The organism is Bradyrhizobium sp. Ken51, assembly GCF_055807435.1.
The window spans coordinates 1-225,711 of record NZ_JBVVPB010000008.1; the positions used below are offsets into that span (position 1 = coordinate 1).

Here is a 225,711-nt window from a genome sequence, read left to right on the forward strand (position 1 = left end):
CGATCGGCCAGTAGATCAGCGGGAAGAAGGCGAGCTCGTCGCGCGCCGGATCGATGCCGACGGGATCGCCGGCCTCAAGCGCGGTGCGCTGCGCCAGGAACAGCGTCAGTCCTGACAGCCCGGCCCTGACGATGGAATCCACGTCGGCATTGCCGGTCACGACATAGGCGAGGCGGGTCTGCGACACCGCCTTCATCGCGAACTCGTCGGATGCGCTGTCCGCGTGCGATGGCGTCGGCACGAACGAGGCGAGGCCTGCGAGCACCAGACCGAAGACGATCATCGCGGGCGCGGCGCGGCGGCGCAGCAGCGCGGCAAGGCCGCCGCCGAGCACCGCGACGATGATGGCGTCGATCAGGAACAGCGCGAGCGCCGTTGACAGCAGCCAGCCGCGCAAGTCCTGCGGCTCGGCATTGGTGTAGGTGGCGTGCCGGGCGCGCAGGCTTGCGGTGTTCAGGGCTGCGATACGGTCGGCGCTGGCAAGCGTGTTCACGGCGAGCGGTCCTTCTGCCGGACCATAAAAGCCCGGCGGATGATCGGGTGTGGCGCGGTCGCGATAATCCGCGGGCAGCGGCTTGGCGGCGGCCGGCGGCGGACCGAAGGCGCCGAAGCCGTCGAGGATATGCAGCGGCGCCACCGTTTCGGCGGTCGCCTCAGTGGCAACGCCTGGACCCGGCTTGGCGGTATAGCCGGACATGTCGACGACGCGCCGCAGGATTTCGACGAAGGTGCCCGACATGGGCAGATCCGACCAGCGCATGTCGGCGCTGACGTGGAACAGGCTGACGACGCCCTTGCCGCGATGCTCGCCGGTCACGAGCGGCGTGCCGTCTTCCAGCGACGCCCAGCTCTTGGTGGCAAGTACAGCGTCGGGCTCGGCCAGCACCTGGCGGCTGATGGTGACGTCCTTGGGGACCACGACACCGGCAAACGGACCATCGGCGGCAAAGGAGGCCAGATGTTGCGGCTTTTCCCAGGTCAGGCTGCCGCCGAGCGTCCGGCCGCCCTTGCGCAGCTTGACCGGAACGAGATCGTCCTCGGCCTGCGCCAGCCGCGGACCGGCGAACCGCACCAGCACGCCGCCCTGGTCGATCCAGGCATTGAGACGCTCGCGGATTTCGGGGGCGATGGTGCCGACATCGGCAAGGATGATCATCGGCAGCTTCTGGTCGAGGAACTGCGTGATGCCCTGCTGAGGCGAGCCCTTGTCGGCGAGCCGCACGTCGGCGAACGGCGCCAGCGCGCGGGTGAGATAGAAGGTCGGCGCCAGCAGCGGCTGCGCGGTCTCGCTGGTCGAGCCCGAGACGATGCCGATGGCACGGCGGCGCCAGCGCTTGTCGAGCAGCTGCACTGCGCCGGCGGAGCGCTCACCGGCGATTTCAAGCCGCGTGATGTCGTTGCGCAGCTCGACCGGCAGATCAAACGACGCTTCGGCTTCCTTGTCCTGCGGACCGAACGAAAAACGCGCTTCGCCGATCGGCGAAGACTTCTGGTCCAGCGCGCGCACGGTGCCGATGGCGATGCCGCCGTCGGTGCGCAGCACCTTCACCGTCATCCTGGCTGCGGCGTTCTCGGCCGCGACCAGGGCCAGGGCTGAGGAGGTGCCGCCTTCGAACACGGTCAGGCTGCGATCGCCGACGGTCTTGCCGAGGCCAGCCACGAATTCCTCGCCGCGACCGGTGTCGACCCCGTCGGAGAGCCAGGCGATCTCGCAGTCGCCCGTGGCTTTCAGGAAGCGATCGATTGCGGTCAGGGTCTCGACGCGCTCGATCGAATACGGCTTTGGCGTGAGCTGCCGCAGCGCGACGCGCGCGGCGCCCGCCGGCATCAGGGTGATATCGCGGTTCGGCTCGGACAGCGGCACCAGCGCAATCGCACGGCGGTCGTTCTCGGCACCGGCGATCAATTCGTCGGCGGCCCTGATCCGGATGTCCCAGTTCGAGGCCGCGCTCCAGCCGTCGTCGAACATGATCATCAGCGGCGCCTTGCTCGCGGCCGCACCTGTTTGCGGATTCCAGATCGGACCGGCGGCGGCGAAAATGACCAGCGCCGCAGCCAGCAGCCGCAATGCGGTCAGCCACCACGGCGTTCGCGACGGGGTCTCTTCGCGCGGTGCGATGTCGAACAGGAGGCGGGTCGGCGGAAACTCGATGCGGCGCGGCCGCGGCGGCATCACGCGCAACAGCCACCACAGCACCGGCAGGCTGACGAGGCCGATCAGGAGCAGCGGTTCGGTGAAGGCGAGCGGCAGTCCCATCATGCGGCCGGCCCCGCCTTGATCGTGGTGGTGCGCGCCCCCGATTTGCTCACCTGCATGCCGGCATGCAGGAACAGCAAGAGCTCAGCGGCCGAGCGGTCGGTCGCATGCGTCGTGAACAGCCAGTCGAGCTTATTGGTCTCGGCGCGGATCTGGTCGCGGTGCAGCGCGAGCCGCGCGGTGTAATCCAGCGCCCAGCTCTCGGCGCGGCCGGCGGTGATCACGCCGAACCCCTCGGGCTCGACGAACTCGACGCGGCCGGAATAGGGGAATGATTCCTCGGCGGGATCGACGACCTGCACCAGCGTGCCATGCGCACCGGAGCCGGACAGGCCGCCGAGCGTGGTCCTAATCTCGGAGATCGGCGACCAGAAATCCGACAGCACGATCGTCTCGGCCAGCGCCGCGGGCACGAAGGACGGCGGCAGGCTCAAGCGATCGGCATCGTCATGCAGCATCGCCTGCGCCATCTTGTCGATGACGCTGCGGCTTGCGGTCGGTGCCATCAGCCCGGGAATGCCGACGCGTTCGCCGCCGGAGACGAGCAGCTCGGCCAGCGCGAAGGCGACGATCAGCGTCCGCTCGAGCTTGGATTCGCGCGCCTGTTTTGAAGCGAAGGCCATCGAGGGCGAGCGGTCGGGCCAGATCCAGACCGTGTGCGAAGCTTCCCATTCGAGCTCGCGGACATAGAGCAGATCGTCGCGCGCCGAGCGCCGCCAGTCGACGTTCTGCGACGGCTCGCCGGAGACGAAGCGGCGGTATTGCCAGAAATTTTCGCCGGAGCCGGCGCGACGGCGGCCGTGCAAACCGTGAATGACGTTGGCGGCGATACGGCGGGCCTCGAGCACCAGGCGCGGCAGCGAAGCGGCGAGCGTGCGGCTTTCGCCATCGGCACGTCGGATCGCGATGATCTCCTTCGCTGCGTGCCCGTTCTCTGCGGCCATCAACCGATCCGTGTCTTGAGCTGCTTGATCACGTCCGGAATCGTGCGGCCTTCGGCGCGCGCCTGGAACGTCAGCGCCATGCGGTGCTTCAGCACGGGCTCGGCAAGGTCGAGCACGTCGTCGATCGAGGGCGCGAGGCGGCCGTCGATCAGCGCGCGTGCGCGCACCGCGAGCATCAGCGATTGGCTGGCGCGCGGGCCCGGTCCCCAGGCGATGAACTTGCTGGTGTCGCCGCCGTCCGGACCCGGACGGGCCGAGCGCACCAGCGACAGAATCGCCTCGACCACGGAATCGCCGACCGGCAGGCGCCGGATCAGTCGCTGCGCGGTGATGAGTGCATCAGGTGTCATCGCGCCCTTGGCCAGCGTCTCGTCGGCGCCGGTGGTTTCGAAGAGGATGCGGCGCTCGGCGTCGCGGTCGGGATAGTCGACGTCGATCTCCATCAGGAAACGGTCGAGCTGGGCTTCAGGCAGCGGATAGGTGCCTTCCTGCTCCAGCGGGTTTTGCGTGGCGAGCACGTGGAACGGCTTCGGCAGATCGTGACGCGCGCCGGCAACGGTGATGTGCTGCTCCTGCATCGCCTGCAGCAGCGCCGACTGCGTCCGCGGGCTGGCGCGGTTGATCTCGTCGGCCATCAGCAGTTGCGCGAACACGGGGCCGGAGATGAAGCGGAAGGCACGCTTGCCGGAGGTGCTCTCGTCGAGCACTTCGGCGCCGAGAATATCGGATGGCATCAAATCGGGCGTGAACTGGATGCGCTTGGCATCGAGGCCGAGCGTGATGCCGAGCGTCTCGACCAGCTTGGTCTTGGCGAGGCCGGGGACGCCGATCAACAGCGCATGGCCGCCGGAGAGGATGGTGACCAGCGTGTTCTCGATCACGCGATCCTGACCGAAGATGACGGACGCGATCGCATCCTTTGCCGCGCGAATTTGGCTCGACACCTGCTCGGCCGAACGGACTATCCCGTCTTCGAGCTTCTCGACACTCTCCGCCATCCGTTAGCTCCTTCAGCCTGCCATGCGGCTCGCTTGCGTCGTCATGTCATCACGTCCTCAACTCAAGACGTGGGCCCTATGCTAGACTTGCAGGAAGGCCATGTATTCGTTGAATTAACCTATCCCCACCTTATCGGCTTAGGGATATGTAGGGCATCACGAAGTGGCGACCTCCACACCGGACTAATGCGGGGTGGAACCGAGCACCCGGATACAACGTAAACCTGCACCAATCGTGCCAAATGACCGATCGTGCCAAATGACAAAGTCAGGGCAAACCATGGCGAACCAAGGGCAGAGCGCCGATCGCGGTCTTGAGGGGCTGACTGCCGCTGCCAAAACTGCTGCCGATGCCGAAGGCGCCAAAAAGGGCCTGCCTCCGGTGCATTTGTGGAATCCGCCGTTCTGCGGCGATCTCGACATGCGAATCGCGTCGGATGGTACTTGGTTCTATTTGGGGACGCCAATCGGCCGTCACGCTTTGGTTCGCCTGTTCTCGACCATCCTCAAGCGTGAAGGCGACAAGCATTTCCTCGTGACGCCGGTGGAGAAGGTGGGCATTCGCGTCGACGACGCACCGTTCATGGCGGTCGAAATGCAGAAGGACGGCGAGGACGACCACCGCGTGCTCCGCTTCCGCACCAATGTCGATGACTGGGTCACCTGCGATGCGGCGCACCGGCTGCGCTTCGAGCAGGCCAAAGACGGCGGGCTGACGCCCTATCTGCACGTCCGCGCCGAGCTGTGGGCCAAGGTCACCCGCGCGCTCTATTACGATCTGGTTGACATGGGTGAGGAGCGGATGGTCGATGGCCAGCCGATGTTCGGTGTCGAATCGGCCGGCGAATTCTTCGCCATGGCCGATGCGGAGCAGGTGAGGGCCGCGCTTTGAACAAGCCTATCTCCAGGAACGATCCCGCCGTGATCGGTGCGGCCGATTTCTTCGCCCGCTCCGCCGCGCGGCTCGGCTTCGACGTTCCGCCCGGTCTCTATGATCCCAATATCATTCCGGCCTCGGGCGATCCCGGCACCGACAAGATGCTCGAGATCATCGCGCGTGAGCAGCCGGTGCGGCCGGCGGCGGTCTTGATCGCGGTGGTCGATCATCCCGAGCCGACCATCCTCCTGACGCAGCGCTCGGCGCATCTGAACGACCATGCCGGCCAGATCGCCTTTCCCGGCGGCAAGATCGATGCGACGGATTCCTCGCCGCTCGATGCGGCGTTGCGCGAGGCCGAGGAGGAGGTCGGGCTGTCCAGAGACTTCGTCGAACCGATCGGCTATCTCGATCTCTACGGCACCGGCTTCGGCTTCCGCATCCTGCCGACGGTTGCCAGGGTGCGCCCGGGTTTTGAGCTGACGATCAACCATTCCGAGGTTGATGATGCGTTCGAAGTGCCGCTATCGTTCCTGATGAACCCGGCCAACCACCAGGTGCACAGCAAGGAATTCCGCGGCATGGAGCGGTCCTACTACGCGATGCCGTTTGCGGAACGCTACATCTGGGGCGCGACGGCCGGCATGCTGCGCGTGCTCTACGAGCGGATCTATTCATCATGATCCGGCCGATCCTGACCGAGATCGGAATCTTCCTCGTTCCCTTTGCCGTCTATGCGCTGTTCCTGGCCGCCACGCGCTCCGGCCTGTTCGTGCAATCGTCCTGGCCAATCACCATCGTCGCGCGTCTGATGCTGGCGGCGCTCGTGCTGGTGATCGCGGGGCTGATCGGGTTTGCGCATTTCTCCGGCGCTGCGCCGGATTCGACCTATGTCCCCGCCCACGTCGAGAACGGCAAGCTCGTGCCGGGCGTGGAAAGATAGGACCGGCCGATGAGCGCGGTGCCCATGCTCGCCGATGCACCCTGGCTGATTTCGGGCGGGACCGCGCGCGTCCTGCAATTGCTCAACGCGGATGGCGAGGAGGCACGGGTGGTCGGCGGCGCCGTGCGCAACGCGCTGCTCGGCCTTGTGCCCGGTGACATCGACATCGCGACCACGGCGCTCCCGCACGAGGTGATGCGGCGGGCCAAGAGCGCCGGCATCAAGGCCGTGCCGACCGGCATCGACCACGGCACCGTCACGCTCGTCATCGACAGCCAGCCTTATGAAGTCACGACGCTGCGCGAGGACACCGAGACCTTCGGCCGCAAGGCCAAGGTCGCGTTCGGCCGCGACTGGGTGAAGGACGCCGAGCGCCGCGACTTCACCATGAACGGCCTCTCGGCCGATGCTGACGGCGTCGTCCACGATTACGTCGGAGGCATCGCGGATGCAGCGGCGCGGCGCGTGCGCTTCATCGGTGATCCCGACCAGCGCATCGCCGAGGATTTCCTGCGCATCCTGCGCTTCTTCCGCATCCACGCCGCCTTTGGCGCCGGCGATCCCGACCGTGACGGCTATCTTGCCTGCATCCGGGGACGCGCGGGCCTCGCGAGCCTGTCGGCCGAGCGGCTGCGCATGGAGACGCTGAAGCTGCTGGTCGCCCCCGGCGCGTCCGCCGCCGCGGTTGCGATGGCCGATGGCGGATTGCTGCAAGCGCTGACCGGCGGCGTCGCCTATACCGGGCCGCTCTCGGCGATGATCGCGATCGAGCGCGAACTTGGCCTCACCGCAAGCAGCACGCGGCGGCTCGCCGCGCTGACGGTCGCCGTGACCGAAGACGCCAAGCGCGTCGCCACGCGCCTGAGGCTCTCCAATGCGGAAACCAAGGCGCTGGATTCGATGGGGCACCGCTGGTGGCGCCTGGCCACCAAGGGCGAAGCCGATGCGCGGCGGCTGCTCTACCGGCTCGGCGCGGAGCGCTATCACGATCGCGTGTTGCTGGGCTGGGCGCGGGCCGGGGGTGATGTCGGCTCGTCGCGATGGCGTGCGCTCGCCGAGTTGCCACAGCGCTGGACTGCGCCGAGATTTCCGCTTCGCGCCGCCGACTTCATCGCGCGCGGCATGACGGAAGGACCAGCGCTCGGACATGTCTTGACCCTGGCCGAGGACGCTTGGCTTGCGGCGGATTTTCCCCTAGAGGACACCGCACTCGCTTCCATCGCCGATCAAGCTGCGGCACGCATCAGCCGCGATGAGAGAACGTGACCATCGTTTCAGGCTTCGCCGACATCTCGATCTTTCAGCTCCTGCTGGTCGCGTTGATGGCGTTGTTTGCTTCGATCATCGGTGGTCTCGCCGGCTACGGCACCGGCGCCCTGATGCCGCTGGTGCTGGTGCCTCTCGTCGGCGCCGAGCCCGTGGTGCCGATCATCGCGATCTCCGCGATCTTCACCAATTCCAGCCGCGCGCTCGCCTATCTCCGCTATGCCGATCGCCGCCGCGCGCTGATCGTGCTCGCCTGCGCAGCGGTCACGACCGCGCTTGGTGCCTACGGCTATACGCGGCTGACCAATGCGGGCGCGGCGCTGGTGATCGGCTCCATGCTGATCCTGAGCGTGCAGCTGCGCCGTGTGCTCCGCCGCCGCCAGGTGAAGCTCGGCGACACCGGTCTCGCGGCAGGCTCGGTCGGCTATGGCGTGCTGGTCGGCGGCACCTCCGGCTCCGGCGTGATCCTGCTGTCGCTGCTGATGGCCGCGGGGCTCGAGGGCGCCGCCGTCATCGCGACCGATGCGATGATCTCGCTCGGCACCGGCCTCATCAAGATCTCCGTGTTCGGCCTCGCCGGCGCCGTGACCGCGCAGGTGCTCGCCTTTGCATTGCTGATCGGCGCCATCGCGATTCCCGGCGCGTTCCTGGCCAAAGCCTTCGTCGAGCGGATGCCGGTACACATCCATACCTCGATCCTTGACGTCGCCGTGATCACCGGTGGGCTGGTGATGATCTCGGCTGCGGCGAGGCAGCTCATCTAATCAATCGGATGTGGCGCGTGTCCCGCTGCAGGTTTGGATCACGCCGCAGGTCTAATGTGAGGGACTGCAGTCCAGTTCCTTGATCCTGCCGGCGGCGTCAAACGCCAAAAGTGCACTCATGACGCCAGCACTGGTGATGTACGAGATAACGGTCCCGTCGTTCTGCCAGGGATTGAGATCATCCAACGTGCCCGCCGGATATTTCCGGAGGCGATCGACCCAATAGGCACGAAGTGCCTCCCGGCCGGTAATGGTTTGGACGCCAGCGCAGCCGCAGTGCACAACGGCATCTTCGGCATAGAGCTCCAGGATGGCCTCGATATCGCCCGCGCGATAGGCATCAAGCCAGTCGACCGCGACGGCCATGGGATCAAAGGACATATTTTTCACTCGCATACCGTCCAAATCTGCTTCAGGCTCTGGAACTGCCAAGCCTTTTTTGATTTTAATATCCCACCCGGGCACGGCCATATGGCGAACGACATAGCGGACCGGGCCGAGGGCCAAAGTCGATGTTGGACGCGTCCGCCAGGCAGGGGATACTCAAGCCCATCCGGCTTGTGATCGTCGATCCACAGCCGATCGTTTTGCAGGGACTGAGGTCGGTCCTCGGGACGCAGCCGGACTTCGACGTTGTCGCATCGTCCAGCGATCGGACAAGCTGCCTCGAAGCAATTCGGAAGCTGACACCTGACGTCGCGATTCTCGCCGACAAGGTGCCAGATCTGACGGTCTCCGAGATCCTCGCGATTGTGAAAGCTGAGAAGCTCTCCACGCGCCTGGTGTTCTTCACCGAGTCCGACACCAACCACGATCTGACTTCCGCCATCGCAGCCGGCGCCTGCAGCGCAATTTCGAAGTATGCCTCTCCCGCCACGATGCTGCGATCGCTGCGGCTGATGACGAAGAGCGGTGTGGCACTGGAGAAGTCCGATCTCTCGGCAGCCGGCAAGGAGGCGGACGGCGACGGCAAAGTCGAAAAGATGCTGGAGCTGTTGACGCAACGGGAACGTCAAATTGCACGACTCGTGTCGGAAGGAATGTCGAACAAGGAGATCGCGCGTCAGCTCAACGTTTCCGACGGGACGGTCAAAGTCCACCTGTACAATATTTTCCAGAAGCTTGAGATCACTAACAGAACTGTGCTCGCGACCATCGCATTGCTGCAACGCCCCTCCGGCCTGGCTGCGCTCTCCCTGGCCTTTCTGGCGTTGGCGATTGCGGACGAACTCAAGGCGTCGGAAGCGAATGGCATCTTTCCGGATGAGAACGGCGTCGGCCACGCGGACGAGCACGCCGCGTACGAGCCCTGGAAAAAAGGGATTCTCCGGCACCTCATCGCCTGGGAATCCGGCGAGACGCCCACGCTCGCCCAGAGAGACTTGTTCGCCAAGGCCACCCAAATCACCAACCCGGCGGCGGCCATGGAAGCGCTGCGCACGGCCGAGCAATCCGGAGGCTCGAAACCGTGGACGCACTTCGCTCCTGTTGGATCGAGCGCGCCCGATCTTCCCGTGCCCTTACTGCGAGGAGCAAGCGACATACAGGTCGGAGTTGACCCGGCCCCGGAACATCAATTCCCGCGGCTTCTTTCCAATGCGATGTCGATGCACGGAGGGTATGGCAACTTCGCTATTCTCACCGGTGCGTTGATCTACGCACTACAAGACTCCGATCTTGCCGTGCAGGCGCATGAGCTCCGTCAAGCGTCGATCGACAGCATCCTGGCCGTCACTGAAGAGAACGCGACCACAAAACTGGCCGCGATCACTCATGCCGCCGCCAATCATGACGACAATTCAGCCCCGGGTTTCCTCTCGCACGATGTCCGCCTGTCCTCCGCCGTTACGACCAGTGGAAACGGCAACGTCGCTGAAGGCGCTCTGGGCCAAAAGGGCCCGGGCGATGCGGGTGACAACCTCCATAAACCTGATGGCGCGGACCTTGGTCACGATGCCAGTATCGGCGTAGGCGGCAACGTTGAAAACGTTGTTTATCGCTTCCCGATCGATTCCGAGTCTAACAATTCCAAGTCGACCTCTTCCGACACCGTGTTCGATTTCGCATCTGGGCCGGGCAGGATCAATCTTGCGACTTTCGGAGCGCTTGCTTGGCTGCATATGACGGCGGCAAGCAAGTCCATACCGCCACATACACTCGCCTGGGTTTACGACTCCGCAAGCAACGAAACGATAGTCTATGTGAATGCGACCGACCGTATCCTTGATATCGGCGATCGCGGCTTGCTGGAAATCCATCTGGAGGGAATTGTAGCCGTTGCGGAGGCGGATGTCGTCTCCGAGCCAGATGGCGTGGCTGTTGCGACCACCTTGGAGCAGCTCGAAGCCGCGCTGGTACAGGCGGTGGCACCCGATGAGACTGTTCTGACGAAGGACAATGTCCAAACCAGTATCGAGGGGAGCGAGAGCTCGCTCGGGACGGCCGGAGCGTGGGCCCTTCTGGCCAACAACGGCTCGGGTTTCCATTTCGGGCAGACCCGGACCGGATTGGGAACGCCGACGAAGTTCGGAAGCTCCAACGGCCCGTCGGCGGATGCAACGGAAGAAAGCGATGCTGCATCTGCCGCGTCGGCTCACGCATCGCCAGTCCAACTTGCTCATAGCGCGACGGCGCCGGCAGTCGCAAATGTCACATCGACCAGTGGTCCGATCAATGCGGGCACCGGCGTTTCCTCGACTGGGCCTAACGAGATCGGCCAACCGAGCGTCGTAACGGCCGACAACGCGGGGCACGGCAACTCGCAGCACGCTTCGGAGCCGGGATCTGCAAAGGATGCAGCTACCGAATCGACTGGAGCCGGCTCCAAACCGGGCAATGACGACGGCAATGGCGCCCAGCATCACGCCTCGGCTTCGGAGGCTGCACCAGGGGCCGCGACGGGAGAACCAGCGGGCGCGGAACACGGCAAATCGGGGCACCCAACCACTGGAAGCGCGCCGGCCGCAGCCGAGATCAATCCGGGCACAACGGGTGCCAGCCCAGGAAACGGCAACGCGCAGCACGCTTCGGAGCCTGGGCCTGCAAAGGCGGCATCCACGGAACCCACTGAAGATGGGGCCAAAGCGGGCAACGCCGCCGACCGTGGTGCCGAGCACCACGCTTCGGCTTCTGACGCTGCGCAAGCACCAGCGAAGACGGCAGAACCAGCGGGCGCGAAACACGGCGAATCCGGGCACTCAACCGCCGCAAACGCACCGGACGCAGCCGAGATCGATCCAGGCGTCGCAACGGCCGCCAGCGCGGGCCACGACAACTCGCAGCACGCATCGGAGCCAGGGTCTGCAAAGGCGGCAGCTACCGAATCGACTGAAGCTGGCTCCAAACAGGGCAATGATGGCGGCCATGGCGACGATCATCATCGCGCTTCGGCTTCTGACGCCGCGCAAGCACCAGCGACGACGGCAGAAGCAGGCAGCGCGGAACACGGCAAATCCGGGCACTCTGCCGCTGCAAGCCCGCCGGACGGAGCAGAGATCGATCCGGGCGCCGCAACGGCCGCCAGCGCAGGCCACGGCAACTCGCAGCACGCTTCAGAGCCAGGGTCTGCAAAAGTGGCATCCACCGAGTCGACTGAAGCTGACTCCAAGCCGGGCAACGGCCCGCGCGATGGCGGCGAGCATCACGCTTCGGCTTCGCAGGCTGCGGGGACCGTGAAGACGGCAGAACCAGCCACCGTGGACCACGGCAGCTCCCAGCACGCTGCGCAATCTGCAGCGATCGCATCAGACGACGCACACCCGGCCAAGGCTGCGTTCGAAACCGGCGGCGCAGACCAAGGACCGGTGTTCCGGTTCGATAGCGGACCAACTCCTTCTCCTCTCGTCGCGATAGTTGAGGTTAAAGAGTTCAATCATCCGCTCGATGCGCACGTTCCGCCTGGTCAGGAAGAGAGCCTCGGGTTCAACGGCAAGATCGTCCCTCATGCACTGAACGGACACGCGGACGACCACGGCAATAACGGGCCGCATCAAGCCATTGTACCTGCGCATCATGATTTGCTGATTTGAACTGTGACCGCGACGGGGGCGATGCTCTCGCTCGCCCGGCCATATCCCTCGGCAACCATCATCGCTGGACCGCTGGTTGGAACTCCCCATCAAAGGCGCGTTGGCAGATGTGGAGTCGCTAGGAACGATCGAAGCAAAGCCGGATTGGGCCCTAAACTTTTTGGAAAGGGCCTCTCATGCGTCCAATCGCGTTCAGCTCCTGCGTAGCAGTCGTGCTATCCATTTCGTCCGCGGTTCATGCGCAATCCGCAACAGAGGATATCAAGTCCAAGGCCCAACGGCTTGTCGCGCCTCTTGTCGAAAATCGCGACAGTCGGCTCCACTCGGTCGCAACGTTCGACCATCAGGTGACCGGGGTCACGGTCGCCCCGGACGGCCGCATATTCGTGAACTTCCCGCGCTGGACGGAGGATACGCCGGTTTCGGTGGCCGAACTCATGCCAGACGGGTCGACCAAGCCATATCCCAATGAGGAATGGAACGGCTGGCGCAATGCGCGAATGTCCGAGGTGTCGCCCAATGATCACTTCGTTTGCGTTCAAAGCGTTGTTGCGGACCGGCGCGGATCGCTTTGGGTCGTCGATCCCGCGGCTCCCAATGCCGAGAAGACCGTGAAGGGTGGACCCAAGATCGTCGAGGTCGATCTGAAATCGAACAACGTGAAGCGGATCTTTCCGATCGGGCCGGACGTCGCTGGTCCGGCCAGCTACCTCAACGACATCCGTATCGCCCCCGACGGAAAGTTCGCCTATCTGACCGATTCCGGTTCGCCCGGCGGCCTGGTTGTTCTCAACATCGAATCCGGGCAGGCTTGGCGTGTGCTGAGCGACGATCCTTCGACCCAATTCGATCCGAGCGTCACCGTAGTGACAGATGGCCAGCCCTTGCGGCGGCCGGACGGACGGCAGCCCTTGTTCAATGCCGATAGTCTGGCGCTGTCGAAGGACGGCAACACCCTCTACTGGCAGGCCCTGACCGGGAAGACTCTCTACCGGATCGCCACGTCCAGTATCCAGAGTGCGGACGCGGCGGCTCGCGCTCGCCCGGAAACAGTGGCAACGACGGAGCCCGTCGATGGGCTCTGGACCGGCGAACATGACGAAATCTATCTGAGCTCGATCGCCAACAACGCCGTCAAGGTTCTCAACCCCAGCGACGGTACCGTGCGACAGCTGTTGACGGATTCGCGCCTGCGCTGGGCGGACACCTTCTCGCAAGGTCCTGATGGCGCAATCTATGTCACCGCGTCGCATATCCAGGATTCGCCCTGGTTCCACATGGCTTGGACGGACAAGAACTTCACGCTGTTCAAATTCATGCCCGGCGACGCGAACACCGTCGGGTCAAGTCGCGAGCCGAACCGGCAGTAAACGTACGACTCTGGAGGCGGCTCAGGACGAGGAGGACAGATGGCCCATTGGGTTGAGCCTATAGCCGGCACGCTGCTGATGGCACTGGTCCTTGCCGACGTATTCCTCACGGTTCTCTACGCACGCGCCGGCACCGGAATCATCAGCGACCGCCTGGCCAGACTGGTCTGGCTTGCACTGCGCCGGCTTTCCTCGGCCGGCAATGGCAACCATCTGCTTTCATTCTGCGGCCCGTTGATCGTGGTCGCCTTGCTGCTGACCTGGTCTATTCTGCTCGCGCTCGGGGCTGCACTGATTGTGCACCCTCAGCTCGGGACCAGCATCACCAGCAGCAACCAGGAGACTCCAACCGACTTCGTGACCGCGCTTTACGTCGCGGGAAGCAGCCTCTCTATCGTAGGCGGCAGCAATTTTGGTCCGCAAAGCGCCGGAGCGAAACTGTTGTTTCTTCTGAATTCAGTGATCGGGACGTCAGTCATATCGCTCACCATCACTTACCTGATGCAGATCTACGGCGCGCTCAGGAGCAGGAACTCGCTTTGCCTCAAGATTCACGCACTTTGCGGTGAGACCGGCGATGCCGCGGACCTGCTCGCGCATCTGTTCGCGAACAACCAGCTGAGTGCGGGTTACAACAACCTGTCGGAGTTGGCCGCAGAGGTCACCGACGCCAAAGAAGCTCACCACTTTTATCCCGTCCTGTTCTACTTCCGCTTCCCTGAACCGTTCTACTCCGTCTCCCGGTCGTCGCTCATCGTCCTCGATGCCGTCTCGCTGATCAGAAGTGCATTGCCGAAGGACGCCGATTGGCTCAAGCAATCCGGCGCAGTCACCCAGCTATGGTCCTCCGCGCTGCTACTCCTTTCGACCCTCAACAACATTTTCCTGCACGAGAAAGCATCGGCTGAAGCCGACGAGGGAGATCGGCAAGTCTGGCGGGTCCGGTTCGACAATGCACGACGGCGGCTGCGGCAAGCTGGCATCAGTGTCACCGACGATCTTCCGCATTCGTGCGAATCCTACATGGAACACCGAAGAAGGTGGGACTCTCTCGTTTGTGTGCTTGGCAATTCCATGGCTTACCAGCCCTCGGACATCGATCCGGCGATACAAAGGGCGTAAACCCCTGCCGGACTTCTCGCCGAGCGCGCCTGGCCTGGTCTCGCGTCTCAGAAACGCGACGCCTTCGGCGGATCAGCATCATTGGGCGGAATTGTTTCAGGGTTGCAGCCGTGAGAGCAGACGTTGCCGATCCTGGTCGCGACGTCGCTGCTCCATCCGCATCCGTTCGAGTTCGCCTTCCGCTTTGGCTGTGTCCTCGTTCTGGCGCTTCATTTCAATGATGAGCGCCTCCTGCTCTGCGAGCCGCCGTTCTCCTTCGACGACGTCGCGCTCGATCTGCCTCAGCTCATCGTATATCGCCGTCGTGTACATCGTCGTCCTCGCGCGGCCGTGCTGCCAAGCACGCCGCAAAGTAGCTTTCGCCTCTTGCAGAGCCTTATCCGGGCCGCCTGGTGCGGCCACGACCGCGGCACGAGGCGCATGACTTTCAACTCAACCAGCTTCGCGAACGTTCCGGCTGATGCCATTTTTTCCCAGGCTTCATTGGTCGTACGAGCGGCCATGTTGTTACCCGATCATTTTGGTGGAAGCGGCTCGCTGAACTGCCTGAAACGGTCCTCGTCAACGAGCGCACCCGTTGGCGGCGACAGTGCACTCGGCTCATTGCTGCGCTTCAGCCAAGTTGCAAACAAGCGGTCGGCACAATATCGTTGGTCGTCTGCCCCCATGTCTTCCGCCCCGATGTCTGACGTCCAATCTCCCCAGGAGCCAACACGATGAATGTGGTCTCAGTGCCCGGCGGGATTCATCGCCCTCCAGGGAAGGTCGATATCCCGTCCGCCTGGCAGGGCGCTGAGATGAAAGCCAATCCTGATCGATGGTTGATATCGCTTGCGGCCGGCGAGATCGCGGAACTCGAGGGCGCGGCTGAAACATATCTCGGCAGAAACAAAAAAATCGCCGAGATCACGAAGGAAAGCTTTCCGCTTCCCAATCTCGGTGCGCACCTGGAAGATCTCAAGACAAAGCTCCTGGTCGGCTTGGGCTTCGAGGTCATACGCGGCCTCCCGGTGGCAAAATATAACCAGGAGTTCGCCGCTACGATCTTTTGCGGAGTGGGCGCGCATCTCGGATCGGCGCGGTCTCAGAATGCAGCGGGTCACATTCTCGGTCACGTCCGTGACACCGGCGCGGATGCGAAGGATCCGAACACCCGAATTTATCAAACTTCGGAACGGCAAACATTCCACACGGATTCGTCCGACGTGGTTGGATTGTTATGCATTCGCGAGGCGATGGAGGGAGGGGATTCCCTCCTTGTCAGTACGACGACAATCTACAACGAGATGTTTGACAGACGTCCCGACCTTGCCGCTCTCTTGTTTGATCCGATCGCGACAGATCGGCGAGGCGAGGTGCCGGAGAACGAAAAGCCATATCTTGAAATCCCGGTGCTGAATTGGCATGCGGGGTTCCTGACCGGGTTCTATCAGCGCCAGTATATCGATAGTGCGCAGCGCTTTCCCGATGCGCCGAGACTGACGCCGGCTCGCGTCGAGGCGCTCAATCTCTTTGACGCGCTCGCAAATGATCCCGCGCTGCATTTCGGCATGCGGCTTCAGCCGGGCGACATGCAGTTCGTCTACAATCATGCCTTGCTGCATGACCGGACTGGATTCCGCGATTGGTCCGATGCAGGCCAGAAGCGTCATCTATTGCGCCTTTGGCTCAGCATGGAAGGCGATCGGCCGCTGCCCGATTGTTTCAAGCAGCGCTATGGTTCGATCGAGGTTGGCAACCGTGGTGGCATCATCACCAAAGGTACCAGTTTGAACGTTCCGTTGGATTGACGTTCCGATGGTTTGAACCGGAAGCCCGGACCCAACCTGGCCTCGCAAGCTCAAACCGCAGGAGCAGGCCGGACAATCCCTTCGACAGCGCCAGGCTGAAACTCTCAACGTGGATCGACGTGACCAGGGCGAGTACCCACAAATGCTGCATCTCGGCGTAAAGCGGACATACGCATGACCCGAGCTACTTGAATGCCGCGGTCTCCGCCTGGGCGGGCGTACTTGGCCGCACGAATAAAATGGTGGAGTTCACTGGAATTTCCGCGTTCTCGCGGGTGCCCTGGCCGATGAGAATGAGGCCTGCTCCACCATTCGCCACCGTCAGGATCACCGGTTCACCCGCCCAGGTCCTGATCGGCTCCATTCCGATGATGAGAAACTCACCAATTGGCTGGTCCAAGTACTGAAGTCTCAGCTGCGGACCGATTTCTGCGGGCGCAAGTCCGAAACCCAGCCGTTGCGCGCGCGCATAGATTTCGGTCAACGACGCTGTCTCGCCCTCGAAGCCGAGCTCAGCGGCCGAGACAGGGACGAGCTCCACGTCCGTTTTCTTGCCACTCAGAGTAAAAGCCGGCCGCGCAAGGACTTCAGCAGCGGCGCTTCCGACGTCGCAGCCCATTGCACTCATCGCCTTGCGAAGGGAGCGCATGTCCCTGAACGTCCCTATCGCAATCGTCTTCCACAGCCGAACATCGGCGGCCGAACTGACGGGAGTCTGCGATCTCGGCACCGGAGGAGCGGTCTTGAGGTCCAGGTGATTCCGCAGAACGTCGTGCGCAGTGCATTGGGCTTTGGCCTCGCTTGCGAAAGCGAGGATAAGCGCGCTACAGAGCAGCAGGGTAATAACGCCGCTGTCCCGTTCTGTCGAACGACTCGGCCTCGTGATGTTTCGGTGCGAGGCGATGTAGTCGATCTCGCCGCGCGTCGTGCCGATGTCCATGAGCTCCCTGTCGCTGAGGCCGCACAGGGTCGCTCGTGCACTCCGGCGTCTGCGGCGCTCCCGCCATGCGCTCAAGAATTGCCGGACGAGGCTAACAACGCGCTGCGTTGATCCGAAGGGCCGCCGCATCCACGCGGCGCCATAGATCGCGCTCATCGCAATCTCCTTTGGCTTGCTTCTCACCGAGGGCTAAGGTGCCAATGCTCGGTCCGGTACGCTTGACGAGGGGCTTACATTTTTCTTACCGGCGGCTTATTCTTTGCGTTCCAGCCGGTGCGAGGGCGTTTCCGTGCGGCTGACGTCGGCCGATCCCGCGACACTGGGGCAAGGCACACTTGATATTCGGCTTACATTTTCCGTTTCGAAGGCCTATCTTCGCTGGACAATCGCTGCGGCGCTCTCGGAAGTAGAGGGCAAGCCTGGGGAATGGTGCCATGCGCTATTTCTTCGAGGACTGTGTGCTGGATACCGACCGGCGCGAGTTGCGGCGCGGGCCCGATGCCGTGCCTACGACGCCACAGGTACTTGATCTGCTCGGCTATTTGATCCGCAGCAGGGATCGCGTCGTCAGCAAGGATGATCTGATAAACGCAATTTGGGATGGTCGGATCGTGTCTGATGCGGCGCTGACGACCCGATTGAATGCGGTCCGACGCGCGATCGGCGACTCCGGCGCGCAACAACGTCTTATCAAGACATTTCCACGAAAGGGCTTTCGTTTCGTGGGCGCTGTCCACGATGACGAGCGATGTCTTGAAACAGCGGTGATCTCAGACGCCCTCGCAGAACCGTCGAATCTTGCGCGCGCAGCCGCGGAGTCAGCGGTTTTGGTCCCGGAGTTCTCCGAAAAAGTAGCTTGCAAACGACGATCCAAAAACTGGATGCGTCACATCAGAGGTCCTCTGAAGTTCGTCGGCGGGACGCTGGCGTCCGTTGCTGCCATCGGTGCAATTGCCGGCGGCCTTCTCGGTTATTGGAATGTCTGGAAGACGCTCCGTACTGACGCAGTTCGGGAAGCTCGAGAGCTTCAAGGACAACCGATAGTCGGGCCGGAGATCGCGCATCGGCTCTCTCTCATCGTATTGCCCTTCGCTAACCTCAACAACGATCCAGAGCAGGATCCCCTTGCCGATGCCATCACGACAGGTTTGACGACCGATCTTGCGCGAGCGCCCGCCACTTTCGTCATCGGACGCGAGGCCGCCCTTAACTACAAGAATAAGTCGATTGATCTGAAGCAGCTTGGAGGAGATCTCGGCGCCCGCTGGGCCGTGCGCGGCGCGGTGAGGCGCAACGGAGATCAGGTGCGGATCAGCGTATCGCTGACCGATCTTCAGACCGCGCGCGACATATGGTCCGACCGGTTCGACGGCGATCGGACAGATCTGGCCATTGTGCAGAAGAATATCACGGTGCGGCTCCTCTGTGTTGCGCACCTGCAGCTCCGTCAATACGAAGAAGCCATCGAACCGTGTAGCCGATCGTTAAATATCGGCGCGGGCCTTCAGGCTTACACAAGCTGATCTCGGCTTACGGCCGACGAGACAAATGGGAAATCATCGTGACGGTGCCGGCTGCACCCCTTACGCGAGACACGATGATCCTGAAAGTATCCGCCGAGGAATCCCGTCAGCAAGGTAACGGATGCTGACAAGAGGATGTTCCGGACAACGTCTCGTCGGCCGTTCTGCCATGCAGCGATGTCCGCTGTCGCGCCATTGTTGGCGAAGAAGCGGACATCATGCGCGCAGGAGCCGAGCACTCCGATCAAACTAGGACGCGGCCTCAGCCGCGCTTACTCCTCGTCTTCGTCTTCGTCGTCCTCGTCTTCGTCGAGCTCTTCCAGTCGATCGAGCACTGCGAGCGGCAGCGTCTCGCGAAACAGATCGCCTTCCGCGCCCATCCAAAGACAGATCACGTCGTCGCCCTTTACGTCAGCGACGGTGAGCGGCTGGCCGCCGGATTTCAGCATGACGATATCGCCGGCTTTTAGTTCCATGGATGGTCCTTTCGAGTTGAATGACGGGAGAAGCTAGCAAAACGGCATGCCATGCCGATCACGGGCTACTCGGTCAGTGGATGTGTTGTGGTAGCGCGCATGCGCCGGCCGGGCTGCTGAAACGTCGATCAGAGAGCTTTAGGCCGGAGCGATCCCATCACGAGAGGCAATGGCGCCTGTTCGATGGATGGCGCAAAGGCTCTTCCGTCCCGTGCGTCGCGACGATGACACCATGCGCCTGTTTTGCCCGACGGAGCAACCGATTTCGTCAGATCCCCAGTTTGCGTTTGCCGCAAGTCTTTGATTTTGCTGCGGCCGTCTACTGTGCATGGGGTTGTTTTCGATGTTTTTGTTTGCGCATCCTGATTGCGGTCAGCCCGGCACCAGTTCTGTCAGCGAGCGGATGATGCGGTCGGGCTTGACGATCGAGCCTTCGGGCAGGCCGTCGCCATGCACGTCGATCCAGATCGAGTAGATGCCGAGACGCTGCGGAGTCACGACTTCCCATTCCAGATTGTCGCCGATCATCCAGGTATCCTCGGCGGTGACGCCGAGCGCGTCCATCGCATGCAGATAGGCGCGCTCCTCGGGCTTGCCGAAACCGTGCTCGCCCTCGATCTGGATGTGGTGGAAGCGGTGCGCCAGCTCGAAGCGCTCGACCTTGGCGCGCTGGGTGTCGGCGGCGCCGTTGGTCACCAGCGCGAGCTTGATGCCGAGCGCCTTGAGCCTGTCGATGGCGTCATGCGCGCCCGGGAAGACGAACATCTCCTCCTCGCGATAGCTTGTGAAGCGGTCGGCGAGGCGAATGGCGAGATCGTCTGATAGTGTGCGATGACCGGCGGCCGCGAGCGCGGCGAAGCCACCCTTGACGGTGAGGTGCCGGGCCTCGGCGAGCTTGAGCCGCCACGAAGCGTTCGCATTGGCCCAGAAATTTTTCGCAAAGGCCAGGACGGTGCTGGCGACCAGGTGTGGCGGCAGCGGCGCGAGCTCCTCGGCGAACTCCGCCGTGATCGTGTTCCAGGCGATCTCGGGCCGGCCATAGGCCGACAGGATGGTGTCGTCCATGTCGATCAGCATGGCGCGCGGCAGCGGCCTCATTGCGGGGGTCATCGTCGTCATGGCCACTTCACCTCCGGCGGCAGCGACGACAGGATCGAATCCACATTGCCGCCGGTCTTGAGACCGAAGATGGTGCCGCGGTCGTAGAGCAGGTTGAACTCGACATAGCGGCCGCGCCGGATCAATTGCTCTTCGCGATCCTCCGCGGTCCAGCTTGTCGCGAAATTGCGCCGCACGATGTCGGGGTAGATCTTCAGGAAGGCGCGGCCCACGTCCCGGGTGAAGGCGAGGTCGGCGTCCCAGTCGCCGCTATCGTGCCAGTCGTAGAAGATGCCGCCGATGCCGCGCGCCTCTTTGCGATGCGGCAGGTGGAAATACTCGTCGCACCACTTCTTGTACTTGTCGTAATCGGCGATGCCGTTCGGTTGCGTGCAGGCCTGTTTCATTGCGGCGTGGAAGGCGATGCTGTCGGCATCGTCCTGCGTGCGGCGGCGGTCGAGCACCGGCGTGAGATCGGCGCCGCCGCCGAACCAGGCTTTTGTGGTGACGACGAAGCGCGTGTTCATGTGCACCGCCGGCACGTGCGGATTGCGCAGATGCGCGATCAGCGAGATGCCGGAGGCCCAGAACTTCGGGTCCTCCGCCGCACCGGGAATCTGCGCGCGAAACTCGGGCGCGAATTCGCCGTGCACGGTGGAGCAATGCACGCCGACCTTCTCAAACAGGCGGCCTGACATCATCGACATCACGCCGCCGCCGCCGGCCGCGCCGGTATGATCGGTGCGCTGCCACGGCGTGCGTTTGAAGCGGCCCGGCTCGCCCGAATAAAGGCCTGGCGGGGCATCGTCCTCCAGCCGCTCCAAGCTCGCGCAGATGTCGTCGCGCAGCGCTTCGAACCAGGCGCGTGCGCGCGTCTTGCGGTCTTCGATCGTAGAAACGTCCATCTGCAAATCCCAACGAACCGGCTCGTAGGGTGGGCAAAGGCGCACTTGCGCCGTGCCCACCATCTGTCACCGTTTATCTTGAATGGTGGGCACGCTGCGCTTTGCCCACCCTACCAATTCTAGCCTTGCGGACCGTAATAGGTGCAGCTCTCGTTGCAACTGTCGCGGTGGATGCTGACGCGGGTGAGCTTGCCGATAGGGGACAGCTGCTCCCAGACGAAGCGCGAGAGGTTTTCCAGCGTCGGTGTGCCCAGCGCCTCGATCTTGTTGAGGTACTTGTGGTCCAGAATCATGCGCACGTCCTCGATGGCGCGCTGGACTAGGCCGAGATCGACCACCATGCCGGTTTTGGGATCGGGCGTGCCGCGCAGCGTCACCTCGGCGCGGAAGGAGTGGCCGTGGATCTCTTCGCTGGCCGCGCCGAACGTCGTTCCCGACAATGAGTGCGCCGCCTCGAAGCGAAACGATTTCGTCAATTCCCACATCTGTTCGAAAACCAATCCTATCTGATACCGAGCGATTTATGCGTCTGCACGCTGAGCCGCCATTGCGGATGATTGAGGCAATAGTCGATGGCGCCCGCGGTGTTTTGGGCGACCTCGGGCCCGTCCATCGGCTGCAGCGAGAAGCGCTCGAAGGCGAGATCCGCGAAGGCCTCCGGCATGGCGAGCGGCTGCGGATAGACCAGCTTCAGCTCGTGGCCACGCCGGACCACCAGATCGCTGCCGCCCTTCGGGCTGACGCAGATCCAGTCGAGCCCCTCGGGCGGGGCGATGGTGCCGTTGGTCTCGACCCCGATCTCGAAGCCGCGTGCATGGAGCGCGTCGACCAGCGCGGTATCGACCTGGAGCAGCGGCTCGCCGCCGGTGAGCACCACGTAACGGTTGTCGGTGGAGGCCGTCCATTGCGCCGCGATTGTGCCGGCGAGTTCCGCGGCCGAAGCATAGCGCCCGCCGAGCGTGCCGTCGATGCCGACGAAATCGGTGTCGCAGAATTTGCAGGTGGCCTCGCTGCGGTCCACCTCGCGCCCGCTCCAGAGGTTGCAGCCGGCAAAACGGCAAAATACGGACGCGCGCCCGGCATGGGCGCCTTCGCCTTGCAGTGTCAGGAAGATTTCCTTGACCGCGTAACTCAACCGTCTCTCCTCAACATTATCAAACTTGCGGGTTCCGGAGCTGCCGCAGCGCTTCGCCTGCGGCCATCGCCGCGGTCATGGCGACATTGAGCGACCGCAGCCCCGGAGCGATCGGGATCACCAGCCGCGCGTCCGCGGCGTCGACCACCGCCTCGGTGACGCCGGCGCTCTCGCGCCCGAATAGCAGGATGTCCGCCGTCTGGTAACGGAAATCGCGGTAATCGGTCGCGCCTTTGGTGGTGAACAGCAGCAGGCGGGCGCCCTGCGCCGCGCGCCATTGCTCGAATTTCGCCCAGGAGTCGTGCCTGACGATGCTGACCTGATCGAGGTAATCCATTCCCGCCCGGCGGAAATGCCGGTCGGAGACGGGGAATCCCGCCGGTTCGATGATATGGGCGGCCACGCCCAGGCAAGCGCAGAGCCTGAGAATCGTGCCGGTGTTCTGGGGGATGTCGGGTTGGAAAAGCGCTATCTGCATGGGCTGTGCCGGGTTCGGTGCGGGCCGGAAATGTCTCAATAAAACATCGCTGGCCGCGGAATTCGTGCATTGCACGCTCCCGCGCCGATAGCGGGCTTGCGCTCGCCCGGCAAGGGTGCCAATAGAACGATTCTGGACTGCTGTTTTCGCCTTGTTTTGGTGGGGGCACGTGAAGTTCTGCCGCCGCGGGGGGCCGCGGGCGCCGGCAGACTGTTCTGGGGACCTTGGGGGCTCCTGGAGCGGTTCCGCCGGCTGCATAAGAAGAAAGGGTTGGAATCGTGACGACAGCGTCTTCGGCGGACCATCCGACACGCCGTGATTTCTTATTCGTTGCAACGGGGGCAGCTGCAGCAGTAGGGGGCGCAGCTGCGCTCTGGCCCTTTATCTCCCAAATGAATCCTGATGCGTCGACCATCGCCGCCGGTGCGCCGATCGAGGTCGATCTCAGCCCGGTCGCCGAGGGGCAGGACATCAAGGTGTTCTGGCGCGGCAAGCCGATCTACATCAGCCACCGCACCAAGAAGCAGATCGACGAGGCGCGCGCCGTCAACGTGGCGAGCCTGCCCGATCCGCAGTCCGACGAGGCCCGGGTCAAGTCCGGCCATGAGCAGTGGCTGGTCGTGATCGGCATCTGCACCCATCTCGGCTGCATCCCGATCGCCCATGAAGGCAATTACGACGGGTTCTTCTGCCCCTGCCATGGTTCGCAGTACGATTCGTCCGGCCGCATCCGCCAGGGGCCCGCGCCCGCGAACCTGCCGGTGCCGCCGTACCAGTTCGTTTCCGACACCAAAATTCAGATCGGCTGAGCTTCGGGCCTCGTCCGAAGCTTCGCGCCGTCTCGTCGTATTATTTCCTCAGGATCGCATCATGAGCGGACCATCCGACTACCAGCCGAGCAATCCGGCCCTGCAATGGATCGAGCGACGTCTGCCGATCCTCGGCCTCATGCACTCCTCCTTCGTGGTCTATCCGACCCCGCGCAACCTGAACTATTGGTGGACCTTCGGCGCCATCCTCTCCTTCATGCTGGGGATCCAGATCCTGACCGGCGTGATCCTGGCGATGCACTACACGCCGCATGCCGACCTCGCCTTCAAGTCCGTCGAGCTTCTGGTTCGTGACGTCAATTACGGCTGGCTGCTGCGCAACATGCATGCCGTCGGCGCCTCGATGTTCTTCGTCGCCGTCTACGTCCACATGCTGCGCGGCCTCTATTACGGCTCCTACAAGGAGCCGCGCGAAGTGCTGTGGATCCTCGGCGTCATCATCTACCTCCTGATGATGGCGACCGGCTTCATGGGCTACGTGCTGCCATGGGGACAGATGAGCTTCTGGGGCGCCACCGTCATCACCAATCTGTTCTCCGCCATCCCCTATGTCGGCGAGAGCATCGTGACGCTCTTATGGGGCGGCTATTCGGTCGGCAATCCGACGCTGAACCGCTTCTTCTCGCTGCACTATCTCTTGCCGTTCCTGATCGCGGGCGTCGTCGTGCTCCACGTCTGGGCGCTGCATGTCTCCGGCCAGAACAACCCTGATGGCGTCGAGCCCAAGACGGAAAAGGATACGGTTCCGTTCACGCCGCATGCGACCATCAAGGACATGTTCGGCGTCTCCTGCTTCATGCTGCTCTACGCCTGGTTCATCTTCTACATGCCGAACTACCTCGGCGACGCCGACAATTACATTCCGGCGAACCCGGGCGTGACGCCGCCGCACATCGTGCCGGAATGGTATTACCTGCCGTTCTACGCAATCCTGCGTTCGATCCCGAACAAGCTCGCGGGCGTGATCGGGATGTTCTCGGCGATCATCATCCTGTGCTTCCTGCCCTGGCTCGATGCCGCCAGGACGAAATCGTCGAAGTACCGTCCGCTGGCCAAGCAATTCTTCTGGATCTTCGTCGCGGTCTGCATCCTGCTCGGCTATCTCGGCGCGCAGCCGCCGGAAGGCATCTATGTGATCGCCGGCCGGGTCCTGACGTTCTGCTACTTCGCCTACTTCCTGATCGTGCTGCCGCTGCTCTCGCGCATCGAGAAGCCGCGGCCGGTGCCGAACTCGATCTCGGATGCCGTCCTGGCCAAAACCGGGAGCAGGTCGACGCCGATGGTGTCGAGCGCGATCGTGCTTGCGCTGGCGGGCGCGTTGTTTGCGGGCTCCGCCGACAGCGCGCGTGCCTCCGAAGGCAGCGACAAGCCGCCGGGCAACAAATGGTCGTTCGCCGGTCCGTTCGGCAAATACGACCGCGGCGCATTGCAGCGCGGCCTGAAGGTTTACAAGGAAGTCTGCGCCAACTGCCATGGCCTGTCCTACGTCGCCTTCCGCAATCTCGCGGAAGCCGGCGGTCCCGGCTATTCGGTCGCGCAGGCTGCAGCCTTCGCCTCCGACTACAAGGTCAAGGATGGTCCGAACGATGCGGGTGACATGTTCGAACGCGCGGGCCGGCCGGCGGATTATTTCCCCTCGCCATTCCCGAACGAGCAGGCCGCGCGTGCGGCGAATGGTGGCGCGGCGCCGCCGGATCTGTCGCTGATCACCAAGGCGCGTTCCTACGGTCGCGGCTTCCCGATGTTCATCGTCGACTTCTTCACCCAGTATCAGGAGCAGGGCCCGGACTACGTCTCGGCGTTGCTCCAGGGCTTTGAGGACAAGGCGCCCGAAGGCGTGACCCTCCCCGAGGGCTCCTACTACAACAAGTATTTCCCGGGCCACGCCATCAAGATGCCGAAGCCGCTCAGCGACGGCCAGGTCACCTATGACGACGGCTCGCCGACCACGATCGCGCAGTATTCCAAGGACGTCACCACGTTCCTGATGTGGACCGCCGAACCGCACATGGAAGCGCGCAAGCGCCTCGGTTTCCAGGTCTTCATCTTCCTGATCATCTTCGCCGGCCTGATGTACTTCACCAAAAAGAAGGTCTGGGCCGACTCGCACTGAGCGGCCCGAGGCGAGAATGAAAAGGCCCCCGCAAGGGGGCTTTTTTGTTGGGCACGAGAGTGTGTTGTCAGGCGCGATTGCCTATCGCCCGCTCAAACGCCAAAATGCCGCGAACCGCCCCAAAAACTCGTCGGAGGACACCATGGGAACCGCCATCACCTTCAAGCGCCCGGACGGCAAGGACGCATCGGGCTATCTCGCCAATGCCGCACGCGGCAACGCGCCTGGCGTGGTGGTCATCCAGGAATGGTGGGGCCTGTCGGACCAGATCAAGGGCCTGTGCGACCGCTTCGCGCTCGCCGGTTTCGATGCTCTGGCGCCCGATCTCTACAAGGGCAAGGTGGTGCCGTATCACGACACTGACGCGGCCGGCAAAGAGATGAACTCGCTCGATTTCATGGACGCCACCACGCAGACTGTGCGCGGCGCCACGCAATATCTGTCACGCAACGGCGCCAAGGTCGGCCTGACCGGCTTCTGCCTCGGTGGCGCCGTCACCATCATCGGCGCGGTGCATGTGCCGGAGCTCGCGGCCGGCGTGGTGTTCTACGGCATTCCGCCCGAGCAGGCAGCCAAGCCCGCCGACGTCAAGATCCCGCTCCAGGCCCATTTCGCCAACAAGGACGATTGGTGCACGCCTGAGCTGGTCAATGGCTTCGAAAAGGCCATGAAGGCCGCCGGCAAGTCGCTGGAGCTGTTCCGCTATGACGCCGAGCACGCCTTCGTCAACGAGCAACGCCAGGCCGTCCACGACCGTGAAGCCGCCGAGCTCGCCTGGGGCAGGGCGACGGAGTTTTTCCGGAAGCATCTCGGGTAGGCTGGTCGCCGACGGACCGCGATCAGCGCTACTGCCGCGCCACGATTGAAAATCAATCACCGCAATCATAGAGTGCAGTCACAGGGGTTTCCGCCTGCTGGAGAGCACGATGATTGTGGATGGCCGCTTGACCAAGATTGTGGTGCCGCGCAAAGCGCTGGAAGCGGCTCGGGATCCCGAGAAGGCCGATTATCTAACCTGCGCTGTGGTCGACTATGTCAGCCAAATTCAGCACGTCGGCGTCTACACGAGAGGTGAGCTCCCGGCCGTGGCCATACAGGCCTATCATGCCGACTACTATCTCGCTCAGGTCTGCAACGGCGGTCACAGCCAGTTCATCGGCAACACAGGGCTCGCGATGCTCCCAACGACGTCCGGCGATGCACTCGCTGGATTGCAGGCGATGGGAGCGAGCGCGCAACACCAGATCTTGCAGGAGATGATCGCCTGGGTAGAGGCACATCCCGACGAGGCTGCGCTGCAGACCGGATTCGAAAACCGCGCCGCGGCGCTCAGCGCGCTTGATAAGCGCTTCTATGCGGTAGAACGAGAGCAACCAATGATACCACTCGCGGCCCGATGGATCGCGAGCTGGCCCGAATTGCACGCCGTCGCGCAGGAGCAATATTCTTCTGAAATCGAGCGGCTTGCGCAGCTTAACCCGCATCTGTCCCACCGCCGGATCTGGCAAAGCGTTCGCCACATCAGCTTCCAGATGACTGACGACTTGCAGATCACGGTCGCGGCGGCCTGCGGGGCGGTGAGGCCTGACCCAGAGCTCAAGGTCATGGTGCTTCCAGGATTCGACACGGATGTGGAGGGGCAGCAATGCACGGCGTTCGGCGTAAGGACCAACAAGGGCTCGCGGCTATGCGTCTTTGACGAGGCGGGTGGACGACTTTATGAACTTGCGACGCCCCCTACGATAGTGGGCGCGCGGCTGTCGACTGTCGGGACTGACACGATCCAGAATTTCTTGAGAATTGCCGAGCAGAACTTTGCGGCCGAAGCGACCGACCTGCTGTTGCGGAAGTTGGGTCTGGATCCCGCCGCGGCGATCACGGCCCTGAGCGTGAACGACGATCGAGCCACTTGGTGTGCGGTCACAGGAGAGACCAGCGTTTTAGTCGAAACCTTTGGCGATCGCGCCCAGGTCATCGGATCTGACGGCGAGCTCGTGCTCACGGTCATGCGAGACGAAATCGAGCGTCATGCCGCAGACGCGGCCGTGGGGCGCGCCAGCCTGCAAGACCGGCGATAATCCTCGTTGCGATTTGCGCCATTTTGCCGGTCGAGCCTGCCCAGCGGCTCTTGACGCCGTTCCCGCGCCATGATGAGTATCCGCCAATGAGCACCGCCGTCCGCCCATCCCGTCTTTGGTGGCGCACCTCCTGAGAGGTGGCCGGTGCGATTTATTCTCCAAAAATCGTCTGAGGTCGCCCACGCAGTGCGGCGGCCTGATCGTTTGTCCTGTGTGGCGTTCCCTCGACAAGTTTCGTAAGAGGACCCCATGAACAGGACCGTCTTTGCCCTTCCGGCTCGAAGCGACTATGTGACCCGCGCGGGGCTCGCGATCACGCGCGTGGCGGAACAGTTTTCCGGCGGCGCCAACCGGCTCGACGATCTCGTCAGCCTGCTCGACCGTCGCCGCGGCGTGGTGCTGTCGTCGGGTACGACCGTGCCCGGCCGCTACGAAAGCTTTGACCTCGGCTTCTCCGATCCGCCGCTCAAGCTCGAGACCACTGGCGTCAATTTCAAGCTGGAAGCGCTGAACGCGCGCGGGGAGGTGCTGATCGCCTTCCTCGCCGACGTCTTGCGCGAGCCCTGCGTCGTGATCTCCGAGACAACGCCCACGCGCCTTGCCGGTCATATCATCCGCGGCGAAGCTCCGATCGACGAAGACCAGCGCACGCGGCGCGCCAGCGTGATGTCGCTGGTGCGCGATCTCGTCGCCGCCTTCTCCGCCAATGACGACGGGTCGCTCGGCCTGTTCGGCGCCTTCGCCTACGATCTCGTGTTCCAGATCGAGGACCTCGTGCAGAAGCGCGCGCGGGAGAGCGACCAGCGCGACATCGTGCTCTATGTCCCCGACCGCCTGCTCGCCTATGACCGCGCTACCGGCCGCGGCGTCGTGCTCACTTACGATTTCGCGTGGAAGGGCAAGTCCACCGCGGGCCTGCCGCACGAGACCGCCGAGAGCCCATACCTCAAGACGCCGCGCCAGGGTTTTGCCGATCACGCGCCCGGCGAATATCAGGCCACGGTCGAGACCGCGCGCGCCGCCTTTGCGCGCGGCGATCTGTTCGAGGCGGTGCCGGGGCAGCTCTTCGCCGAGCCCTGCGACCGCTCGCCGGCCGAAGTGTTCCAGCGGCTCTGCGTCATCAACCCGTCGCCGTACGGCGCGCTGATGAATCTTGGCGAGGGTGAATTTCTCGTCTCGGCCTCTCCGGAAATGTTCGTGCGCTCGGACGGACGCCGGGTCGAGACCTGCCCGATCTCGGGTACGATCGCGCGCGGTACCGATGCGATCGGCGATGCCGAGCAGATCCGCCAGCTCCTGAACTCCGAGAAGGACGAGTTCGAGCTCAACATGTGCACTGACGTCGACCGCAACGACAAGGCGCGCGTCTGCGTCCCCGGCACGATCAAGGTGCTGGCGCGCCGGCAGATCGAGACCTATTCAAAACTCTTCCACACCGTCGACCATGTCGAAGGCATGCTGCGCCCCGGCTTCGATGCGCTCGATGCGTTCCTCACCCATGCCTGGGCCGTCACCGTCACCGGCGCGCCAAAACTCTGGGCGATGCAGTTCGTCGAGGATCACGAGCGCTCGCCCCGCCGCTGGTATGCGGGCGCGATCGGGGCGGTGAATTTCGACGGCAGCATCAACACCGGCCTCACCATCCGCACCATCCGGATGAAGGAAGGCCTCGCGGAAGTGCGTGTCGGCGCCACCTGTTTGTTCGACTCCGATCCCGCCGCCGAGGACCGCGAATGCCAGGTCAAAGCTGCCGCTTTATTCCAGGCCTTGCGCGGTGATCCGCCGAAGCCGCTGTCGGCCTTTGCGCCCGATGCGACCGGAAGCGGCAAGCGGGTGCTGCTGATCGACCATGACGACAGCTTTGTGCATATGCTGGCCGATTACTTCCGCCAGGTCGGCGCCGACGTCACCGTGGTCCGTCATGTGCATGCGCTCGACATGCTCAAGCAGAAGCGGTGGGATTTGCTGGTGCTGTCGCCCGGCCCTGGCAGGCCTGAGGATTTTGGGATCAAGAAGACCATCGACGCGGCGCTGGAGAACAAGCTGCCGGTGTTCGGCGTCTGTCTCGGCGTCCAGGCGATCGGCGAATATTTCGGCGGCGAGCTCGGGCAGCTCACGCATCCCGCCCACGGCCGGCCCTCGCGGGTGCAGGTGCGCGGCGGGCGGCTGATGCGCAATCTGCCGAAAGAGATCGTGATCGGCCGCTATCACTCGCTCTATGTCGAGCGCGACAGCATGCCGGAGGTGCTATCCGTCACCGCCAGCACCGAGGACGGCGTCGCCATGGCGCTCGAGCACAAGACCCTGCCGGTCGCCGGCGTGCAATTCCATCCGGAATCGCTGATGTCGCTGAGTGGCGAGGTGGGCTTACGAATTGTCGAGAACGCGTTCCGTTTGGATGCGCGCGCTGATTGAGAGGCACCATGACTTTTGACCACGATCTGAAGGCAAGCGTCCGCACCATCCCGGACTACCCGAAACCCGGGATCTTGTTCCGCGACATCACCACGCTGCTCGCAGATGCGCGTGCGTTCCGCCGCGCGGTCGACGAACTCGTCAATCCCTGGGCCGGCAACAAGATCGACAAGGTCGCCGGCATGGAGGCGCGCGGCTTCATCATCGGCGGCGCGGTGGCGCACCAGGTTTCGGCCGGCTTCGTGCCGATCCGGAAAAAGGGCAAGCTGCCGCATACCACCGTGCGCATCGCTTACTCTCTCGAATACGGCATCGACGAGATGGAGATGCATGTCGACGCCATCCAGCCCGGCGAGCGCGTGATCCTGGTCGACGACCTCATCGCCACCGGCGGCACCGCGGAAGGCGCGGTGAAATTGCTGCGCCAGATCGGCGCCAATGTCGTTGCCGCCTGCTTCATCATCGACCTGCCCGATCTCGGCGGCGCGGCCAAGCTGCGCGCGATGGACGTGCCGGTGCGCACGCTGATGACGTTCGAGGGGCACTGAGCGGCAACGGCGCCGCTGGCGACGTTCAGATCGGCTCCGCCTTCAGCTTCGACAGCCAATGCAGCATGCGCTCTTTGAGCAGCGCATTCCTGACATAGGCGGTCTCCTCATCCTCCAGACGCTCACATTCACCAAACGTCAGGCCTGCCTCGCCATGCGTGTTCCACGCAGCCTGGAGACTACGGCAGGTGTGGCTACCCTGGCGCAGCGAGAACCAGATGCGGTTCTGGATTGTCTCGAGATTCGGCGCTTGGCCGATCCAGGCCTCGCCCGAGGCCGCGCAGCGGATGACGTAGATGCCTGCAACGGTCTTCCGCTCCCTGTAGGCGGCGATCGCTGCTTTCCGGTCGATGGTCACGGTGAGGTCCTTGCTGAGGAACGCTGGTGCGTGGGCTCAGTAACCGCAGGACCGCTCGGCGTCAATATTATCCGGGTAAAATATTCAGGACCGTTGCAGGATCAGGCTGAGCTCGAGCTCGCGGAAGGCGAGATAGTTGCGCCGGGTCCACTGGTGCAGCTCGGTCGAGGCATCCTTCTCCTGGCGCAGATAGCCGGTGAAGGAGAAATTCAGGCGGCCGATATAGGTCTTCAGGAAGCCGGGCAACGCCGGCAGGCGCAGCAGCCGGCCGCCGGCCATCGCGGCCGGCAGCTCGCCGCGCACGATGTGCTCGTTGTCCACGGTGATCAGGTTGATCCGCGGGATCTGTTCGCGCAGCATCTCGTGCGCGCGGGCCGAGACGCGGTCGGTGTCGGCGACGAACAGGATCATCGGCGCGACGTGGCGGCGCGCCGCCTCTTTCAACAGGCCGATCTCTTCGGTCATCTTGAAGAACTCGTCAAAGGCGTGGAAGCCGAGGTCGATCACCTTGGCCACCCCGTCATCGACGATGACGCGATCCATCAGTTGCATCTTGCCATAGGTGTCGATCACGTCGGCGGTCTCGGTGATCTTTGGCAGATAGTCGAGCAGCGACGGCTCCTTCAGGTTGACGTCGAAGGCCACGACGTTGCCGTTCTTGAGCAGCAAAAATTCGCTCAAAAGCCGCGCCAGCAGGGTCTTGCCGACCTGCGGGCGGGGCGAGCAAATGATGTAGAGGGGCGTCGCGGGCATCGATAGCTATATCAGTCGAACTCGGCGACCAATCCAGCCGTATCCGCCCGGCTTGCGCAACTATTTTTCGCTGTTGCGGGTGACGGGCTTGGAGCCGACGATGTCGGTCAGCCGGATCCGGTCGAATTCGCTCCAGACGTTCGCCAACCAATGCCGGACATACCCGCGCAGCACGAACGAATAGTTCGCGGCCTCGTCGTTGATGCCCTTGTTGGCGACGAATTTCAGGAACGGGACGGAGGAAACTTCGACCTGCTCATAGGCCATTTCGTTGAGCTTGGGGATGGTCAGCTCGGTCGCATCCTTGATGCGGTGGAAGTAGGAATTATAGGTCGCCTGGTCCCATTGGAAGAACTGGGTGTCGTTGATGAAGTTCTTCACCAGGAAGTATTTGGCACCGGTCATGAAGCCTGCGGTCTCGGCGATTTCGTCCAGAGAGGCGATTGAGGGTCCGAGGATGTGGAACACGGCAAAGGTGATCTGGCCGGCCTTGGCGGCATCGAGGAAGCCGATGTCGCGCAAGGAGGCGAGCGCCGGCGACAGCAGACCGGCGCGGACGTCGATCACGGTGACCGACGGGCTCGTCGCGTTCAGCGTATCGAAGATCTTCATCTGATCCGACGTCGTCGTCATGTCGACGATCTCGGTGATGTCAGGGTGGAAGCGCTTCAGGGTTCCGCGCGGCGACTCGGTGTCGAAGGCGCGCGTCGGCACGTTGTTGGCGGAAAAATAATCGAGCAAGGTCCGCGACACCGTGGTCTTGCCGACCCCGCCCTTGTCCGCGCCCACCACAACCACTGCCGGCTTTGCCATTGCTGTCCCCTAACGCGCGCCCCCGATCGCGAAGTCGCAATCGGCCGGGCCCCAAATCGATGTCCCAAGGATGTCCCGAGGATGTCCCATGCCTGCTGTTGGGCGCGAACATGGCAGAAACAAGGGAGAATTCAATTCCGCAGGCCCCAGTTACGGCAATTCCCGAGGTTTTTCCCAATCGCGACGAGGCCTGCCGCGCGTGGCGTCAAATCACGCTCAATGGCGGCCCCAAGGACCTATCGGGTTGCTGGTGGCGGTTCCGGCGGGGCTGGGTGCGGGCACGGGCGGCGGACTGGTCGCGCCGCTGGCGTCGTTCCAGGGACCCTGACGCAGCGGCGGTGGGGTGTCCTGCCGATCGGCTTGCGTGTCTGGCTCCTCGGCCTCGTCGGCGGGAGACGGCAGCGGGCCAGGATCATGGCCGCCGGCGAACTTGACCAGCGCGTCGACCCGGGACTGCACCGAGGGGTGGGTCGCGAACAAATCGGCAAAACCCTCGCGCGGATTGTCGACGCAGAGCTCCATCACCGCCGAGGTTGCGCCCGGCAGCTCGCCGCGGTTCTCGATCTTGCGCAGGGCCGAGATCATGGCGTCCGGGTTTTTCGTCAACTCGACGGAGCCCGCGTCCGCGAGATATTCCCGCGAGCGCGACAGCGCGAGCTTCACCACCTGCGACAACAGCCAGGCCACCACGATCAGCACGATCGCAATGATGATGACGATCACCGCGCCGCCGCCGGAACTCTTGCTGTCACTCGACGACGAGGATGATCGTGACGACGAGGAGGAGCCTGACGACCACGAGCCGCCGGAGCCGGAGCTCCAGCTGAAATTCGTGAACAGGCGGAAGAACAGTTCGCCGAAGAAGCCGACCACGCCTGCGATGATGACGGCGACCACCATGAGCTGCACGTCGCCGTTCTTGATGTGGGTCAGCTCGTGGCCCAGCACGGCCTCGATCTCGTTGTCGTTCAGCGCATTGAGGAGACCGGTGGTAACGGTGATCGAATATTGCCGCGGGTTGAGGCCGGTCGCGAACGCGTTCAGCGCCGGGCTCTCCATGATCTTCAGCTTCGGCATCGTGATGCCGCGCGAGATGCAGAGATTTTCGAGCAGATTATAGAGCCGCGGCTCCTCCTGCCGGGTGACGTCGTGGCCGCCGGTCACCGCATCGATCATCGACTGGTGGAAGAAATAAGCGATCGCGATCCAGGCCGCTGCCACGAGGGTCGCAACCGGTGCGGCGACTTTCAGGTCATAGAAGGCGCGTCTCAGATAATGGACGACAGTCTCGTCGCCGTTGATGACGACTTCGGCGATCAGCGCGCCGGCGTAGACCAGCACATAGACCAGCGCGAACAGGCCGGCGAGCAGGAGCATCGAACGAAACTTGTTCGAGGCGATGTGCGTGTAGAGACCATACGCGGCCATGACGCGATGCCCTGCCGGCCTATCGGCTCAACTCAGAACTTCACCTGCGGCGTGGCTTCGACCTCGGAGCGGCTGGCACCGAGATCGAAGAAGTCCTTTTTGGTGAAGCCGAACATGCCGGCGAACAAGGCGGCCGGCATCTGCTGGATGCCGGTGTTGTATTCCTGGACCGCGCTGTTGAAGAAGCGGCGGCTGGCCGCGATCTTGTTCTCGAGGTCGGACAGCTCGCTGGCGAGTTGCTGGAAATTGGCGTTGGCCTTGAGGTCGGGATAGGCCTCCGACAGCGCAATCAGTCGGCCGAGCGCGCCCGAGAGCTGGTTCTCGGCCGCGGACACCTGCGCCGGTCCCTGCGCCGACATCGCCGAATTACGCGCCTTGATGACGTCGTCGAGCGTGCCGCGCTCATGCGATGCGTAGCCCTTCACGGTCTCGACAAGGTTCGGGATCAGGTCGTGGCGCTGCTTGAGCTGCACGTCGATGTCGGCAAAGGCCTGGCCGACGCGCTGGCCCAGCGCCACCAGCCGGTTGTAGGCGGCGAAGGCAAAGAACACGAGGACGACGATAACGCCGAGGACGATCCAGCCGGTCGACATGGAGAACTCCTGAAGGGGGAAGAAGGCGGGCGCAGCCTAGACCAAATTGGCGCGGAGCGAGAGCCCCGGCGCAGAAGGGAGGTAGGATTTGGTCGGATGAGGGACTATCCGAGTTCAAGGCGAAAGCGCCGGAGGAGGTTAACTTTCAGACAGGACGGCATCACCCCAGCGCCAGCGGCGGGCGCTTGCATAGGCGGCCTTGTCGCGGCGCGGGACCTTGGCGAGTTCGACGCCTTGCTCGCTGCAGACCTTGGCCGTGATCTCGGCCTTGCTGACGTCCGGCGGCGCCAGCACGCGCGCGGCGCGGGTTGCAGGCGGCGTACGGGTCAGCGCCACATAGATGAATCGTTCGTCCTCGAACGGTACCTCGGCGCCCTTGATCTGGCGATGAGCCTGCGAGCGCGGCAGGCGCTGGGAGAAATGGCACCAGTCGGGCGTCGTCAGCGGACACGGCTTTTCGTGCGGGCAGGGTGCGGCGACATAGGCGCCGGCCGCGATCAGTTGGTGGCGCAACGCGAGGATGCGCGCGTAGCCGGCGGGCGTGCCGGGCTCGATCACGACCAGCGCGTGGCGCGCTTTCGCCCACATCATTTCCGCGAGCTTGCGTTGATCGCCTTCACTGAGCTCGCCGATGACATAACTCGCGACGACGAGATCGGCTGGGGAGACCTCGGCGAGGTTCGCGCCGGCATCGCCCGGCAGATAGCGGCAATCCGCCAGACGGGTGCTGTCGCGGGCCAGTTCGAGCGCGAGACGGCTCAGGGTGGCGTTGGCATCGAGCAGGGTGAAATCCTGCAGCGAGGGAAACGCCTCGGCCGCGGCCCAGCTCGCGGTGCCCGGACCCGCGCCGACGTCGAGCAGCGTTTCCGGAGCGAGGTCCGGTGCGATCTCGGCCAGCGCATTCAGGCTTGCTGCCACCGCCGCGTAGGTCGCCGGCATGCGTGCGAGCGCATAGGCGAGCGCGTCGGCCTCCGACTTGATCGTGCCGGAGCCGCCGCCTGCGCGATAGCTGGTCGAGATTTCCTGCGATCGCTGCGCAGCGTCGGTGCGCGAGAACCCCTGGAGCTTGCCGTCGAGGGCCGCCTTTAGCTCAGCGGGAAGCGTGGGCGAGATCATCTTAATTCGTCGTCATTCCGGGCGCGTGTAGCGCGAACCCGGAATCTCGAAATGGTGGCGCGAGATTCCGGGTTCGATGCTGCGCATCGCCCCGGAATGACGCCCAAAAAATCACGCCACGTTCTGGTCGAGAATGTCCACCGCCTCTTGCAGGTTCACCGACACCAGTTGCGAGACGCCGCGTTCGGCCATGGTGACGCCGAACAGGCGGTTCATCCGCGCCATCGTGATCGGGTTGTGGGTGATGATGATGAAGCGCGTGTCGGTCGAGGCAGTCATCTCGTGCAGCAAGTTGCAGTACCGCTCGACGTTATGGTCGTCGAGCGGCGCGTCGACTTCGTCCAGCACGCAGATCGGCGAGGGATTGGTGAGGAACACCGCGAAGATCAGCGCCATCGCGGTCAGCGCCTGTTCACCGCCGGAGAGCAGCGACAGCGTCTGCGGCTTCTTGCCCGGCGGCTTGGCGATGATTTCGAGACCGGCTTCGAGCGGATCATCGCTCTCGATCAGATGCAGCGCGGCTTCGCCGCCACCGAACAGCTCGACGAACAGGCGCTTGAAGTGGTTGTTGACGACCTCGAACGAGGTCAGGAGCCGCTCGCGCGCCTCCTTGTTGAGGCTCTGGATGCCCTGGCGCAGCCGCTTGATGGCCTCGACGAGGTCGTCGCGCTCGGTGACCAGGCCGTTGTGCTGGGTTTCGACCTCGCGCAGCTCTTCCTCGGCGCGCAAATTGACCGCGCCCAGCCGCTCGCGATCGCGGCGCATTTTTTCGAGGTCTTCCTCGATGTCGTGCAGCGGCGGCAGCTCCGTGCCGGGTTCGATCTCGGCGAGGCCGGCAACGGCCTGCGGTTCGACCTCGAGCATGTCGCGGATTTCGCGCTCGATGTCCTCGAGCCGGCGCCGCGCGCCTTGCATGCGCTCCTCGGCGCGGGCGGTGGCCTCGCGGGAACTCGATAGCGCCTCGAGCGTCAGCTTCGCGACGCGATCGGTTTCGGCCATCGCGGTCTCCGCGCTGGCGAGCGCATCGGCAGCCATGCGGCGGTCGTTTTCGGCGTATTCGATCTCGGTGATCAGCGCGCTGCGCTTCTCCGCGAACACCGCCGGCGCGTTCTCGAGATCGCTGCGCTCGATCGAGACTTCGGTGATGCGGGTCTGGATTGTGTCGATGTGGGAGGCTGCGCTCTCCTTGCGGTTCTGCCACTCGGTGCGTTCGGCGAGGATCGCCTGCACGCGGCGGTCGGCCAGCTCGGCCTCGCGCGCCAGCGCCTGTGCCTCGGCGCGGACCTGGGCGGCCATGCGGCGATGGCCTTCGATGTCGCTGCGGACGGCGGCGAGACGGGTTTCGGTGTCCTCGCTCGACGGCAGCTCGGAGATCCCGGCTTCGGCGTATTCGTAGGCGGCTTCGGCCTCGGCGCGGTCGGCGGCCAGACGGCTGTGCGCTTCCGACAGCGTCGCCTTGCGCGCGGCGTGGCGGCTGATCTCGCGCTCGACCGTGGCATGGCGCTCGCGCGCGACGTTGAGCTCGCGCTGCGCGGCACGCCAAGCTTCGCGGCTCGCACCTTCGGTGCTGGCGGCCATCTGCAGCTCGGCTTCGGCGTTCTCCAGCGCCTGACGCTTGATCTGCGCGTCGATGCGGGCCTGCTCCAGCTCGTTCTCGATGTCGATGAGGCGGGCGCGCTCGGCAAGCCGCCGTGCTGCGCCGGTCGGCGCGTGGGCGGCTGCGACAAAACCGTCCCAGCGCCAGACGTCGCCTTCGGGCGAGACCAGCCGCTGGCCGGTCTTGAGCTGCGAGACCAGCTCGGCGCCGCGCTCGCGCGGCACCACGCCGATCTGCGCTAGGCGGCGGGTCAGCTCGGCCGGGGCCTGAACGTGGTTGGCGAGAGGCACGACGCCTTCGGGCAGTTCCGGATCGCCGTCGGTGACGCCGGCATTGGTCCAGCGCATCGGCGCGGACGGATCGACCGGGGCGTCGAGATCGTCGCCAAGCGCTGCGCCGATCGCCTTTTCGAATCCCTTGTCGACGGTGATGCCGTCGATGATCGGCGGCCACAGATTCTTGGTCTCGCCGTTGAGGATCTTGGAGATCGTGCGCGCCTCGGTATCGAGCCGCTGCACGCGCTTGTCGGCTTCGACGAGCGGCGAGCGCGAGGATTCCAGCGTCTGCCGCGCGACGACGTGCGCGGCTTCGCTGGCCTGAGCCGCGGCTTCCGAGGCTGCCAGCGTCTGCTCGGCGTTCTCGACGGTCGCGGTCAGCTCGTCGAGATCGCCGAAGCCGCCGGTCTCCTCGGTGAGCTTGTGCTCTTCCGCCGCGACGTTCGAAATCTCCTGGTCGAGCCGGGCGAGCTTGTCGCGGTGGGTTCGAACGTTGGCTTCGAGTTGATTGCGCTTGGCGGTGAGGTCGGCGAGCGCGGTGGTGAGCTCGGCGAACTGCTGCTCGGTTTCGGTCAGCACCGCCTCGGCTTCGGCGACACGCTCATCGACGCCGGAGCGCTTCTCGACGCGCGACTTGATCTCTTCCTTCAGCTCGGCATCTTCGGCGTCGAGGCGCTGCAGCGCGACATCGGCGTCCATGGTCTGCTGCTGGGCGCGCGAGATGTCGCCTTCGAACTGTGCGAGGCGCCGCTCGAGTTCCGCGACGCGCTCCTTGGCGCGCTCTTCCTCGCGATCGAGCAGCTCGCGGGCGTTGGTCAGGCGCTGCAGCCCCGCCGCGGCGCGCGCTTCGGCATCGCGCAGCGCCGGCATTTCGGCGGCGCGAATCGCCTGGATGCGAGCGGCCTCGGCCTGGTGCTGGGTACGCTCGGCCATCTCACGGACCGCAAGATCGTGGGTCTGGCCGGACTCGTTGACGTCCGCATGGGCGCCGATCCAGCGCAGGTGGAACAGGGTGGCTTCCGCCTTGCGGACCTTGGCCGCGACCTCGCGATAGCGCACGGCCTGGCGGGCCTGCTTCTTCAGGCCTTCCATCTGCCCGGCGAGCTGGCCGATCACGTCCTCGACGCGGGTGAGGTTGGTTTCGGCCGCCTTGAGCCGCAGCTCGGCTTCGTGGCGGCGGGCGTGCAGGCCGGCGACGCCGGCGGCGTCTTCCAGCACGCGGCGGCGCTGCTCGGGCTTGGCCTGAATGATTTCGCCGATCTTGCCCTGGTGGACGAGGGCGGGCGAGCGCGCGCCGGTGGCGGCGTCGGCGAATAGAATCTGCACGTCGCGGGCGCGCACGTCGCGACCGTTGATGCGGTAGACCGAGCCGGCCTCGCGCTCGATGCGGCGGGAAATTTCCAGAAGCTGGCTGTCGTTCATCGCCGCCGGCGCGGTGCGATCGGAATTGTCGATCGTCATCGTCACTTCGGCGTGGTTGCGCGCGGGACGATTGCCGGAGCCGGCGAAGATCACCGCGTCCATGTCAGCGGCGCGCAACGACTTGTAGGAGGTCTCGCCCATTGCCCAGCGCAGTGCCTCGACGAGATTCGACTTGCCGCAGCCGTTGGGGCCGACCACGCCGGTCAGGCCGGGCTCAATGACGAAGTCGGTGGCCTCAACGAAGGACTTGAAGCCGTGGAGGCGCAGGCGGGTGATTTTCATAAGCACGCATCTCTGTTGGCAGGCGCGAATCCCCCTGCCGGGACAATACCATGGAAGGCAGTGTCGCTATCCGGGCGAGTCGCGCGAGGGCGCCTCATGCGGTCGGACAATGGCCGCGGTGCGCCGCGAGGGCAACCGGCGAAAGCCGTTTTTCCCAAGGGATTTATGCCGGGAAAGATACGGCTATCGAGATGCGAATCAGGATTGTGCCGTGCGAATCAGCTCTTGAGCAGCGGATTGATCTTCTTGGCGAATTCCTCGAACGAGGTCTCGCCCTTGATCTTCTCGCCGTTGACGAAGAACGTCGGCGTCGAATCGACCTTCAGAACGTCGCTGGCATATTTCTGGTCGGCGGCGATCTTGTCGAGCAGCGCCTGGTCCTTCAGGCAGGCCTCGACCTGCTGCTGGGTGAGACCGGCCTGCTTGCCGATCCGCGTCAGGGTCTCCGTGGTGTTCTTCATCACCCAGTCGTTCTGCTGGCGGAACAGCATGTCGGTGACGGCAAAGTATTTCGGGGCGTCGCCATTGGCGATGCAGCGCGACAGCATCGAGCCGGCGGCGGCTTTGATGTCGAGCGGGAACTCGCGGAAGATATAACGCACCTTGCCGGTGTCGATGTATTCCGACTTGATCTTGGGAAACACCTGCTCGTTGAAGGCCGCGCAATGCGGGCAGGTCATCGAGGCGTATTCGGTGATGGTGACGGCGGCGTCCTTCGGGCCCAGCGCCATGTCGGGCAGCGACACCGGCTTGGCCACGTCGCCAGGCGCCGCCTGCGCCATTGCTTCAGGGATCATGGCATCGGAGATGAACCGCAGCGGCGAGAACCCGGCGAGCGCGGCAAGCCCGGTCAGCGACAGCATCGACGTGAAGGCGCGGCGGGTGATGATCAAGGTCGGCTCCCGGATTGGCGTGGTCTCGCCTGAAATTCCCATTCAGACGGCCTGTCGCTAGCTTGAAACGTCGTTTGAGGCAATGGCGAGCGGCAAGGACAGGTCCAGTTTGACCGCAGAATAAGGCTCAATTTCGCTTGATGGCAGCCCCGAGGCGCGCCAGCGCCGACTTCAATTGTTCATCTTCGATGTCGCCCAGGCTCTCAGCCACCTCGGCCACCGATTTGGCGTCCGGCGGGCTGGGCCGGGTCGGCCGGCGAGCGCGCGACAGCGGTGCCTGGCGGAAGGCCAGCTTGCCGACCGCGCTCCAGCCGAAGAAGCGGTTGACCCGCTGCAGGATCACATCGGCGGAGTGCTGGATCTCCAGCGCCATCGGCCCCTCGACCCGCAGCACCAGCGTGGCCGGCTCCTGCGGCTGACCCTCGACCGGCCGCGGCCATTGCATCTTCAGCGGCTCGGCATGGGCCGCGATCTCCGGCCCTGCAATCTGCGCCCACCGCGTCACCAGCTCGCGCGCGGCAAATCCCTGCTTGGCATAGGCCTCGGCAAAGACGTCGTTGAGCAGGAGCGACAGCGGCTTGGCGCTGATGGGACCGGGTTTGATGGGGCGAAGCTTGGACATGGGACTTTATAGCACTCCGGAGCGTCGGCCACAGGCTCTTGGCCGCGAAGACAAGCTCTTGGCCGCGAAGAAAGACGTGGACGCCCGCGACAAGCGTGGGCATGACGTGGAGAGATCGGTGCATTGCCGTTACAGTGCGAACATGAGCCCCAAATCCGCCCTCAAGGCGAAATCGGAACCAGTTCAGCCGGAGACCTCGTCGCGCCCGCTCTCGCTGCTCGACTGGTACGACCGTCACCGCCGCCGATTGCCCTGGCGCGCTGCGCCCGGCGCGGCATCCGACCCTTACCGCGTCTGGCTGTCCGAGATCATGCTCCAGCAGACCACGGTGAAGGCGGTCGGGCCCTATTTCGAAAAATTCGTCGCGCGCTGGCCGGATGTCACCGCGCTGGGACGGGCCTCGCAGGACGACGTGCTGCGGATGTGGGCGGGGCTCGGCTATTATTCTCGCGCGCGTAATCTCCGTGCCTGCGCGGTCGCGGTGACGCGCGAGCATGGCGGCACCTTTCCCGACACCGAACTGGGCCTGCGCGCGCTGCCGGGCATCGGGCCCTATACGGCGGCAGCGATCGCGGCGATTGCGTTCGACCGCCGCACCATGCCGGTCGACGGCAATATCGAACGCGTGGTCTCGCGGCTCTTTGCAGTTGAAGAAGAGCTCCCGCAGGCCAAGCCGCTGATTCAGGAGTTGGCTGCGACGCTGCTCGCCGATTCTCGCGCCGGTGATAGCGCGCAGGCGCTGATGGATGTGGGGGCCTCGATCTGCACGCCGAAAAAGCCGGCCTGCTCGCTATGCCCGCTGAACGAGGACTGCACGGCGCGTAGGCTGGGAACGCAGGAAACGTTTCCCCGCAAGGCCCCGAAGAAGAGCGGCGCACTACGGCGCGGCGCCGCCTTCGTTGTCACACGCGGCGACGAGCTTCTCGTCCGCAGCCGTCCCGAAAAGGGTCTGCTCGGCGGCATGACCGAGGTACCGGGATCGGATTGGCTTGCCGGGCAGGAAGACGCCAAGGCAAAACAGCAGGCGCCCGCGCTGAAGGGGCTGTCGCGCTGGCACCGCAAGGCAGGCGTGGTCACCCACGTCTTCACGCATTTTCCGCTGGAGCTCGTGGTCTACACGGGCAGGGCGGAAGCGCGGACGCGGGCACCCGCGGGCATGCGCTGGGTGCCCATTGCCACTCTCGCCGACGAAGCATTGCCCAACGTCATGCGCAAGGTGATTGCGCGTGGATTGGACCCCTAGCTGCCCATCCTGCTGACAACATGCTGGCAGCAGGGCTGCGTTAGCTGTGGCCGGCAACGGAGGCTCGCATGATCAAGACCGCGCTCGACAATTTTCCCAGGCCGCCTTGTGCCGAGCTGCTCGGATGGCGCTTGCTCGACGCCCGTCCCGGGGAAGGCTGGATCAAGCTCGCCTTCGACGGCAAGCCGGAGTTCTGCAATCCGGCCGGCTTCATCCAGGGCGGCATGCTCTCGGCCATGCTCGACGACACGATGGGCCCCGCCGTGCTGGTGATGAGCGAGGGCCGGCTCTACACCACCACCATCAGCATGACCGTGAATTTCCTCGCGCCCGCGAAGCCCGGACCGATCATCGGCGAGGCCAAGGTGACGCAGCTCGGCAGGACGATTGCATTCGTCGAGGCCAGGCTGATGGCAGAGGACGGCACGCTGCTGGCGACGGCGACCGCGAGCGAGCGGCTGCTCGAAGCGGCGAGGGTGGTGGGCAAATAGCTGCCGCGTAGGCGCTACCCCTTCTCCCCTTGCGGGAGAAGGTGGCGCGAAGCGCCGGATGAGGGGTATCTCTCGGCGAGGTCAAATGAGAGTTAGACTCGCGAAGACAGACCCCTCACCCAAGTGAGCTTGCGTCCACCGGCGTCGCTGCCCTCTCCCACAAGGGGCGAGGGCGCATCAATGCGCATCTCGGTTCGCGCCACACACTTACACCCTCGCGCGCGCGTCTGCGCTCACGATCGGCGGCTTCGCATTCAGCGCTTCCACCTGGAAGCCGGCAACGCGCTTGTAGTTGGCGGCAACATCCTCCAGCTCCTGTTGCGACAGCACGTCAGTGACGACCTTGTAGCCATCCGGCGCGCGCTCCTCGACCAGCTGCATCACCTGCTCGGGGCCGTTCTTGCGGTTGAGCAGGACGAGACTGGTGGTTGCGGGCCGCCGCTCGGCCTCATAGGCCAGCAGGGCCGCTTGCGTCGGGCCGTGCGCCAGGATCTCGCGGGTGATGGTGCGGGCATCGAGGATTGCCTGCGAGGCGCCGTTGGATCCGATCGGGTACATCGGATGTGCGGCGTCGCCCATCAGCGTGACGCGGCCGAAAGTCCATTGTGACACCGGATCGCGATCGACCAGCGGATATTCATAGGCATGCGGGCAGTTCTTGATCAGGCCGGGCACGTCGAGCCAGTCGAACTGCCAGCTCTCGAACCAGGGCAGAAACTCCTCCAGCCGCGCGGTGCGGTTATAGTCTTCGCGCCGCCATTGATAGGTCGGCGGCATGTGGCGCTCGGCAACCCAGTTGATCAGATGGTTGCCCGCGGCGTCCGGCGCCTTCGAGATCGGATAGCAGACGAATTTCAGGATCTCGTGGCCGGCCATGATCATGGTGCGGCCGCTGAGGAAGGCTTTTGCGGGCGTGACGCCGCGCCAGAGGATGCGGCCGTTCCAGATCGGCGGGCCTTCGTTGGGATAGAGTTTTTCTCGCGCGGCGGAATGGATGCCGTCAGCGGCGATCAGGATCGTGCCGTCGTAGGTCCCCGCGGCCTTCCCGGTGGCCTTGTCGATGAAATCGGCGCGCACGCCGGCGGCGGTTTCGCTCCAGCCGGTCAGATGATGGCTGGTGAGGATGTTGTCGCGGCCGAGGCGCTCGATCGCGGTGTCGAGCAGCAATTGCTGGAGCGTGCCGCGATGGATCGAAAACTGCGGCCATTTATAGCCGGCCTCCAGCCCGCGCGGCTCGCTCCAGATCGGCTTGCCGTGCTTGGAGAAATAGGCAAGCTCACGGGTGCGCACGCCGGCGGCATCGAGCTTGTCCATCAGCCCGAGCTCGATCAGCTCCCGAACCGCATGCGGCAGCACATTGATGCCGACACCGAGCGGCCGCAGTTCGGCGACGCTCTCGAACACTTTTACGGGAATGCCGATTCCGTGCAGGCTGAGCGCAAGCGTCAGCCCACCGATGCCGCCACCGGCGATGAGTACGGTCATGGGAAAGCCCCTCCAACTCAGGGCGTCTTGGCACAGCGGGGCGCCGGTGGGCAACTGCGAAGAGCATGAGCGCTAGAGAACGCTGTGCTATGGACCTCGGGGCCCTCAGCCGTTACCTTCCGGCTTTCCCATGAGGTCCGACATGCTCAAGCTCTACTACGCCACCGGCACCTGCGCGCTCGCCACCTACATCACCCTGGAAGAAGCCGGCGCCGACTACGCGGCGGAGCGGCTGAGCTTCAAGACCAACCAGCAAAACAGCGCGGAGTACCTCGCGATCAACCCAAAAGGCCGCGTGCCCGCGCTGGTGACCGATCGCGGCGTCCTGACCGAGACCCCGGCGATGCTGGCCTATCTCGCCCAGACCTTTCCCAAGGCGAAGCTGGCGCCGCTCGACGATCCCTTTGACTTCGCCCAGGTGCAGTCGTTCAACTCCTATCTCTGCTCGACCGTGCACATCAACCATGCCCACAAGATGCGCGGCGCGCGCTGGGCGAGCGAAGAGAGCTCGTTCGCCGACATGAAGGCGATGATCCCGAAGACCATGGGCGCCTGCTTCGCCCTGATCGAGCAGAAGATGTACAAGGGACCCTGGGTGATGGGCGAGCAATACACGATCTGCGATCCTTATCTCTACACCCTGTCGACCTGGCTCGAAGGCGACAGCGTCGACATCAACGCGACGCCGAAGATCGCCGATCATTTCAAGCGCATGTCCGATCGCCCTGCCGTGCGCAAGGTGATGGACGCGCAGAAGGCGTAGGAGCGCGGCAACATATTCCCCTGTCGTCCCGGGCAAGCGTCAGCGCAGACCCGGGACCCATAACCACAGGGAGAAGTTGTGACGCAAGCTGACAATCGCGAGTCTTCGCCAAACCACGTCCTGTGGTTATGGGTCCCGGATCGGCGCTCCGCTTCGCTGCGCTTGTCCGGGACGACACCATTTGCTTTGAAATTGCATCCTATCCAGCGAGCCCTTTCTTCTCCAATTCCCGTCCCGTCTCCAGCATCAGTCGCCTGAGCCAGATCGAGCCAGGGTCCATCTGTGCGCGGGTCGGGTAGAACATGAACTGCTCGTCGATCCCGGGGTCGAGCGGCGGCGTCACCGTGACGAGGCCGAGCTGCTTGGACAGCGCCGCGATCAGCCGGCGCGGCACGAAGGCGACGAGGTCGGTGCGGGCGACGACGTGCAGCGCTTCGAGATAACCCGGGACGACGAGAGCGATGTGCCGGTCGATGCCCTTGGTGCGCAGCCAGGTGTCGATGAGGTCCTCCGGCTGGCCGCGGATGATCACGCCGACATGGCGTGCGGCCAGGAACGTCTCGCGCCGCTTCAGCTTCGTGGTCGTGGGGTGGCCGCGCCGCACCGCCAGTCCGTCGCTGTCGGTGTAGAGCAGCTGGCGGTGAAAGCCCTTGAAAGCGTTGCCGATCGAAATCACCAGATCGATGGTGCGGGCGAACTCGGCGTGGAAGATCGCCGGTCCCCGCCACGGCACCACGTCGATGCGGACGTTGGGCGCAAGGCGTGTCACCTTTTCCATCAAGGGCGGCATCAACAGCTCGACTGCGAGATCCGGCATCATCAGGCGGAATTGCCGCTCGCTGCGCGCCGCATCAAATTCATCCGATAGGAAGAGCCCGCGCACCTGATCGAGAGCCTGAGCCAGCGGTGCGCGTAGCGCTTGCGCCCGCGGCGTCAGCTCCATCCGCGCGCCTGTGCGCACCAAGAGCGGATCCCCGAAGATGTCGCGCAGACGCTGGAGTGCATGACTTGCCGCCGGCTGCGACAGACCGATCCGCAAGGCGGCACGGCTGACGCTGGCCTCGCGCAGCAGCGCGTCGAGCGCGGTCAGGAGATTGAGGTCGAGCGAGTTCAAATTCATGAGGTGAATAGATATCATATCAACTATCGATTTGAAGAATTTAGCACCGGCGGCGATAATTTGCGTGTTCTCACAAAGGAGATGCCGCCATGAGCGCGAGCGCAAACAAGAAACTGATGCAGGATATCTTTGCAGCCGCCGCCAGCCCCGATCCGGCTGCGCGCGACCGCGCCTTGTTCACCGATAGTCTTGCCGACGACGCCAAGTGGATCGTGACCGGCCAGTACTCCTGGTCGCGCACCTTTTCGGGCAAACAGGCGATCCTCAACGACCTGCACGCCTATGTGCGGACCCGCCTTGTCGACCGGACGCGGACGGTCGCCCACCGCTTTATCGCGGACGGCGATATCGTCGTCGTTGAAGCGAAGGGCGACAACGTCACGCCCGAAGGCGTGCGCTACGACAACGACTATTGTCTCGTGTTTCGGCTCGAGGACGGCAAGATCAAGGAGATCCGGGAATATTGCGACTCGGTGCTGACCGAGAAGGCCCTCGGTCCGTTTCCACAAACGGCCGTGAGGGTCGCGAGCTGAGCGCGCGGTCGGAGATCGGATACGAGCTGCGGACCCTACGGCGGACATAGCGGACGAGCGGGCCCGGGCCGCCCGTGCCCGGTTTTCCAGAGGGGTTCGGAACCTTTGGAATCCTCCTGCGTTCGTTCGGTTCCGGGGCAATCGCGCCCCGGCATTGCGCGCGTTTGGGAATTGCATGCTGGCTGGGGTTTCGGACGTTACGACACAGGTGGGCCGCAGCTTTCCAGGACTCCGCGAACGACTGAGAGATGCGACGGCGGCTGCGCACCGCGAACTCGATGCGCAGCTTTCGTCATTCGATCTCAGCGTGTTTTCCGGCTACCGCCGTTTCCTGCAAGCCAGCGCCGGGGCCTTGCTGCCGCTCGAAGCCGCGCTGATGGACGCGGATGTCGGTAAAATGTTTCCGGACTGGCCGGAACGGGCGCGCAGCGCTGCGATTGCGGACGATCTTGGCCGGCTCGGTGGTGCCGCACAGTCCACAGTGACCGTGCTGCCGCTGACACGCAGCGGCGTGCTGGGCACCATGTACGTGCTGGAGGGCTCCCGGCTCGGGGCCAAGTTCCTGCTGAAGACGGTCGCGGACGCCGGCGATCCGCGCATCAGCGAAGCCACCGCTTATCTTAGCCATGGTGTAGGCAAGCGACTCTGGCAGAGTTTCCTGGTGAAGCTCGCAAGCGAAGCGGCCTGCGATGAGGACGAGGCGATCGATGCGGCGCGCATCGCCTTCGCCGCGTTCGAGCAGGCGGCGGACCGGGCATGAACGAGGCTGTCAATCTCACCAATTGCGATCGCGAGCCGATCCACATTCCCGGCAGCGTGCAATCGTTCGGGTTCCTGCTCACGCTATTGTCGGATTTCACGATCTGCATGGCCTCGGACAATGTCGGGAGCTTTCTCGGGGCTGACGTCTCCGACCTGCTCCAGCAGCCTCTCTCGCGCGTCATCTCGGAAGCCGCGGTCGAGACCATTCGCAGCCGCGTCGATCATCTCAGCGGGCCGGACGCGACCGAGCGCCTGTTCGGCGTCGAGCTTCAGGCTGGCAAGCCGCCCTACGATCTCTCGATCCACTTCTCCGGCGCCTATCTCGTCGTCGAGGCGGAGCCCAGCGTCAACGAGCCCGGCGTCAATTCCGGCGAACTCGTCCGTCTGATGCTGGAGCGTATCCGCAAGACGCGCGGGATGACCGAGCTCGCTCGCGAGGCCGCGCGGCAGCTCAAGGTGCTGACCGGCTTCGACCGGGTCATGGTCTACCAGTTTCACCCGGACGGATCGGGCGAGGTGATCGCGGAGGCCGCGGAAGCGGGACTCGAACGGTTTCTCGGCCTGCATTATCCGGCGTCGGACATCCCGAGGCAGGCCCGCATTCTCTATCAGCGCAACTGGCTGCGCATCATCGCGGACATCGATGCGCAACCCGCCGCGCTGGTGTCGACGGCCACACACAATGCGGGGCTGCTCGACCTGTCGATGAGCGTGCTGCGCTCGGTGTCGCCGATCCACATCGAGTACTTGCGCAACATGGGCGTCGGCGCCTCGATGTCGGTGTCGATCCTGCGCGACGGCAAGCTGTGGGGCCTGTTCGCCTGCCACCATTATTCGCCGCGCTACATCTCTTTCGAGAAGCGTACGGCATCCGAGCTGTTCGGGCAGATGTTCTCCTGGATCGTGGAGGGACGCGAGCGCGAGGGCGACGTCGCCTATGAGGCGCGCGCCCACCATGTGCAGGAGCGGTTGATCGAGACCGCGGCCTCGCACGAGCACAGCCGGCGCGCGATCGTCGATTTCCTCGGCGACTACCGCAACATGATCGAGTGTGACGGCGTGGCGGTGTGGTCCGACAACAGGATCGTGCTCCAGGGCGAGACGCCGACCGAAGACGAGGTGAAGGAACTCGTCAGCTTCATCAATCGGACGTCGCCGGGACGGATCTTCGCGAGCGCCGAGATCGCCAAGGTCTATGCTGCGGGCCAGTCCTTCCGCGACCGCGCGGCGGGCTTTCTCGCCATCCCGATCTCGCGCGCCCCGCGCGATTGCCTGATCTTCTTCCGGCGCGAGGTCACGCGCTCGGTCCATTGGGCCGGCGATCCCAACAAGGTCTACGACCAGGGTCCGAACGGGCCGCGCCTGACGCCACGCAGGAGTTTCGAGCTGTGGCAGGAGACGGTGGCGGGCCAGTCGAAGCCGTGGTCGGCGGCCGACATCCGCATTGCCGAGAGCCTGCGGGTGACGCTGCTCGAGGTGATCCTGCAACTGTCCGATCTTGCCGCACGCGAGCGGCGCGGCGCGCAGGAGCGGCAGGAGTTGATGATCGCCGAGCTCAACCACCGCGTTCGCAACATCCTGAGCCTCGTCCGGGCGCTGGTGGCGCAGAGCAAGGATACCGCGACCACCGTCGAGGAGTTCGCCGGCGTGCTCGGCGGCCGCATCCAGGCCTTGGCGCGCGCGCATGACCAGATCACCAATCTGAACTGGGCGCCGGTCGCATTGCGCTCGCTGCTCGAGTCCGAGGCAGGCGCCTATCTCGGCGCGCGCGCAGACCGGGTCAAGATGGGCGGCCCCGACGTGGCGCTCGATCCCAAAGCGTTCGCGACGCTGGCCCTGGTCGTGCACGAGATGATGACCAACTCCGCCAAGTATGGCGCGCTCGCCGATTCCACCGGCAGCGTAGAGGTGGCGTGGCGGCTCGATCCGTCGTCGAGCCTCGTGATCGACTGGAAGGAGACCGGCGGTCCGCCGGTGCAGCCGCCGTCGCGCCGCGGCTTCGGGACCACCATCATCGAGCGCTCCGTGCCGTTCGACCTCAAGGGCGAAGCCGAAATCCGGTTCGACCTGCTGGGGGTGCAAGCAACGTTCGTCATTCCCCCCAACTTCGTCGAACTCGTCCCATCCATCGCGGGAGCCGCCATGCGAATAGAAGAACAGCAATCCTCGCGTCCCAGGATTTCCGACACGGCGCTGATCGTCGAGGACAACCTCATCATCGCCATGGCCGCCGAGGTCATCCTGCTCGATCTCGGCGCCCGACATGTCGATACCGCCGCAAGCGTCGATCAGGCGCTTCGGGCGATCGAGCGCACGCGCCCGGGCTTTGCCTTGCTCGATCTCAACCTCGGCAACGAGAGCAGCATAAGGGTGGCGCAGAAGCTGACGGAAATCGGCGTGCCCTTCATGTTCGCGACCGGCTATGGCGAGCGGGCGCCGATCCCAACGGAGCTGGCCGCCGCGCCTGTGATCCAGAAGCCCTACACGCTGGAAGTGGTCGAAAACGCGCTCGGCAAATTGCAGCAGGCCGGCAGCTGACAGATCGTCATCCGGATAAGCTGCAGCGGCCTGCACGGCGCTGCGGGCATCGCGTCGAACCCTTGCTCACCTGCCGATAAAATCAGCAGATGTTGTGTCATCTGACGCATGCGCGCGCGAAAAATTTGAAGGTTCAATTAACGAGTGTCCCCCATTGTGTCGCGGTGCAGCGTGGGTCGCGAAAGACGCGACGCGCGGCTGCCAGGGTGGCCGGTGACAATCGCCGGATTAGGCCGGCCGCTCGAATTGACATGCATCTGGGTGGACAGTGGGAATGCCGAAGTTTCGTTTGCGGATCAGGGGACGCCTGTACGCAGGTTTCATGGCCTTGGTGGCGGTTGGTCTCGTGATGGCGGTGGTCGCCATCTGGAATTTGCGGTCCGTCCAGGATCAGGTTGCAAAACTCTCCACGTTGTCGGACAGCACGGCGCGCGTCCTGGAGATATCGACCCATCTTCAGGCCATCCAGCGGGCCAATCTGCGCTACATTTACGACGCCAACGAGCCTGCGATGCGGGAGGCTGCCGAGCGAGAGACCGCGGCGACCGGGCTGTTGCAGCTCGGAGCAAAGGGCACCCTCTCGGAGGAGCGGCGGAAGCTCTACAACGATCTGATCGCCGACATCGCCAAAATGAAAAGCCTGCGTGACAGTCTCGGCGACGCCGTCAACGAGGCGCGGACCGGCAAGGCGACGCTGTTGCCGAGTGGCGAAGAGCTGACCGTCAAGATGGCCAAGCTGGTCGATGTGGCCCGCGCGGCCGCCGATGACGACACGGTGTCGCTCGTCGCGGACGTCGAATCCCGGGTCCTGCTGGTTCGAATCGCGAACTGGCGCTTCCTCGCTCTGCGCGACACCAACGGGCCCACCGTCTTCAGAACCAATGTCGACAGGGCGGTGCAGCGGCTGGCAGCCGTCGAAAGGAGCCCGCAGGCGGCGGACCTTCGGTCGTCTCTGACGCCTGTGAAGACCGCGCTCGGTATCTACAAATCCGCGTTCGAAACGACCTCCGCCGCGATGCTGCGGTCCGACGAGATCTACCACAAGGATCTCGCACCGCTCATCTCCGCGAGCATCGCCAAGCTCAAGGTCACGGAAACCGCCTTGAAGACGGATTACAAGGATTCGCGTAGCGCGGCCGATGCTGTGATCGACGGCACGACGTCGCTACAGGGGATCGCGGGCGGCCTCGCCGTCCTGTTCGGACTGATCGTCGCCTTCCTGACCGCCCGCAGCATCGTGGGGCCGCTGACCTCGATGACGCGCGCAATGGGACTGCTTGCCGGGGGCAATCTCGCCGTCGAGATCCCCTCGCGCGGCAAGGCCGACGAGATCGGCGACATGGCCAAGGCGATCGACGTTTTCAAGAACAACATGATCGAGACCGAACGGCTGCGCCATGAGCAGACCGCAACCGAGGCCCGGCAGGCCGAGAGCCGCAAGGCCGATATGGCCCGGCTCGCCAGCCAGTTCGAGCAGGCGGTGGGCGAGATCGTCGATACCGTATCCTCGGCATCGCACGAGCTCGAGGGCTCGGCCGGCACCCTGACCGCGACCGCGAGGCGCGCTCAGGATCTCTCCACCGAAGTGCAATCCGCCTCCCAGGAAGCCTCGGCCAATGTGCAGGCGGTCGCCTCCGCGACCGAGGAGCTGTCCTCCTCGGTGACGGAGATCGCGCGCCAGGTGCAGGAATCGGCGCGGATCGCGGGCGAAGCCGTCGGTCAGGTGAGCAAGACCAACGCGCGCGTCAGCGAGCTCTCCAAGGCCGCGGCCCGCATCGGCGACGTGGTCGAACTGATCAGCACCATCGCCGGCCAGACCAACCTCCTGGCGCTGAACGCCACCATCGAGGCGGCGCGCGCGGGTGAAGCCGGCCGGGGCTTTGCCGTGGTGGCCTCGGAGGTCAAGGCGCTCGCCGAGCAGACCGCGAGGGCCACCGGTGAGATCGCCCAGCAGGTCTCGGGCATCCAGGCCGCGACGGAGGAGTCGGTCGGCTCGATCCGGGAGATCAGCGGCACCATCGAGCGGCTGTCGGAGATCTCGTCGACGGTCGCCGCTGCCGTGGAACAGCAGGGTGCGGCGACGCAGGAGATCTCCCGCAACGTGCAGCAGGCCGCCCATGGCACCCAGCTCGTGTCGTCCAACATCGGTGACGTGCAGCGCGGCGCGTCCGAGACCGGCTCGGCCTCTTCGCAGGTGCTCTCGGCGGCACGCTCGCTGTCGGCCGACAGCAACCGCTTGAAGCAGGAAGTCGCCAACTTCCTGAACTCGGTCCACGCCGCCTGAGCCTCGAAAGCAAAAGGCCACGCGCATGCGCGTGGCCTCGCATTGCGACGTGCCGCGATCAGGCCACTTTTGTCGTCATGTGCTTGAACATGTTGCTGCGGGCCTCGTCGTCCATCTCCGCCTTGAAGGTGAACTTGTCCTTCAGCGCGATCGCGCGCGCCGCTGCAGGCCGCGCCGTGACCTCGTCCACCAGCCGCTTCACGTTCGGGTATCGCGCGAAGGCGTCGTCGCCGAGCTTGAACGGCACCATCCGCGCCCAACCCCACAGCGCCATGTCCACGATCGAATAACTGTCGCCGACCATGTAGCTGCGGCCTTTGAGGTGACCGTCGAGAATTTTGTAGTGGCGATCGGTCTCGAACTGGTAACGGTTATGCGCGTAGTCGTGGTTCTGGTCTTTCGGCGCAAAATGCTTGAAGTGCACGGCCTGACCAGAATAGGGCCCGACGCCGGTGGCGATGAACATCAGCCATGACAGCATCTCGCCGCGAACATTGGCGGCAGGCAGGAATTTGCCGGTCTTCTCGGCCAGATAGAGCAGGATGGCGTTGGAATCGAACACGATAGTGCCGTTGTCGTCGATCGACGGCACCTTGCCGTTCGGATTGATCTTCAGATAGTCCGGCGTGAACTGCTCGCCCTTGCGGGTGTCGATCTTCACCGGCTCGAAGGGCAGGCCGGCCTCTTCGAGATAGAGCGCGACCTTGGTCGGGTTCGGCGAACCGTTGAAATAGAATTTGAGCATCGGGCATCTCCCCTGTGTTTGTTGGCCGAAAGTGGAGGCAGCAACATGTCCGCTAGCGGCCTTGTCTTGCCTGAACCTTATCGGGGAGGGCAACCGGCGAGTTTGCCGGGCGGTATCTGCGTGTCACGCAGATCAGCCGGCGTAACAAAGGCCGATCGCCGCCGTAATGACCATGGCCGCGCCCACGACCTCCAGGCGCAGCCCGAGCCGGGTAGCGATATGCATGTCGGAGGCCCGCGCCGCGCGCTCGGATCCGCGCGCGTAGCCGTGCACGATGACATCGTGATTGAAGCTGTCATGGGCCTCGTTGCTGCTGGCGAGCCCGACACAGACCACGAGCACGCCAAACAAAGCGAGGCCGAAAAATCCCAGCAGCGCGATCAGGAACATCGGAAACATGCCGACCAGGAAGATCGGCAGCAGCGGCACCAGCAGCAATGTCTCGGACTGTCGTCGCATGGGAGCCGGCCGGGACGGGGACTGACTCGTCAAATCTAGCCCCGGCCATCGCGTCATTCAAGGCACCGTAGGGTGGGCAAAGCGAAGCTTGCCCACCAAATCTGTATCCCCGAGGCGCGATGGTGGGCACGGCGCAAGAGCGCCTTTGCCCACCCTACGCGACTGTTGGACTGAGCTACCCCGCCGCCATGCCGGCGCGGATCTCGGCACGGAGCTCGTCGATCAGCTTGAGACCCTTCTTGGTCTCGATGTGCCAGAAGGTCCAGCCGTTGCAGGCTTGCGCGCCTTGCGCCACCGCGCCCATGCGGTGGATGGAGCCGACCTTGTCGCCGAACATGATGGCGCCGTCGGCGCGGACCAGCGCGCCGAGTTTCTTCTTGGCGTCGAACAGCTTGGTGCCGGGCATGATCATGCCACGCTCGATCAATTCCGAGAACGCAACCCGCGGCGCTTCGCGCGCCGTCATGAACGGGGCGAGGCTTGCCTCCGGCAGCGGCTCGACCGCGGCGATGCGCGCTTGTGCCGCTTTCGCATAGGTCTTGTCGCGCTCGAAGCCGATATAGGAGCGGCCGAGGCGCTTTGCGACCGCGCCGGTGGTGCCGGTGCCGTTGAAGGGATCGATCACGAGATCGCCGGGTTTGGAGGACGACAGCAACACGCGCGCGAGCAGGCCTTCAGGCTTCTGCGTCGGGTGCACTTTCTTGCCATCGGCGCCCTTGAGGCGCTCCTCGCCGGTGCAGAGCGGGATCAGCCAGTCGGACCGTGCCTGCACGTCCTCGTTGGCGGCCTTCAGCGCCTCGTAGTTGAACGTGTAGCCCTTGGCCTTCTCGTCGCGCGCGGCCCAGATCATGGTTTCGTGCGCGTTGGTGAAACGGCGGCCGCGGAAATTCGGCATCGGATTCGTCTTGCGCCAGACGATGTCGTTCAGGAGCCAGAAGCCGAGGTCCTGCATGATCGCGCCGACGCGGAAGATGTTGTGATAGGAGCCGATCACCCAGATCGTCGCCGATGGCTTCATCGCGCGGCGGGCGGCAAGCAGCCAGGCGCGGGTGAAATCGTCATAGGCGGAGAACGAATCGAACTTGTCCCAATCGTCGTCGACCGCATCGACATGGGATTCGTCGGGGCGCTTGAGATCGCCCTTGAGCTGAAGATTGTAGGGTGGATCGGCGAACACCAGGTCGACCGAACCAGCCTGAAGCTTCGACATCTCGGCGACGCAATCGCCGAGGACGATGCTGTGCGAAGGAGACTCAAAATTTGTGCGGGGCGCCCTTGCAGACGCCCCGCGACGCGACTCTACCATGACTCAAGAACTCTGACTCAGGCGACGCTGTCGGCGACGCGGGACCAAACAACCGACTGACCGTTACATTGAAGCGGCAAAGTAAAAATCGACTTAACCCGCCGCTTTCGTGAGCAGCCTTCACCTCGCGCCTCGCACGCGGTTCGCTCCGCGCATTCGCCGTGTTTTGCAGTGTATTTGGTGTTTGTTCGCGTTGCGGGAGTGGCCAGAGCGCAAAAAAGACTCCAAATTTCTCTCGGAAAAAATTGCACGACGCCCGGAAAAAATTGCTGGCATTGCCATGCTGTCGCACTAGGCAATAATTGCCCAGCGGGATATTGATTAATGCAATGGAAATTTTACGTGTATGGCGCGTTGAGCTTTCGCGCTCTTGCGCCGGATTGAGCCAGGACCGAGGGAAGCCGCCATGCGCTACGATGATTTCCGCCGCAGCGACGACATCGAGGATCGTCGCGACGATGGTGGCGGCGGCGGTGGAGGAGGCGGGTTCGGCCTCCCCATGGGCGGCGGCGGGCTCGGGATCGGCACCATCATCGTGCTCGGCCTGGTCGGCTACGCCTTCGGCATTGATCCGCGCATCCTGATCGGCGGCGCCGAGATCCTCACCGGCGGCGGCCAGGCGCCGTCCTACCAGACCGATCGCCAATCGTCGTCCAACGCCAAGCGCGGCGCGCCGACCGACGAGATGGGCAGCATGATCTCCGGCATCCTCGGCGAGATCGACGATCGCTGGAGCGAGATCTTCCAGGCCTCGGGCCAGACCTTTACCGGTCCGAAGGTCGTGCTGTTCCGCAACGTCACCAATGGCGGGCGCTGCGGCCGGGCGGAGTCGGCGATGGGACCGTTCTATTGTCCGCCCGACAGGACCATCTTCCTCGACACCGGTTTCTTCCGCGAGGTCGAGACGCGTTTTCGCGGCTGCTCCGGCAAATCCGCCTGTAACTTCACCACCGCCTACATCATCGCCCATGAGGCCGGCCATCACATCCAGAACCTGCTCGGCATCATTCCGCGCGTGACGCGGCTGCAGCAGCAGGCCGGCAGCAAGGCGGAGGCCAATGCGCTGCAGGTAAAGGTCGAATTGCAGGCCGACTGCCTGTCCGGCGTCTGGGTCAACCGCGAGGCGAAGAAGCGGCCGAACTTCCTGGAGCCGGGTGATATCGACGCCGCACTCACCACTGCGAGCGCGATCGGCGACGATACGCTGCAGCGCCAGGCCACGGGCCGCGTCGTGCCCGATTCCTTCACCCACGGCTCGGCGGCGCAACGCAAGCAGTGGTTCATGACCGGATATCAGCAGGGCACCGTCCAGGCCTGCAACACGTTTGGCGGTGGACAGTAGGGGTTATCCGTCATCCTGAGGTGCTCGCCAATTGGCGAGCCTCGAAGGATGCGAGCCCGTGGCCCATCCTTCGAGGCGCGCAAGAGCGCGCACCTCAGGATGACGTCAGCGGGCGGGAAGAGAAGGTGCGTTGCAATGACCTCCATCGACGAAACAAAACAATTCGTTCCGCTCAATATCGCGGTGCTCACCGTGTCCGACACGCGCGCGCTCGCGGATGATAAATCCGGCCAGACGCTCGCCGACCGCCTCCTTGCGGCTGGCCATCATCTCGCCGCGCGCGAGATCGTCACCGACGACGTCGAGGCGATCCGCGCCATCATCCGCCGCTGGATTGCGGATGCGGGCGTCGATGTCGTCATCACCACCGGCGGTACCGGCTTCACCGGGCGCGACGTCACGCCGGAGGCGGTCGAGCCCTTGTTCGAGAAGCGCATGGACGGTTTCTCGATCGCATTCCACATGCTGAGCCACGCCAAGATCGGCACATCGACGATCCAGAGCCGCGCCACCGCAGGCGTGACCGGCGCGACCTACATCTTCTGCCTGCCAGGTTCGCCCGGTGCCTGCCGCGACGGCTGGGACGGCATCCTCAAAGCCCAGCTCGACTACCGCACGCGTCCCTGCAATTTCGTCGAGATCATGCCGCGGCTGGACGAGCACCTGCGCCGGCCGAAGTCGCAGGGCGCGACGGTGTGAGCGCTTGCTTCCCTTCCCCCCTTATGGGGGAAGGTGGCGCGAAGTCCCGCAAGGGGCGAGGCACATTTATGCGCATCTCGCCCGCTGTTGCAGCATCAGAGATCCCGCTCCCATGTTTCCCCAATCAGATGCTGCCCGAAGCTGTGATGCGGCTCGGTAGCGACGAGCTTGAATCCTGCACTTTGATAGATGCCACGCGCGGCGACCAGGATGCTCTGCGTCCACAGCGTCATCCTGCTGTAGCCCCTCTCGCGTGCGCCCTGAATGCATTGCTCGACCAGCGCGCGGCCGACACCGAGCCCGCGCGCTTTCTTCTCCACCTGCAACAGGCGCAGCTTGGCAATCTCGTCCGTGGCCTTGACTAGAAAGATCGAGCCGACCGGCTCGCCATCCACTTCCGCAATCCAGCAGTGCTCGCGCGCGGCGTCATAATCCTTGATGAACTGTGCGCAGATCTCGGCGACCAGGGCCTCGTAGCTGATATCCCAGTTGTAGTCGGCCGCGTAGGCGGTGGCCTGCCGCGAGATGACCCAGCCCATGTCGCCGACGCGATGGCTGCGCAGCATGAAAGCCGCGGGCTGGCTTCGACGCTCCAGCACAGCCTCGATGGTCGCCATGGCCTGCGTGAGCCGCGTCGCATCGCTAGCCGAAAGCTGAGCCAGCATTGCGGCGACCTCATTTTGCGAGCCCAGGTTCAGCTTGGCAAAGGTCTGGCGCCCCTTGGCGGTGAGGCTGAGCTGGTATTGCCTGCGATCCGCGGGCAGGGGCCTGCGGGTGATCAGGCCTTTTTCGTCGAAGCTTTGCACGATCCGGCTGAGATAGCCGGGGTCGAGGCCAAGCTCGTTGCCGATCTCCTTTGCGGCAAGGTCGTCGCGTTGCGCGAGCTCGTAGAGCACGCGGGCCTCGCTAAGCGAGAACGGGCTCTTTCCGAGGTGCTGGTCGAGCACGCCAAGCTTGCGGGTGTAAAAGCGGTTGAAGGCGCGGACCGCCGCGATGTGGTCGTCGGTACGGTTGAACGACATGGGACACCTCGATACTTGCCATTGTCAAATAACTATTTGACTTTGGCAAGTATCCAAGTGCCTCAGCCGACCATGACGATCCGGCTGCGCAGCATGATTCGTGATGAGCGGCCGAGCCGCCGGAGCAACCTCGCCTCGGAGCGGCGGGCCTGGGGCGGGTAGCCGCCGATGCGATCGTAGTGATCACGCGCGATCAAAAGTCCCTGATCGCCGAAGGGACCGACGAGCTTCCGCATCAGGGCCCGCAGGATATCGCGGAAGCCGGCATCGGCGTAGGGCGAGCGCGCATAGCGGAACACGGCCGCACGATCCCGGCCGCTGGTCGAGACGGACTGGATGAACTGGGTGGTTTCCTCGATCCAGCCGGTTTCCAGCACGGCGCCCGCAGGGAGGAACATCAGCCAGGACGAACGGGCCTGGAGTGCGCCGGCGGCGAGCGCGGCTCCTTGCGTGGATCCTTCGAAGCCGATGAAACGGCAGCCCGCGACGTCGGCAACGCGCTCGATGACTCCATTGCGGGTGCCGTCGACCAGGAGCACTTCCCGGATGATGCCTGCGGCGGCGCCCGGTACCAACGCGGCCAGAGTTGCGACCGCCGTCTGCTCGACGCCTTCGGTCGGAATAATTACGCTTAGCATGATTGAGGCTTCAGTCTCCGCACTTCGGGAGAAACGTAGCTGTTATACGTAGCTGTTATGATGTTGTCATAAACACGCGGCGCTGCCGAGTGCAACTTTTCGGACGGGCCGCGGTCTACGATGGTAAACCGCTGTAGCGATCGCATCCAAATATGTCCCGTGCGGGGTGGCAATATTGCCGAATGTTTCGGCGCCAGCTGTCCTGGACCGTATTAATCCAGAGGAGCCGCGATATTGCGCGATGGGCGGGCCGTTCGCAATCCTGCAAAGGGAGGATGCGCCAGCGGACGAGCGCGAGAACGTGAACGTGCAATCACGCTGCTGACAAGGGCTTCGAAATGAACGCCGATCAACTTGCTGTTAACTCGCCGGCAACATCGCCCAGGCCGGACGGCGCGGCGGCCTTGCGGATCCGCGCCGTGATGCTGGGCGAACGCATCAATCCCTCCGGCCTCGAGATGGGGGCGACCGTCTCCTCGACGCCGGCCGCCTTCCGCGTTCATGCCGGCCTTGCGGTCATTTTCCGCTACGGCGTCGTGGTGCTGATCGGTCTCCTCCCATCGGAGGAGAAGGTGCTGATCGACAGCCTGAAGACCCGCGTGATCGGCGAGCTCAGCCCCTACGAGGAGGAGATCGCGCATGCGCAACTCTGCAAGGACGAAAGCGCCGAGGCGATCCAGCCGGGAGGCCCGATCTGCCTCGCCAAATTCTCCGACGACCGGCTGCTGCTGATCGCGGACGCGCTTGCCAAGAGCACCTCGCTCGCGCGTGACGAGCGCCGCGTCGCCGCGGTCTTCGACGTGATCGAGCCGTTTGCGCGCATGCTCGCCGAGCAGGGCCGCACGCCGCCCCGGCGCAAGGGCATCCTGCAATTGATCGGCAATGCGCTTCTCGTCCAGCAGCGCGTGGCCGGCCGTGTTGCGGTGGCCGAGAAACCCGACGTGCTCTGGGAGAAACCCGAACTCGACCGGCTCTATGCTCGCCTTGAAGACGAGTACGAACTGAAGGAGCGCCTCGACACGCTCGAGCGCAAGCTCACCGCCGTGTCCGAGACCGCCAACGCGCTCACCGACATCATCGACACCCAGCGCTCGCTCCGCCTCGAGGTCGCGGTGGTGGTGCTGATCGTGATCGAGGTCGCGATCGGGTGTTTCCAGATTTGGTCGGGGACGCATTAGAACACGCGGGCCGCTGGATCAATTTACCCCGCGAGCGAGATGCTCGTGACTGCGCCCTCGCCCCTTGCGGGAGAGGGCAGCACCGCAAGGAGACACAACCTCACAGGCGTGAGGGGGTATTCCTCCGCATACTCACATGCATACGTGAGCGACGAAAGAACCCCTCATCCGGCGCTTCGCGCCACCTTCTCCCGCAAGGGGAGAAGGGAAGCAACGCCGATCCTACGCCGTTGATTACGAGCTGACGGCCCGCAGCACCGCCGCACAATGTCGTGCGATCATCAGTTCCTCATTCGTTGGAATGACGAAAACATCGACTGCGCTATCGCCATGGTTGATGCGCTCGCGCGCTGAATCATTCGCAGCGGGATCGATGCGCACACCGAGCCAGTCGAGACGCTCACCGATCGCGCTGCGGATTTCCCCGGCATGCTCGCCGATGCCGCCGGTGAAGACCAGGCAGTCCAGCCCGGCAAGCGTCGTCGCCATCGCCGCCACCTCCTGCGCGGCGCGGAAGGTGAAGAGCTCGACCGCCTCCCGTGCCGCAGCTTCGCTGCTCGCAAGCAGCGTGCGCATGTCCGAAGCGATGCGGGAGACGCCGAGCAGGCCCGATTCGTGATAGAGCAGGTGCTGGACGTCTTCGACCGACATCTTCTCGTGCTGTTGCAGATAGAGCAGCACGCCAGGGTCGATCCTGCCGCAGCGCGTGCCCATCACCAGCCCATCGAGCGGCGTCAGTCCCATCGTCGTGTCGATGCTGCGGCCGTCGCGCAAGCCGCACAGGCTCGCGCCGTTGCCGAGATGCGCGATCACGGTGCGCTTCGCAACGAGCTGCGGCGCGATTCGGGCGAGCCGTCCCGCGACATATTCGAACGAGAGACCATGAAACCCGTAGCGCCGGACGCCGCGCTCTTCATAACGTCGCGGAATGGCGAAGCGGCTCGCGGGCGGCGCAATGCCGTAGTGGAAAGCGGTGTCGAAGCAGGCGATCTGCGTCAGGTCGGGCCTTATCGCCTTGATAGTGCGGACCGGCGCCAGACACCGCGGCTGGTGCAGCGGCGCCAGCGGCGTCAGCTCTTCAAGTTTTGCGGTGACATCGTCCGTCAGCTCGACTGGGGCGGAATAGTCCGGACCGCCATGGACGACGCGATGGCCGACGGCGCCCAAGCGATGGTCGCCGAAACGATCCTCGATGAAGCCGAGCACGTCGGCGAACAGATGATCGCTGTCCGCATCCGATGCTTCCCGCCGTTTCTCGAACAGGTCTTCGCCCGCGGGGCTCTTCACGACGAGCCGCGGCTTCGTCTCGTGCTCGTCGAGCAGGCCCTTGCAGAGCAGGGTGGGCTCGGCCGCCGAGATATCGAACAGGCCGAATTTGATGCTCGACGATCCCGAGTTGAGAACGAGAACCGTGTTCAACATGGCTGCCGTCAATCGCCTGCCTCCGCCGGCGTGTTGCCGCCGGCGCTGTTCTGCCAGACCCATTCCTGGATTTCCGGCATGTCCTCGCCGTATTCGCGCACATAGCGCGAATGCTCGATCAGCTTGTCGCGGAATTGCTGCTTCACCTGCGCCGCCTTGGTCGCGAGCCCCGCCACGCGCTCGATCGCCTCGATCGCGAGGTGATAGCGGTCGAGCTCGTTGAGCACGACCATGTCGAACGGCGTCGTCGTGGTGCCTTCCTCGGCAAAGCCGCGCACGTGCATGCCGGCGTGGTTGGTGCGGTTATAGGTCAGCCGGTGGATCAGATAGGGATAGCCGTGATAGGCGAAGATCACCGGCTTGTCGCGGGTGAACAGGCCGTCGAAGTCGCGGTCGGACAAGCCGTGCGGGTGCTGCTCCCTGGGTTGCAGCGTCATGAGGTCCACGACGTTGACAACGCGGATCTTCAGCTCGGGCAGCGCCTTGCGCAGCAGGTCGACGGCGGCGAGCGTCTCCAGTGTCGGCACGTCGCCGGCGCAGGCCATCACGACATCGGGCTCGCCATTCGCATCTTCGGTGCCGGCCCAGCTCCAGATGCCGATGCCGGCATCGCAATGCGTGGCTGCCTCCTGCATCGACAGCCATTGCGGCGCCGGCTGCTTGCCGGCGACGATGACGTTGATGCGGTCATAGGTGCGCAGGCAATGATCGGCGATCCACAGCAGCGTGTTGGCGTCCGGCGGGAAGTAGATGCGAACGATGTCGGCCTTCTTGTTGGCGACGAGATCGACGAAACCGGGATCCTGATGGCTGAAGCCGTTGTGGTCCTGACGCCAGACATGCGAGGTGAGCAGGTAGTTGAGCGAGGCGATCGGGCGCCGCCACGGCAGATGCCGCGTCACCTTCAGCCATTTGGCGTGCTGGTTGAACATGGAATCCACGATGTGGATGAACGCCTCGTAGCAGGAGAAGAAGCCGTGCCGTCCGGTGAGCAGATAGCCCTCTAACCAGCCCTGACAGAGATGCTCGCTCAGGACTTCCATCACGCGTCCGTCCTGGGCGAGATGCACGTCGTAAGGTTTTGTCGGCTCCATCCAGACGCGTTCGGTGGCCTCGAACACCGCATCGAGCCGGTTTGACGCGGTTTCGTCCGGGCCCATGATGCGGAAATTGCGGGCCTCGGCGTTGAGGCGGATGACGTCGCGCAGGAATTTTCCGAGCTCGCGGGTTGCCTCCGCCGCGACGCCGCCCGGCTGAGCGACCTCGACGGCGAAGCTGCGGAAGTCCGGCAGCTTCAGCTCCTTCTTCAGAAGGCCGCCATTGGCGTGTGGATTGGCGCCCATGCGGCGATGGCCTTCGGGCGCGAGCGCCTGGAGCTCGGCAATGAGCGCGCCGTTCGCGTCGAACAGCTTTTCCGGCTCGTAGCTGCGCATCCACTCTTCGAGAATATTCAGATGCGCCGGGTTCTCGCGACAGTTCGCGACGGGCACCTGATGCGCACGCCAAAAACCTTCGACCTTCTTGCCGTCGACTTCCTTGGGGCCGGTCCAGCCCTTCGGGCTGCGCAGCACGATCATCGGCCAACGCGGGCGTTCGACGCTCTTGCGGCCGTCGCGGGCGTGCTGCTGGATCGACCGGATACTGGCGAGCGCGACGTCGAGCGCGTCCGCCATGATCTGGTGCATCAATCTGGGATCGTCGCCCTGGACGAACAGCGGCTCGTGCCCGAGCCCGCGGAAGAGATCGCGGATCTCGTCGTCGCGCATCCGCCCAAGCACGGTCGGATTGGCAATCTTGTACCCATTGAGATGCAGGATCGGCAGCACCGCGCCGTCATGCGCAGGATTGAGGAATTTGTTGGAATGCCAGGACGCCGCGAGCGGGCCGGTCTCGGCCTCGCCGTCGCCGACGACACAGGCGACGATCAGGTCGGGATTGTCGAATGCCGCACCATAGGCATGCACCAGCGCGTAACCGAGCTCGCCGCCTTCGTGGATCGAGCCCGGCGTTTCCGGCGCCGCGTGACTGGGGATGCCGCCGGGGAAGGAGAACTGCCTGAACAGCTTGCGCAGTCCGTCGGTATCGCGCGCGATATCGGGATAGATCTCGCTGTAGCTGCCTTCGAGATAAGTGTTGGCGACCATGCCGGGGCCGCCGTGGCCGGGACCGCAGACATAGATCATGCTCAGATCCAGCGCACGGATGACGCGGTTGAGATGGGCATAAATGAAGTTCAAACCGGGCGTCGTGCCCCAATGGCCGAGCAAACGCGGCTTGATGTGCTCGGGCCGTAACGGCTCGCGCAGCAGCGGGTTGTCGAGCAGGTAGATTTGCCCGACGGAGAGATAGTTCGCGGCGCGCCAATAGCGATCGAGGAGATCGAGGTCGCCGCTCGCGGCGGCCGATTGTTGTTGATTTGTCATATTGCTGCCGACCTTCACCCGGGATCGTCACCAACCGAGTTCCGGCGAGATCGATCCTTCGGCAGCATCAAACGGGATCGCCGTGACGCCACTGTTGCGTGAGGTCAAAAGCAAGCGCGCGAAGTTTGGGCAGCTCTACTGTGCATGGGGTTGTTTTCACGTTTTTTGTTTGTGTTCTTGATTTGTTCCTGCGGCGTGCTATCTTGGCTTCATGAGTCCAGCATCCTCTCATGCTCTCAAGCACCCGCCGGTCACGGCGCCCTCCGAGCCGGCGGGTGCGCCTTCTGACTTCCCTGAGCTGGCGGTCGCCATCGACCGCCAGCGCAGGCGAGGCCGGGGCGCGCAGTCGAACGCCAGCGGCCGCTTCGAGGCCGAGGCGCGCGTCGCCTTCGACGATGGCTGGCAGAGCCTTGAAGAACTGCCGCCGTTCAAGACCACGGTCGCGGTCGACACTTCGCGCAAAGTGATCACCCGCAACGATTCTCCCGACATAGGCTTCGACCGCTCGATCAATCCCTACCGCGGCTGCGAGCACGGCTGCGTCTATTGCTTCGCGCGGCCGACGCATGCCTATCTCGGCCTGTCGCCGGGGCTCGACTTCGAATCGAAGCTGTTTGTAAAGCCCGAGGCGCCGGCGCTGCTCGAGAAGGAGCTTGCGGCGCCCGGCTACGAGCCGCGGATGATCGCGATCGGCACCAACACTGATCCCTATCAGCCGATCGAGCGCGAGCGCAAAATCATGCGCGGCATTCTGGAGGTGCTGGAGCGCGCCGGCCATCCCGTCGGGATCGTCACCAAGTCGGCGCTGGTGACCCGCGACATCGACATTCTCGCGCGCATGGCCAAGCGCAACCTCGCCAAGGTCGGGATCTCCGTGACCTCGCTCGATCCGAAATTGGCGCGCACAATGGAGCCACGGGCGTCAACGCCGCCGAAGCGGCTGGAGGCGCTGAAGCAGCTTTCCGAGGCCGGCATTCCGACCACCGTCATGGTCGCGCCCGTGATCCCCGCGCTAAACGATTCCGAGATCGAGCGCATCCTGGATGCTGCCGCCCATGACGGCGTCAAGGAAGCCTCCTACGTGTTGCTGCGGTTGCCGCTCGAGGTGCGCGATCTCTTTCGCGAATGGCTGATGGCGAACTATCCGGACCGCTATCGCCACGTCTTCACACTGATCCGCGACATGCGCGGCGGCCGTGACTACGACGCGAAATGGGGCGAGCGCATGAAGGGGACCGGCCCGATGGCCTGGACCATCGGTCGCCGCTTCGAGATCGCCTGCGACAGGCTCGGGCTGAACAAGCGGCGCCCCAAGCTGACGACGGATCATTTTGCCAAGCCGAAGCGGAACGGCGATCAGCTCAGCCTGTTCTGAGGGACGAAGTGGAAGAGGCGTCGTATGAGTCAGGAACTGGCAGCTCCAATCCCGCGGCTCACCGTCATCACGCTGGGCGTGAACGACATCCGCGCCAGCATTGCCTTTTACGACGCGCTCGGTTTCTCGCGCCGGCTGAAGGTGACCGGTGAGGCCGTTGCGTTCTATGATACTGGCGGTCCGGTGCTCGCGCTGTTTCCGTGGGATCAGCTCGCGGTCGACGCCAAATTGCCTGATCACCCGAGGCCATCGACGTTCCGCGGCATGACGCTCGCATGGAACTGCCGCGCGCGTGAGGAGGTGGACGCGGTGCTGGCTTTCGCCGTCGGCGAGGGAGCCGCGCTGCTGAAGGCCGCGCATGAGACCGATTACGGCGGCTATTCCGGCTATTTCGCCGATCCTGACGGCCATCCATGGGAAGTCGTGGTCGCGCCCGGCATCGAGGTCGGCGAGGACCGGCGGGTGCATCTGGCGGAATAGGGCGGCTGACTTGAATAACGGGAATTGTCCGAGGTTCCCGGTTGCGCAGGCCATTCCGCTTGCGCACGATCCCGGCCATGATTCGGGATCAATCCGCCAAGAAGCTGGCCAAAGACGCGCCCAAGAAGGCTGCGCCTGAGAACAAGAAGGCCGCGCCTAAGAACGACAAGGCTGCGCCCAAGAAAATGGCCAAGGCGCTGGCGGGCACAAAGAGCGCCATCATCGTTGCTCCAAGCTTCCGCCGCGAGCGCGCGCTGATCAAGCGTGGCGTCTGGCCGGTGGCAGGCTGCGATGAGGCCGGCCGCGGGCCGTTGGCCGGACCTGTGGTGGCGGCGGCGGTGATTCTCGATCCCGACCGCATCCCGCGCGGCATCGATGATTCCAAGCGCCTGACGGCCGAGGAGCGCGAAAGGCTGTTCGACAAGATCTGCGCCACCGCCCAGGTCTCGGTGGCAGTCGCCTCGCGCGCCCGCATCGACCGCGATAACATCCTGCGCGCCTCGCTGTGGGCACTGAAGCGCGCCGTGGTGGCGCTGCCCGAGCAGCCCCGGCATGTCTTCGTCGACGGCCGCGACCGGCTGGATACGGAATGCGATTGCGAGGCCGTGATCGGCGGCGACGGCATCGTCCTGTCGATCGCAGCGGCCTCGATCATCGCCAAGGTGACGCGGGACCGCCTGATGTGCGCACTGGCTCAGGACTGTCCCGGCTACGGTTTCGAGCAGCACAAGGGCTACGCCGTGCCCGAGCACCTTGATGCGCTCAACCGCCTCGGCCCCACCGTCCACCACCGCAGCTTCTTTGCCCCTGTCGCCGCCGCACGCGCCAAGCACATGCCCTGGACGGTCGAGCCGGCGCAGGATCTGTTTGCGGTGACCGAGATCGAGCTGCAGGTGGATACGGGCTTGGAAGTCGACGCGTCGGCCAATCTCTAGCCGAGACTCGGTTGCCACGACGCGTCACGCCCTTTATCAAAACAGTCGTGAGCGAATAGGGCCGGCTTGACGGGTTGGCTGCATCTTTCGGACGTTGCATGCGGTTTACCTCCCTGGTCATCGAGCTCATTCGCGCGCGGCCGCGGCTGATCGTCTGGATCGTCGTGCTGCTCCAGGCCGCGATGTGGCTGTTCGTGGCGCTGGTGTTTTATCGCAGCCCGCCCGGCAGCCTCGCGACCCTGCTGGCCTTCGGCCGCGAATACCAGGTCGGCACTGATTTGGGCCCGCCCTTGCCGGTCTGGCTCGCCGACATCGCCTATCGCGCCGCCGGCGGCCACGTGTTCGGCGTCTATGTCCTGGCCGAGCTCTGCGGGATCGCGACCCTCATCACGCTCTATCATCTCTCCCGCGCGGTGGTCGGCCCCCAGCAGGCAGTGCTGGCCGTGCTGCTGACCATGACGCTGCTGGCCTTCTCCTCGCCCACACTCGACTTCAGCCCCCTGGTGCTGGCGCGGCCACTCTGGGCGTTGCTGCTGCTGCACTCCTGGCAGATCATCGGCCAGCGCCGCGGCAACGCCTGGTTCGCCTGGTCGATCGAGGCCGGCCTCTTGCTGCTGACGACGCCGGCTGCGATCTTCCTGCTGCCCCTGATCGTCGTCTTCGCGCTCGCCACCGCGGGTGGCCGCCGTACATTGCGCGCATTCGACCCGCTATTTGCGCTGGTGGTCGTCGCGGTGCTGGCTTTGCCCTATGCGGTGTGGCTGATGCGGGCCGAGGCACTCGTCTTGCCGGCCTTGCCGCAGGTTGCCGAGCTCAATGCCCGCGCACTGCACGCGGCCTGGCTGCTCGGGGGACTCCTGCTCGGTGCGGCGGCGATCCCGGCGCTGACGGTCCTCAACACCGGCTTGTTCGTTCCCAAGAGCGAGGAGGCGCCGATCATCTTCCGCCCGCCGGTCGAGCCGCTCGCGCGCAATTTCGTCTATTTCTTCGCACTCGCGCCGGCGCTTGGCGCGGTGCTGATCTCCGGTCTGCTGGGCCTCGACGCCGTCGTCGGCGGCGCCGGCGTCGTGCTGGTCTTGTCGGGGCTTGCCGTGGTCGTGGGGGCCGGCGACCTCATCGCGATGCGCCGCGCGAGAATGCTGCGGATGGTCTGGGCGGCCGCCGTCATCGCGCCCGCAATCGGCGTCGTGCTCGCCGTCCTGCTCCTGCCGTGGACCGGTGCCAACGAGATCGCGACCTCGATGCCGGCGCGCGCGATTTCGGACTTCTTCGACGAGAGCTTTGCCCGCCGCACCAATCATCGTCTGCGCGCAGTCGCCGGCGAGACCCAGCTTGCGAGCTTGATCACGCTGCATTCCGGCCGGCCGCATCTCTTCATCGATGCCGAGCCCGCGCGTACGCCCTGGATCAATCAGGCCAAATTCAGCGAGACCGGCGGCGTCGTGGTCTGGCGGGCCTCCGATACCGCCGGGACCCCGCCGCCGGACATCCTCGCGCGCTTTCCGGGCATCGTCCCGGAAGTCCCGCGCGCCTTCGAGTGGCTGGTGACTGGACGCCAGCAACTCCTGCGCATCGGCTGGGCCATCGTGCGGCCGAAGGGGACTTAGTCGCTCGCCCTTTCCCTCGTCATTGCGAGGAGCGCTTGCGACGAAGCAATCCAGAGTCCCTCCGCGGAAAGATTCTGGATTGCTTCGCTGCGCTCGCAATGACGGGGAGAGGTCGTACGGCTCCTCACGCGCCCGCCAGCGCCTTCGCGATCGCGCGCAGATCCTGCCAGGCCAGCCGCTTGTACGACGGCGAGCGCAACAGATAGGCCGGGTGGAAGGTCGGCAGCGCGCGGATGGTGCGCGCGCCCGTCTCGTAGTCGAACCAGCGGCCGCGGGTGCGCATGATGCCTTCGCGGGTCGACAGCAGCGTCTGCGTCGAGGGATTGCCGAGCGTCACCAGCACATCCGGATTCACCAGCTCGATCTGGCGCTGGATGAATGGCAGGCAGATTTGCGTTTCCTGCGGCGTCGGCGTGCGATTGCCGGGCGGCCGCCAGGGGATCACGTTGGCGATGTAGGCGGTGCTGCGGTTGAGGCCTATGGCTCCTATCATCAAATCGAGCAGCTTGCCGCTGCGTCCGACGAAGGGCAGCCCCTCGATGTCCTCGTCGCGGCCCGGTGCCTCGCCGACGAACATGATGCGCGCCTGCGGATTACCGTCGGCGAAAACCAACCGTGTCGCTGTGTGCTTCAGCGCGCAGCCGTCAAAGCTCTGCATCAACTCGCGCAGCGCCTCCAAGGTCGGCGCGGTGCGTGCGGCCTCGCGCGCCGAGGCGATCGCGATGTCGGGCGCGGGTGCCGCCTCGCCGCGGATGACCGCGGGAGCCGCAACCGGCCGTGGCGCCTCGAGCGGAGGTGCGGCGCGCGGGGCCGCAGGCGGGGCGTCGACTTCCGCCAGGCGGTCAATCGGTTCCTCCACGAGCGCGCAATCGACACCCGCCTCCAGATAGAAGGCGAGAAGCTCTCGGACGGTGGGCGCGGGTTCGGGGATCATTTGGAAAGTCAGACTTTTATATCAGTTTGGAGCGCCTTGCACCCCGGCGGAACGCGATTCCGAGGTTGTCCTACCCGGAAAAATCGGAAACAAGAGGGCGCAATCGACCAAGGACCGTCTCAAGGGCTGAGATCAGATGAGCACCGAAGAACTTCCCCCGCGCGAATCCATGGAATTCGACGTCGTCATCGTCGGCGCCGGCCCCTCGGGCCTGGCTGCGGCGATCCGGCTGAAGCAGATCAATGCCGATCTCAATGTCGTCGTGGTGGAAAAGGGCTCCGAGGTCGGTGCGCATATTCTCTCCGGCGCCGTGATCGACCCGGCCGGGCTCGACAAGCTGATCCCGGACTGGCGCGAGGATTCCGATTGTCCGCTCAAGACGCAGGTCAAGGACGATCGCTTCTACTGGATGACGGGCGGCGGTGCGATCAGGCTGCCGAACTTCATCATGCCGCCTCTGATGGACAACCATCACTGCTATATCGGCTCGCTCGGCAATGTCTGCCGCTGGCTCGCGCGCAAGGCAGAGGCGCTCGGCGTCGAGATCTATCCGGGCTTTGCCGCCGCCGAAGTGCTCTATGACGAGCAGGGCGCGGTGAAGGGCATCGCCACCGGCGACATGGGCATCGGCCGGGACGGCAAGCCGAAGGACTCCTTTACCCGTGGCATGGAATTGCTTGGCAAGTACACGCTGTTCGCGGAAGGCGCGCGCGGCAGCCTGACCAAGCAGCTCATCGCGAAGTTCGCGCTGGATACCAAGAGCGAGCCTGCGAAGTTCGGCATCGGGCTCAAGGAAGTCTGGCAGATCGATCCCGCCAAGCACCAGAAGGGCATGATCCAGCATTCGTTCGGCTGGCCACTCGATCTGAAGACCGGCGGAGGCTCGTTCCTCTATCACTACGACGACAACCTCGTTGCCGTCGGCTTCGTCGTGCATCTCAACTACGACGATCCGTATCTGTCGCCGTTCGACGAGTTCCAGCGTTTCAAGACCCATCCGTCGATCCGCTCCACCTTCGAAGGTGCCAAGCGGCTCGCTTATGGCGCACGCGCCATCACCGAGGGCGGCTATCAGTCGGTGCCGAAACTCAGCTTCCCCGGCGGCGCGCTGATCGGCTGCGCGGCCGGCTTCGTCAACGTTCCCCGCATCAAGGGCGTGCACAACGCGATGGGCACGGGCATGCTCGCCGCCGAGCACGTTGCGTCAGCCATTGCCGCCGATCGCGCCAATGACGAGATCGTCGACTACGAGAATGCCTGGCGCTCCTCCTCGGTCGGCAAGGATTTGTTCCTGGTCCGCAACGTCAAGCCGCTGTGGTCGAAGTTCGGCACGGTGCTCGGCGTTGCGCTCGGCGGCTTCGACATGTGGTGCAACACGCTGTTCGGCGGCTCGCTGTTTGGCACCCAGTCGCATGCGAAGCCCGATCGCGCGACGCTCGATCCGGCCAAGACCCACGCGCCGAGGGCCTACCCGAAGCCGGACGGCAAGATCTCCTTCGACAAGCTTTCGTCGGTGTTCCTGTCCAATACCAATCATGAGGAGGATCAACCGGTCCATCTCAAGGTCACGGACATGAACCTCCAGAAAACCTCCGAGCACGACGTGTTCGCCGGTCCCTCGAATCGTTATTGCCCGGCCGGCGTCTATGAGTGGATCGAGGAAGGTTCGGGCCCGCGCTTCCAGATCAACGCCCAGAACTGCGTCCACTGCAAAACCTGCGACGTGAAGGATCCCAACGGCAACATCACCTGGGTTCCCCCGGAGGGCGGCGGCGGTCCAAACTACGAGGCGATGTAGGCGGGGTCAGCAAGCCACGATCCATGTGACCCAAGCCCAATGTGACCAATATTGCGTGACATTGGCCCTATGACGCACGTTCGCGTGAGAACCCGGCCGCGGTCGCGGTCCGTGGTCACGATAAGGCCATACTGGCGGCGTCTTGGGGCGCTCTTGACCGGTGACTTGGCCGATTTGGGGCGTGCGGAGGCGATCGCCCGGCCCGAATCCTTGCGGTGAAGCGCCAAAAGCGGCATTGTCGGCCCGACAGTTCCGGGTCCCCATGCCACCGGCCGCGTTCGCATGCGATACGGCCTTCTGCAAACCCAGGCACTACCAACTCAAGGCGAGCCCTGATGCTTTCAAATCGTTTCAACCGTTGGACTGTTGCCGCCATTGCCCTCATGGGCTCAGCGATCGCGACGGTCCCCGGCGCGGTCCTGGCGCAGACGCCGGACCATCCGTCCGACACGGCGGCGCAGTTTCCGACCCGAAACGATCTGAAGGCGCTGACCACTTCCGGCAGCTATCTCGCCGCCCGCCACGCCAGCGTCGAGCGCGATGCGGCCTCTGCCGCCGCGTTCTATCGCTCGGCCCTGCGCACCGATCCCAAGAACAACGAGCTGCTTGACCGCGCTTTCATCTCCTCGGTTGCAGACGGCGACATCGATGAGGCCGTCAAGCTCGCCGAGCGCATCCTGACCATCGACAAGACCAACCGCGTTGCACGCCTCGTCGTCGGCGTGCACGATCTCAAGTTCAAGAAGTATGCGGCCGCGCAGACCAACATCAACCAGTCGATCCGCGGTCCGATCACCGATCTCGTCGCCACGCTGCTGTCGGGCTGGGCCGCCTATGGTGCGGGCGATGCCAAGGGCGGCGTCGCCACCATCGACAAGCTGGCCGGTCCGGAATGGTATCCGCTGTTCAAAGACCTCCACGCCGGCATGATCCTCGAACTCGCCGGCAAGGAGAAAGACGCGGGCACCCGGTTCGAGCGTGCCTACAAGCTCGACGATTCCATGCTGCGCGTCACCGAGGCCTATGCGCGCTGGCTGTCGCGCAACAAGGACTCGGCCGCCGCGACCACGGTCTACCAGGCTTTCGACAAGAAGCTCGCCCGCCATCCGCTGATCGTGGAAGGGTTGCGCGACACCAAGGCCGGCAAAAAGATGCCGCCGCTGGCCGATAGCGCGCAAGCCGGCGCCGCAGAAGCACTCTACGGCATCGGCGCCACGTTGACCCGCCGCGGCGGCGAGGATCTGGCGCTGGTCTATCTCCAGCTCTCGCTCTACCTCCAACCCACCCATCCCCTGGCGCTGCTCTCGCTCGCCGATCTCTATGAATCGGTGAAGCGGCCGCAGATGGCGATCAAGGTCTATGAGCGGGTGCCGTCGTCCTCGCCGCTCAAGCGCAACGCCCAGATCCAGCTCGCCATCGATCTGGATTCCGCCGACCGCACCGACGAGGCGATCAAGATCCTCAAGGGCGTCACCACTGAGGACTCGAAGGATCTCGAAGCGATCATGGCGCTCGGCAACATCGAGCGCGGCCGCAAGAAGTTTGGCGAATGCGGCGCAACCTATTCGCAAGGCGTCGACGTGCTGCCGGCCGGCAACGACAAGGCCAACAGCGTCTGGTACTATTATCGTGGCATCTGCGAGGAGCGCTCCAAGCAGTGGGGCAAGGCCGAAGCCGACATGAAGAAGGCGCTCGAGCTGCAGCCCGACCAACCGCACGTCCTCAACTATCTCGGCTATTCCTGGATCGACCAGGGCATCAATCTCGACGAAGGCATGAAGATGATCAAGCGGGCGGTCGAGCAGCGCCCGGATGACGGCTACATCGTCGATTCCCTCGGCTGGGCCTATTACCGCATCGGCAATTACGAAGACGCGGTGAAGAACCTCGAGCGCGCCATTGACCTCAAGCCCGAGGATCCCACCATCAACGACCACCTTGGCGATGCCTATTGGCGCGTCGGCCGCACGCTGGAAGCCAAGTTCCAGTGGGCCCACGCCCGCGATCTCAAGCCCGAAGCGGATGAGCTTCCGAAGATCGAGGCCAAGATTGCAAACGGTATGACCGACGACAATTCGAACTCCTCGGCTGCGCAGGCGGAGAAGGAGAAGAAGAAGGACGACGGCAAGGGCGGCTGAGTGAGTTGAAGTTGGGGGCGTGTCGTCAATGCCGGCGTTGATTGAAGAAGGGCGCGCGAAGGTCAATCTGAGCCTTCGTGTGGTCGGCCGTCGTACCGATGGCTATCATGATCTCGAAAGCGTCGTCGCCTTTGCCGACTGCGCCGACCGGCTCACACTGGAGCCCGGCGGCGAGCTGAAGCTCACCACGACGGGGCCGCTTGCGGCGGCCTGCGGCGATATGGCCGACAACCTCGTGTTCAAGGCGGCCAAGCTCCTGGCCGAAGCCGTCCCGAACCTGAAGCTGGGCGCCTTCGCGCTCGACAAGGTGCTCCCGGTTGCGGCCGGTATCGGCGGCGGCTCGGCCGACGCCGCGGCGGCGCTGCGGTTGCTGGCGCGTCTCAACAATCTGGAACTCGACGACCCGCGGCTGCAGAAGGTTGCGCTTGCGACCGGTGCCGACGTGCCGGTGTGTCTGTTCTCGCGCGCCTGCGACATGACCGGTGTCGGCGAGCAGCTGCTGCCCTTGATGCTGCCGAGCATGCCCTGCGTGATGGTCAACCCGCGCGTGCCGGTCGCGACCAAGGATGTGTTCCAGGCGCTGGGCCTGCGCAACGGCGAGCTTCTGGTCGGCGCCACGTCCGTCTTCGACGCCCCGGCCTGGCCGGGCGAGGGCGCCTCCATTGACGATTGGGTCGACTCGCTCAAGGCCGTCGCCAACGACCTCGAAGCGCCTGCGATGCGCATCGAGCCGGTGATTGGGGACGTGCTGGAAGCCTTGCGTGGCTCCGCCGGCGTCAAGCTTGCCCGCATGTCCGGCTCGGGTGCGACGTGCTTTGCGATCTGTGGCGCATCTGCCGAGGCGCATGCCGCCGCTGAGAAGATCCGCAGGGATCATTCCGGCTGGTGGGTGCATTCGGGGACGTTGAGCTAGGCCAGCGAGAGAAACTCCCGGATCTCACTCAACACCTCCTGCGGCTTGTCATGTTGCAGCCAGTGTCCGGCCCCGGCGATGGTCTCGACGCGCGCCTGCGGGAAGTAGCGCTCCAGGCCCGCGGCCCTCGCGCCAGCCAGAAAGCTTTCGCCGGCATTCAAGAGCAGCGTCGGACAGGTGATGCGCGACCACAGCCCGATGTGATCGTCCGGCCAGAGCCGGTGCGGCGCAGAGGCGCGCTGGTAGGGATCGAACTTCCAGCTATAGGTGCCGTCCTCGTTCTGCCGCGCGCCGTGGGTGGCGAGATGCAGCGCGAGGTCGCGGGACAGCCGCTTATTGTGAAGCACCATCTGCGCCGCAGCGTCTTCGAGGGTCGAATAGCGGCGCGGTGCGCGGTCGTGCAGCTTGTCGAGCTGGCCGACCCATTTGCCGATGCGCTCATGCACCGGCGGTTTTGGTGTATCCGGCAACATCGTCACGCCGTCGAGCACGACCAGCTTCGAGACCTGTTCGGGGAATGCCCCTGTAAAGATGAGGCTGACCATGCCGCCCATGGAATGGCCGATGAGAGTGACTTGAGGTGCTGCGATGGCACGGACGAGCTGGGCGAGGTCGTACACATACTCCGTCAGCGCGTAGCTGCCGCCTTTTGTCCAGTCGGAATCGCCGTGACCGCGCAGGTCGGGTGCGAGCACGTGAAAATGCGGCTGCAGCGACCGGGCGATGACGTCCCAGCTCCGGCAGTGATCGCGGCCGCCGTGAACCAGGATGGCGACAGGCGCGCCGTCGTTGCCCCAGTCGGCATAGTGCAGCCGCAGGCCGTGAGACTCGTAACTGCGGCTTTGCGGAGCGAGCATGGTGGCGCTATCCATTCACGGGCCGTCGGGCCAGTGCGAGCGACAGGCCGAGCCCTGCGATGAAGACGCCGGAGCCCTGGGTGAGACGTCGCATCAAATGCGGCCTTCCGATCAACTGCGTGCGTGTCGCGGAAGCCATCAGCACCACCACGATATCGGCGAGTGTGTTCAGCGTCACCGAGATCGCACCCAACGTGATGAATTGCAGCGTCGGGTTCGATCCCGCCGGGTCAAGGAACTGCGGAATGAAGGCGAGGAAGAATGCGGCGGTCTTCGGGTTCAGCGCCTCGACCAGCACGCCGTCGCGGAAGGCGCGCTTGTCGCCGACGGGCTCGCTGTCGAATGACAGCACACGACCGGCGCTGCGAAATGTCCTGATCCCGAGCCAGACCAGATAGAGTGCGCCGACAAATTTCACGGCGGCGAACAGCTCGGCGCTGGCAAGGATGATCGCGGAGATGCCGAGGCTGCCCGCGACCACATGAACCAGCCCGCCGAGCGCGGTGCCCGCGGTCGATGCAAAACCGCTGGCGCGCCCTTCCGACAAGGTCCGTGCCGCCACGTAGAAAATACCGGGGCCGGGAATGGCGGCGATGAGACAAGCGGCGGCCAGGAACAGCCAGAAATTCGTGTTGATCATCCTGCTTTGGTAGCGATGCTTGCCGCGATTGCAAGGCCCGTCAATTAAGGCCCGTCGTTTAGCCCATCCGGCGGAAGATCACGCTGGCATTCACCCCGCCGAAGCCGAACCCGTTCGAGATCGCGTGCTGCATCGGCATCGGGCGCGCCACACCGGCGACGATGTCGATGCCGTCAGCGCCGGGATCAGGGTTTTCGAGATTGAGCGTCGGCGGCGCGATCTGGTCGCGCAGGGCGAGCACGGTGAAGACCGCTTCCAGTCCACCGGCAGCACCGAGCAGATGGCCGGTGGCCGATTTGGTCGCGCTCACGGCGATGCCGCGGTTGCGGCCGAACAGCGCGGCAATCGCGCCAAGCTCGCTCTCGTCGCCGGCCGGCGTCGATGTCGCATGCGCGTTCAGATGCTGCAAATCCGCGGGCGCAAGCTTGGCCTGCCGGAGCGCGATCTCCATCGCGCGCCGGGCGCCGTCGCCGTCAGGCGGACCCGACGTCATGTGATAGGCGTCGGCGGTCGTACCGTATCCGACGATCTCCGCAATCGACGTCGCGCCACGCGCCAACGCATGCTCCAGCTCTTCGATCACCAGGATGCCGGCGCCTTCGCCCATGACAAAACCGTCGCGGTCGCGGTCGAACGGGCGCGAGGCGCGCGCGTCATTGAACCCGCTCGACAGAGCACGGGCCGCAGCAAAGCCGCCGAGGCTGACGATGTCGATGCAGGCTTCCGCGCCGCCGCAGATCGCCACATCAGTCTCGCCCGCGCGGATCATCCGCGCAGCATCGCCGATCGCCTGAACGCCGGCGGCGCAGGCCGTGACCGGTGTGCCCAGCGCTCCCTTGTAGCCGTATTTGATCGAGATGTGGCCGGCGGCGAGATTGGCGAGGAAGGAGGGGATCGTGAACGGCGACAGCCGGCGCGGGCCGCGGTGTTCGGTGATGCGCACCGCCTCCGCCATGGCCGGAAAACCGCCGACGCCGGAGGCGATGATCGTCGCGGTTCGTTCCTGCGCCGCCGCGTCCTGCGGCATCCAGCCGGCCTGCGCAATCGCTTCTGCGGTGGCGAGCAGCGCGAACAGGATGAAGCGGTCCATCTTGCGCTGGTCTTTCGGCGCGGCGGCCTGCGCGGGATCGAAGCCGCCGTCCGCGTCATCGGCCTTGTCGGGCACGAGGCCGGCGATGCGTGCGGGCAGCGCCTGCGACCATTCAGGCAGCGGGCGCAGCCCGCTTTGACCGGCCAGTAGCCGGCGCCACGACAGTTCGACACCGCAGCCAAGCGGCGATACCGCGCCCATTCCCGTCACGACGATACGACGCATGTCAGTCTCCAGCCGGCGCGACGGCCGGGTTCATGGCTTTGAGCGAGGTCAACCGTTTGCGCATGACACGGCTGGCGCGGGGACCCGCGATAATGACCGCATTGGTGAGCGTGATCGGCTGCATGTCGGCGGCATCGACCACGACAGGATTAAAGGGGCGACGATTGCGCCGGTTCGCGAGCAGGATGGCTTCGCCCTTCGGGGCGAGATGCTTGTTGCCCCAGGCGAGCAGGGTTGCGACCACGGGGAAGAAGTCCCGCGCCTTGTCGGTCAGCACATATTCATAGCGCGGCGGCCGTTCATTGTAGCGGCGGCGGACGAACATGCCGCTTTCGGTGAGATGGGCCAACCGCCGCGACAGGATATTCGGCGCGATCCCGAGGCTTTGCGAAAATTCGTCGAACTTCGTTGCGCCCTGGAACGCATCCCGCAGGATCAAGATGCTCCACCATTCGCCGACCGTCTCCACGGCGCGGCCGACCGGACATTCCTGGATGGAAGGGGATTTGGGCTGCATGGGGGGAAGGTAGGAGAGTTACTTGCAAAATGCAAGTTACTAGACGAACCGTTGGAACACTCCGACGGGTGTGTGCCGCAAGATGGCGCATAGGATTTGACTGCAAGTTGGAAGGCGGCCCTCGCACACCTAGCTCGTCATTGCGAGCGCAGCCAAGCCATCTAGAGTCCCTCTGCGGGAAGATTCTGGATTGCTTCGCTGCGCTCGCAATGACGCTGTTGATGCAGTGGTGGCTCGTACCTCAACGATGTCGTCCCGGCGAAGGCCGGGACCCATACCCACGACTGTTGTTGTGATGCACGATGGTGGCCACAGCCGCTAAGACAACGCCGACCGGGGTAATGGGTCCCGGCCTTCGCCGGGACGACACTGAGGGTGTGGTTACTAGCAAGCGCTAAGGATGCGAGAAGCTAATGCGACCGTGCCAGGCAGAACGCCACGACCTGCTCCAGCGCGCTCTTCATTGGCGAGGACGGGAACAGCGCCAGCGCGTCCACCGCCATGGCGCCGTAGTGCTGGGCGCGGCTGCGCGTGTCTTCGAGCGCACGATGCTTGTTCATCAAGCCGATGGCGTGGTCGAGGTCGGTGTCGCCGATCTCGCCGCGCTCGAGCGCGCGGATCCAGAAGGCGCGCTCGGTGTCGTTGCCGCGGCGGAAGGCGAGCACGACGGGCAGCGTGATCTTGCCCTCGCGGAAATCGTCGCCGGTGTTCTTGCCGAGCTTGGCGCTCTTGCCGCCATAGTCGAGCACGTCGTCGACGAGCTGGAAAGCGATGCCGAGATTCATGCCGACCGAGCGGCAGGCGGTCTGCTCCGCCTTCGGACGGTTGGCGATCACGGGGCCGACCTCGCAGGCGGCCGCGAACAGCTCGGCGGTCTTGCCGCGGATCACGGCGAGATATTCGTCCTCGGTGGTCGCGGTGTTCTTGGCGGCGGCAAGCTGCATCACCTCGCCCTCGGCGATAGTCGCGGCGGCCGCGGAGAGAATGTCGAGCGCACGGAGCGAGCCGACCTCGACCATCATGCGGAAGGCCTGGCCGAGCAGGAAGTCGCCGACCAGCACGCTCGCCTCATTGCCCCAGAGCATGCGTGCCGACAGCTTGCCGCGGCGCATCTCGCTCTCGTCCACGACGTCGTCATGGAGCAGGGTGGCGGTATGCATGAACTCGACGCTGGCGGCGAGCTTGATATGGCCGTCGCCGGTGTAGCCGGCGAGGTTGGCCATGGCCAGCGTCAGCATCGGCCGCAGGCGCTTGCCCCCGGAGGAGATCAAATGGTTGGCGACCTCCGGGATCATGGTCACGTCCGAACCGGTCCGCGACAGGATCGTGGCGTTGACGCGCTCCATGTCACCGGCGACAAGGGCAACCAGCTCTTCGATCGACGCGCCGGGAGTTTCGAAAGGTACGATGACGGCCACGCCGGTCTCCAATATTTGCCCCGGAAGGGCTATTCTGATGGAAAGACAATAGAAACTGGACGGGGATGCGGCAAGGGCCGTGGAACCATTGACATTTGGCGCTTAATCCCCGTCAGGCAGGAGGCCTGTGTTTTGCGAGAACTGGTTCGGACCAACGATATGGTGCTGGTGTCGGCGATCGGCGCGCTGCTCGACGGCGCCAACATCCATCATCTGGTGCTGGACCAGAACATGAGCATCATCGAGGGCTCCCTCGGCATTTTGCCGCGGCGGATCCTGGTCCATGAGGACGACGCCCTCGAGGCCCGGCAGCTCCTGACCGAGGCCGGCCTCAGCCACGAACTGCGCGGCGATGAGTGAAGCGCTGGCAGACCTCACCGAGGACGCCTTTCTCGGCGGGCAATTGCGGCTGAAGCAGAAGCGGTCCGGCCATCGCGCCGGGCACGACGCCATTCTGCTCGCGGCGGCGACGGAGGCGAGGGCGGGCGACCGCGTCGTCGATCTCGGCGCCGGCATCGGCGCGGCGGGCCTTGCGTTGGCGCGGCGCGTTCCGGGGATCAGGCTCGGCCTGGTCGAGATCGATCCCGAGCTGGCGGAGCTTGCGCGCGCCAATGCGGCAGCGAATGCGATTGCCGCCGAGACGATCGTGCTCGACGTCACCGCGGACGCGCAGGCCTTCGTAGCCAGCGGGCTCGCGCCGGACAGCGTCGACGTGGTGCTGATGAACCCGCCCTTCAACGATCCCGCTCGCCATCGCGGCTCGCCCGATCAGGCGCGCCAGATCGCGCATGTGGCGACGGATGAGACGCTGAATGCCTGGGTGCATGCGGCGCGGCGCATCCTCCGATCGAATGGCGCGCTGACATTGATTTGGCGCGCAGATGGGATCGCGGAGGTTTTGGCGGCGCTGTCTCGCGGCTTCGGCAGTCTCGCGATTCTGCCGGTTCACGGTGAAGCAGGACGGCCTGCGATCCGCGTGCTAGTGCGCGCGATCAAGGGCGGGAGGGCCCCGGCACGATTGCTGCCGGGCCTCATGCTCAACGAGGAGTCACGTGTGCCGAAAAAAGAGGTGATGGATATTCTGGAGGGAAGAGCGGTTCTACCCCTGGTGGAACCGTGCTGAGCTATTGCGGAAGCGATTCCGACTGCTGCTCTTGGGGAGTCGTCAAGCGGATCGCCATGAACAGCGCACCGATCAGCAGCATCAGCAGATAGATTTTCATGGTGTTCTCCGCTGGCCCATTGCAGCCTCTCAACGGGGTTTCTGCAAAACACGTTCCGGGCCCTTCCAATGACAGTCGCGTGATAAGAAATAGTTAATCAGAGGTAACGGCATGGCCGAACAATTGAACGATCGTGAGAGTTCCGGCCTGGCCGACAAGCTCATGCAATATCTGCCGGCGCGCTTCCGTCCCGGCACGGCCGTGGTGCCGGTGGTGCGGTTGTCCGGTGTGATCGGCGCAGTGACGCCGCTGCGCCCGGGTATGACGCTCGCGACCGTTTCGCGGGTGCTGGAGCGGGCGTTTTCGACCCGCAACGCCAAAGCGGTGGCGCTGGTGATCAATTCGCCCGGCGGCTCGCCGGTGCAGTCGCGCCAAATCTACCTGCGCATCAAGCAGCTCGCGGCGGAGAAGAAGCTGCCGGTGCTGGTGTTCGTCGAGGACGTCGCGGCTTCCGGCGGCTACATGATCGCCTGCGCCGGCGACGAGATCATCTGCGATCCGTCCTCGATCCTCGGCTCGATCGGCGTGGTTGGCGGCAGCTTTGGTTTCCAGGAAGCGATCAAGCGACTCGGCATCGAGCGGCGCCTCTACACCGCCGGCGCGCACAAGGCGATGCTCGACCCGTTTCTCCCCGAAAACCCCGACGACGTCGCCAAGCTGAAGGCGCTCCAGCGCGAGATCCACCAGATCTTCATCGCCCTGGTGAAGGAGAGCCGCGGCGCGCGGTTGAAGGGCTCCGACGACACCCTGTTCACGGGCGAATACTGGGCCGGCGAGAGTTCGATCGCGCTGGGGCTCGCCGACAGCATTGGCGATCTCCGCTCAACTCTTCGTGCCCGCTTTGGCGAGAAGGTTCTCACCCCCGTGATTGCCCAGCCGACCGGTCTGCTCTCCAGCCTTTTGGGCCGGAAATCGCCCGGCGCGGGGCAGCTTTCGGCCATGGAATCAATGGCCGGCCTGCCGGACGACCTGATCTCGGCAGTCGAGACGCGGGCGATCTGGGCGAAATTCGGGTTCTAGATGGAGCCCTGCCGCGCCATTTGGCCCCAAGGAGACTTGAAGCCGAGCCAATTGCGGCGCGGCCCGGTCTGCGCAAGAATGTGCGTGGGGGCTGAGCACTGAACAAGGAACGACCGATGCCGCCGTTCGTCGCATTCGCGGGCGTCCTGGGCGGGCTTGCCGTGGTCCGCTGGGCCTACAAGACCGCTGTCAGGATCAACCAGGAGCTGGAGGAGATGCGCCTCTCGCGCGTCGCCGAGGCCGCCCATATGGGAGCCGTCCAGACCCTGAAACAGGATCCCGTGACTGGAGCCTATCGGCCGGGTTAGTTGGTGCAGTCGTCATGGCCGGGCTTGTCCCGGCCATCCGCGTCTTGCCTGACGCACGAAGAACGTGGATGCCCGGGCCTTCGCCTCGCCGAAGCGGCTTCGGCCGCGCAGGCGGGACAAGCCCGGGCATGACGGACAACTGGGCCCGAATCCACCCCCTTTGCCTTGATTCCCACCCCTGCCGTCGATACGGTCCCGCGCGATTCAACCCCCCGCGAGAGCCCGATCTGACGATGGACGCCTCCTTGCCCGCCCATATGCGCCCGGAACGCTCGTTCCAGGGTTTTATCCTCGCGCTCCAGCGGTTCTGGGCCGAGCAGGGCTGCGTGATCCTGCAGCCCTATGACATGGAGATGGGCGCGGGTACCTTCCATCCGGCGACGACGTTACGCGCACTCGGGCCAAAGCCCTGGAATGCGGCCTATGTGCAGCCCTCGCGGCGGCCCAAGGACGGCCGCTACGGCGAGAATCCGAACCGGCTGCAGCACTACTACCAGTTCCAGGTGATCATGAAGCCGTCGCCGCCGAACCTTCAGGAGCTGTACCTGAAGTCGCTCGCCGCGATCGGCATCGATTCCGCCATGCACGACATTCGCTTCGTCGAGGACGATTGGGAGAGCCCGACGCTGGGCGCCTGGGGCCTCGGCTGGGAGTGCTGGTGCGACGGCATGGAAGTCAGCCAGTTCACCTATTTCCAGCAGGTCGCGGGTGTCGAATGCGCGCCGGTCGCGGGCGAACTCACCTATGGGCTCGAGCGGCTCGCGATGTACGTGCAGGGCGTCGATCGCGTCTACGACCTCAACTTCAACGGCCGCGACGGTGACGCCAAGGTCACCTATGGCGATGTCTTCCTGCAGGCCGAGCGGGAATATTCGAAACACAATTTTGAGATCGCGGACACCGCGATGCTGTTCGAGCAATTCAAGATGGCTGAAAGCGCGTGCAGAAAGTACCTAGAAGCTGGCTGGAAGGACGGCAAGCGCGAGGCCCATCTGATGTCGCTGCCGGCCTATGACCAGTGCATCAAGGCGAGCCATGTGTTCAACCTGCTCGACGCGCGCGGCGTGATCTCGGTGACCGAGCGGCAGAGCTACATTCTTCGCGTGCGCGAATTGGCAAAAGCTTGCGGCGAGGCCTGGATCCATACTGAAGCGGGCGGAGCTGCCTGATGCCCGATCTTTTGCTTGAACTGTTTTCCGAAGAAATCCCCGCGCGCATGCAGGCCAAGGCGGCGGAGGATTTGCGCCGCATGGTCACCGACAAGCTCGTCGCCGAAGGTCTCGTCTACGAAGGCGCCAAGGCGTTCGCGACGCCGCGCCGCCTCGCGCTGACCGTGCACGGCATCCCTGCGCGCCAGCCTGACCTGAAGACCGAACGCCGTGGACCGAAGATCGGCGCGGCCGATGCCGCCGTGCAGGGTTTTCTGAAAGCGACGGGTTTGACGTCGCTGGATGAGGCCAAGATCCAGCGCGACCCGAAGGGCGACTTCTACATCGCGCTGATCGAGAAGCCCGGCCGCGACGCCATCGACGTGCTCGCGGAAATCCTTCCCGTCATCATCCGCACCTTCCCCTGGCCGAAATCGATGCGCTGGGGCGCGCGCTCCGGCAAACCAGGATCGCTGAGCTGGGTGCGCCCGCTGCACGCGATCATTGCGACGTTCGGGCTCGAAACCGAAGAGCCCGATGTCGTCAAATTCTCGGTGGACGGCATCGAGGCCGGCCAGACCACCTACGGCCATCGCTTCATGGCACCTAGCGCGATTTCCGTGCGCCGCTTCGAAGACTACGAAGCGAAGCTGAAGGCGGCAAAAGTCATCCTCGATCCGCAGGCGCGCAAGGACATTATCTTTGCCGACGCCAAGGAGCTGACCTTCGCGCAAGGGTTCGAACTGGTCGAGGACCAGGTGCTGCTCGATGAGGTTTCGGGCCTCGTCGAATGGCCCGTCGTCATGATGGGATCCTTCGAAGCGGAATATCTCGCGATCCCCGATGAGGTGATCCGCGCCACCATCCGCAACAACCAGAAGTGCTTCGTCGTCAAAGATCCCAAGACGGGCAAGCTGACCAACAAGTTCGTCCTCACGGCGAACATCGAGGCGCCCGACGGCGGCAAGACCATCGTCGCCGGCAACGAGCGCGTGATCCGTCCGCGCCTGTCGGATGCGAAGTTCTTTTATGAGACGGATCTGAAGACGAAGCTGGAAGACCGGCTGCCGAAGTTCGAGCAGATCGTGTTTCACGAGAAGCTCGGCACCCAGGCCGCGCGCATCATGCGGATCGAACGCCTCGCCGCTGAGATCGCGCCGCTCGTCGGTGCCGATGTCGCCAAGGCAACGCGCGCCGCGCATCTGGCGAAGGCGGATTTGCTGACGGAAGTCGTCGGCGAATTCCCCGAGGTGCAGGGCCTGATGGGCAAGTACTACGCGCTGGCCCAAGGCGAGGATGCCTCCGTCGCCGCGGCCTGCGAGGAGCACTACAAGCCCCAAGGGCCAGCTGATCGCGTGCCGACCGATCCGGTCAGCGTCGCAGTGGCGCTCGCGGACAAGCTCGACACCCTTGTTGGCTTCTGGGCGATCGATGAGAAGCCGACGGGCAGCAAGGACCCGTATGCGCTGCGTCGCGCGGCGCTGGGTGTGATCAGGATTGTGCTCGAAAATCAGGCCAAGATTAGTTTGCGAGAACTCGCTTGGGGGCACTTAGAGCGCTCGTACGACAAACAATACTTGGAAGTTGCAGAAAAGCTTGATGACCTAATGGTCTTTTTCGAAGACCGGCTTAAGGTCCAATTGCGAGATCAGAAGGCGCGTTACGATCTCGTCGATGCGGTTCTCAACACTGGTTCGTTGGTTCAAGGGCATCCAATAGTGGCAGTCGTCCGCCGCGTCGAAGCACTCGGAAAATTCCTCGACACTGACGACGGCAAGAATCTGCTGGCAGGCACCAAGCGCGCCAGCAACATTCTCTCGATCGAAGAGAGGAAGGATAAGCGCTTGTTCGACGGCGCACCCGATGCCTCACTCTACGCTCTTAGCGAGGAGAAGGCGCTGGCCCAGGCGATCGATGAAGTGACGGACGAAGCCCGTACCGCCGTCGCCAAGGAAGATTTTGCTGCCGCGATGAGCGCGATGGCAAAGCTCCGTCCGCCGGTCGATGCGTTCTTCGAGAAAGTTCGCGTCAACGACGAGGATGCGAAGGTGCGCGAGAACCGCCTGAAGCTGCTCAACGAGATCCGCAGCGCCACGCGTGCGGTGGCGGATTTCTCGAAGATCCAGGATTGATCTCGTGCCCCGGACGCAGCGCAGCGCTTCTTAGCAGTGCGCTGCAGAGCCGGGGCCCATGCTGCTGCGTGCTCGCGGCTTCTGGGGCCCGGGTCTGCGCTTCGCTTGCCCGGGACACGAGAGCAGCACCCACACACGAAGCACAAAAAAGCCCCGCCCGGCGGGGGGAGGACCGGGCGGGGCCTGATGTCCGACTAAACTGCTCGCGTCAGCCTGATTGATGTGACGCGCCGGACACCTAGTTGATCCCTCACAACGCTAGTCCATCACCTCGACGATGCGCCGCGAGCGCGGCTCGACCAGCACGGTCTCGCCGTTCACGACGGTGTAGCGATAGGTGGTGGCGCCGAAACGTTGCGGCACGTCATAATAGGTGACGCCGCTTTCAGGTAAGGTGGCACCGACCACCACGCGATCCGGGATGCGGAAAGCCGGCACACGTTGTTCAACGACATAGTCGCGGAAAGCCGGCCGCTGCTCGACCGCAATGGTCGGGCCACTGTCGACGACGACGGGCGCGCGTCCCACGGTGACGCTGCTTTGCGCCTGCGCCGCAAGGGGCGAGCCGATCGCGGCCGCGAGCGCTGCAAGAGCAAGAATCCTGTTCCGCATGGGCAACTCCTTCGAGAAGGTTTTCGGGAAGCGCCAATGGCGCGACCGGTTGCCAATGCATGCGTCTTCGCGATGTTCCGGAAAATGCCCGCCGCATTCGCGGCATTTTCGGGCAGTTTTCGCGAAGCCGGGAACTCGCGCGTGCCCAGTGCGTCTCTACCCGCGGAACCCAGTCCGCTATGATCCCGCCGCGATTCGCCCCCACCCCACGGAAAGAAAATTCATGCACATCACCGTCGCCCACATCTCGCCGATCCTGTCGCTGCTTGCGGGTGTGCTCATCCTGATCATGCCACGCCTGTTGAACCTGATCGTCGCGATCTTTCTCATCATAAATGGTGCGATCGGGCTCGGATTGTTGAAGTGGCTCCATCTCTAGGCCTTCATTCTACGGAACTCTCCGACTTGCGCGGACCTGCCCAAAGTGGTGTAAGGCCCGCAATTACCCATTCCTCTCGCAGGTTGTGTGCAAGCTATGGCCAAAGCCGCCTCGAAAACTCCAGCGAAAATGCCAGCGAAATCAAAGTCCTCCGCCAAGGCGAAAGCCGCGCCGGCGGCCCGCAAGGCACTTGCCAAGCGCGCTCCGAAGCCGATGGCCAAAGCCGCTGTTAAGCCGGTTGCCAAGGCTGCTGCCAAGCCGGCTGTGAAGCCTGCCGCCAAGGCTATTTCCAAGGCTGTTGCAAAGGCACCGACGAAGCCGGTTGCGCCGAAGGTCGCCGTGAAGTCGGCACCGAGCAAGGCTGCCCTAACCAAGGCTGCGCCTGTTGCGGCCAAGGCCGGCAAGTGGGTGTTCACCTTCGGGGACGGCAAGGCCGAAGGCAAAGCGGAGATGCGCGACCTGCTCGGCGGCAAGGGCGCCAACCTCGCCGAGATGGCCAATCTCGGCCTGCCGGTGCCTCCGGGCTTCACCATTCCGACCTCGGTCTGCACCTACTTCTATGCGCACGACAAGTCCTACCCGAAGGAATTGAAGTCGCAGGTTGAGAAGGCGCTCGACCATGTCGGCAAGTTGACCGGCAAGATCTTCGGCGATTCCAGGAACCCGCTGCTCGTCTCCGTGCGTTCCGGCGGCCGCGCCTCGATGCCGGGCATGATGGACACGGTGCTCAATCTCGGCCTCAACGACGAGACGGTGGAAGCGCTGTCGGAACTGTCCGGCGATCGCCGCTTCGCCTATGACAGCTATCGCCGCTTCATCACCATGTATTCGGACGTGGTGCTCGGCTTTGAGCATCATCATTTCGAGGAAATCCTCGACACCTTCAAGGACAGCCAGGGCTACACGCTCGACACGGATCTCACCGCCGACGACTGGGTCGATCTGGTCGGCAAGTACAAGGACGCGGTCGCGCGCGAAACCGGCAAGGATTTTCCGCAGGATCCGCACGACCAGCTCTGGGGCGCGATTGGCGCGGTGTTTTCATCCTGGATGAACGCCCGCGCGGTGACCTACCGCAGGCTGCACGACATTCCGGAATCCTGGGGCACCGCGGTCAACGTGCAGGCCATGGTGTTCGGCAACATGGGCGAGACCTCGGCGACCGGCGTTGCCTTCACGCGCAATCCCTCGACCGGCGAGAGCAAGCTCTACGGCGAGTTCCTGATCAATGCGCAAGGCGAGGACGTGGTCGCGGGCATCCGCACGCCGCAGGACATCACCGAGGAAGCGCGCAAGGACTCGGGCTCCGACAAGGCGTCGATGGAATCGGCGATGCCGGAGGCATTCAAGGAGCTGACGCGGATCTACACGCTGCTCGAGAAGCACTACCGCGACATGCAGGACATGGAGTTCACGGTCGAGCAAGGCAAGCTCTGGATGCTGCAGACCCGCGGCGGCAAGCGCACCGCGAAAGCGGCGCTGCGCATCGCGGTCGAACTCGCCAATGAAGGCCTGATCACCAAGAAGGAAGCGGTGACGCGGATCGACCCCGCCTCGCTCGACCAGCTGCTGCATCCGACCATCGACCCCAACGCCAAGCGCGACGTGATCGCGACCGGCCTGCCGGCCTCGCCGGGTGCGGCCTCCGGCGAGATCGTGTTCTCCTCGGACGAAGCGGCCAAGCTTCAGGCCGACGGCCGCAAGGTGATTCTGGTCCGGATCGAGACCAGCCCCGAAGATATCCACGGCATGCACGCCGCCGAAGGCATCTTGACCACCCGCGGCGGCATGACCTCGCATGCTGCGGTGGTCGCGCGCGGCATGGGCAAGCCCTGCGTCTCCGGCTGCGGCACCATCCGCGTCGATTACGGCCGCGGTACCATGAGCATCGGCTCGCGCACCTTCAAGACTGGCGACGTCATCACCATCGACGGCTCGCTAGGCCAGGTGCTCGCCGGCCGCATGCCGATGATCGAGCCCGAGCTGTCCGGCGAGTTCGGCACGCTGATGAAATGGGCCGACCAGGTCCGCAAGATCGGGGTGCGCGTCAACGCTGACACGCCGGAGGACGCGCACACCGCGATCAAGTTCGGCGCGGAAGGCATCGGCCTCTGCCGTACCGAGCACATGTTCTTCGAGGAGACGCGCATCCGCACGGTGCGCGAGATGATCCTCTCCGAGGACGAGCAGTCGCGACGCGCTGCGCTGGCAAAGCTGCTGCCGATGCAGCGCGCCGACTTCGTCGAGCTGTTCGAGATCATGAAGGGCCTGCCCGTCACGATCCGCTTGCTTGACCCGCCGTTGCACGAGTTCCTGCCGCACACCCATGCCGAGGTCGAGGAAGTGGCACGCGCCATGAACACCGACCCGCGACGCCTGGCCGACCGTGCGCGCGAGCTCTCGGAATTCAATCCGATGCTCGGCTTCCGCGGCTGCCGTATCGCGATCGCCTATCCCGAGATCGCCGAGATGCAGGCGCGTGCGATCTTCGAAGCGGCGGTCGAGGCCGAGAAGCGCACCGGCAAGGCCGTCGGCCTTGAGGTAATGGTGCCGCTGATCGCCACCAAGATGGAGCTCGACCTCGTCAAGGCGCGCATCGATTCCACCGCGAAGGCAGTGATGCGCGACACCAACACCAAGCTGACCTATCAGGTCGGAACCATGATCGAGCTGCCGCGCGCCTGCCTGCTCGCGGCCGAGATTGCGGAGAGCGCCGAGTTCTTCTCGTTCGGTACCAACGACCTCACGCAGACGACGTACGGCATCAGCCGTGACGATGCCGCGAGCTTCCTCGGGACCTACGTGTCCAAGGGCATCCTGCCGATCGATCCCTTCGTCGCGCTCGACCAGGAAGGCGTCGGCGAGCTCGTCAAGATCGGCGTCGCACGGGGTCGTAAGACGCGCGCCTCGCTGAAGGTCGGCATCTGCGGCGAGCACGGCGGCGATCCCGCCTCCGTCGCCTTCTGCCACGCGATCGGTCTCGACTACGTCTCCTGCTCGCCCTACCGCGTCCCGATCGCTCGCCTCGCCGCCGCGCAAGCCGCGCTCGGCAAGGCGGTCGCGAGCCAGGCATAAGCGACGAGTTGAAATGTTGAGAGCGAAAGAGGCGGGGCAAAACCCCGCCTCTGTCATTTGAAGCGATGCTCTCGCCACACCGTCATCGCGACCACCACACACTCGCTGTCATCGCCCGGCTCGACCGGGCGATCCAGTACGCCGAGACGTCAGTGCTTGAACGCAGAAGCCTCGGCGTACTGGATGCCCGCCTTCGCGGGGCATGACAGCGGTTGTTGATGTGACGATGGAACCGAACCGCGCGGCCCGTAGCGATACGTGCGCGCAAGGGTTCCTTCACCATTCGCGTTGACCAATTGTTTACCCCGTCGCGTGAGGGCGCATTTACCAAGGCGCATCGTCACCCCGTGAAAACACCTGCGATTGCTTGCGTGTGCCGCATGCGCAACGCCGATTAACGCCCCGGCAACCTAAATTAGATACTCACGATAAAGATCGAATTGCACGGATGTACTGCGGCTCGATTTTTCTAGCGTAAGCGTAGCGTGAGCGTATCGATGTTTTTGTTGCGTACCCATCCGAAGGGCGCGCGGTTCGCGTCCTTCGGCATCGGTCTCTGCATCTTCGCATTGATGCCGAGAGAGACCGGCTATCAGGACATTGCCTCGCTGCTGGCGCGCCAACCCGGCGTCGCGGAGCGTTGGCAGAGGCAGGTGTTCTCTGCTGCGTCCTCCATCCAGCTCGCCACTTACAGTTTTTCCCGGCCGATCGGCACTTCGGCGCCGCAGAGCGCGATGGTTCGCCTCGCGAGCCTCGACGGCCGCGACGTCACCGGCGGGATCAGCCGCAATCCGGCGCTTCAGGCGCCGCCGCGCTACCAGGCCGCCGATTTTCCCAAGGTCGATCGCTCCATGAAGGGTGATCGCCTCGCAACGGTCATACCGACGCAGGCTCCCGAAGCGGGCGCGCCGACGGCAGCGCCGACGCAGGAAGATCCCGCGACGTCGAACAGCTCGGTGTTCGGCGCCAAGACTGTCGCTTTGCCACAGGCGATGTCGCCGGAGTCCGCGGCCGTGCTCGACCCCGAACTCGCGGAAGCGCTGCGCGCGCCGCCGTTGCCGCAATACACCAATGCGCCACAAGCCAGCGACGCTGCGCGCTCGCTCGCGCTCCAGCCGCTCGAAGCGCTGAAGCAGGCCACCATTCCGGCTGCACCGCCGCGCGATCCATTCCGCGTCAAAACCTCGAACCTGTTCTTCGGCAGCTCCTCGCTCGGCGGCAATGTCGAGAGCATCGAGAGCTGGCAACCTGGTGCGGAGCCGCTGATCGTGATGCCCGACCCCGACATGAAGGTGACGGCCTCGCTGTCGCCGCCGTCGGTGGATATTGCGAGGGATATCGAAAGCGGCGAGAGCGTCGCGCCGAAGGGTGAGGTCAACGTCGACAACCAGCGCGCCAGATCGCCGGCGGAGCGGCTCGCACTCGACGACAAGTCGCGCGCGAAGTCCGAAAAATGCCTCGCGGAAGCCGTCTATTTCGAGTCTCGCGGCGAGGCCGTGCGCGGCCAGATGGCGGTTGCGCAGGTGGTGATGAACCGCGTGTTCTCCGGAAAATATCCGGACACGGTGTGCGGCGCCGTCTATCAGAACAAGCACCGCCATCTCGCCTGCCAGTTCACCTTCGCCTGCGACAACAATGCCGACGTGATCCGCGAGCCCGAGATGTGGGAGCGTGCGAAAAAGATCTCGAAGGCCATGCTCGACGGCCAGATCTGGCTAGCCGAGGTCGGCAAGTCCACGCACTACCACGCCTATTGGGTGCGCCCGTCCTGGGTCGCCGAGATGAAGAAGATGTACAAGACCGGCGTCCACACCTTCTATCGCCCGCGCGCCTGGGGCGACGGCAGCGAGGAACCGAGCTGGGGCACCCCCGCGCAGACCGCCGCGCTCTCCGCCGAGCTCACCCAGGAAGCCAAGAGCTCCGCCGAGATGGGCGTAAGCGAACGAAGGTAGGCGTTCACAAGAATTCGTCATGCCCGGGCTTGTCCCGGGCATCCACGTTCTTTGCACCGAGTCGCAAGGCGTGGGTGGCCGGGACAAGCCCGGCCATGACGGAGAGGTAAGACCGACCTCACGCCTCGATATCCAACGCGCAGTCGAAATTCGGCGCCGAATGCGTCAGCGCGCCGGCTGAGGCGTAGTCGACGCCGGTCGCCGCGATGGCTGGGATCGAGTCCAGGGTGACACCGCCAGATGCCTCCAGCTCGAGGCGTCCCTCGTTGATCCCAACGGCTTCGCGCAGCGTCGCAATGTCCATGTTGTCGAGCAGCGCGGCATCGGCAAGGCCGGTGTCGAGCACCTCGCGCAACTGCGGAAGCGTGTCGACCTCGATCTCGATCTTGACGAGATGGCCGGCATGGGCGCGGGCGCGCTCCAGCACCGGGCGGATGCCGCCGGCGACCGCGATGTGGTTGTCCTTGATCAGGATCGCGTCGTCGAGCCCGAAGCGGTGATTGAAGCCGCCACCGCAGCGTACCGCGTATTTCTCCAACGCGCGCAGCCCAGGCGTGGTCTTTCGCGTGCAGCAGATTCGCATCCGGGTGCCCTCGGTGCGCGCAACATAGTCCGCCGTGAGCGTCGCAACGCCCGACATGCGGCCGACGAAGTTCAGCGCGGTCCGCTCCGCCGTGAGGATGGCGCGTGCCGGCCCCGAGATCGTCAGCACCTGCTGTCCGCGGGCGACGCGCGCGGCGTCGCGAACATGTGCGCGTACCTCGATGTCTGGCGAAAGCTTTTGCAAGGTGGCGAGCGCCAGCAGCAAGCCGGCGATCACGCCGGATTGGCGTGCGACCAGGATCGCTTGCGCCTTCGTTGCCTCGGGAATCGTCGCAAGGGAGGTGATGTCGCCGGCGCGGCCGAGATCCTCGCCAAGCGCGCGGAGCACGGCCTCATCGATCGCGAGCGGGGAGAGGAAGGCGTCGGGATATTGCAGAGAGGTCGGGGTGATCATGGGAAGACTCCGTCAGACGGTCAAGGGTTGCGCGGTTCGTGGTTTCGGGCGTTCGGTCAGGCTGTCCGCGATCTCGCGCACTGCTGCGAGCGTGGTCATGGTGCGTTGCGCGAGGGCGGGAACGTCCGCGGAATGGTCGGAGCGGAAATGCGCGCCGCGGCTCTCGCACCGGTTCGAGGCCGACGCCGCCACGAGCAGGGCTGCCGTTGCCATGTTGCGGACCGCAATGCTCGTGGCCTCGCGCTCGAGCGCGGCGAAGCTGCGAACCGCGTCCGCAAGCCCGTCACCATCGCGGATCACGCCGACATGCGTGCTCATCAGCATCCGCAGCCGCTTCACGGCCGCAGCATCCGGCGCGCCGCCCCGCGGCGTCGTCACGTCCGCAAGGCGGGCGGGCGAGGGAATGGCGCGGCCGGCGATGTCGTCGGCGATGCGCGCGGCGTAGACCACGGCCTCCAGCAGCGAATTCGACGCCAGCCGGTTCGCGCCATGCGCGCCGGTGGACGAGACTTCGCCGCCGGCCCAGAGCCCGTCGATCGAGCTGCGGCCGCGATCGTCGACCGCGATGCCGCCCATGTGATAGTGCGCCGCCGGTGCGATCGGGATGGCCTGCGTGGCGGGATCGATGCCGGCGGCGATGCAGCTTGCATGAACGGTCGGGAATTTGTCGGCAAAACGTGCGCCCAGCGCCTGCCGCGCATCGAGGAAGGCGCCGCGCCCCGCCGAAATCTCCGCGAACACGCCGCGGGCCACGATGTCGCGCGGAGCGAGCTCGGCGAGCGGATGGCGCGCCGCCATGAAACGCTCGCCACGGCCGTTGATCAGCGTCGCGCCTTCACCGCGCAACGCTTCGGTGGCGAGCGGCGCGGGATCGCGACCGACCATGATGGCGGTCGGGTGAAATTGCACGAACTCGGGATCTGCGATCACCGCGCCGGCGCGTGCGGCGATCGCAAGGCCGGATCCGCTGGCCTCGCGCGGATTGGTGGTGACGGCATAGAGATGGCCGATGCCGCCCGTCGCGAGCACCACCGTCCGCGCAGCGAGCAGGATCGGGCGTGCTGCGGCCTCGCCGGTTTGGCGCAATTGTAGGCCGGTGACGGCGCCATCCCCGGTCAACAGCGCTTCGGCGACGAAGCCTTCGATCAGCCGGATCGACTGCGCGCGCCGCACGGCATCGCTCAGCGCCGCGATGATGGCGGCGCCCGCGCCATCACCGCGCACATGCACGATGCGGCGCGCCGAATGTGCGGCTTCGCGCCCGACTGCGAGCCGGCCTTCGGGATCGCGGTCGAACGGCACGCCGTAGGCGAGAAGATCGTGAATCCGCGGCGCGGCTTCCCGTGCGATGCCGAGCGCGACCGCTTCGTCGACGATGCCGCCGCCGACCGCGATCGTGTCCGCGGCGTGCGCCTCCGGCGTATCGCCTTCAGCCATTGCCGCGGCGATGCCGCCTTGCGCCCATGCGGACGACGCGCCCTGTCCGAGCGGCGCGGCCGAGATCAATGTCACGGGCCGCGGCGCGAGCTTGAGCGCGCAAAACAATCCCGCAAGGCCGCCGCCGACGATGATGACGTCGTCGGAGCGGGGGAAGTCGTGGATGGTATTTGTTGTCATAGCTTTCTCCAAGCTCTCGCCGTCGTCCCGGCCTAGTGCGCAATTGCGCACGGGGGGCCGGGACCCATACGTCGCAGTAGCTGTTGTTTGGCTCAGCTGTTTGACGCTGTCCTTTGCAACGACGGCGTTCGGTGGTTATGGGTCCCGGCCTTCGCCGGGACGACGGATGTGTGTCGCTAGTTCTTCAGATTGATCATCCGCTCGACCGAGCGCCTTGCACGTTTCGCAAGTGCGGGATCGATCGTCACTTCCTCACGAAGCGTCAGCAGGCTCTCCAGAATGTTGGCGAGCGTGATGCGCTTCATGTGCGGGCAGATGTTGCAGGGGCGCAGCATTTCCACATCCGGCAGCTCGGCGCGCACATTGTCGGCCATCGAGCATTCCGTGATCATCACCAGCCGCCGCGGCCGCCGCTCGCGCACCCAGTTGATCATGTGCGCGGTCGAGCCGGTGAAGTCGGCCTCGGCCAGCACGTCCGGTGGGCATTCGGGATGGGCGATGATCTGCACGGAGGGATCGGCCTCGCGGTAGCTGCGCAGCTCGGCGCCAGTGAAACGCTCGTGCACCTCGCACGCACCCTTCCAGGCGATGATCTTCACGTCGGTCTTCGAGGCCACGTAAGTGGCGAGATATCGGTCCGGCAGGAAGATCACACTCGGCACGCCGAGGCTCTCGACCACCTGCACCGCGTTCGACGAGGTGCAGCAGATATCGACCTCGGCCTTCACCTCCGCGGAGGTGTTGACATAGGCAACGACAGGCACGCCGGGAAATTTTTCGCGGAGCAGGCGAACGTCGGCGCCGGTGATGCTGGCGGCGAGCGAGCAGCCGGCGCGCGTATCGGGAATCAGCACCGTCTTGTCCGGATTGAGCAGTTTCGACGTCTCCGCCATGAAGTGCACGCCGCACTGGACGATGGTGCCGGCCTTCACCCTGGTGGCTTCGACCGCGAGCTGGAGCGAATCACCGCCTATGTCGGCGACGCAGTGGAAGATCTCCGGCGCCTGGTAATTGTGCGCGAGGATCACCGCGCCCCGCGTCTGCTTCAGCTCGTTGATGGCCTTGATCGTCGGGGCCATCAGCGGCCATTCGATCGGCGGGATGACGTGTTTCACGCGCTCGTAAAGCGCTGCGGTGGCTCGCTCGACCTCCGGAGTCCATTCCAGCGAAGGCATCGGCAGCGAAGGTCCGGTTCGCGCCTGCTCGGCCCGTGCCGTGGTGATGACGTGGCCCTGGGGCCGGTTGGCAAAATCGTCGGGACCGTAAATTCCAGTTAGCGGCATCCAAGCCTCCCGTGCATGTAGTTTATACTCATTATGAGCATATATAGAGCCTGAGAAATCCGGGCGAGGGCCCGGTGGACTATCAAATATGCTCAGCTTGAGTAAATCGTAGATAACACGCCGCGCGGCGAGCCGCCAGATCTTGCCGCACACATTTCCGTCAAGTCGAAGCCCCGGCTCCGTCAGGTCGGGCTCCCGGCGCGTCGGCTGACGCCGCGAGGAAAATGCAATGCTCCCGCGCCAGCCCTTCGCGGGATGCAATCGTTTTTGACTTGGGATTTTCATGCAGATGCATTAAACGAGCTGGCTCGCGGCTGCCATTTGCGAATCCGCGACGACGCACGAGGAACAGCATGTCGGCACAAATTGGCGAGCTCGGTTCGGTCTCCCGTTCCTCCACCTGGCGCACGCCGGCGATCATCATTCTCTGCGGCTGCGCGATCGGGATGCTCGGCTTCGGCCCGCGCTCGGCGCTCGGCTTCTTCGTGCAGCCGATGAGCCATGAATATGCCTGGGGCCGCGACGTGTTCGGGCTCGCGATCGCGTTTCAGAATTTGCTGTGGGGATTGGGCCAGCCCGTCGCCGGCGCGGTCGCCGATCGCTTCGGCCTGTTCCGGGTGATGTGCGTCGGCGCTCTGCTCTATGCCGGCGGCTTGCTCCTGATGCGCTATTCCTCGACTCCGCTGTCGCTGAACATCGGCGCCGGCGTCATGGTCGGCTTCGGTCTCGCCGGCTGCTCGTTCAATCTGGTGCTCTCGGCGTTCACCAAGCTCTTGCCGGCCGAGAAGCGCGGCCTTGCGCTCGGCGCCGGCACTGCGGCGGGATCGTTCGGGCAGTTCCTGTTCGCGCCGATCGGTGTGGCCTTGATCGACAATTTCGGCTGGCAGCAGGCGCTCACCGTGTTCGGTTTCCTGATGCTGCTGATCATCCCGCTGGCGCTGGCGCTCTCGACGCCGCCGGTCGCAAGCACGGCAAACGCGGCGCCTGCGGACCAACAGACCTTCACCAAAGCACTCGCGGAAGCCTTCGGCCATCGCTCCTACGTGCTGCTTGTCCTCGGCTTCTTCACTTGCGGCTTCCAGCTTGCCTTTATCACGGTGCATTTGCCGGCCTTCCTGGTCGATAGCGGCATCTCCACGCAAATCGGCGGTTGGGTGATCGCGGCGATCGGCTTGTTCAACATCATGGGATCGCTGAGCGTCGGCTATCTCCAGAACAGCCTGCCCAAGCGCTACATCCTCTCGACCATCTATTTCACCCGCGCGCTTGCGACGCTTGCCTTCATCTCGTTCCCGATCACGCCGTTCTCGGCGATTGCGTTCGGAGCGGTCTCCGGCCTGACCTGGCTGTCGACCGTGCCGCCGACCTCGGCGCTGGTCGCGATCATGTTCGGCACGCGCTGGTTCGCCACCCTCTATGGCTTCGCCTTCGTCAGCCATCAGGTCGGCGGCTTCCTCGGCGTCTGGCTCGGCGGCATCGTGTTCGAGCGGTTCGGTTCCTACACGCCGATCTGGTGGCTCTCGATCCTGTTCGGCGTGCTCTCGGCGCTGATCAATCTTCCGATCGTGGAGAAACCGGTCCAGCGGGCGGTTGCGCAGCCTGCCTGATCGGCTAAACATCCCCTGAAACAAGTCAGGGAGTTTTGCTGTGGCCACTTTCAAGGCGATCCGGATCGACAAGGCGGACAGGGGCACCACCGCGCAGCTCACGCAGTTCGACGAAGCCGAGCTGATGGAGGGCGACGTCACCGTCCGCGTGGAATGGTCGACGTTGAACTACAAGGACGGCCTCGCGCTCACCGGCAAGGCGCCGGTAGTGCGCCGTTTCCCGATGATTGCGGGCATCGATTTCGCCGGCACGGTCGAGCAGTCCTCGCATCCGCAATGGAAGGCGGGCGACAAGGTCGTCTGCACCGGCTGGGGCATGGGCGAAACCCATCTCGGAGCCTATGCCGAGAAGGCGCGGGTGAAAGGCGACTGGCTGGTCGCTCTTCCGCAGGGCCTGTCCGCGCGCGACGCCATGGCGATCGGCACCGCCGGCTTCACCGCGATGCTGTCCGTGCTGGCACTGGAAAAGCACGGACTGTCGCCGAAGAGCGGTCCGGTCGTGGTGACGGGCGCGGCGGGTGGCGTCGGCTCGGTCGCAACCGCCGTGCTCTCGAAGCTCGGCTATCACGTCATCGCCTCCACCGGCCGTGCGTCCGAAGCGGACTATCTGAAAGAGATCGGCGCGACTGAGGTGATCGACCGCAACGAATTGTCGGCGGCCGCCAAGCCCATTGCCAGGGAGCGCTGGGCGGGTGGCGTCGATAGCGTCGGCTCGACCACGCTCGCAAATCTCCTGTCGATGACGAAGTATGGCGGCGCGATCGCCGCCTGCGGCTTGGCCGGCGGCATGGACCTGCCGTCTTCCGTCGCACCCTTCATTTTGCGCGGGGTGTGCCTTCTCGGCATCGATTCCGTGATGTGCCCGATCGAGCCGCGGAAAGCCGCCTGGCAACGCCTGGCGTCCGATCTGGATCGGACGAAACTAGCTGAAATTACTCACGAAATTCCGCTTTCCGACGTTCCGGAGTGGGGCGCTAAAATCCTGGCCGGCCAGGTCCGCGGTCGCACGGTGGTAAAAATTGTCTAACGGCGTTCAGACTTTACCAACCATGCTGCTTCAATGTCGCCATGGTTAGTATGGTAAGCAGCGGGTAAAGAGATAAGGCATAGCCCGCTGCGGGGTTGGTTCGGAGTTGAGCATGCTTGCGCGTATTGTGTTGGGGGCGGTCACGGCGGTAGCGACGTTTGCGCCGGCCATTGCTGGAAGCATGAACGCCGATGAGGCGCGCCGCTTCGTCGCGGGGAAGGTGTTTGCTTTCACCTGCTTTGACGGCACCCGGGGCGCGGGCCGCATCATGGACGACCTCGGCGCCGCCGGCGCCGTGCAGTTCTCGGGTGCAGGTCCGGTGAAACATCTCCGCCTGCCCGGCAACACGCTTCAGATCCGCGGCCAGAACGTCTGCGCCTCGATCAAGGGCATTCCGTTCGAGCCCTGTTTCAACCTTGAAAAGACCGACGATCGCAGTTTCCGCGGCTCGGTGTCGGGAATGGGCTTCGCCTATTGCGACTTCCATCACCAGGGCGGCAACCAGATGCTGATGGCGCGCGCTGTCGCGCGGCCGCGCTCGCTGCGCACTTCGGAACACACGGGTTCGGTCGGCACGCCCAACACCGAAGTCGCCGCGCGTGTCGAGACCCCGCGCGTCGAGAGCAGCCGGCTCGAGCCGGTGAAGCCGCAAGCCAAATCAGAGCCCGCCAGGGACGACGCTCCGCTGGAGCTGCGCCGCTCGACCCAGTGAGTTGGCTGCGCGGGACACTCCGCGCACTTTACCGTTGATGGCTGTCATCAGACACGAAGCCGCCGCGCCGTAGTCATACGGACGGCGGCTTTCATGCGTTGGTAGCTGTTCGCGCCCCAGTTTGCGTACGGCCGGGGGGCGCGGCCCGATCAAAGGGTTCAACGATGTCGCTGTACTTCTTCCGTATCAGCACCGGCCGCTATTCCGGTGCTGCCGACCAGCCATATGAGTTCGAGGATCGCGCTGCGGCCTGGACCGAGATGACCGAAGTCTGTGCCAATTTGCTCGGCGGCATCTCGCGCGGCCTGAAGCAGAACGCCGAATGGCGCATGGAGCTGCTCGACGAGAACAAGGAGCCGGTGTTCCGGATCAGCCTGATCGGCGAGAGCCAGAAGGCCCTCGGTCGCACTGGCTAGAAATCGGGCATCCTACCGCCGCGTGTGGTTAACCTGTTAAGCGCGCGGACCGTGCCGTATTTCAAGGGATTTCTGGCGAGTCCGGTATTTGTCCGGGGGCGGTCGTTAACCGGATCACCACACCTGAGGCTCAGTTTTTAGGCAAGGGCGATCAACGCCGAGGGCGGCCGACAATGACTTGGCCGCGTAATCCCCGGGAAACGCGCCCATGTCGAAACTCATCCAGAATCTGCAAATCGGTACCAAGCTCGCGCTCGCTTCGGCGTTCGGCGTTATTCTCGTCGGCGCCATGATCGCGAGCCAGGTCATCGGCAACAACACCGTGCGTCATTCCAACCAAGCAGCGATTGCGCAGCAGGAATTGGTGCGCGAGGCCACCGAAGCCAAGCTTGGGATACGCGGCATGCAGCTCGCTGTACGGGACATGCGTCTTGCCAACAATCAGGGTGACTTGCAAAAGGCGAGCGAGACTCTGCTTGAGCGGTCGAAAGCGCTGAACGGCGTCGTCGATTCCATGCTCAGATTGACGCACTCCCCGGAAAATCGCGCGCGGATGGAGAAGCTCAAGTCTACGTCAGCCGATTACCTGAAGGGCGCGCAGCAGAACGCCTCAGTTCGCAGCGAGGCCATTGCCGTGGCGGCCACGGACCCCGCCCGCGCCGCCAAGATTTCCGAGGAAGGCGCGCGCCATGTCCGCGAGGTGACGCTGCCGCTCGCTACGCAACTGGATAATTTGACCAGCGAGATTGCCGATTTCGCCAAGCATAAAAGCGAGGAAGAAATCGCTGCCGCGACACAGGAGATGGCCGCGAGCGAGCGTCTCGGCATGGTGGTCGGCGCGTGCGCCGTGCTCGTCCTCATAGGTTCGTGGCTGATGTCCTTCCTGACCATCGCCCGGCCGATCCGCGCGCTCACAGTTGCCATGGACAAGCTCGCTGGCGGTGACTTCTCTGTTGTCCTGCCGGGTCTCGGCCGCAAGGACGAGGTCGGCGGCGTCGCCGCGGCCGTCGAGAAATTCAAGATCGTGTCGGAGCAGAAGGCGCGCGAGGAAGCGGAAGCCAAGATGCGGCAGGACCAGATGGCGGCCGAGCAGCGCAAGGCGGACATGCGCAGGCTTGCCGACAGTTTCGAAGGCGCCGTCGGCGAGATCGTCGACACCGTCTCCTCGGCCGCGACGGAGCTCGAGGCTTCGGCCTCGACGCTGACCTCGACGGCGGAGCGGGCACAGGAACTGACGATAGTTGTGGCCGCGGCCTCCGAGGAGGCGTCGACCAATGTGCAGTCGGTTGCCTCTGCGACCGAAGAGCTGTCGTCCTCGATCACCGAGATCAGCCGGCAGGTGCAGGAATCGGCGCGGGTCGCGAGCGAGGCGGTTACCCAGGCCCGAACCACGACCGATCGTGTCGGCGAATTGTCCAAGGCGGCGGCTCGCATTGGCGACGTGGTCGAGTTGATCAACACCATCGCCGGCCAGACCAACCTGCTGGCGCTCAATGCCACCATCGAGGCGGCACGCGCCGGCGAGGCCGGTCGCGGCTTTGCCGTGGTGGCTTCCGAAGTGAAGGCGCTCGCCGAGCAGACCGCGAAGGCGACCGGCGAGATCGGCCAGCAGATTTCGGGTATCCAGGCGGCAACGCAGGACTCGGTCAGCGCGATCAGCGCGATCAGCAACACCATCGAAAAGCTGTCCGAGATATCGTCCACGATCGCGGCGGCCGTCGAGGAGCAGGGCGCGGCGACGCAGGAGATTTCCCGCAACGTGCAGCAGGCGGCCGAAGGCACCCATCAGGTCTCGTCCAACATCACCGACGTGCAGCGCGGTGCAGGCGAAACCGGCTCGGCATCCTCGCAGGTGCTGGCGGCGGCGCAGTCGCTGTCGGGCGACAGCAATCGCCTCAAGCTCGAGGTCGGCAAATTCCTCGACACCGTGCGCGCAGCCTGACGCGGCATGTCCTGAGAGAACTGCAACCCCCGCGCGTAGAGGCGCGGCATTTGCGCGCGTGAATATCGCGGAGACGCGACGGAGACCGCGCACGGTTAACCTTCCGGAAAACCGATGCAGTCATGATCTCCGCAATATTCCGGGCGCTGAGTCGCCCTGCTTGTATTGCGTATCGATCGTATTGGAGCACATCCCATGAGTGGCCCTTCCATTCGCCTCACCCATAAGGTCATGGCGATCGGACTGTTCGGATTGTTGGGTCTCGTCGCCTTCGGCGCGATCTATCAGATTGGCAGCCTCTCCCAGGACGCCTCCCGCGCCGTCGCCAACCGGGCTCGTGCGATTGCCGATCTCGACAAGCAGCTCTCGATCGAGATGCTGGAGGCGCGCCGCAACGAGAAGAACTTTCAGCAGCGCCGCAACGAGAGCTACGCCAAGGCGCACGCGGAGTTGATCGGGCCGATCAACCGCGATTTCGAGGAGGTCGAGCGTCTGATGGCGGCCGGCGGCATGAGCGCGCTCTCCGAACGGATGAAGCAGGCCCAGGACGGCTTCAAGCGATACGCGTCGGACTTCGGAAAATTGGTTGCCGCGGAGACCCGGCTCGGCCTGAACGAGACGCTGGGCCTGTCCGGCTCGCTCCGCGCCGCGGTGCACGACATCGAAGCCAAGCTCAAGGAGATCGACGATCCCAGGACCACGAGCTGGATGCTGATGATGCGCCGGCATGAGAAGGACTTCATGCTGCGGCGCGACCAAAAATACATCGCCGAGATGAAGAAGGCGGCGGTCGAATTCTCCAAGGCGATAGAGGTCGTCGCAGTTCCTACGGCTGTGATGAACGACATCACGGCCAAGCTGCAGAAATACCAGTCCGAGTTCACGGCGTGGGCCGACACTGCACAGCAGAGCGCAGCCCTTGACGCCAGCATGATGAAGATCTTCCGCGAGCTCGAGCCGGGTATGGTCGAGGTGCGCAATACAGTCGAAGGACTCTACAAGAAGGCCGAAGCTGCAGAGGCTGCGACCCGCGATGCCGTGCGCATGTGGATGATGGTCGCCTTCGCCATTACCGTCGTCGTGCTCGCCGCGGTCGGCTTCCTTCTGGGGCGTTCGATCTCGAAGGCGCTTGCCGGCATGGTCGGTGCGATGACGCGGCTTGCGCGCGGCGAGCTTTCGATTTCCGTTCCCGGCATCGGGCGCAAGGACGAGATCGGCGAGATGGCTGGTGCCGTCGAGGTGTTCAGGACCAACATGGCGGAGGCGGAGCGGCTGCGCACCGAGCAGATCGAAGCCGAGGCGCGCGGGCGCCAGCAGCGCAAGGCCGACATGCGCCGGCTTGCCGATAATTTCGAAGGCGCGGTTGGCGAGATCATCGATACTGTCTCGTCGGCTGCAACCGAGCTGGAGGCGTCCTCGAACACGCTGACGCAGGCCGCCGAGCGCGGCAACGGGCTTGCTACCGTCGTGGCGGCCGCCTCCGAAGAGGCCTCCGCAAACGTGCAGTCGGTGTCTTCAGCGAGCGAGGAAATGACCTCCTCGATCTCCGAGATCAGCCGTCAGGTGCAAGAATCGGCGCGTGTCGCCGATGTCGCCGTCGAGCAGGCCCAGCGCACCAATGCGCGCGTCGCCGAGCTGACCAAGGCCGCCTCCCGCATTGGCGACGTGGTCGAGCTGATCAACACCATCGCCAGCCAGACCAATCTGCTGGCGTTGAATGCAACGATCGAGGCGGCGCGGGCGGGCGAAGCCGGCAAGGGTTTTGCGGTGGTCGCGACCGAAGTGAAGGCGCTCGCCGAGCAGACTGCGAAGGCCACCGGCGAGATCAGCCAGCACATAGGTGCGATCCAAAACGCAACGCAAGACTCAGCCGGTGCGATAAAGGAGATCGGCGATACCATCGCGCGGATGTCGGAGATCTCGTCGACCATCGCCGCCGCGGTCGAGGAGCAGGGCGCCGCTACGCAGGAGATCTCCCGCAACATCCAGCACGCCGCGAATGGCACTTCCGAAGTCTCGGCGAATATCGGCGACGTCCAGCGCGGGGCAGGCGAAACCGGGGCTGCCTCGGCGCAGGTGCATTCGGCTGCGCAATCGCTGTCGCAGGAGAGCAACCGGCTCAAGAGCGAAGTCGCGCGTTTCCTGGAATCGGTACGGGCGGCGTAGCGGCGGCCGCCTCGCATGTTGCGGCGCAAGCGGGCGCGCTCGCGTCGCGGCATGAGGGCGCTGCGCAGGTGCAACGGATGGTTGCAGGAGAAATAGCGACTATCAGGCTTGTCCCGTAATTTTACGTAGCTCCCTGTTAACGCCTGCTTGCAACTATGGGTGCAATCTCACGGGATAAGAACCAGCCAGCATTGTTGAACTGACCTCCGTCTCGCCACCGTCGTGGTGATTTGCGGCGCAGACAATTTGCGCGTTGCTAGGTAACATCGGGATTTGTCGTGATGTCGAAATTGTCCATCGTCTTCAAGCTTCTGGCCGTGCTGTCGGTCCTCGTCCTTTCGCTCGCCGGTGTCGGCGTGACGGCGATCGGCACCATGCAGAACATCAATTCCCATACTATCGAGATCGCGGAGAGCTGGCTGCCCAGCGTGCGCGCGCTCGGCTCGCTTCGCGCCGACATCAACGAGCTGCGCGTCGCGCTGCGCCTGCATCTGATGCAGGACACCGCCGAGGGCAAGGACGCCGCCGAGAAGCGCCTCGCCTCGCTGCGGGCGCGGATCGACCAGACGCGCAAGGTCTATGAGCCGCTGATCACCACCGCCGAGGAGCGCTCGCTCTATGGGCAATGGAGCACGGCGTGGGCCGAGTATCTGAACGGCGTGCAGGACGTGATGGCGCTGTCGCGCAAGAATGTCGGCCGCTTCCCGACCGACGCCAACGAGCTGTTGCAGACCAAGGTCGCGAAGATGGCGCAGGCCGCCGACCCGCTGCTTCAGAAGGGCATCGAGATGAACAATCGCGGTGCCGAGCTGGAGACCAAGCAGGCCGCCGACAGCTACGCCATGATCTTCCGCGTGCTGGTCGGCATCATCGTGTTCTCGGTCGTGATCGCGATCGGAGCCGCCTATTATCTCGTGCGCGACGTTTCTCGTGGCATTGCCTCGATCATCCGCCCGATGCAGTCGCTCGGCGAAGGTGACCTCTCGGCCGAGGTGCCGCATCGCGGCGAGCGCACCGAGATCGGCTCGATGGCGGATGCGCTGCAGATCTTCAAGGAGGCGCTGATCGCCAAGAAGGCCGCCGACGAGGCCGCTGCGCGCGACGCCGAAGCCAAGATCGAGCGCGGCCGCCGCGTCGACGCCATCACCCGCAAGTTCGAAGCCATGATCGGCGAGGTCGTCGGCACCGTGTCTTCGGCCTCGACCGAGCTCGAGGCCTCCGCCTCGACGCTGACCAACACCGCGCAGCGCGGACAGGAACTCGCGACCGTCGTCGCAGCCGCCTCCGAGGAAGCCTCGACAAACGTCCAGGCGGTGGCATCGGCTTCGGAGGAGCTGTCGTCCTCCATCACCGAGATCAGCCGCCGCGTGCAGGATTCAGCGCGAATGGCGGCGGAGGCCGTCGAGCAGGCGACGCGGACCAACGACCGCGTCAACGCGCTGTCGCAGGCGGCGTCCCGCATCGGCGACGTCGTCGAGCTCATCAACACCATCGCAGGCCAGACCAATCTGCTGGCGCTGAACGCGACCATCGAGGCCGCGCGTGCCGGCGAGGCGGGCCGCGGCTTCGCGGTCGTCGCCTCCGAGGTCAAGGCGCTGGCCGAGCAGACTGCAAAAGCCACCGGCGAGATCGGGGCGCAGGTCTCGGGCATCCAGGCGGCGACGCAGGAATCGGTCAGTGCCATCCAGGAGATCGGCGGCACCATCGAGCGGCTGTCCGAGGTGGCTGCGGCCATCGCCGCCGCCGTCGAGGAGCAGGGCGCGGCGACGCAGGAAATCTCGCGCAACGTGCAGCAGGCCTCGGTCGGCACGCAGGAGGTCTCGTCGAACATCACCGACGTGCAGCGCGGTGCGATCGAGACCGGCGAGGCATCGACCGAGGTGCTGTCGGCGGCGAAATCGCTGGCGACCGACAGCACCCGTCTCAAGGTCGAAGTCGCGCAATTCCTGGAATCGGTTCGCGCGGCCTGACCCTCAAGTGCTCGTTTGCGGAGCCGGCGGCGGTGCGACCTGCCGCCGGAACAGGATGCGCTGGTAGAGCCAGCCGATCGCGACCAGCACGATGCCGAGGCACATGAAGGACAGCGCGCGGTAGACGCCCGTCAGCGTCGACATGTCGATGACGAAAGCCTTCAGGATCGTCAGCGCGATCACGACGGCCGACGCCAGTCGCGCCCGCTCGGAATTGACGAGAATGCCGACGCCGAGCAGCACCACGCCGAAGCCGAGCCAGCCGATCGAATAGGTATATTGCTCGGCGCCCGTCGTCGCCCCGGTGGAGAGGATTGGGCCATGATAGAAGCGGCGGATCTCCAGCGTGACATAGGCAAGCGCGAACAGCAGCGCGCCGCCCGCAATCGTGTTGGCGTAAGCCTTGCCGCGTCCGCCGGCCACGGCATAGGACAGCAACAGCATCAGTACCGCCGGCAGCGCGTAGCCGAGCAGCAGCAGGTTGAACACGGCGCCGCCGACATCGGTGCGCCACAGCAGCGGGTTCTCCAGGATCAAGAGGCCGAACACGCTGATGAGCCCGCCGATGGCCGTGAGCACGACCGCGCCGACATTGTGCACGACGCTGCGGCTGCGCAGCCGCAGGCGCTCTAGTCCGATCGCCATGGCGAGCGTGATGCAGACTTGGAGGGCGAATTCGAGCAGCGATGGTGCTGACGTCATGTTGCCGCCGGTCGCAAAATGGCGGATCTCCATGAAGGCGAGCAGCGCGGTGAACAGGATCGCGGCGCTCTCGACCATGCGCAGAGGGGCGTCGTCGGCGCGGCGGCGCAGGAACAGGCTCGCCGCCCAGAACGATGCCGCCGGCAGGCCGTAGCCCCACAACAGCCAGTTGAAGATGGGCGTGGTTCCGACGGCGTCGCCGACGATGCGTGGATCATAGCCGATACGTGCGGTGACCAGGCCTGCGAAGATCGCGGCCAGCCAGCGCAGGAACGGGATCGGCCGCTGCATCGAGATCCAGGCGGTGCCGAGCGACATCAGTGCCAGTGCGATCGTGAGCCAGCCCTTCTCCAGCGCAAACGTCAGCGCCAGTGCCAGCGCACCGAGCGTGCCGGTCGCGAACAAGGCCGTGGAGATCATGGCGCCCGGCCGGGTCTCGCGGCGCGCAAGCGCTTCGGTGGCAGCGCCAAAGGCGGCGGCGAGCAGCACCGCGAGAATGGCGAACGGGATCGAGCGGTCGAGATGCGCGATGCGTGCGTAGAGCGCGACCAGGATCGCGATCGGCGTCGCGACACCCGCGACCGACCACACCACCGGAATGATCGCCGAGTTCGAACGTCCCTGCGCGAGGAAGCCCGCGATGCCGAAGCCGGCGGCGAAGATCGCCGCCATCACCAGATGCAGCGTCACGGCGCTATCGATCGCCGTCGGTGCGATGCCGGCCATGGGGCCGCCCGGCAGCACCAGCATGTCGGGATTGGCGCGCACCGCCCATTCGGCGAACACGACGAAGACGGTCGCGGCGGCCGCGCCGAGCGCGCCGGTGGCCGCCGGCGCCCGCCAGGCGACCAGCAGCGTCGCGCCGACGAGCAGCGTGAAGGCGATCAGCGCCAGGTCCGCATGCGCGCTCGACAGCACGATCAGCATCGCGCCGAACAGATAGGCACCGAGCGATCCCGACGAGACCGGCTCGATCTCACCGTCCTCGATCGTCGGGCCGAACATGAAGCCGCAGACGACGAGAAGAGCGGCAAGAATGAAGCCTGCAATCACATGGAAAGCGTGCGGCGCGACCTGCAAGTCGCTGGTGTCGAGACCTGGAAAGATCCAGAGCACGGCAAAGGCGATGGTAGTGACCGCAAGCCAGCGCCACAGCCGGATACGCGCGAGACCAAAACTCGCGGCGGTGACGATGGCGAGATAGATGTAGAGCGCCCAATAGTCCGGTTTGCCGCTGGAGACGAGGATCGGCGTCACGAACGCGCCGACCACGCCGAGGCCCGCAAGTGCGGGCCCGTGCAGAAGCGCCGCGGCCAGCGTGCCGAGCGCGACGAGGCCGAGCAGCACGAAGGCGGTCGCGGGGACGAGGAAGCCATAGAGCGCGTAAGCCGCGTAGATGGTCGCAAATGCCACCGCCGTACCGGCCGCGGTGAGGATCGCGGGAATGTTGGCGATCGGCAGCGCGGCGATGCTGGAGATGCTCTCCTTGCGCCGCGACCATTCGCCGGCGCCAAGCAGCGCAAGCGCGAACACGCCGCCAAGGAACACGCGCACGCCGGGGCCGACGAGGCCGGCCTCGATCGAATAGCGCACCATGAAGAAGCCGCCGAGCGCGAGCGCAAGGCCGCCGATCCACACCACCCAGCGCGTGCCGAGCCGTTCCTCGAAGCCGGGCGCGGGTGCGGGCAGCGGCGGCGTCGCGTCGGCCTCGGTGCTCGCTTCGAGCGGGGGCGGTGAAACGTCCTCCGTGGCGAGCAGGGGCGGCGCCTCGGCTTCCGCCTCGGCTTGGGGCACAAGCGGCGGCGGCGCTGTGGAAGTCGTCGCGGACGCTTCAGCCCACACATCTGCCGGGATACGCGGCGGCTGCACGGGCCGTTGCGCGTGGAACGTCTCTTCGAGCGAGCTCAGCCGTCGTCGCAGCTCAGCCGTCTGGCTGGAGGCCTTGATCGCGATGATGAAAGCGATGATCGCAATGATCAGCGCGAAGACGTCAAACGGGCCGTCAGACATAAAGCCTCCAGGCAATCGGCGGGCAGGGGCCGATCACGCATATCTCGGGTTAGCGCCGGGAGCGTACGCGCAAGCCCGGCGCGGGCCGCTCCTGGAGCACGTCGCGACGGAAGCGGTAAAGCGCCGCCGGACGTCCGCCCGTCTGTGTCGACATCACCCCGGTCGGTTCGACCAGGGCTTCCATTTCGACCAGGCGGCGGAAATTTTGTTTGTGCAGGTGTCGGCCGGAGATCGCCTCCACCGTATACTGCAATTCGGTAAGTGTGAACTCGGCGGGCAAAAGTTCAAAGACCACAGGACGATACTTCAGTTTTGCACGCAGTCGCGCGATCGCTGTCGCAAGAATCCGGCGGTGGTCGAAGCGCATGGATGTGCCGAGCGCGGACAGCGCCTTGCGCGCTAATGCCGCAGGGCGGCCGTCGCGCCGTGCTTCCTCGACCAGCCCGGCCTCGTACAGGAGCTCGTAGCGGTCGAGCACGCGCTCCTCGTCCCATGATGCGCCGTCGAGACCGAAATAGAACCGCACGCGATCCTTGCGCGGCAATGCGCGCGTCGTCTCCGGCGTCTCCTCTTCGGCCCACTCGGTCAATGCGGGAATGATGTCGCGCGCGATGATCGCCGGCGGCCCCTCGCGCCGGTCCTCCCAGGGTAGAAAGCCATACCACGGCGCGAAGCTCGCACTCGTGTCTGCGAGTTCGCCGCCGATGGCGCGCGTCAGTGCGAGATAGCCGATCGACACCATGTGCGCGCCGGTGTCGCCGGCCTCGGCATGCCGGCCGCGATCGCCGAACGTGTAGAGCTGTTCGACATAGCCGAGCCGCAGGCCCGTCTGTTCCTCGACCCAGGCCCGCAGGCCGATCTCGAAAGTGCGATGGCTCGGCGCATCGAACGGGCCGAACGGCAGGCCGGCCAGTCCGTCACTGTCGCGCGCGGTGAGGATCAGCGGCTCATGATTCTCGATCGCGACGATCGCGGCAGTCAGGCCGATCTCGATCGGCGTCAGCAGCTTTTCGCTCATGCGATGGCGATCGCCGGTGTCATTCGAGCTCGATCACGAAGGGGCGGCCCTCGACCATCATCGCGCCCGGACCCATCTCGTCGAGCGCGCGCAGCATGCGGCCGTTGCGCCCCAGCGCACGGTCGGCAAGGCCGACGATGCGGCGGTTCGGCGAGGCGATCGGGGAAGCCGCCCGGATCTTCTTTGCGATCTCGGTCTCGTCGCGATCCGGATTGAGTGCGCATACGGCGGCGAAGGCGCTCGCGGTGGAGCGGCTGATGCCGGCATAGCAATGCACCACCAGCGGCGCGTCGCGGTCCCAGCTGCGTACGAAGCTCAGCACCTGCTCGATATGCGTTTCCGATGGCGCGACGAAACCGTCCATCTCCTCGGTGATGTCGTCCATCGACACCTTGAGATGGTTGGCCGGCAGCACCGACACCGGCCGCGCGACCTGCTCGACATTGGCCATCACGGTCAGCACATGGCTGGCCTTGGTGAGGCGGACGGTTTCGGGAAGGGCGGCGAGGGAACAGACGTGGATCATGGCGGACCTTTTTCCGCAGATTATAGCGAGCGTTGGCGGGGTGGGCAAAGCGAAGCGTACCCACCACTTTCGTCTCATTTGCGAAAAAAGGGTGGGCACGGCGCAAGGGCGCCCCTACCCGCCCCGCAGGACTTTAACCCACGACAACGATCAGGCAAACACTGCGCCAAACCGCTCCAGAAACTGCTTCTCGGCCCGGGCAGCCGTCCAGGGAGTGAGATAGTCGCGCCGGACGCTGTCGGAGAGGCCGGGATCCTTGCCGAACAGGCGCTTGGCCTCGCTCTCGCTAAAACCGGCGAGCGTCGTCGCCTCCAGATAGGCCGCGCCGCGATCGGCGGCCTTGATCGCCAACGTGATCTCCTCCGGCAGCACCGGCGGCAGGCCAAAGCGGATGTGGATGGCTCCGAGCAGGCGTTTCTCGACCGCCTTGTAATGGCCGTCCAGAACCGCCTTGAACGGCGATATCATATCGCCGATCACATATTCGGGCGCATCGTGCAGCAGCGCGGCGAGCCGCACGCGCAGATCCACGCGCGGGTTCTCGTGCCGCATCACGGTTTCGACCAGCAGCGTGTGCTGCGCGACCGAGAAGATATGCGCGCCGATGGTCTGGCCGTTCCAGCGGGCCACACGCGCCAGCCCATGCGCGACGTCGGCGATCTCGATATCGAGCGGGGAGGGATCGAGCAAATCGAGCCGCCGGCCCGACAGCATGCGCTGCCAGGCACGAGACGCCACATCGCGTGACGACTTCCTGGCCGTCATTTGGACTTGAGGCGCGGCTTGCGCTGCGTCTTGCCGCAGCTCGCGTGACAATGGCAGTCGACGAGATGATCGTTGACCATGCCGGTCGCCTGCATGAAGGCATAGACGATGGTCGGGCCGACGAACTTGAAGCCGCGCGAGGACAGCTCCTTGGAGATCTGCATGGAGAGCGGCGTCGAGGCCGGCACGCTCGCGGTGGTCTTGAAATTGTTGACCTTGGGCCTTCCGTCCATGAAGTCCCACAAGAATTTCGAGAAGCCGGGGCCCTTCTCCATGATGTCGAGATAGGATTTCGCGCTCGCTATCGCGCCGTCGATCTTGGCCTTGTTGCGCACGATGCCGGCATCGTTCATCAGCGAGTGAACTTTCTTCTCGCTGTAGCGTGCGATCTTTTCCGGCTGGAAATCGTCGAAGGCTTTGCGGAAATTATCGCGCTTGCGCAGGATCGTGATCCAGGACAGGCCGGCCTGGAAACCGTCGAGGATCAGCTTCTCATAGAGCGCGCGGTCGTCATATTCCGGCACGCCCCACTCGGTGTCGTGATAGGCGACGTAAAGCGGATCTTCGCCGGGCCAGGGGCAGCGGGTCTTTCCGTCGGGATGCAGGCGGGGAGCACGGCTCATGCGATGGGTTGCTTCGTTGGAATGCGCACGACGTCTGGTTCCGCAAGCCTCACAGCGAGGCCACCGGCAGTCAGCGCCTGTCCTGCATCGAGCGCATCAGCGACGCGGTCGATGCGCACCAGCGCGATACCCTTTCCTTTCGCCGACGAGCCCATCGTGCCGACGGGCTTGTCGCCGGCCATGACGCTGACGCCGGGCTCCGGCGAAGAGTCCTCGAGCAGCACCTTGACGCTGCGGGTGCGCGCGGTGCCGCGATGCTGCATGCGCGAGACGACCTCCTGACCGACATAGCAGCCCTTGTCGAAATCGACGCCGGAAAGGCGGTCCATGTTGGTCTCGTGCGGGAACGCATCGCTGTACGTGAAATCGAGCCCGCCGCGCGGCACGCCGAGCGCAATGCGGTGGGCCTCGTATGCGGTGGCGTCGACCAGCTCGGCGCCGATCAGATCGGACAGCTTCTGTTTGAGATCTTCGGGAATCAGGATGCGGTAGCCGAGGCCCTCATTGCGCGGATCGGCGAAGGCGAGGTCGGGCTGGGCCGCGGGCTTGCCGTCCCAGGCCGCGAGCACGCCGAGATCGTCGGACAGGTTTTCCACCGTGACCTTGGCGCGCAGCTTGTAGAATTTCAGCTTGGTGGCGAGGCCGTCGGCAAGCGGCTTCGGGCAATCGATCAGGAACCCGCCGCCATGGCCGGCAGGCGCTTCCGTGATCAGGAAATCCACGATGATCTTGCCCTGCGGCGTCAGCAGCGCGCCGAATCGACCCAGGCCCGGCTTCAGCTTGTCGACATCGGTCGTGACGAGGCCATTGAGGAAGTTGCGCGCATCCTCGCCCGCGACCTTGATCACGCCCCGGTCCGGAAGAAACGCTGATTTCATACGAAAATCTCTTGCGACATGTTGCTCCGGAACGTAAGCCCGCAAGGCAAAAACGACAAGACCTCAAGCCCTGCGCTTGGGGACGAGAGGGGCCTTCAGCCATGACCCAGCGTTTCGACGTGATCCTCAAGGGCGGCACTGTCGTCAACCAGGACGGCGAGGGAGCCCGCGATATCGGCGTCGTCAACGGCCGCATTGCCGAGATCGGCGCGCTGTCGCAGGCGTCCGCCGCGGAGGTGATCGACTGCAAGGGCCTGCACATCCTGCCCGGCGTGATGGATACGCAGGTGCATTTCCGCGAGCCCGGGCTGGAGCAGAAGGAAGACCTCGAGACCGGCTCGCGCAGCGCCGTGATGGGCGGCGTCACCGCCGTGTTCGAGATGCCGAACACCTCGCCATTGACCGTGACGGAGGCCACCTTCACCGACAAGGTGAAGCGCGCCCATCACCGCATGCATTGCGACTTCGCCTTCTTCATCGGCGGCACCCGCGAGAACGTGCAGGACCTGCCGGTGCTGGAGCGTGCGCCCGCTTGCGCCGGCGTCAAGGTGTTTATCGGCTCCTCGACCGGCGCGCTGCTGGTGGAGGACGACGAAAGCCTGCGTCGCATCTTTCAGGTGATCCGCCGCCGCGCCGCGTTTCACGCCGAAGACGAGTACCGCCTCAATGAGCGCAAGCCGCTGCGCATCGAGGGCGACACGCGCTCGCATCCGGTGTGGCGCGACGAAACCGCGGCGCTGATGGCGACGCAGCGGCTGGTGAAGCTCGCGCACGAGACGGGCAAGCGCATCCATGTGCTGCATATCTCGACCAAGGAAGAGATCGAATTTTTGCGCGACCACAAGGATGTCGCGTCCTGCGAGGCGACGCCGCATCATCTCACGCTGGTCGCGCCCGAATGCTACGAGCGGCTCGGCACGTTGGCGCAGATGAATCCGCCGGTGCGCGGCGCCGATCACCGCGCCGGAATCTGGCGCGGCATCGAGCAGGGCATCATCGACGTGCTCGGGTCGGACCACGCCCCGCATATGCTCGAAGAGAAACAGAAGACCTATCCGGCCTCGCCCTCCGGCATGACCGGCGTGCAGACGCTGGTGCCGCTCATGCTCGACCACGTCAATGCCGGCCGCCTGTCGCTGGCGCGTTTCGTCGATCTCACCAGCGCCGGCCCCGCGCGCCTCTACAACATGGCCTGCAAGGGCCGCATCGCCGCCGGCTACGACGCCGACTTCACCGTCGTCGATCTCAAGCGCAGCGAGACCATCACCAACAAATGGGTCGCGTCCAAGGCCGGCTGGACCCCCTATGACGGGTTGCGCGTCACCGGCTGGCCCGTCGGCACCTTTATCCGCGGTCGCCGTGTGATGTGGCAGGGCGAGCTCGTGACCGCCGCGCAGGGCGAGCCGGTCCGGTTTCTGGAGACGTTGAAGGCGTAACTAATTTGCGGTGAGGCAGCACGCGCGCGCAGCACACTCGATGTCGTCCCGGCGAAGGCCGGGACCCATACCGCGAGGTGTCTCGGTTGCGAGAGTCGCAGTACCGAACGACTAGCCTCCACATAATTTCTTCCCGGGGTTATGGGTCCCGGCCTTCGCCGGGACGACATTGGGAAGACATGGGAGCGCACAATGTCCCAACCGACATCCCTCATCACCACCGAGCAACTCGCAGCCCAGCTCGGCGATCCCAACCTGCGCCTCTACGACTGCACGACCTACAACGAGCCGGTGCCACCAGGCAGCGATGTGCCCTATCGCGCGGTGCCCGGCGACAAGACGTTCGAGGCGGGCCATATTCCGGGGGCCGATTTTCTCGACCTGCAAGGCGAGTTCTCCGACGCCTCTGCGCAGCAATTCTTCATGATGCCTGATGTGGCCCAGCTGGAGGCCGCCTTCGGCCGCCATGGCCTCGATGCATCCAAGTCGGTCGTACTCTACAGCATCGGCACCATGATGTGGTCGACGCGGTTCTGGTGGATGCTGCGCTCGCTCGGCGTCGATGCGCGTGTGCTAGACGGCGGCCTCGACAAATGGAAGGACGAGGGGCGCCCGATCGTAACAGGCGCGCCGAAGGGCTATTCGGCCACGACCTTCAAGGCCACACCGCGCGCGGGCTTCTTCGTCGACAAGAATGCAGTGAAGGCGCGGCTCGGCGATCCCGCGACTGTTATCGTCAACGCGCTCGGCCCACAGTTTCATCGCGGCCTCGAGCCGAGCCGCTACGGGCGGCCCGGCCGTGTTCCCGGCAGCGTCAACGTATCAGCGGCAACGCTTGTCAATGCCGACAAGACCCTGACCTCGCTCGCCGACGCCGAAGCTGAATTCGCCGCGGCAGGCGTCACGCGCGACAAGAATGTAATCTGCTATTGCGGTGGCGGCATCTCGGCGACGATCGATCTGCTGCTGCTGACGCAGCTCGGTTACGACAAGCTGACGCTGTACGATGCTTCGATGGGGGAGTGGGCGAGGGATCCGGCGCTGCCGATCGAGACGGATTAGGATATTCCCTGGTCCCTCCCCCAGGGGAGGGCAGAAACTTGGGAACCTTTCCCTTGGGGCGGCATCCAATGTCCGGAACGAAGCCAAATAAGCAGGTGACCGCCATGCCACGGACCGCAGCCGGCCTGTCCGCCGGCGCCAAAACATCAGAAATCCGGACATTGGAAGCCGAACTGGTCGAGCGGGCGCGGGGCCGTGACGAGGCCGCGCTGCGCGAGATCATGCAGGCCAATAACCGCAGGCTCTATCGTCTGGCACGCGGAATCCTGCGCAGCGACAGCGAAGCCGAGGATGTGGTTCAGGAAACTTATGTCCGTGCCTTCACCCATCTCGACGGCTTCCGCGGCGAGTCCGGACTGTCGACCTGGCTGTCGCGCATCGCCATCAACGAGGCGCTTGGCCGGGCGCGAGGCGCCAGGCCGCATGTCGAGCTCGGCTCGGTGCCCGAAGCGACGCTCGAGGCGCAGATCATCAAATTTCCCGCTTCCTCCGCAGGCGATCCGGAAAGGACCATGGCCCAACGTGAAATCCAGCGCGTCGTCGAGCGCGCCATCGATGAATTGCCGGATGTCTTCCGCATGGTCTTCGTCGCACGCGTCATGGAAGGCATGAACATCGAGGAGACCGCGGAGCTGCTCGGCGTCAAGCCCGAGACCGTGAAGACGCGGCTGCACCGTGCGCGGACCATGCTGCGCGAGAACGTCGAGAAGGAGATCGGTCCCCTAGTGATGGATGCGTTCCCGTTCGCCGGGTGGCGCTGCGAGCGGCTGACCGTGTCAGTGCTGAAGCGGCTCGGCATCGGCGGCTGAAGTTTTTCGGGAACGTTCGCGCGAGAATCCCATCCAACGCCTGTGAAGCAACGCGCCGGCAAAACGTCCGGCACCACAGGAGTGTCAAACCATGTTCGTTCGTTGGACCACGGCGATCGCCGCTGCAATTTTGTTGTCGAGCCCCGCGCTGCTGCAAGGCGCCAGAGCAGCCGACAAGCTGACCGATCCGCAGATCGCCCACATCGCCTATACCGCGGGCGTGATCGACATCAACGCAGCCAAGCAGGCGCAGAAGAAAGCCAAGAACAAGGACGTGAAGGCGTTTGCCGACGACATGCTGCGCGACCACGAGGCCGTCAACAAGCAGGCGCTCGCGCTGGTCAAGAAGCTGAACGTCACGCCTGAAGACAACGACACCAGCAAGGCGCTGTCAAAGCAGGCGAGCGAGAAGCTCGCCGAACTGGACAAGCTGAGCGGTGCAGCCTTCGACAAGGCCTATGTCGCGAACGAGGTCGCCTACCACAAAACCGTCAATGGCGCGCTGGAAACCCAGCTCATTCCGTCCGCCAGCAATGCCGAACTGAAGAGCCTGCTGCAGACCGGCCTGAAAATCTTTCAGGGCCATCAGCAGCACGCCGAGCACGTCGCGGCGGAGCTGAAATAGGGAGGCGATGATGCCGGGACGTTTGTCTGCGATCGCGTCAGCGGTCCTGCTCGTGGCGTCGGTCGTCCCGGCGCACGCTGCGACCATAGAGATCACGATGGAGAACCTCGAAGTGTCGCCGAAAGACGCTTCGGCCAAGGTCGGCGACACCATTGAATGGATCAACAAGGACGTGTTCGCCCACACCGCGACTGCTGGGAGCGGCGATTTCGACGTCAACCTGCCTGCGAAAAAATCAGGGACGTTGGTTCTCAAGAAGGCAGGCACGGTCGATTATTACTGCCGCTATCATCCCAACATGAAAGCGACGCTCAAGATCGAGCCGTAACGGCCGGGGAGCGTATTCCAACGCAGCGGAAACTGGCCCCGCCCGCGTGGCGGGGGCATTTTCGGCAAGGCTTACTGCCTGGAGAAAGACTTACTGTCTGGAAATGTCGACCGAGAATTCGCCGTTGCGAATGCGGCCGGGAAAGCCTTCGACGAACTTCGCCACCGCGTCCTCGCCATAGGTGCCGACGAGCTCGGCAAGGGCCGCGAACAGGCTCGCCTGCGCCAGGCAGTCGCCGTCGACGCCATCATGGCGCGCTTCGGCCCAGGCCTCGTTGAGATAGCTCAGTGCGGCCTGCTTCTGCTCGTGATCGGGCAGCGGCGCGCGTGCGGGGGCGTAGGACACTGGATGGCTCATGAAACTCGATCAGGGCTGGGGCGCGATCCACGGCGATGCGCTGTGCGAGAGGTGTAGCACGCGCGTTAACGCCCGCTAGGCCACATCTTTAGGAACGGTTAACGGCTGTGTACAAAGTCGATGACAGGGTTCCCGCCGCTGTCATTCCGGGCTCGCGACTTCGTCGCGCACCGGAATGACGAATGGAGAGTTCAGTTCGCGTAACGCGCCGTGAGATCGCGAGAGATCTTCGAGCCTTCCTCGATGTAGCGGCGGATCGCCACCGTCGCGGCCGGCGTGCAGCTCCGGTAGGTCTGCTGAAAACCGTTATAGCCGCGGTTGAAGCCGGCGATCATGCGGGTGCGGCGTTCGCCCGCGGGTGTTTCGGCATCGATCAGCGCCTGCATCTCGCTGCGCCATTTGTTGCCCTCGTTGGACCCGCAGATGCCGCGCAGATAGTGCAGCCCACCGAGGATCTCGGCCAGCCGCTGCAAATCGCCGTCAAACGGCGCTGCCCCGTCCTGAGCCCTCGTGGGCACCGAGGCGCAGGCGAGAATCAGGACAAAAATGGCCAGAAATCGCGTCGACATCGGCCGGGTGTATGCCTCCTCAAGGCGGTGGACGCAAGGCGCCGGGCCGTCAGGGGCCGATCAGCCGGTGGGCGGACTGGATGACCTCTTCCAGCCCGCCGGTCAGCTTGAGGTCGCCAAGGCTCGCCAGGGCCTCCGGGGCGATCCAGCGGTAGTCGTCGAGCTCGTCGTTGAGAACCGGCTCCCGGGCCACCCAGCGGGCAGCAAAGGACATGATCAGGTAGTGGCCGGCGCCGGCCGCGGCGGGGAGCACTTCGCGCCAGCCCGCGAGGCCGATGATGTCGATATTGAGCCCGGTCTCCTCCTCGATCTCGCGGCCCAGCGCTTGGTGCAGCGATTCGCCGAATTCGACCCGGCCGCCCGGCAGCGAATAAAACCCCTTTGCCGGCGAGCGCGCGCGACGGGTCAGAAGCACTTTGCCGTCACGAAAAATCGCGGCACTGACCGCGATCTGGGGACGGGTGGGCTGAACGATCGCGGCCATGACGTCACCTGTTCGGGCTCAGTTCGCCATGATGGTGTCGATGTCGGCTTCCGCGCCGCCATTGATGATGCCGCCGCAAGCCGCGATCAGCGGCTTGACCCAGTGGGCGGCCTGCTCGGCGAGGCGAACGCGGGTCGTGTCCTTCTCGACCTCGCGCATGGCCGAGCCGACCGCCGTCAGGATCGAGGTCATGGTGTCGGCGAGGTGGTCGAACTGGGCGCGCACATTCGGGTCGGCCTTTTCATAGGCTTCGATCGCCAGATCCCGCGCCTTGAAATTCGAGGCGGTGAAATGCTCGGCATAGGACAGTGGCGACCAGGTCAGAAAATCTTCCGCGCATTCCGGCATGTCCGGGACCATTTCCAGCAGCATCACGGCTTCATTGAAATGGTTGAGATAGTCGGTGGCAAGCCCGGTCCGCGGGTTGATGTTGGCCACGCGCAGCCGCTCGGCCCAGGCCGCTGCCTCGGGCGCCGTCTGTCCATGCATTCGCGCCGGCTGGGAGACCGTTGAGCTCATCTGCCGCAGTGTTAACGTTCGGGGTTAAAAGGACCTGAACGGACCCTATATAGGCCCTCAAGGATGTGTGGACGCTTCGTCATAACTTCGGCCCCCGCGGCTTTGCGGCAACTGTTCGGCTACATCGAGCAGCCGAACTTCCCGCCCCGGTTCAACGTGGCCCCGACACAACCGATTCCGGTCGTGCTGGTCGAGAACGGCGCGCGCCATTTTCGCCTGATGCGCTGGGGCCTGCTGCCGGGCTGGGTGAAGGATCCCAAGGGATTTACGCTCCTGATCAATGCGCGTTCCGAGACTGTGCTGGAGAAGCCCGCCTTCAAACGCGCGATTCGCCGGCGCCGCGGCCTGATTCCCGCCGACGGCTATTACGAATGGAAGACGGAGGATGGCCGCAAGCAGCCCTTCTACATCCATCGCGCCGACGGCGCGCCGCTCGGCTTCGCCGCATTGTTCGAGACCTGGGCCGGGCCGAACGGCGAGGAGCTCGACACGGTCGCGATCGTCACGGCGGCCGCGGGCGAGGATCTCGCCACGCTGCATGACCGCGTGCCCGTCACCATCAGCCCGCGCGATTTCGAGCGCTGGCTCGACAGCCGCAGCGACGACGTCGATGCCGTGTTACCGCTGATGACAGCGCCGCGCATCGGCGAATTCGCCTGGCACCCGGTCTCCACCCGCGTCAACCGCGTCGCCAATGACGACGACCAGTTGCTCCTTCCGATCAGCGCGGAGGAGATCGAGGCGGAGGTAGAGGCCGCGAAACCGAAGCGGGCGGTGCGGAAAGCGGCGGCCGGGTCGGCCGATGACGGGCAGGGGTCGTTGTTCTAGGCGGCTTCGGCCTCACACAATCTCCCTCGCCCTCAGCTCCGCGATCTCCGCCGCGTCAAATCCCAGCTCGCCCAGCACCGCATCCGTATCCGCCCCCAGCTCCGGCGCCATCCGGTCCAGCCTGCCGCCGCCATGCGCGAGCTTGAATCCGCTGCCGGCGAAACGGAGCCGCCCGTAGGGCGTATCGAGCTCCTGGATCGCGCCGCGCGCCTTGATCTGCGGATGGTCGATCACTTCCTCGACCTTCCAGATGCTGGCGCAGGGCGCGCCGGCATCTTCCAGAATGGTTTCCCATTCGCGCGCCGGCCTTGCCGCGAGCGCCTCTTCGATGACGGCGCGCAGCGCCGGCTCGTTCTCGTTGCGCGCGAACCAGTCGGCAAAGCGCGGATCGCTGAGCGTGTCCTCGCGGCCGAGCGCAGACATCAGCGCGCGATATTGCTTCTCGTTGTTGACGGCAAGCAGGATGTGACCGTCGCCGCATCTAAACAAATTCGCCGTGGTCCTGCGGCTGACGGCCTGATTGCCCGACAGCTGCTGGCGATGGCCGGCGACCGACCAGTCCGCGATCTGCCCCGACAGAAACGCCATCGTTGCCTCCAACATGGAGACGTCAATGAGCTGGCCCTTGCCGGTGCGGTCGCGCTGGTACAGCGCGCTCGACACGCCGAACGCAGCGGTCGCGCCCGACAGCACGTCGCACACCGCAAAGCCCGCACGCGTCGGGCCCGTTTCGGGATGACCCGTGATCGCCATGATGCCGGACAGCGCCTGCATCTTGCCGTCATAGCCGGGGCGCAGCCGATCCGGCCCGGTCTGGCCGAAGCCTGATACCGCGCAATAGATCAGCTTCGGATTGATCGCGGACAGCGCCTCATAGCCGATGCCGAGCTTGTCCATCACGCCGGGGCGAAAATTCTCCATGACCACGTCGACCTGGCTCGCGAGCTTCTTCACGATCGCGATCGCATCGGGCTTTTGCAGATCGAGCGTCAGGCTGCGCTTGTTGCCGTTGATGGCCTGGAATGCCGGCGCGAGCCCGCGCTCGGCCCATTCGCGTGACAGCGGCGTGCGGCGCATGTCCTCGCCCTCGCGCCGCTCGACCTTGATGACGTCGGCGCCCAGGAGCGCGAGCTGGTAGCTCGCATAGGGGCCGGCCAGCACTTGCGTGAAGTCCAGGATCTTCACGCCCTCGAACGGTCGCGTCACGTCGCTCTCCCTTTTTGTTTTTGGTTGTCGGAGGACGTCAGGCGGCGCGATTGCCGCGCGCGATCTCCTTCTGCTTGTCGAATTCGGCACGGCGGCGCGCCAGCTCTTCAGGCGAGAGCTGCGCGACGTTGTTGTAGTCGAGCTTCCAGGAAGCGTCCTCGCTCCAGCGCAGCGGCGACTGCATCGTGGTCTGCGGCCCGCTTGCGGTCTCCAGCAGCGTGAGCGCCAGCTCGAGCGTCTGCGCCTGCGAGGCGACGTCGTGCGGCCTGCCGGCGGAATTGCCGAGCGGGAAATCCGAGAACAGGAAGCGCGGCGCGGCGGCGTGCTCGATGATGTCCTTGGCGCAGCCCATGATCACGGTCGGAATGCCGTTGGCTTCGAGATGCCGTGCCACCAGCGCCGTAGTCTGGTGACAGACCGGGCAGTTCGGCACCAGCACGGCGACGTCGACCTTGTCGGCAACGGCCCGCGCCAGGATTTCCGGCGCGTCGGTGTCGAGGGTGACGCGATGGCTGCGGTTGGTCGGCGCGCCGAAGAACCGCGGGGCCACCTCGCCGATGCGCCCGGCGGCGCTCGCCTTCAGAAGCTGCGGCAGCGGAAACCAGGTGCCGTGGTCGGTGGCCGTGGTGTGCTTGCGGTCGTAGCCGATATGCGAGATGCGAAGGTCGTGCTGCTTCGCCGTGTCGCCGTCATAGACCTGGTAGAATTTCGCGCCGCCATTATACGCCGCGCCCGGTCCCTGGTCGCCCTTGTCCGGATCGTACGGCGCGGCCGTCGTGATGATGGTGACGCGTGATTGCGCCAGCGGCTTCTTCAGCGGCTGGAACGGCGCCTCGGTGTAATGAGCCCAGCGATACGCCGTGGTGTAGCCAATCGCGGCGTAATAGTCCCGCGTGCGCTGCATATAGGGAACGGGGGCGTCATAGTCGGGCGCAAAGCCGAATTCGTCGTCGCGCGAAGCGGTCATGGGGCGCGTCTCCTGGTTCTTGTTGGCGACAGACTAGAGATAGTCGGGGGTGAGCTCAAGAGTAAGCGAGCTCACCGAAACACATGCAGCGCCACATGCTGCAGCAGCATGATGGCCTTGGCGTCGATGATGCGGCCGTCCGCGATCATCGCCAGCGCCTCGTCGATGCCGAGCTCCAGCACCTCGATGTCCTCGCCTTCGTGTTCGAGACCGCCGCCGTCGCTGACCCGCATCTCCGGCTCGTACTCGGCGACAAAGAAATGCAGCTTCTCGGTGATGGCGCCGGGACTCATGAACGCCTCGAACACCTTGTGGACGTGGTGCAGGCGATAACCCGTCTCCTCCTCGGCCTCGGCGCGGATGCGCATTTCGGGCGAGGCGTCGTCCAGCACGCCGGCGGCGGCTTCGATCAGGAGATCGTCGTAGCCGCGAATGAACGCCGGCAGGCGGAATTGCTTCACCAGGATCACGGTACGGCGTGCCAGATTATATGGCAGCACGGCGGCTGCGTTGTCGCGCTCATAGGTCTCGCGGTGCTGCGTCTGCCATTCGCCATTGGCGCGCCGGTACTCAAACGTGGTGTTCTTCAGCGTGGTCCAGCCGTCCGAGAGCACGCGGACGTCCTTGATGCGGACGCGGTCGGAAATGGTCATGGCTCGATCTCAATTGCTTGGCGTTGTGGTGCGGCCGTCGAGCCACTTCTGGAACATCACCGAGGTCGATTCCTCGAAACCCAGCGACTGGTAGAACGCATTGGCCTGCTCATTCCCGCGCCGGACCAGGAGCTGGAGCTTCAGAATTCCAGCCGCGCGCAGCCAGTCCTCGGCCGCTGCCATGATGACGCGTCCGTAGCCACGCTTCTGTCTATCCGGGTCGACGGCGACGTAATAGACCCAGCCGCGATGGCCGTCATGGCCGACCATCACGGTGGCGACGATGGCGCCGCCGTCGCGGCCGAGCAGGATGGTGGAATTGTCGCGCCGCCGCGCCAGCGCGATGTCGGCATGCGGATCGTTCCAGGGCCGGGTCAGGCCGCAGCGCTGCCACAGCGCGACCACGGGCTCGACATCGGGGTCGGTGATCGCATCGATCCTGAGCGCACTCACAGCACTTTTCCCGGGTTCATGATTCCGAGCGGATCGAGCATCGCCTTGAGCTGTCGCATCAGCTCGATTGCGGTCTTGTCCTTCACGTCGGGCAGCTCGTCGCGCTTGAGCACGCCGATGCCGTGCTCCGCCGAGATCGAACCGCCCATGCGCAGCACGATCGCGAACACGACCGCGTTCATCTCGTGCCACCGCGCCAAATAATCCGCGGTGTTGGCGCCGATGGGCTGGCTGACATTGTAGTGCAGATTGCCGTCGCCGAGATGGCCGAACGGCACCGGCCGCGCGCCGGGGATCAGTTTGACCACGGCTTCATTGGCCTCGGCAATGAAGGCGGGCACCGTGGCCACCGGCACGGAAATGTCGTGCTTGATCGAGCCGCCCTCCGGCTTCTGCGCCGACGACATCTCGTCGCGCAGCTTCCAGAAGCCGGCTCGCTGGGTGAGGTTGGCCGCGATCACCGCGTCGTCGACGATCTCGTCCTCCATGGCGCGGCCGAGGATCGCTTCCAGCGGCGTGCGGGCATCGTCACCCGGCGAAGACAATTCCATCAGCACGTACCAGGCATGCTTCTGCGCGAGCGGATCGCGCACGTCGATGCCGTGGCGGATCGAGAAATCGACCGCCATCTCCGAGAGCAGCTCGAAGCTCGTCAGCGCATTGGCGGCCTCGCTTTGCGCGATTGCCAGCAGTTTCAGCGCGGCGTCCGGCGACTTCAGCCCGACGAAGGCGGTCTCGATCGACCGCGGCTTCGGAAACAATTTTAGCGTCGCCGCGGTGATGATGCCGAGCGTGCCTTCGGCGCCGATAAAGAGGTTATGCAGATTGTAGCCGGTGTTGTCCTTCTTCAGCTTGGAGAGCACGTTGAGCACGCGCCCGTCCGCCAGCACCACCTCGAGCCCCAGCGCCATCTCGCGCGCGACGCCATAGGCGAGCGCGGCCGTGCCGCCGGCATTGGTCGAGAGATTGCCGCCGATGGTGCAGCTCCCTTCCGCGCCGAGCGAGAGCGGAAATAGCCGGTCGACGTCCGCGGCCTTCTGCTGCGCGATCTGCAGGACCACGCCGGCCTCGCAGGTCATGGTGTTCGACGCAGTGTCGATCTCACGGATCTTGTCGAGCCGCCGCAGCGACACCACCACCTCGCCATTGTGCGGCGTCTGGCCGCCGACGAGCCCGGTGTTGCCGCCCTGCGGCACCAGCGCGATTCTGTGCGCGGAGGCGAGCTTGCAGATTGCGGCCACTTCGGCGGTCGAGCCCGGGCGCAGCACCAGTGGCGAGCGGCCGTGGAACAGATTGCGCTCCTCGGTGACATAGGCCTCGATGTCGGCCGCATCCGTGATGGCGTGCCTCTCGCCGACGATCTTGCGGAATTGTTCGATCAAATCGGGGGCAAGCGGAGGGGTGGCGGGATGATTAATGTTCATTGTCTTGTCTCTTCTCAAGCTTCTTACTCTTTGCGCATGATCTTGCCGGAAAACCGCTACACACTTTTCCGGATCATGCGCTATCGCGCCACGGCCGCCCGGCGCAGCCGATCATTGATCGCTTCGCCCAGATCCTGTTCGGGGATCGCCATCACCGCAATCGCCCGCGGGCTCCTCACATCGAGGGCGCGAAGATAGCCGAACAGATTGGCGGCGGCTTCATCGAGATCGCCGGTGGGGGACAAATTCATGACGGCGGTGGCAGCCTCCAGGCCAGGCAGGCGCGCGGGGCCGAACGCCAGCAGCGCTTCGCCCGGCGCGACATCCTGCGCATTGAGCCGCACATTGGCGCGTGGCGCGTAATGCGAGGCCAGCATGCCCGGCGCCAGCGGCTGGCTGTCGTCGCTGTCGGCCTCCGCCGGCAGTCGCGCCAGCGGCGTGCCGAGCACGACCTCGATCCGCTCGCGTGACAGCCCGCCGGGCCGCAGCAGCATCGGCGCCGCGAAGCAGCCGACGATGGTCGATTCGACGCCGACCGTAACCGGCCCGCCGTCGACGATCAGGTCGATCCGCCCCGCAAGGTCGCCCTCGACATGGGCAGCCAGCGTCGGCGAGACGTGGCCGGAGAGGTTGGCCGACGGCGCCACCACAGCCCCGCCAAAGGCGCGCAGGATCGCCTGCGCCACCGGATGGGCCGGAATGCGGATCGCGACCGTATCGAGGCCCGCGGTGGCAAGCTCGGCCACGGGGCAGTTTTCCGATTTCGGCACCACCAGCGTCAGCGGCCCCGGCCAGAACGCCTCCGCAAGGCGCAAGGCGCAGGCGTCGAATCGCCCGATCCTCCGCGCCGCCGCGAGGTCGGCGACATGCGCGATCAGCGGATTGAAGGCCGGCCGCCCCTTGGCGGCGTAAAGATGGGCGATCGCGCCGGCATTTCCAGCGTCCGCCCCGAGCCCGTAGACCGTCTCGGTCGGGAACGCGACCAGCCCGCCGGCGGCCAATGTCCGGACGGCAGCTTCCGCGCCGGCCTCGCCGGCCGGTAAAATCAGCGTTTCAAGACCCGTTTTCACAGGGATAAGATTCCTCAGCTCGGCCGCTTGCGGTGCGCCAAACCCGACGCTATAAGCCGGCCTCTTGTCGGAGTGTGGCTCAGCCCGGTAGAGCACTGCGTTCGGGACGCAGGGGTCGCAGGTTCGAATCCTGCCACTCCGACCATTCTTCCAAAAGTCGACGTTTTCCTAGAGGCTCGTTCCCCAAAGGCTTGGCGGACCGGCCGCCGGCGCCCGGGAGCGCCTTCTTGCAACGATTTTCAGGGCGGGTCCACGGCCGATTTGGCCCGACAGGGCGGCGTGTTGCGAAGGCATGGCTCGGCGTTTGCCGATATCGATAACTCGGCGTTGCAAGCTAGGTCAGAGGACTACCGCCTGGCCACCAGCACACCGACCATGAACGCAATCATCAGCGCCGGCAGCGGCGCCTCGCGGACCATGCCGCGAACGATTTGCGTCCAATCTTGCTCCGGGACGAGTTTCGGAGACCTGATCTCGGGCGCTGGCTTGATGCCCCATTCGGAGGCGAGTTCGGCAATTTCGCCTGAGGCAAGCCGCACGCCGTCGCGGACGCGGAAGATGGCGGCGTCCGCGCGCTCGCGCGGTGCCAGCAACATCATCGTCGTGACGGCGGTACGCAAGGTCATCTCGCCGTAGCCTTGCAGCCTGACCGATTCCTCGGGGTCGGACGTCATCGCAAATACCTCACAGCGCCAAATGCTTTACAATGCGAAGTGGCGCGCGATGGTGAAGGCCATCGCCGCGCACAGGACCAGCGTGGATACCGCGCCGGCCACGCCGCGGGCGAGATCGGCCCGCGTCAGGTGCCTGGTCATGATTTTGCTCCATGCTCGGCATGGCAATGGCGGGGAGGCGGCGTTGGTTCCTTGCGCGGCGGGCGAATCGCGCGAACGCTGGCTACTTCCGCAGCAGCTCGCTCAGCGCCGCCGTCGCTTCGGCGCAGCGGATCTCGTCGATTTCGCGCGACAGGCTGAGCGCGCTCGATCTGAGCTCTTCGACTTTCCAGCTATCAGGGTGCTGGGTCTCGAGTTGACCGAGCCGCTTGTTTAGATCGTCCAATCTGGTTTGCAATTGTTCGACGCTGGCGGCCCCATTCACCACCCAGACTCGTTGCGCACGCATCGTAGTTCCCCTGCTCGTCTCACGGCGTTGTGAGAGGGGTTCGTGGCCGCAATGGGAATTTCTTTTGTCGGGGTTTAGACGAACGGGAACCGTTGCAGATCGGCAACGCGAGTTCCTTCGCGTCGGCGTGCGTCTGGAGGTCGGCCCGTCACGGCATCAGGCCGCGCGCGGCCACTCGGTCGATTGCTTTTCAAGCCGGCTTTCGAGAATGGCGATGCTCACCCGGATATTGTCGCGCCGGGCCCGCAGGTTCTGCGCGAGCATGGGGTAGGCGACGTTCTGGGGATCGGAGTTTCCAGCCTTCCGCTCTTCCTCCAGAATGTCGGCGTCGATCATTCGCATGCGCCAGCGCAGATCGGAGATCAATGCGTGGAGCTGGGTCGGCATGGTCGCTTCGAAACGGGACGTCGGATGCATGATCGCCTCACGATGAGACAGACCCACTGCGGGTCTGAGGGATTTGCCTCCCTTGCAGCAAGCGGAATGCCAGTGACGACTGAGCGAGTTTCTCCGCGATTGCTCGCCCTCGCGCCGGAACGTTTGCCACTCTTTCCCGTTGCTGCAGGGGCCTCGATAACGAGGCGATCGAGGGACCCATGCCGCTCATCCGCTATTTCGTCTTCACCGGCGGCGCTCTGCTCGCCCTCCTGTACCTTGCTGATTACTACCTGGCCGGCCCCGTGAGCGCGGCCGCCGAATCTGGGCCGGACCTCTCGATCGCCCGGATTCATTCCGCGCAGACATGGCCGGAGAAGATCGTCTTCGACACCAACGTACGACAGATTCCGTTGACCAAAACTGTGGCGTCATCGACATCGGACGCGGCGGCGCCGGCCGCGCCGGAAGGTACACGCCAGGCATTTGCGATGGCGGCGCAGCCCGCCACGGAGCTCAAGACTTCGGAGTCCAAGGCTTCGGACGCCAAGGCCGCAGAGCCCAGGCAGGCCAAGGCGGCCGCCCCGAACAAGCGCGTCGCGGAGCGGCATCGTCGCCGCCCGCCGTCGCGCATGGCGGCGCGCGATCAGTTCTTCAACGAGCCCGCCGCCGCAGGATGGTGAGCGGCGCGTTCGGCGTGACGGTCGGGCTGCCTCTCGGTTGGGCACCGTGCCGGACAGCGAGGCTGTGCGCGCGACGCATCGCGCGATAGTCTCTGCCGCGACTTGACGGGAAGCGGCCGAGGAAGAATTCGTGGCAAGATTTGTGACTGTGGCAGCCGGCCAGCTTGGCCCTGTCGCGCGGACCGAGACCAGAACCGCGGTCGTGGCGCGCCTGATGACCTTGATGCGCCAGGCGCACGCCAACGGCTGCGACTTGATCGTCTATCCCGAGCTGGCGCTGACCACGTTCTTTCCGCGCTGGTATTTCGAGGATCAGGCGGAGATCGACAGCTTTTTCGAGCGCGAGATGCCGGGGCCGGAGACGAGAGGCCTGTTCGAGCTCGCGCGCGCGATCGGCATCGGATTTTCCCTTGGCTATGCCGAGCTGACGGTCGAGGCCGGAATTGTCAGGCGCTACAACACCTCCATCCTGGTCGAGAAGAGCGGCGCCATCGTCGCCAGATATCGCAAGGTTCATCTGCCCGGCCATGCGGAGCACGAGCCCTGGCGCCAATTCCAGCATCTGGAAAAGCGCTATTTCGAGCCCGGCGATGGGTTTGGCGTGACCGAGGCCTTTGGCGGCGTGATGGGGATGGCGATCTGCAATGACCGCCGCTGGAGCGAGACCTACCGAGTGATGGGCCTGCAGGGCGTCGAGATGGTGATGATCGGCTACAACACGCCAGTGCACAATCCGCCCGCGCCCGAGCACGACGATCTCTCGCTGTTTCACAATCATCTGGTGATGCAGGCCGGCGCCTACCAGAACGGCACCTTCGTGGTCGGCGTCGCCAAAGCGGGGGTTGAGGAGGGCGTCGACCACATCGGCGGCAGCTGCGTCATCGGCCCCTCCGGCGAGATCATCGCGCGATGCACGACCAAGGGCGACGAGATCGCGCTCGCTCGCTGCGATCTCGATCTCTGCAATTCCTACAAGCGCACCACGTTCAATTTCGACGTTCACCGTCAGCCGCAGGCCTACGGGATCATCGTCGAACGGAAGGGCGTGACCCTCATGGCCAACGGAACGCCGGTGCGAACGAAGGAGTGATGTTTCTTTCTCTGTCGGCCACACCCACCGCTGTCGTCCCGGCCTCGTGCGCAATTGCGCACTAGGCCGGGACGACGGTCGAGCTTGTGACTTGATGCGAGCGCCTCATTGCCCGACGGGCAAAACACCTGCAGGGGTGTCAATCCAGCCGCACGAAAATATTCCACTTTACCGAAATTCGGTTTTGTCGTATGTGTCGGCCATCCCGGCTCATCCTTGAGGGGCGATCTCGTTGTCGTCTTGATTGCGAGCCGGGTTGCGATGGACGCGGCAGCGTCGGCACGAGAGGTGCGGGCAGGGCGGGTAGTCCCTGTGAGCCCGTGGCCACGTGCGGACGAGCGGCGCTGTGAAGTTCGTCTCGTCGGTATTTCGATGGCTACGTGCACGATGCCGTCGAACCCTGCGGCGAAATGGCGAATGCGCGTACGGCAAAACCGTGTGGTCCTGGCCGTCGTTGCTACGGTCAAGCTTTCGCGGAGGTGTGTGCGAGCCTAACCGGGCAGACAGCATCATCCAATTCGCGAGGCGAGGGAGGCCAGAAGGAAAGTTCGGCTCCCGGGAGAGCACGGCATAAGCCGTCCAACCATCGCGCAGGGAAGGCCGAGTGATTGGCTACACCTGTATGCTGCTGTGCGGTTTCCTTGCGCTACATCTTCGCGCAGCGGACCGCGGGTGCCAGCCGGCACCCGGCCTTCCCTGCGCCCTCTTGGATAAGAGGGTGGAATGACGAAGCAAAACTCGGGCGAAATGCGCCGCGAGGCTGCGAAGGTGTGTCTGCGGCTACACACTCCCTGTCATCGCCCGGCTTGACCGGGCGATCCAGTACTCCGAGACAGTTATGATTGAACCGCGAAGCCGCGGCGTACTGGATTCCCCGCTTTCGCGGGGAATGACAGTGGTGCTGGAGGACGAAGCCGTCACTTCATACTCCGTCATTGCGAGCGCAGCGAAGCAATCCAGTCTGCCGCCGCGGAGGGATTCCGGATTGCTTCGCTGCGCTCGCAATGACGATGTAGAGAGAGTGTCCGCCAAACCCACCTGGGGTAATGGGTCCTGGCCTTCGCCAGGACGACGCTGGAGTTGGTGGCGATCAGTTCGACCCAAACCCCATCACAACCAAGTGTCTTTCGACGGTCTTTATTCGGGAACAATCATTCCCTATTATCCCGCAATGCAAAAAGCCGCCCGCAAATCCCGTTCCGTCGTCCGTCCGCCCGGCCGTCCCCGGGAGTTCGACATGGACACTGCGCTCGACAGGGCGGTCCGCGTGTTTTCCGAGCGGGGTTATCATGCCACCTCGATCGGCGATCTCACCGCGGCGATGCGGCTGGCGACCGGCAGCGTCTACAAGGCGTTTCGCGACAAGCATGCGGTGTTTCTCGCCGCCTTCGAGCGCTACGTCGCGTTGCGCCAGGAGCAGACCCGCAGCGCCGCGGCGCAAGGCGGCACTGGCCGCGAGCGGCTCCGCAACCTGCTGCTGTCGTATGTGGAGCACTCCCAGGGCAGCGAGGGGCGGCGCGGCTGCCTCGTGGTCGGCAGCGCGGTCGAATTGTCCGCGGTCGATCCGGTGGTCGCCGCGCTCGTCAGCGCGCGGCTCGAGACCAACGAAGGCTTCATCGCCGGGCTCATTCGCGAGGGGCAGGCCGACGGATCGATTCCCCGCCATGTCGCCGCCGACGACACCGCGCGGCTGATGATCTGCATCACGCAGGGCCTGCGCGTCGTCGGCAAGGCGCGCCTTTCGCTCGACGGCAAGCGCCTGGTCGCCGTGGCGATGAAGCTGCTCGCCTGAATTTTTTGTAATATTAGGGAACAATCGTTTCCTATATCTGGAGACCGTGTGAATGACGATGAATGCCACGATCGAGACCGCGCCCGAGCCGGATGCGGTGTCGCAGCGACTGACCTTTGTGCTTGCCGCGGCCTGTGGCATGGTCGCCGCCAACATCTATTACGCCCAGCCGCTGATCGCTCCGATCAGCGTCGCGCTCGGCCTGTCGCATGCGGCAGCGGGGCTGATCGTCACCATGACGCAGATCGGCTACGGCGTGGGGCTTCTCTTCATCGTGCCGCTCGGCGACCTCCTCGAGAACCGTACCCTGATCTGCTCCGTCATCACGCTCGGCGCGGCAGCCCTGCTCGCTGCGGGGTTCTCGTCCCACGCGCTGCCGTTCCTGATCGCCGCGCTGTTCATCGGGCTCGGCTCGGTCGCGGTGCAGATCATCATTCCCTATGCGGCGCATCTCGCGCCGGCAGCCATTCGCGGCCGCGTCGTCGGTAACGTCTCGACCGGCCTGATGCTCGGCATCATGCTGGCGCGGCCGGTGTCGAGCTTCGTTACGGCGATGCTGTCCTGGCACGCGGTGTTCTTCTGCTCGGCCGCGCTGATGATCGTGCTCGCAGCCGTGCTCTGGATGACGCTGCCGAAACGCAAGCCGGTCGCGCGCATGCACTATGGCGAGTTGCTGCTGTCGATGCCGCATCTGGTGCGGACCACGCCGCTGCTGCGCCGCCGCGCGCTGTACCAGGCCAGCCTGTTCGGCGCCTTCAGCCTGTTCTGGACCGTGACACCGCTGCTGCTCGCGAGCGAATTCAGATTCACGCAGGGTGGCATCGCGCTGTTCGCGCTTGCCGGTGTCGCCGGCGTGTTCGCGGCCCCGATCGCCGGGCGGCTTGCCGATCGCGGCCATAGCCGCATGGCAACATTGGTCGCGCTGCTGCTCGCGGCCGTTGGCTTCCTGATCACGCATGTCGGCGCGGCTGGATCGGTGTTGAACCTCGCCTGCCTGGTCGTGGCCGCGATCGCGATCGACATCGGCGTGCAGGGCAACGTCGTGCTCGGCTTCCGCGCGATCTTCGCGCTGGGGCATGAGCATCGCAGCCGCCTCAACGGCCTCTACATGGCGACGTTCTTCACCGCGGGCGCGGCGGGCTCGGCGGTCGGCGCCTGGGCGTTTGCGCAAGGCGGCTGGACGCTCGCATCGGCCATTGGCCTCGCGCTGCCCATCGCAGGCCTGATCTATGCGGCCACCGAGTAGGGGGCGCGGTGGTCCAAATTGTGCGATCCGGCCCGTTTACCACGGCCGTCCGGCCGGCAATTTCCGCCTCGCAGTTTCGCTGCCGGTGTAGTACTTTGGTCGCAAGCGAGCCTGATTAACGGGCGGCAGGGGGAGGCTGATGAGGCGTGCGGGGCTGGTTGGCGTAGCGCGGGTACGACCGTGGTCGTGGCAGGCGTTCCTGCTTGGATTCGTCGTTGTCGCAATGTCGGCTGCGCTCCAGGGCGTCTGTGTCTCGCTCGGCGCAAAACTCTATTTCGCGGCGTTCCTGCCCGGCCTCTTTGTGCTCGGTCTTGTCGCGGGCGCACCGGCGGCGGCGTTCGCCACGGTGCTCACCATTCCGCTGGTGTGGTGGGCGTTCATGCCGCCTTTCTTCGAGTTCAATTTGCTGACCAGCGCGCATGCCGATTCCATCAAGCTGTTCTGCCTGCTCGCCGTGCTGGTGATCGGCCTTGCCGATCTCTGCCGCGCGACGATGGCGATCATCAGCCGCGGCGGGTTGAAGCCGCGAAGCGAAAGCGCGGCAACGAATTCGCAATAGATCGGCACTGCGCGGCCGCGCGCGTTGCGCGCGGGCAACAGTCCGGAAACCATTCGCGCGCTTGCTGTGCGGCGCTAACTTTTCGAAAAAGATTTGGCCGCAATTTCTCCCCCGGGAATGACGAGGGAGTTTTCGGACATGAACGGCCAAATCACCGGCCACGCCATCTTGGAGAACGTGCGCCGCTACCGCGGCATCGCATCGCTCTATCGCCAGACCGCTGCATTCCGCCCGGACCAGAGCTGGTCGCTGCTGGAGCAGGCGAGGGATTGGGAAGCGCGGGCGCTGCTGGAGCTGGAAGCCTATTTCGCCGCGCGGATGGATTACGCCGCGACGCGTGCGGCCTGATCGTTAACCATCGGCGCGGCCTTGGGCAGGCCCGCCGAAGGCTCGGTCGTGGGGGCGTGCACGGAAAACACGGGGCGATTACGGAGTTATCTCGACGCCCGCTTATGCTAGCAACGTCCCGACCGAGACATCCCAATTCGGCCGGGGCAAGCGATGACCACCTTCAACCGCATCTTCACGACCGAGCGCCTGCTCCAGATCATCGTCATTCTGGCGGCCACGGTCGCGATGAAGCTGATGGGCTGAATCTCGACGGGCTATCGCGCGCCGAATTCGGGCAATTCGGGCAGATAGTTCGCCCCCTCCGAGCCCAGAAAATCGAACATCGCCTGCGCCGGCGGCAACAGCACCTTGTCGCTGCGGCGGATCACGTACCATTGCCGCACGATCGGCAGGCCCGCGACGTCGAGCACGACGAGCCGGCCCTCGGTGAGCTCGTGCGCCACCGTGTGGGCCGAGATGAAGGCGATGCCGAGCCCGGCGATCACCGCCTGCTTGATGGTCTCGTTGCTGCTCATCTCCATGCCGATGATCGGCTCGAGATCCGACCTCTGGAACATGCCTTCCATCAATGTCCGCGTGCCCGAGCCGGGCTCGCGGGTGAGGAAGGTCTCGTGCACGAGGTCGGTCAGGTTGAGGCCGGAATCCTTCTCCAGCCAGTGCCCCTTGCGTGCGACGATGATATGCGGATTACGCCCGAGCTGACGGACGTCGACGCTGACATCGGCCGGTGGCCGACCCATCACCGCGAAGTCGAGGTCGTAGCCGTGCATGGCCTCGCGGATCTCCTCGCGATTGCCGATGGTGAGCTTGAGCTCGATGTTCGGATACCGCTTCGAGAACGCCGCGATCGCGTGCGGCACGAAATATTTTGCGGTCGAGACCGCGCCGAGATGCACCGTGCCGCCGGTCCGCCCCGCAAGCAGGTCGAGCGCGCCCTGGCAGTCGGCAATTGCGGCTTCGACGCGCTCGGCGAGGGTAAGCACCTCCTTGCCCGCCTCCGTCAGCAGCATGCCATCGCCGGTCCGCTGCAGCAGCGGCAGTCCGGCGAGATCCTGAAGCTGGCGCAGTTGCTGGGTCACGGCCGGCTGCGTCAGGCCGAGCTGGGTCGAGGCTGCCGTGACGCTGCCCTTCGCCGCTAGCGCCGCAAGCGATCGAAGCTGCCGGATCGTCAGATGCCGGAGCTGTGCCGCTGAATGGGCATTATAAGACATTTCTTTGGCGCTCATTATGAATAGAAATTTTCCTTATTAAACCGCCCCTGTCAATCTCGTCGTTGTTGGCACTGACCGCACCGACCTCCAGCGAGGAGGGAACTGGATACGGCACCAGCAAAGGGATGGACGCAGATGACCGGGCAATTCAGGCTGGACGACCACCTTCAACGGTATTCGGAGACGGCGCCGCATGCGCTGGCCGTGGCAGCCGCGGTCGACGCCATCGCGGCGGCCGCGATCGAGATCGCCGATCTCATCGCCACGGGAGATCTCGCCGACGCATCGGGCCTGACCACCGGCCGCAATAGCGACGGTGACGTCCAGCGCGATCTCGACGTGCAGGCGGATGCGATCCTGCGCCGCTGCCTCGGCAAGCTGCCCATCGCGGCACTGGCGTCGGAAGAGATGCGCGAACCCCAAATCGGTGACCGCGCGGCGAAGATCTGCGTTGCGATCGATCCGCTCGACGGCTCCTCCAACATCGACATCAACATGACCGTGGGCACGATCTTCTCGATCCTGCCTGCGCCCGATGATCTCGCGCTCGCCTTCCACCAGCGCGGCTCGGCGCAGCTCGCGGCGGGGTTCGTCACCTACGGCCCGCAGACCTCGCTGGTGCTGACGCTCGGCGACGGCGTCGACATCTTCACGCTTGACCGCAAGTCCGGTTGCTTCCGTCTCGCCCGCAGCGCTGTGCAGATCTCCGAGACCTGCGAGGAGTTCGCGATCAACGCCTCGAACCGCCGGCATTGGGAACAGCCGGTGCGCGCCTTCGTCGACGAATGCCTCGCCGGTGTGGAGGGGCAGGCCAACCACAATTTCAACATGCGCTGGGTCGGCTCGCTGGTTGCCGAGGCCTATCGCATCCTCACCCGCGGTGGCGTCTTCCTCTATCCCTCCGATGCACGGCCCGGATATGGCGACGGCCGCCTGCGCCTCGTCTACGAGGCGCACCCGATGGCTTACATCATCGAGCAGGCCGGCGGCTCTGCTTCGACCGGGCGCGAACGCATCCTCGAACTCTCGGCGCAGAGCCTGCATCAGCGCGTGCCGCTGATCATGGGTTCGAGCAACGAGGTGCAGCGCGTCGAGGAACTGCATTGCGATCCCTTGCTGGTCGCCAGCGTCTCAGCACCGCTGTTTGCGCGGCGCGGCTTCTTCCGGCTGTAAGCGAGGCATCCCATGTCCAGGAAGCATCCGATCATCTCCATCACCGGCTCCTCCGGCGCCGGCACGACCTCGGTCAAGAAGACCTTCGAACAGATCTTCTTCCGCGAGAAGGTCAACGCCGCCTACATCGAAGGCGATGCCTTCCATCGCTACGATCGCGCCGAAATGCGCACGCAGATGGCCAAGGAGGCCGATCGCGGCAACAGGCATTTCAGCCATTTCAGCCCCGAGACCAACCTGTTCGAGGAGCTGGAGCGGGCGTTCCGCGACTATGGCGAGACCGGCACGGCGACGACGCGACACTATGTCCACGATGCCGAGGAATCTGCGCTGCATGGCGCCGCACCCGGCACCTTCACCGAATGGAAACGGCTGCCGGAGAGCTCCGACCTGCTGTTCTACGAGGGCCTGCACGGCGCTGTCGTTACCGACAAGGTCAACGTCGCACGCTACGCCGACCTCAAGATCGGCGTCGTGCCCGTCATCAATCTCGAATGGATCCAGAAGCTGCACCGCGACCGCAGTGCGCGAGGCTACTCGACCGAGGCCGTCACCGACACCGTTCTGCGGCGGATGCCCGACTACATCCACTACATCTGCCCGCAGTTCTCCGAGACCGACATCAACTTCCAGCGCGTGCCGACGGTGGACACCTCCAATCCGTTCATCGCGCGCTGGATCCCGACGCCGGACGAATCGATGGTCGTGATCCGCTTCAAGAACCCGCGCGGCATCGACTTCCCGTATCTGCTCTCGATGCTGCCGCAAAGCTGGATGTCCCGCGCCAATTCGATCGTGTGTCCCGGCGCGAAGCTCGATCTTGCCATGCAGCTCATCCTGACGCCGCTGATCATGCAGCTGATCGAGCGCAAGCGAAACCTGAAGTGAACAAGGAGAGTATCCGATGAACATCTCCGTCCACGCCGAAGCCGACCTTACCGCGGTCACGCACAACGATCTCGCCAACGCCGTCCGCTTCCTCGCGGTCGACGCCATCGAGACCTCGCAATCCGGCCATCCCGGCCTGCCCATGGGCATGGCCGATGTCGCGACCGTGCTGTTCTCGCGCTTCCTGAAGTTCGACTCGGCTCACCCCAATTGGCCGGATCGCGATCGATTCGTGCTGTCGGCGGGCCATGGCTCGATGCTGCTCTATGCATTGCTCCATCTCACCGGCGGCGACCTCAGCCTCGATGACATCAAGGCCTTCAGGCAATGGGGCTCGAAGACGCCGGGCCATCCGGAATATGGCCATACGCCGGGCGTCGAGACGACGACCGGTCCGCTGGGGCAGGGGATTGCGACCGCGGTGGGCATGGCGCTCGCTGAGCGGATGGGCAATGCGCGGCATGGCGACGGCCTCGTCGATCACTTTACGTATGTGATCGCCGGCGACGGCTGCCTGATGGAAGGCATCAGCCAGGAAGCGATTTCGCTCGCCGGCCATCTCGGGCTCGGCCGCCTGATCGTGCTGTTCGACGACAACGGCATCTCCATTGACGGGCCGACGTCGCTTGCGACCTCCGACGACCAGCTCGCGCGCTTCGCTGCCTCCGGCTGGTCGGTGCGCCGTGTCGATGGGCACGATCCCGAAGCAGTTGCGCAGGCGCTAGCCGAGGAGCGTGAGAGCGCAAGACCGTCGCTGATCGCCTGCCGCACCATCATCGGCTATGGCGCGCCGGATCGTCAGGGCACGGAGAAGGCGCATGGCGCGCCGCTCGGCATCGAGCAGACGGCGGCGGCGCGGCGAACTCTCGGCTGGGACTATCAGCCCTTCGTGGTGCCCGTCACGATCATGAAAGCATGGCGGATGATCGGGCAGCGCGGTCAGGTCGCGCGTCTTGCCTGGCTCGATCGCTATGAATGCGCGACGCCCGAGCAGCGCGATCTGTTTGTCGAGGGCAAGGCGGTTGCCCTGCCGAACGCCTATGCCCAGGCCTCGGCAAAATTGCGCGAACGCTTTGCCACCGAGCGTCCCAAGCTTGCGACGCGGCAGGCTTCGCAACAGGTGCTCGACGGCATCGCAGGAACGATTCCGGGATTTGTCGGTGGCTCGGCGGACCTGACGCATTCAAACCTGACGCATGCCAAGGCGCAGATCCCGGTCAAGCGCGACGCGTTCGCCGGCGATTACATCCATTACGGGATCCGCGAGCACGGCATGGCGGCCGCGATGAACGGCCTCGCGCTGCACGGGGGCTTCATTCCTTATGGCGGCACCTTCCTCGCCTTCTCCGATTACAGCCGGCCGGCGATCCGCCTTGCGGCCTTGATGCGGATCCGCGTCATTCATGTGATGACCCATGATTCCATTGGGCTGGGTGAGGATGGCCCCACGCACCAACCGGTCGAGCATCTCGCAGCGCTCCGCGTCATTCCGAACCTGCTTGTGTTCCGGCCGGCCGACGCGGTCGAGACGCTGGAAGCATGGGACTGCGCGCTCCAAGCTGAAAATCGTCCCTCCGTGCTGTGCCTGTCCCGCCAGGCCCTGGCGACTTTCCGCAGCGATGTGCGCGGTAGAAACCGGGTCGCGCGCGGCGCCTACCTCATCGTCTCGCCCGAGGGCGGCCGCGACGTGACGCTCATCGCAACGGGTTCGGAAGTGTCCATCGCGCTGGAGGCGGCCCGCCTGCTCGCCACCGAGCACGTCCGCGCGGCCGTGGTCTCCGCGCCGTGCTTCGCGTTGTTCGAGGAGCAGCCGGAGGACTACCGCGCTGCCGTGCTCGGCACGGTGCCACGGGTAGGTATCGAGGCGGCTGTCGCCGGCGATTGGCATCGATGGATCGGCACTGACGGCGAGTTCGTCGGCATGCGCGGCTTCGGTGCTTCGGCGCCCGCGCCAGTGCTGTACCGCGAATTCGGCATCACGCCGCAAAGCGTTGCGGAAGCCGCCCGGCGGGCGATTGCCCGCACAGGCAAGCAATAACAGGAGGATTTGTCGTGGCCCGTATCACCCTTCGCCAACTGCTCGACCACGCCGCCAGTCACGGCTACGCGGTGCCGGCGTTCAACATCAACAACATGGAGCAGGGCATCGCCATCATGCAGGCGGCGGCCGAGGTCGATGCACCCGTCATCATCCAGGCTTCGCGCGGCGCGCGCAGCTATGCCGGCGACCTCATGCTCTCGCACATGATCGACGCGTTGGAGCGGACCTATCCGGACATCCCGCTCTGCATGCACCAGGACCATGGCAATGACGAGGCGACCTGCGCGTCCGCGATCGCCCATGGTTTCACCTCGGTGATGATGGACGGCTCGCTCAAGGCCGACGCCAAGACCGCGGCCGATTACGACTACAACGTTGCGATCACCCGCCGCGTCGTCGATCTCGCGCATTGGGTCGGTGCCTCCGTCGAAGGCGAGCTCGGCGTGCTCGGCTCACTCGAGCATGGCGGTGGCGAGCAGGAAGACGGTCACGGCGTCGAAGGCACGGTCAGTCACGACCAGCTGTTGACTGATCCCGACCAAGCGGTCGACTTTGTCCGCGCCACCAAGGTCGATGCGCTCGCGATCGCGATGGGCACCTCGCACGGCGCCTACAAGTTCAGCCGCAGGCCGGACGGTGACATTCTGGCGATGCGGGTGGTCGAGGAGATTCATCGCCGGCTGCCGAACACGCATCTCGTGATGCACGGCTCTTCCTCTGTGCCGCAGCCGCTCCAGGACATGTTCAACCAGTTCGGCGGAGAGATGCCGCAGACCTGGGGCGTGCCGGTCGAGGAGATCGTCCGTGGCATCAAGAGCGGCGTGCGCAAGGTCAATATCGACACTGACTGCCGGCTGGCAATGACCGCGGTGTTCCGCAAGGTCGCCGCGCAAACGCGATCCGAGTTCGATCCGCGCAAATTCCTCAAGCCCGCGATGGATGCGATGCGCGAGCTCTGCCGCGACCGCTTCGAGCAGTTCGGCACCGCTGGCCACGCCAGCAAGATCAAGGTCATTCCCTTGAGCGAGATGGCGCGGCGCTACCGCGCCGGAGAACTCGATCCGCGCGTCGACGCCCGCGAGCCCGTCGCAGCCTAATCATTCAGAGAGAGAAGAGCAGGAGAGAGCCATGAATGCACATGCAGGAACCGTCCGCGGCAAGGAAAGATATCGCTCGGGCGTCATGGAATACAAGCGCATGGGCTATTGGGAGCCTGACTATGTGCCAAAGGACACCGATGTCATCGCGTTGTTCCGCGTCACGCCGCAAGAGGGCGTCGACCCGATCGAGGCGTCGGCCGCAGTCGCCGGCGAATCCTCGACCGCAACCTGGACGGTGGTGTGGACCGACCGCCTGACCGCCGCCGAGAAGTATCGTGCGAAATGCTACCGCGTCGATCCGGTGCCGGGCACGCCGGGCTCGTATTTTGCCTACATCGCCTATGACCTCGACCTGTTCGAGCCTGGCTCGATCGCCAACCTCTCGGCCTCGATCATCGGCAACGTGTTCGGCTTCAAGCCGCTCAAGGCGCTGCGGCTGGAGGATATGCGCTTCCCGGTCGCTTATGTGAAGACGTTCCAGGGACCGGCAACCGGCATCGTCGTCGAGCGCGAGCGGCTCGACAAATTCGGCAGGCCACTGCTCGGCGCGACCGTGAAGCCGAAGCTCGGGCTTTCCGGCCGCAATTACGGTCGCGTGGTCTACGAGGCGCTGAAGGGCGGGCTCGACTTCACCAAGGACGACGAGAACATCAACTCGCAGCCCTTCATGCACTGGCGCGACCGCTTCCTCTATTGCATGGAGGCGGTGAACCGCGCGCAGGCGGCTTCCGGTGAGGCGAAGGGCACCTACCTGAACATCACCGCGGGAACGATGGAGGACATGTACGAGCGCGCCGAGTTCGCGAAGGAGCTCGGATCGTGCATCGTCATGATCGATCTCGTGATCGGCTACACCGCAATCCAGTCGATGGCGAAATGGGCGCGGCGTAACGACATGATCCTGCATCTGCATCGCGCCGGTCACTCGACCTACACGCGGCAGAAAAGCCATGGCGTGTCGTTCCGCGTCATCGCAAAGTGGATGCGGCTCGCCGGCGTCGATCACATCCACGCCGGCACGGTTGTCGGCAAGCTCGAAGGCGACCCCAACACCACGCGCGGCTATTACGATGTCTGCCGCGAGGACTTCAACCCGACCAAGCTCGAACACGGCCTGTTCTTCGACCAGTCCTGGGCGAGCCTGAACAAGATGATGCCGGTCGCTTCCGGCGGCATCCACGCCGGCCAGATGCACCAGCTGCTCGACCTGCTCGGCGAGGACGTCGTGCTCCAGTTCGGCGGCGGCACCATCGGCCATCCCATGGGCATCGCGGCCGGCGCGATCGCCAACCGCGTGGCGCTGGAAGCGATGATCCTCGCCCGCAACGAGGGCCGCGACTACGTCCATGAAGGTCCCGAAATTCTGGCCAGGGCGGCCGAGACCTGCACGCCGCTAAAGGCTGCGCTCGAGGTCTGGAAGGACGTCACCTTCAACTATGAATCCACCGACACGCCGGACTTCGTGCCGACCGCGCTCGAAACCGTTTGAGGAGATTTGTCATGAAGCTGACCCAAGGCTGCTTCTCGTTCCTGCCGGATCTGACCGACGATCAGATCACCAAGCAGGTGCAGTATTGCCTGACCAACGGCTGGGCGGTGAACATCGAGTTCACCGACGATCCGCATCCCCGCAACACTTATTGGGAGATGTGGGGCCTGCCGATGTTCGATCTCCAGGACGCCGCCGGCGTGATGATGGAGCTCGCCGAATGCCGCAGAGTGTATGGCGACCGCTACATCCGCCTCAGCGGCTTCGACTCCAGCCATGGCTGGGAATCGGTGCGGATCTCGTTCATCGTGAACCGCCCGCCGCAGGAGGCCGAGTTCGAGCTGGTGCGGCAGGAGGTGGGCGGACGCGCGATCCGCTACACCACCGTGCGCCGGCAGCCCGCGCACGCGCCAACCTAAGTCATTCTCCTCCGCGCGGAGCACTCCCTGCTCCGTTTCCTTGGCGGACCACTGCTTCGCCGCTCCCCCGCGGCGAAGCCCTTTTCTTCGAGGTGCCGATGCTGGATGTCCCCCACCCCTTGACCACTGAACCCGGCGAGACCAGTTTCGATCTCCGCAAGGAGGCCGAAGCGGCTGGAATTACCGGCACGCTGCAGCAGCTCGAGCTGGAGCTGATCGGATTGAAGCCGGTGAAGAACCGCGTGCGCCAGATCACGTCGCTCCTGCTGATCGAACGTATCCGGCAGCGTGCGGGATTGGCTTCCTCGCCGCCGACGCTGCATATGTCGTTTACCGGAAATCCCGGCACCGGCAAGACGACCGTCGCGCTGCGCATGGCAAAGATCCTGCACGGCCTCGGCTTCGTGCGGCGTGGGCAGGTGATCTCGGTGACGCGCGACGATTTGGTCGGCCAGTATATCGGCCACACCGCGCCGAAGACCAAGGAGATACTGAAGAAGGCCATGGGCGGCGTGCTGTTCATCGACGAGGCCTATTATCTGCACCGTCCGGACAACGAGCGCGACTATGGCCAGGAGGCGATCGAGATTCTGCTTCAGGTGATGGAAAACCAGCGCGAGGACCTCGTCGTGATCCTTGCCGGCTATGGCGAGCGGATGACGAACTTCTTCGCCTCCAATCCCGGCTTCCGTTCGCGGATCGCCCACCACATCGACTTTCCGGACTATGCGGAAGCCGAGCTGCTCGTCATCGCCGAGCTGATGCTGAAGGAACGGGGTTATCGCCTCTCGGCGGCGGCGCGTGAGGCGTTCGAGAAATACATCGCGCTGCGCCGGACCCAGCCGTTCTTCTCCAATGCGCGCTCGATCCGCAACGCCGTCGACCGCATCCGCCTGCGGCAGGCCGATCGCCTGGTGTCCGATCTCGATCGCATGCTCGAGATCGCCGACCTCGAAACGATCGATCCCATGGACGTCCTGGCGAGCCGCGTGTTCAGCGGCGGTGCGGACGCGCAGAGGAGTGCGAAGCCATGACGAGAGAAATCCTCATCGCGCCGTCGATCCTGGCCGCGGATTTCGCGCGCCTCGGCGAGGAGATCGTAGCGATCGACGCTGCGGGCGCCGACTGGATTCATTGCGACGTCATGGATGGGCATTTCGTCCCGAACATCAGTTACGGCGCGGACGTCATCAAGGCGATCCGGCCCCTGACGAATAAGATGTTCGACGTGCATCTCATGATCGCGCCGGCCGATCCCTATCTGGAGGCGTTCGCGAAGGCCGGCGCGGATGTGATCACGGTTCATGCCGAAGCCGGTCCGCACCTCGATCGCTCGCTCCAGGCCATCCGCGCGCTCGGCAAGAAAGCCGGCGTCAGCCTGTGTCCCGCTACTCCCGAAAGCGCGATCGAGTATGTGCTCGATCGTCTCGACCTCGTCCTGGTGATGACGGTCAATCCGGGTTTTGGCGGCCAGTCCTTCCTCGAGTCCCAACTCGAGAAGATCGGGCGCATCCGAAGCATGATCGGCGACCGGCCGATCCGGCTCGAGGTTGACGGCGGCATCACCCGCGACAATGCCGCTGCCGTGGCCGCTGCGGGCGCCGATACGCTTGTGGCGGGGTCCGCCGTGTTTCGCGGCAGGGGCAGCGCGGACTATGCCGGCAACATCGCGGCCATCCGCGCTGCTGCGGAGGCCGGCAGGGTTCGAAACCTGCAACATAGTTCGGCGCGGACGCTCCGAGCCGGTGAGCCCGCGCTCATCCGATGACCCACAACGCCTGGCCATTTGGTCCGCAGTAAGGTTCCCAAGCGTTGAGTCCGCGCTGATTGGAACTTTCCCCTGAATGCGCGTTTGCCTAAAAACAGGCGAGTCGAGGCGCGTGGCGGGCGCAGCAAATCTTTTGCATAGCCGCCATCGCCCTGACGCAAATAAGGGCAATAAGCTCTCTGTGAATGCGAGGGAGGGTCTCATGGATAACGTACGTCGCTACCGTGCGCTGGCGTCCCTCTGTCGTCAGCAGGCCGCCTATCGGCCGCTCCAGAGCTGGGAACTGCTCGGCCAGGCCGAACATTTCGAATATCTCGCCGAAGTCGAACTCAAGGCGCATTTCGACGCGTGCAATGCGCCACACGACAACGACGGCGTCGAGGCCACGGCGTGGGAGAGGCCCGCCGCGGCGTGACGGTGCAAATTGTTCGAATATGACCTGAACTTGCCGATCCGGCACCGCTCAAGGACGGGGTTGTCAGCCCGAACGACAGGGCTTGTGGCCGGCCCGACCTGGGTCAGCCCTCGATTAATGCGACATCAGCGTCGGGACGGTCATGGCTTCCAGCATGGCGCGGGTGACGCCGCCGAGGAACCGCTCCTGCAATCGCGAATGGCCGTAACCGCCCATGACCAGAAGATCGAGGCTCTCATCGGCTGCCAGCGACAGCATGGTCGGCTGAATGTGAGAGCGCGCGGCCCACAGGTTGACCGTGCGGGTCGATAGTCCACGCCGACCGAGATGCCTTGCCAGATTGCGCGTCGAGACCTCGTCGGGAATCGTGTCTGTTTCGTTGATCGCAATGATCACGATCTCCTCGGCGCGAGCCAGGAATGGTGCGGCGTCGCGCATGGCGCGCGCGGCGAGGCGGCTGCCATCCCAGCAGATGCCGATCCGTTTCGCCTTGAACGCTCCATGGAAAGTGTAGGGCAGGAAAAGCACCGGCCCGCCCGCCTGAAACAGGATCTCGCGAGGCACATCGTTGTCGAGTGAGCCTTGCGCCGGGTCCGGCTGAAGCACGATGCTGAGATCGTGCAGCCGCGCCATCTCGCCAAGCAAGCCGACCGCATCCCCCGGCATCGCCCCGAGCGAGTGGCATGTGTAGGAAATGCCGGCGTTCATCGCTTCGATCTTGAACACCGCGAGCGCCGCCTCGGCGCGCTCCACTGCGCTTTCGCGCTCCATCTCGAACACCGCCGCCACGGCAGCGCCGCCCTCCATCACGTAGGCCGCACTGGTTGCCACATAACCAACCGCGACTGCGTCGAGGTGGGCGTTGAGGCCCGCTGCGAGCGAGATCGAGCCATCGATCACCGGTCGCATCGGGCGCTCAGTGGGGATGTGGACGAGAATATCTTTGTACATGACGTGCCTCCGATGGACATCATCCGGTGGCCGCAGTCTTTCACGGTGCGCAGGGCTCGCGTTGAGCTGCATCAAATGTGCAGCCTCGACTTTTGTCGACGGCCCCGGCCACTTTGCCAAGATTTACAAGATTTAATCGTATGGACGGGACGCTGTAAGGTGGCGACCGCCATGTTGGGTGCAAGGCGACTTACCCGACATGGACATATCGACATGAACGATCGCGTCAATTCCGACACCACCGCGTCCCGCAAGATCCTGAGACCGCGCCGGCTCGCGCTGCTCGGCACCGTGGCCGCGCTTGGCCTGGCCGTGCTGGCGACTGCCCCCGGCTCTTCGCCGTTCAGCGCGACCTCGTTCATCGCGCCCGCCCAAGCCGCAGAGAGCGCCGCGACACCGCCGGGCTTCGGCGACCTCGTCAGCAAGGTCAAACCCGCCGTCATCTCGGTGCGGGTCAGGATCGACCAGGACAACGACAAGAGCGCGATGCTGCAACAGAACCGGATGGATTCCGACGAAGCATCGCCGTTCGACCAGTTCTCGCGGCAATTCGGCTTCCGTGGCCCGGGCGGCATGGACGGCATGCCGCGCCAGCGCCGCCAGATGATCACGGGTGAGGGCTCCGGCTTCTTCATCTCCGCCGACGGCTATGCCGTGACCAACAATCACGTCGTCGATCACGCCGAGTCGGTGCAAGTGACGATGGACGACGGCACGATCTACAGCGCGAAAGTGGTCGGTACCGATCCGAAAACGGATCTCGCGCTGATCAAGGTCGAGGGCAAGAAGGATTTTCCGTTCGTCAAATTCTCTGACCAGAAACCGCGCATCGGCGACTGGGTGGTCGCGGTCGGCAATCCCTTCGGGCTCGGCGGCACCGTGACCGCCGGCATCGTCTCGGCCAGCGGCCGCGATATCGGCAACGGTCCCTATGACGACTTCATCCAGATCGACGCGCCGATCAACAAGGGCAATTCCGGCGGTCCGGCCTTCGACATGAACGGCAACGTGATCGGCGTGAACACCGCCATCTTCTCGCCCTCCGGCGGCTCGGTCGGCATCGGCTTCGACGTTCCGGCCTCGACTGCAAAGCTCGTCATCGCACAGCTGAAGGACAAGGGTGCGGTCACACGCGGCTGGCTCGGCGTGCAGGTGCAGCCGGTGACGTCGGATATCGCCGACAGCCTCGGCCTCAAGGAAGCGCGTGGCGCGATCGTCGACAATCCGCAGGACGGCAGCCCGGCGGCGAAAGCGGGCATCGAGGCGGGCGACGTCATCATCGCCGTCAACGGCACCGCGATCAAGGATTCCCGCGATCTCGCCCGCACTATCGCCACCCTGGCGCCGGGCACGTCCGTGAAGCTCGATGTCGTCCACAAGGGCGACAGCAAGACGGTGACACTGGCGCTCGGCGAGTTGCCGAATGAGCGGCAGGTGAGAGCCGACGAGGGCAAGTCGCAGCCAGATGCCGGCATGCCGCCGCGTCTCGGGCTCAGCCTGGCTCCGGCCAGCGACGTGCAGGGCGCCGGCCAGAAGGGCGTCGTCGTCACTGAAGTCGATCCGCAAGGGCCGGCCGCGCAACGCGGCATCCAGACCGGCGACGTCATCCTCAACGTGGGCGGCAAGGCCGTCGCCAATATCGGCGATGTCCGTTCGGAGCTGGCGCAGGCGAAATCGTCCGGCAAGCGCAGCGTGCTGCTGCAGGTCAGAAGCGCACAGGCGACCCGGTTCGTGGCGGTGCCGCTCGCATAGGGCGAACGTCGATCGGCGCAGATCCAAAAAGGCGGCCCACGGGCCGCCCTTCCTGTTCGCCTTCAGGATTCCGGATGCCCGCCGATAACATTCTCGTTAACGGCAGGGAGGATGACCCGGTTCGTCCGAAAAAGCCGTGTTCGCTCGTCACAGTTGCGGATGTTGTGGACTCGACGGCAATGAAGCCGCCGGGACGATTGCAAGCGTGGAACTTCGAACTTGCCGCCGCTGAGCCGGCCGGCAATTCGTATTTGATCGGTGCCGACATGGATCGATTGAAGCTCTCGCTGAGGACTGCGCTGCTCGTGGCGCCCCTCGTGCTATGGGGTGGAAACGCTCTCGGGCGCGACGACGGCCGCTACGCGGACTCACCTCTCAAGCCGTGGTTCGACGGCCTGCGCAGCCATCTCGGTCCGTGCTGCTCGGATGCGGATGGGTTTGCCGTCGCCGATCCCGACTGGGACTCGCACAATGGACATTATCGCGTACGGCTCGACGGCGAATGGGTCGAGGTGCCGGACGAAGCCGTGATCACTGAGCCGAACCGAGCCGGCCGCACCATGGTGTGGCCGGTGAAGACCGCGTTCGGCGTTTCGATCCGCTGCTTCATGCCGGGCAGCATGATCTGACGGAGGTCAGCGCGACCGTTTGGAGGATTTGCGCTTCGACGTTTTCTTCGAACTCTTCTTTGAAGTCTTCTTGGATGTTTTCCGAGTTGTCTTCTTGGACGATTTCTTCGACGTTTTCTTTGACGTTTTCTTGGACGTCTTCCGCTTTGCGGCTTTCTTCGGGACCTTCTTGCCCTTCTTGCGCGCTTTCGACAGGCCGATCGCGATTGCCTGCTTGCGGCTCTTCACGCGTCCGCCTCGACCGCCCGGTCCGCTTTTCGCGGTACCCTTCTTGTAGCGCTTCATCTCGCTTTCGACATCGCTGCCGGAGCTGCGCGAGTAGCGGCGCTTCTTTGCCTTGCGTGCCATGCATGTTCTCCCTTGGCCGGGGAAAACCATCCGGGACAGGCATAGTTCCGAAGCGCGCATGCAACGGGGATACGCGACCTACCTAGAACGAATCCGCCAACTCGATCTCCGCTTCCAGCACCTGAATGCGCCGTGCTGCCTCGCTGGAGGACAGATCCCGCGCATATTGCGCGGGTTGATACGCCTCTTCGCTCAGCCGTTTCAGCCGGAGGCCCTGCGCCCGCGTCATCTGCTCGGTGAGGAAAGCCTTGGCGGTGAGGGAAGTCTTGTCGGTTAGGAAAGTCTTGGCGTCGTATTTACCTTGAACCTGCATGTCGCTTCTCCCTTCTGAAATCGTGACTTGACTATATGTTCTTATTTTGTTCTAACAAGTCATGGACAACAGAATTAATGAAATTCGACGTAAAATCAGCGCCTTGAGGCTGGAAATGGCCGATATCGAGGTGTCCGTCCGCGAACTCGTCGACCGCGAGCACGACTGCACAGAGAAGGCCCTGGCGCAGATGGATCTGCGCCGGAAAATCAATCTGCTGATCTGCGAATGGAAGGCTGCGGGTGGCGGCGATGTCTTGCCGAATGTCCGCGACAGGATGCGCCTTCGTTCCGCGAAGACGTCAGGTAGTCCTCTGCGCGTGATCGCGCGCCGCTGAGAGCTTTGGGAGCGCACGGTGGAGGAAGACCCGGATGCGTACCGGATTCTCAAGCTGCGCGCCGAGATTCTCGAACTGGGCTCTGCGATCCGGCAGCTGCAACGCGAGGGGCTCGACGACGCCGCGGCCCAGCTCTTGATCGCGCGCAAGCGAGCGCGACTCGATCATCTGGTGAAATCCGATCCCGCCGGCGTTCATCCTGACATCCTGGGCAGCCATCGTAGCTGAAGCCTGCGCGCAGCGCGACATGCGGGGCTCCTCGATACCGCATGTTGACGAACCGGCCCGAGAAAAGTTCGTTCGAACGCCAAAGCAAAAAGGCCCCGCGGTAGCGGGGCCTCCATGAGTTCGACGAACAACACCTACTTGGTGTTGCTCATGCCGCTCTTGTTGTTCGTCATGGTGCCGCCCTGGTCGGAGCCGGGGCCAGAGCCGCCCTGACCGGAGGGGTCAGCCCCCTTGGAGGACTTGGTGTTGGCGCCCGTGGTGGTCTGCGACGATGACATCGAGGATCCGTGTTTCGCCTTGTGCGACTTGGCCTGCACGGCGAACGGTGCGGCGGCGAGGCCGGTTGCCAACATCACGGCAAGAGCGAGCTTGGTGTTCTTCATGCGCGGGAACTCCCTGAGTTGAATTGACGCAGGCAGCCAACCGCTATTCGTCGCAGGAGTTCCGAACAAAGGAGTTCCGGCAAATCACCAGACTTCAAGATTGCTTGTCTTCTGTGAGGATGAATACGAGGCCGGTGAGTGTCGCGCCGATCGCGAACGTCGTCACCAATGTGAAGGCGAAAACGGCAACGGCCTGTCTTCCGCCGTGGCTCAGCAAATTGGCGACGTCTGGATTAGACAGCACGAGCAAGAGACTGAAAGCCAGCCCTAAGGCTGCGCCCATCATCGCGTGCGTCATCAGCTTGACGAGCCCGCTGGGAGAGATCAGGTCCGACGACTTTTTCGTGCGCATGGAACTCTATCCCGATCTCGCATCCAACGCGTGCGACACGCACCGGTTCCACCCGCATGAAGGAATTGTCATCGCCCGCTTCATCCGACGTTCATGCCGGGCCTGCAAGAATGAGCGCGCAACACGGGAACATTCGATATGGGTAAGGTGGTCTTTCTCTATCGCTCTCTGGCTTATCGCAACGCAGCCGCGGACATCCTCCGCAAAGCGCGCAAGCTGCCCCGCGGCGCGGAGCGAAGCGCGGCGCGCCGCTATGCCAAGGCGCTGCGCGATCTCGCCCAAACGGAAGCCTGGCTCGAAGGACGCGTCGCGCGCGAAGCACGAACGACGCAACGCAGGAAGAGTGTGGCGTCCGCTTAACCGGATGCGCGCTGCAATTCGGCGGAGCTGGCGGCTTCAAAGTTGCCGGGCCCGGTTGTCGCGGCAGTCTTGCGGACCAACGGCACCTCGAGCCGGCACAACAGACCCTCGGCGCGCCAATCGAATCGCGCCTGCCCGCCGAGCTGGGACTCGACGCTCGCAAGCAGGCTCCGCGTACCAAAGCCGCGGGATTTCGGCGTCATCACGAGCGGGCCGCCGGATTCCTCCCAGGTCAGCGTGAGCAGCTCTTCCTCGACCTGCCAGCCGATCGCGAGCCGTCCCGTCCGCGTCGAGAGCGCGCCATACTTCGCCGAGTTGGTGAAAAGCTCATGCAGCGCCAGCGCGAGCGTCTGGGCCGTTGCCGGCAGCAACTGAACTTCGGACCCCGCCAATTTGATCTGGCCGCCGAGGGAATAGGGCGCTAGCTCCTCGTCGATCAGCTTTGAGAGTTCGGCACCCTGCCAGCTCGACAGCGACAGGATCGTATGCACGCGCGCCAGTGCATTGATGCGTCCCTCGACGGCGCTGACATAGGCTTTGACCTCGTCGGCGCGGGTGAGGCGCACGATCGATTGCGCCAGCGCCAGCGCATTCTTGGCGCGATGATCGACTTCCCGCGCCAGGAGAGTCTGCCGTTCCTCGGCGCGCTTGCGTTCGGTGATGTCCACCGTCACGCCGCTGACGCGCATGACCCGACCGCTATCGTCAACCGTGGCGGCGGCCGTGCCGACACACCAGCGCACGTCGCCGTCGGGCCGCACGATCCGGAACTCCGTTTCATAGGAGCGTGTGCCCTTGTTGAATTCGGCGATCGCCTTGCGCAACTGATCGACGTCATCCGGATGCAACAGCGCCTGAACGTTGGGCGGATTCACCTCGAAGCTCTCCGGGCCAACACCAAAGATGCGGTATTGTCCCTCGTCCCACATCCAGTCGCCGGTGATCCAGTCCCAGTCCCAGGAGCCCATCTTGCCGGCGGCGATCGCCATGCTGCGCCGCTCTTCGCTCTCGCGCAGCTTTGCGGTGGAATTCTCCAGCTCGGCAGTACGTGCACGCACGCGGTCCTCGAGATCCTGGTTCAGCCGTTCGAGTTCGCGCGTCTTGCGATAGAGCTCTGCAAACACCTTGACCTTGGCGCGCAGCACCTCCGGCACGACCGGGACCGGGACGTAGTCGACCGCGCCCATCTCGTAGCCGCGCAGACGGTCGATGTCGCTGACTTGAATGGCCGAGATGAAGATCATCGCGGTCTTCTGGAAGCGCGGGTGCTCGCGGATCATCGCGGCGAGCTCGAAGCCGTCGAGCTCGGGCATGCAGACGTCGACCAGGATCACCGCGATCTCGGTCTTGAGCAGCACCTCCAGAGCCTCGCGACCCGACGAGGCGATCACGAGGTTCTGGCCGAGATCCTTCAGGATCACCTCATAGGCGAGCAGCTTGGCCGGCTGGTCGTCGACGAGGAGGATGTTGACCTTTTCGTGGTCCATACGGGCATCCAACTCAGCGGTGCAGCCACATGCGGATTGCAAGCAGCAGTTGATCGGTGTTGACGGGTTTGGCGAGGTAGTCGGACGCGCCGGCCTCGAGGCATTTCTCGCGGTCGCCCTTCATGGCCTTGGCTGTCAACGCGATGATCGGAAGACGGGCGAAGGTCGGATTTTCACGAATGACGCCGATGGTCTGATAGCCATCCATCTGCGGCATCATAATGTCCATCAGCACGATGGCGATCTCCGGGTTGGATTCGACCAAGGTCACCGCCTCGTTGCCGGTCGTGGCCGTCAGCACCTTCATGCCGCGCCGCTCCAGCACGCTCGACAGCGCGAAGATGTTGCGGGCGTCGTCGTCGACGAGCAGGGCGGTCTTGCCGATCAGGTCCTCGTCGGAACTGTTCAGCTTCTCGAGCATGCGCTGCTTCTCCACCGGCAATTCCGTGATCACGCGATGCAGGAACAGCGCGGTCTCGTCAAGCAGGCGCTCCGGCGATTCCACGCCCTTGACGACAATGCTCCGCGCCATGGTGTGGAGTTCCGCATCTTCCTCGGCCGACAGCTCGCGGCCGGTGAAGACGACGACCGGGACATTCGACAGCGCGTCGTCGTTGCGGATCTGGTCCAGCACCTCGAAGCCGGTCATGTCGGGCAGGCGCAGGTCGAGCACAACGCAATCACAGGGGTTCTCACGCAGCATCGAGAGTGCGTCGGCACCGGTGCCGGTCGTCACGATCTCGATGTCGTCGTGGTGCAGGAGCTCACGGATCGAGAGTTGCTCGGCCTCGTTGTCCTCGACGATCAGCAGCCGCTTGCGCCGCGGCCGCGCATATTCCTTGATCTGCGTCAGCGCGGCCGAGACGCCCTCGGTCGTCGTCGGCTTGTTGACGAAGGAGAAGGCGCCGCGCGCCAGCGCATGCTGGCGGTCCTCATCGAGCGTGATGATCTGCACGGGGATGTGGCGTGTCAGCGGATTGTGCTTGAGCTGGCTCAGCACGGTCCAGCCGAGCATATCAGGCAGGAACACGTCGAGCGAGACGGCCCTCGGCTGGTACTGCTTTGCAAGCTCCAGCGCCTCCGCGCCGCGGGCGGCGACCAGCACCTTGAATCCCTTGTCGCGGGCGAGGTCGACCAGCACGCGCGCGTAGTGCGGGTCGTCCTCGACGATGAGGAGGATGCTGTCGCCGGGTTCGAGGTTGAGCCGGTCGTCGGGGAGCTGCTCGATGACGCGCTGCGGTTCGGCTGTCGCGGGCTGCAGCGCCGGCGGCTGGCTCTGTTGTTGGGGCGCCGCGCGGGGCGCGAGCGTCGGGCCGGAATATTTCAGCGGCAGGTAAAGCGTGAAGCACGAGCCTTTGCCCGGCAAGCTGCGCAGGTGGATCTCGCCGCCGAGCAGGCTTGCGAGCTCGCGGCTGATCGCAAGGCCGAGGCCGGTGCCGCCATATTTGCGGCTAGTGCCGGCATCCGCTTGCTGGAACGCCTCGAAGATCAGCTTCTGCTTCTCCAGGGGGATGCCGATGCCGGTATCGGACACTTCGAATGCGATGACGGCCGGCGCCGAGTTGAGCACGGGATGATCCGTGCCCCAGCCGCCGACCGCGGCGGCGACCTTCAGGCGCACCTCGCCTTCGGCGGTGAACTTGAAGGCGTTGGAGAGCAGGTTCTTCAAAACCTGCTGTAGTCGCTTGGAGTCGGTGACGAGGCTGCGTGCGAGATTCGGATCGACGTCGATCTTGAACGAAAGGTTGCGGTTCTCCGCCTCGTGACGGAACGGTCGCCCGACCGTATCGAGCAGGTTCGCGGTCAGGATTTCCTCGGCGTCGACCGTCACCGTACCGGACTCGATCTTGGAGAGATCGAGAATGTCGCTGATGAGATTGAGCAGGTCGGTGCCGGCGCCATGGATGGTGCGGGCGAATTCGACCTGCTTACCGGTAAGATTGCCGTCCGGGTTGTCGGTGAGCTGCTGGCCGAGGATCAGGATCGAGTTCAGCGGCGTGCGCAGCTCGTGGCTCATATTGGCCAGGAATTCGGACTTGTACTTCGAGGTCAGCGCGAGCTCGGTCGCCTTTTCCTCCAGTGCGCGGCGGGCCTGCTCGATCTCCTGGTTCTTGCGCTCGACTTCGACGTTGCGCTCGGCGAGCTGCTGGGCCTTCTGCTCGAGCTGGTCGTTGGTCTGCTGCAATTCGCGCTGCTGGGTCTGGAGTTCGCCGGCGAGCTGCTGCGACTGCTTGAGCAGGCCCTCGGTCTGCATCGTCGCCTCGATCGAGTTGAGCACGATGCCGATCGAGTCCGTAAGCTGCTCCAGGAAGGTCATCTGCGAGGTCGTGAAGGAGGTGAGCGAGGCGAGCTCGATGACCGCCTTGACCTGGCCTTCGAACAGCACCGGCAGCACCACGAGGTTCTTCGGCGCGACGCGAAGCAATGCCGAATTGATCGGCACCACGTCGGGCGGAATGTCCGCAATCACGCGCGGGCGCCGGTCGAGCGCACATTGGCCGATCAGGCCGTCGCCGAATGGCAGCACCCGCGGGTACGGATAGACGCCGTCGCCGGCATAGGAGGCAAGCAGCAGGAGCCGCGGACTGTCTTCGTTCTCGACCTGATAGATCACGCCGGTATGCGCGTTCACCAGCGGCGACAATTCGGTCAGCAGCAGGCGACCGACGGTGGTGAGGTCGCGCTGGCCCTGAAGCATGTTGGTGAATTTCGCCAGATTGGTCTTCAGCCAGTCCTGCTCGGTGTTCACGTCCGTCGTGAGGCGGAGGTTCGTGATCATCGTGTTGATGTTGTCTTTCAGCTCGGCGACCTCGCCGCGGGCGTCGACCTGGATCGACCGCGTCAGGTCGCCCTTGGTCACGGCGGTCGCCACTTCCGCGATCGCGCGCACCTGCGAGGTGAGGTTGGCTGCCAGCAAATTGACGTTGCCGGTGAGATCCTTCCAGGTGCCCGCGGCGCCGGGCACGTCGGCCTGACCGCCGAGCCGGCCCTCGACGCCGACCTCGCGCGCCACCGACGTCACCTGGTCGGCGAAGGTCGCGAGCGTCTCGGTCATGTTGTTGATGGTGTCGGCGAGCGCCGCGACCTCGCCCTTCGATTTCACGGTGAGGTTCTGCTTGAGGTCGCCGTTGGCGACCGCGGTCACCACCTTGACGATGCCGCGGACCTGCTCGGTCAGGTTCGCCGCCATGAAGTTGACGGTGTCGGTGAGATCCTTCCAGGTGCCGGCGACGCCGGGCACCTGGGCCTGGCCGCCGAGTTCGCCTTCGGTGCCGACCTCGCGGGCAACGCGCGTGACTTCGCCGGCGAACGCATTGAGCTGGTCCACCATGGTGTTGATGGTATTCTTGAGCTCGAGGATTTCGCCCTTCACGTCGACGGTGATCTTGCGCGACAGGTCGCCGCGCGCGACGGCGGTGGTGACTTCGGCGATGTTGCGGACCTGGGTGGTGAGGTTCGCGGCCAGCAGGTTGACGTTGTCGGTGAGGTCCTTCCAGGTGCCGCCGACGCCGGGCACGACGGCTTGGCCGCCGAGCCGCCCCTCGGTGCCGACCTCGCGCGCGACGCGCGTCACTTCCGCGGCGAAGGAGCGGAGCTGCTCGACCATGGTGTTCAAGGTGTCCTTGAGCAGCAGAATTTCACCGCGCACGTCCACCGTGATCTTCTTCGACAGGTCGCCGCCGGCGATCGCGGTCGCGACCTCGGCGATGTTGCGGACCTGCGCGGTGAGGTTCGAGGCCATGAAATTGACGTTGTCGGTGAGGTCCTTCCAGGTGCCGGCAACGCCGGGCACCTCGGCCTGGCCGCCGAGCTTGCCTTCGGTGCCGACCTCGCGCGCGACGCGGGTGACTTCACCGGCAAAGCCGTTGAGCTGGTCCACCATGGTGTTGATGGTATTCTTCAGCTCCAAAATCTCGCCACGGACGTCGACGGTGATCTTGCGCGAGAGGTCGCCGCGCGCCACGGCGGTGGTCACTTCGGCGATGTTGCGGACTTGGGCGGTGAGGTTGCCCGCCATCGAGTTGACGCTGTCGGTGAGGTCTTTCCAGGTGCCGGCGACGCCGGGCACGTTGGCTTGGCCGCCGAGCCGACCTTCGGTGCCGACCTCGCGCGCGACGCGCGTCACCTCGCCCGCGAAGCGGTTGAGCTGGTCGACCATCGTGTTCAGCGTGTCCTTGAGCTGAAGGATCTCGCCGCGCACGTCCACGGTGATCTTGCGTGACAAGTCGCCACCGGCGATCGCGGTCGCGACTTCGGCGATGTTGCGGACCTGGGCGGTGAGGTTGCCCGCCATCGAGTTGACGCTGTCGGTGAGGTCCTTCCAGGTGCCGGCGACGCCGGGGACTTCGGCCTGGCCGCCGAGCTTGCCTTCGGTGCCGACTTCGCGCGCGACGCGCGTGACTTCGCCGGCGAAGGCATTGAGCTGGTCCACCATGGTGTTGAGCGTTTCCTTCAGCTGAAGGATTTCGCCTGATACGTTGACGGTGATCTTCTTCGACAAATCGCCCTTGGCCACCGCGGTCGCGACTTCGGCGATGTTGCGGACCTGGCCGGTCAGGTTCGAGGCCATCGAGTTGACGCTGTCGGTGAGATCCTTCCAGGTGCCGGCCACGCCGCGCACCTGGGCCTGGCCGCCGAGCTTGCCTTCGGTGCCGACCTCGCGTGCGACGCGCGTGACCTCGCCGGCAAAGGCGTTGAGCTGGTCCACCATGGTGTTGATGGTGTCTTTCAGCTCCAGGATTTCGCCGCGGACGTCGACCGTGATCTTCTTCGACAAATCGCCGCCGGCGACCGCGGTCGTCACCTCGGCGATGTTGCGGACCTGCGCGGTGAGGTTCGAGGCCATCGAGTTGACGCTCTCGGTCAGGTCCTTCCAGGTGCCGGCGACGCCGAGCACGTTGGCCTGGCCGCCGAGCCGGCCCTCGGTGCCGACTTCGCGCGCGACGCGCGTGACCTCGCCGGCGAAGGCGTTGAGCTGGTCGACCATGGTGTTGAGCGTTTCCTTCAATTGAAGGATTTCGCCCGAGACGTTCACCGTGATCTTTTTCGAGAGGTCGCCGCTCGCGATGGCGGTGGCGACATCGGCGATGTTGCGGACCTGCGCGGTGAGGTTCGAGGCCATGAAGTTGACGTTGTCGGTGAGGTCCTTCCAGGTACCGGCGACGCCCGGCACCTGGGCCTGGCCGCCGAGCTTGCCTTCGGTGCCGACCTCGCGCGCGACGCGCGTCACTTCCGAGGCGAACGAGTTGAGCTGGTCCACCATGGTGTTGATGGTGTCCTTCAGCTCCAGGATTTCGCCGCGCACGTCCACCGTGATCTTGCGCGAAAGGTCGCCGCGCGCCACGGCGGTGGTGACGTTGGCGATGTTGCGCACCTGCGCGGTGAGGTTGCCGCACATCGCGTTGACGCTGTCGGTGAGATCTTTCCAGGTGCCGGCGACGCCGGGCACGATGGCCTGGCCGCCAAGCTTGCCGTCAGTGCCGACCTCGCGCGCCACCCGCGTCACTTCCGAGGCAAAGGAGCGGAGCTGGTCCACCATCGTGTTGATGGCTTCCTTGAGCTGAAGGATCTCGCCGCGGACGTCGACCGTGATCTTCTTCGAGAGGTCGCCGTTCGCAACCGCGATCGTCACCTCGGCGATGTTGCGAACCTGGTTGGTCAGGTTGTTCGCCATCGAGTTGACGCTCTCGGTCAGATCCTTCCAGACGCCGGTCACTTCCGGCACCTGGGCCTGGCCGCCGAGCTTGCCTTCGGTACCGACCTCGCGCGCCACGCGCGTCACCTCGGAGGTGAACACGCCGAGCTGCTTGATCATGGTGTTGACGATGGTCGCCGACTGCAGGAATTCGCCGCGCAGGGGGCGGCCATCGACGTCGAGCTTGACGGTCTGGAGCAGGTCGCCCTGCGCCACGGCTGCGACCGCGCGCGTCACCTCGCGGGTCGGCCACAGCAAATCGTCGATCAGCGTGTTGACCGAGCCTTCCATGTCAGCCCAGGAGCCGGAGGCGAGCCCAAACTTCACGCGCTGGCGCGTCTTGCCCTCGCGGCCCACGACTTGGCCGACCAGCTCGAGCTGCTGCGCCATGCGCTGATTGGCGGCGATGATGTCGTTGAAAGTGTCGGCGAGCTTGCCGTCGATGCCGAGATAGTCGCCGCTCATGCGCACGGAGAAATCGCCGTTTCGCATGGCCTGCAGGGCGAGCAGCAATTCTGCCCGGGAATCCGGCTCCGACATGCCGTTGGTCTTTGGCTTTGGAACGCGACGACCGGAGCGTGATGCAGATCCGGGATCGAGGTCGCTCATACTGATTCCCCCGCAGGCGTCGGCCGAATCCCAGGCAAGACGCGATTATCAAAATAGAGCGTCAGCCAAATTCGAAATCAAGCGCCAACGTCGAGGCGCCCGGAAGTGGAACCTGCTTTGCTCAGCCCGATTAACATAATCGCGACTGTCCGGAATGGTTCCATCGGGTTCCTTTTTTTCCCGGGCGGGAGATGCGTCGGGGGGCTCTTGTGGACCTCGGTCATCGCCTTCCGGAACGGACCGCCAGGCCTGCTGTTAAGCCCGCAAGTACAGGGAGAGCGCACATGAAAGCAGGATTTGCCGTCATCGGGACCGTGATGTTGTTGGCCGGATCGGCGTTCGCGCAGGGCGGGGCCCCCAGCGGCCGCGGGGCCGTCACCGGCGATCCCGCCGCAAGCTCCGCGACCCCACGCGCGGACACACCAACCACGGGTACGTCAGCCCGGTCCAATCCCAGCGGTAGCGGCACGTCGAGTTCGGGCGGCAAGGATGACAATGGGGATGCCGGCCGCGACAAGATGCTGGAGGGCAGCCGCAGCGCGCAGCCGGAGAGCCGACAAAAGTAAGGGATTGCTTGGCAGCCCTACTTGTCCGCCATGGTGCGCTCGGCGTCCTTGACCTGCGAGCGCAACATCGGGAGCTGCTCACGCGCGAACGCTGCAAGCGCGGCATTGTCTGGCGCCTTGAGATAGCGTTCGAGCAGGTCGATCACCGCTTCATACTCGGGGATCTGCGCGGCATAGAAGCTTCTGACGAAAGTGGGTCCGTCCGAGGTTTCGGGCTCGACCAAGCTCGCGCTCGCCGGGGTCGTCTTGGTGACGCGCGGTTCGGTACCGATCGCCTCCTGAATCTCCTTCAAGGCCTTGTCCCGGCGGGCCGCTTCTTCGGCGCGCAGGGCGGCGAGGTTCTTGACCTCGGCATTGCCCTTGAGGTCGGTGCTCTCCAGCAGGCCCTGCTGGAAGCGGCTGAAGGTGTAGAGTTCGCTGATGGCCTCGGTTGCGGTCGGCGTGCGGCCGGCCGGCCGTCGCTCCCCGGTGCTGTCGGCAAGCGCTGCCGTGCTGATGAACGCCAAAACGATCGCGAGATGAATCCGCATGGATATCCAATGGCGGACGGAGGTGGAAAGTTCCGCAGAGGTTACGATCCGGTAAGGCCGGTTGCGACGTGACGGTTCCGTCCCCAATTCATCTTCATGAAACAGTCTGAGATCTTCAGGGATAACGCCGACAACTGCCTCCAGCTCGCCGAGCGGTCCGAAGGACAGCCGGCGCACAAGCGTTTTCTGCGCATGGCAAACGCGTGGACGGCACTCGCCAACGAGCAGGATTGGCTCGACGGCGAGGTCCCGCCCGTTCCAGCCCGCGTCCTTCAAAAGCAGGATGCGTAACGCTCTCGTTTCGTGGATCTGCGTGTGAGACTGCTCACGGACGGCAAGCAGGATCATTCGTAACAGTCGATCGCGTTGATTTCCTATCCAGGAGGTTTTTGCAATGGCTCCACGTCTGGCTCTTCTTTCGCTCATTCTTGCCTTTGGCGTGTCGGTCGCGTTCGCCACGGTGACGACGGTGCGGCAGGTGCATCATGAGAACGCATCGGCCCCGGTGCACTCGGCGCACAGTTAGCCGCAGTCTCGTCTCGCGCGTCCGGAACCTTCGACGCTCCGGCGCGTAAGCGCTTCGAGACAGCAAAGAGGCGAGAGATATCATGGCGCATTCCGACCAAGGCATCATCAGAGATCAGCGCGGTGAACAGCAGCCGCGGGACAAGCAGCGCGCGCAGACCGTGCACAAGTCGGAGCCAAAGGGCTCGTCCTCTCGTGAGGCCACGCGCGATCCCAAACTGAACGACAACAGCAAGACGCCCGGCTCCGGCATGGCGCCCGATGATTCCGGCGACGCCCCGAGCGGCTAATTCCATCAGGAACGAATCGGCGCGCAAAGAGTCGAGGGATTGCTTCCGGTTGTCATGCCCCCGGTGATCCGGAAGTAATCTCCAAGGACGGCCCTGGCACCCGTGCCGGGGCCGTTTTGTTGAGCATCAGGCTGGACTAATCTTCTGTGTCGCGCTGCGGATGCGGTTGTGTGTGGCCGTCCGGGCCGCGTCCGAAAACCCCGAACCTGCTCGATTTGACATTAGGCCCTGCATCGACAGCGGCGGTGGCCAGTCCGAGCTTGAGGAGCTCGCGCACAGCCGCGGCTCGCGTCGGCATGCGATGTTTGAACCGGAAGTCGTCGACCGCCGCCAGTTCTTCCGGTGACAGCATGACCTGGAGCCGCTCGGCGCGAAGGTCGTTCATGATCAATCATCCAAATGAGCAAGTTGAGTAGTTTACTCAACGAACTCATTCCACCGCGGTTCCATAAGATGCTTCTATGGCGCCAAGTGAGTAAAATAATAGAATGAAATCAATAAGTTATATGATGCAGAGGTCGTTGGGCAGGTGTATGCTTCCCGCAAATGGGAGAGACGTCATGACCAACGAAGTCAGATTGCCCCGCAAACATGTCGAAGAGAGCGACGCACCCAAACCGGTGCGCCCGAGCCACCAGAAGGTCATCGAGCAGGTCGAGCGCTGGGCCAACAGCCCGGGCCTTCAACCGCCGAGATTGCAGCCGTCGACGCAGGCCAAAGCGGGCTAGCGCTTCGCCAGGGGAGAGCCTTTTGCCGATAGCGAATGAGCTGATCGGTGCGGTTTGCGGGAGACGCTGCGCAGCTTGCGCCTGAGCCACCAGGCCGATACCGAAACGACGGCCCAGGCTATCAACGCGGCAGCGAAAGCGCCCGTAACGCTGGCAGCCACGGTGAAATGAAAGACGGTGGCGAATGCCAGGAGACCGATGCTTCCCCAGGCGGCACCCGCTGCGTCGAGCCCGGCGGCCTCTTGCCCGCGGCGCGTGCCGCTGAGGCCGGCCTTCTCCTTGGTGCGGCGTTCATGGCTTTCGACCAGCGTGGCGCTGGCGCAGAAGATGGCGGGAAGCGCAAGGAAAAGTCCGCCGACGGACACACCGAAGCGCGCTCCCAGAACCCCCGTGAGCACGGTCGCCAGGCCGCCGAGCAGGAAACGAATGCCGTATTCGTACCAGCGTGTCTGCTTGAGTGCGGAGAGCGACAGCTTGACCGGCATCAGGCCGCACCTCCGAAGCCGGCGAGCAGGCCGAAGGCGACCGCAAGCCACACGATGAGAGCGAGGACGGTCGCGGGCAGCGCGGACACACGGTATCTGATCAGCAGATGGCAGACGACGACGCTGTAGCAGCCGAGCGCGACCGCGCCATAGATCATCGTCCAGCTTTCGGCCGCGGCATATTGCGGTCCGTGCTGGACGACGGCGATGCCGAGCGTCGCCAATGCGACTGACGGTGCTGCGCCGAGCAACCCCGCAAAGCTTTTGGGTTTGAGCATATCGCCCAGGATCGCAAAAGCGGAGACGATGATGCCACCGGCGATGAAGCGCACGATATATTCGGTCACGGCTTTTCCCGCCGATTGACTTGCTTGCGGAACGATTGCGTCAGTGTCCATGGCCCCAAGAGTCTCTCTACGGCCGCGCCAAGCGCAAAGCCTGCGATCACGTCGCTTGCCCAATGCGCGAGTACTGCGATCCGGGTCAGCGACAGCGCGATCGCGACCGTGCGCAGCAATCGGCGCGGCGTCTTCGGCAGCAAGCCCGCCGCCGAGGCAAGGGCGCCCATATGGACGGCGTGACCGGACGGGAAGGCGTCGCGCGCCCGTCCTGAGACGGGTACTCCATGCCCGTGCCCGCGTACGGTCAGCCGGTCTGGCCTGGTCTGATCGAACACGGATTTCAGGAGATGCGGCAGGACGGCCGTTGCCAGCGACACGGCCAGCATGTGATTTGCCACGGGCCGCTGTTGCGGCTGCCGAATGTGAGTATAGAGCCACCCTATTGCGGCCAGCACGAGCAGCACGTGCTCGTCGGCGGCCCAGGTTAATGTCTGCGCCGTGTGCTCGACGCCTGAATTGGTGTGATCAGCGATCGTATCCGCGATCGCGGTGTCGATCCGGCTGGGTTTGACCTCTACCAATGCCATCTGTCTGCAAGCGTGATGTCCTTTGTGACAGTTTTGTAAAGCCCGGAGACTAAGAAGGTTCCTGGGCTCAACTTTGCGGCATCAGCCTGCGGCCAGACCAAAGCGCCGTTTACGGCTGTCCCGAACCGCCAGCGGACCCATACACTTGGCCGGTCGCATAGCTCGCGTCGGCCGCGGCAAGCTGCACGTAAATGGAGGCCAGTTCGGCGGGCTGGCCGGGACGGCCGAGCGGCGTCATGCCGCCGAATTTTTCGAGCTTCTCCATCGTGGCGCCGCCGGAGACCTGGAGCGGCGTCCAGATCGGTCCCGGTGCGACGCCGTTGACCCGGATGCCCTTGGAGGCGAGCTGCTTCGCCAGCGACTTCACGTAGTTCATCGTCGCCGCCTTGGTCTGCGCATAATCGTAGAGATCGGGCGAGGGGTCGTAAGCCTGCTCCGACGTCGTGCCGATAATGCACGAGCCGGGCTTCAAATGCGACAGCGCCGCCCTGATGATCCAGAACGGCGCGTAGATGTTGGTCTTCATGGTCGCGTCGAAGTCTTCCGAGGAGACGTCGAGAATGGACGCACGTGTCTGCTGCCGCGCCGCGTTGCAGACGACTATGTCGAGTCCGCCGAGACCTTGGACGGCCTGCTCGACCAGCGTCTTGCAGAAAGCCTCATCCTTGAGGTCGCCGGGAATGGCGAGCCCGGTACGCCCTTCCTTCTTGATCAGCGCGATGACGTCCTGCGCATCCGGCTCTTCCGCCGGCAGATAGTTGATGGCGACGTCGGCGCCTTCGCGTGCGTACGCTATCGCGGCGGCGCGGCCCATGCCGGAATCGCCTCCGGTGATCAGCGCCTTGCGTCCGGCGAGCCGGCCGGAGCCCTTGTAGCTGGTCTCGCCGTGATCCGGAGGCGGCTCCATCTTGCCGGCGAGGCCAGGCCAGGGCTGCGACTGTTTTTTGAACGGCGGCTTTGGAAAACGGCTGACGGGATCGACGAGTTTCTGCTCGGCCATGGATGTGTCTCCTTTCGCTGTCGAAGAGGCCAGCGAAGCAGCAGCAAGCGTTGCGCTCGCCGCTTGGACGACGTGCCGGCGGGATATGGAAGCCTTGTCTTGATGTGTCATGACGGTCTCCGCGATCTCGCGATCCCAATGCGCGGAGAGAGGCATCGTTGCAAAACGGGAGGACGCCGACCCACGAGCCGGCGTCCTCGGAAGATGTTTACTTGGTCTGACCGACGCTCGGCGCCTTGCCGAGCTCCTTGGCCATGTCGAGGTGGTGCTTGAGCGCCGGCAGCGTCTTGCCGGCCCAATCCTTCAGGTCGGAATTGTCGCCGCCCTTGGCGTAACGCTCGAACAGCGAGACCGCGTCCTCATGGGCGCTGACCTGGTACGAATTGTAGTCCGAGCTGAAGTCCTTGCCGTTCGCGCTCTTGAGCTTGTCGAGCTTGCTCTGATGCGAGCTGTCGAGTGCTGTCGGCAGGGTCGCCTGCACCTTGCCGCCGCTGACGAGGCCCTTGAGTTCGCTGCTGGTCTTGGTGTGGTCGGTCACCATTTGCTGCGCAAAGGTCTTCTCCTGCGCGTTGCCTTTCTGCTGGGCGAGCTTGCTCGACTCGATTTCGAACATGTCGCTGATGGCGACTTCCTTGACGAAGTCGGCGGTAGCGGGCGCGACGCCGAGCGCCGAGTTGACGCCGGTCTTCTCGCCAAGCGACTGGGCGAGCGCGGGGCCTGCGAGAAGCACGCAAGCAGCTGCGATGATGGTACGTTTCATGGTCCGATCCCTCCGAATGGGCGCGCAGCCTCTCGCCGCGCGACGTTGCGCCCACCAACACGTTGCAGCGGCGGGAGTTCCTAACGGCTAATCCGTCGGTCTCCTCCCGCTCCGTGGGTTGATTGGATCGGTCGGCTTGCGCCGAAGCCGTTCAGGCATGAACGGCTCGGTCGGCGTGGCGGTGGCCTCGGCACGTACGTCTGCATGGCGTTGTGCCCGCTCGTGCGGCGTCCGGTTGTCGTTGATCTGCCGCTTCACGTCGAGGCCATCGACGGGATCGTTCACGCCATGCTGGATATCGCGGAAATCGCTCATGCTTCACCTCATTCACTTCCAGGCAGGATCTTTTCCAACACCTGCCGCGCCGCGCCCTTGATTACTCCGCTCTCGTTGGGGTCGCCCTTCAGCAGCGCAAGAGAGAAGTTCTTGGCCTGCTGCAAGGTGATGTGCGGCGGCAGCGGCGGCACTTCGGGGTCGGTCTTGACCTCCAGTACCACCGGCATTTCGCTCGCCAGCGCCTGCTCCCAGGCCGAGCCCAGTAGCCGCGGGTTGTCGACGTAGATGCCGGAGAGGCCGATCAGTTCGGCAAAGCGCGAATAGGACACGTTTGGGATGCGCTGCGATGCCTCGAATTTCGGATCGCCGTTGATGACGCGCTGCTCCCAGGTCACCTGGTTGAGGTCTTCGTTGTTGAAGACGCAGACGATGAAGCGCGGATCCTTCCAGTCGCGCCAATACTTCGCGGCGGTGATCAGTTCGGCCATGTTGTTCATCTGCATCGCGCCGTCGCCGACGAGGGCAATCACCGGGCGGTCGGAATGGGCGTATTTCGCGGCGAGTGCATAGGGCACCGCCGCACCCATCGAGGCGAGGCCGCCTGAGAGCGAGGCCGTCATGCCGCGGCGCATCTTCAGGTCGCGCGCGAACCAGTTGGCGCAGGAGCCGGAATCGCTGGTGATGATGGCACGGTCCGGCAGGCGCGGAGACAGCTCCCAGGCGACGAGCTGCGGATTGACCGGTGCTGCGGGCTGATGTGCCCGATCATCTAGCGTCTTCCACCATTTCGCGACGTCGTCCTGGATGCCCTGGCGCCAGGCGCCGTCGGTCTTGGGTGCGAGCCGCGGCAGCAGGGCGCGCAGCGTCTCGGCGGCATCGCCGACCAGGCCAACCTCCATGGGGAAGCGGATCGACATCATGCTGGCGTCGATGTCGATCTGCACGCCGCGCGCCGCGCCTTCCTTCGGCAGGAATTCGGCATAGGGAAAGGCGGAGCCGACCATCAGCAGCGTGTCGCATTCCATCATCATGTTGTAGCTGGGTTCGGTGCCGAGCAGGCCGATCGAGCCGGTGACCCAGGGCAGATCGTCGGGGAGCGCTGCCTTGCCGAGCAGCGCCTTGGCGCAGCCGGCTGACAAGCGGTCGGCGACCGCGATCACCTCCTCGGTGGCGTGGAGCGCGCCGGCGCCGACGAGCATCGCGACCTTTTTGCCAGCATTGAGCACTTCGGCGGCACGGTCGAGGTCAGCGTCACGAGGCCTGATGCTTGGCGCGCTATAGCCGATGCCGGAGTGCAGGGTACCATGAGCACGCGGCGGATCCTCGTACGGCTCCTCCTGGATGTCGTTAGGCAGGATGATCACCGTTGGCGTCCGCCGTGCCAGCGCGATCCGGATCGACCGATCGATCAGATGCCGGATCTGCGCCGGCGAGGAGGCCTGCATGACATAGGCGCCAGCCACATCCTTGAACATCGAGACCAGATCGAGTTCCTGCTGATAGTGTCCGCCCAGTGCATTGCGCGCCTGCTGACCGACGATCGCGAGCACGGGCTGGTGATCGAGCAGGGCATCATAGAGCCCGGTGATCAGATGCGAGGCGCCGGGGCCCGAAGTTGCGATACAGACCCCGAGTTGGCCGGAGAACTTCGCATAGGCGGTCGCCATGAAGGCGGCCATCTCCTCATGCCGCGCCTGGACAAAGCCGATCTTGCCCTCAGCGCGCTGAAGGGCCCCGAACACGCCGTTGATGCCGTCGCCGGGATAGCCAAAGAGGTGGCGCACGCCCCATTGATGCAGACGTTGAACGATGAAGTCGGAGACGGTCTGGGACATCGAGGGCGGCCCTTCGTTTTCCGGTATTTGGTTTCCGGGATTTGAATTTGAGAGAACCGCCCGTTTCCGGCGATGTTCCTCAAGTCTGGCGGAACATGCCGGAACGATCGAGCACCTCTTCGGGTTGTCTCCACACTGGCTGAGTGGAGAATTGAGATGTTGAATCAGGGTGAACTGGACAGAGACGAGATGGGTCGGTTGATCGGCAGCGACAAGGTCGAGGGAACATCGGTCTATGGCGCCGATCGCAACAAAATCGGCTCGATCGAACGCGTGATGATCGACAAGATCAGCGGCAAGGTGTCCTACGCCGTGCTCGGCTTCGGCGGATTTCTGGGCCTCGGCAACGACCATTACCCGCTGCCGTGGCAGTCGCTGAAATACGACACGGAGCTCGGCGGCTATGTCACCGGCATCACCACCAAGGAGCTGGAAGGCGCGCCGAAATACGGCGAACGGAGCGATTGGAACTGGGGTGATGACGCCGCGGTTCGCGGCATCAACTCCTATTACGGCGTCCCCTTCGCGTAAGCGTTTCCACCGAAAGGAAGCTCGATGAGCAAGGAACGGCCTAACGACGATCCCCGGCAGCAGAGCGACTGGGGTTCGCACAAGCAGACGGACAAGCCCTGGAAGGGCACTCCGGAAAAAGAGCAGGGATCGGACGAGGTGAAGCCCGATCTCGAGAAATGGCAAGCGACGAAGACGCACTAACTCCAGGTGCACTTCCCATGAGATATCGATGCGGGCGCGGCACGTATTGTGCCGCGCTTCCTTTTTGGGCAGGGCGTTCACGAACGCGATGGTGCTCGCAACAAGCGGAACCATGATCAGGAGTTGCAGTTGGGCTCGCGGCGCGTGTGCCGGCTTTGGCGGCTCTGCCGCCAGTTTGATCCCCGAGAAAGGTGTTCACCGTGGATGCTCAAACACGGGAGCGTGAACCGTCCGCGGAGCAGCCGCAGAGGGCAAAGCAAGCTCCGAAGACATCTCCTGATCAGGCCCGTGACGCCGAGGACTCGAGGCCGGCGAAGGCGCCGTCACTGCGAGACCGGATTCGCGAGCATTGGTTGCTGGCAACCGTTGGCGCCATCCTCTTGCTCGCGGCCCTGATCGGCGGAGTGCTCTATTGGCTCCAGGTGCGCCACTATGAATCCACCGACGATGCCTTCGTCGCGGCGCGCAGCTTTTCCGTGGCCTCGAAGGTCGGCGGCTACGTGACCGACATCCCCGTCACGGACAACCAGCATGTCAACGCCGGGGACATTCTTGCCAAGATCGACGAGCGCGACTATCGCATCGCCATCGATCAGGCCAATGCTCAGGTCGCGGTCGCCAGGGCGAACATCGCCAATGTCGAGGCGCAGATCGTTTCGCAGCAGGAGCAGATCAAGCAGGCGGAGGCGCAGCTCGAACAGGCCCAGGCCCAGCTCCAGTTCTCGCAGGAAGAATTCGCGCGCGCCCAGGATCTGGTCGAGAAAGGTGCCGGCACCGTGCAGCGCCAGCAGCAGACCCGCTCCGATCTTCAGGCGCAGCAGGCCAACACCGAGCGCGCGAAGACCGCGGTGACGGCCGCGCAAGTCGGCATCAAGACGCTGCAAGCGCAGCTCGAGGGTGCCCAGGCGCAGCTCGAGCAGTCGCAGGCGCAGCTCGATCAGGCCAAGCTGAACCTGCAATATACCAGCGTCGTTGCGGCGCAGTCCGGCCGCGTCGTCAAGCTCAGCGGCGCCAAGGGCACCTTCGTCAACGCGGGCCAGAGCTTGATGATGTTCGTGCCCGACGAAGTCTGGATCGTCGCCAATTACAAGGAGACGCAGCTCAATGACATGCGGCCTGGCCAGCCGGTCGAGATCCGCATCGACGCCTATCCCGGGCGCAAGCTGACCGGCCATGTCGAGTCCGTTCAGCCGGGCTCCGGCACTGCGTTCAGCCTGCTGCCGGCAGAGAACGCCACCGGCAATTACGTCAAGGTGGTGCAGCGCGTGCCGGTGAAGATCGTGGTCGACAGCTGGCCGGCCGATTTGCCCGTTGGTCCCGGCATGTCGGTCGTGCCCTGGACCAGGGTGCGATGACCGACACGGCGCAAGGCGGCGCGTCCGCAGGCGGCTGGTCGCCGGAGCGCTCGGCGGCGGGCGGTCATAATCCCTATCTCATCGCGTTCGTCGTCTCGATCGCCACCTTCATGGAGGTGCTCGACACCACCATCGCCAACGTCGCCTTGCGCCACATCGCCGGTGGGCTAGCCGTCGGCATCGACGAGAGCACCTACGTCATCACCAGCTATCTCGTCGCCAACGCCATCGTGCTGTCGATCTCGGGATGGCTGTCGACCGTGATCGGCCGCAAGCGCTTCTACATGATCTGCGTTGCGATCTTCACGGTCTCCTCGCTTTTGTGCGGCTTTGCCTGGAATTTGCAGTCGCTGGTGCTGTTCCGCATCCTTCAGGGCCTTGGTGGCGGCGGCATGGCGACCAGCGAGCAGGCGATCCTCGCCGACTCCTTCCCGCCGCACAAGCGCGGCCAGGCCTTCGCAATCTATGGCGTGGCCGTCGTGGTCGCGCCCGTGGTCGGTCCGACGCTCGGCGGCTGGATCACCGACACCTACACGTGGCACTGGGTGTTCCTGATCAACGTCCCCATGGGATTGCTGTCGCTGTTCCTGGTCGGCACGCTGGTCAAGGAGCCCTCGGGTGCGGAGGAGGAGAGGGAGAAGCTGCTGAGCAAGGGCCTGCGCGTCGACTATGTCGGCTTCCTGCTGGTCGCGAGCGGGCTTGGCTCGCTCGAATACGTGCTCGACGAGGGCCAGCGCAACGACTGGTTCGGCTCGAACATGATCGTGTTCTTCGCGGTGCTTTCGGCCGTCTCGCTGGTTGCGCTGATCCCGTGGGAGCTGACGCGCGAGGATCCCATCGTCGATCTCCGCCTGCTCGGCCGCCGTCAGTTCGCCGCTTGCTTCCTGGTCATGCTTGCGACCGGCGCGGTGCTGATCTCGACGACGCAGCTCTTGCCGCAACTCCTCCAGAGCGACTTGAACTACACCGCCATGCTGGCGGGGCTCGCGTTGTCACCGGGCGGAATCGCGACCCTGGTGCTGATGCCGGTGGTCGGCCGTCTCGTCAGCAGCGTGCAGCCGAAATACCTCATCATGCTTGGCGCCACCATCGTCGCGTTCTCGATGTGGCATCTCACGGGCCTCACCGGCGATATCACCTACGGCTATGCCGCGATGTCGCGCATCTTCCTCGCGCTGGGTCTGCCTTTCCTGTTCCTGCCTGTCACGACCGCGTCCTATGACGGTGTGCCGCCCGACAAGACCAACCAGGCCTCGGCGCTGATCAACGTCGCCCGCAATATCGGCGGCTCCATGGGCGTCGCATTGGCGCAGACCATTCTGGCGCAGCGCCAGCAATTCCATCAGAGCCGCCTGATCGAGCACGCCGCGCCGTCGGACCTCGGCTACCAGCAGACCATCGAGACGATGACCCGCTTCTTCCAGGCTCAGGGCTCGAATGCGAGCGATGCGGCCGCGCAGGCGGTCGCCTGGGTCGGCCGCACCTTGCAGCATCAGGTCGATTTGCTCGCCTATATCGACGTGTTCTGGACGCTCGCGATCATCGCGGTGCTGATGATCCCGACCGCCGCGGTGCTGCGCCCGATCAAGCTGGGCGCCCCCGCGCGGGGGCATTGAGCCAACGGCCGTTCGGAGAGAAATGGTGACCGCGGCGCAAAAGTCCGGCTAGACTGGGTCCGAACGTCAAGCAAAAGCCCGGGAGGTAATTTAAGTGAAGACCGCGATCACCGAACTGTTCGGCATCGAGCACCCCATCATCCAGGGCGGCATGCATTTCGTCGGCTTTGCCGAGCTGGCGGCTGCCGTCTCCAATGCCGGCGGGCTCGGCATCATCACCGGTCTCACGCAGAAGACGCCGGAGCTGTTGGCCAAAGAGATCGCGCGCTGCCGTGACATGACCGACAAGCCGTTCGGCGTGAACCTCACCTTTCTGCCGACCTTCGCCGCGCCGCCTTATCCGGAATACATCGCCGCCATCGTCGAAGGCGGCATCAAGTCCGTGGAGACCGCGGGCCGCAGCCCGGAAGCCTACATGCCAGCGCTGAAGGCCGCCGGGATCAAGGTCATTCACAAATGCACCTCGGTGCGCCACTCCCTCAAGGCCGAGCGCATCGGATGCGACGCCGTCAGCGTCGATGGTTTTGAGTGCGGCGGCCATCCCGGCGAGGACGACATTCCCAACATGATTCTGCTGCCGCGCGCGGCAGAGGAATTGAAGATTCCGTTCGTTGCCTCCGGCGGCATGGCCGACGGCCGCAGCCTCGTCGCGGCACTGTCGCTGGGGGCGGCCGGCATGAACATGGGCACGCGCTTCATCGCCACCAAGGAAGCCCCAGTGCATCAGAACGTCAAGAACGCGCTGGTCGCCGCGACCGAGCTCGACACCCGCCTGATCATGCGGAGCCTGCGCAACACCGAGCGCGTGCTGAAGAACGCCAATGTCGACCGTCTGCTCGAGATCGAACGCGAGAAGGGCGACAAGCTGAAGATCGACGACATCCACGACCAGGTCGCGGGCGTCTATCCCAGGATCATGCTGGATGGTCAAATGGACGCGGGCGCGTGGAGCTGCGGCATGGTCGCAGGCCTCATCCACGACATCCCCACCTGCAAGGAACTCGTCGACAGGATCATGGCTGAGGCGGAAACCATCATCCGTACCCGCCTGATGGGGTTTCTTGAAGGGGCGGGTGCACCGCGAAAGGTCGCCTGACACCGCCAAACTTCTTAACCACGGCGGCAGTTGACCGCTGGAATTGCGCGCGACGCCTCCTAAATAGAGGTAAATTACCTCTTAACAATCAATTTCAGGAGGCGTCCGTGATTCCAAAGAGCGCTCCTTTTGCAATTGCCGTTGCCCTCGTGCTCGCATGGGCCGGCGTCGCGCGCGCTGACGACTACAAGCCCGACGAATATCTCGGCCTCGATCTTTCCAAGGCGGTGCTGTCGCCGAAGCGGCTCGGGCCCGAAACCCAATTCGCGCCGGTCGCGCTGGAGGCGCGCGGCAGCAACGAGGCGCAGGCGCGCGCCGAGCCGGTCGACGTGCCGAAGAAGGTCGCCGCCGAACGCGTGCGCGTGCCGGTGCCGAAGGTCGCGCACGCCAAGCCCGCGCAGCCACGCGGTGCGGCACGCACCAAGCTCGCGCATCGCCACGGCAATCCGCTCGACGCGCAGGCGATGGACACCCGCATCCAGACCTGGCCCTGTCGCACCGGCGGCATCTGCAACTGGAAGCATTAGCTCAGTTCCGAGCCGTCATCCGTACGTCGCAAAACCGTAGGCCCGCGGTCAAGAAACCGTAAGCCGGGGGTCAAACGACGCAGGCACCTTCCGTCGCGATTCGACGAAGGTTTCCTGAATGGTAGCGCTCCGCGCCTCGCGCGCCTGGACCCGGCGGCAATTCCTGGTCCGTTCCACCTCGAGCCTCGCCGTCGCCGCGCTCGCAACGCCACATCTCAGCCGTGCCGCGGATCGTCCGCAGATCGCAGGCGGCATCCAGTCCGGCGACGTCTCGGCTGGCTCCGCCGTGATCTGGGCGCGCGCCGACCGGCCGGCGCGGATGCAGGTCGACTATTCGACCGTGGAAAGTTTCAAGACCGTCATCGCGTCGGCTTCGCGCGATGCGTCGCCCGATGCCGACTTCACCTCGAAATTGCTGCTGGAAGATCTGCCGCCCGGGCAGGACATCTTCTATCGTGTGCGCTTCGACGACATCGCGACCGGCATCGCCGGCGAAAGCCGCGTTGGCCATTTCCGCACTGCGCCGGCTGCCGGCCGCTCGATTTCGTTCCTGTGGTCCGGCGATACCGCGGGGCAGGGCTGGGGCATCGACACATCGCGCGGTGGCTACCGCAGCTATCGCACCATGCTCGAAAATCGCCCGGACTTCTTCATCCACTCCGGCGACCACATCTATGCCGACTGCACGATTCCCTCCGAGCAGACGCTGCCGAACGGCGAGATCTGGCGCAATGTCGTGACCGAGGAGAAATCCGAGGTCGCGCACACGCTGGCGCAGTTCCGCGGCAATTACAAATACAACCATCTCGACGAGCACTTCCGGTCCTTCCATGCCGAGGTGCCGATGTTTGCACAATGGGATGATCACGAGGTCACCAACGACTGGTCGCCGACCGGCAGCTATGACGGGGCCGGCCATGAGGATGACGGCACCCCGCGCCTGGTCTCGCGCGCCCGCCGCGCCTTCTTCGACTTCATGCCCATCCGCGACATCGGCGCGCGAAAGGGGCGGGTCTATCGCAAGATCGCTTATGGTCCGTTGCTCGACGTGTTCATGATCGACATGCGCAGCTATCGCGATGAAAACTGGAACAAGGGCGACGATCACCGCGGCTGGATCCTCGGTGCCGAACAGCTCGCCTGGGTGAAGCGTGAGCTCGCCGCCTCGCGCGCGACCTGGAAGGTGATCGCGGCCGATCTGCCGATCGGGCTGGTCAGCCTCGATGCGGTCGCGCTGGGTGATGGGCCGCCCGACCGGCGTGAGCACGAGATCGCCGATCTTCTCGCCTCCATCAAGCGCGCCGGACTCCGCAACATCGTCTGGCTCACCGCCGACATGCACTACACCGCCGCGCACTATTACGATCCGAACAGGGCGCAATTCCAAGACTTCGAACCGTTCTGGGAGTTCGTCTCGGGGCCCTTGCATGCCGGCACCTGGGGGCCGGGCGAGCTCGACAACACCTTTGGTCCGGTCGCGATATACCAGAACGGATGCAGTGAAGCGCAGGGCGAGAATTTGGCCCCCTGTTTCGGACTCCAGTTCTTCGGCAAGGTCGACATTGAAGGCCGAACCGGCGTGATGACAGTGACGCTGAAGGACGTCGACAACCGGGACCTCTGGTCGGTCGATATCGTGCCGCAACCGCAGGTGCGTCCAGCCGTGGTGGCGCAGCATTCGTAGGTCGCTAACCCGATCTTGATTGGCCGCCGTGCACCTGCCGCGCTATGCTGTCCATTCCCGCCACCTCTTTTCCATCCCCGAAGAGTCTGCTCACGCAGCATCGCTGCTGGCCCCCGGCGGGCTGAACGACGTCAGGAGCCTTTTCATGGATACTCTCAAGACACAGGGCATCAGCATGCCCAAGCTCGGCCTCGGGACCTTCCGCATGCAGGGCGATGCCTGCCGCGCGGCGGTCGAGAGCGCGCTCTCGATCGGCTATCGCCATATCGATACCGCTGAGATGTACGGCAACGAAGAGCCGATCGGCGCGGCGCTCGCTGCGGCCCGGCTGCCGCGCGGCGAGCTGCACGTCACGACAAAAGTCTGGCACGAGAACCTCAGCCCCGACGCCATCCGCCGCGCCTTCGACACCAGCCTGAACAAGCTGCGGCTCGACCATGTTGACCTCTATCTCGTGCACTGGCCGTCCAGGGCCGCGAACTGGGGTGCGGTGTTCGAGACCTTGATGACGCTGAAGGAGGAGGGGCGCACGCGGGCGATCGGCGTTGCCAACTTCACCACGGCGCTGCTCAAGATCGCGGTCGAGGACATCAAGGCGCCGATCGCCTGCAATCAGATCGAATATCACGCCATGCTCGATCAATCGAAGGTGCTGGCCTATCTCAACGCCAAGTCGATCCCGCTGGTCGCCTATTGCCCGCTGGCACAGGGGCGCGTCGCCTCCGATCCGGTGCTGGCCGAGATCGGCGCCAAGCACAATGCAAGCGCCGCGCAGGTCGCGCTGAAATGGCTGCTCGACCAAGACGGTGTCGCCGCGATCCCGAAAGCCTCACGCCGCGAGAGCCAGCAGGCCAATCTCGACGCGCTGAAGATCACGCTCGACGATGCCGACCGCAACAAGATCGCCGCGCTGCCGAAGGACAGGCGCTGCGTCAATCCCGGCTTTGCGCCGGCATGGGACTGACCTCGCCGACCGTTTCGTACACGCAAAGAAATGGCCCCGTGAGGGGCCATTTCCGTATTGCGTTGCGCATTAGTCCCAATGATGGCGGTGACCACGCTTGATCACGACGACTCGGTCGCGATGGCGCCAGCCGCGATGCCAGCCGTGATCGCGATGCATGCCGTATTCGGCGCGGGCGCCGTACGCGCCGTGATGATGACCTCCGCGCTTGATCACCACCGTCTCCGCGCTGGCGAGCGTCGGCAATGCAACCGCGAGCGCGCCGACAGCGGCAAGCACATAACCAAACTTCTTCATGATGTCCTCCTCCAATGGAATGCAAATCTAAACGGCGCATTCGCGTGAACGTTCCGGAGGAATCGCAGGAGAATTCTGAACGCCTGTTCAGGTGGGTTAATCGCAGCGCTGTTGTGCGGGTGTTGGCGCGCCTGTCGCGACGTATTTGCCGTCCCTGATCGTGTACTCGCCGCGCTCACTGCGATTGTAGATTGCGCGCAAGCTGCCTTGCTTTGAGAGTAGCAGACCGAACTCGCGCGTCTGCTGCAGCAAGGGGAAGTACACCATCACATTGAGCAGGCCGTCGGCGTTGACCATCGCCGATACCACTTCGTTTTCGTCCTTGGCCTCGCCGAAATTGCGCCGGTACATCACCCTTCCGTCCTTCCGGATCTCGTAAGTCAAGAGCGCGCCCTTGTCGCGGTCGGGCCGGGCCGCGCAATTGACCGCCCATGAGCCGAGCAGTCCCCATTGCTCGATGGTCGCCGCGAGCGACTCGGCACCGGCTGCGGGCGCGAACGCAGCCCACAGCACTGCTGCCGCGATCCAGCGGCTCAAACAACTCGTCATGTCCTGAAAAGCCCCACCTCCGAATAATTCCGAAGTGTAGCATCCCGCGCGCGATCGTCCACGCTGGCCGCCATTCGCGCGCGAATTTGATCCGCGTCAATGAGGCAGCCGGTTTCCCCGGTAGGATGGCGCTCCCGAAGGCGAAATTGGATAGACCGATGCTGAATCAAGTCAGGGATTTCGCAGGCGAGGTGCTGCCGGGGAGCTGTGCCGTGCCGCCTTATTCCGAGACCGCGTTTTTGGCCGAGCTGGGCGACCGCTTGAAGTCCTCACGCATGCGCTGCGTCCTGTCGCGCCGGGAGCTTGCCCGCCGCTCCGGGATATCCGAGCGCTACATCGCCCAGATCGAGGCCGGCAAGGGCAATGTCTCGATCGTGCTGCTGCTGCGGCTGGCCTCCGCGATCCACGGCAGCCAGCCCCAGGCGGCTTGACGCTTGAGGTGAGCACGATGGGGCAACTCGTACTGGCAGCCAAGGTCACGCATGTCCCATCGCTGATGCTCTCGGAAAAGCCCGGCAGTCATTTGCGCTCGGCGCGCGAGGCGGCCGTGGACTCCTTGCGCGAACTCGGTCGGCGGGCGAAAGCGCGCGGCGTCACCACCTTCGTGGTGTTCGACACCCACTGGCTCTCCAATTTCGGCTATCACATCAACGCCAACGCGCGGCATCGCGCCTCGTTCACCAGCCACGAGGCGCCGCACATGATTCAGGATTTGAGTTATGATCTGCCGGGCGACACGAGGCTCTCCGAAGCGATCGCCGCCGAAGCCGGCGTTGCAGGGCTCGATGTCAACGCGCATCAAGTGCCGAGCCTCGGGCTTGAATATGGCACGATCGTGCCGATGCACTACATGAATTCGGACGGCTTCGCGAGGGTGGTTTCGATCGCCTCGCCGCTGTTCACGTCGTTCGAGGAAAGCCGGACTCTCGGCGAGGCGACGCGACGTGCCATCGAGAAATCCGGCGAACGGGTTGCGATCTTGGCCAGCGGCTCGCTCTCACATCGGCTCTGGCCCAACAAGAAGCTGGGCCCAGAGGCGTGGACGAGCGTTGCCAGCGAGTTCAACCGCCAGGTCGACCTGCGCGTGCTCGAGCTTTGGCAGAGCCGTCGCTACCGCGAATTCCTCGACATGCTTCCGGATTACGCAACCAAGTGCAACGGTGAGGGCGGTATGGCCGACACCATCATGCTGTTCGCCGCGCTTGGCTGGTACGAGTACCATGACAGGGCCGAGCAGCTCTGTGAGTACTTTCCGTCATCCGGCAGCGGCCAGGTGAACGTGGAGTTTCACGTCGCGGCTTAAGGCATCGCCCTCACATTTGCGCCTTCTCCACATTGGCGCTGCGGGCCGGCACACCGAACTCTTTGCGGCAGATCTCGGCCAGCACGGCGACGCCCTCGCGGATCTGCTGATGTGAGGGGCTCGCAAAGCACAGCCGCAGGCGCGATCTGGAATGATTCTTGTCGGTCGACCATTCCGGCCCCGGATTGATCGAGACGCCGGCGGCAAGCGCGGCCTGGTACAGCTTCAGCGTATCCACCTGATCGGGCAGTTTCATCCACAGGAATATGCCGCCCTTGGGCTCCTCGAACTCGGCGGCCGTCCCGAACTGCTCGTTGAGAGCTTCCATCAGCGTGTCGAGCTTGGTCCGCAGCGCCTTCGTCAGCGCCGGCACGTGGGTTGAAAAATGCGGCTTGCAATAGGCGGCAAGCACCATCTGCTCCAGCGCGCCCGAGCCGGCGTCCGTCTTCAGCGCCAGCATCCGCGACATCACATCCCACGGCGCGACGATGAAGCCGACGCGCAGCGCGGGCGCGATCGACTTCGAGAACGAGCCGATATGGATCACGCCGCCGTTCGGGCTCATCGCGTGGATCGCCGGCGGCCGCTGTCCTGACCAGACCAGATCGGCATAGCAATCGTCCTCGAATACAGGCACGCCGTAGTCTGCCGACAGCCGCAACAGCTCGGTGCGGCGACCCTCCGGCATGATGCTGCCGGTCGGGTTCTGCACGGTCGGAATGGTGTAGATGTATTTCGGCCGGACGCCGCGAACCTTGAGGTCGGCCAGCGTCGTGGCCAGCACGTCCATGCGCATGCCGTCCTTGTCGAGCGGGATGCCGACCACGTTGACGCCGAGCCGTGCCAGGCGGGTGAGCGAACCCTGATAGCTATCCTGCTCGAAGATCACGGTATCGCCGCGCGTCAGCAGCGTGGCGTTGACGAGGTCGAGCGCCTGCAGCGAGCCGGACACGATCAGGAGATCGTCGACCGTGCAGTTGATGCCGGCATCGCGCTTCAGTTTCGTCACCAGGAATTCGCGCAAGGGCAGATAGCCCTGCGGACCATGTGCCAGCCCGTAGGTGGCGAGCGAGCGGCCTTCGCGTTGCAGAGCCAGGTTGGCGGCCTCGATCAGATGAGCGAGCGGCAGCTGTTCGGAGTCGTTGTTGCCACCGACAAAACTGTATTTGGCGAGGCCCGTCCAGCGCGCAGAAGGGGCCGGCAGCCCTGCGGGAAACAGGGGCGCAAAATCGAAGCTGGACGTCATGGGAGCGTTCCTCGTTCTATTCTTGTGAGGCTGCCGGCTTTGCGCCGGTCAGTCGTATTTCTTGCTTATTTCTTGCCGACCGTCCGAGTCGGACGCCCCTGGCTGATGAAAGCGTAATGCGCATTGGCGACGCCGCCAACCATCAAGGCCTCGACAGCAGGCTCGGCGATTTCGCTTGTTGCAGCCCAATCGACGAGGAAATTGGCTCCGGTCCCGCCGCGTACGTCGTCGGTCGGAATGAAGATCGAGACGGTGGCGAGGGGCTTCAACGCGACCGGTGCCTTCAGATAGCTCTCGACTTGCTTGCCCGCGGTATCGAAATAGGCGATGCGTTTGACCACCAGCGGCTGGGTCTCGGAGGCGTTGTGCACGCTCAGGGTCACCGAGAAGTCGACGCGCAGCTTGCCCTGGCTCATCGCGACGCTGGAATAAGCCGGCACGTAGAACCCGCCGGAGACGGCGAGTTCTTCCTTCGGCAGCGCGGTGAGGGAATCGGCAAAGCTTTGTTCGATATTGACCTTGGATTGAGCGGATGCGGGGCTGGCGGAGGCGAGGGGGCATAGCAGCATTGCAATGGCGAGCCCGATCCGCATGTGACGAATTGCTCGCTTGCCGCGCCGCACTCGATCACTAGGGTGCGGCAAAACGGACCAATCTGGCATGCACGAACTCATTCGCGACATCACTCTCTGTATCCTGTTTGCCTGGATGCTGGGCCTGCTTGCCCACTTTTCCAGGCAACCGTTGATCCTGGCCTATCTTATCGCCGGGTTCTGCATAGGTCCATTTGGCGCCGGCTGGGTCAAGTCGCAGGAATCGATCAGCGTCATCTCCGAGCTCGGCCTGATCTTCATGCTGTTCATGATCGGCCTGGAGATCGACCTGAAGAAGATCGTGCGGGCGGGAAAGGTCATCCTGTTCGCGGCGGGCGGCCAGCTGATCGGCGGCTGCCTGCTCGGGGTGCTGTTCTTCGCCGGCATTGGCCTGTCGTTCGGTGGGGGCCAGTTCGACGCGGTTTATCTCTGCGTGGCCTGCGCGCTGTCGAGCACCGTCATCATCGTCAAGGTGCTCTACGAGAAGCGTGAGCTCGACACGCTGCCGGGCCGCATCACCCTCGGCGTGCTGGTACTCCAGGACATCTTCGCGATCCTGTTCCTGGCGGTGCAGCCGAGCCTTGCCAATCTGGAAATCAGCGTCATCCTGCTCTCGATCGGCCGCGTCGCGGTGCTGGTCGCCGCCGCGCTGCTGGTGAGCCGCTATGTACTGCCGCGCCTGTTTCACCAGATCGCCCGCCGCCCCGAGCTGATCCTGCTCGGCGCGCTCGCCTGGTGCTTCCTGGTCGCCGAGACCGCCGAGCGGCTGTCGCTGTCGCGCGAGATGGGCGCCCTGATCGCCGGCGTCTCGCTCTCGACCTTTCCCTACGCGCTCGACGTCACGGCCAAGGTCACCACGCTTCGCGATTTCTTCATCACGCTGTTCTTCGTCGCGCTCGGCATGACCATTCCCGTGCCCGGCCTCTCCGTGATCGGGCTTGCCCTGATGATCGCGGCATTCACGGTGGCGAGCCGCCTCGTCACTACCTTCGCCCCGCTCTATCTGATGAAGCAGGGGCTGCGCGCCAGCCTGTTGCCGGCACTTAACCTGGCGCAGATCTCCGAGTTCTCGCTGGTGGTGATCCAGACCGGCGTCGCCGCCCACCACATCGCGGCCGAGACGGCGAATGCGGCCTCCTTCGCCTTCGTGGTGCTGGCGGTGCTGTCGACCTTCGTGATGACCCGCAGCGACGAGATCACCCGCTGGGCGATCGGCCCCCTGAAGCGGATAGGCCTGCGCGATCTCGACCACGGCAATGGCCATGGTGAGGAAGGGCACGAAGGCCATGGCGAGGCCCGCCGCATCGTCATCCTCGGCTTTTTCCGTGCGGCGAGCGCGCTGCTCGCCGAGATCGAACGGCAGGCACCGGTGCTGCTCGAGCAGATCACCGTGATCGACTTCAATCCCAATGTGTACCAGACGCTGCTATCGCGCGGCCTGCACGTGATCTATGGCGATATCAGCAGCGCCGACACGCTGCTCCATGCCGGCGTCGGCAAGTCCGAGATGATCATCCTCAGCGTACCGGATGCGCTTCTGAAGGGGGCCAGCAACGAGAAGCTGGTCCGCCACGTCCGCACCCTCAACCCGACCGCCATGATCATTGCCACGGCCGATCTGTTGTCGGATGTGGATGAACTCTACGCGGCTGGCGCCAGCTATGTCACCGTGACCCGGCTCAGCGACGCCCATGAGTTGTTCACGGTGATCGAGGCCGCCCAGGCCGGCCTGTTGGCCGACAAGCGTGCCGAGCTCGATCAGCGGCTCGGCGAACGGCGCGAAGTGCTGCCCTGACCGCGCCCGGCCGGCTTCTCGCCGGGCTTCTCCGCGCCCATATCGCTGGCATGCCCGGTGCAAGTCGCCCCCGGGCAGGGCTGCGGTCCGGCATATGCGGTTGCGCCGGGGACACTAGCGCCCCGGCCCAAGTCCGGCTAAGCCTCCGGGCCATAACCGTCAGAGATTGGGAAATGCCGGATAACGTCCAGGAAGTCTTGCAGGCCTTTGCCCGGGGTGAGCTCGTGGTCGTCACCGACGACGATGACCGCGAGGGCGAGGGCGATCTGATCGTCGCCGCCTCGTTCTGCACCGCCGAGAAGATGGCGTTCATCATCCGCCACACCTCCGGCATCGTTTGCGCGCCGATCACCACCGAGGATGCGCGCCGCCTGCGGCTCGATCCGATGGTGGCCCACAACGATTCCGCGCACACCACCGCATTCACGGTCTCGATCGACTACAAGCCCGACGGCGGCACCGGCATCTCGGCCGAGGAGCGCGCCTCGTGCTGCCGCGCGCTGTCCAATCCCAACGCCGGTGCCAACGACTTCGCCCGTCCCGGTCACATCTTCCCGCTGATCGCCAAGGACGGCGGCGTGCTGCTGCGCTCCGGCCATACCGAGGCCGCGGTCGATCTGTGCAAGCTCTCCGGCCTGCCGCCGGTCGGCGTCATCAGCGAGTTGATGAACGACGACGGCAGCGTGATGAAGGGCGAGCAGGTCGCCCGCTTCGCCGCCCAGCACAAGCTCAAGCACGTCACCATCGCCGACATGATCGCCTACCGGCAGGTGCGCGAGAAGCTGATCGAGCGGGTCTCGACCTTCGTCACCGAGAGCCCGATCGGGCCGCTGCAGGGCTATGCCTACCGCTCGCCGTTCGATTCCATCGCCCACGTTGCCTTCGTCTACAACGGCGTCGGCGACGGCAAGAACGTCCTGACGCGCTTCCACAAGCCGAACATCGTCAAGGACATCTTCACCGGCCACAAACGCATGGCGGCGGTGCTCGAGCACTTCAAGAAATCCGGCCGTGGCGTTCTGGTCTATCTGCGCGACGGTGCTGCCGGTGTCCCCGTGGCGCCGCTGCCCGATGAGAGCGCGACCGAGGCCGACCGCAACCGCCAGTGGCGCGAAGTCGGTGTCGGTGCACAGATCCTGCGCGATCTCGGCGTCACCTCGATCCGGCATCTCACCTCCTCGGTGCACGACTACAAGGGCCTTTCGGGTTTCGGCATCGAGATCGTCGCCAACGAACAGCTCGAAAGCTAGCGCTGTCATCTCGGGTGCGCGAAGCGCATCCCCCGAGGTGCGCCTCGCCGGCCCCCGGGATTCACGCAGACCCATACATCTGCAACGCAATTGCACTTGTTGCCGCGGCGCTTTACTTTGTCGGGCAAATTGACGGAACCAGACGAAAGGACGTTTCATGACCGCGCGCCCTCAGGCCAAGGACAAGCCGAGTTCGGCTTCTTTCCAGTGGGACGATCCGTTCCTGCTCGACGAGCAGCTCACTGAAGACGAGCGCATGGTGCGCGACACCGCGCGCGCCTACGCCCAGGACAAGCTGCTGCCGCGCGTCGCCAAGGCCTATCTCGAAGAGAAGACCGATCGCGAGATCTTCAACGAGATGGGCGAGCTCGGCCTGATCGGCATCACGTTGCCGGAGGAATATGGCTGCGCCAATGCAGGCTATGTCGCCTATGGTCTGGTCGCGCGCGAAATCGAACGGGTCGATTCCGGCTACCGCTCGATGAACTCGGTGCAGTCCTCGCTGGTGATGTATCCGATCTACGCCTACGGCGACGAGAACCAGCGCAAGAAGTACCTGCCGAAGCTCGCCAGCGGCGAGTGGGTCGGCTGCTTCGGGCTGACCGAGCCTGACGCCGGCTCCGATCCGGCCGGCATGAAGACCCGCGCCGAGAAGGTTTCGGACGGCTATCGCCTGACCGGCAGCAAGATGTGGATCTCGAACGCGCCGATCGCCGACGTGTTCGTGGTCTGGGCCAAGTCGGCCGCGCACGACAACCAGATCCGCGGCTTCGTGCTGGAGAAGGGCATGAAGGGCCTGTCGGCACCGAAGATCGGCGGCAAGCTGTCGCTTCGCGCCTCCATCACCGGCGAGGTCGTGATGGACGGCGTCGTGGTCCCGGAAGACGCGCTGCTGCCCAACGTCTCCGGCCTCAAGGGCCCGTTCGGCTGCCTCAACCGCGCCCGCTACGGCATTTCCTGGGGCGTGCTCGGCGCGGCCGAGGACTGCATGCACCGCGCCCGCCAATACACGCTCGACCGCAAGCAGTTCGGCAAGCCGCTCGCCGCGACCCAGCTCGTGCAGAAGAAGCTCGCGGACATGCAGACCGAGATCGCGCTGGGCCTTCAGGGCTCGCTGCGCGTCGGCCGGCTGATGGACGAGGGCAAGTTCGCGCCCGAGATGATCTCGATCATGAAGCGCAACAATTGCGGCAAGGCGCTCGACATCGCCCGCGTCGCGCGCGACATGCACGGCGGCAACGGCATCTCGATCGAGTATCACGTGATGCGCCACGTCCATAACCTCGAGACCGTCAACACCTACGAGGGCACCCACGACGTCCACGCCCTGATCCTGGGCCGCGCGATCACGGGCATTCAGGCGTTTTTCTGAGCAAACCGCCTGAATGGGCGATGCGGCTGAACTCTCGAATTGCGTCATGGCCGGGCAGAAGCGCGAAGCGCGTCTTCGCGCTAGACGTCCCGGCCATCCACGTCTTAGACCACGCGAAGAACGTGGATGCCCGGCACAAGGCCGGGCATGACGAAGTCAGCAAGGTATGAGCAAGCCATGTCCGACAACGACGACGTCCCGTTCAACCGCGACTTTCCGCTGAAGCCCGGCATCGTCGAGGAAGTCCGCCCCGGCGTGCGCCGCGTGCTCTGTAACAATCCTAGCCCATTCACTTTCACCGGTACAGTCAGCTACATCGTGGGCCGCGGCAACGTCGCGATCATCGATCCCGGTCCGGACGACGAGGCGCATGCAGCGGCGCTGCTCGATGCCGTCAGCGGCGATACGGTGAGCCATATCTTCGTCACCCATACCCACCGCGACCATTCGCCGAACACCGCGCGGATCAAGCGGGCGACGGGCGCGCCAGTTTACGCCGAAGGCCCGCACCGCGCCTCGCGCCCGCGTTTCGAGAGCGAGAAGCACAACCCGGAATCCGGCGCAGACCGCGACTTCGCGCCCGATATCAGGATCGCCCACGGCGACGTGGTCGAAGGCGACGGCTGGCGGCTCGAGGCCGTGGCGACACCTGGCCATACCGCCAATCACCTCGCGTTTGCCTGGCCCGAGCGGAAATTCAACTTCGTCGGCGATCACGTGATGGGGTGGTCGACTTCGATCGTGGCGCCGCCGGACGGCTCGATGATCGACTACATGGAATCGCTGGATCGTCTCGCCGCACGCGAGGAGGATGTGTATTTCTCCGGCCACGGCCCCGAAATTCCGGACGGTCCGCGCTTCGTGCGCTTCCTGATCCGTCACCGCAAGGCGCGCGAGGCCTCCATCCTGCACCGCCTTGCCAAGGGCGAGACCGACATCCCGACTATGGTCCGGGCGATCTATATCGGCATCGATCCGAGGCTCACCACTGCGGCGGGCTATTCCGTGCTGGCGCATCTGGAAGACCTGGTCGCCCGCGGCGTGGTGGCGACGGACGGCGATCCCGTGATCGGCGGGACGTATCGGATGGCGAGCTAGTCTCTCGTCATTCCGGGGCGCGCGTTTTCCGGGCTCGCCGCTTCGCGTCGCCCCGGAATGACAGAACCCTACTTCTTTACAGTTTTCGCCGGCGCCTTCGGCGGCGCCACCGGCGTCTTCTTTACCGGCTTGAGTGCGTCGGCATCGGCGGCGGTGTTGAGATCGTCGATGAATTTCTTCACACGCGCGGCGTTGCTGCCGAGGTCGCTCTCGAAATAGCGCGAGGCGGACCGGATATCGACGCGGGAATCCTCGCCGTCGGGCACGACGCGGATCGCGATGTCCTCGCGGAACCCCATGATCGGCGAGCGCGCCACCGCCTCGATACGGCCGATGCGGCGCGGCGGCTGCGGCGCGCGCTCGTCGATCACCAGCCATTTGCGCTTGTTGACGAGCTGAAGCGCGATCGCATAGGCGCGGTCGACCGAAATCTCGAGCTCGATCGGCTCGATATCAGGATAGAATTGACGCTGCTGCTCGGCCGAATAGAGGCCGGCATACACAGCGGTGTTGGCACCATCGCCGGTGCGCAGGCGGGCCAGTGCGTCGAAGCGCGGCGGGTCGATCGGGTCGGTGGTGATGTCGTGGATCGCCGGCAGCTTGCGGTATTGCAGGCCGAGATAAGCGGGATAGGCGAGGATCGCGCCGTCGATCAGGAAGGCAAGCAGGATGCGCGCCATGCCGCGCGAGCCGTTCTGCCAGATCGCGGCAAAGCCGGCGAGCCCGAACAGGATCGAGAGTGCGGCAATCCCGAGTCCGCCGAAGAAGGTCGCGAGCGCCGGCTTCATTTCCAGGAAGCCGAACCGGACGATGATGATCGAGACCACCACCGCCACCACTGCGAACACGGCCAGATTGCGCGCCCAGCTCGCGAGGCTGGACACGGGCTCCGACTGGTAGGGAGCGGAAAACCTGCGGGCCATCGGGTGAGCTCTGCCGGGTATTGGGACGGTGCCGGCCGATCTGGCACGACTATGGGCCGTTGAGATCACGGCCCCGAGGCAAATTCAAGGGTTCCCGGGATGTTACGGCCTGTCATTCCGGGCTCGATGCCGTTGGCATCGCCCGGAATGACGGTGTTTGGTTTGGCCGCCTACGCCGCCGCGTTCGGGAAGCGGTATTCCTTGAACTGGTCGCGCAGCGCGGTCTTCAGGATCTTGCCCGTCGCCGTATGCGGGATGCCGTCGACGAAGGCAACGTCGTCGGGCATCCACCATTTGGCGATCTTGCCGTCCATGAACTTCAGGATGTCCTCACGGCTGGCTTGCTGGCCCTGCTTCAACTGCACGATCAGCAGCGGACGCTCGTCCCATTTGGGATGGAACACGCCGATCACGGCGGCTTCCGCCACCGCGGGATGGCCGACGGCGAGGTTCTCCAGCTCGATCGAGGAGATCCATTCGCCGCCGGACTTGATCACGTCCTTGGAGCGGTCGGTGATCCGCATGTAGCCGGCCTCGTCGATGGTCGCGACGTCGCCGGTGTCGAAGAAGCCGTCCTCGTCGAGGATGTCAGTGTCGACCCGGTAATAGGCCTTGGCTACGGCGGGGCCGGCGACCTTGAGGCGGCCGAAGGTCGTGCCGTCCCACGGCAATTCCTTGCCGGCATCGTCGGTGATCTTCATCTCGACGGCGAACGGCGCGTAGCCCTGCATCTGGAGCACGTCGAGCCGCGCCTCGCCCGTCGCATTCTGGAACGGCGGCTTCAGCGCCGCGACGCTGCCGATCGGGCTCATCTCGGTCATGCCCCAGGCGTGGCGGACGTTCGAGCCCATGTCGAGGAAGGCCTTGATCATCGAGCGCGGCATCGCCGAGCCGCCGCAGATCACCATCTTCAGGTCCGGCAGTTTCAGATTGTTGGCGCTCATGTGCTGGAGCAGCATCAGCCACACCGTGGGCACGCCGGCGGTATGTGTCACCCTCTCGGTCGAGAGCAGCTCATAGACCGAGGCGCCGTCGAGCTTAGCGCCGGGCATGACGAGCTTGGTGCCCTGCGAGGGTGCCGAGAAGGCGATGCCCCAGCTGTTGGCGTGGAAGAGCGGCACCACGGGAAGCATGGTCTCGGAGGCGCTGGTACCGAGCGCGTCGACATTGTTGGCCATCAGCGCGTGCAGCACGTTGGAGCGATGCGAATACAGCACCCCCTTGGGATCGCCGGTGGTGCCTGACGTGTAGCACATCGCGGCCGCCGTGTTCTCGTCAAAGTCCTTCCATTTAAACTTGCCGTCGGCCTCCGCAATCCAGTCCTCGTAGGCGACCACGTTCTTCAGCGTCGTCTGCGGCATGTGCGCCTTGTCGGTGAGCACGACGTAGCGTTCCACGCTTGTCAGCTTGTCGGCGATCTTCTCCAGGACCGGAATGAACGTGATGTCGGTCATCACGATGCGGTCCTGCGCATGGTTGATGATCCAGGCGATCTGCTCGGGGAAAAGGCGGGGATTGACGGTATGGCAGATGGCGCCGATTCCCATGATGCCGTACCAGACCTCGAGATGGCGCCAGGTGTTCCAGGCGATCGTTGCGACACGGTCGCCAAGCTTGATGCCGTCGCGCTCCAGCATCTGCGAGACCTTGAGCGCGCGCTTGTGGATGTCGGCATAGGTGGTGCGATGGATCGGTCCCTCGACCGAGCGCGTCACGACCTCCTGCTTGCCATGAATCCTGGCGGCGTGTTCGATGATCCGGTGGCAGAGCAGGGGCCAGTCTTGCATCAAACCAAGCATTCCGTCGTTCCTCCGAGAAGCCGCTGGGCGGATTGTCGCTCTCAGCGTTGGGCCAAAGAATTGTCATGAGTTTTAGCCTGCCCGCCTTTCGCCGCAAATGGTCTTGTCGCGGCTATATGTCCGTCGGCGCGGCAATGGTTACCGTCGCGCTCGGGCTCGCGGATCGGGCAGAGGCGCGCAAATATGGGTCCCCACTCGATATCTTTGGTATTGCTGCACCACGGCCCCACGCGACGGTTCATTCTGCCAAGATATCTGGCAAGGTCCCGCTCCCAAGGTCTCGCCCCGAGGAGGCCCCCAAGGCGTCGGACGATGCTCCTGCGGAGACCGGCGGCAAGCCTTCCGCGGACAAACCTGGCACCACCAAGCCTGCCGAGACGGCGCCGCCGGCCGAGAAGCAGGCCTCGGCGTGCCGCCTCGCGCTGACCGAGGAGATCGCTATCGCGCCCTCGATCCCGGATATCCGGGGGCCCGGCGCCTGCGGCGGTGAGGATCTGGTGCGGCTCGAAGCCATCGTGCTCCCCGACAAGCGCAAGGTGGCGGTCAAGCCGGCGGCGATCCTCCGCTGCACCATGGCGTCCGCGATCGCCGATTGGGTGCGCAAGGACGTGGTGCCGCTGGCCGCGAGCCTCGGCTCGACCATTAGCGATCTCGACAATTTCGACAGCTTCGAGTGCCGCGGCCGCAACCGCGTTGTCGGCGCCATGCTGTCCGAGCACGGCAAGGCCAACGCGATCGATGTCCGCGCCATCAAGCTCGCTAACGGGCAGTCGATCGGCCTGACCGATCGCACCATGCCCCGCGAGGTGCGGGAACGCGTGCTGCATTCGGTCTGCTCGCGCTTTTCGACAGTGCTCGGCCCCGGCTCGGATTGGTACCACGAGGACCATATCCATCTCGACCTTGCGCAGCGGCGCAACGACTACCGGATCTGCCAGTGGAACGTCTGGGATCCCCTGCCGCAGGTTGCTCCGCTGCTGCCGGCGGAACGGCCCGAGGAGGCGCCGCCGCGTGAGGTCGCGGCCAAACCTGAAACGAAGCCCGAGGCCAAGCAAGGAACTGACGACGAAGCGGAGAAATCTCCTGCGCCTGCGGACAAGTCGGCGGCCGACGGCAACAAAACCCAGGCGCACAAGCCGGCAACAAAAAAGCGCCGGTGAAACCGGCGCTTTTGAGTATCTGAGATCAGGAACCTGATCAGTAGCTGCCCGCCTGGCCGGTCTGGCTGCCGCCGAGCGCAAGCCGTGAATTGTAGGGCGAATCACCGTGCTTGGGCTCGAGCACCACAACGAGGGTGCCGACCTTGACGCGGTCATAGAGATCGATCGCGTCCTCGTTGGTCAGGCGGATGCAGCCCGACGAAATCGAGGCGCCGATATATTCCGGCTGATTGGTGCCGTGAATGCGGAACAATGTGTCCTTGCCGCCGGAGTAGAGATACATCGCGCGCGAGCCCATCGGATTGTCCGGGCCGGGTGCGACATAGGTCGGTACGCCCAGGCGCGAAATCTCGCCGGGGGTGGGGTGCCAGGCCGGCCACTCGGTCTTGCTGCCCACCTTGGCGATGCCCGACCAGGCCATGGCCTCTTCGCCAACCGTGATGCCGTAGCGGATCGCCTTGCCGCCATCCAGCACGTAATAGAGATAGTGGTTGTCGGAATCGACCACGATCGAGCCCGGCGTTTCCTTGCGGTGGTAATCGACAATAGCGCGGCGGAAAGGCTCTGCGACCGCAGTCTTCTCGTACCTGACCTTGGCGAGGAGTTCCTTGTCCTTCGGCTTGAAGGCCTTGGTGTCGGTCGCTTCAAAATGCGTGGCTTGCATGCAGCCCGACAGCATCAGGCCAGCGGCCAAAATACCCAGCGTAACTTTCAGCGACGACATGATTTGGTTCCAATCGACAACAACAAGCTTTCGTGGGGCTTGAGCAAGCCCAATTCCACGATTCCGATGGCTCCATTATCGTTGAAATCTGCCACAATTCCAGCCTTGCGAAGCTTCTCCCGCGCTGCAAGACCTTACCTGTGGCTTTTCTGTCGCAAGTTTTGCGGGCAAGCGTCGGTTTCTGGACAAAACGGGGGCATGTGTCGATCCTCTGCCACAGTTGGGCCATGGCGCCGCCACAAATGCAAACGCTCCGTTAATGTGCTTGTCATCATCAACTTGTCAGAATCGCGCTAAGGGCTGTCCGTTCTGTCGCAGGCCCTTGCTGGAGTAGTGCATGTTTTCTGTGTTCGTTCCCTCCGAGTCCTCCCTCAAGAAGGCCATCGTCGAGGATCTTGCGGCAGTGCCGGAGCATGCAGTGTGGATCGACCTGGTCAACCCGACCGCGGCCGAGGACAAAGCCGTCGAGAAGCTGTCGGGGATCGCGATCCCGACCCGGGAGGACATGCAGGAGATCGAGATCTCCAGCCGTCTCTATATGGAGAACGGCGCGCGCTACATGACCGCGACGCTGATGTGCCACTCAGATACCGACATGCCCCGGACCACGGCGGTGACCTTCATTCTCGGCGACCACCGCCTGGTAACGGTGCGTTATGATCAGCCCAAGCCCTTTGCGCTGGTCGAGGCCAAGCTGGCCCGTTCCTGCACGCCGGCCATCACCGGCGAGATGGTGCTGATGGAGCTGCTCGATGCCGTGATCGACCGCTGCGCCGACATCCTGGAGCGCTGCGGCGCCGAGATCGATCAGGTCTCGCATGACATCTTCGAGCCGGAGAGCGAGCGCCACGGTCACGCCAAGCAATATTCCCAAATCCTGATCTCGATCGGCCGCAAGGGCGATCTGACCTCCAAGGTTCGCGAGAGCCTGGTCTCGATCGGCCGCGTCGTCGCCTTCCTCTCGGCGGTGGTGGAGGGCGTGAAATGGTCGAAGGACATGCGCGAGCAGCTCAAGACCATGCAGCGCGACGTCGTCTCGCTGACCGATCACGCCTCCTACCTCTCCAGCAAGATCACCTTCGTGCTCGACGCCATGCTCGGCGTCGTCAATCTCGAGCAGAACAACATCATCAAGCTGTTTTCGGTCATGGCGGTCGTCCTGATGCCGCCGACGCTGATCGCCTCGATCTACGGCATGAATTTCAAAGCGATGCCGGAACTCGAATGGGCGCACGGCTATCCGTACGCGCTGGTCCTGATGCTGATCGCGGCGATCGTCCCGTACTGGATCTTCAAGTGGAAGAAGTGGCTGTAATAGCTACCGAGACCTTACGCGGGACGTAGAGACATGGTGTCTGGTGTCGCAGAATAGAGCGGGATTGCGGCTGCACGGCGATGTGTGCTCGCCGCCCCAATTCCTCCGGTAAAATTTGAGCGGTGGGCTGAACGTTTGCGCGAAACTTGTCTGCGATAAGCAGAGTGTTAGCCGCGAGGAACAGCCATGGTTGAAAAACACATAACGTCGCCCCGCAACGTCATCGATCTGGCGAACTATCGTCAGGTCCTGGCGAGCGGCAAGGCGTCGTCGATGTCGGCACGCATGTGCCGGCACTGTGGTGCTCCGCTGCTCGACGGCGAGAACGACGACGATTGCTCGACTGCAATCAGCACGGCCGCTCCGCAGCCACGCGAGAGGTCACGTCGGATTCGACTCGATTGAGGAACGGAAGCTAAGGGCGATCCAGGTCTTGCGGCGGCGTTGTCTGGATCGCCTTGCTTCCCCGGCGTTGTTTCCAACACCGTCATTGCGAAGAGCGCTTGCGCTCGCAAGGGGCGGAGGTAGCCTACACGTGCTGGCCGCCGTTGATGTGGATCTCGGCGCCGTTGACGTAAGACGAGGTGTCCGTACACAGCACGTAGATGATCTTGGCGACCTCGTCGGGCGTGCCGAGGCGGTGCATCGGGATCTGCTGGTCGACGATCTTCTCGGTGCCCGGCGACAGGATCGAGGTGTCGATCTCGCCCGGCGCGATCGCATTGACACGCACGCCGACGCGGCCGAAGTCGGACGCCATCTCGCGCGTCAGGGATGCCAGTGCGGCCTTCGAGGTGGCATAGGCCGCGCCCGCGAAGGGATGCACGCGCGAGCCCGCGATCGAGGTGACGTTCACGACAGAGCCCTTGGCCGTCTTCAGTTCCTCGATCAGCCCGCGCGCCATCATGATTGGCGCGAAGAAGTTGACGTTGAACACGTGCGTCCAGGTGTCGAGGTCGGTGTCGATCGAGCCGAGCCTGGAGCCGCCGGCGCCCTTCGGTGAGATCGCGGCGTTGTTGACCAGCGCGTGCAGCATGCCGCCTTCGAGACGGTCGCGGATGTCGGAGATCGCGCGGGTGGTATCGGCGGGGGTGGCGAGGTCGACCTGGATATGGTCCTCAGGGCCTGCGTCCCACGGACAATCCTCCGGGAATGGATGCCGCGAGCAGGTGATCACGCGCCAGCCGGCCGAGGAGAAACGGATGACGGTGGCATGCCCGATGCCGCGGCTCGCCCCGGTCAGGAGCAGCGTGCGGCGCGGCGCGTTGGAAGGCTGCGGCATGAAGGTCTTTCAGGCTGGAGCATGATCCGGACCCGGAGGGCCGCGTTAGCGCAAAGCGTGCAGCGGCTTTCCGAAAGGATCATGCTCGAACAAAATACTAAGGATACATCCGCGTCTTGGACCATTTCTGGCCGGCCGCGTCACGGCGAAATTCGATGCGGTCGTGCAAGCGGAATGGGCGGTCGTGCCAGAACTCGATACGCGACGGCGTGATACGCCAGCCGCTCCAGCCCGGCGGACGCGGCACCTCGCCGATGATGTGCTTGGCGGCAACCTTGGCGATCGCCTGCTCGAAGGCGAAGCGGCTCTCGAGCTCTTGCGACTGCTTGCTCGCCCAGGCGCCGATCTGCGCCTGCTTCGGGCGGGTGGCGAAATAGGCGTCGGCTTCGGCCTCGGTCACCGGCGTCACGTTGCCGCGGATGCGGACCTGACGGCGCAGCGACTTCCAGTGAAAAAGTAACGCCGCCTTAGGATTTGCGGCGAGCTCGCGGCCCTTCTGGCTGGCGATGTGGCTGTAGAAGACGAAACCATCGGTATCGAAGCCCTTCATCAGCACCATGCGCACGTCCGGCAGGCCGTCGGCATCGACGGTGGCGAGCGCCATGGCGTTCGGATCGTTCGGCTCGCTCTTGATGGCTTCGTTCAGCCAGGCCTCGAACAGCGCAAACGGCTCGTCGGCGGCGGTGAAATCACCGGATGTTAAGGGTGTCTGGTGTTTCATCGAGGTCGTGTCGGTCATGTCTGGGGTCCGAGTTGCGTTCTGCGGTCCAAAACGCGCTGTTGTCTGCTACCGCCCTATATAGGGTATGGGGACGCGTTGGCCTATCGGCGATCCGGCCGTCCGGCTTCGTCATGACGATCATTCTGATCGGGCTCGGCACCGGCGGCTGCAGCTTTTCCCGCAATGACAAGAGTGCCTACGCCAAGGCCGAGGACAGCGACCTCACCGGCTCGATCGCAATGCCGGCCAGGGCACCGACCGAGACCGATCTCGCCTTCGCCCGCAACGCCGCCTCCGACGTCCTCAGCAAGAACGACAAGGATTCCAGCCAGCATTGGGAGAATCCGGACACCGGGGCGCGCGGTTCGGTCACGCCGATCGCGCAATCCTATGCCGCCGAGGACGGCCGCAAGTGCCGCGACTTCCTGGCGAGCTACGTCAACGGCAGCACCGAAAGCTGGCTCCAAGGCGCCGGCTGCCAAAGCAGCCGTGGCAGTTGGGAGATTCATACGCTAAAGCCGTGGCGGAGCTAGGAATCGCTTCACCAGGCTAGTTGCAAAAATACCACTCGCCCCCCACATGAGGCTCAAGTGGGGCGGGGAGCCCTTTGAACAATTCGATTTCTTGAAGGAGACGTGACGGATGCGCGACCCCTATGAGGTCTTGGGGGTGCCGCGGAGCGCCAACGCTGCCGCGATCAAGAGCGCCTATCGCAAGCTTGCCAAGAAGCACCATCCCGACAGCAACAAGAACGACCCGAAGGCGGCCGAGCGCTTCGCTGAGCTCAATACGGCCAACGAGATCCTCGGCGACGAGGACAAGCGCAAGCAATTCGACCGCGGCGAGATCGACGCCGACGGCAAGCCGCGCTTCCAGGGCTTTCCGGGCGGCGGCGGGCCGCGCGGTCGCGCGGGTCCCGGCGGGTTCGAAAGCTATACGTTCCGCGGTGGCGGCGCGGGCCCTGGTCCGGGCGGCGGCGCGTTCGAGGACATCCTCAACAGCATGTTCGGCGGTGCGCAGCGTCCGCGCCCTGGAGCTGGCGGCGGTGCCCAGTTCGAATTCGACACCGGCGGGATCGGGCTCGATCTCGACGTCAATGTCGCCATGACCGTCTCGCTGGAGGAGGCGGTCAAGGGCGGCGAGAAGCGCGTCCGGCTGCCGAACGGCAAGGAACTCAACGTCAAGATTCCGGCCGGAGTCACCGAGGGCCAGCAGATCCGGTTGCGGGGACAGGGCGAGAGCGCGCAGGGCCATCCGCCCGGCGATCTCCTGATCACGATCGGCATCGCGCCGCATCCGTTCTTCAAGATCGAGGGCGCCGATCTCAGGATCGACCTGCCGGTCACGCTTTATGAGGCGGTGCTTGGCGGCAAGGTCCGCGTGCCCACCCTCGGCAATGCCGTGGAGCTTTCGGTCCCGCAGAACACCTCCAGTGGCCGGACCTTCCGCCTCAAGGGCAAAGGATTGCCAAAAGCTGGCGGAACCGGGGATCTCTTCGTCACCATCAGGATTATGCTACCGGACGGGAACGACGCCGAGCTTGAAGCATTGATGGAGAAGTGGCGGGACCAGCACCCCTACAATCCACGTAGCGGGCTTGGTTGACGCGTGGTCCGGAAAAGTGCGTAGCGGTTTTCCGAAAAGATCACGCACGAACAAGAGCTAAAGCGCGACTGATCGCGCTTTAGGGCGAGATCGGTAGCTGAAGGGGTTCTCCTAAAGACTGAGAGCGTCGTCCATGGAGATGATGCTCATCATATGCCCGAGGCGTGGTAGCCCTTCTTGGCTCACGTGCTCGACATGTCGGCTGTCCGGCGGGGCAGCCGATAAAAAGGTGCGGCCTCGAGAGGGGGACCAGCGCGGTACCAAAAACCCCAATCGAGGCCGCCCGCGTCGATCGGCGGATCGAACGCTGCTCATTTTCGCGTGATCATCTGGTGCGATAATGAGACGCGCCGATGTCTTCATTCCAAATTTTCAATGTCGGAATCGAGGCACCGCGGTTGCGTGGTTGTCTAGGTGCCATTTTTCTCTGCCTGGTCGTACACCGCCTGCGCCACTTTGGTCAGCCGGTCGCGGTCGCCGCCACCGCTGACGACGTAGCCGACGTTTCGCTCCGACCAGAACAGCGCCCCATCCTTGTCCGTTCTGGCGTAGCGCATCTGCGTCGCGCCGTTCTCGGTCTTGGCGGTGTAGATCGTGTACCGCTCGCCTGAGGCGCCCTCATACATCAGGAACGACGCCGGGCCGTTCGGCCCCGGTAAGAGCCGGCCACCCACGAGCTTCAGTCCACTCGCCTCCAGGTTCGGTGCAAACACCGTCCAGCCGCAGCGTCTGGTCAGCCAGGCCTGGAGGTGGTCGCGCTCGTTGCCGCCGACCTCGACCGGATGGCGAACCTCGACGACATAGAGGCGGTGGGCGTCGAGCGCGTCAGTCGTAAAGCTCTGGAAGGTCGAGGGCGCGTTGGCGGCACCATGCGCCAGCCAGCCGGCGGAGCCGCCGGCAACGAAGGCCACCAGCACGGCCGCGGCGGCCCCATAGAGCCAGTGCCGCGGGCGGCGCTCCAGCCGCTCGAGCTCCAGCCGCGCCGGCACCGGCTCCTGGGCGACGGAATCGTAGCGGGCGTGCAGCATCTCGGCCATGGCGCGCCAGGACTGCACGCGCTCGCCATCCTCAGGCTGCGCGGCAAGCCAGGCCTCGACGTCGGCGCGGCGCTCGGCCGGCAGCTCGCCGTCGACATAGGCGTGCAGTTCGTCCTCGGTCACTGGAATCTTGCGGTCGTTCATATCGATCGTCTCTGGCTCTGCGGCCCAAAATGTTCTTCGTGGTTCAACTGCGCCGCTCCAAACGCCATGCAGGAGAAACGACCGGCGCGATGCATTAATCCTGCCATCATTTCACCCGCCTGAGCGCCGGGCGCTCACCCTCCAGCGAGGCTTTAACGTGGGCGCGGGCGCGTGCCAGGCGCGACATCACGGTGCCGATCGGCACGGCCTGGATGTCGGCGACCTCGCGGTAGCTCATGCCCTCCAGCATCACCAGGAGCAGCACCGAGCGTTGCTCTTCGACGAGCGTCGCCAGCGCCCTCTCGATATCGCGCCCTTCGGCTTCGGTCCCGCTGGCATCGGGATTGTTCTCCGTCAGCTGCATGAATTGCGGGCGCCGTGCCAGCGAGCGCCGCCGGTTCTTGTTGAGGTTGGTCAGGATCGTATAGAGCCAGCTCCTGACGTCGCCCCCGAGGAAGAGGCGCTCCGAACGCAGCGCCCGCACCAGCGTATCCTGCACCAGATCGTCGGCCGCATCCGCCTCGCGCGTGAGCGCACGGGCGTAGCGGCGCAACGCCGGGATCATGGCTTCAACACTCTGGCGAAACGCACTCATTGCGATCTTGACGTCCTGATGTTCGGCGCGAGCGCCACAACGATCATAACACCCGAGCGGAACGGCTATTCCGGAGCTTGAAACAGCGTTAACGCCGCGTATTAGGACTGTACCGCAACGGAGGGCTGGTGTACCTCCAAACCTCACCGGGAGCTCGACGGGACGTTAGCAAAATGGCGCAGAATTCAGGTCTGATGCAGGGCAAGCGGGGCGTGGTCCTCGGCGTTGCCAACAACCGCTCGATCGCCTGGGGCATTGCCAAGGCATGCCACGCAGCCGGTGCCGAGCTCGCCTTCACCTATCAGGGCGATGCGCTGAAGAAGCGCGTCGAGCCGCTCGCCGCTGAGATCGGCGGGCTCGTGCTCGGCCATTGCGACGTCACCGATGCCGCGACCATCGATGCGGCCTTCGCGGTGCTGAAGGAGAAGTGGGGCAAGATCGACTTCCTGGTGCATGCGATCGCCTATGGCGAGCAGCTCGATGGGCGCTACGTCGACACCACGCAGGAGAATTTTTCGAAGTCCCTGCTGATCTCCTGCTATTCGTTCACGGCCGTGGCGCAGCGCGCCGAGAAGCTGATGACCGACGGTGGCTCGCTCATCACGCTCAGCTATTACGGCGCCGAGAAGTGGATGCCGCATTACAACGTCATGGGCGTCGCGAAAGCGGCGCTCGAAGCGAGCGTGCGTTATCTCGCCGCCGATCTCGGCGAGAAGAACATCCGCGTCAACGCGATCTCGGCGGGGCCGATCAAGACCCTCGCGGCGTCCGGCATCGGCGATTTCCGCTATATCCTGAAGTGGAACGAGGCCAATGCGCCGATGCGGCGCAACGTCTCCACGGAAGACGTCGGCGGCAGCGCGCTGTATTTCCTCTCCGACCTCTCGCGCGGCGTCACTGGCGAGGTGCACCACGTCGATTCCGGATATCACGTGCTCGGCATGAAGCGCCCGGACGCGCCTGACATTTCGTTCGGCGGGAAGGACTAGTTTCTGAAACTGGAATGCCCGTGCCCACGATCTATTATCTGCGCCACGGCGAGACCGAGTGGAATGCGCTCGGCAGGCTTCAGGGCACCAGGGACATTCCGCTGAACGCGCGCGGTCGCGGTCAGGCCGTGCAGGCCGGCGGCATTCTCGCCGATCTGTTCAAGCGCGAAGGCCGCGACAAGGCAGCATTACCCTACGTGTCGAGTCCGCTTGGCCGCGCGCGAGAGACCATGGAACTGGCGCGGAGCAAGCTCGAACTGCCGATTGCAGACTATGCGCTCGACGACCGCCTGCGTGAGATCGGTTACGGCGTCTGGGAGGGGCTGACGCTGGCCGAGAGCGAGGCCTCCGATCCCGAAATCTACGCCCGGCGCCTCGCCGACAAATGGACGGTGGGCCCCGCGGGCGGGGAGACCTACGCCGATGTGCAGGTCCGCGTGCGCGCCTGGTACGACCAGCTCCGGACCGACACCGTCGCGGTCGCCCATGGCGGGACCTGCCGGGCCCTGATGGTTTCACTTGGCCTGGAGACGCCGGCGAGCGCCGCCGAACTCTATATCGAGCAGGGCGCCGTCTACGTGTTCCGCGACGGGCGGCTGGAGAAGTTTAGTTAAGCCGGTTCGCGTCCCCGTCCTCCGCCGTCATGCCCGGGCTTGTCCCGGGCATCCACGCCCTTTTGCCCTGCGGGGCCAAGAACGTGGATGGCCGGGACAAGCCCGGCCATGACGACAGTGTCGGCATTTGACCCCAATTTCAGGGCGAGTTAAGTCAGCCCTGACTTACGAGCTAGAGACGGATGTCCTTCAACACCTTCGGCCACATGTTCCGCGTCACGACCTTCGGCGAGAGCCATGGGGTGGCGATCGGCTGCGTGGTCGACGGCTGCCCGCCTATGATCCCGCTCGTCGAAGCCGACATTCAGGGTGATCTCGATCGCCGCCGGCCCGGACAGTCCCGCTTCACGACCCAGCGTCAGGAGCCGGACCAGGTCAAGATCCTCTCCGGCGTGATGGCGCATCCGGAGACCGGCGTACAGGTGACGACGGGCACGCCGATTGGGCTCCTGATCGAGAACACCGACCAGCGCTCAAAGGACTATTCCGAGATCAAGGACAAGTTTCGCCCTGGTCATGCCGACTTCACCTATGAAGCGAAGTACGGCCTGCGCGACTATCGCGGCGGCGGCCGCTCCTCGGCGCGCGAGACCGCGACGCGCGTTGCCGCCGGCGCGATCGCGCGAAAAGTATTGCCCGACGTGAAGGTGCGCGGCGCGCTGGTGCAGATCGGGCCCCACAAGATCGACCGCGCGAAGTGGGACTGGGACGAGATTGCGAACAATCCGTTCTTCTGTCCCGACAAGGACAAGGCCGCGTTCTTCGAGACCTATCTCGACGGCATCCGCAAGAGCGGCTCCTCGATCGGCGCGGTGATCGAGGTCGTCGCCGAAGGTGTGCCGGCCGGCCTTGGCGCGCCGATCTACGCCAAGCTCGACGCCGAGCTCGCCTCCGCAATGATGAGCATCAATGCGGTGAAGGGCGTCGAGATCGGCGCCGGCTTCGGCGCGGCCGAACTCACCGGCGAAGAGAACGCCGACGAGATGCGCACCGGCAATGACGGCACGCGTTTTCTGTCCAACCACGCCGGCGGCGTGCTGGGCGGTATCTCCACGGGACAGCCGGTGGTGGTGCGTTTCGCGGTCAAGCCGACCTCGTCGATCCTGCAGCCGCGCCTCACCGTCGATCGCAACGGCGCCGACACCGAGATCATGACCAAGGGCCGCCACGATCCCTGCGTCGGCATCCGCGCCGTCCCCGTCGGCGAAGCCGTGATGGCTTGTGTGTTGGCCGATCATTTCCTGCGCGATCGCGGTCAGGTCGGGCGCTAGCGTTGCGCGAGGCGCTTGTATCGCGCCACTAGCCCACCGCGCAGCTTGACGATCCCACAACTTCGTCCGCAAATGCGGACATGGAAAGCTCCGAGCTCCAACGTATCACCAGCTGGCTGATCGACGGCGCCTGGTCGTCGAAGGCCCCGGCCGAGATGACGGCGGAAGCCTGCGAACGGATGGTCGCAGCCGGTCTGCCGCTATGGCGGTTCGGCATCTTCATCCGCACGCTGCATCCCGAAATTTTCGGTCGCAACTTCATCTGGCGGGAGGGCGAGGAGGTCGAGATCGGCACGGTCGATTTCGCGATCCTGGAGACGCCGGAATTCGCCAGAAGTCCGCTGCGGGTCGTGTTCGAGCAGGGACTTGAGGTGCGGGGACGCATGGACGATCCCGGCAGCAAGCATTTCCCTTTTTTCGACGATATGCGTGCCGAAGGCGTAACCGACTACGTCGCGACGCCAATGCAGTTTCTCGACGGCTCGGTCCACGCGACGAGCTGGACCACGCGCCATCCAGGCGGCTTCACCGATGAACACATCGCGGCGATTCACGCCATCGTCAAACCGCTCGCGCGCATCACCGAGATCATCAGCCTGCGCCGCACTGCCGAGATGCTGCTGGACACCTATGTCGGCAATCGCGCGGGCGCGCGCATCCTTGGTGGTCAGATCCGCCGCGGCCACAACGACACCATGCAGGCTGCGATCTGGCTCTCCGATCTGCGCGGCTTCACCGCACTGTCGGACCGGCTGCCGGCCGAGACGGTGGTCGAGATCCTCAACCATTATTTCGACTGCCAGGTTACCGCGATCCGCGGTCATGGCGGCGAGGTGCTGAAATTCATGGGCGACGGCCTGCTCGCGGTATTCCCGATCGACGAATATGTCGGTGATGCCGCGCATGTCTGCACGCGGGTGCTGGAGGCGGCGCGCGAATCCCGCGCCAGCGTCGACGCGCTCGCGTATCCTGTCGGCGACGTCGTCGAGCGCTTCCGCTTCGGCGTGGCGCTCCACGTCGGCAACATCCTCTACGGCAATATCGGCGGCGGCAACCGCCTCGACTTCACCTGCATCGGCCCCGCCGTGAACCTTGCCGCCAGGCTCGAGAAAATCACGGGTCGCCTGGGGCGGACCGTCGTCGCCTCGGAAGGCTTCGCCAATGTCTGCCGCCACGACTGGCACGAGCTCGGCGAATTCCCTATCGCGGGCTTTTCAAAGGCGCAGCGCGTGTACGGGCTGACGGAGGAGACGCCGGTGGCGATGGCCTGAGGTCGTCCTCGGATGTCCGCCGCCATCAACCCGGTGAGCAGAGTTCAGGCGTTCGCCGCCATCACCGACTTCAGCGGTACATCCAGCTGATAGACAAATCCGGACGGTTCGTAGGCCAGCCGCACCTGCCCGTTCAGTTGCTGGCCGAGCGACTCGATCATCCGGGTGCCGCAGCTCCGTCGTGTTGGCGGCGCCACCACAGGGCCGCCGCTTTCGCTCCACTTCAGGCGCAGTCTTTGCTCGATCTCGTCCACCGTCCATGCGACCTCGACATGCCCGGAGGAACTGGACAGCGCGCCGAACTTCGTGGTGTTGGTGCAGAGCTCGTTGAACGTCATGGCGAGCGCTATCACGGCACCGGACGTGATCCGGAGATCCGGCCCATTGAAATGGAATCGTCGGCCCCCCTGACTATCAAAAGGATCGGTGGCGCCGCTCAGGGTGTGAGTGAGGCTCGCATTTGACCAGCTGACCTGTATCAACAGGTCGTGGGCGCGCCCCAACGCCAGCAAGCGGCCATCCATGGCTTTTTGGCCTTGCTCGAGATTGATTGCGGCCCGGAAGCTCTGGGCTGCGATTGCGCTCACCGTCGCAAGCGTATTCTTGATGCGATGATGCAGCTCTCCGAGGATGAGCTTTTGCAACTTGTCGGCAGCCTCGCGTTCGTGGGCTTCGATGCCGGCTTGAGCGAGCAGGACCTTGGCGTCGGTGTCGGCCTGTTCCAGCAACAGGCGCAGATTGTCGTTCTCCGCAACCAGAACCGATTCCTGTGGCGATCGAGCAAGGTTGTCCACAGGATCCGTCGTTGTGGTCGGAAGGATTTTTAGCGCGCCCGCTCCGATCATCGTCTGCAACTGCGAGATCATTTCGTCGACGGCGAGCGGCTTGCGAAAGAAGCGGCTGTCCGCCGGCGTTTCGTTTTCAGACGGCTTTACCTGACCGGAGACGAGCACGATCTTGATGGCAGGCCAGCGATCGTGCACCGCGTGGGCCAGCTTCAGGCCGTCCATGGTCCCGGGCATCTGTATGTCGCTGAACAGAAGCGAGATGTCCGACCGCGACTCGAGGATTGCGATGGCTTCGTCGGCGTTGACGGCCTGCACAGGGCAGAAGCCTGCATCCTCCACGATATCGACTGCGCGCATGCGCAGGATCATCTCGTCTTCGACGACGAGAACATTCGGCAAGGAGGTTGGAGGTGTTGACATCTGTGCACGACACTTTCCTGGATCATCCGACAAGCCCGGTCGGCGCTTTGCGATTTTTGGTCTAGCGGCGCGCCGTCACCAAACGAGCTTCATGAATCCTGACATCGGATTCACCTCGGCGTAGACACGATGCTTCGAAGTCCGGCCAGACCTGGCCTACGCAATTCCTGGCCACCGGATGGCTCGCCAGCCGGTCCGCCTTCGCCAAAGCAACGGTCTCGCGCGCTTTTACTTGCGGAGCAAAACCGGGCAACACCATTACGGACACTCCGAGGAGCGCGAACATCGCGAACGCGATAAGAGATTTCATCATTTGGGGCTGCTTTGGCTGTTGACCGCCCCACCTCATTGGGGACGCTGTTACAACAACCAAAATGAAATATAGTTCATTTCATACAACTTATATTTGAGGCGTGATTTGAAGGCGGACGCCGCCCATAGCCCGGATCATCACTCGACGTGAAGAGGCCGCCGACCAGGTTGGCTTGCCACTACCTCGGTGTTTTGGAGCCAGGCAGGCTTATCCAGTCATGAATGTGCGAGGCCGTTTCGCTCAATCGCGCCGCTTTGAGCAGCGCTTCTCGCTGAACACCGGGCGGGGCAATCTCTGCGCGACGGCGAGCCTCGGCCGCCAATTGGGCAAGGCGATTGCTCAGCGGGATATTTCTTTTGGTGGTGTCTTGCACGGGACGCTCCGCATTGGGCGGGAGCGCAAAGACTCTCTCAGTCACCGATGGATGCCGTGACGGGCCGGTGATGGCTCACCATGCGCCTGTTGATGGCCAATAGATACACTATTCGGAAGAGCAGTTTCGGCGCCGAAATCGAAAGAGGGCGCCAAAGCACCAAAGCCTGACCGGTGCCACTATTCCTCCGGCTCCGTCGTGAACAGCAGCGGATAGCCCTTGGTGCGGCCGGCGTCGGTGGCGCGGGTGGCCTTGGTCTCTGCGACGTCCTTGGTGAACACCGCGACCACGCAGGCGCCGAGCTTGTGGGCGGTGATCATCACCTTGTAGGCCTGATCCTCGGTCATCCGGAACTCGGCCTTGAGGATCATCGTGACGAATTCGCGGGGCGTGAAGTCGTCGTTGATCAGGATGACCTTATGCAGCTTCGGCCGCTCGACCTTGGTCTTCGTCCTGGTTTTGGGTTTGGTAACGGTATCGTTCATTCCGCCTCCCGGATATGGCGGGCTCCGGTTCCTGCCGGCGCGCTCAGCGCGCGGCCTTCTCACCATATTGCAGGACCTGCACCTTCTCCAAGGTGATCAGGCCGCTCGACATCATGCCATCCAGGATGGGCAGGAATGCATGGATGTTGTCCTCGCTGTCGACGATCTCGATCAGCAGCGGCAGGTCTTCCGAGAGCCGCAGAATCTTCGAAGTGTGCAGCCGGCTCGACTTGCCGAAGCCCATGGGGCCGCGCAGCACGGTGGCGCCGGCCAGATGCCGCTCGCGCGCCGTCATCACGATCGCTTCATAGAGCGGCTTGCCGTCGAAATGGTCGTTCTCGCCAATGAAGATCCGGAGCGAAACTGCCTGGTTGGGGATTTGCATGGTCACCTCCTTGTCAATCGGTTGGTGCCGCTGGCTATCATATGGCCTGCCCATACCGACACCAGCCAGCAAATGACGGATGCCGCGATATAGGCGAGCGCCGTATATTTCATGCCGCCGTGGAACAGGCGGAAGGTCTCCAGGCTGAAGGTCGAAAAGGTCGTGTAGCCGCCGCAGAACCCGGTCATGACGAACTGCCGGTGCTCGGGCCGCGCCAGCAGGCGGCCGTCGGGCCCGGTCAGCGTCGCGTAGAAGCCGATGATCAGTGAGCCCGTGGCGTTGATGAACAGCGTCGCGACGGGGAAGCCGGAGCCGGTGCCGAGCGCAAGCCCGACCAGATAGCGCGTCAGCCCGCCGACCATGCTGCCGGCGGCAACCCAGGCATAGAGCGTCGCGGTGCGCCAGCGATCGGCAGAGGAGGGGGACTTCATCTGCCTAGCCTCCCAGAGCGTCCGCGAGGAGGAAGCCGCAACTGACGGCGGCGAGGCAGGGCACGACCGAGACCGCGACATTCCCCAGCGCGTGCATCGGCTCGCCGTTCCGCGCCAGCGTCAGCGTTTGCAGACTGAACGAGGACACCGTGGTGTAGCAGCCAAGAAAGCCGGTGACCGCGAACAGCCATGGATCGGGCGCGGCGAAGAGCGAGCCGGGATGGCTCGCCAATGCGCCAAAAATGCCGATCAGAAAGGCGCCGGTGACGTTGATGGTCACGGTGCCCCACGGAAACGTCTCGCCCAGCCGCCGGGCGATCGCGCCGGAGATGAAATAGCGCGCGCAGCCGCCGAGCACGCTGCCGATCATGACCGCTAGCACTCCGCTCAGCACGGCGAACAGTCCCCCGTCATCGTTTCTCCTCCGTTGCCAGCCCGTTGCCGACGGCAAATAGTCCCATGAGCGCGACCAGCGCAAAGCCGAGCCCCGCCAGGAACGTGCCGGCCGGACCATAGGCATCCCACAAGGCGCCGGCGATCACGCTTGCGGCCAGCAAGGCAAGGCCGGTGAACAGATTGAAATAGCCGAACGCGGTGCCGCGCAGGCTCGGTGGTGCTGCGTCGGCGACGAGGGCCGAGAGCAGGCCTTGCGTCAATCCCATATGCAGACCCCACAGCACGACGCCGAGGGCCAGGCCCCCAAGGTTTGGCAGCAGCGCGAGCGCGAGATCGGCGCCGGCAAGGAAGACGAGGCCGAGCGCGAGCAGGCCGGTGCGGTTGATCCGGTCCGAGAGCACGCCGGCCGGATAGGCCGACAACGCATAGGCGATGTTCATCAGCACCAGCACCGCCGGCACCCACATCGCATTGAGCCCGATGTTCTGTGCGCGCAGGATCAGGAAAGCTTCGCTGAAACGCGCCAGCGTGAACACGACGCCAACCGCGACCACGCGCCAGTATACGGATCCGAGCTGGCGCATCGCGGCGGTGTTCAGCGGATTCCTTGACGGCTCCCGGCCTGGATCCGGCTCCGGCTCGCTCACCGCGAACGCGATCAGTCCGAACGACAGGAAGCCCGGCAGCACGGCCACCCAGAACACCACCGTAAAATTGTCCGCCGTCCACCACATCAGACCGATCGCCATGAGCGGCCCGACGAACGCACCGATGGTGTCGAGCGACTGACGCAGGCCGAAGCTCGCGCCGCGCAGGCCGATGGGGGCGATATCGGCGATCAGCGCATCGCGCGGTGCGCCGCGAATGCCCTTGCCGACGCGGTCGATGAAGCGCGCGGCGACCAGCCATCCGACGCTGGGGGCAAGCGGGAACAGCGGTTTTGTCAGTGCGGCGAGCCCGTAGCCAAGCGCAGCGAGCAATTTGCGCCGGCCGAGCCAGTCGGACAGCGCGCCGGAGAAGATCTTCGTGATCGAGGCTGTCGCCTCGGCGATGCCCTCGATGAAGCCCACGGTGAGCGTGGAGGCGCCGAGCACGGTGACGAGATAGACCGGCAGCAGTGCGTGGATCATCTCGGAAGAGACGTCCATCAGCATCGAGACGAAACCGAGCACCCAGATCCCCTTGGGCAGCCCTGCACGTGCAGAATTCGGTGTTGTCGTCGTCACGTCCAGGACTTCTCCTCGGCCTCTGCTTGACCTCTGCTTGACCTCTCCTTGGCCTTCGCGTCCAGACAACAAAAAACCCGCCAGCGGCGGGTGTGTCCATGCTCCCGCCGAAGGCAGAGGCCTAGAAATTGCCCCTCCTCAAGCAGGAGTCATCAGCCCACTACGGTCACGGGCGGTTGTCGGGGGACTCCATCCCCATCTGTATCGCCAGCCTAGCATGGAAATCGCGCCGGACAAGTAGGCGAGGGTGCCCTGTCCAGTGGTCCGTCATTCCGGGAGCGGCGCGAACGGGGCAATATGGCGGCAGCTTTGCGTAATGCTTCATAATTCCCGAGCCGCAAATGCTAACTCGCAAATCCCTAACTGGAATGTGAAGCGCAAGCGATCTTCGGACTTTGCGGCAAGGCGATTGCATGTCACCATCGCGTCATACGACGGGAGGCTGCGATGCGCTTGCTGTTCTCGATCGGGGCTGTGCTGATGACCGGCATGTTTGCCGGAGGGGACGTCGCGGGCATCGCGGCACCAGGACCCAAGTTTGAGTCGCCTAAAATTCAGCCGCAGCGGCAAGCAGCCGACAGGGACGCCCAGACGGTCGATGTCGAGCTGATCCTCGCCGTCGACGTCTCCTACTCCATGGACATGGACGAGCTCGCGGTCCAGCGCGAAGGCTATGCGCAGGCGATCCAGTCGAAGGAATTCCTGCAGGCGCTGAAGTTGGGCCCGAACGGCCGGATCGCGGTGACCTATTTCGAGTGGGCCGCCTCGACCGACCAGAAGATCATCATCCCCTGGCGGCTGGTCGATGGACCGGAGACCGCCGATGCCGTCGCCGCCGAAATCTTGAAGACGCCGATCCGGCGCGCCTCGCGCACCTCGATCTCCGGCGCGATCACTTTCGCGATGCCGCTGTTCGACGAGGATCCCTATCGGGGCTTGCGCCGCGTGATCGACATTTCCGGCGACGGTCCCAACAACAATGGCACGCCGGTCACGATTGCGCGCGACGCAGCGATCGAGAAGGGCATCGTCATCAACGGTCTGCCGATCATGGTCAAGGAGCCGTCCTATTCGACCATGGATATCGACAATCTCGACTTCTACTATGAGGATTGCGTCATTGGCGGCCCCGGTTCCTTCGTCATCACGATCAAAGACCGCGACAAGTTCAAGGAAGCCATCCGCACCAAGCTCCTGATGGAGGTTGCGGGCCGTATGCCGGAGCGCCCGGTGATGCGCGTTGCGGAGAAGGACAAGGAGCCGCGTGTGAACTGCATGATCGGCGAGAAGATCTGGTCGGACCGCTGGGGTCGCTGAACGCGGCCTACCGGACGAGACCTTTTGCCCTATTTGCCTGCGATGGAATTTTAACCATGCGTTAACTGTTGCGTGGCCCTAATCGGCTGCTTCCAATTGTTTCCGGATACTGTTCTGACGTTCCTGTCGGGGCGCGAACCAAGCGGGCCTGTCAGACAAATCCGCCGAGCAATCCAATGGCCATCGTCACGTCGAGCACCAGCCAGATTTCTCCCGCTCTCGAGCGGGTGTATCACCAGAGCTCCCTGCTCGGTGAGTGGAAAGGCAATTGGGCCGGCAATAACCAGCCCGTCAGCTTCAAGGTCGTGAACATCCGCGGTGCCCGGGCGCAGGTCGAGTACACCCATAACGGACGCACGGAGCGCGGTTTTGGCGAGGTCGCCGGTTCGCTTCTCACCTTCGGCACGGTCACGGTCGGCACCAAGGACGGCAAGAGTCTGGTGCTGTTGTCATCTGCAGGCGCGGGCAAGCAGACCGCGACTCTCGAGAAGCAGGCGCCGCCGGCCTCCGACAGCCGCCTGATGGGAAGCTGGGGCGGCTATTCCAGTGACAATGGCAAGAGCGCGAGCTTCAGGGTGCTCGCTGTCAACGGCAACGAAGCGCAGGTCAGCGTCACCACCGATGGCGTCACCCGTCAGGGCACCGGCACCGTCTACAAGAACGTCATCATGTTCGGGCAGGCGCAGATTGCGACCGACGACGGGCAGAATGGCAAGATCATCTACCAGGTCCGCAACAAGTCGTTCGTGGTGCCCGTGACGAAATATCCGCCGTCGGATACATCGTCCGCGGTGGACAGGACGGCGTAGCCGATCACGGCTGCTGCTCGCTGGACCGCGTCAGCGCCTTCAATTGCCGGTCGATCTGACGCAAGACGTCGCAGGCGGGCGCCAAAGCGCCATTGCCGATCATTTGCGGCGGCCAGCTTTCGTTGCGGCGCGAGCGAGGCAAGGATGTCGGCGCCAGGCGTGGCTGCAGCATCGGTATGGCCTATGCCGTAGCCACGCGCCGGAATGGGGAAGATCAGATCCGCGCCTCCAGAATCAGATTGAAGGGCGTTTCAGCGGCGCGACGGAAGCGCGTCAGTCCGCCCTCTCGCGCGACCTTGCGCAGCCTTGCCTCGCCCGCTTGCGCGCCCAGTGCGAGGCCCACCTCCTGGTCGAGCGAGGCCGGCGTGCAGATCATGGTCGACGCCGCATAATAGACCCGCCCGACCGGGTTGAGATTGTCCTCGAGGCGGTCGCCTGCGAACGGCTCAACCAGCATGCAGGTGCCGTCCTTTGCCATGGTCTCGCGCACGTGGTCGATGGCGCCGACGGGATCGCCCATGTCATGCAGGCAATCGAAGAAGCAGACGAGATCATAGCCCTCGGCCGGATAAGTCTTGGCGGAATGAACAGCGAAGCTGACCCGGTCGCCCAATCTGGCTTCGGTGGCCGCCTTTCGCGCGGCCTCGATCGAACCCTCGTGATAGTCGAAGCCGTAGAAGCGGGAGTTCGGGAAGGCTTCCGCCATCAGCCGTGTCGAGACGCCGTGCCCGCAGCCGACATCGGCGACCTTGGCGCCGCGCTTCAGCTTGTCCACGACGCCGTCGAGCGCGGGCAACCATTCCTGCACCAGATGATGCATGTACCCGGTCCGGAAGAAGCGGGCGGTGCCGCAGAACAGGCATTCGCTGCGCCGGTTCCAGCCGACGCCCTTGCCGGATTTGAATGCGTCCGAGACCTTCGGCTCGTCGAGAAACGCCGAGGCAATGACATTGCCGAACGCGCCGAGGAACACCGGACTGTCCTCATCGGCAAGCGCCATCGCCTGCTCCGGCAGCATCGAGAATTTTGCCGAAGCGGAATCGTATTCGATGTAGCCGGACGCCGCCTGGCTCGCGAGCCATTCGCGGACATAGCGCTCCGCCGTTCCGGTAGCGCTTGCGAGCTCGGACGAGTTCATCGGTCCCTTGGCGGCAAGGGTACGATAGAGACCGAGCTTGTCCCCGAGCAGGACCAGCGACGCATTCATCGCTGCCCCGAATTCGGTGACCATCTTGCCCATAAAGGCATTCAACCTGTCGGAATTGACCTCCATGAGAGCCTCCGTGCTGACGCGCCCCCTTAGGTGGGTCAATCGGGCATGCGGGAAGTTCAAATTGGCAGGAAAACGTGATCCCGGAACTCAAGGGAAGACTGGTGTCGCTTTGCTGGCATTCATGATGTCTGGTGGGTATAATTCGCAAGCTTTTCGACGGTATTTGGATGTCCAGGCTTACACGCTCTCGCGGTCTCGCGGTTTTTCTTGCCCTGCTCTGCCTCGGCGAAGCGCCGGCTCATGCGCAAGGCGCACCGCTGCAATATTGGATCCCCGGCGGACCTTTCGGCTTCGGCGGCGTTGCCGGCCAGAGCGCCGACAGCTACGGCAATTTCCCGAGCTTCAATGGCGGCGACGCAAGCGGCCGCAGCAATTTTGCGAACGGCTTCTTTGTCGGCAGCCAGCATGGCAATCTCAATTGGAGCGGCCTCAGCCCGGCCGGACTGAGCGGCAACTACAGCGCGCTCTCCTACGACAGCACGCAGTTCGGCTACAACACCAAGACCGCGGGCGGCATGCCCGTCACGTTCTTTGCCGGTTTCGACACACTGAAATACGGCGGCGGCATTGGCAGCTCGCTTGCGCCGCTCACCTCCAGCGCCTCGCCGGGTTACGGCGCATTTGCGGGTGTCGAGTTCAAGCCGACCTCCAACCTCAGCCTGTCGTTCGGCGCCGGTTTCACCCAGCAGCAATCGGGGCGCATGGACAGCGACATCAACTCGTCGATGTTGCCCGGCGAGTCACCCGCGCTGGGCGGTCTTCGGCGCTAGACTGGATCATCCGCGCATCACCTGCTCCGGGCTGCGCCTCAGCGATTTCGGCAAATCTGGCCCCTCTCCGAAGCGGATCACAATGTCGGGACGCCGCTCGCCGAGTCCGAGTGACGCTGCGAATTGCGACCTCAGTGTCGGCACCTCGACCGGCTGGTTGACGAAGGAATATTTCAGCCCCAGTGCGGTCGCCTGCAAACCGAACCGCTGGCAAGCGCGTCCGACCGCGATCCACTGCGATATGTCGCTCCGGTCGGCGGCAAGCACGAGGACCCCCGCGGAGCTGTCGAGTTCGTCACGGTACTTTCTGTTCTCGCCCTGCTCGGTGAAGACGAGCTTCAGCAGCGGCCGCGCGACCCATGCCGGCAGTGACGGGCTGCCTGACGCGCGCGAGAATAGTCCGTCCATGGACGCGACCGCATCCGCCTCGTTGAAGCGCATCCAGCTCACGAGTTCGCTCATGAAAGCCTTGTCGCGCATTTGCGCGGAATTGCCTTCGAGCACATAGTCGGTGACTTTGGCGATGGCTGCGCGTTCGGTCAGCAGGATTGCCGACACGTGCGGCTCGCGACAGGCGTCCTCGAGCTGGCGCAACATCTCGGGCGCGACCGGCCTGCCGTCGAATGCCGCACGGGTGCATTGCCTGACTGGAATTGCGGCCGCCAGCGCCGATGCGGCAGGCGGAGCTTGGTCGAGTGCGATCACAATCCGGTCGCCTTCGGCCGTCTGGTTTGCGCGCCAGCCCAGCGTTGCCGCCGCAAGCGCGAGATTTTCGGCGGCGCAGCCGAGGCTGACAAAGAGGTGGTGATCGTCCGGGTCGACCGCGGGACAGCGGCGTGCGACGTCGGGCCTGATCACGATCTCATTGTCATGGGCAGAAAAAATCCAGGGCTGCGTGTTGTGGCTGTTGGCCGCGAGTGTCGCAAAACGCACGAGCTCGCGATCTCTCGGGGTCGATCGCAGCGGTGCCCGTGCCGCCTGCACCGCGTCCTCATAACTCCTGGTCGAGGCCTCCGCGGGACTGGCCGTGAGCGCCGCCGCGGAAACGCCGAACGTGTTGGTCATGAATTGTCGTCGGTCGATCGCCATCATCCGCTCCGCGGCCATTCCCGCGCGAGCTTAGCGCAATGGCAGAGCCGGTCGGTTGACCGGCATCAAAGTCGGGAGGGACGCGGTTATCTCACAAACCGCGCCACCAGCTCGACGTGCGGCGTATGCCGGAACTGGTCGACTGGCACCACGGCATCCATCTTGTAGCCGCCATCGATCAATAGCCGCGCGTCGCGGGCAAATGTCGCGACGTTGCAGGAGACCGCGACCACCACAGGCACCTTGCTCGCGGCGAGCTTCAAGGCCTGCGCCTGCGCGCCCTGGCGCGGCGGGTCGAACACGACGGCTTCGAAATCGCGCAGCTCCGGCGCCACCAGGGGACGGCGGAACAGATCGCGCGGCTCGGCCTTGATCGGCTTGAGCCCCGGCGTGCGTGCGGCCTTTTCGAGCGCTGCAATGGCGCCGGCGTCGTTGTCATGGGCGGTGACGCGGGCCTTCTCGGCGAGCCGCAACGCAAACGGCCCGACACCGCAGAAGAGGTCGAGAACGTTCTTCGCCTTGCCGACGCGCTCCGCGACGAGCGACGCAAGCGTCTCTTCGCCCGCGACGGTTGCCTGCAGGAACGAGCCCGGCGGCAGCGTCACTTCAGCACGGCCCATCTGCACGGTCGGAGGCAGTCGTTGCAGCACCAGTTCGCCGTGCCGTGTCAGCCGCGCCAGGCGGTGCTGCTCGGCGACGCGCGACAGCGCCGTCACGAGCGGCGTTGGCAGCGGGCCGGAGCCGCGCACGTCGACGTCGAGACCGTTGGCGGTCGCGGTGACCTGGATGTCCAGCGGTTTCGTGACCGGCATTTTGGACGTCAGCGGCTCGGCGAGCGCCCAACCGGCATCGAGTGCACCCTCGAGCCCGGGATCGAGGATCGGGCAGCGATCGATCGGGATGACGTCGTGCGAGCTGGCAGCCGAGAAGCCGACCTTGAGGATGTCATGCGTGCCGAACCGGCCGTGCAGCGTGATGCGCCTGCGCCCCGCACCGTGGGCGTCGACCAGCGATGCCACTTCGCAGTCGATGCCGGCCTGGGCCAGGGTCTCGACCACGATGCCGCGCTTCCAGGCATGGTACGGTTCAGTCGCCCAGTGCTGGATCGCGCAGCCGCCACAGACGCCGAAATGCGGACAGAACGGTGTGACGCGCTCGGGGCTGGCGACATCCACTGCCAGCAGCTTACGGCGGTCGGGATGGTTGCCGACGACATGATCGACTTCGACGGTCTCGCCGCCGAGCGTGTAGGGCACATAGACGGCATCGCCAGCGTCGAGCGAGACGCCATCGCCGCGATGGCCGACGTGATCGATCGTCAGGCGCTCAACCACGGCGCGCGCCCAGGAAGAATTCGATGTTGCCGTCGCCGCCGGTGATCGCCGACGGGAACACCTCAATATCGGTGCAGCCGAGCGAGGCAGCAAAGGCTGCGATGTCGTCGCAGATCTCGCGGTGCACGGCAGCGTCGCGGACGATGCCCTTCTTGTTGTGCTTCCGGTCCGCCTCGAATTGCGGCTTGATCAGCGCCAGCAGGCTCATCGGCGCGGCCGCCAGCGACAGCGCCACGGGCAGCACCGTCTTGAGCGAGATGAAGCTGACGTCGATCACGACGACATCGGGCCGCGCCGGCAGGCGCCTGCCGTCATAGGCGCGGATGTCGGTCTCTTCCATCGACACGATCTTGGAGTGACCGCGCAGCGAGGGATGCAGCTGGCTGGTGCCGACGTCGACTGCAAAGACGAGGCTCGCGCCGTTCGCCAGCAGCACCTCGGTGAATCCGCCGGTGGAAGCACCGACGTCGAGGCAGATATGGTCCTCGATCTCGATCGGGTAGCGCTCCAGCGCGCCGGCGAGCTTGACGCCGCCGCGGGAGACGTAGGGGTGCGCGGCCTCGGCCTGTATCATGGCGTCCTCGGCGATGGACTCCGACGGCTTTACCACCTGCTTGTCGTCGGCGGTGACGAGCCCGGCCTCGATCGCCGCGCGCGCTCGCGCCCGGCTCTCGAACAGGCCGCGCTCGACCAGCAGAACATCCGCGCGCTTGCGGGCAGGGGACATAATCTCTCCGAAGACGCCTGAGGCGCTTATGTAGCGATCAATCGCGCGGCCGCCATCCGGACGCAAGCCTCGAACGCGGCCAGATCGTGCCAGACGTCGATCGGCATCTGCGCCGGCGTCACCAGCGGGCAACCATGCAGCTCCAGCGCGTGGATCATCATGAGATTGTCGACGAGGCCGAAATCCTCGACCGTCAGCCCCTGCGCATCGACCAGCCGCCCGTCCTCGGGCGTCACGCCCATGAAGCGACTGAGGCGGTCGGCATAGGCGGCGCCGTCATTGGAATAGGCGAGGCAGAACTTGCGGCGGCCGGCCATGTAGCCGAGCTCGTAGACGGTGCCGGGATCGGCGCCGGCGCCGCGGAACGGCGTGAGGTTGGCGATGATCGCATCGGCCGCGTCCATCATCGCCTCGTTGCCGCAAAAGATCTGGCGCGAGGCGTCGGGAGCGGCGAGGTCGATCTCGTTGTCGAGGGGATAGAGCCCGGTGAGGCCGTTCGCGGCACAAATCGCAGCCTTCTGCCGGCCGATCTCGACCGCATCTGGCAGGAACACGTCGGGACCTGCCAGATAGATCTTCATGAGAGCTGCTTCGCAGAAGGTCGAAGCTCGCTCTTAGGCGAGCTTGACCGTCTCGGCCTTGACGTCCTTGCCGAGCGCCTCGAACACCTTGGCGACGATGCCCTTGGCGTCGAGACCGGCACGACCGTACATCGCCGCCGGCGTGTCGTGGTCCTGGAACACGTCGGGCAGTACCATGGTGCGGAACCGCACCAGGCCGCTGTCGAGCGCGCCCTGGTCGGTCAGGTACTGCGCGACATGCGAGCCGAAACCGCCGACCGAGCCTTCCTCGATCGTGATCAGGATCTCGTGGTCGCGCGCGAGCTTGAGCACCAGCTCGGTGTCCAGCGGCTTCATGAAGCGCGCATCCGCGATCGTGGTCGAAAGGCCATGGGCTGCGAGCTCGTCGGCGGCCTTCTCGCATTCGGCGAGGCGCGTGCCGAACGAGAGCAGGGCGATCTTGCTGCCCTGGCGGACGATGCGGCCCTTGCCGACCTCGAGCGGAACGCCGATTTCGGGCATCTCGATGCCGCGGCCTTCGCCGCGCGGATAGCGCAGCGAGCTCGGACGATCGTTGATCGCGACCTGGGTTGCGACCATGTGCACCAGCTCGGCTTCGTCAGCCGCGGCCATGATCACCATGTTCGGCAGACAGCCGAGATAGGCGTTGTCGAACGAGCCCGCATGGGTGGCGCCGTCGGCGCCGACGAGGCCGGCGCGGTCGATGGCGAAGCGCACGGGCAGGCTCTGGATCGCGACGTCATGCACGATCTGGTCGTAGCCGCGCTGCAAGAAGGTCGAGTAGATCGCGCAGAATGGCTTGTAGCCTTCGGTGGCGAGACCGGCGGCGAACGTCACTGCGTGCTGCTCGGCGATGCCGACGTCGAAGGTTCGGTCCGGGAACGCCTTATTGAAGATGTCGACGCCGGTGCCGGACGGCATAGCCGCGGTGATGGCGACGATCTTGTCGTCCTTCTCCGCTTCCTTGACGAGGCTCTGGCCGAACACGTTCTGATAGGCCGGCGCGTTCGGCTTGGACTTGGCCTGGGTGCCGGTCGCGACGTCGAACTTGACGACGGCGTGGTATTTGTCGGCGGAAGCTTCCGCCGGGCCGTAGCCCTTGCCCTTCTGCGTCACGACGTGAACCAGGATCGGGCCGGTCTCCATGTCGCGCACGTTCTTCAGCACGGGCAGGAGATGGTCGAGGTTGTGGCCGTCGATCGGGCCGACGTAATAGAAGCCGAGCTCCTCGAACAGCGTGCCGCCGTCCATCATGAAGCCGCGGGAATATTCCTCGACGCGGTTGGCGCGGCTGGCGATGATCTTGGGCAGGCGCTGGTTGATCTGCTTGGCCACATCGCGCAGCGTGCGATAGGTCTTGCCCGAGTAGAGCCGCGACAGATAGGCGCTCATCGCGCCGACCGGCGGCGCGATCGACATGTCGTTGTCGTTGAGGATGACGATCAGGCGCGAGTTCATTGCACCCGCATTGTTCATGGCCTCATAGGCCATGCCCGCCGACATCGCGCCGTCACCGATCACGGCGATAACGTTGTTCTTGCCGCCGGCGAGGTCGCGCGCGACCGCCATGCCGAGGCCCGCGGAGATCGAGGTCGAGGAATGCGCGGCGCCGAACGGATCGTAATCGCTCTCGCTGCGCTTGGTGAAGCCGGACAGGCCGCCGCCGGTGCGCAGCGTGCGGATGCGATCGCGCCGGCCGGTAAGGATCTTGTGCGGATAGGCCTGGTGGCCGACGTCCCAGATCAGCCGGTCGCGCGGGGTGTCGAAGACGTAGTGGATCGCAGTGGTGAGCTCGACCACGCCGAGGCCTGCGCCGAAGTGACCGCCGGTCACCGAGACGGCATCGATGGTCTCCTGACGCAGCTCGTCGGCGACCTGGCGAACCTGCTCGATCTTGAGCTTGCGCAGGTCGTCCGGCGTCCGGATGGTGTCGAGAAGCGGCGTTTTACTATATGCGTTCACGGCGATTTCCAATTTGTCAGCGCCGGAAGATCGTTCCGGTGCGCGATGGGTTTGCTCAATATCGGCGCAGCGCGAGTCCTTAAACCGTCGGAGCCACCTGCATGGGGCAAAGCCCCGTCTTCAAGCTTAGGTGAGCTTAAGTGCTCTCCGGTTCAGTCTCTGTGATCCCTGTCACTTAGATCGGCTTCGTCCATCCCAGCCAATTCATCAGCAGTTTGAAGCGCTTGTCGTCGGTAATCAGTGCCCACGCAAGGCTTACAAAAAGCCACACTCCGCGCAGCTTTACACCAAAGCTTGGGCCAAAGCCAACCCGCTCGGCCGATTACGGGCATGCACCTGCAACCCCCGGGCCAGAGTGGTTAATCCTGGCGCTCGCCGAAGGGTTCCAGGCCTGCTTGGCTCCTCGGCACGTTTTGGCGGGTGGAAAGCTGTTTTACACGGGATTCACAAGCGCGAGGGGTTCCCGCGAGGAGTTCCGTGATTTCTAGAGGTCGGTTCCCTGGAACCAAAGCAGCAGCAACCACCCCGACGGCGGCGTGCGATCATGAAAAATTGCGGGTGGCCGATGCGTAAGATGGGCAGGCCGCCCTTACTGGACGTCGAGCGGCGCGGTGCCCGTGGCCTGGCCGCTGGCATCGGTGGTGATCTTGTCGACGCGCGCCTCGGCCTGGCGCAGCAACTCCTCGCAGCGGCGCTTCAGGGCCTCGCCGCGCTCGTAGATCGTCACGGATTCCTCGAGCGGCACCTTGCCGTCCTCGAGCCGCTTCACGATCGTTTCGAGCTCCTCGATGGCGCGTTCGAAGGTGAGCCTGGAGACGTCAATTTGGGTATTTTCGGCCATATAAGTTTCCGATTGCCCGATTCGCTTCACGTCGGAGAAAGCAAAGTTTTGCGGGCGCAATGTGGCGGGTGCGTCAAGCGCCCATCAGGGCGCCGATATGCGCCGTAACAGATTCTTTCAGTCCTTGCAGGTCGTAGCCGCCTTCGAGCACAGAAACAACGCGCCCCCCGGCGGTCTTGTCGGCGAGGTCCATCAGCTTGCGCGTCACCCAGGCATAATCCTCCGCGCGCAAATTCAGCGACGCCAGCGGATCGCGATAATGCGCGTCGAAACCGGCAGAGATGACGAGCAGCTCCGGGCTGAATTTTTCGAGCTGCGGCAGGATCAAATTCTCGAACGCGATGCGGAATTCCGGCCCGCCGTCCTCGGAGGCGAGCGGCGCGTTGACGATGGTGTCGTGGTCGCCGCGCTCGCTCTTGGCGCCGGTGCCCGGAAACAGCGGCATCTGGTGCGTGGAGCAGTACATCACGGTCGGGTCCGACCAGAAGATGTCCTGCGTGCCGTTACCGTGATGCACGTCGAAATCGACGATGGCGGCGCGCGTGATGCCGTATTTGCGCTGCGCGTGGCGCGCGGCGATTGCGGCGTTGTCGAAGAAGCAAAAGCCCATCGGCTTGCCGATCTCGGCATGGTGGCCGGGCGGGCGCACCGCGACGAAGGCGTTGCGATGCTCGCCCGCCATCACCGCTTCGGTCGCCGCGACAGCGCCGCCGACGCCGCGCATCACCGCTTCCCACGTGCCCGGCGACATCGAGGTGTCGCCATCGATATAGACCAGTCCGCTGGTCGGCGCGATGTGGCGCAGCTCCGTGACGTAGTGCTCGTTGTGGCAGAGCGTGACGAGGTCGAGATCGCCCTCCGGCGCCTGATCGCGCACCAGGAACTGGAAGCGCTCATGTGACAGCGCCTCCTCCACCGCGCGCAGGCGGTCCGGCCTTTCAGGGTGTCCCGGCGGCGTGACGTGGTCGAGGCAGGCCTTGTGGGAGAGGAGAAGCGTACTCATCAGTCGGCCTCATGGGATGCGGGCTCTCGACGTCGCTTGGCGCATCCGGCGCCAAAACGCAAATGCAAAACCCAATCTATGCGTTCCCCCGGGAATGGCAAAGGGTGGTCCCGGACCGGTCCGTTTGATCCGGATCAATTCACGCGCAGGATGCGGCTCAGCGGCAGAGGCCCGACCGGTCCGTGCGCCCTGAAGAACGCGAACAGCGCGTCGGCGTCGTAGCCGCCATATTGCAGCCCCGTGCCTTGCTTGGCGACCGTAAAGCCGTCGCCACCGACTGCGAGGTAATCGTTGAGGGTGACGCGGTAGCCGCTTCCGGCTTCGATCGGTCTGCCGTTGAGCGTCATCTTCTCGGTGATCACGCGCTCGCCGAATGGCTTCGCCGCATCCCAGGCATAACTGAACCCGTTCGAGACCTGGAGAATCCGCGGCCGCTTCGGATCGAGCCATTGCTGCTCCAGCATGTCCTTGAGCTGGCTGCCCGTGAGCGTCATAGTGACGAGCCGGTTGCGGAACGGCTGGCTGGCGAAAACGTCGCCGAAGGTAATCGCGCCGTTCTCCTTTGGAACGATGTCGGTGCGGATGCCGCCGGGATTGGTGAGCGCGATGACGGCGCTGCCGTCCTTTGCATCTCTGGTCGCGGCGAGATGCGCGTCCGCAATGACGTCGCCGAGAGGGCTTTCGCCGGCCTCGTTCGGCACGCGTGACAGCGTCTGCGTCACCGATCCAGCCGGGCGATTGGCGATCGGCGCCGAAAGCTTGTCGTAGGCATCGATCAGTGCGGTCTGCTCGGGATCCCTAGGCAGTGACGCATTGGCGACGAGGACGTTCTCGGCCCTGGCGCTGACGACGTCGCGCGTTACAGGATCGAGCTTGAGGTCGATCGCAGTGACCAGGGTCCCGTATTTGTCGCCGCTGGTGACGAGCCGCCCGTCGACTTGGCAAACATAAGCACGATGCGTGTGGCCGCTGACGACGACGTCGACGGCGCGATCGAATTTTTTCACGATGTCGACGATCGGCCCCGTAATGGCAGGGCATTCGTTGTAGTCGCCGGCCGGCTCGCCGCCCTGGTGGATCAGCACCACGATCGCCTCGACCCCGCGCGCCTTCAGTTGCGGCACCAGCGCGTTCACCGTCTCGGCTTCGTCGCGGAATTCGAGGCCCGTGACGCCTGCGGGCGAGACGATGCCCGCGGTCTCCTTCAAGGTCAGCCCGATGAAGGCGATGGGGATGCCCTCGAATTCCCTGATATCGTAAGGCGGCAGCACGCTCCTGCCGGTCGCGGTCTCGATGGTGGACGCCGCGAGATAATGGAATTTGGCGCCCGTAAAGGGATGCGGCCCCTGACAGCCGTCGACGGGATGACAACCCCCGTTCTGCATCCGCAACAGCTCGGTCTTGCCCTCGTCGAATTCGTGATTGCCGACCGAGGCGATCGCGAGCCCCATCATCGAGAGCGATTCGATCGAAGGCTCGTCGTGGAACATCGCCGACAGGAACGGGCTCGCGCCGATCAGGTCGCCGGCGGCGACGAAGATCGTGTTCTTGTGGCTCTCGCGCAGCTGCTTCACCAGCGTCGCCATGTATTCGGCACCGCCGGCGGCCACCATCACCTTCCTGGACTTGTCCTCGGGATCGCTGATCCGGATGCCGCCCGGCGGCGGGCGAAGATTGCCGTGGAAATCGTTGATCGCGAGGATGCGCAGCTCGACGGGGGCAGCGGTCTGGGCGGACGCGGGCAGGGCGGCGAGCGCGAGCGAGAAGACGGTCAGGCGGAGAACATGTCGCATGGAACCAGACTAGTCGTTCCGCACGAAGATTTCACGAAAGTTCTCGCCGTCGCTCAGGGGCGCCGGATGGTACCTACTTTTTCTTCTTCCTGTTCGCGAACGCGTTGAACGCGGCGGTGGCTTCTTCCGACTTCAGCCGCTCGCCGAACAAATGGGCCTCCTGGTCGATGCGGCGGGTGAGCTCTTCGGATGCGACGCGCAGCAATTTGCGCGAGGTCGCCACCGCTTCGGCGGGGAGCCGGCAGATATCGCGCGCCACCTTGCGCGCCTCGACCTCGGTATGACCCGGCGAGACCACGGTGTTGACGAAGCCGGCGGCATGCGCTTCCGCGGCCGTAAAAGTCCGTCCCATCACCAGCATCGCGAAGGCGCGCTGGTAGCCCATCGTGTTCGGCATCAAGAGGCTGGACGCGCCGACCGGCACGAGCCCGAGATGGATGTAGGGTGCGGAGAAGGTTGCCGCGTTCGAGGCCAGCACATAGTCGCAATGGAACAACATCACGGTGCCCATGCCGATCGACGCGCCATCCACGGCCGCGATCACCGGCTTGGCGTTGAGGGCGAGCGAATAGAGAAACTTGGCGCCGTCGGACAGCGTCTCGGGGCGCGACGTGTCGGCGTGCATGAAATCGTCGATGTCGTCGCCGGCGGTGAACACGCCGGAGCCCCCGGTGATGATCATGCAGCGGATCTCGGGATTGTTCTGCGCAGTGTCGATCGCGCGGCTCATCTCCCGATACATGTCCTGCGTGATCGCGTTCTTCTTGCTCGGGCGGCGCAGGGTGATCACGCGTGTTCCGCGCTCTTCGGTGACGATGATGTTGCCATTCGACATGAGAGGCCCCTGCGGTCGCCGCGATACTGACATTGGCTAGACTCGCGAAACGTCAGCCTACATCATCTTGCAGGCGTGCCAATGCGCTCGCTCGGCCTTTTGGGGACCGAATCGCGTGAGACGGGCGCATCAGCCCGCTGCTGTGTTGCGCGTCGCAATAATTAGCCACCCATTTTCGATTGAAAAACCCCTGGTTGTGGTGCACGATCGGCTCGCGCCGCTCCATTTGGCCGATTGCTCGATTGATGATTGCCGCCACTTGTGTTGATGAATCCTCGCTGCACTATCGCGGCTGGCGTGTCGTGCTGGCCTGCTTCCTGATGGCCTTCTTCATGTTCGGCTTCGGCCTGTACGGCCAAGGCGTCTATCTCGCCGAGCTCCAGCGCGCGCATGGCTGGCCGGGCACGCTGGTCTCTGCGGCCAGCACCTTCTCCTTTCTCCTGACTGCCGTCCTCGTCATCTTCACCGACGATCTGCTCGCCCGCATCGGGCTGCGGTCGCTGATCCTGTGCGGCCTGTCGGCGCTCGGCGCTTCGACGGTGCTGCTGGCGCTGCTGCAGACGCCCTGGCAGCTCTATCTCGCCTATGCGCTGATGTCGGTCGGCTGGACCGGCATGGGCACGGTGGTGATCGCGACCGTGCTGAACTCCTGGTTCGAACGGCGCCGCGGGCTTGCGCTCAGCCTCGCCTACAACGGCGCGACCTGCGGCGGCATCGTCCTCGTCCCGCTGCTGCTGTCGCTGAGCGCCAGCATCGGCTTCCGTTCCGCGATGCTGGCAGCCACGCTCGCGATGGTGGTGCTGGTGCTGCCGGTGGTGGTCATCTTCACCGGCTGGCGGACCGAAATGCCGCCGACGTCGGGTGGGGATTCATCCGCTGGCGGCACTGCCTTGCCTGCGGTTCACTCGCGCAAGACGCTGCTCGCCAACGCGGCGTTCTGGACCATGGTGCTGCCGATCGCGATCGCGCTGCTGGCGCAGATGGGATTCATCATCCACCAGGTGACGTTTCTCGAACCGCTGATCGGCCGCGCCAGTGCGGGCCTTGCGGTCACCATCATGGCGGCGATGGCGGTGGTCGGGCGCCTGTCGCTCGGCCTGTTCGTCGACCGGCTCGATCCGCGGCTCGCCTGCGCGGCATCGATGACGAGCCAGGCTGCGGCTCTGTTCGTGCTTCTGCAAAGCACGAACCCGACGGTGCTGCTCGTGTGCTGCGCCGTCTACGGTTTCTCGATCGGCAACATGATCACGTTCCCGCCCTTGATCATCCAGCGCGAGATCGGCGCGAGCGCCTTCGCCGCGGCGATGGGGCTGGGCACCTCGATCAGCGGCATCGTCAGCGCCTTCGGCCCCGGCATCGTCGGTCTCGTGCGCAGCGTAACCGGTGACTACACGAGCGCGTTTGCGATGTGCGTGGTGCTCGATCTGGTGGCGGCGGGGATTGTGCTGTGGCGGCCGGGGAGACGTACGAAGCTCGCAGCTTCGTAGCCCGGATGGAGCGCAGCGCAATCCGGGATTCGTGCCACGAACGATGACGGCCCCGGATTGCGCTGCGCTCCATCCGGGCCACGCGTCCCGCTTACCCCAACAGCACCGCATCCGCCGCCGCGACCGACTCCGCGCTCTCGGTCACGGTGCGTTCGAGCGCGCCGGCCTGCACGGCGATGTTCTCGGCGAAGAAGCGCGCCAGCGAGACGTAGCGCGCGGCGTCCGTGATGCCATCGGATTTCGCGGCGAGCGCTTCGGATGCAAGCATGCAGCCGCCGAGCGTGGCGCCGAACTGCTGCAGATACGGCGTCGCGCCGGCCAGCGCCTCGTTCGGCGCAGACGCAACCCGCTCCAGCAGCCATTTGCTGGTGCGCGTCAGCGCCTGCAGCGCCTCGCGCAATTTCACGCCCGTGGTGCCGAAGGCGGGATCGTTGGAGGCTTCGACCTGCTTCACGATTGCCGAGAGTTCGTCGAGCAGCGCCCACACCGATGCGCCGCCATTGGCCGCGAGTTTTCGCGTGACGAGGTCGATGGCCTGGATGCCGTTGGTGCCTTCGTAGATCGCGGTGATGCGGGCATCGCGATAGTGCTGCGCCGCGCCGGTCTCCTCGATGAAGCCCATGCCGCCATGCACCTGCACGCCGAGATAGGCGACCTCGTTGCCGATGTCGGTCGAATAGCCCTTGGCCATCGGCGTCAGCAGCGCCGCGCGCGCGGCAGCGTCGGCGCGGACCTTCGGGTCACTGGCGCGTGTCGAGACGTCGATGGCCACCGCGGTCGCATAGCAGATGGTGCGCGCCGCCGCGGTCTGCGCCCGCATCCGCATCAGCATGCGCTTGACGTCGGGATGCACGAAGATCGGATCGGAGCCGTCACCCTTGTTGCCGAGGGCGCGGCCCTGCTTGCGCTCTTGTGCGTACGACAATGCCTGCTGATAGGCGCGATCGGCTACACCGACGCCTTCGAGGCCGACGCCGAGGCGGGCCTGGTTCATCATCGTGAACATGCAGCGCATGCCCTGGTTCTCTTCGCCGACGAGGAAGCCGATCGCGCCGCCATGATCGCCCATGGTCATGGTGCAGGTGGGGGAGGCATGCATGCCGAGCTTGTGCTCGACGCCGCTTGCGAAAATGTCGTTGCGCGCACCGAGCGAGCCGTCGGCGTTCACCATGAATTTGGGAACGAGAAACAGCGATATCCCCTTGGTGCCGGCGGGCGCGTCCGGCAGGCGTGCCAGCACGAAATGCACGATGTTGTCGGTCATGTCGTGCTCGCCATAGGTGATGAAGATCTTCGTCCCTTTGATGCGATAGGTGCCGTCGGCCTGCTTCTCGGCGCGGGTGCGCAGTGCGCCGACATCGGAGCCGGCCTGCGGCTCGGTCAGCTGCATCGTGCCGGTCCATTCGCCGGAGACGAGCTTCTCGAGATAGATTTTCTTCAGCTCGTCGCTGCCATGCGCGTCGAGCGCCTCCATCGCCGACGCCGTCAGCAGCGGGCAGAGGCCGAAGGCGACGTTGGCGGCGCTCCAGATCTCGGTGCAGGCCGCGTTGATCGCGAGCGGCAGGCCCTGGCCGCCAAAATCTTCGGGGCCAGAGACCGCGTTCCAGCCGCCCTCGGTCCAGCGCTTGTAGGCGTCCGGCCAGCCCGGCGCCGTCGTGACCTTGCCGTCGCTGAGCTTGATGCCGTGCTCGTCGCCGACCTTGTTGAGCGGCGCCAGCACGTCGGTTGCGAACTTGCCGGCTTCCTCCAGCACGGCGCTCACGATATCGCCGTCGAAATCGCCGTAATGGCCGGCCTCCATGGCAGCCTTCAGGCCGGCGCCGTGGTTGAGCGACAGCAGCATGTCAGAGATCGGCGCGCGGTAGGTCATGGCTCACTCCCGGGGAGACAGTTCTTGCCGCCGTATTCCCATGAAACGGCAGCGGTCTCAACTGGCAGGAGGGGTGGTGGAGCGCCCGTTGGGAGCGGGGGGCGTAGCGCCCATATAAGGCATGGCGCGGCGCCACCGGCGCCTATGGTATTTTGCCCCTCCGGGCGGTTGAAATGCCGCGTCTCTCCCTATAGACCGGCACCACTCGAGGGAATCCGCGGACGGTCGTGCCGCCGCCGTTCCCGAAGGGCCTGATGGGGCGTAGCCAAGTGGTAAGGCAGCGGATTTTGATTCCGCCATTCGGAGGTTCGATCCCTCCCGCCCCAGCCAGGAGCCCCGCTTCCCCTGAAATTCCTGACGAAACCGGCCTGGCTGGGGAGCTGATGCACAGCTCTGCGACACATCACTGCTGCACAGAGTGTCGCTCGAACATGGCTTTCCACATCTTTCGCCGCCAATCCGTCTACTATTGGCGGCGTCGTACGCCTCCCACACTTGCCAATTGCATGGGCCGCCAGCATGTTTCCATGAGCCTGAGAACGACGAGCCGTATGACGGCGCGGCGCCTGGCCAACCAGCTCAACCTTGTTCTGGACGACATCGCGATGCTTGCCGACGGCGCCGACCTTCATCTGTCGCGGTCCCAAATTGAGACAATGCTTCATGCTGTCGTCGAGAAGCAGCTGGCCAAGCTAGAGCAGGTGGCACTTGCCGCGAAAAATGCGCGGGGCTTCGTTGCCGATCGAGCAAGGAATGACGATCTGCGGGCGTTGTGGACCTACACGCTGCTCGACGCGCAAGGACATGGCGCTGCTGTGCACCCCGAAGATCGCGACCGCATGATCGCCGAAGGCCTTTCGGAAGCCGACATCGAGGCCGTCAAGCGTCACCTAGCGATGCTCCGGGATAGCGACATGGTGCCAACGAAGTACCACGTCCTTCGGCAAATGGTCGAAGGCGTTCGGGCCGTGCCGACCGCAATGAACATGGATGTGGCACAAGGTATCTACTTTCGCGGGATGAGGCTTGCGCTCGCTCAGTCCGAGCGCCGCTATGGCGGAACGAGAATTGAAGATGCGGGGCTGGTGGATCGCCTTTTGCTCGCGAGGAGTGATCCACCAACGCCAATTTTCCCGACGGTAAGCCTGGCAGCGGATCGCTCCGATGGTCCACCGCGGATCGAAGCTCCGCCTGTCACGCCGTTCATTCCTATGGCAGACTTCCTTCAGTTTGCGGACCGCATCGCCCGGCAGAATGCCGCCGACAATCTTTGGGACGACAAGACGCAGCGGCAGGCCAAGAGCGTTGCAAATCTGTTCGTTAAGTTCGTGGTGCAGGATCAGCGCATTCTTGATCTGGGCCTGCTGCGCCAGGAGCAAGTCGGCAAGTTCGTCGATTTCCTCCGCTTCGACATCTACAAGCACTACGGCAAATCGGTGCGGGACGAGGCCCTGACGATCGAGCAACTCCGCGAGAAGGGGAAATCGGTCGAACGAGGCAAGCGGGGTGTTTCCGGAGACACCCTCAACAGGCACCTGACTTTCCTGGGACAGATCTTCGACTATGCCATCGCGCGCGGCTCGAAGAGCCTGGAGGGTATCGACGTCACGAAACTGCGCGCAAAGGGGCGCGGCAAGAACAAACGTCCCCGCGACGAGAGGGCGAAGCTGCCTCTCGACAAGGTCAAAGCGATGTTTCTGACGGCGCCGTTCATCAACTGCGCCGGGTGGGACGAGTTGGGGGAGTGGGGCAAGGAAGGCGACTCGCAGGTCTTCCACTGCGCGCTCTATTTCGTCCCGATCCTCATCTACTATACCGGTGCAAGGCGCGAGGAGCTTTGCGGCGCTATGGTAGACGACATCATCTTCGATCGCGAAGGCTGCAGGCCGTACGTCCACATTGCGGCGAACGAGCAGCGGCGCATCAAAAACGCTCAGTCCCAGCGCAATATTCCCGTCCACCCGGAGCTCATCCGATTGGGCTTTCTCGACTATGTCAGGAAGATCAAGGCGCTCGGATACAAGCTCCTCTTCCCGGACTTATACTCGCCCAGCAGTCGCTCGCCGTTAGGCAACCGGTTCTACAAGCTGTTCAAGCCCATCCTCGTCGCGGCTGAAATCACCGAGGAGGGCCTCGGTGCTCATGCTGTGCGGCATCTTTTCGGTGCGCAGCTGAAGAAGAGACTGCTGACGAAAGAGGATCGTGCGGATCTTCTTGGGCACGGCGGCGACAGCGAGACCACCGAGCGCTACTGCGAGCCCCATGAACTCGACACCTTGTTCGAGTTCATCATGAAGTTGGAGGTGATTACAAGCCATATCGAGGCGCGTGACATCAACCTTATTCCATGGGTTGAGAAGAAAGAAGTGGCGCCTTTTTCGCAGCCGTCTCGTGCAAAACGCTAGGATGGAAGCGTTGGCCTCGTTACCTGATTGGCCGCCGTGGCCCCGATACGGCAGAATATATGGCGATGCTCATCTCTGGATTTGTTCCGTTACTCTCGCACGCATCACTGACGGCGCCGGGCGCTGCGATGCCGAGCAAATGCGAAACCGTTTCGCATTTGTCAGACGAGCAGAGGGGCCGAAGGGATGTACCAAGGGTACGTCGTATGTGAAGCTAAGCCGAATTAGCTGCCTCTCCACATAAATTAAGGCCCCATTCGGCATTTTTTAGTTGCGATCCTGCGCTTGTCTTCCGCAAGATAAGGAGGTCTAGCCTCGGATGCCAACCGCGTCCTTGGCCTTTCAGTTGAGCGTTGTACCACGGTGGCGTCGTTTCTGAGTCATGCTTCCGTTCGCGCATTTGCGATGAATCTCGCAATGCGCAGCTCACCTGTGAGGTCATCATGGCTTTCGACTACTCGGATATCCCTCCCAACGAAACACAGCAATTGCGGCTCATAGCGCAGCGCATCAAGAAGTTGCTTCCCACCATTATTCCGACCATCATCCAGGTGGGTACGCATTTGGAAGAGGCCAAGGCGCTGCTCCCGCACGGGCGCTTTGGCGCCTACTGCCTAGAGGAGATGGATATCTCCGATAAATCAGCGCAGAACTATATGAACCTGGCTAGACTTTCGCGCACCCAAGATCCCGCCGAATTGGCGCAGTTAGCTGCGGGTGCAGCATACGAACTGGCCGCAAAGAGCACTCCCGAGAGGGTGGTTTCGGAGGTTCTGTCCGACGTGCGTGCTGGACATGCAGTTTCTGAGGATGACGTCAAAGAGCGTATTGCCGAAGCCAGGGGCCGTTTGCATATGCTCCAGATCGATCAGATCGCTGATTTGCTGATTGATGCACTCGATCCTGAGCGCGTCCGCGAAATCGAATTGTTTCTTCGCCTTGCACGCAAAAATGCGATTACGGCCCTTGCTGGCAGGCTGAGGGAAGCCCTGAACGTTAACGTCGCGCCTCCTTCCCGCAGCCTGAACTAGACTAGCGACGCCGAAAGTCTCCTAGCGGTTGCGTCGATACTAATCTGCTTTTAACGAAAGTGAGCCGATGCCCAGAACACTGGAATCATAATCCTGGGGTCGGGGGTTCGAGTCCCTCTCCCGCTACCAAGAATTTCCAATTGGTTTTAAGACGTTATGGGCGTTCGTCACTGGATGAAGCGCGATCCAAAAGGGGACTTGTACCCGCTTTTGTAACCAAGGGCTGGGGCAAGCATTATCCGCGAGCGCTTGGCGGAGCTTGCCCGCGCGACGGCCCGATGGGCCCATGGCTCGATCGCCGGGACGCGATCATGCGCTCGAGGATAAGGTTGAACTTCGATCGGCTGCCACCCTGCTGCAGCTGGCGCAGCGGGCCCGCCATCCGGATCCGGAGACCTGACCTTGTGCAATCTCTATTCCATCACCACCAATCAGGCCGCCATCAGCGCGCTGTTCCGCGTCGTCAACCGCTACGTCGGCAACCTCGCGCCGATGCCCGGAGTCTTTCCGGATTACAAGGCACCCATCGTTAGGAACGGAGCCGAAGGTCGTGAGCTCGCCACCGCGCGATGGGGTATGCCGTCCTCGTCTAAAGCTTTGATGGACGCGACGAAGAAGCGCGCGGAGAAGCTGCAAGCGAAGGGCAAGACCGTCGATTTCAAGGAATTGCTCCGAATGGAGCCGGACGGCGGCACCACCAATATTCGCAACGTGAAGAGCAAGCACTGGACGCGCTGGCTCGACGTCGAGAATCGCTGTGTCGTGCCGTTCAACAGCTTCAGCGAGTTCAACAAGGCCGAGGGCGGCGACATTTGGTTCGCGCTCGACGAGACCCGTCCGCTACTCTGCTTTGCCGGCATCTGGACCAACTGGACGTCCGTCCGGAGGGTCAAGGAGGGCGAGACTACGAACGACCTCTACGCTTTCCTGACGACGGAGCCCAACGCAGAAGTCGGCGCAATCCATCCGAAGGCGATGCCCGTGATCCTGACGACGCCCGCCGAGGTCGAGACCTGGATGATGGCGCCGGCGGACGAGGCGCTGAAGTTGCAGCGACCGCTTCCGGACGCAGCGCTCCGGATCGTTGCCCGAGGTCTGAAGGAAGATACCCCTGCTTCGCCTTCCTAACTCCGCAGACACCGAACCGTCGGCGAATAGGGGAGCTGGAGCCCGTCGAGGTGCTTGACTTCACGCTCGCCATTCGAACAAAAATAGAACAAACGACTCCAGCCGCGAAGGTCCGCTTGGCCAAACTGCCGCAACTGCCCGTCTATTATTATCTCGACCATTTCGCCGAAATGCTCGAGTTCGTGCAGCGAACGTACGAACCCGTTCTTGGCCCGGAGCATCACGCTTTCATAGCGCGCTTCGAGGGTCTTTCGAGAGATGCCCGATGCCTGTTGATCCGCATGATCAACCGGACCCTGTTCGAGTACCCCGAGATCGACGATATCGAGCAGGCGACGTCGGAACTGATGACGGTCGGTCATGCCCGGGTGATCGGTGAAGCCGACTACGCTGGGTTCCTCGCGTGTCTTCCCAAAGATGTGCTCTTTACCGGTGCACAGGCGGCTGGGCGCAAAGACGTCCGTAGTCCTGGGCCAAAGCCAAGCTCATCGACTATTATCTCGAACAGATCCCCTTTTCGACGGCCGCGCAGCACTGCGGCGCCCGGAAGTTCATCGCTCTCGACGGCACGCGGCCCATCGAATTCCTGCTGTATCTCTACTTCGGCAAGACCGAGGTGAACCTCAAGAACTTCGCGCTGCGGGACCTGGGTATCCTCCGCACGAATCGAGAGAATGCGTTCAGCGCACGCTTCACCGATGCCGAGGAGGCGCTTGCCTCGTTCCACTACAGCCAGATTCTCGACAGCCTTGAGGACGGATCGGAGCCTGTCCACAGGCGGGCCGCCATCGACGTGCTGTCCGGGCCTGCCTGCGGGACACAGTACGCCAACGACCTACGCAGCCGAGCGGCTCATCAGACCGGACTTTTCTTCGAGAAAGCGGGCGAGAGCGATCTTGCCCGTCAGCTCTATCTCGCGGGGTGCTCGCCGGACTGCAACGAGCGTCTGGTCCGCCTGCTTTACAATACCGGGGATCGCACCGGAGCCGAAGAGCTGCTGCAGCGGATGATCGATGATCCCGCCAGCGACGGGGAGCACGTTTTCGCAACTGACTTTTACGCTCGCAAGTTCGGAGGGAGGCGCACAGGCATTTACACCGAGCTGCTGCGGTCCGGGCGAACGATCACCGTCGACGATACCCATCGCGGCAATCCAGAAGCAGGCGTCGCCGGCGTTCTGCGGCGCGAGGGCACCAAGGTTTTCTTCACCGAGAATATGCTGTGGCACACGCTGTTCGGGCTTCTCTTCTGGGACGAGCTCTTCGAGAGCACTCGAATGCCCAGCGGGTTCGACTGGCTACCCCATTGCCTGAAAGACCGAAGCTTCCGTCGGCTCTTCGCCGTGACGATCGACGAGAAGCTGGCCGCCATCGCGTCCGGAGCTTCTCTTCCGTTGATCCTCCGCACCGTCGCAGCAAAATGGGGCCGCCCGAACGGGATCTTCGGCTGGGATCATGTGCAAGTGGAGGCGCTCCGCGAGCTGCTCGAAGGATTCGATCCAACCGCCATAGCCAGCATCGTCCGCAGCATGTGCGACGATTTCCGCGGCATGGGGGACGGTTTCCCCGATCTGATGTTGGTGCAGGACGGCAAAGCGTCCTTCATGGAGGTCAAGGCCGAGGGGGACGTGATCCGCCGCAACCAGCTGACCCGCCTCCGCCAGCTCGGCGCCGCCGGCATCATCGCTGAGGTCGGTCGGGTCGACTATCGTTTCGACCCCGAGCAGGATTACGTGGTGGTCGATATCGAGACGACCGGCTCCTGGTCTAATGGCGATCGCATCACCGAGATCGGCGCGGTGAAGGTTCGCAACCACTGTGTCGTCGACGAGTGGCATTCTCTCATCAATCCTCAGCGTTCCATTCCCGCAAAGATCGTCCAGCTGACCGGCATCACGAACGAAATGGTTCGGGACGCACCTTTGTTCGCGGAGGTGGCGGATCGATTCATGGAGTTCATGGGGGACGGCATTTTCGTCGCCCATAATGTCAGCTTCGACTACGGTTTCATGGCCTACGAATTCGAAAGGATCGCGCGGCGCTTCAGATTTCCCAAGCTCTGCACGTGCGCGGGAATGCGGCGCCGCTTCCCGGGGCACAAGTCCTACGGACTTGGGAAGCTTTGCGAGATATACGGCATCTCGCTCGACAATCATCATCGAGCCTTATGCGATGCGCGGGCCTCGGCGCAGTTGTTGAATCTCATCAACAAGAAGCGGAGCGAAGAGGGGTACCGCGAAGCAGCGTAGTTCATAACCAAGCAGGTGCCTGGAAGGGCCGATCTATGCCGCCGCATCTGCGAATTCAGTCGGTTCTAACAACGGTTCTCCGCCATGTGATCCAATTCCAGAGCGCCGCGGTCGGGATGGCAATGCCGAACAGCCTGCAGGGCACTGGCGCCTCATGCCGGCACCGGAAGGTGTCGTTGTGCACAGCGGCGCGGAACACGGGGACAAAACTTCAGCCCTGCCGATTGCGAATCCCTGCTGCGTGCTAACCGCCCGGAACGAGAAGACGGGCGAGGGGATTCGTCCCGGCAGGAGCAAGCTCGATGCTGATGACCAAGGAAAGACGGCCGCCGATCAGAACGCTGCGCGGATGGGCGCTCGGTGTGCTGCAGGAGGCGGGCGCCGTCCACGAATGCGAGGAGCATGGCTGGGCAAAGGAGCGGGCCGACCCTCACGCCCGGGAGCGCGCGTTGGACATCGCGAGGCAGGAGCCTCCGGACGGCTTGTCTCCGGACCAGGCTGTCGCCGAGGTCCGCGGAGTGCTGGATTCGATCGGCGATACCTGCCCTGAATGCCCGCCCGACTGAAGCGCACCGACAACCCACGGTCCGATGCCGCTGTCGATGATCAAGGGATCAGGGGCGCTGCCGTGGTGCCAAGATGCTCAGCAGCGGCACGCACCCGGCCAGCGTGCTTTCGCCGCTGCTCAGCGAACTCCGCTGCGTCCACCGACGAACGCACCTTGTAGCCAGCCGCCGTCAAGCGGGCGCACACCCGCGGAACTGCCGCAGCAGTGGTATCGTCAGATTTGGCCTCAAGGCCGATCAGTCCATTCAGATCGTCAATCAGGCGCAATCCTTCGCTTCGGAGCAGGATCGCCGGCCCTCGGCTCTCGCGGTCCTCGATCAGCAGTTCGAACATCAGTGCGAGGTCCATCATGGCTCCGAGCGTTGCAGGCCAGCCCGAGCCCACGCCGACCGATCGGAAGTAGATCAGCGATGGATGGGAAGCATGGCTCTGCAGGACGGTGGCGCACCAATCCCGTCCCCTGTGAAGCACGCGCCTGATCTCCTCCGGAGAGTCGAG

Annotated in this window: 220 protein-coding genes, 2 tRNA genes, 1 pseudogene and 1 riboswitch (1 of these 224 only partly in view); of the genes and pseudogenes, 115 read left to right on the plus strand and 108 right to left on the minus strand. The window is 64.4% G+C overall.

Annotated elements, in window-relative coordinates; genetic code table 11:
• The 3 genes from AC0L27_RS15410 to AC0L27_RS15420 form a co-directional block, all read right to left on the minus strand.
• The coding region (locus AC0L27_RS15410; RefSeq protein ID WP_473319613.1) for a BatA domain-containing protein at nt 1-2,260 on the minus strand (2,260 nt) is incomplete at its 3' end.
• Nucleotides 2,257-3,201, minus strand: coding sequence for a DUF58 domain-containing protein (locus AC0L27_RS15415; RefSeq protein ID WP_354209125.1), 945 nt, complete (start codon nt 3,199-3,201; stop codon nt 2,257-2,259). The genes AC0L27_RS15410 and AC0L27_RS15415, both read right to left, overlap by 4 nt.
• Nucleotides 3,201-4,199 carry an AAA family ATPase gene (locus AC0L27_RS15420; protein ID WP_275171517.1) on the minus strand — a complete coding sequence of 333 codons (999 nt, stop codon included), beginning with the start codon at nt 4,197-4,199 and terminating at the stop codon, nt 3,201-3,203. Before AC0L27_RS15420 ends, AC0L27_RS15415 begins: the two co-directional genes overlap by 1 nt.
• Nucleotides 4,200-4,479: 280 nt before the next feature.
• Here AC0L27_RS15420 and AC0L27_RS15425 point away from each other — a divergent pair, with 280 nt between their 5' ends.
• From AC0L27_RS15425 to AC0L27_RS15445, 5 genes are read left to right on the plus strand one after another with little or no spacing between them, the layout of a single operon-like run.
• On the plus strand, nt 4,480-5,091 hold the full coding sequence (locus tag AC0L27_RS15425) for a DUF1285 domain-containing protein (protein WP_354209124.1): 612 nt from the start codon (nt 4,480-4,482) through the stop codon (nt 5,089-5,091).
• A complete protein-coding gene (locus AC0L27_RS15430; protein ID WP_247466246.1) occupies nt 5,088-5,759 on the plus strand; it encodes a CoA pyrophosphatase in 672 nt (223 codons plus the stop codon). Before AC0L27_RS15425 ends, AC0L27_RS15430 begins: the two co-directional genes overlap by 4 nt.
• The gene (locus AC0L27_RS15435) at nt 5,756-6,019 is read left to right on the plus strand and encodes a DUF6111 family protein (RefSeq protein WP_018454951.1); all 264 of its coding nucleotides are present in this window, start codon (nt 5,756-5,758) and stop codon (nt 6,017-6,019) included. The genes AC0L27_RS15430 and AC0L27_RS15435 overlap by 4 nt, the downstream gene beginning before the upstream one ends.
• A 9-nt stretch (nt 6,020-6,028) precedes the next feature.
• Complete coding sequence (locus AC0L27_RS15440) at nt 6,029-7,285, plus strand: CCA tRNA nucleotidyltransferase (RefSeq protein ID WP_354209123.1); 1,257 nt, start codon at nt 6,029-6,031, stop codon at nt 7,283-7,285.
• Nucleotides 7,282-8,049, plus strand: coding sequence for a sulfite exporter TauE/SafE family protein (locus AC0L27_RS15445; RefSeq protein WP_354209122.1), 768 nt, complete (start codon nt 7,282-7,284; stop codon nt 8,047-8,049). Before AC0L27_RS15440 ends, AC0L27_RS15445 begins: the two co-directional genes overlap by 4 nt.
• Nucleotides 8,050-8,100: 51 nt before the next feature.
• Here the strand turns inward: AC0L27_RS15445 and AC0L27_RS15450 are convergent, their stop codons facing one another.
• Complete coding sequence (locus tag AC0L27_RS15450; protein WP_473319615.1) at nt 8,101-8,430, minus strand: nuclear transport factor 2 family protein; 330 nt, start codon at nt 8,428-8,430, stop codon at nt 8,101-8,103.
• A gap of 131 nt (nt 8,431-8,561) precedes the next feature.
• Here AC0L27_RS15450 and AC0L27_RS15455 point away from each other — a divergent pair, with 131 nt between their 5' ends.
• The 3 genes from AC0L27_RS15455 (at nt 8,562) to AC0L27_RS15465 (ending at nt 14,569) form a co-directional block, all read left to right on the plus strand.
• A complete protein-coding gene (locus tag AC0L27_RS15455) occupies nt 8,562-12,077 on the plus strand; it encodes a LuxR C-terminal-related transcriptional regulator (RefSeq protein WP_473319617.1) in 3,516 nt (1,171 codons plus the stop codon).
• 347 nt (nt 12,078-12,424) lie between these two features.
• Complete coding sequence (locus tag AC0L27_RS15460; protein ID WP_473319619.1) at nt 12,425-13,447, plus strand: L-dopachrome tautomerase-related protein; 1,023 nt, start codon at nt 12,425-12,427, stop codon at nt 13,445-13,447.
• 39 nt (nt 13,448-13,486) lie between these two features.
• Nucleotides 13,487-14,569 (plus strand): two pore domain potassium channel family protein, encoded by a 1,083-nt coding sequence (locus AC0L27_RS15465; protein WP_473319620.1) that lies wholly within the window; start codon nt 13,487-13,489, stop codon nt 14,567-14,569.
• Between the two features lie 96 nt (nt 14,570-14,665).
• Here the strand turns inward: AC0L27_RS15465 and AC0L27_RS15470 are convergent, their stop codons facing one another.
• On the minus strand, nt 14,666-14,881 hold the full coding sequence (locus tag AC0L27_RS15470) for a hypothetical protein (protein ID WP_007595064.1): 216 nt from the start codon (nt 14,879-14,881) through the stop codon (nt 14,666-14,668).
• Between the two features lie 404 nt (nt 14,882-15,285).
• On the opposite strand from AC0L27_RS15470, the gene AC0L27_RS15475 reads away from it, so the two are divergent.
• The gene (locus tag AC0L27_RS15475) at nt 15,286-16,359 is read left to right on the plus strand and encodes a TauD/TfdA family dioxygenase (RefSeq protein WP_354256335.1); all 1,074 of its coding nucleotides are present in this window, start codon (nt 15,286-15,288) and stop codon (nt 16,357-16,359) included.
• Nucleotides 16,360-16,543: 184 nt separating this feature from the next.
• On the opposite strand, the gene AC0L27_RS15480 is transcribed toward AC0L27_RS15475, so the two are convergent.
• A complete protein-coding gene (locus tag AC0L27_RS15480; protein ID WP_354209116.1) occupies nt 16,544-17,455 on the minus strand; it encodes a DUF1127 domain-containing protein in 912 nt (303 codons plus the stop codon).
• Between the two features lie 278 nt (nt 17,456-17,733).
• Between AC0L27_RS15480 and AC0L27_RS15485 the strand changes: the two are divergent.
• Nucleotides 17,734-18,039 (plus strand): annotated as a pseudogene (locus AC0L27_RS15485) (winged helix-turn-helix domain-containing protein); the annotation flags it as partial.
• A gap of 1,055 nt (nt 18,040-19,094) precedes the next feature.
• On the opposite strand, the gene AC0L27_RS15490 reads toward AC0L27_RS15485, so the two are convergent.
• The 6 genes from AC0L27_RS15490 to AC0L27_RS15515 form a co-directional block, all read right to left on the minus strand.
• A complete protein-coding gene (locus AC0L27_RS15490; RefSeq protein ID WP_354057261.1) occupies nt 19,095-19,298 on the minus strand; it encodes a YodC family protein in 204 nt (67 codons plus the stop codon).
• Nucleotides 19,299-19,670: 372 nt separating this feature from the next.
• A complete protein-coding gene (locus AC0L27_RS15495) occupies nt 19,671-20,417 on the minus strand; it encodes an HAD family hydrolase (protein WP_354209113.1) in 747 nt (248 codons plus the stop codon).
• Nucleotides 20,414-21,301, minus strand: coding sequence for an oxygen-dependent coproporphyrinogen oxidase (gene hemF, locus AC0L27_RS15500; RefSeq protein ID WP_354209112.1), 888 nt, complete (start codon nt 21,299-21,301; stop codon nt 20,414-20,416). Before hemF ends, AC0L27_RS15495 begins: the two co-directional genes overlap by 4 nt.
• 119 nt (nt 21,302-21,420) lie before the next feature.
• A complete protein-coding gene (locus AC0L27_RS15505; RefSeq protein WP_354256331.1) occupies nt 21,421-21,786 on the minus strand; it encodes a 6-pyruvoyl trahydropterin synthase family protein in 366 nt (121 codons plus the stop codon).
• Between the two features lie 17 nt (nt 21,787-21,803).
• A complete protein-coding gene (queE, locus tag AC0L27_RS15510; protein ID WP_354209110.1) occupies nt 21,804-22,436 on the minus strand; it encodes a 7-carboxy-7-deazaguanine synthase in 633 nt (210 codons plus the stop codon).
• Nucleotides 22,437-22,455: 19 nt separating this feature from the next.
• Entirely contained in the window at nt 22,456-22,914 is a 459-nt protein-coding gene (locus tag AC0L27_RS15515; protein WP_354209186.1) for a tRNA (cytidine(34)-2'-O)-methyltransferase, read from the minus strand.
• Nucleotides 22,915-23,192: 278 nt separating this feature from the next.
• Between AC0L27_RS15515 and petA the strand changes: the two genes are divergently transcribed.
• From petA to AC0L27_RS15545, 6 genes are all read left to right on the plus strand, one after another.
• The gene (petA, locus tag AC0L27_RS15520; protein WP_026232845.1) at nt 23,193-23,723 is read left to right on the plus strand and encodes a ubiquinol-cytochrome c reductase iron-sulfur subunit; all 531 of its coding nucleotides are present in this window, start codon (nt 23,193-23,195) and stop codon (nt 23,721-23,723) included.
• 61 nt (nt 23,724-23,784) lie between these two features.
• Nucleotides 23,785-25,857, plus strand: coding sequence for a cytochrome b/c1 (gene fbcH / locus AC0L27_RS15525; protein ID WP_275171541.1), 2,073 nt, complete (start codon nt 23,785-23,787; stop codon nt 25,855-25,857).
• A 142-nt stretch (nt 25,858-25,999) separates the two neighbouring features.
• A complete protein-coding gene (locus AC0L27_RS15530; RefSeq protein WP_008134159.1) occupies nt 26,000-26,674 on the plus strand; it encodes a dienelactone hydrolase family protein in 675 nt (224 codons plus the stop codon).
• A gap of 109 nt (nt 26,675-26,783) precedes the next feature.
• On the plus strand, nt 26,784-27,935 hold the full coding sequence (locus AC0L27_RS15535; RefSeq protein WP_354209109.1) for a DMP19 family protein: 1,152 nt from the start codon (nt 26,784-26,786) through the stop codon (nt 27,933-27,935).
• A 249-nt stretch (nt 27,936-28,184) separates the two neighbouring features.
• A complete protein-coding gene (locus tag AC0L27_RS15540; protein ID WP_354057248.1) occupies nt 28,185-30,350 on the plus strand; it encodes an anthranilate synthase component I in 2,166 nt (721 codons plus the stop codon).
• Between the two features lie 8 nt (nt 30,351-30,358).
• Nucleotides 30,359-30,898: an adenine phosphoribosyltransferase gene (locus AC0L27_RS15545; RefSeq protein WP_007595035.1), complete on the plus strand. Its 540-nt coding sequence runs from the start codon at nt 30,359-30,361 to the stop codon at nt 30,896-30,898.
• Nucleotides 30,899-30,923: 25 nt separating this feature from the next.
• Here the strand turns inward: AC0L27_RS15545 and AC0L27_RS15550 are convergent, their stop codons facing one another.
• The 9 genes from AC0L27_RS15550 to AC0L27_RS15590 all read right to left on the minus strand — a co-directional run bounded on the left by AC0L27_RS15550 (nt 30,924) and on the right by AC0L27_RS15590 (nt 41,050).
• Nucleotides 30,924-31,256 carry a GIY-YIG nuclease family protein gene (locus AC0L27_RS15550; protein ID WP_473319624.1) on the minus strand — a complete coding sequence of 111 codons (333 nt, stop codon included), beginning with the start codon at nt 31,254-31,256 and terminating at the stop codon, nt 30,924-30,926.
• Between the two features lie 84 nt (nt 31,257-31,340).
• Entirely contained in the window at nt 31,341-32,009 is a 669-nt protein-coding gene (locus AC0L27_RS15555; RefSeq protein ID WP_354209108.1) for a hypothetical protein, read from the minus strand.
• 60 nt (nt 32,010-32,069) lie between these two features.
• Complete coding sequence (locus tag AC0L27_RS15560) at nt 32,070-32,822, minus strand: P-loop NTPase family protein (RefSeq protein ID WP_028134861.1); 753 nt, start codon at nt 32,820-32,822, stop codon at nt 32,070-32,072.
• A 216-nt stretch (nt 32,823-33,038) separates the two neighbouring features.
• On the minus strand, nt 33,039-34,250 hold the full coding sequence (locus AC0L27_RS15565) for a M48 family metallopeptidase (protein ID WP_275171552.1): 1,212 nt from the start codon (nt 34,248-34,250) through the stop codon (nt 33,039-33,041).
• A 32-nt stretch (nt 34,251-34,282) separates the two neighbouring features.
• Nucleotides 34,283-34,843 carry a LemA family protein gene (locus AC0L27_RS15570; protein ID WP_007595027.1) on the minus strand — a complete coding sequence of 187 codons (561 nt, stop codon included), beginning with the start codon at nt 34,841-34,843 and terminating at the stop codon, nt 34,283-34,285.
• 138 nt (nt 34,844-34,981) lie between these two features.
• Nucleotides 34,982-35,959 (minus strand): small ribosomal subunit Rsm22 family protein, encoded by a 978-nt coding sequence (locus AC0L27_RS15575; protein ID WP_354209106.1) that lies wholly within the window; start codon nt 35,957-35,959, stop codon nt 34,982-34,984.
• 111 nt (nt 35,960-36,070) lie between these two features.
• Nucleotides 36,071-39,535, minus strand: a complete 3,465-nt coding sequence (gene smc, locus AC0L27_RS15580) for a chromosome segregation protein SMC (RefSeq protein ID WP_354209105.1) — start codon at nt 39,533-39,535, stop codon at nt 36,071-36,073.
• A 218-nt stretch (nt 39,536-39,753) separates the two neighbouring features.
• Complete coding sequence (locus AC0L27_RS15585; RefSeq protein ID WP_354057564.1) at nt 39,754-40,428, minus strand: DsbA family protein; 675 nt, start codon at nt 40,426-40,428, stop codon at nt 39,754-39,756.
• 127 nt (nt 40,429-40,555) lie between these two features.
• Nucleotides 40,556-41,050 carry a DUF721 domain-containing protein gene (locus AC0L27_RS15590; RefSeq protein WP_275171557.1) on the minus strand — a complete coding sequence of 165 codons (495 nt, stop codon included), beginning with the start codon at nt 41,048-41,050 and terminating at the stop codon, nt 40,556-40,558.
• A 142-nt stretch (nt 41,051-41,192) separates the two neighbouring features.
• On the opposite strand from AC0L27_RS15590, the gene mutY reads away from it, so the two are divergent.
• Entirely contained in the window at nt 41,193-42,293 is a 1,101-nt protein-coding gene (mutY, locus tag AC0L27_RS15595) for an A/G-specific adenine glycosylase (protein WP_473319626.1), read from the plus strand.
• A gap of 68 nt (nt 42,294-42,361) precedes the next feature.
• The gene (locus AC0L27_RS15600; protein WP_354209104.1) at nt 42,362-42,784 is read left to right on the plus strand and encodes a PaaI family thioesterase; all 423 of its coding nucleotides are present in this window, start codon (nt 42,362-42,364) and stop codon (nt 42,782-42,784) included.
• 207 nt (nt 42,785-42,991) lie between these two features.
• Here AC0L27_RS15600 and AC0L27_RS15605 read toward each other — a convergent pair whose 3' ends face one another.
• The gene (locus AC0L27_RS15605; RefSeq protein WP_354209103.1) at nt 42,992-44,269 is read right to left on the minus strand and encodes a flavin-dependent oxidoreductase; all 1,278 of its coding nucleotides are present in this window, start codon (nt 44,267-44,269) and stop codon (nt 42,992-42,994) included.
• A 142-nt stretch (nt 44,270-44,411) separates the two neighbouring features.
• On the opposite strand from AC0L27_RS15605, the gene AC0L27_RS15610 reads away from it, so the two are divergent.
• Entirely contained in the window at nt 44,412-45,032 is a 621-nt protein-coding gene (locus AC0L27_RS15610; protein ID WP_354209102.1) for a glutathione S-transferase family protein, read from the plus strand.
• A 199-nt stretch (nt 45,033-45,231) separates the two neighbouring features.
• Here the strand turns inward: AC0L27_RS15610 and AC0L27_RS15615 are convergent, their stop codons facing one another.
• Nucleotides 45,232-46,152 carry a LysR family transcriptional regulator gene (locus AC0L27_RS15615; RefSeq protein WP_354209184.1) on the minus strand — a complete coding sequence of 307 codons (921 nt, stop codon included), beginning with the start codon at nt 46,150-46,152 and terminating at the stop codon, nt 45,232-45,234.
• 89 nt (nt 46,153-46,241) lie between these two features.
• Between AC0L27_RS15615 and AC0L27_RS15620 the strand changes: the two genes are divergently transcribed.
• The 4 genes from AC0L27_RS15620 to AC0L27_RS15635 all read left to right on the plus strand — a co-directional run bounded on the left by AC0L27_RS15620 (nt 46,242) and on the right by AC0L27_RS15635 (nt 52,269).
• Nucleotides 46,242-46,685: a nuclear transport factor 2 family protein gene (locus AC0L27_RS15620; RefSeq protein WP_354057238.1), complete on the plus strand. Its 444-nt coding sequence runs from the start codon at nt 46,242-46,244 to the stop codon at nt 46,683-46,685.
• 208 nt (nt 46,686-46,893) lie between these two features.
• Complete coding sequence (locus AC0L27_RS15625) at nt 46,894-47,445, plus strand: biliverdin-producing heme oxygenase (protein ID WP_473319699.1); 552 nt, start codon at nt 46,894-46,896, stop codon at nt 47,443-47,445.
• Complete coding sequence (locus AC0L27_RS15630; protein ID WP_354057234.1) at nt 47,442-49,985, plus strand: HWE histidine kinase domain-containing protein; 2,544 nt, start codon at nt 47,442-47,444, stop codon at nt 49,983-49,985. Before AC0L27_RS15625 ends, AC0L27_RS15630 begins: the two co-directional genes overlap by 4 nt.
• 274 nt (nt 49,986-50,259) lie before the next feature.
• Complete coding sequence (locus AC0L27_RS15635; protein ID WP_354209100.1) at nt 50,260-52,269, plus strand: HAMP domain-containing methyl-accepting chemotaxis protein; 2,010 nt, start codon at nt 50,260-50,262, stop codon at nt 52,267-52,269.
• A gap of 58 nt (nt 52,270-52,327) precedes the next feature.
• Here the strand turns inward: AC0L27_RS15635 and AC0L27_RS15640 are convergent, their stop codons facing one another.
• The 3 genes from AC0L27_RS15640 to AC0L27_RS15650 all read right to left on the minus strand — a co-directional run bounded on the left by AC0L27_RS15640 (nt 52,328) and on the right by AC0L27_RS15650 (nt 54,779).
• Entirely contained in the window at nt 52,328-53,014 is a 687-nt protein-coding gene (locus tag AC0L27_RS15640; protein WP_354057230.1) for a glutathione S-transferase family protein, read from the minus strand.
• 132 nt (nt 53,015-53,146) lie between these two features.
• On the minus strand, nt 53,147-53,473 hold the full coding sequence (locus tag AC0L27_RS15645) for a hypothetical protein (RefSeq protein ID WP_018454920.1): 327 nt from the start codon (nt 53,471-53,473) through the stop codon (nt 53,147-53,149).
• A gap of 175 nt (nt 53,474-53,648) precedes the next feature.
• Complete coding sequence (locus AC0L27_RS15650) at nt 53,649-54,779, minus strand: site-specific DNA-methyltransferase (protein ID WP_007607106.1); 1,131 nt, start codon at nt 54,777-54,779, stop codon at nt 53,649-53,651.
• Between the two features lie 406 nt (nt 54,780-55,185).
• Here AC0L27_RS15650 and ypfJ point away from each other — a divergent pair, with 406 nt between their 5' ends.
• A complete protein-coding gene (gene ypfJ, locus AC0L27_RS15655) occupies nt 55,186-56,121 on the plus strand; it encodes a KPN_02809 family neutral zinc metallopeptidase (protein WP_275171573.1) in 936 nt (311 codons plus the stop codon).
• Between the two features lie 135 nt (nt 56,122-56,256).
• Nucleotides 56,257-56,820: a molybdenum cofactor biosynthesis protein B gene (gene moaB, locus AC0L27_RS15660; RefSeq protein WP_354209098.1), complete on the plus strand. Its 564-nt coding sequence runs from the start codon at nt 56,257-56,259 to the stop codon at nt 56,818-56,820.
• A 95-nt stretch (nt 56,821-56,915) separates the two neighbouring features.
• Here the strand turns inward: moaB and AC0L27_RS15665 are convergent, their stop codons facing one another.
• Both AC0L27_RS15665 and AC0L27_RS15670 read right to left on the minus strand, forming a co-directional pair.
• Nucleotides 56,916-57,842: a bifunctional helix-turn-helix transcriptional regulator/GNAT family N-acetyltransferase gene (locus AC0L27_RS15665; protein WP_354057225.1), complete on the minus strand. Its 927-nt coding sequence runs from the start codon at nt 57,840-57,842 to the stop codon at nt 56,916-56,918.
• Nucleotides 57,843-57,904: 62 nt separating this feature from the next.
• Entirely contained in the window at nt 57,905-58,480 is a 576-nt protein-coding gene (locus AC0L27_RS15670) for a glycosyltransferase family protein (protein WP_007607113.1), read from the minus strand.
• Between the two features lie 338 nt (nt 58,481-58,818).
• On the opposite strand from AC0L27_RS15670, the gene AC0L27_RS15675 reads away from it, so the two are divergent.
• A complete protein-coding gene (locus tag AC0L27_RS15675) occupies nt 58,819-59,658 on the plus strand; it encodes an RMD1 family protein (protein WP_354057223.1) in 840 nt (279 codons plus the stop codon).
• A 234-nt stretch (nt 59,659-59,892) separates the two neighbouring features.
• Here the strand turns inward: AC0L27_RS15675 and AC0L27_RS15680 are convergent, their stop codons facing one another.
• Nucleotides 59,893-61,080: an acetate/propionate family kinase gene (locus tag AC0L27_RS15680; protein WP_354057221.1), complete on the minus strand. Its 1,188-nt coding sequence runs from the start codon at nt 61,078-61,080 to the stop codon at nt 59,893-59,895.
• Nucleotides 61,081-61,088: 8 nt separating this feature from the next.
• Entirely contained in the window at nt 61,089-63,503 is a 2,415-nt protein-coding gene (locus AC0L27_RS15685; RefSeq protein WP_354209096.1) for a phosphoketolase family protein, read from the minus strand.
• A 211-nt stretch (nt 63,504-63,714) separates the two neighbouring features.
• On the opposite strand from AC0L27_RS15685, the gene AC0L27_RS15690 reads away from it, so the two are divergent.
• The 4 genes from AC0L27_RS15690 (at nt 63,715) to AC0L27_RS15705 (ending at nt 67,900) form a co-directional block, all read left to right on the plus strand.
• Nucleotides 63,715-64,878: a PA0069 family radical SAM protein gene (locus AC0L27_RS15690; RefSeq protein WP_473319632.1), complete on the plus strand. Its 1,164-nt coding sequence runs from the start codon at nt 63,715-63,717 to the stop codon at nt 64,876-64,878.
• Between the two features lie 24 nt (nt 64,879-64,902).
• Complete coding sequence (locus tag AC0L27_RS15695) at nt 64,903-65,358, plus strand: VOC family protein (protein ID WP_354057215.1); 456 nt, start codon at nt 64,903-64,905, stop codon at nt 65,356-65,358.
• Between the two features lie 77 nt (nt 65,359-65,435).
• Nucleotides 65,436-66,293, plus strand: coding sequence for a ribonuclease HII (locus AC0L27_RS15700; RefSeq protein ID WP_354057213.1), 858 nt, complete (start codon nt 65,436-65,438; stop codon nt 66,291-66,293).
• Nucleotides 66,294-66,391: 98 nt separating this feature from the next.
• The gene (locus AC0L27_RS15705) at nt 66,392-67,900 is read left to right on the plus strand and encodes a glycosyltransferase family 39 protein (RefSeq protein ID WP_354209094.1); all 1,509 of its coding nucleotides are present in this window, start codon (nt 66,392-66,394) and stop codon (nt 67,898-67,900) included.
• Between the two features lie 124 nt (nt 67,901-68,024).
• Here AC0L27_RS15705 and AC0L27_RS15710 read toward each other — a convergent pair whose 3' ends face one another.
• Nucleotides 68,025-68,834 (minus strand): uracil-DNA glycosylase, encoded by an 810-nt coding sequence (locus tag AC0L27_RS15710; protein ID WP_354209093.1) that lies wholly within the window; start codon nt 68,832-68,834, stop codon nt 68,025-68,027.
• 136 nt (nt 68,835-68,970) lie between these two features.
• Here AC0L27_RS15710 and AC0L27_RS15715 point away from each other — a divergent pair, with 136 nt between their 5' ends.
• The 3 genes from AC0L27_RS15715 to AC0L27_RS15725 all read left to right on the plus strand — a co-directional run bounded on the left by AC0L27_RS15715 (nt 68,971) and on the right by AC0L27_RS15725 (nt 73,683).
• Nucleotides 68,971-70,632, plus strand: coding sequence for an electron transfer flavoprotein-ubiquinone oxidoreductase (locus AC0L27_RS15715; RefSeq protein WP_275171588.1), 1,662 nt, complete (start codon nt 68,971-68,973; stop codon nt 70,630-70,632).
• A gap of 335 nt (nt 70,633-70,967) precedes the next feature.
• Entirely contained in the window at nt 70,968-72,770 is a 1,803-nt protein-coding gene (locus tag AC0L27_RS15720; protein ID WP_354057208.1) for a tetratricopeptide repeat protein, read from the plus strand.
• 28 nt (nt 72,771-72,798) lie between these two features.
• Nucleotides 72,799-73,683, plus strand: a complete 885-nt coding sequence (locus tag AC0L27_RS15725) for a 4-(cytidine 5'-diphospho)-2-C-methyl-D-erythritol kinase (RefSeq protein ID WP_354209092.1) — start codon at nt 72,799-72,801, stop codon at nt 73,681-73,683.
• On the opposite strand, the gene AC0L27_RS15730 is transcribed toward AC0L27_RS15725, so the two are convergent.
• The 5 genes from AC0L27_RS15730 to AC0L27_RS15750 form a co-directional block, all read right to left on the minus strand.
• The gene (locus AC0L27_RS15730; RefSeq protein ID WP_354256322.1) at nt 73,680-74,540 is read right to left on the minus strand and encodes an alpha/beta fold hydrolase; all 861 of its coding nucleotides are present in this window, start codon (nt 74,538-74,540) and stop codon (nt 73,680-73,682) included. The two genes, AC0L27_RS15725 and AC0L27_RS15730, sit on opposite strands and share 4 nt — an antisense overlap.
• A 7-nt stretch (nt 74,541-74,547) precedes the next feature.
• Nucleotides 74,548-75,180: a LysE family translocator gene (locus AC0L27_RS15735; protein ID WP_354209090.1), complete on the minus strand. Its 633-nt coding sequence runs from the start codon at nt 75,178-75,180 to the stop codon at nt 74,548-74,550.
• Nucleotides 75,181-75,238: 58 nt separating this feature from the next.
• Nucleotides 75,239-76,495, minus strand: a complete 1,257-nt coding sequence (gene fabF / locus AC0L27_RS15740) for a beta-ketoacyl-ACP synthase II (protein ID WP_354209089.1) — start codon at nt 76,493-76,495, stop codon at nt 75,239-75,241.
• Nucleotide 76,496: 1 nt separating this feature from the next.
• Complete coding sequence (locus AC0L27_RS15745) at nt 76,497-77,012, minus strand: winged helix-turn-helix transcriptional regulator (protein ID WP_354209088.1); 516 nt, start codon at nt 77,010-77,012, stop codon at nt 76,497-76,499.
• Nucleotides 77,013-77,422: 410 nt separating this feature from the next.
• On the minus strand, nt 77,423-78,430 hold the full coding sequence (locus tag AC0L27_RS15750; RefSeq protein WP_007594965.1) for a polyprenyl synthetase family protein: 1,008 nt from the start codon (nt 78,428-78,430) through the stop codon (nt 77,423-77,425).
• 132 nt (nt 78,431-78,562) lie between these two features.
• Between AC0L27_RS15750 and AC0L27_RS15755 the strand changes: the two genes are divergently transcribed.
• The 6 genes from AC0L27_RS15755 to glyS all read left to right on the plus strand — a co-directional run bounded on the left by AC0L27_RS15755 (nt 78,563) and on the right by glyS (nt 84,261).
• Entirely contained in the window at nt 78,563-78,790 is a 228-nt protein-coding gene (locus AC0L27_RS15755) for a putative signal transducing protein (protein WP_007594964.1), read from the plus strand.
• Nucleotides 78,783-79,553 (plus strand): tRNA1(Val) (adenine(37)-N6)-methyltransferase, encoded by a 771-nt coding sequence (locus AC0L27_RS15760; protein WP_354209087.1) that lies wholly within the window; start codon nt 78,783-78,785, stop codon nt 79,551-79,553. The genes AC0L27_RS15755 and AC0L27_RS15760 overlap by 8 nt, the downstream gene beginning before the upstream one ends.
• Before the next feature lie 211 nt (nt 79,554-79,764).
• The gene (locus AC0L27_RS15765; protein WP_354209086.1) at nt 79,765-80,673 is read left to right on the plus strand and encodes a S49 family peptidase; all 909 of its coding nucleotides are present in this window, start codon (nt 79,765-79,767) and stop codon (nt 80,671-80,673) included.
• 116 nt (nt 80,674-80,789) lie between these two features.
• Complete coding sequence (locus tag AC0L27_RS15770; protein WP_085352613.1) at nt 80,790-80,981, plus strand: hypothetical protein; 192 nt, start codon at nt 80,790-80,792, stop codon at nt 80,979-80,981.
• A 233-nt stretch (nt 80,982-81,214) separates the two neighbouring features.
• On the plus strand, nt 81,215-82,150 hold the full coding sequence (locus AC0L27_RS15775; RefSeq protein WP_354057194.1) for a glycine--tRNA ligase subunit alpha: 936 nt from the start codon (nt 81,215-81,217) through the stop codon (nt 82,148-82,150).
• Nucleotides 82,150-84,261 (plus strand): glycine--tRNA ligase subunit beta, encoded by a 2,112-nt coding sequence (gene glyS / locus AC0L27_RS15780; RefSeq protein ID WP_354209085.1) that lies wholly within the window; start codon nt 82,150-82,152, stop codon nt 84,259-84,261. Before AC0L27_RS15775 ends, glyS begins: the two co-directional genes overlap by 1 nt.
• 258 nt (nt 84,262-84,519) lie before the next feature.
• Here the strand turns inward: glyS and AC0L27_RS15785 are convergent, their stop codons facing one another.
• The gene (locus AC0L27_RS15785) at nt 84,520-84,873 is read right to left on the minus strand and encodes a DUF1236 domain-containing protein (RefSeq protein WP_007594952.1); all 354 of its coding nucleotides are present in this window, start codon (nt 84,871-84,873) and stop codon (nt 84,520-84,522) included.
• A 223-nt stretch (nt 84,874-85,096) separates the two neighbouring features.
• Between AC0L27_RS15785 and AC0L27_RS15790 the strand changes: the two genes are divergently transcribed.
• From AC0L27_RS15790 to AC0L27_RS15800, 3 genes are all read left to right on the plus strand, one after another.
• On the plus strand, nt 85,097-85,252 hold the full coding sequence (locus AC0L27_RS15790) for a DUF3096 domain-containing protein (protein WP_007594951.1): 156 nt from the start codon (nt 85,097-85,099) through the stop codon (nt 85,250-85,252).
• Between the two features lie 96 nt (nt 85,253-85,348).
• Nucleotides 85,349-88,327: a pyruvate, phosphate dikinase gene (gene ppdK, locus AC0L27_RS15795; RefSeq protein WP_354209084.1), complete on the plus strand. Its 2,979-nt coding sequence runs from the start codon at nt 85,349-85,351 to the stop codon at nt 88,325-88,327.
• Between the two features lie 497 nt (nt 88,328-88,824).
• On the plus strand, nt 88,825-90,279 hold the full coding sequence (locus AC0L27_RS15800; protein WP_354209083.1) for a cell wall hydrolase: 1,455 nt from the start codon (nt 88,825-88,827) through the stop codon (nt 90,277-90,279).
• Nucleotides 90,280-90,397: 118 nt separating this feature from the next.
• Here AC0L27_RS15800 and nadC read toward each other — a convergent pair whose 3' ends face one another.
• The 3 genes from nadC to nadA form a co-directional block, all read right to left on the minus strand.
• Nucleotides 90,398-91,276: a carboxylating nicotinate-nucleotide diphosphorylase gene (gene nadC, locus AC0L27_RS15805; protein ID WP_354209082.1), complete on the minus strand. Its 879-nt coding sequence runs from the start codon at nt 91,274-91,276 to the stop codon at nt 90,398-90,400.
• Between the two features lie 12 nt (nt 91,277-91,288).
• A complete protein-coding gene (locus tag AC0L27_RS15810) occupies nt 91,289-92,893 on the minus strand; it encodes an L-aspartate oxidase (protein ID WP_354209081.1) in 1,605 nt (534 codons plus the stop codon).
• A 176-nt stretch (nt 92,894-93,069) separates the two neighbouring features.
• Nucleotides 93,070-94,176 (minus strand): quinolinate synthase NadA, encoded by a 1,107-nt coding sequence (gene nadA / locus AC0L27_RS15815; protein ID WP_354209080.1) that lies wholly within the window; start codon nt 94,174-94,176, stop codon nt 93,070-93,072.
• A gap of 353 nt (nt 94,177-94,529) precedes the next feature.
• Between nadA and AC0L27_RS15820 the strand changes: the two genes are divergently transcribed.
• The 7 genes from AC0L27_RS15820 to AC0L27_RS15850 all read left to right on the plus strand — a co-directional run bounded on the left by AC0L27_RS15820 (nt 94,530) and on the right by AC0L27_RS15850 (nt 104,016).
• Nucleotides 94,530-95,783, plus strand: coding sequence for an MFS transporter (locus AC0L27_RS15820; RefSeq protein ID WP_354209079.1), 1,254 nt, complete (start codon nt 94,530-94,532; stop codon nt 95,781-95,783).
• A 40-nt stretch (nt 95,784-95,823) separates the two neighbouring features.
• Nucleotides 95,824-96,810 carry an acrylyl-CoA reductase (NADPH) gene (gene acuI, locus AC0L27_RS15825; protein ID WP_354209078.1) on the plus strand — a complete coding sequence of 329 codons (987 nt, stop codon included), beginning with the start codon at nt 95,824-95,826 and terminating at the stop codon, nt 96,808-96,810.
• Nucleotides 96,811-96,922: 112 nt separating this feature from the next.
• On the plus strand, nt 96,923-97,522 hold the full coding sequence (locus tag AC0L27_RS15830) for a hypothetical protein (RefSeq protein ID WP_275171616.1): 600 nt from the start codon (nt 96,923-96,925) through the stop codon (nt 97,520-97,522).
• Nucleotides 97,523-97,686: 164 nt separating this feature from the next.
• Nucleotides 97,687-97,938, plus strand: coding sequence for a DUF6894 family protein (locus tag AC0L27_RS15835; protein ID WP_247298960.1), 252 nt, complete (start codon nt 97,687-97,689; stop codon nt 97,936-97,938).
• 208 nt (nt 97,939-98,146) lie between these two features.
• The gene (locus tag AC0L27_RS15840) at nt 98,147-99,880 is read left to right on the plus strand and encodes a methyl-accepting chemotaxis protein (protein WP_354057173.1); all 1,734 of its coding nucleotides are present in this window, start codon (nt 98,147-98,149) and stop codon (nt 99,878-99,880) included.
• Nucleotides 99,881-100,075: 195 nt separating this feature from the next.
• Nucleotides 100,076-102,046: a methyl-accepting chemotaxis protein gene (locus AC0L27_RS15845; protein WP_354209076.1), complete on the plus strand. Its 1,971-nt coding sequence runs from the start codon at nt 100,076-100,078 to the stop codon at nt 102,044-102,046.
• A gap of 281 nt (nt 102,047-102,327) precedes the next feature.
• Entirely contained in the window at nt 102,328-104,016 is a 1,689-nt protein-coding gene (locus AC0L27_RS15850; protein ID WP_275171622.1) for a methyl-accepting chemotaxis protein, read from the plus strand.
• Between the two features lie 3 nt (nt 104,017-104,019).
• Here the strand turns inward: AC0L27_RS15850 and AC0L27_RS15855 are convergent, their stop codons facing one another.
• The 6 genes from AC0L27_RS15855 to ygfZ form a co-directional block, all read right to left on the minus strand.
• Nucleotides 104,020-106,728 carry a DUF2339 domain-containing protein gene (locus AC0L27_RS15855; RefSeq protein WP_354209075.1) on the minus strand — a complete coding sequence of 903 codons (2,709 nt, stop codon included), beginning with the start codon at nt 106,726-106,728 and terminating at the stop codon, nt 104,020-104,022.
• Nucleotides 106,729-106,777: 49 nt separating this feature from the next.
• Nucleotides 106,778-107,746, minus strand: coding sequence for an NUDIX hydrolase (locus AC0L27_RS15860; protein ID WP_354209074.1), 969 nt, complete (start codon nt 107,744-107,746; stop codon nt 106,778-106,780).
• Nucleotides 107,747-107,765: 19 nt separating this feature from the next.
• Nucleotides 107,766-108,272, minus strand: coding sequence for a tyrosine phosphatase family protein (locus AC0L27_RS15865; protein ID WP_275171628.1), 507 nt, complete (start codon nt 108,270-108,272; stop codon nt 107,766-107,768).
• A 150-nt stretch (nt 108,273-108,422) separates the two neighbouring features.
• Nucleotides 108,423-109,037 (minus strand): HD family hydrolase, encoded by a 615-nt coding sequence (locus tag AC0L27_RS15870; RefSeq protein ID WP_275171630.1) that lies wholly within the window; start codon nt 109,035-109,037, stop codon nt 108,423-108,425.
• A complete protein-coding gene (locus AC0L27_RS15875) occupies nt 109,034-109,660 on the minus strand; it encodes a DNA-3-methyladenine glycosylase I (RefSeq protein WP_473319644.1) in 627 nt (208 codons plus the stop codon). The genes AC0L27_RS15870 and AC0L27_RS15875 overlap by 4 nt, the downstream gene beginning before the upstream one ends.
• Nucleotides 109,657-110,538 carry a CAF17-like 4Fe-4S cluster assembly/insertion protein YgfZ gene (ygfZ, locus tag AC0L27_RS15880; RefSeq protein WP_354209072.1) on the minus strand — a complete coding sequence of 294 codons (882 nt, stop codon included), beginning with the start codon at nt 110,536-110,538 and terminating at the stop codon, nt 109,657-109,659. The genes AC0L27_RS15875 and ygfZ overlap by 4 nt, the downstream gene beginning before the upstream one ends.
• 101 nt (nt 110,539-110,639) lie before the next feature.
• Between ygfZ and AC0L27_RS15885 the strand changes: the two genes are divergently transcribed.
• From AC0L27_RS15885 to AC0L27_RS15905, 5 genes are all read left to right on the plus strand, one after another.
• Nucleotides 110,640-111,974, plus strand: coding sequence for a dihydroorotase (locus tag AC0L27_RS15885; protein ID WP_473319645.1), 1,335 nt, complete (start codon nt 110,640-110,642; stop codon nt 111,972-111,974).
• Between the two features lie 192 nt (nt 111,975-112,166).
• Entirely contained in the window at nt 112,167-113,036 is an 870-nt protein-coding gene (locus AC0L27_RS15890; protein ID WP_354209070.1) for a sulfurtransferase, read from the plus strand.
• Nucleotides 113,037-113,140: 104 nt separating this feature from the next.
• The gene (locus AC0L27_RS15895; protein WP_354209069.1) at nt 113,141-113,845 is read left to right on the plus strand and encodes an RNA polymerase sigma factor; all 705 of its coding nucleotides are present in this window, start codon (nt 113,141-113,143) and stop codon (nt 113,843-113,845) included.
• A gap of 91 nt (nt 113,846-113,936) precedes the next feature.
• Nucleotides 113,937-114,470 carry a DUF4142 domain-containing protein gene (locus AC0L27_RS15900; RefSeq protein WP_354209068.1) on the plus strand — a complete coding sequence of 178 codons (534 nt, stop codon included), beginning with the start codon at nt 113,937-113,939 and terminating at the stop codon, nt 114,468-114,470.
• Nucleotides 114,471-114,480: 10 nt separating this feature from the next.
• Entirely contained in the window at nt 114,481-114,798 is a 318-nt protein-coding gene (locus AC0L27_RS15905) for a cupredoxin domain-containing protein (RefSeq protein WP_354209066.1), read from the plus strand.
• A gap of 90 nt (nt 114,799-114,888) precedes the next feature.
• Here AC0L27_RS15905 and AC0L27_RS15910 read toward each other — a convergent pair whose 3' ends face one another.
• The 4 genes from AC0L27_RS15910 to AC0L27_RS15925 form a co-directional block, all read right to left on the minus strand.
• Entirely contained in the window at nt 114,889-115,155 is a 267-nt protein-coding gene (locus AC0L27_RS15910; protein WP_007594892.1) for a hypothetical protein, read from the minus strand.
• 191 nt (nt 115,156-115,346) lie between these two features.
• Complete coding sequence (locus AC0L27_RS15915; RefSeq protein ID WP_275171646.1) at nt 115,347-115,724, minus strand: TIGR02301 family protein; 378 nt, start codon at nt 115,722-115,724, stop codon at nt 115,347-115,349.
• Between the two features lie 49 nt (nt 115,725-115,773).
• Nucleotides 115,774-116,208, minus strand: a complete 435-nt coding sequence (locus AC0L27_RS15920; RefSeq protein WP_275171648.1) for an NUDIX hydrolase — start codon at nt 116,206-116,208, stop codon at nt 115,774-115,776.
• A gap of 18 nt (nt 116,209-116,226) precedes the next feature.
• Nucleotides 116,227-116,727, minus strand: a complete 501-nt coding sequence (locus tag AC0L27_RS15925) for a hypothetical protein (RefSeq protein WP_275171650.1) — start codon at nt 116,725-116,727, stop codon at nt 116,227-116,229.
• Nucleotides 116,728-116,790: 63 nt separating this feature from the next.
• Between AC0L27_RS15925 and AC0L27_RS15930 the strand changes: the two genes are divergently transcribed.
• Nucleotides 116,791-117,555 carry an SOS response-associated peptidase gene (locus tag AC0L27_RS15930; RefSeq protein ID WP_275171652.1) on the plus strand — a complete coding sequence of 255 codons (765 nt, stop codon included), beginning with the start codon at nt 116,791-116,793 and terminating at the stop codon, nt 117,553-117,555.
• Between the two features lie 12 nt (nt 117,556-117,567).
• On the opposite strand, the gene AC0L27_RS15935 is transcribed toward AC0L27_RS15930, so the two are convergent.
• The 6 genes from AC0L27_RS15935 to AC0L27_RS15960 form a co-directional block, all read right to left on the minus strand.
• Nucleotides 117,568-118,761, minus strand: a complete 1,194-nt coding sequence (locus AC0L27_RS15935) for a CaiB/BaiF CoA transferase family protein (RefSeq protein WP_354209065.1) — start codon at nt 118,759-118,761, stop codon at nt 117,568-117,570.
• Nucleotides 118,762-118,798: 37 nt separating this feature from the next.
• Nucleotides 118,799-119,728: a glycine reductase gene (locus tag AC0L27_RS15940; protein WP_354256315.1), complete on the minus strand. Its 930-nt coding sequence runs from the start codon at nt 119,726-119,728 to the stop codon at nt 118,799-118,801.
• Between the two features lie 71 nt (nt 119,729-119,799).
• Nucleotides 119,800-120,381 (minus strand): NUDIX hydrolase, encoded by a 582-nt coding sequence (locus AC0L27_RS15945; protein WP_027568647.1) that lies wholly within the window; start codon nt 120,379-120,381, stop codon nt 119,800-119,802.
• Between the two features lie 9 nt (nt 120,382-120,390).
• Nucleotides 120,391-120,834, minus strand: a complete 444-nt coding sequence (locus tag AC0L27_RS15950) for a GNAT family acetyltransferase (protein WP_275171658.1) — start codon at nt 120,832-120,834, stop codon at nt 120,391-120,393.
• Nucleotides 120,831-122,258: an FAD-binding oxidoreductase gene (locus AC0L27_RS15955; protein ID WP_275171660.1), complete on the minus strand. Its 1,428-nt coding sequence runs from the start codon at nt 122,256-122,258 to the stop codon at nt 120,831-120,833. The genes AC0L27_RS15950 and AC0L27_RS15955 overlap by 4 nt, the downstream gene beginning before the upstream one ends.
• Nucleotides 122,259-122,338: 80 nt before the next feature.
• Nucleotides 122,339-123,328, minus strand: a complete 990-nt coding sequence (locus AC0L27_RS15960) for an L-threonylcarbamoyladenylate synthase (protein WP_473319649.1) — start codon at nt 123,326-123,328, stop codon at nt 122,339-122,341.
• 68 nt (nt 123,329-123,396) lie between these two features.
• On the opposite strand from AC0L27_RS15960, the gene AC0L27_RS15965 reads away from it, so the two are divergent.
• A tRNA-Pro gene (locus tag AC0L27_RS15965) sits at nt 123,397-123,473 on the plus strand.
• Between the two features lie 202 nt (nt 123,474-123,675).
• Here the strand turns inward: AC0L27_RS15965 and AC0L27_RS15970 are convergent.
• The 3 genes from AC0L27_RS15970 to AC0L27_RS15980 all read right to left on the minus strand — a co-directional run bounded on the left by AC0L27_RS15970 (nt 123,676) and on the right by AC0L27_RS15980 (nt 124,867).
• Entirely contained in the window at nt 123,676-124,002 is a 327-nt protein-coding gene (locus tag AC0L27_RS15970) for a hypothetical protein (RefSeq protein ID WP_354057129.1), read from the minus strand.
• Between the two features lie 223 nt (nt 124,003-124,225).
• The gene (locus AC0L27_RS15975) at nt 124,226-124,450 is read right to left on the minus strand and encodes a hypothetical protein (protein ID WP_275171667.1); all 225 of its coding nucleotides are present in this window, start codon (nt 124,448-124,450) and stop codon (nt 124,226-124,228) included.
• A 156-nt stretch (nt 124,451-124,606) separates the two neighbouring features.
• Nucleotides 124,607-124,867 (minus strand): hypothetical protein, encoded by a 261-nt coding sequence (locus AC0L27_RS15980; protein WP_275171669.1) that lies wholly within the window; start codon nt 124,865-124,867, stop codon nt 124,607-124,609.
• 179 nt (nt 124,868-125,046) lie between these two features.
• On the opposite strand from AC0L27_RS15980, the gene AC0L27_RS15985 reads away from it, so the two are divergent.
• The 6 genes from AC0L27_RS15985 (at nt 125,047) to AC0L27_RS16010 (ending at nt 130,543) form a co-directional block, all read left to right on the plus strand.
• Nucleotides 125,047-125,508 (plus strand): hypothetical protein, encoded by a 462-nt coding sequence (locus AC0L27_RS15985; protein WP_354209058.1) that lies wholly within the window; start codon nt 125,047-125,049, stop codon nt 125,506-125,508.
• Between the two features lie 130 nt (nt 125,509-125,638).
• Nucleotides 125,639-126,598: an N-carbamoyl-D-amino-acid hydrolase gene (locus AC0L27_RS15990; RefSeq protein ID WP_354209056.1), complete on the plus strand. Its 960-nt coding sequence runs from the start codon at nt 125,639-125,641 to the stop codon at nt 126,596-126,598.
• Between the two features lie 1,171 nt (nt 126,599-127,769).
• Nucleotides 127,770-128,390, plus strand: coding sequence for a TetR/AcrR family transcriptional regulator (locus AC0L27_RS15995; protein WP_473319700.1), 621 nt, complete (start codon nt 127,770-127,772; stop codon nt 128,388-128,390).
• Nucleotides 128,391-128,442: 52 nt separating this feature from the next.
• Nucleotides 128,443-129,636 (plus strand): MFS transporter, encoded by a 1,194-nt coding sequence (locus AC0L27_RS16000; RefSeq protein ID WP_354209053.1) that lies wholly within the window; start codon nt 128,443-128,445, stop codon nt 129,634-129,636.
• A gap of 139 nt (nt 129,637-129,775) precedes the next feature.
• On the plus strand, nt 129,776-130,195 hold the full coding sequence (locus tag AC0L27_RS16005; RefSeq protein ID WP_354209052.1) for a DUF4118 domain-containing protein: 420 nt from the start codon (nt 129,776-129,778) through the stop codon (nt 130,193-130,195).
• A 138-nt stretch (nt 130,196-130,333) separates the two neighbouring features.
• Complete coding sequence (locus AC0L27_RS16010; RefSeq protein WP_063996623.1) at nt 130,334-130,543, plus strand: hypothetical protein; 210 nt, start codon at nt 130,334-130,336, stop codon at nt 130,541-130,543.
• Nucleotides 130,544-130,800: 257 nt separating this feature from the next.
• On the opposite strand, the gene AC0L27_RS16015 is transcribed toward AC0L27_RS16010, so the two are convergent.
• Complete coding sequence (locus AC0L27_RS16015; protein ID WP_354209051.1) at nt 130,801-131,772, minus strand: LysR family transcriptional regulator; 972 nt, start codon at nt 131,770-131,772, stop codon at nt 130,801-130,803.
• A gap of 120 nt (nt 131,773-131,892) precedes the next feature.
• Between AC0L27_RS16015 and AC0L27_RS16020 the strand changes: the two genes are divergently transcribed.
• From AC0L27_RS16020 to AC0L27_RS16060, 9 genes are all read left to right on the plus strand, one after another.
• Entirely contained in the window at nt 131,893-132,930 is a 1,038-nt protein-coding gene (locus tag AC0L27_RS16020; RefSeq protein WP_354209050.1) for a class 1 fructose-bisphosphatase, read from the plus strand.
• Between the two features lie 12 nt (nt 132,931-132,942).
• Nucleotides 132,943-133,818, plus strand: a complete 876-nt coding sequence (locus AC0L27_RS16025; RefSeq protein ID WP_063993396.1) for a phosphoribulokinase — start codon at nt 132,943-132,945, stop codon at nt 133,816-133,818.
• A 16-nt stretch (nt 133,819-133,834) separates the two neighbouring features.
• On the plus strand, nt 133,835-135,856 hold the full coding sequence (gene tkt / locus AC0L27_RS16030) for a transketolase (protein WP_354257979.1): 2,022 nt from the start codon (nt 133,835-133,837) through the stop codon (nt 135,854-135,856).
• Between the two features lie 14 nt (nt 135,857-135,870).
• Nucleotides 135,871-136,956: a class II fructose-bisphosphate aldolase gene (gene fba / locus AC0L27_RS16035; protein WP_354209047.1), complete on the plus strand. Its 1,086-nt coding sequence runs from the start codon at nt 135,871-135,873 to the stop codon at nt 136,954-136,956.
• A 31-nt stretch (nt 136,957-136,987) separates the two neighbouring features.
• Nucleotides 136,988-138,448: a form I ribulose bisphosphate carboxylase large subunit gene (locus AC0L27_RS16040; RefSeq protein ID WP_007594836.1), complete on the plus strand. Its 1,461-nt coding sequence runs from the start codon at nt 136,988-136,990 to the stop codon at nt 138,446-138,448.
• A gap of 11 nt (nt 138,449-138,459) precedes the next feature.
• Nucleotides 138,460-138,867, plus strand: a complete 408-nt coding sequence (locus tag AC0L27_RS16045; RefSeq protein WP_007594833.1) for a ribulose bisphosphate carboxylase small subunit — start codon at nt 138,460-138,462, stop codon at nt 138,865-138,867.
• Between the two features lie 98 nt (nt 138,868-138,965).
• Nucleotides 138,966-139,901: a CbbX protein gene (gene cbbX / locus AC0L27_RS16050; protein ID WP_354209046.1), complete on the plus strand. Its 936-nt coding sequence runs from the start codon at nt 138,966-138,968 to the stop codon at nt 139,899-139,901.
• On the plus strand, nt 139,898-140,635 hold the full coding sequence (gene rpe, locus AC0L27_RS16055) for a ribulose-phosphate 3-epimerase (RefSeq protein WP_354209045.1): 738 nt from the start codon (nt 139,898-139,900) through the stop codon (nt 140,633-140,635). Before cbbX ends, rpe begins: the two co-directional genes overlap by 4 nt.
• 202 nt (nt 140,636-140,837) lie before the next feature.
• A complete protein-coding gene (locus tag AC0L27_RS16060; RefSeq protein WP_354057101.1) occupies nt 140,838-141,050 on the plus strand; it encodes a hypothetical protein in 213 nt (70 codons plus the stop codon).
• Nucleotides 141,051-141,164: 114 nt separating this feature from the next.
• On the opposite strand, the gene AC0L27_RS16065 is transcribed toward AC0L27_RS16060, so the two are convergent.
• Nucleotides 141,165-142,001 carry a universal stress protein gene (locus AC0L27_RS16065; protein WP_354209044.1) on the minus strand — a complete coding sequence of 279 codons (837 nt, stop codon included), beginning with the start codon at nt 141,999-142,001 and terminating at the stop codon, nt 141,165-141,167.
• A gap of 213 nt (nt 142,002-142,214) precedes the next feature.
• Between AC0L27_RS16065 and AC0L27_RS16070 the strand changes: the two genes are divergently transcribed.
• Complete coding sequence (locus AC0L27_RS16070) at nt 142,215-143,753, plus strand: Do family serine endopeptidase (RefSeq protein WP_354209043.1); 1,539 nt, start codon at nt 142,215-142,217, stop codon at nt 143,751-143,753.
• Nucleotides 143,754-144,019: 266 nt separating this feature from the next.
• Nucleotides 144,020-144,382 (plus strand): hypothetical protein, encoded by a 363-nt coding sequence (locus AC0L27_RS16075; RefSeq protein WP_473303181.1) that lies wholly within the window; start codon nt 144,020-144,022, stop codon nt 144,380-144,382.
• Nucleotides 144,383-144,388: 6 nt separating this feature from the next.
• Here the strand turns inward: AC0L27_RS16075 and AC0L27_RS16080 are convergent, their stop codons facing one another.
• Nucleotides 144,389-144,730, minus strand: coding sequence for a DUF6496 domain-containing protein (locus AC0L27_RS16080; RefSeq protein WP_354209042.1), 342 nt, complete (start codon nt 144,728-144,730; stop codon nt 144,389-144,391).
• A gap of 82 nt (nt 144,731-144,812) precedes the next feature.
• On the minus strand, nt 144,813-145,043 hold the full coding sequence (locus AC0L27_RS16085) for a DUF3072 domain-containing protein (RefSeq protein WP_275171690.1): 231 nt from the start codon (nt 145,041-145,043) through the stop codon (nt 144,813-144,815).
• A gap of 115 nt (nt 145,044-145,158) precedes the next feature.
• On the opposite strand from AC0L27_RS16085, the gene AC0L27_RS16090 reads away from it, so the two are divergent.
• Together AC0L27_RS16090 and AC0L27_RS16095 are read left to right on the plus strand one after the other, a co-directional pair.
• Nucleotides 145,159-145,380 carry a hypothetical protein gene (locus AC0L27_RS16090; protein ID WP_275171691.1) on the plus strand — a complete coding sequence of 74 codons (222 nt, stop codon included), beginning with the start codon at nt 145,159-145,161 and terminating at the stop codon, nt 145,378-145,380.
• An 18-nt stretch (nt 145,381-145,398) separates the two neighbouring features.
• On the plus strand, nt 145,399-145,608 hold the full coding sequence (locus tag AC0L27_RS16095; protein WP_039799669.1) for a hypothetical protein: 210 nt from the start codon (nt 145,399-145,401) through the stop codon (nt 145,606-145,608).
• A gap of 134 nt (nt 145,609-145,742) precedes the next feature.
• On the opposite strand, the gene AC0L27_RS16100 is transcribed toward AC0L27_RS16095, so the two are convergent.
• Entirely contained in the window at nt 145,743-145,991 is a 249-nt protein-coding gene (locus AC0L27_RS16100) for a hypothetical protein (protein ID WP_354209041.1), read from the minus strand.
• A 94-nt stretch (nt 145,992-146,085) separates the two neighbouring features.
• On the minus strand, nt 146,086-146,343 hold the full coding sequence (locus AC0L27_RS16105) for a hypothetical protein (RefSeq protein ID WP_354057089.1): 258 nt from the start codon (nt 146,341-146,343) through the stop codon (nt 146,086-146,088).
• A gap of 138 nt (nt 146,344-146,481) precedes the next feature.
• Here AC0L27_RS16105 and AC0L27_RS16110 point away from each other — a divergent pair, with 138 nt between their 5' ends.
• Nucleotides 146,482-146,703 (plus strand): hypothetical protein, encoded by a 222-nt coding sequence (locus tag AC0L27_RS16110; RefSeq protein ID WP_354209040.1) that lies wholly within the window; start codon nt 146,482-146,484, stop codon nt 146,701-146,703.
• Here the strand turns inward: AC0L27_RS16110 and AC0L27_RS16115 are convergent.
• Complete coding sequence (locus AC0L27_RS16115) at nt 146,700-148,190, minus strand: HWE histidine kinase domain-containing protein (protein ID WP_354209039.1); 1,491 nt, start codon at nt 148,188-148,190, stop codon at nt 146,700-146,702. The genes AC0L27_RS16110 and AC0L27_RS16115 overlap by 4 nt on opposite strands.
• Before the next feature lie 13 nt (nt 148,191-148,203).
• Nucleotides 148,204-154,494 carry a HAMP domain-containing protein gene (locus AC0L27_RS16120; RefSeq protein ID WP_354209038.1) on the minus strand — a complete coding sequence of 2,097 codons (6,291 nt, stop codon included), beginning with the start codon at nt 154,492-154,494 and terminating at the stop codon, nt 148,204-148,206.
• Nucleotides 154,495-154,778: 284 nt separating this feature from the next.
• Here AC0L27_RS16120 and AC0L27_RS16125 point away from each other — a divergent pair, with 284 nt between their 5' ends.
• Nucleotides 154,779-155,060 (plus strand): hypothetical protein, encoded by a 282-nt coding sequence (locus tag AC0L27_RS16125; RefSeq protein ID WP_354209037.1) that lies wholly within the window; start codon nt 154,779-154,781, stop codon nt 155,058-155,060.
• 17 nt (nt 155,061-155,077) lie between these two features.
• Here AC0L27_RS16125 and AC0L27_RS16130 read toward each other — a convergent pair whose 3' ends face one another.
• Complete coding sequence (locus AC0L27_RS16130) at nt 155,078-155,590, minus strand: DUF4142 domain-containing protein (protein ID WP_354209036.1); 513 nt, start codon at nt 155,588-155,590, stop codon at nt 155,078-155,080.
• A gap of 96 nt (nt 155,591-155,686) precedes the next feature.
• Here AC0L27_RS16130 and AC0L27_RS16135 point away from each other — a divergent pair, with 96 nt between their 5' ends.
• The 3 genes from AC0L27_RS16135 to AC0L27_RS16145 all read left to right on the plus strand — a co-directional run bounded on the left by AC0L27_RS16135 (nt 155,687) and on the right by AC0L27_RS16145 (nt 156,405).
• Nucleotides 155,687-155,881: a hypothetical protein gene (locus AC0L27_RS16135; RefSeq protein WP_354209035.1), complete on the plus strand. Its 195-nt coding sequence runs from the start codon at nt 155,687-155,689 to the stop codon at nt 155,879-155,881.
• A 103-nt stretch (nt 155,882-155,984) separates the two neighbouring features.
• On the plus strand, nt 155,985-156,116 hold the full coding sequence (locus AC0L27_RS16140) for a hypothetical protein (protein ID WP_256379041.1): 132 nt from the start codon (nt 155,985-155,987) through the stop codon (nt 156,114-156,116).
• 82 nt (nt 156,117-156,198) lie between these two features.
• The gene (locus AC0L27_RS16145) at nt 156,199-156,405 is read left to right on the plus strand and encodes a hypothetical protein (protein ID WP_354257973.1); all 207 of its coding nucleotides are present in this window, start codon (nt 156,199-156,201) and stop codon (nt 156,403-156,405) included.
• A gap of 136 nt (nt 156,406-156,541) precedes the next feature.
• Here the strand turns inward: AC0L27_RS16145 and AC0L27_RS16150 are convergent, their stop codons facing one another.
• Complete coding sequence (locus AC0L27_RS16150) at nt 156,542-156,790, minus strand: hypothetical protein (RefSeq protein WP_275171708.1); 249 nt, start codon at nt 156,788-156,790, stop codon at nt 156,542-156,544.
• A 175-nt stretch (nt 156,791-156,965) separates the two neighbouring features.
• On the opposite strand from AC0L27_RS16150, the gene AC0L27_RS16155 reads away from it, so the two are divergent.
• Complete coding sequence (locus AC0L27_RS16155) at nt 156,966-157,133, plus strand: hypothetical protein (RefSeq protein ID WP_275171710.1); 168 nt, start codon at nt 156,966-156,968, stop codon at nt 157,131-157,133.
• Here AC0L27_RS16155 and AC0L27_RS16160 read toward each other — a convergent pair.
• From AC0L27_RS16160 to AC0L27_RS16190, 7 genes are all read right to left on the minus strand, one after another.
• The gene (locus tag AC0L27_RS16160) at nt 157,130-157,618 is read right to left on the minus strand and encodes a DUF3147 family protein (protein ID WP_275171712.1); all 489 of its coding nucleotides are present in this window, start codon (nt 157,616-157,618) and stop codon (nt 157,130-157,132) included. The genes AC0L27_RS16155 and AC0L27_RS16160 overlap by 4 nt on opposite strands.
• The gene (locus AC0L27_RS16165; RefSeq protein WP_275171714.1) at nt 157,618-157,965 is read right to left on the minus strand and encodes a DUF3147 family protein; all 348 of its coding nucleotides are present in this window, start codon (nt 157,963-157,965) and stop codon (nt 157,618-157,620) included. Before AC0L27_RS16165 ends, AC0L27_RS16160 begins: the two co-directional genes overlap by 1 nt.
• Nucleotides 157,962-158,546: a phosphatase PAP2 family protein gene (locus AC0L27_RS16170; protein ID WP_473319652.1), complete on the minus strand. Its 585-nt coding sequence runs from the start codon at nt 158,544-158,546 to the stop codon at nt 157,962-157,964. Before AC0L27_RS16170 ends, AC0L27_RS16165 begins: the two co-directional genes overlap by 4 nt.
• Before the next feature lie 109 nt (nt 158,547-158,655).
• Entirely contained in the window at nt 158,656-159,546 is an 891-nt protein-coding gene (locus AC0L27_RS16175) for an SDR family oxidoreductase (RefSeq protein WP_275171718.1), read from the minus strand.
• A gap of 208 nt (nt 159,547-159,754) precedes the next feature.
• The gene (locus tag AC0L27_RS16180; RefSeq protein WP_354209033.1) at nt 159,755-160,306 is read right to left on the minus strand and encodes a DUF4142 domain-containing protein; all 552 of its coding nucleotides are present in this window, start codon (nt 160,304-160,306) and stop codon (nt 159,755-159,757) included.
• Nucleotides 160,307-160,393: 87 nt separating this feature from the next.
• Entirely contained in the window at nt 160,394-160,621 is a 228-nt protein-coding gene (locus tag AC0L27_RS16185; protein WP_354209031.1) for a hypothetical protein, read from the minus strand.
• Nucleotides 160,622-160,629: 8 nt separating this feature from the next.
• Entirely contained in the window at nt 160,630-162,417 is a 1,788-nt protein-coding gene (locus tag AC0L27_RS16190) for a thiamine pyrophosphate-requiring protein (RefSeq protein ID WP_354209030.1), read from the minus strand.
• A 156-nt stretch (nt 162,418-162,573) separates the two neighbouring features.
• Here AC0L27_RS16190 and AC0L27_RS16195 point away from each other — a divergent pair, with 156 nt between their 5' ends.
• From AC0L27_RS16195 to AC0L27_RS16230, 8 genes are all read left to right on the plus strand, one after another.
• A complete protein-coding gene (locus AC0L27_RS16195; protein WP_275171722.1) occupies nt 162,574-162,948 on the plus strand; it encodes a PRC-barrel domain-containing protein in 375 nt (124 codons plus the stop codon).
• Between the two features lie 24 nt (nt 162,949-162,972).
• On the plus strand, nt 162,973-163,131 hold the full coding sequence (locus AC0L27_RS16200; protein WP_275171724.1) for a hypothetical protein: 159 nt from the start codon (nt 162,973-162,975) through the stop codon (nt 163,129-163,131).
• Between the two features lie 200 nt (nt 163,132-163,331).
• Nucleotides 163,332-164,486, plus strand: a complete 1,155-nt coding sequence (locus AC0L27_RS16205; RefSeq protein WP_473319654.1) for an HlyD family secretion protein — start codon at nt 163,332-163,334, stop codon at nt 164,484-164,486.
• Complete coding sequence (locus AC0L27_RS16210; RefSeq protein WP_354209025.1) at nt 164,483-166,102, plus strand: DHA2 family efflux MFS transporter permease subunit; 1,620 nt, start codon at nt 164,483-164,485, stop codon at nt 166,100-166,102. The genes AC0L27_RS16205 and AC0L27_RS16210 overlap by 4 nt, the downstream gene beginning before the upstream one ends.
• A 94-nt stretch (nt 166,103-166,196) precedes the next feature.
• Nucleotides 166,197-167,198, plus strand: coding sequence for an NAD(P)H-dependent flavin oxidoreductase (locus tag AC0L27_RS16215; RefSeq protein WP_275171730.1), 1,002 nt, complete (start codon nt 166,197-166,199; stop codon nt 167,196-167,198).
• Between the two features lie 107 nt (nt 167,199-167,305).
• Nucleotides 167,306-167,725 (plus strand): hypothetical protein, encoded by a 420-nt coding sequence (locus AC0L27_RS16220; protein WP_275171732.1) that lies wholly within the window; start codon nt 167,306-167,308, stop codon nt 167,723-167,725.
• 118 nt (nt 167,726-167,843) lie between these two features.
• Entirely contained in the window at nt 167,844-169,409 is a 1,566-nt protein-coding gene (locus tag AC0L27_RS16225) for an alkaline phosphatase D family protein (protein WP_354209021.1), read from the plus strand.
• Nucleotides 169,410-169,554: 145 nt separating this feature from the next.
• On the plus strand, nt 169,555-170,373 hold the full coding sequence (locus tag AC0L27_RS16230; RefSeq protein WP_354209019.1) for an aldo/keto reductase: 819 nt from the start codon (nt 169,555-169,557) through the stop codon (nt 170,371-170,373).
• Between the two features lie 69 nt (nt 170,374-170,442).
• On the opposite strand, the gene AC0L27_RS16235 is transcribed toward AC0L27_RS16230, so the two are convergent.
• Nucleotides 170,443-170,670 (minus strand): hypothetical protein, encoded by a 228-nt coding sequence (locus AC0L27_RS16235; protein ID WP_275171737.1) that lies wholly within the window; start codon nt 170,668-170,670, stop codon nt 170,443-170,445.
• A gap of 96 nt (nt 170,671-170,766) precedes the next feature.
• Entirely contained in the window at nt 170,767-171,219 is a 453-nt protein-coding gene (locus AC0L27_RS16240) for a hypothetical protein (RefSeq protein WP_354209017.1), read from the minus strand.
• A 158-nt stretch (nt 171,220-171,377) separates the two neighbouring features.
• Between AC0L27_RS16240 and AC0L27_RS16245 the strand changes: the two genes are divergently transcribed.
• Both AC0L27_RS16245 and hpaD read left to right on the plus strand, forming a co-directional pair.
• Nucleotides 171,378-171,650 carry a helix-turn-helix domain-containing protein gene (locus AC0L27_RS16245; protein ID WP_354209016.1) on the plus strand — a complete coding sequence of 91 codons (273 nt, stop codon included), beginning with the start codon at nt 171,378-171,380 and terminating at the stop codon, nt 171,648-171,650.
• A gap of 17 nt (nt 171,651-171,667) precedes the next feature.
• Nucleotides 171,668-172,522 carry a 3,4-dihydroxyphenylacetate 2,3-dioxygenase gene (gene hpaD, locus AC0L27_RS16250; protein WP_354209014.1) on the plus strand — a complete coding sequence of 285 codons (855 nt, stop codon included), beginning with the start codon at nt 171,668-171,670 and terminating at the stop codon, nt 172,520-172,522.
• Nucleotides 172,523-172,532: 10 nt separating this feature from the next.
• Here hpaD and AC0L27_RS16255 read toward each other — a convergent pair whose 3' ends face one another.
• Nucleotides 172,533-173,768 (minus strand): aminotransferase-like domain-containing protein, encoded by a 1,236-nt coding sequence (locus tag AC0L27_RS16255; protein WP_354209012.1) that lies wholly within the window; start codon nt 173,766-173,768, stop codon nt 172,533-172,535.
• A gap of 65 nt (nt 173,769-173,833) precedes the next feature.
• On the minus strand, nt 173,834-174,361 hold the full coding sequence (locus tag AC0L27_RS16260; protein WP_354209183.1) for a DUF3124 domain-containing protein: 528 nt from the start codon (nt 174,359-174,361) through the stop codon (nt 173,834-173,836).
• A 67-nt stretch (nt 174,362-174,428) separates the two neighbouring features.
• Between AC0L27_RS16260 and AC0L27_RS16265 the strand changes: the two genes are divergently transcribed.
• The 4 genes from AC0L27_RS16265 to AC0L27_RS16280 all read left to right on the plus strand — a co-directional run bounded on the left by AC0L27_RS16265 (nt 174,429) and on the right by AC0L27_RS16280 (nt 179,876).
• Entirely contained in the window at nt 174,429-176,156 is a 1,728-nt protein-coding gene (locus AC0L27_RS16265; protein WP_354257969.1) for a cation:proton antiporter, read from the plus strand.
• Between the two features lie 173 nt (nt 176,157-176,329).
• Nucleotides 176,330-177,406: a 3,4-dihydroxy-2-butanone-4-phosphate synthase gene (gene ribB, locus AC0L27_RS16270; protein ID WP_007594722.1), complete on the plus strand. Its 1,077-nt coding sequence runs from the start codon at nt 176,330-176,332 to the stop codon at nt 177,404-177,406.
• Nucleotides 177,407-177,563: 157 nt separating this feature from the next.
• Nucleotides 177,564-178,778 carry an acyl-CoA dehydrogenase gene (locus AC0L27_RS16275; protein ID WP_354057047.1) on the plus strand — a complete coding sequence of 405 codons (1,215 nt, stop codon included), beginning with the start codon at nt 177,564-177,566 and terminating at the stop codon, nt 178,776-178,778.
• Between the two features lie 177 nt (nt 178,779-178,955).
• Entirely contained in the window at nt 178,956-179,876 is a 921-nt protein-coding gene (locus AC0L27_RS16280; RefSeq protein ID WP_354209008.1) for an MBL fold metallo-hydrolase, read from the plus strand.
• Between the two features lie 68 nt (nt 179,877-179,944).
• Here AC0L27_RS16280 and AC0L27_RS16285 read toward each other — a convergent pair whose 3' ends face one another.
• Together AC0L27_RS16285 and AC0L27_RS16290 are read right to left on the minus strand one after the other, a co-directional pair.
• On the minus strand, nt 179,945-180,799 hold the full coding sequence (locus tag AC0L27_RS16285; RefSeq protein WP_007594716.1) for a DUF1499 domain-containing protein: 855 nt from the start codon (nt 180,797-180,799) through the stop codon (nt 179,945-179,947).
• Nucleotides 180,800-180,969: 170 nt separating this feature from the next.
• Nucleotides 180,970-182,598 carry a fatty-acid--CoA ligase gene (locus AC0L27_RS16290; RefSeq protein ID WP_354209006.1) on the minus strand — a complete coding sequence of 543 codons (1,629 nt, stop codon included), beginning with the start codon at nt 182,596-182,598 and terminating at the stop codon, nt 180,970-180,972.
• Between the two features lie 65 nt (nt 182,599-182,663).
• Here AC0L27_RS16290 and AC0L27_RS16295 point away from each other — a divergent pair, with 65 nt between their 5' ends.
• Complete coding sequence (locus AC0L27_RS16295; RefSeq protein ID WP_354209004.1) at nt 182,664-183,758, plus strand: extensin family protein; 1,095 nt, start codon at nt 182,664-182,666, stop codon at nt 183,756-183,758.
• 37 nt (nt 183,759-183,795) lie between these two features.
• Here the strand turns inward: AC0L27_RS16295 and AC0L27_RS16300 are convergent, their stop codons facing one another.
• Entirely contained in the window at nt 183,796-184,482 is a 687-nt protein-coding gene (locus AC0L27_RS16300) for a L,D-transpeptidase (RefSeq protein WP_275171749.1), read from the minus strand.
• 337 nt (nt 184,483-184,819) lie between these two features.
• On the opposite strand from AC0L27_RS16300, the gene AC0L27_RS16305 reads away from it, so the two are divergent.
• Nucleotides 184,820-185,797, plus strand: coding sequence for a magnesium transporter CorA family protein (locus AC0L27_RS16305; protein ID WP_275171750.1), 978 nt, complete (start codon nt 184,820-184,822; stop codon nt 185,795-185,797).
• Between the two features lie 186 nt (nt 185,798-185,983).
• Nucleotides 185,984-186,202, plus strand: coding sequence for a hypothetical protein (locus AC0L27_RS16310; RefSeq protein WP_247290985.1), 219 nt, complete (start codon nt 185,984-185,986; stop codon nt 186,200-186,202).
• Nucleotides 186,203-186,326: 124 nt separating this feature from the next.
• Here the strand turns inward: AC0L27_RS16310 and AC0L27_RS16315 are convergent, their stop codons facing one another.
• Complete coding sequence (locus tag AC0L27_RS16315; protein WP_007607375.1) at nt 186,327-187,079, minus strand: SDR family NAD(P)-dependent oxidoreductase; 753 nt, start codon at nt 187,077-187,079, stop codon at nt 186,327-186,329.
• A 97-nt stretch (nt 187,080-187,176) separates the two neighbouring features.
• The gene (gene pdxH, locus AC0L27_RS16320) at nt 187,177-187,818 is read right to left on the minus strand and encodes a pyridoxamine 5'-phosphate oxidase (RefSeq protein WP_247399758.1); all 642 of its coding nucleotides are present in this window, start codon (nt 187,816-187,818) and stop codon (nt 187,177-187,179) included.
• Between the two features lie 113 nt (nt 187,819-187,931).
• On the opposite strand from pdxH, the gene AC0L27_RS16325 reads away from it, so the two are divergent.
• Complete coding sequence (locus AC0L27_RS16325) at nt 187,932-188,333, plus strand: RT0821/Lpp0805 family surface protein (protein ID WP_275171752.1); 402 nt, start codon at nt 187,932-187,934, stop codon at nt 188,331-188,333.
• Nucleotides 188,334-188,442: 109 nt separating this feature from the next.
• Nucleotides 188,443-189,405, plus strand: a complete 963-nt coding sequence (locus AC0L27_RS16330) for a J domain-containing protein (RefSeq protein WP_275171753.1) — start codon at nt 188,443-188,445, stop codon at nt 189,403-189,405.
• A 410-nt stretch (nt 189,406-189,815) separates the two neighbouring features.
• On the opposite strand, the gene AC0L27_RS16335 is transcribed toward AC0L27_RS16330, so the two are convergent.
• Both AC0L27_RS16335 and AC0L27_RS16340 read right to left on the minus strand, forming a co-directional pair.
• Nucleotides 189,816-190,586, minus strand: coding sequence for an anti-sigma factor family protein (locus AC0L27_RS16335; RefSeq protein ID WP_275171754.1), 771 nt, complete (start codon nt 190,584-190,586; stop codon nt 189,816-189,818).
• A 106-nt stretch (nt 190,587-190,692) separates the two neighbouring features.
• Nucleotides 190,693-191,181 carry a sigma-70 family RNA polymerase sigma factor gene (locus AC0L27_RS16340; RefSeq protein ID WP_354209001.1) on the minus strand — a complete coding sequence of 163 codons (489 nt, stop codon included), beginning with the start codon at nt 191,179-191,181 and terminating at the stop codon, nt 190,693-190,695.
• 173 nt (nt 191,182-191,354) lie between these two features.
• Between AC0L27_RS16340 and fabI the strand changes: the two genes are divergently transcribed.
• The 4 genes from fabI (at nt 191,355) to AC0L27_RS16360 (ending at nt 195,326) form a co-directional block, all read left to right on the plus strand.
• Entirely contained in the window at nt 191,355-192,170 is an 816-nt protein-coding gene (fabI, locus tag AC0L27_RS16345; RefSeq protein ID WP_354208999.1) for an enoyl-ACP reductase FabI, read from the plus strand.
• A 14-nt stretch (nt 192,171-192,184) separates the two neighbouring features.
• Nucleotides 192,185-192,784, plus strand: coding sequence for a histidine phosphatase family protein (locus AC0L27_RS16350; RefSeq protein ID WP_354208998.1), 600 nt, complete (start codon nt 192,185-192,187; stop codon nt 192,782-192,784).
• Nucleotides 192,785-192,966: 182 nt separating this feature from the next.
• Complete coding sequence (aroC, locus tag AC0L27_RS16355; RefSeq protein ID WP_354208996.1) at nt 192,967-194,055, plus strand: chorismate synthase; 1,089 nt, start codon at nt 192,967-192,969, stop codon at nt 194,053-194,055.
• 80 nt (nt 194,056-194,135) lie between these two features.
• Nucleotides 194,136-195,326, plus strand: coding sequence for an adenylate/guanylate cyclase domain-containing protein (locus AC0L27_RS16360; protein WP_354208994.1), 1,191 nt, complete (start codon nt 194,136-194,138; stop codon nt 195,324-195,326).
• Nucleotides 195,327-195,370: 44 nt separating this feature from the next.
• Here the strand turns inward: AC0L27_RS16360 and AC0L27_RS16365 are convergent, their stop codons facing one another.
• The 8 genes from AC0L27_RS16365 to AC0L27_RS16400 form a co-directional block, all read right to left on the minus strand.
• The gene (locus AC0L27_RS16365; RefSeq protein WP_354257963.1) at nt 195,371-196,534 is read right to left on the minus strand and encodes an HWE histidine kinase domain-containing protein; all 1,164 of its coding nucleotides are present in this window, start codon (nt 196,532-196,534) and stop codon (nt 195,371-195,373) included.
• Between the two features lie 61 nt (nt 196,535-196,595).
• Nucleotides 196,596-196,847 (minus strand): hypothetical protein, encoded by a 252-nt coding sequence (locus AC0L27_RS16370; protein WP_354057024.1) that lies wholly within the window; start codon nt 196,845-196,847, stop codon nt 196,596-196,598.
• Between the two features lie 178 nt (nt 196,848-197,025).
• Nucleotides 197,026-197,220: a hypothetical protein gene (locus AC0L27_RS16375; RefSeq protein ID WP_275171760.1), complete on the minus strand. Its 195-nt coding sequence runs from the start codon at nt 197,218-197,220 to the stop codon at nt 197,026-197,028.
• Nucleotides 197,221-197,399: 179 nt separating this feature from the next.
• A complete protein-coding gene (gene clpS, locus AC0L27_RS16380) occupies nt 197,400-197,705 on the minus strand; it encodes an ATP-dependent Clp protease adapter ClpS (protein WP_275171761.1) in 306 nt (101 codons plus the stop codon).
• Between the two features lie 43 nt (nt 197,706-197,748).
• A complete protein-coding gene (locus AC0L27_RS16385) occupies nt 197,749-198,090 on the minus strand; it encodes a DUF190 domain-containing protein (RefSeq protein WP_275171762.1) in 342 nt (113 codons plus the stop codon).
• Nucleotides 198,091-198,092: 2 nt separating this feature from the next.
• Complete coding sequence (gene crcB / locus AC0L27_RS16390) at nt 198,093-198,521, minus strand: fluoride efflux transporter CrcB (RefSeq protein ID WP_354057019.1); 429 nt, start codon at nt 198,519-198,521, stop codon at nt 198,093-198,095.
• Nucleotides 198,522-198,525: 4 nt separating this feature from the next.
• Nucleotides 198,526-198,924 carry a fluoride efflux transporter CrcB gene (crcB, locus tag AC0L27_RS16395; protein WP_354209182.1) on the minus strand — a complete coding sequence of 133 codons (399 nt, stop codon included), beginning with the start codon at nt 198,922-198,924 and terminating at the stop codon, nt 198,526-198,528.
• 7 nt (nt 198,925-198,931) lie between these two features.
• Nucleotides 198,932-200,143 carry an MFS transporter gene (locus tag AC0L27_RS16400; protein ID WP_354208989.1) on the minus strand — a complete coding sequence of 404 codons (1,212 nt, stop codon included), beginning with the start codon at nt 200,141-200,143 and terminating at the stop codon, nt 198,932-198,934.
• Nucleotides 200,144-200,279: 136 nt separating this feature from the next.
• A riboswitch (Fluoride riboswitch) is annotated at nt 200,280-200,349 on the minus strand.
• 241 nt (nt 200,350-200,590) lie between these two features.
• Between AC0L27_RS16400 and AC0L27_RS16405 the strand changes: the two genes are divergently transcribed.
• Together AC0L27_RS16405 and AC0L27_RS16410 are read left to right on the plus strand one after the other, a co-directional pair.
• Nucleotides 200,591-201,460 carry a DUF1194 domain-containing protein gene (locus AC0L27_RS16405; RefSeq protein ID WP_275171765.1) on the plus strand — a complete coding sequence of 290 codons (870 nt, stop codon included), beginning with the start codon at nt 200,591-200,593 and terminating at the stop codon, nt 201,458-201,460.
• A 176-nt stretch (nt 201,461-201,636) separates the two neighbouring features.
• Nucleotides 201,637-202,269 (plus strand): hypothetical protein, encoded by a 633-nt coding sequence (locus AC0L27_RS16410; protein WP_275171766.1) that lies wholly within the window; start codon nt 201,637-201,639, stop codon nt 202,267-202,269.
• A 4-nt stretch (nt 202,270-202,273) separates the two neighbouring features.
• On the opposite strand, the gene AC0L27_RS16415 is transcribed toward AC0L27_RS16410, so the two are convergent.
• Both AC0L27_RS16415 and AC0L27_RS16420 read right to left on the minus strand, forming a co-directional pair.
• Nucleotides 202,274-202,441 carry a hypothetical protein gene (locus tag AC0L27_RS16415; RefSeq protein ID WP_275171767.1) on the minus strand — a complete coding sequence of 56 codons (168 nt, stop codon included), beginning with the start codon at nt 202,439-202,441 and terminating at the stop codon, nt 202,274-202,276.
• A 42-nt stretch (nt 202,442-202,483) separates the two neighbouring features.
• A complete protein-coding gene (locus AC0L27_RS16420) occupies nt 202,484-203,542 on the minus strand; it encodes a class I SAM-dependent methyltransferase (RefSeq protein ID WP_275171768.1) in 1,059 nt (352 codons plus the stop codon).
• 167 nt (nt 203,543-203,709) lie between these two features.
• On the opposite strand from AC0L27_RS16420, the gene AC0L27_RS16425 reads away from it, so the two are divergent.
• Entirely contained in the window at nt 203,710-204,312 is a 603-nt protein-coding gene (locus AC0L27_RS16425; RefSeq protein WP_354257960.1) for a hypothetical protein, read from the plus strand.
• Between the two features lie 6 nt (nt 204,313-204,318).
• Here the strand turns inward: AC0L27_RS16425 and AC0L27_RS16430 are convergent, their stop codons facing one another.
• From AC0L27_RS16430 to AC0L27_RS16470, 9 genes are all read right to left on the minus strand, one after another.
• Nucleotides 204,319-205,377, minus strand: a complete 1,059-nt coding sequence (locus AC0L27_RS16430; protein WP_354208984.1) for an Acg family FMN-binding oxidoreductase — start codon at nt 205,375-205,377, stop codon at nt 204,319-204,321.
• Nucleotides 205,378-205,487: 110 nt separating this feature from the next.
• Entirely contained in the window at nt 205,488-206,735 is a 1,248-nt protein-coding gene (locus tag AC0L27_RS16435; protein ID WP_354208982.1) for a class I SAM-dependent RNA methyltransferase, read from the minus strand.
• Nucleotides 206,728-207,462: a TlyA family RNA methyltransferase gene (locus AC0L27_RS16440; RefSeq protein ID WP_354057008.1), complete on the minus strand. Its 735-nt coding sequence runs from the start codon at nt 207,460-207,462 to the stop codon at nt 206,728-206,730. Before AC0L27_RS16440 ends, AC0L27_RS16435 begins: the two co-directional genes overlap by 8 nt.
• 26 nt (nt 207,463-207,488) lie before the next feature.
• On the minus strand, nt 207,489-208,043 hold the full coding sequence (locus AC0L27_RS16445; protein ID WP_354057006.1) for a nucleoside 2-deoxyribosyltransferase: 555 nt from the start codon (nt 208,041-208,043) through the stop codon (nt 207,489-207,491).
• Nucleotides 208,044-208,076: 33 nt separating this feature from the next.
• Nucleotides 208,077-210,005, minus strand: a complete 1,929-nt coding sequence (dxs, locus tag AC0L27_RS16450) for a 1-deoxy-D-xylulose-5-phosphate synthase (RefSeq protein ID WP_354257957.1) — start codon at nt 210,003-210,005, stop codon at nt 208,077-208,079.
• A 589-nt stretch (nt 210,006-210,594) separates the two neighbouring features.
• On the minus strand, nt 210,595-210,846 hold the full coding sequence (locus AC0L27_RS16455) for an exodeoxyribonuclease VII small subunit (RefSeq protein WP_027516568.1): 252 nt from the start codon (nt 210,844-210,846) through the stop codon (nt 210,595-210,597).
• 73 nt (nt 210,847-210,919) lie between these two features.
• The gene (locus AC0L27_RS16460) at nt 210,920-211,849 is read right to left on the minus strand and encodes a histone deacetylase family protein (RefSeq protein WP_354257951.1); all 930 of its coding nucleotides are present in this window, start codon (nt 211,847-211,849) and stop codon (nt 210,920-210,922) included.
• Between the two features lie 134 nt (nt 211,850-211,983).
• Entirely contained in the window at nt 211,984-213,642 is a 1,659-nt protein-coding gene (locus tag AC0L27_RS16465; RefSeq protein ID WP_354257948.1) for a bifunctional metallophosphatase/5'-nucleotidase, read from the minus strand.
• 73 nt (nt 213,643-213,715) lie between these two features.
• Entirely contained in the window at nt 213,716-214,477 is a 762-nt protein-coding gene (locus tag AC0L27_RS16470; RefSeq protein ID WP_354056999.1) for an enoyl-CoA hydratase-related protein, read from the minus strand.
• Between the two features lie 245 nt (nt 214,478-214,722).
• On the opposite strand from AC0L27_RS16470, the gene AC0L27_RS16475 reads away from it, so the two are divergent.
• Nucleotides 214,723-215,964: an MFS transporter gene (locus AC0L27_RS16475; protein ID WP_473319661.1), complete on the plus strand. Its 1,242-nt coding sequence runs from the start codon at nt 214,723-214,725 to the stop codon at nt 215,962-215,964.
• A 91-nt stretch (nt 215,965-216,055) separates the two neighbouring features.
• On the opposite strand, the gene AC0L27_RS16480 is transcribed toward AC0L27_RS16475, so the two are convergent.
• Complete coding sequence (locus tag AC0L27_RS16480; protein WP_354208974.1) at nt 216,056-217,834, minus strand: acyl-CoA dehydrogenase; 1,779 nt, start codon at nt 217,832-217,834, stop codon at nt 216,056-216,058.
• 255 nt (nt 217,835-218,089) lie between these two features.
• Here AC0L27_RS16480 and AC0L27_RS16485 point away from each other — a divergent pair.
• From AC0L27_RS16485 to AC0L27_RS16515, 7 genes are all read left to right on the plus strand, one after another.
• A tRNA-Gln gene (locus AC0L27_RS16485) sits at nt 218,090-218,164 on the plus strand.
• A gap of 101 nt (nt 218,165-218,265) precedes the next feature.
• Complete coding sequence (locus AC0L27_RS16490; protein ID WP_473319662.1) at nt 218,266-220,239, plus strand: DUF6538 domain-containing protein; 1,974 nt, start codon at nt 218,266-218,268, stop codon at nt 220,237-220,239.
• A 443-nt stretch (nt 220,240-220,682) separates the two neighbouring features.
• Nucleotides 220,683-221,270 carry a DUF3102 domain-containing protein gene (locus tag AC0L27_RS16495; RefSeq protein ID WP_473319664.1) on the plus strand — a complete coding sequence of 196 codons (588 nt, stop codon included), beginning with the start codon at nt 220,683-220,685 and terminating at the stop codon, nt 221,268-221,270.
• 402 nt (nt 221,271-221,672) lie between these two features.
• Nucleotides 221,673-222,398, plus strand: coding sequence for an SOS response-associated peptidase (locus AC0L27_RS16500; RefSeq protein ID WP_275171783.1), 726 nt, complete (start codon nt 221,673-221,675; stop codon nt 222,396-222,398).
• A 170-nt stretch (nt 222,399-222,568) separates the two neighbouring features.
• The gene (locus AC0L27_RS16505; protein WP_473319702.1) at nt 222,569-223,018 is read left to right on the plus strand and encodes a hypothetical protein; all 450 of its coding nucleotides are present in this window, start codon (nt 222,569-222,571) and stop codon (nt 223,016-223,018) included.
• The gene (locus AC0L27_RS16510) at nt 223,015-224,646 is read left to right on the plus strand and encodes a 3'-5' exonuclease (protein ID WP_473319666.1); all 1,632 of its coding nucleotides are present in this window, start codon (nt 223,015-223,017) and stop codon (nt 224,644-224,646) included. Before AC0L27_RS16505 ends, AC0L27_RS16510 begins: the two co-directional genes overlap by 4 nt.
• Nucleotides 224,647-224,948: 302 nt before the next feature.
• Nucleotides 224,949-225,212, plus strand: coding sequence for a hypothetical protein (locus AC0L27_RS16515; RefSeq protein WP_085395063.1), 264 nt, complete (start codon nt 224,949-224,951; stop codon nt 225,210-225,212).
• A 40-nt stretch (nt 225,213-225,252) separates the two neighbouring features.
• Here the strand turns inward: AC0L27_RS16515 and AC0L27_RS16520 are convergent, their stop codons facing one another.
• On the minus strand, nt 225,253-225,711 hold the 3' portion of the coding sequence (locus AC0L27_RS16520; RefSeq protein ID WP_473319668.1) for a hypothetical protein. Its footprint extends 543 nt past the window's final position; only the last 459 of its 1,002 coding nucleotides appear in the window; its start codon lies off the right edge, out of view; it ends in the stop codon at nt 225,253-225,255.

Coding starts and splice junctions, on each gene's coding strand:
- AC0L27_RS15920 (WP_275171648.1), bottom strand. CDS start 116,208: ATGGCCGCGATCGTTCAGCCCACCCGTCCCCAGATCGCGGTCAGTGCC.
- AC0L27_RS16125 (WP_354209037.1), top strand. CDS start 154,779: ATGAAAGCAGGATTTGCCGTCATCGGGACCGTGATGTTGTTGGCCGGA.
- AC0L27_RS15980 (WP_275171669.1), bottom strand. CDS start 124,867: ATGCATCCGACGTCCCGTTTCGAAGCGACCATGCCGACCCAGCTCCAC.
- AC0L27_RS16505 (WP_473319702.1), top strand. CDS start 222,569: ATGCTCGAGTTCGTGCAGCGAACGTACGAACCCGTTCTTGGCCCGGAG.
- AC0L27_RS15640 (WP_354057230.1), bottom strand. CDS start 53,014: ATGCTCAAATTCTATTTCAACGGTTCGCCGAACCCGACCAAGGTCGCG.
- AC0L27_RS15970 (WP_354057129.1), bottom strand. CDS start 124,002: ATGACGTCCGACCCCGAGGAATCGGTCAGGCTGCAAGGCTACGGCGAG.
- AC0L27_RS15845 (WP_354209076.1), top strand. CDS start 100,076: ATGAGTGGCCCTTCCATTCGCCTCACCCATAAGGTCATGGCGATCGGA.
- AC0L27_RS15610 (WP_354209102.1), top strand. CDS start 44,412: ATGCTCAAGCTCTACTACGCCACCGGCACCTGCGCGCTCGCCACCTAC.
- AC0L27_RS16150 (WP_275171708.1), bottom strand. CDS start 156,790: ATGAACGACCTTCGCGCCGAGCGGCTCCAGGTCATGCTGTCACCGGAA.
- AC0L27_RS15830 (WP_275171616.1), top strand. CDS start 96,923: ATGCTTGCGCGTATTGTGTTGGGGGCGGTCACGGCGGTAGCGACGTTT.
- AC0L27_RS15725 (WP_354209092.1), top strand. CDS start 72,799: ATGCCGGCGTTGATTGAAGAAGGGCGCGCGAAGGTCAATCTGAGCCTT.
- AC0L27_RS16025 (WP_063993396.1), top strand. CDS start 132,943: ATGTCCAGGAAGCATCCGATCATCTCCATCACCGGCTCCTCCGGCGCC.
- AC0L27_RS15985 (WP_354209058.1), top strand. CDS start 125,047: ATGCCGCTCATCCGCTATTTCGTCTTCACCGGCGGCGCTCTGCTCGCC.
- AC0L27_RS16290 (WP_354209006.1), bottom strand. CDS start 182,598: ATGCTTGGTTTGATGCAAGACTGGCCCCTGCTCTGCCACCGGATCATC.
- AC0L27_RS15785 (WP_007594952.1), bottom strand. CDS start 84,873: ATGCGGAACAGGATTCTTGCTCTTGCAGCGCTCGCGGCCGCGATCGGC.
- AC0L27_RS15565 (WP_275171552.1), bottom strand. CDS start 34,250: ATGGCCGCGTATGGTCTCTACACGCACATCGCCTCGAACAAGTTTCGT.
- AC0L27_RS16080 (WP_354209042.1), bottom strand. CDS start 144,730: ATGGCACGCAAGGCAAAGAAGCGCCGCTACTCGCGCAGCTCCGGCAGC.
- AC0L27_RS16230 (WP_354209019.1), top strand. CDS start 169,555: ATGGATACTCTCAAGACACAGGGCATCAGCATGCCCAAGCTCGGCCTC.
- AC0L27_RS16495 (WP_473319664.1), top strand. CDS start 220,683: ATGGCTTTCGACTACTCGGATATCCCTCCCAACGAAACACAGCAATTG.
- AC0L27_RS15840 (WP_354057173.1), top strand. CDS start 98,147: ATGTCGAAACTCATCCAGAATCTGCAAATCGGTACCAAGCTCGCGCTC.
- nadA (WP_354209080.1), bottom strand. CDS start 94,176: ATGCCGCTAACTGGAATTTACGGTCCCGACGATTTTGCCAACCGGCCC.
- AC0L27_RS16425 (WP_354257960.1), top strand. CDS start 203,710: ATGTCCAGGCTTACACGCTCTCGCGGTCTCGCGGTTTTTCTTGCCCTG.
- aroC (WP_354208996.1), top strand. CDS start 192,967: ATGTCCTTCAACACCTTCGGCCACATGTTCCGCGTCACGACCTTCGGC.
- AC0L27_RS16005 (WP_354209052.1), top strand. CDS start 129,776: ATGAGGCGTGCGGGGCTGGTTGGCGTAGCGCGGGTACGACCGTGGTCG.
- AC0L27_RS16160 (WP_275171712.1), bottom strand. CDS start 157,618: ATGCCGGTCAAGCTGTCGCTCTCCGCACTCAAGCAGACACGCTGGTAC.
- AC0L27_RS15475 (WP_354256335.1), top strand. CDS start 15,286: ATGAATGTGGTCTCAGTGCCCGGCGGGATTCATCGCCCTCCAGGGAAG.
- AC0L27_RS15870 (WP_275171630.1), bottom strand. CDS start 109,037: ATGACGGCCAGGAAGTCGTCACGCGATGTGGCGTCTCGTGCCTGGCAG.
- AC0L27_RS15915 (WP_275171646.1), bottom strand. CDS start 115,724: ATGTCGACGCGATTTCTGGCCATTTTTGTCCTGATTCTCGCCTGCGCC.
- tkt (WP_354257979.1), top strand. CDS start 133,835: ATGAACATCTCCGTCCACGCCGAAGCCGACCTTACCGCGGTCACGCAC.
- AC0L27_RS16015 (WP_354209051.1), bottom strand. CDS start 131,772: ATGAGCGCCAAAGAAATGTCTTATAATGCCCATTCAGCGGCACAGCTC.
- AC0L27_RS15715 (WP_275171588.1), top strand. CDS start 68,971: ATGAGCACCGAAGAACTTCCCCCGCGCGAATCCATGGAATTCGACGTC.
- AC0L27_RS15885 (WP_473319645.1), top strand. CDS start 110,640: ATGACCCAGCGTTTCGACGTGATCCTCAAGGGCGGCACTGTCGTCAAC.
- AC0L27_RS16090 (WP_275171691.1), top strand. CDS start 145,159: ATGGCCGATATCGAGGTGTCCGTCCGCGAACTCGTCGACCGCGAGCAC.
- fabF (WP_354209089.1), bottom strand. CDS start 76,495: ATGCGTCGTATCGTCGTGACGGGAATGGGCGCGGTATCGCCGCTTGGC.
- AC0L27_RS15570 (WP_007595027.1), bottom strand. CDS start 34,843: ATGTCGACCGGCTGGATCGTCCTCGGCGTTATCGTCGTCCTCGTGTTC.
- AC0L27_RS15665 (WP_354057225.1), bottom strand. CDS start 57,842: ATGTCGTTCAACCGTACCGACGACCACATCGCGGCGGTCCGCGCCTTC.
- AC0L27_RS15705 (WP_354209094.1), top strand. CDS start 66,392: ATGCGGTTTACCTCCCTGGTCATCGAGCTCATTCGCGCGCGGCCGCGG.
- AC0L27_RS16070 (WP_354209043.1), top strand. CDS start 142,215: ATGAACGATCGCGTCAATTCCGACACCACCGCGTCCCGCAAGATCCTG.
- AC0L27_RS16460 (WP_354257951.1), bottom strand. CDS start 211,849: ATGAGTACGCTTCTCCTCTCCCACAAGGCCTGCCTCGACCACGTCACG.
- AC0L27_RS15600 (WP_354209104.1), top strand. CDS start 42,362: ATGATCAAGACCGCGCTCGACAATTTTCCCAGGCCGCCTTGTGCCGAG.
- AC0L27_RS15605 (WP_354209103.1), bottom strand. CDS start 44,269: ATGACCGTACTCATCGCCGGTGGCGGCATCGGTGGGCTGACGCTTGCG.
- AC0L27_RS16280 (WP_354209008.1), top strand. CDS start 178,956: ATGTCCGACAACGACGACGTCCCGTTCAACCGCGACTTTCCGCTGAAG.
- AC0L27_RS15975 (WP_275171667.1), bottom strand. CDS start 124,450: ATGCGTGCGCAACGAGTCTGGGTGGTGAATGGGGCCGCCAGCGTCGAA.
- AC0L27_RS16255 (WP_354209012.1), bottom strand. CDS start 173,768: ATGACGTCCAGCTTCGATTTTGCGCCCCTGTTTCCCGCAGGGCTGCCG.
- AC0L27_RS15515 (WP_354209186.1), bottom strand. CDS start 22,914: ATGCAGATAGCGCTTTTCCAACCCGACATCCCCCAGAACACCGGCACG.
- AC0L27_RS15835 (WP_247298960.1), top strand. CDS start 97,687: ATGTCGCTGTACTTCTTCCGTATCAGCACCGGCCGCTATTCCGGTGCT.
- AC0L27_RS16100 (WP_354209041.1), bottom strand. CDS start 145,991: ATGAAGAACACCAAGCTCGCTCTTGCCGTGATGTTGGCAACCGGCCTC.
- AC0L27_RS16065 (WP_354209044.1), bottom strand. CDS start 142,001: ATGTACAAAGATATTCTCGTCCACATCCCCACTGAGCGCCCGATGCGA.
- AC0L27_RS16310 (WP_247290985.1), top strand. CDS start 185,984: ATGGTTGAAAAACACATAACGTCGCCCCGCAACGTCATCGATCTGGCG.
- ppdK (WP_354209084.1), top strand. CDS start 85,349: ATGGCCAAAGCCGCCTCGAAAACTCCAGCGAAAATGCCAGCGAAATCA.
- AC0L27_RS15560 (WP_028134861.1), bottom strand. CDS start 32,822: ATGGCAAAGCCGGCAGTGGTTGTGGTGGGCGCGGACAAGGGCGGGGTC.
- AC0L27_RS15615 (WP_354209184.1), bottom strand. CDS start 46,152: ATGAATTTGAACTCGCTCGACCTCAATCTCCTGACCGCGCTCGACGCG.
- AC0L27_RS15860 (WP_354209074.1), bottom strand. CDS start 107,746: ATGAGCGAAAAGCTGCTGACGCCGATCGAGATCGGCCTGACTGCCGCG.
- AC0L27_RS15770 (WP_085352613.1), top strand. CDS start 80,790: ATGCCGCCGTTCGTCGCATTCGCGGGCGTCCTGGGCGGGCTTGCCGTG.
- AC0L27_RS15530 (WP_008134159.1), top strand. CDS start 26,000: ATGGGAACCGCCATCACCTTCAAGCGCCCGGACGGCAAGGACGCATCG.
- AC0L27_RS15745 (WP_354209088.1), bottom strand. CDS start 77,012: ATGCAGCCCAAATCCCCTTCCATCCAGGAATGTCCGGTCGGCCGCGCC.
- AC0L27_RS16445 (WP_354057006.1), bottom strand. CDS start 208,043: ATGAAGATCTATCTGGCAGGTCCCGACGTGTTCCTGCCAGATGCGGTC.
- AC0L27_RS15480 (WP_354209116.1), bottom strand. CDS start 17,455: ATGAGCGCGATCTATGGCGCCGCGTGGATGCGGCGGCCCTTCGGATCA.
- AC0L27_RS16210 (WP_354209025.1), top strand. CDS start 164,483: ATGACCGACACGGCGCAAGGCGGCGCGTCCGCAGGCGGCTGGTCGCCG.
- AC0L27_RS16305 (WP_275171750.1), top strand. CDS start 184,820: ATGTTTTCTGTGTTCGTTCCCTCCGAGTCCTCCCTCAAGAAGGCCATC.
- AC0L27_RS16120 (WP_354209038.1), bottom strand. CDS start 154,494: ATGAGCGACCTCGATCCCGGATCTGCATCACGCTCCGGTCGTCGCGTT.
- AC0L27_RS15995 (WP_473319700.1), top strand. CDS start 127,770: ATGCAAAAAGCCGCCCGCAAATCCCGTTCCGTCGTCCGTCCGCCCGGC.
- AC0L27_RS16000 (WP_354209053.1), top strand. CDS start 128,443: ATGACGATGAATGCCACGATCGAGACCGCGCCCGAGCCGGATGCGGTG.
- AC0L27_RS16105 (WP_354057089.1), bottom strand. CDS start 146,343: ATGCGCACGAAAAAGTCGTCGGACCTGATCTCTCCCAGCGGGCTCGTC.
- AC0L27_RS16045 (WP_007594833.1), top strand. CDS start 138,460: ATGAAGCTGACCCAAGGCTGCTTCTCGTTCCTGCCGGATCTGACCGAC.
- AC0L27_RS16455 (WP_027516568.1), bottom strand. CDS start 210,846: ATGGCCGAAAATACCCAAATTGACGTCTCCAGGCTCACCTTCGAACGC.
- AC0L27_RS16180 (WP_354209033.1), bottom strand. CDS start 160,306: ATGAAACGTACCATCATCGCAGCTGCTTGCGTGCTTCTCGCAGGCCCC.
- AC0L27_RS16075 (WP_473303181.1), top strand. CDS start 144,020: ATGGATCGATTGAAGCTCTCGCTGAGGACTGCGCTGCTCGTGGCGCCC.
- AC0L27_RS15420 (WP_275171517.1), bottom strand. CDS start 4,199: ATGGCGGAGAGTGTCGAGAAGCTCGAAGACGGGATAGTCCGTTCGGCC.
- AC0L27_RS15490 (WP_354057261.1), bottom strand. CDS start 19,298: ATGGAACTAAAAGCCGGCGATATCGTCATGCTGAAATCCGGCGGCCAG.
- AC0L27_RS16315 (WP_007607375.1), bottom strand. CDS start 187,079: ATGCCGCAGCCTTCCAACGCGCCGCGCCGCACGCTGCTCCTGACCGGG.
- AC0L27_RS16110 (WP_354209040.1), top strand. CDS start 146,482: ATGGGTAAGGTGGTCTTTCTCTATCGCTCTCTGGCTTATCGCAACGCA.
- AC0L27_RS15700 (WP_354057213.1), top strand. CDS start 65,436: ATGATTCGGGATCAATCCGCCAAGAAGCTGGCCAAAGACGCGCCCAAG.
- AC0L27_RS15820 (WP_354209079.1), top strand. CDS start 94,530: ATGTCGGCACAAATTGGCGAGCTCGGTTCGGTCTCCCGTTCCTCCACC.
- AC0L27_RS15790 (WP_007594951.1), top strand. CDS start 85,097: ATGCACATCACCGTCGCCCACATCTCGCCGATCCTGTCGCTGCTTGCG.
- AC0L27_RS15905 (WP_354209066.1), top strand. CDS start 114,481: ATGCCGGGACGTTTGTCTGCGATCGCGTCAGCGGTCCTGCTCGTGGCG.
- pdxH (WP_247399758.1), bottom strand. CDS start 187,818: ATGACCGACACGACCTCGATGAAACACCAGACACCCTTAACATCCGGT.
- AC0L27_RS16115 (WP_354209039.1), bottom strand. CDS start 148,190: ATGGACCACGAAAAGGTCAACATCCTCCTCGTCGACGACCAGCCGGCC.
- smc (WP_354209105.1), bottom strand. CDS start 39,535: ATGAAAATCACCCGCCTGCGCCTCCACGGCTTCAAGTCCTTCGTTGAG.
- AC0L27_RS15415 (WP_354209125.1), bottom strand. CDS start 3,201: ATGGCCGCAGAGAACGGGCACGCAGCGAAGGAGATCATCGCGATCCGA.
- mutY (WP_473319626.1), top strand. CDS start 41,193: ATGAGCCCCAAATCCGCCCTCAAGGCGAAATCGGAACCAGTTCAGCCG.
- AC0L27_RS16470 (WP_354056999.1), bottom strand. CDS start 214,477: ATGTCGAATGGCAACATCATCGTCACCGAAGAGCGCGGAACACGCGTG.
- AC0L27_RS15940 (WP_354256315.1), bottom strand. CDS start 119,728: ATGACCGCTTCGCGCGACGACGAATTCGGCTTTGCGCCCGACTATGAC.
- AC0L27_RS16085 (WP_275171690.1), bottom strand. CDS start 145,043: ATGCAGGTTCAAGGTAAATACGACGCCAAGACTTTCCTAACCGACAAG.
- AC0L27_RS16370 (WP_354057024.1), bottom strand. CDS start 196,847: ATGATGAAATCTCTTATCGCGTTCGCGATGTTCGCGCTCCTCGGAGTG.
- ypfJ (WP_275171573.1), top strand. CDS start 55,186: ATGCGCTACGATGATTTCCGCCGCAGCGACGACATCGAGGATCGTCGC.
- AC0L27_RS15540 (WP_354057248.1), top strand. CDS start 28,185: ATGAACAGGACCGTCTTTGCCCTTCCGGCTCGAAGCGACTATGTGACC.
- AC0L27_RS16175 (WP_275171718.1), bottom strand. CDS start 159,546: ATGGCCGAGCAGAAACTCGTCGATCCCGTCAGCCGTTTTCCAAAGCCG.
- AC0L27_RS15635 (WP_354209100.1), top strand. CDS start 50,260: ATGCCGAAGTTTCGTTTGCGGATCAGGGGACGCCTGTACGCAGGTTTC.
- rpe (WP_354209045.1), top strand. CDS start 139,898: ATGACGAGAGAAATCCTCATCGCGCCGTCGATCCTGGCCGCGGATTTC.
- moaB (WP_354209098.1), top strand. CDS start 56,257: ATGACCTCCATCGACGAAACAAAACAATTCGTTCCGCTCAATATCGCG.
- AC0L27_RS15440 (WP_354209123.1), top strand. CDS start 6,029: ATGAGCGCGGTGCCCATGCTCGCCGATGCACCCTGGCTGATTTCGGGC.
- AC0L27_RS15650 (WP_007607106.1), bottom strand. CDS start 54,779: ATGGTAGAGTCGCGTCGCGGGGCGTCTGCAAGGGCGCCCCGCACAAAT.
- AC0L27_RS15765 (WP_354209086.1), top strand. CDS start 79,765: ATGGCCGAACAATTGAACGATCGTGAGAGTTCCGGCCTGGCCGACAAG.
- AC0L27_RS16480 (WP_354208974.1), bottom strand. CDS start 217,834: ATGACCTACCGCGCGCCGATCTCTGACATGCTGCTGTCGCTCAACCAC.
- AC0L27_RS16135 (WP_354209035.1), top strand. CDS start 155,687: ATGAAACAGTCTGAGATCTTCAGGGATAACGCCGACAACTGCCTCCAG.
- hemF (WP_354209112.1), bottom strand. CDS start 21,301: ATGGACGTTTCTACGATCGAAGACCGCAAGACGCGCGCACGCGCCTGG.
- AC0L27_RS15865 (WP_275171628.1), bottom strand. CDS start 108,272: ATGATCCACGTCTGTTCCCTCGCCGCCCTTCCCGAAACCGTCCGCCTC.
- hpaD (WP_354209014.1), top strand. CDS start 171,668: ATGGGGCAACTCGTACTGGCAGCCAAGGTCACGCATGTCCCATCGCTG.
- AC0L27_RS16385 (WP_275171762.1), bottom strand. CDS start 198,090: ATGCAAATCCCCAACCAGGCAGTTTCGCTCCGGATCTTCATTGGCGAG.
- AC0L27_RS16430 (WP_354208984.1), bottom strand. CDS start 205,377: ATGACCAACACGTTCGGCGTTTCCGCGGCGGCGCTCACGGCCAGTCCC.
- AC0L27_RS15875 (WP_473319644.1), bottom strand. CDS start 109,660: ATGAGCCGTGCTCCCCGCCTGCATCCCGACGGAAAGACCCGCTGCCCC.
- AC0L27_RS15575 (WP_354209106.1), bottom strand. CDS start 35,959: ATGATCTCGCCCACGCTTCCCGCTGAGCTAAAGGCGGCCCTCGACGGC.
- fbcH (WP_275171541.1), top strand. CDS start 23,785: ATGAGCGGACCATCCGACTACCAGCCGAGCAATCCGGCCCTGCAATGG.
- AC0L27_RS15945 (WP_027568647.1), bottom strand. CDS start 120,381: ATGACCATTTCCGACCGCGTCCGCATCAAGGACGTCCGCGTGCTCTCG.
- AC0L27_RS15630 (WP_354057234.1), top strand. CDS start 47,442: ATGAACGAGGCTGTCAATCTCACCAATTGCGATCGCGAGCCGATCCAC.
- AC0L27_RS15465 (WP_473319620.1), top strand. CDS start 13,487: ATGGCCCATTGGGTTGAGCCTATAGCCGGCACGCTGCTGATGGCACTG.
- AC0L27_RS15670 (WP_007607113.1), bottom strand. CDS start 58,480: ATGCTAAGCGTAATTATTCCGACCGAAGGCGTCGAGCAGACGGCGGTC.
- AC0L27_RS16350 (WP_354208998.1), top strand. CDS start 192,185: ATGCCCGTGCCCACGATCTATTATCTGCGCCACGGCGAGACCGAGTGG.
- AC0L27_RS16155 (WP_275171710.1), top strand. CDS start 156,966: ATGACCAACGAAGTCAGATTGCCCCGCAAACATGTCGAAGAGAGCGAC.
- AC0L27_RS15645 (WP_018454920.1), bottom strand. CDS start 53,473: ATGCGACGACAGTCCGAGACATTGCTGCTGGTGCCGCTGCTGCCGATC.
- AC0L27_RS15710 (WP_354209093.1), bottom strand. CDS start 68,834: ATGATCCCCGAACCCGCGCCCACCGTCCGAGAGCTTCTCGCCTTCTAT.
- fabI (WP_354208999.1), top strand. CDS start 191,355: ATGGCGCAGAATTCAGGTCTGATGCAGGGCAAGCGGGGCGTGGTCCTC.
- AC0L27_RS15760 (WP_354209087.1), top strand. CDS start 78,783: ATGAGTGAAGCGCTGGCAGACCTCACCGAGGACGCCTTTCTCGGCGGG.
- AC0L27_RS15925 (WP_275171650.1), bottom strand. CDS start 116,727: ATGAGCTCAACGGTCTCCCAGCCGGCGCGAATGCATGGACAGACGGCG.
- AC0L27_RS16325 (WP_275171752.1), top strand. CDS start 187,932: ATGACGATCATTCTGATCGGGCTCGGCACCGGCGGCTGCAGCTTTTCC.
- AC0L27_RS15680 (WP_354057221.1), bottom strand. CDS start 61,080: ATGTTGAACACGGTTCTCGTTCTCAACTCGGGATCGTCGAGCATCAAA.
- AC0L27_RS15800 (WP_354209083.1), top strand. CDS start 88,825: ATGTTTTTGTTGCGTACCCATCCGAAGGGCGCGCGGTTCGCGTCCTTC.
- AC0L27_RS16340 (WP_354209001.1), bottom strand. CDS start 191,181: ATGAGTGCGTTTCGCCAGAGTGTTGAAGCCATGATCCCGGCGTTGCGC.
- cbbX (WP_354209046.1), top strand. CDS start 138,966: ATGCTGGATGTCCCCCACCCCTTGACCACTGAACCCGGCGAGACCAGT.
- AC0L27_RS16010 (WP_063996623.1), top strand. CDS start 130,334: ATGAACGGCCAAATCACCGGCCACGCCATCTTGGAGAACGTGCGCCGC.
- AC0L27_RS15450 (WP_473319615.1), bottom strand. CDS start 8,430: ATGTCCTTTGATCCCATGGCCGTCGCGGTCGACTGGCTTGATGCCTAT.
- AC0L27_RS15890 (WP_354209070.1), top strand. CDS start 112,167: ATGTCCCAACCGACATCCCTCATCACCACCGAGCAACTCGCAGCCCAG.
- AC0L27_RS16515 (WP_085395063.1), top strand. CDS start 224,949: ATGCTGATGACCAAGGAAAGACGGCCGCCGATCAGAACGCTGCGCGGA.
- AC0L27_RS16260 (WP_354209183.1), bottom strand. CDS start 174,361: ATGCGGATCGGGCTCGCCATTGCAATGCTGCTATGCCCCCTCGCCTCC.
- AC0L27_RS16475 (WP_473319661.1), top strand. CDS start 214,723: ATGATTGCCGCCACTTGTGTTGATGAATCCTCGCTGCACTATCGCGGC.
- AC0L27_RS15495 (WP_354209113.1), bottom strand. CDS start 20,417: ATGACGACGATGACCCCCGCAATGAGGCCGCTGCCGCGCGCCATGCTG.
- AC0L27_RS16275 (WP_354057047.1), top strand. CDS start 177,564: ATGACCGCGCGCCCTCAGGCCAAGGACAAGCCGAGTTCGGCTTCTTTC.
- AC0L27_RS15545 (WP_007595035.1), top strand. CDS start 30,359: ATGACTTTTGACCACGATCTGAAGGCAAGCGTCCGCACCATCCCGGAC.
- AC0L27_RS16020 (WP_354209050.1), top strand. CDS start 131,893: ATGACCGGGCAATTCAGGCTGGACGACCACCTTCAACGGTATTCGGAG.
- AC0L27_RS15505 (WP_354256331.1), bottom strand. CDS start 21,786: ATGTGGGAATTGACGAAATCGTTTCGCTTCGAGGCGGCGCACTCATTG.
- AC0L27_RS16170 (WP_473319652.1), bottom strand. CDS start 158,546: ATGGCATTGGTAGAGGTCAAACCCAGCCGGATCGACACCGCGATCGCG.
- AC0L27_RS15855 (WP_354209075.1), bottom strand. CDS start 106,728: ATGTCTGACGGCCCGTTTGACGTCTTCGCGCTGATCATTGCGATCATC.
- AC0L27_RS15955 (WP_275171660.1), bottom strand. CDS start 122,258: ATGAACATTAATCATCCCGCCACCCCTCCGCTTGCCCCCGATTTGATC.
- AC0L27_RS16265 (WP_354257969.1), top strand. CDS start 174,429: ATGCACGAACTCATTCGCGACATCACTCTCTGTATCCTGTTTGCCTGG.
- AC0L27_RS16060 (WP_354057101.1), top strand. CDS start 140,838: ATGGATAACGTACGTCGCTACCGTGCGCTGGCGTCCCTCTGTCGTCAG.
- AC0L27_RS15775 (WP_354057194.1), top strand. CDS start 81,215: ATGGACGCCTCCTTGCCCGCCCATATGCGCCCGGAACGCTCGTTCCAG.
- AC0L27_RS16195 (WP_275171722.1), top strand. CDS start 162,574: ATGTTGAATCAGGGTGAACTGGACAGAGACGAGATGGGTCGGTTGATC.
- AC0L27_RS15535 (WP_354209109.1), top strand. CDS start 26,784: ATGATTGTGGATGGCCGCTTGACCAAGATTGTGGTGCCGCGCAAAGCG.
- AC0L27_RS16130 (WP_354209036.1), bottom strand. CDS start 155,590: ATGCGGATTCATCTCGCGATCGTTTTGGCGTTCATCAGCACGGCAGCG.
- crcB (WP_354057019.1), bottom strand. CDS start 198,521: ATGAAGTCCCCCTCCTCTGCCGATCGCTGGCGCACCGCGACGCTCTAT.
- AC0L27_RS16200 (WP_275171724.1), top strand. CDS start 162,973: ATGAGCAAGGAACGGCCTAACGACGATCCCCGGCAGCAGAGCGACTGG.
- AC0L27_RS15695 (WP_354057215.1), top strand. CDS start 64,903: ATGAGTCAGGAACTGGCAGCTCCAATCCCGCGGCTCACCGTCATCACG.
- AC0L27_RS15720 (WP_354057208.1), top strand. CDS start 70,968: ATGCTTTCAAATCGTTTCAACCGTTGGACTGTTGCCGCCATTGCCCTC.
- AC0L27_RS16295 (WP_354209004.1), top strand. CDS start 182,664: ATGAGTTTTAGCCTGCCCGCCTTTCGCCGCAAATGGTCTTGTCGCGGC.
- AC0L27_RS16285 (WP_007594716.1), bottom strand. CDS start 180,799: ATGGCCCGCAGGTTTTCCGCTCCCTACCAGTCGGAGCCCGTGTCCAGC.
- AC0L27_RS16235 (WP_275171737.1), bottom strand. CDS start 170,670: ATGAAGAAGTTTGGTTATGTGCTTGCCGCTGTCGGCGCGCTCGCGGTT.
- AC0L27_RS16040 (WP_007594836.1), top strand. CDS start 136,988: ATGAATGCACATGCAGGAACCGTCCGCGGCAAGGAAAGATATCGCTCG.
- AC0L27_RS15900 (WP_354209068.1), top strand. CDS start 113,937: ATGTTCGTTCGTTGGACCACGGCGATCGCCGCTGCAATTTTGTTGTCG.
- AC0L27_RS16190 (WP_354209030.1), bottom strand. CDS start 162,417: ATGTCCCAGACCGTCTCCGACTTCATCGTTCAACGTCTGCATCAATGG.
- AC0L27_RS15425 (WP_354209124.1), top strand. CDS start 4,480: ATGGCGAACCAAGGGCAGAGCGCCGATCGCGGTCTTGAGGGGCTGACT.
- AC0L27_RS15470 (WP_007595064.1), bottom strand. CDS start 14,881: ATGTACACGACGGCGATATACGATGAGCTGAGGCAGATCGAGCGCGAC.
- AC0L27_RS15590 (WP_275171557.1), bottom strand. CDS start 41,050: ATGTCCAAGCTTCGCCCCATCAAACCCGGTCCCATCAGCGCCAAGCCG.
- AC0L27_RS16415 (WP_275171767.1), bottom strand. CDS start 202,441: ATGCTGCAGCCACGCCTGGCGCCGACATCCTTGCCTCGCTCGCGCCGC.
- AC0L27_RS16365 (WP_354257963.1), bottom strand. CDS start 196,534: ATGTCAACACCTCCAACCTCCTTGCCGAATGTTCTCGTCGTCGAAGAC.
- AC0L27_RS15895 (WP_354209069.1), top strand. CDS start 113,141: ATGCCACGGACCGCAGCCGGCCTGTCCGCCGGCGCCAAAACATCAGAA.
- AC0L27_RS16185 (WP_354209031.1), bottom strand. CDS start 160,621: ATGAGCGATTTCCGCGATATCCAGCATGGCGTGAACGATCCCGTCGAT.
- AC0L27_RS15735 (WP_354209090.1), bottom strand. CDS start 75,180: ATGATCAACACGAATTTCTGGCTGTTCCTGGCCGCCGCTTGTCTCATC.
- ygfZ (WP_354209072.1), bottom strand. CDS start 110,538: ATGAAATCAGCGTTTCTTCCGGACCGGGGCGTGATCAAGGTCGCGGGC.
- AC0L27_RS16335 (WP_275171754.1), bottom strand. CDS start 190,586: ATGAACGACCGCAAGATTCCAGTGACCGAGGACGAACTGCACGCCTAT.
- AC0L27_RS16465 (WP_354257948.1), bottom strand. CDS start 213,642: ATGCGACATGTTCTCCGCCTGACCGTCTTCTCGCTCGCGCTCGCCGCC.
- AC0L27_RS16140 (WP_256379041.1), top strand. CDS start 155,985: ATGGCTCCACGTCTGGCTCTTCTTTCGCTCATTCTTGCCTTTGGCGTG.
- AC0L27_RS16490 (WP_473319662.1), top strand. CDS start 218,266: ATGGCTTTCCACATCTTTCGCCGCCAATCCGTCTACTATTGGCGGCGT.
- AC0L27_RS15930 (WP_275171652.1), top strand. CDS start 116,791: ATGTGTGGACGCTTCGTCATAACTTCGGCCCCCGCGGCTTTGCGGCAA.
- AC0L27_RS16410 (WP_275171766.1), top strand. CDS start 201,637: ATGGCCATCGTCACGTCGAGCACCAGCCAGATTTCTCCCGCTCTCGAG.
- AC0L27_RS15730 (WP_354256322.1), bottom strand. CDS start 74,540: ATGCTCGCTCCGCAAAGCCGCAGTTACGAGTCTCACGGCCTGCGGCTG.
- AC0L27_RS16440 (WP_354057008.1), bottom strand. CDS start 207,462: ATGTCCCCTGCCCGCAAGCGCGCGGATGTTCTGCTGGTCGAGCGCGGC.
- AC0L27_RS16420 (WP_275171768.1), bottom strand. CDS start 203,542: ATGGAGGTCAATTCCGACAGGTTGAATGCCTTTATGGGCAAGATGGTC.
- AC0L27_RS15910 (WP_007594892.1), bottom strand. CDS start 115,155: ATGAGCCATCCAGTGTCCTACGCCCCCGCACGCGCGCCGCTGCCCGAT.
- AC0L27_RS16145 (WP_354257973.1), top strand. CDS start 156,199: ATGGCGCATTCCGACCAAGGCATCATCAGAGATCAGCGCGGTGAACAG.
- AC0L27_RS15690 (WP_473319632.1), top strand. CDS start 63,715: ATGAGTCCAGCATCCTCTCATGCTCTCAAGCACCCGCCGGTCACGGCG.
- AC0L27_RS16330 (WP_275171753.1), top strand. CDS start 188,443: ATGCGCGACCCCTATGAGGTCTTGGGGGTGCCGCGGAGCGCCAACGCT.
- AC0L27_RS15810 (WP_354209081.1), bottom strand. CDS start 92,893: ATGACAACAAATACCATCCACGACTTCCCCCGCTCCGACGACGTCATC.
- AC0L27_RS16225 (WP_354209021.1), top strand. CDS start 167,844: ATGGTAGCGCTCCGCGCCTCGCGCGCCTGGACCCGGCGGCAATTCCTG.
- AC0L27_RS16300 (WP_275171749.1), bottom strand. CDS start 184,482: ATGTCGTCGCTGAAAGTTACGCTGGGTATTTTGGCCGCTGGCCTGATG.
- AC0L27_RS15620 (WP_354057238.1), top strand. CDS start 46,242: ATGAGCGCGAGCGCAAACAAGAAACTGATGCAGGATATCTTTGCAGCC.
- glyS (WP_354209085.1), top strand. CDS start 82,150: ATGCCCGATCTTTTGCTTGAACTGTTTTCCGAAGAAATCCCCGCGCGC.
- AC0L27_RS16245 (WP_354209016.1), top strand. CDS start 171,378: ATGCTGAATCAAGTCAGGGATTTCGCAGGCGAGGTGCTGCCGGGGAGC.
- AC0L27_RS15555 (WP_354209108.1), bottom strand. CDS start 32,009: ATGCCCGCGACGCCCCTCTACATCATTTGCTCGCCCCGCCCGCAGGTC.
- ribB (WP_007594722.1), top strand. CDS start 176,330: ATGCCGGATAACGTCCAGGAAGTCTTGCAGGCCTTTGCCCGGGGTGAG.
- AC0L27_RS15675 (WP_354057223.1), top strand. CDS start 58,819: ATGAACGCCGATCAACTTGCTGTTAACTCGCCGGCAACATCGCCCAGG.
- AC0L27_RS15435 (WP_018454951.1), top strand. CDS start 5,756: ATGATCCGGCCGATCCTGACCGAGATCGGAATCTTCCTCGTTCCCTTT.
- AC0L27_RS16360 (WP_354208994.1), top strand. CDS start 194,136: ATGGAAAGCTCCGAGCTCCAACGTATCACCAGCTGGCTGATCGACGGC.
- AC0L27_RS16240 (WP_354209017.1), bottom strand. CDS start 171,219: ATGACGAGTTGTTTGAGCCGCTGGATCGCGGCAGCAGTGCTGTGGGCT.
- nadC (WP_354209082.1), bottom strand. CDS start 91,276: ATGATCACCCCGACCTCTCTGCAATATCCCGACGCCTTCCTCTCCCCG.
- AC0L27_RS16405 (WP_275171765.1), top strand. CDS start 200,591: ATGCGCTTGCTGTTCTCGATCGGGGCTGTGCTGATGACCGGCATGTTT.
- AC0L27_RS15455 (WP_473319617.1), top strand. CDS start 8,562: ATGTTGGACGCGTCCGCCAGGCAGGGGATACTCAAGCCCATCCGGCTT.
- AC0L27_RS15850 (WP_275171622.1), top strand. CDS start 102,328: ATGTCGAAATTGTCCATCGTCTTCAAGCTTCTGGCCGTGCTGTCGGTC.
- AC0L27_RS15685 (WP_354209096.1), bottom strand. CDS start 63,503: ATGACAAATCAACAACAATCGGCCGCCGCGAGCGGCGACCTCGATCTC.
- clpS (WP_275171761.1), bottom strand. CDS start 197,705: ATGAACGATACCGTTACCAAACCCAAAACCAGGACGAAGACCAAGGTC.